We start from the raw sequence: 223,849 nt of genomic DNA, 5'->3' as shown, positions 1-223,849 counted from the left end.
TTCAGCAGCTTGGCGACGGCCAGCGGCTGCAGCTCGGCGTCGGTCTGCACCAGGACGCCGCGATCGGCGCCCATGGCGAGCGCGGTGCGGATGGTTTCCTGGCACTGGGCCGGACCGGCGGAGAAGACGATAATCTCGGTCGCCTGCCCCTTCTCTTTCATCCGGATCGCCTCTTCCACGGCGATTTCATCGAAGGGGTTCATGGACATCTTGACGTTCGCCGTCTCGACGCCCGTGTTGTCGGCCTTGACGCGGATCTTGACGTTGTAGTCGATGACCCGCTTGACCGCGACCAGCACTTTCATCGCGTTGCGCCTATTGGTGAGTTGCGGCCGGACCTTCCGCCCGGCGAAGGGGTTTTCGTGTAGGGGGGTTCAGCCGATCATGTCAAGGCTATGGCGCGCTGCACAAAATCGCAGCGCGAAAGGTTTTTTCGCGATCTATCAACAACTTACCATTGTTATCGCCCTTTGCCAGGTACCCACAGCACATCCGCCGTGCCGTTGTCGTTGAGCCGGCGGGCCAGGACGAACAGGTGATCTGACAAGCGGTTGACATACTTGATGGCCTCCGAATTCACCGCCTGATCGGCAGCCAGGGCCGTCATGCGCCGCTCCGCGCGGCGGACCACGGTCCGGGCGAGGTGAAGCCACGCCGACGCCTCGCTGCCGCCCGGCAGGACGAACGAGGTGAGCGGCGCCAGGGCCGCGTTCATCTCGTCGATCTCCCGCTCCAGACGCTCGACCTGCGAGGGCAGGATCCGCAACGCCTCCTCCCCCCGCTTGCCTTCGATCGTGCAGAGGTCGGCGCCGAGGTCGAACAGGTCGTTCTGGATGCGCATCAGCATCGCATCGACATGCGCGCGATGGACATCGTTCTTGACGCTGCGGTCGACGGCGGCGCGCGCGAGCCCGATGACCGAATTGGCCTCGTCGACGGTGCCATAGGCCTCGACGCGGGCATCGTGCTTGGGCACGCGCTCGCCCCGTCCGAGCGACGTGTCACCCGTGTCGCCGCCCCGTGTGTAGATGCGTGTCAGCGTGACCATCGCGCTCAGGCCCTGCTCGCCAGATACCAGAGCAGGATCAGCCCGATCGTCAGGAGCTGAAGGCGCACGCGCCACCACATCAGCTTGTTGCTGCTGCGGGCGCGCTCGATGCTGTCTGTCGGCCCCCGCGCCATGCTGACCAGCCCCGCGAACAGGATGCCGAGCGTCGCCAGGCCCGAGATCATCACGAGGACGAAGAGGATGGAAGCAAGCTTCATTTGGACACCCGAAACGTCTTGTCGTCCCGAACGCAGCGCCGACCTGCTCGCCACGCCGGGCTGAACGAGATCTCGCACTGTATCGGGAATGGCAAAGCATCACCCATTATGCCGGCCAGCGCCAGTCCGCGCCCCCGCCCACGGCCGCCTGTCGCGCGAAGCGTCGTGCCCTGTCGCGGTCCGGAACAACGCCTCGGCCGTCTGTTCGGCCGACCATAGCGCGGCGTGAACGGTTCCGTACTCGACCGGTTCCGTCGCCTCGCCGGCAAAGAACACGCGATCTGCGAGCGGCCGCGCAAATAGAGCCCGATCCTCCGGGGCGCTGCCGACGGCGGGGTAGGAATAGCCGCCGCGCGACCAGGGATCGCTCAGCCAGCGCGGATAGGCGACCGCCTCCGGCTCGGGAATATCGTTGCCGAACATCGCGTGCAGGGACTGCATCGCCACCGCCACGACTTCCTTGTCGCTGGCCGTGCGGTCGAGGTTGGCGGCCACCGCGCCATTGCTGAAGCTCAGCAGGATCGGCTGCCCCGTCTCGTGATGATGGCTCACCCAGGTATTGAAGGTGCCCCGCCGGTCCGGCGCATCGGGCAGGCGGCCAAACCAGGTAGGCTGGTCGGGCCAGAAGCGGCGGGGAAACCGCAGGTAGATCTTGCCGAGCACGCCAGCGCCATAGCCGAGGCGGATGATGGCCCGTTGCTGGTCGGCCGGCGGCTGCGGATCGAGCGCCGGCCAGCCGGCCCGCAGCAGCCCGAGCGGCACGGTGACGATGGCGCGGTCGGCCTCGAGCCTCTCGCCGCTGTCGAGAAAGGCCGCGACCCCGGCACCGTTCCACGCCATGCGGCGAACGGGGGCATTGAACCGGATGTCGAGGCCGCGCGCGCCGTCCTCGATCAGCGACACGAAACCGCCCTTCGGCTGGGCGTTGCGGTCCAGCCCTTCGGTCGGCCACCATTCCTCCGCGGCCACGGCCTCATAGGGCGCGCCCTGCACACCCTCACTGCCCTCGACGAAGGTGGCAATGACGAGCTTGTCGATTTCCGGCAGCCATGCCGCATGCAGCAAGGGATCGACCGCGTCCTTCACGGACACCGAACGCGGGCCCTTCACGCGCGCCATGGCCTTGCTCTTCCAGCTCGCCCATTCGATCGCCGCCCTGAAGGCCGCCCGTCCCAGTCGAACCTGCTTGCGCTGGCCGTCGCGCGTCGACGCCGTGGCCCGCTTGTCGATCAGCAGACGATCGCCTTCCGATTCGATCAGGGGGATTCCGAGCTTGTCGCACCACAATGTCAGCGGATTGCCGTCGACACCGTGGATCCAGGAGCCGCCGAGATCGAGGGGCGCTCCGAGTGATGTGTCCGTCCAGACTCGGCCGCCGAGCCGCGGTCGCGCCTCGAGAACGGTCACGGCGAAGCCGCTATCCTTCAGCAAACGCGCAGCGACCACGCCCGCCATACCAGCGCCGATGACGAGAATGCGCTCGCTGCCGGACTCGCCCATCGACCAGGAACCGGTCATTGCAGAACCAGCTTCGGCAGCTGCGCCATATCGTCGAACAGGAACCCGCCCGCTGCGCCCAAAGCGTCCCGATCGGCATGCGGCGCACCGGTGTAGGCCAGCACGCGCATGCCCGCGGCTCGCGCTGCCTGAACTCCGGGCACCGAGTCCTCCACGACCACGCACTCGAACGGCTGTTCGTTCATCTCGATCGCGGCATGAAGGAACAGGTCCGGAAACGGCTTTCCGCGCGGCACCTGGCTGGAGCTGAAGACATGGCCGTCGAACAGATCCCACAATCCCGTCAGGCCGAGGGTGAAACGCATCTTTTCCACGGCGCCGGAACTTGCAACGCAGGTGGCCAGGCCCGCCGCCTGGAGCTGCAGGATGGCATCCTTCACGCCCGGCACAGGCTGCAACGGCGCCTGGCGAAAGCTCTCGTAGGTGACGGTCTGCATCTTCTCGAGGAAATCGTCGGGCAGCTTGCCGCCGATCTCCGCTTCCACGATCTCGACGCAAGATTTCAGCGAGCGCCCCATCAGGCGGCGCATCGTTTCCTCGACCGACCAATCGAGGCCGACGGCTTTCAGGGCCTTGGAAAAACTCGCATTGGCGAGTGGCTCGCTATCCACCAGCACGCCGTCGCAGTCGAAGATTACCAGCAACGTCTACACTTCTTCCTGGGGCTCTTCCCCTCAGGCCTGTCGGCCCGCCGTTCCACGACGCGGACGGCGTGCATACATACACCGCCTGCGCCGCAGGCGGGAGGTCCGGAGGGAAAATGCCTCAGTACGGCTTGTCGCCGGCGATGGTGACCCGGTTGCCACTGCGCGTGTGCGGCCAGTAATCCCACATGGCGCGATGCTGGACGCAGCGATTGTCCCAGAAGGCGATCGAGTTCTCACGCCAGCGAAACCGGCACTGGAACAGGGGATTCTCCATGTGCTGATAGAGATAGTTCAGGATGCCCTCGCTCTCGTCCCGCGGCACGCCGACCAGGAAGCGGGTAAAGCCGCGGTTGACGAACAGGGCCTTCTTCTTTGTTACGGGATGGGTCCGGATCACCGGATGTTCGGCGCGCGGGTAGTTCGGCTTGTCGGCCACGCCATAATTGGCATAGAGGCCGCGATAGACCTGCTCGCCGTCATGGACCGCCGTCATCCCGTCCAGATATGTCTTCATGCGGTCGGACAGCGCCTCGTAGGCCGCGTACATCGAGGCGAATAAGGTATCGCCTCCCTTGGGCGGACACTTCTTGATGTAGAGGATGCTGCCCATCGGCGGCTCGAGATCGCAACTCACATCGCTGTGCCAGCCTTCGCCATTGGCACGCGGTGAATTTTTGTCGGCATGGATGACCATCAGCTCCGGATGGCCAGGCTCGTGCGGCGCCGCCGGATGGGTATGAAGATTGCCGAACAGCCGCCCGAACGCCAGATGCTGCTCGGGTGTGATGTGCTGGTCGCGAAAGAAGATCACACAATTCTCGGCCAGCGCGCGATGGACCTCGTCCTGCTGGCGGTTGCTGAGCGGTTGGGACAGATCGATTCCGCCGATCTCCGCGCCGATGATCGGCGTCACCTGATCGACGGTGATGGTCTCGTAGGGAGCGCTTTCCTCGACGACATGGCGAATTCTGGGACCGGCATTGCCGCGCAGCGAGCCTTGCATGGTTTCCTCCTATTCGAGCTTGATATTGGCACGATGAATGATGCTGCCCCAGCGTTCCTTCTCCGAGCGCGTGAAGGCGGCGAAGGCGTCGGGATCCATGAGCTTCGGCGCGCCTCCCATCGACTCGAGACGCTCCAGCACCTCGGGAATGGCGGCAACCGTGCGAATGTCGGTGTTGATCTTGTCGACAATCTGGCGCGGCGTTCCCTTGGGGACGTAGTAACCGGTCCAGGTCGTCAGCAGCACACCGGGGTAGCCCGCCTCCGCCGCGGTCGGCAGATCGGGCAGCAGCGGATAGCGTTCGGTGTCGGTGACGAACAATCCCTTCAGCGCCCCGCGATCGATGGCGATCTTGGCATTCACGGTATCGATCATCATGAAGCTCAGCAGGCCGCTCTGCAGATCGGGAATGGCCTGCGGGTTGCTCTTGTAGCCGACATAGACCGCCTCGACGCCCGCTTCGAGCTTGTACAGTTCCGACGCCACACGCGCCGGCAGAGCCCCGGCACCGAAATTGTTCTTGCCCGGCTGCGCCTTGAGCTTCGCGGTCAGCTCGGCCGCCGTATTGATCGGACTGTTGGCATCGACAAGAAGCACGAAGGGCGACGTCCCCATCCGCGTGACAGCTTCGAAGTCGGCGATCGGATCGTAACTGAGCTTTTCATACAGCGCCGGATTGACGGCCTGGGTCATGGCCGAGGTTGCGAAGATCGTCAGCCCGTCGGGCCTGGCCCGCGCCACCGACTCCGCGGCCGGAATGCCATTGCCACCGCCCCTGTTGTCGACGACGACCGGCTGGCCCCAGAGCGCGGCGAGTCGCTCCGCATAAACGCGCGCACTGATATCGGTTGCCGCACCGGCCGGAAACGGCACGACCATGGTCACACGGCCCGATGGATAGGTATCGGCGCGTCCCGCAGACGATGTCGCCAGGATCGCGGCTCCGCCGGCAGTGACGACGCGACGTCTCGTGAGCATGTTTCCTCTTTTCCTTGCGAACTAGACTACGTCTCGATTTGCCTCCGTCTCCGTCGAAGTGCTCCAAGTCCGTAATACGGACCTCGAAGGCCCCGTCGGATCGCAGACTGCGCCGCGATTATTGCTTCGGACAGGAAGGAAATTTTCGCCGGCCTGGACGGAACTGCAGAAAGTTCGAGCTTTCCCGGCCTGTCTCACATTTGAGATGAACAGCCATCAATAGACAATTGCAGATCGATACGCTTACGTAAGCGGGCTGAGTAGCGGGGAGACTTTCGATGTCGAAGAAACTTGCGGCCGAATTTTTCGGAACGTTTTGGCTTGTCTTCGGGGGATGCGGCAGCGCTGTGTTGGCCGCTGGCTTTCCCCAACTGGGCATTGCGTTTGCGGGCGTCGCCTTGGCCTTCGGACTTACCGTTCTGACGATGGCCTATGCCGTCGGAGGCATCTCCGGCGGTCATTTCAACCCGGCGGTTTCGCTTGGACTGGCAATCGGCGGCCGTTTTCCCTTCAGCCAGTTGATACCGTACTGGATCGTGCAGGTCCTTGGCGGCATCGCCGCGGCGGCCATCCTCTACACGATCGCCACGGCCAAGCCCGACTTCGTGGTCGGCGGTTTCGCCTCGAACGGCTATGGCGAGCTGTCGCCGGGGCATTACGGCCTGCCGGCGGCATTCCTCATCGAAGTGACGCTGACGGCGGGGTTCATCGTCGTGATCCTGGGTGCGACCGCCAGAACCGCCCCTTCCGGCTTCGGCCCGCTGGCGATCGGCCTGGCCCTCACCCTGATCCATCTCATCTCGATCCCGGTCACCAACACGTCGGTCAATCCGGCGCGATCCACGGCGGCTGCACTGTTCGCGCAGACGGCCGCCCTCGGCCAGCTGTGGCTGTTCTGGGTGGCGCCGCTCATCGGTGCCGTGGTCGGAGCGGCCATCTGGAAGCTGCTGCTGGAAAAGGACGGCGCCTGAAATCGTGAACGAAGCCGCCCGATTCCGGGTGGCATAAGGCAGCCACACGCTGCATTGAATGAGCCGTGGCGAGGCCGATCTGGCCTTGCCGGGCTCCCACCCCTCTGGAAAGAAAAAGCGATGGACTCACTTCACGTCGAGAACCACGACGACGCGTCGTTGCGGCATGACTGGTCACGCGCCGAAGCCGAACACTTGCACGGACTGCCCTTTGCCGACCTGATCTTTCGGGCGCAGACGGTCCATCGCCGGCACTTCGATCCCAACCGGATCGAGACCGCCAGTCTTCTGAGCATCAAGACCGGCGGTTGCCCCGAAGATTGCGGTTACTGTTCGCAGAGTGCGCATTTCGAGACCGACGTGAAGGCCACGCGGCTGATGGAACGCGAGACCGTCGTCGCGACGGCACAGCGCGCCAAGGACGCGGGTGCCACCCGCTTCTGCATGGCAGCTGCGTGGCGCAGCCCAAAGGAACGCGATCTCGAACGCGTCTGCGACATGGTGAGCGCAGTGAAGGGTCTCGGCATGGAGACCTGCGCCACGCTGGGCATGCTCACGGCCGAGCAGGCAGCGCGGCTGCGCGATGCCGGCCTCGATTTCTACAACCACAACGTCGACACCTCGCCGGAGTTCTACGGCAAGATCATCACCACGCGCACGCTGCAGGATCGCATCGACACGCTGGCCTGCGCGCGCGAGGCCGGGCTCAAGGTCTGCTGCGGCGGCATCGTCGGCATGGGTGAACAGGTCGAGGACCGGCTTGGCATGCTGGTGCTGCTGGCCAATCTTCCGAGCCATCCCGAGAGCGTGCCGATCAACCTCTGGAACGAGGTCAAGGGCGTGCCGGTCAACGCCACCGCCGAACGGCCCGACCCGATCGCGCTGGTCCGCCTGATCGCTACCGCGCGCCTGCTGATGCCGAGGAGCGTGGTGCGGCTGTCCGCCGGTCGCCAGTATATGAGCGACGAGATGCAGGCGCTCTGCTTCCTGGCGGGCGCAAACTCGATCTTCATCGGCGATGTGCTGCTGACGACCCGGAACCCCGGCCGCAACCGTGACGCCGACCTGCTCGAACGGCTCGGCATCACTTCCGGCCTCGCCGCGTCCTAAAGGCCGAAGGTCACATACCCTTCGGGACTGATCGGCCACGCCGGGTTCCAGGCGATCTCCCAAGCGTGGCCATCAGGATCGGCAACATAGCCGCGAAAGCCGCCGCGCGCTGGGGCATCGGCGCGCCGCAGCAACCGACCGCCGAAGGCGACAAGCCGGTCGAGTGTCGGTTGCACGAGATCCTGCGCACCGACATTGTGCGCCAGCGTGAAGGCTCCGGGCCCTGCTCCATGCGCACGGCCCGAGTCCGCCTCCAAAGCGGAGGCCAGCCAGGTTCCGAGCATCAGACCGTTCATCTGATAGAAGACGATCTCCGGAGTTTCGAACACTGGTTTCCAGCCAAAGCCCTCGGCATAGAAACGGCGCGAGCGCTCGAGATGGGCAACGCCCAGGGTGATGACCGAAATCTGCTGCTGCATTTCCGCACTCCTTAAGCTTCACCGGCGCGGAATGCGCCAGCGCTGGAGTCGCGGGACTTGGCCTGAGGCCAGACAGAGCCGCATCTGACGATGCGACGACCGGGCTAACCATACCGGTCCGTCTTTTCCGACAAAGCCATTCTAGAATATCGCCTCGGACGAGAGCGAGGACTCTTTGCGATGGCATCGCTACGGCGCGCTCTTACTGGAAGAGGCAGGAATCGGCATGCAGCCGTCGGATGCCGCGCATCGCCGCCATCCATCGCGCGTGCAGCCTTGAGGTGGCCGACGAGCGGAAGGATAACGGAATCCACAACGCTGAGGGCCGGGGTTTGAATCCTGGTGGCTCCTACCGCATAGTGGAGAACATCGCTCACGGAAGACTTTGCGGCCATGTCGCTCTCCCAAGTCCAAATCATCTGTTCCCTGGCCGAAGCCTTGACGTGGTTTGAAAAGGAGCTTGTCTGGAAAGTCGATGCTGCGGAGTTGCGGCACCTCACCGGCCGCATCGGCGAGCTTTACGCGGCAATGATCACGCGCGGGCAAATGGCGCTTGATGTCAATCAGCGCGGGTATGACGTTGTCAGTGCCGAGGGACGGCGCATCACAGTCAAAACAATCACTTCGTCTTCTCATGTGACGTTTCGCAAAAGCACCCTGGACTTTGCACACGATGCGATGATCCTCCGGATCAACACATCTGAGGGCGAGGCCTCGATTGAGGAGTTGTTCCGCGGCACGGTCGATGACTTAAGGTTACTCTGCAGAGATGCTGGGAGTGATCTCCACTACATCATACGCAAGCCGCCTTCGGAGCCGCTTGTATTCGATGGTTTAGCCATCGTTGGTAGTGTCCAGGTTGGTTCTCGACGCGTCATTCAATACGAAAATGGTTCGATCGCAGTTGAAGTCGACGGCGTTCGCGCGCCTGTCGCTAAGCCTGTATTGCGTGAGATCGCAGCCGAACTTCATCTTAGCCTTCTGAATGGCAACGGAAACAAGCTGACTACGCGCCAGCTCGGAGCGATGATCATCGCGACAGCAGGTAGCGAGCACCAATCTTCTCGAGGCGATATCGATGTCGAGAGGAAGTGCGAGCCGATCCCGAATTGACCGCTGCGCGACTTCTAGGCTCATACTGGTCGAGCGCGCTGCCTTATCTGTGTAATGGCGACGCCGGAGATCGAGAGCAGCCCCCCGGCAATCAGCTTTGGCGTCAGACGGTCGCCCAGGAACAGCACGCTCGAAATCACGGCGAACACCGGAAGCAACAGGCCGAACGGCGCGATACGGGCCATGGAGCAACGGCCGATCAACCAGAACCAAAGACCAAAGCCCAGGATACCACCGATGAAGATCGTGTAGGCGAGCGCCAGCCAAGCCCATTGATCGGCTGCGGCAAGACTCGCGAGTTGCCCGTGTTCGAGAAGCAGCGACATCACCGCGACTTGCGGCACCGTAAGCAGCGACGACCACCCCATCAACATCAAGGGATCGAAAGGCCCGTAACGCTTCGTCAATACATTGGACATCGCAAACGCGAAGGCCGCCCCGACCACAAGCAGCAGCGGAAGCACGTTTGCGGTCAGGCCCGGCCCTGCCGCCAGCACGACCACACCGACGAAGGCGATCATCACACCGGTGGACGTCATCAGAGAGGGCCTCTCCGCGAGCAGCGGCCAAGCCAGCAGGACGGTAAAGGGCGTCACGAGCTGATAGGCGATCGCCGACATGCTTCCCGAGCCGAGTCCAAGGCCGACGTAGAAGAGGCCGAAGTTCAATCCGCCGAAGAATACCGAAATGGCGACGATAGGACCGAACTGCTGGCGTGCAGGCCTTCTGACGAACGGAATAAGCAGAAGCGCGATGGCCAGGAAACGCACGGCGAGGAAAAAGAGCGGCGGGAATTCCAGAACCCCCACCTTGATGGCCACGAACTGATACCCCCAGAGCAAGGGGACGGCGACGGCACAGACGATCTGGAAGGCAGACATGGTATCTTTCCTTTCACGACCATTTGGTCCAGATATCGGCCCGCTAAGGGCGAAGACGCGCGCAGGATTGTCTACTTGATGAAGCGTTCGATAAGCGCGTCAGCGACGGCTTGCGATGCGCTCGGTGTCGTCCCCGTCTTGCCCACCACTCGCAACCCTTCGACGAAACAGACGAGAATTCGAGCGGCACTCGAAGGCTCGACACCATCGGCCAGTTTGCCGGCATCCCTGGCACGGGAAAGAGCGCCAGCCATCCGGACCTCCATGGCCTCGAAAAAACGCCTGATCCGCAGGTCGACGTCGGTATCACGGCCAGCCAGTTCCATGGCTGTCGCCACCAGGAGACAGCCTCGCCGACCGCTGGCACCGCTGGTGCGATCGACGTAACCGGCAAGGAGGGTCCGCAGGCCGTCGACCGGATCTTTGCGGGCGGCGAGTTCGCCATCCATCCGCGTCAGGGCATCGGCAATGTAGCGATCCAGTGCCCGCAGGAAGAGCGAGTGCTTGTCACCGAAGGCAGCGTACAGGCTACCCCGCGAGAGCTTCGTCGCCTGAAGAAGGTCCGGCAGTGCCGTGGCGTGATAACCGCGCGACCAGAACACATCCATCGCGCGTTCGACAGCGGCTTCCGTGTCGAAGCTTCTGGGGCGCCCACGCGGCACCTGTGCGGGCATTTGCCGGCTCATGGCGACATACTAGACCAATCGGTCTTGAAATCACAAGTGCACGGTTTGAGGCGTTTGTTCCAAACCAGTCGGCAGCATCGGCAGACCGATGTCGCTTTGCATCGAAGCTGCCGAAGCAGGCCGATCTCGAATTGCCCCAGCGCCACAAATCCGGCCTCCTACTTTACATATATTGCGATATACGCAATAATAGTCTTGTGCGTAAAGGCGAAGCGCGCTCGGCGGCCCCGCCAGTCCATGGTCCCATTCTCTAGAAAAAGGAGAGCAGAGGTGCGAAAAGTTACGGAGGCAGTTAAGGCGGAATCCGCAAGCCCGCCGAGGCGTGGCAGCGGTCGGGTCCCGAGCCGTTTCCGCAGTTAGCGCAGTTAGCGCTAATGCGCTACCCCCGCCAGCCGAGCGCGGGCCACTATATGGGAGGGGGCGAAGATGGGGCCCTTCCGGGTTCGGCGTTGCTCCAGGCCGCGCACGCGGCCAGCAACTTGGCCATGCCAGCCGCGATGTGGCTGCACCGGTCGGCTGTCCTTCGATCCAGCCTTGTCTCGACGACGCCTGGTGTCTTGTCAGGGACGACCGATCTCGGCCAGCGCGATGCGCATGGGCTCGCTGGATATCCGCACCAGGCTCTGGTGCATCGGATCACCGAGTTCCAGGATCATCAGAATGGCGCCCATGACCGCGAGCGAAGTGAGGAAGAAGCTCGTGACCACCGTGGCATTCACGGGTGCGAACAGCCCGAAACTGAGAAAAATGAGAAAAAGCCAGCCGATCAGCACGAAGAGGAATTGTATGGGAACCGTGGTGCCCGGATTTTCCCACAACAGCCATCGTCCAGCGTAGATGTTGGCGGTAATGGTCTGGGCCTGTGCAACGAGCGCTGTCTGTCGTCGGTCGGCAGGTGCCAGCGACAGGATGGAGTCGAGAAGCTTGTCCAGAAGGTCGGCAGTCGCCCGATTGGTCGTCGTCGGCACGGGCGAGGCGGAAAACAATTCCTCGTTCTTCCAAGTTGCATAGGCACGAAGGTCCGCCCGCGCACCGTTCGCCTCCGGCCCGTAGACGCGCAGCACATGATCGAGATGGATGAGGTCGGAGCCAAGTTTCTTGACGATCCCCGCGTTGACCGAGAAAGAGCTGTTCGCCGCCGACAACATCAACGCCAGAACCAGGGACGTGAGCAACACGACAAGGGACGCCGCCAGCTTGACCGCAGTCGCCGATTTGCGGCTCAGGTGGTGGTCCGGCAGCACCCATGCGGCGACCATGCCGGACAGAGCGCCACCGGACATCGCAACCACGGAAAATGCACAGATGTAGAAGTATGAACTATCGATCTTTGGACCATAGACCAGGAGTCCAATGGACCGATAGTTCCAATTTCTTCTCAGAATATCCGTTCCGAGGTAATCTGGCCGAGTTCGTTGCTCCCCGGCGAGCCTCGTGGGAACGCCATTGGAGACCGAATCACCACACTGCCGTCCCCCGGCCCGTCCTCGCTGGCGTAGCCGTCGTCCCATCCGACCAGAAGGGACGCGGCCGATTATTGGTCTACAGCCTAGTTGCGTCCTTCGATCAGGCCGCGGCAGACCACCTGGGCCTGGATCTCCGCGGCGCCCTCGAAGATGTTGAGGATGCGGGCATCGCACAGCACGCGGCTGACGGGATATTCCATCGCGTAGCCGTTGCCGCCATGGACCTGCAGCGCGTTGTCAGCGTTGCTCCAGGCGACGCGGGCGGCCAGGAGCTTGGCCATGCCGGCCTCGATATCGCAGCGGCGGTCGCTGTCCTTCTCGCGCGCGGCGAAATAGGTCAGCTGGCGGGCGATCATGGTCTCGACCGCCATCCAGGCGATCTTGCCGGCGACGCGCGGGAAGGCATAGAGCGGCTTGGCGAACTGAATGCGCTCCTTGGCATAGCGCAGCCCCAGTTCGAGCGCGTTCTGCGCCACGCCGACGGCGCGGGCCGCGGTCTGGATGCGGGCGCTTTCGAAGGTGGCCATGAGCTGCTTGAAGCCCTGCCCCTCCTTGCCGCCCAGCAGGTTCTCCGCCGGCACCTCGAAACCGTCGAAGCCGATCTCGTATTCCTTCATGCCGCGATAGCCGAGCACGCGGATCTCGCCGCCGCTCATGCCTTTGGCCGGGAACGGCTCGGTCTCGTCGCCGCGCGGTTTCTCGGCCAGGAACATCGACAGGCCCTGATAGCCGGGCTTGCTCGCATCGCTGCGCGCCAGCAGGGTCATGATGTCGGCGCGGGCAGCATGGGTGATCCAGGTCTTGTTGCCGTTGATCTTGTAGACCTCGCCCTCGCGCACCGCGCGTGTCCGCAGGCTGGCGAGATCCGAGCCGGTGTTGGGCTCGGTGAAGACCGCGGTCGGCAGGATCTCGCCCGAGGCGATGCGGCCGAGATACTTCTTCTTCTGCTCCTCGGTGCCGCCGGCGCGGATCAGCTCGGCCGCGATCTCGGACCGCGTGCCGAGCGAGCCGACGCCGATATAGCCGCGCGACAGTTCCTCGGTCACGACGCACATGGCGAGCTTGCCCATGCCGAGTCCGCCCCACTCTTCCGGCACAGTCAGGCCGAAGACGCCGAGCTCGGCCATCTTCTGCACCACCGGCAGCGGGATCAGCTCGTCTCGCAGGTGCCAGCCGTGCGCATGCGGCATCACCTCCGCCTCGACGAAGCGGCGGAACTGGCGGCGCACTTCCTCGAGCGCCTCGTCATCGAGGCCGAGCTTGCCGAAGTCGCCCGTATCCAGACCATCGGTGATCAACTGCGCGATCCGCCCTCGTGCCGCGGCCGTGTTGGCGGCGATCAGGGCCCGCACCGCCGGCGTGTCGAGGACGGCGGTATCGATGCCGAGGTCGGCGGCTCGCACGATCTCCACCTGGCTGATGGCGATGCCACCTCTGAGCTGGGCGAGATATTCGCCGAACGCCACCTGCAGGATGAGCTGTTCGAGTTCGCCGCTCGCATGCGCTTCGCCCCATCGGCGCATCTGGCGCAGCGCGGCGACATAGGTCGCCATCCAGGCGTAACCGTGAGCGGCGAACTGTTCGCGCTCGAGCAGCGCGGGATCGACCTTGCCGCTCGGCGCGACCAGCTTGCGTACCGCCTCGCGCGCCGCGACCTCGAACGCCTCGGCATCGCTTACAGCCTCGGCGCAGCGCGCCAGGAGGTCCTTCAGGATCAACTGCATCTCAACTCTCTCGGATCGTTAAACGCGACCTTCGCCGTTGGCCAACACCGGCCGACCGGAAACGAAGGCCGATGCGCATCGCAAAGGCGCCTCTCCCGCGCCGCGGGAGAGGCATCGGCGCTAGTCTTCCAGCGCGTCTTCCAGGGTGCGCAGACCGGGGCGCTTGGCGGAGACCAGAACCGCCATGTTCCCGGGCTTGTGCTGGTTCTTCCACATCTTGGTATGGGCCTTGGGAATGTCGGCCCACTCGAACACCTCGCTCATGCAGGGATCGATGCGTCGCTCGATGACCAGCTGGTTGGCCTGGCTCGCCTGCAGGAGGTTGGCGAAATGACTGCCCTGGATGCGCTTCTGGCGCATCCAGACGAAGCGCGCGTCCATGGTGAGGTTGTAGCCGGTGGTGCCGGCGCAGAAGACCACCATGCCGCCGCGCTTGACGATGAAGCAGGAGACCGGAAAGGTCTGCTCGCCGGGATGCTCGAACACGAAGTCGACGTCGTTGCCCTTGCCGGTGGTCTCCCAGATGGCGGCACCGAACTTGCGCACGCGCTTCATGTATTCGGCATAGCCCTTCTGGTCGTCGACGTCGGGAAGCTGGCCCCAGCAGTCGAAGTCGTTGCGATTGATGACGCCGCGCGCGCCGAGCGACATCACGAAGTCCTTCTTCGACGGATCGGAGATCACGCCGATCGCATTGGCGCCCGCGGTCGCGATGAGCTGCACCGCCATCGATCCGATCCCGCCTGCGGCGCCCCACACCAGGACGTTGTGGCCCGGGCGCAGGATGTGCGGGCGATGGCCGAACAGCATGCGGTAGGCGGTCGCCAGGGTGAGCGTGTAGCAGGCGCTCTCCTCCCAGGTCAGATGCTGGGCACGCTTCATCAGCTGCCGCGCCTGTACCCGACAGAACTGCGCGAACGATCCGTCCGGCGTCTCGTAGCCCCAGATGCGCTGGCTGGTGGAGAACATCGGGTCGCCGCCGTTGCACTCCTCGTCGTCGCCGTCGTCCTGGTTGCAGTGAATGACGACCTCGTCGCCGACCTTCCAGCGCTTCACCTTGGCGCCGACGGCCCAGACGATGCCCGAGGCATCGGAGCCGGCGATGTGGAACGGCTGCTTGTGAACGTCGAACGGCGAGATCGGCAGGCCGAGCCCGGCCCAGACGCCGTTGTAATTGACGCCGGCGGCCATCACGAGAACGAGCACCTCGTCCTCACCGATGGTGTGCGTGGGGACGACCTCCAACTGCATGGACTGCTCGGGCGGGCCGTGGCGATCGCGACGGATCACCCAGGCATACATGTTCTTCGGGACATGGCCGAGCGGGGGAATCTCCCCAATCTCGTAAAGATCTTTCTTGGGCTGGTTGGCCGTCGGGTGCGGTCGCGCCGCGAAAGCAACAACGGTCATGGCAATGGTCCTCCGTTTATTGGTGCCAGCCTATTGTTGCGGCTGCGAGATTGCAACGCACAAAAACACGAAACGGAACGATTTACCGCCGTTGAACACAACAAAATTACAGGGCGGGCTGTGAGCATTCCCGCCGAGGGAAGGATTGCACTGTCAAAACTGATCGCTATTGTCCGCGGCGTTGGAGTTCTTCTGGGGGTACCAGTCGATGATGATGCGTTCGATCAAGTGGGCCGCCGGCATGTCGCTGGTTGCCGCAACGCTGACGCTGGCGACCGTCGCGCCAGCCGCGGCGCAAGGCAACCTGCAGGCGGTGCCGCGGGCCGGCGTCTCGTTTGCCAATACCGTGACGATCCGGGCCACGATCGAAACCGTGGATACCGAGACGCGCACGGTCGCCTTCACGACCGAGAGCGGTCGCCTGCTCGAGTCGGCGGTGTCCGACAGCGTCCGCAACCTCGACGCCATCGAGGACGGCACGACCGCGGACATCACCTTCAACGAGGTGGTCACGCTGCTGAACCTGCGTCAGAAGGGCCCGGGCTCCCACGAAGCGCGCCGGCAGGCGACGGATCCGTCGGCCTCCGACATCGAATCGGGTCGGTTCACCATGACCGTGGTTGGCGTCAATCTCGCCGCCAATCAGGTGTCGCTGGTCGATCCCCGCGGCGGCCAGGTCCGCACGCTGGCCGCAACCTCGATCGCCAAGCAGGACATGCTGAAGAAGATCAAGGTCGGCGACGTCGTGATCGGCATCGCCACGCCTCTGATGGTGACCGCCATCACCCCCGTGAAGTAACCGCTACTTCACCTGGACATCTTCCCAGAAGCCGATCCAGTGATCGACCGGCTTCATCCTGGGCTGGGGAGCTTCATAGGACCAGGCGGCGCGCCGGCTGACGGCGCCCTCCTCGGCCACGTCGTAGAACTGCACGCCATGCGGACATTTGAGATCGTCCGCCGTCTTCGGCGCTGTCGCCAGCAGGTCCATCCGCACCGAGTCGCGCGGAAAATAAACGTAACCATCCACTTCCTGCGTGCGATCGCTCTCGGCGATCACCTTGCCGTGCCAGGTCGCTGTACGGGTCATGGCGGTCCTTTCCGATGGCTCGCCTCATTAGGTGATGCCGGTTGCCGCTGTTTCAAGCGGCCAGTTGCGGCTTGAAGGCGGGTTCCGTCATCTTGAAGCTCGATCGTTGGGCGATCTCGCCCGCCCAGCGCTGGCAGTTGGGCATGGTATCGGCCAGTGCCTTCAGTTCCGGCACATCGGGAAAATAGGCGAAGATCGGCGCGAAGCTGAGATCCGCAGCGCTCACCCCCTCGCCGGCGAGGAAGCGGGTGGCGCCGAGCTGGCGCTCGAACGCGGGCAGGATCTCCCGGGTGCGATCGAAGAACTTCTGCGCCATCCCGGGTGGGAAGGTCAGCAGCTTGAAGCGCGTCGCCATATAGAATTGCGCCGAATGCAGGAGCGAGTCGCTGATCGCGGCGACCCACTGGTCGACCAGCGCCGCCGCCCGCGCCTCGTCGGGCCACAGCTTCGGACCGGCAAAGCTGCGATCCAGATAGCGCAGGATCGCCGCCGACTCGTAGAGCACGAAGTCGCCGTGGGTGATCGCCGGGATCTTGCCGAACGGGTTGAGCGCGCGCACGCCGTCGCCGGGCGGAGTCTGGATCAGCTCGTAGTCGATGCCCTTCTCGTGACAGGCCATGCGGACCGTGCGCGTGAAGGTGCTGGGTTGCATCCCATGGATCTTGATCGCCGTCATCGTTCCCTCCTCAGTACTTGTCGTGTCGCCGCACCCACGCCATCGGCCACGGCAGGTCCGCCTCGTCGCGACCCTTCGAGGTGATGTCGAGCAGGTGATAAGTGCCGTTCAACAGATCGAGCCCGCGGGCGTAGGTTGAATAGGTGCGGTAGATGACGCCATCCTCGCGCCGGAACGCCGTGATGCCCGGCATCTCCTCGCCCTTCACCGTCATGGTACCGAAGTTGTAGGCGGGCTGCGGCGTATCGGGCGTGAAGGAGACGCCGTAATCGAAGTTGAAATCGCTCCCGAGCGAGGAGACCCAGCGGAAGGTCCAGCCCAGCCTTTTCTTGTAGGCCAGCAGCCTGTCGAGTGGCCCGCGCGACACGAGCACGAACGAGGTGTCGCGCGCCGCGAGATGCACATCGATGCCGTTGAAATTGTCCGCCCAATAGGAACAGCTCGGGCAGCCCTCGTTCCAGGTCGGACCGAACATGAAATGCTGCACGATGAGCTGCCCGCGGCCCTGGAACAGGTCGGCGAGCGTGACGCGCCCCTCGGGCGTCTCGAAGACATACTCCTTCTCGACTTTTTCCCACGGCAGGGCGCGCCGCTCCCGCGCCATCTCCTCGCGCAGCCGCGTGAACTCCTTCTCCTTGGCGAGCAGCGCCTGGCTCGCCTTCATCCACTCGTCATGAGCAACGATGCGATGGTCGATCATGCTGTCCTCCTGAGAAAGGCCTCGAGCTTGTCGAACGAACCGCCCCAGCCTTCGCGATGACCTTCAGTGCTGGGATCGTCGGCGAACGGACCGTGCAGCAGCGTCAGTTCGGTCTTCGCTCCGACGGCGCGGAATTCGATCCTCACTGTCGTCTCGTGTCCCCGCGGCAAGGCATAGTCGCCATCGCTATGGTGGGCCCAGGTGAACTCCAACCGCACTGGCCGCTCGACCACGACATAGATGCCGGACGAGGCGAAGACCTTGCCGCTCCTGTTGAGACCCTTGATGCGCCAGCCGCCGCCCGGCCGAACGTCGATCACGCATTCCTGCACCGTGACGCCCGGAGGACACATCCATTGGACGAAGCGGTCCTGGACGATCCAGGCATCGAAGACGCGCTCGGGTGTCGCGTCGAAGATGCGCGTGAGTCGAAGGGTGCGGGTATCAGCGACGGCGGCCATCACGTCTGCCCTTCTTCGGTTCGGGTGCGGTACGTTCGAGGAAGGCATCGAGCTGATCGAACCGCGCCTCCCAGAAGCGGCGATAGAAATCGATCCAGTCGGCGGCGGCGCGGAAGCCTTCGGCGCGCAGCGTACAGCGCCGCCACTGCGCCTCGGTCTGGCGCTCGATCAGCCCGGCATCGGTGAGGACTCTCAGATGGCGCGAGACCGCCGGCAGGGACATGTCGAATGGCTCGGCGAGCTCACCCACGGTAGCCGCACCCTGCGCCAGTCGCGCCAGGATCGCCCGCCGGGTCGGGTCGGCCAGGGCCGAGAAGGTTTTGGAGAGTGTGTCCGTATCCATATTTAACTGGTACGTTAAATACGAGACGATCGTTGGTCAAGCGCGCCTGGCGAGGCCATCGCCAGCACTGCAAGAAAATCCTCAAGTCAGAAGATAATATCCGGGAAAATCAGAATGTTACGGCGATATTCGAAAGCTTCTTTTGCGCCGAAGCATCATCCCCGTTTCCAGGTCGTCCCCTTGGGACCGTCCTCGAGGATGACGCCCTTGGATTTGAGATCGTCGCGAATCCGGTCGGATTCCTTGAAGTCCTTCGACTTGCGGGCGGCTTGGCGCGCGGCGATCGCCGCCTCGATTTCGGCATCGCTGGGACCGGACGTCCCGGCCGGCGCCCAGCGAAACCAGGCTTCCGGATCCTGCTGCAGCAGGCCCAGCGCCTGAGCCCCAGCCTTCAACTCGGCAGCATCCCGGAGCTGATGCAGGGCCGAGATGGCCATCGGCGTGTTGAGATCGTCGGACAGCGCATCCTCTACCGACCGCGGCACGGCAGCCGCCGGTTCGGGGTTCATCGTCCGCAGCCCATTGTACCAATGATCGAGCGTCGCCTTCGACTGTTGCAGTCCCTCCGGGGTGAAGTCGAGCGGCTGGCGGTAATGGGCCGACAGCAGCAGCAGCCGGATCACCTCGCCCTGGTACTGGTCCAGAAGCTCGTGCAGCGTCACGAAGTTGCCGAGCGACTTGCTCATCTTCTCGCCGGAGATGTTGAGGAAGCCATTGTGCATCCAGTACTTGGCCATGATCGCATAACCGAAGGCGGAACGACTCTGGGCGATCTCGTTCTCATGATGCGGGAAGATCAGATCGAGGCCGCCGGCATGGATGTCGAATGTCTCGCCCAGCAGGGCGGCGCTCATGGCCGAGCACTCGATGTGCCAGCCCGGCCGGCCGCGGCCCCAGGGACTTGGCCAGCCGGCCTGGTTGTCGGCCGACGGCTTCCACAGCACGAAGTCGGCCGGGTCCTTCTTGTAGGGTGCCACATCCACGCGGGCGCCCGCGATCAGTTCATCGCGCGGCTTGCGCGACAGGCGGCCATAGTCCGGCATGCTCGGCACGCTGAACAGCACATGTCCGTCGGCGGCATAGGCATGGCCGTTGGCGACGAGGCGCTCGATCATGGCGATCATCTGACCGACATAGTTCGTGGCGCGCGGCTCGACATCCGGCGGCAACGCCCCCAGCCGGCGCATATCGCCTTGGTAGGCATCGGCCGTGCGCTTGGTGAGCGCCTCGATCGTCTCGGCGTGCTCGGCCGCGCGGGCCATGATCTTGTCGTCGATGTCGGTGATGTTGCGCACGTAGGTCACGCGCGGGTAGTGCCGCTTCAACAGCCGATAGAGCACGTCGAACGCAACGACGGGGCGCGCATTGCCGATATGGACGTAATCGTAGACGGTCGGGCCGCAGACATAGAGGCGCACATGCGCCTGATCGAGCGGCACGAACGGCTCTTTTTCGCGCGACAGCGTGTTGTAGACGACGAGGGCCATCGCCCCTTACTCCCTGGTCAAATGCCGACGAATTCCGACGAGCCCGAACCGGGCCTCAGACTTCGATACATCGCGCGCCGAGCGCGGCCGGGAGAAGAAACGACGACATGGTGCCTGTTTATACGAAGGGTTCGTTGCACGCAAACGACGGCTCGGGAAAGTCGTCGCTCGGAAGGGAACGCTAAGCCGGCTGGCCTCTGAGCCGCGCCTCGGCCTTAGACCGGCCGATCAGCGGCAGAAGCCTGGCCATTTTCGGCCCGGTCTCGCGCGCCGTGAGGGCAAGCCGCAACGGATGGAAGAGAGCCCGCCCCTTGCGGGCGCTCGCCGCCGCCACTGCGGTGGTCCATCCCTTCCAGGTCTGCTCGGTCCACGGCTCTGCCGGCAACAACGCGGCGGCATCCACCAGGAAGGCCGCCTCCTCGATCACCGGGGTAATCGGCCCTTGTACGATCTCGGCCCAAACGGCCGCGTCTGACAGAACGGAGAGATTACCGCGCACGGCTAGCCAGAGCGCTTCATTCACCTCTGCGCCCAGACGTTCCCGCACGGCCTCATAGGGCAGCATATGCAATGTGCGGCTGCTGAGCTGTGCTAGTTCCTGCTCCGAGAATCGGGCGGCGGCGCGGCCCACGCGTGAAAAATCGACCGTGGCGATCAGCGGCTCGAGCGATGCCACCGGCTCGACCGGATCGGCGGTACCGATTCGGGCCAGCAGGGCATCGATCGCCAGCGCCTCGATGCCCTGCGCGCGCAGGTCGCCGATCGACAGGGAGCCAGTGCGCTTGCTGAGTCCCGCGCCGCTGGCATCGACCAGCAGGGGCAAATGCGCGAACACAGGCACGGCACCGTCGAGCGCGCGGAACATCTGGATCTGCGCCCCGGTATTGGTGACGTGATCCTCGCCCCGGATCACATGGGTAATCCCGAAAGCGATGTCGTCCACCACCGAGGTGAAGCTGTAGAGGTAGGAGCCGTCGGCGCGCACCAGGACCGGATCGCTCTGGCTCGCCTCGTCGACATGCTGTGGGCCGCGTACCAGATCGTCCCACCGCACCTCTTCCGATGAGAGCTTGAAGCGCCAGTGCGGGCGACGGCCCTCGCTCTCGAACGCCTGACGCGCCGCCGCATCGAGGCGAAGCGCGGCGCGGTCGTAGACCGGAGGGCGGCCCTGGGCCAGCAGGCGCTTGCGCTTGAACTCGAGTTCTTCCGGCGTCTCGTAGCAAGGGTAGAGCCGACCCGACGCGATCAGCCTGTCGCGTGCCGCGTCGTAGAATCCCAGGCGGTCGGACTGGCGTTCCTTGGCATCCCACGGCAAGCCGAGCCACATCAGATCCTGCTCGATCGCCGCCTCGTATTCGGGCCGGCTGCGCTGCCGATCGGTATCGTCGAGGCGCAAGATGAAGCGGCCGCCATGACGACGGGCATAGAGCCAGTTGAACAGGGCCGCCCGGATATTGCCGACATGCAGCAGCCCGGTCGGGCTGGGCGCGAAACGGACGACGGGTGCAGTCATGGCCGGGACTTGTGGCCGCGCACCGTTGCCGGGTCAAGCGTACTTCAGATCATGCGCAATTTGATGTAGAAGCGCCGGATATTCTCACGGGAAGGGAACTTGGGATGAAGCGTCGTCATCTGTTGGCAGTGGGATTGGGATCGCTGGCCGCTCCGTCGATCCTGCCGGCGTCAAACGCCTTCGCACAGGCCAAGTATCCCGACCACCCGATCCGATTCGTCATCCCCTTCGCCCCGGCCGGTCCGACCGACATCATCGGCCGCAAGGTCGCCGAGAAGATGACGACGATCATGGGACAGACCTGGGTCGTGGACAACAAGGCCGGCGCGGCCGGCTCGATCGGCGCGGTCGAGGTGAAGAATGCCAAGCCCGACGGCTACACGCTGCTGATCGCTACCTCCTCCACTCACGCGATCAATCCCACCGCCTACGTGAAGCCGCTCTACGACCCGGTGAAGGACTTCACGCCGATCTCGTCGATCTGCGTCAATCCAGCGGTGCTGGCGGCCCGCGTCGACCTGCCCGATACCGTCATGGGCCTGGTCGAGGTGATGAAGAAGAACCCCGGCAAGTATTCCTACGGCTCGTCGGGCACGGGCGGCATCTTCCATCTCACCGGCGAGTACTTCAAACGCGAGGTCGGCGGCATGGATGTGGAGCATATCCCCTACAAGGGCTCCGCCCCGGCCCTCAACGACATGATGTCGGGCCAGATCGCTTGGATGTTCGATACCTTCGCCACCATGCTGCCGCTGCACCGGGCCGGCAAGATTCGCATCCTGGGCTACGCCTATTCCTCGCGCGCGCCGATCGCGCCGGAGATCCCGACCATGATCGAAGCGGGCGTGAAGGGCTACGAAGCCTACACCTTCAATCTGATCCTCGGCCCCGCCAACATGCCGAAGAATACCGTCGATGTCCTCGATCAGGCGTCGCGCAAGCTGATGGCGGACGCGGACATGGTGAAGTTCCTGAACGACGTCGCGGCGGCGCCGACACCCAATACCACGCCGGAACTCACGGCGAAGTTCATCAGCGACGAGATCGCCAAGTGGGCGCCCGTCATCAAGGCCGCCGGCATCAGGGTCGAGTAGCCCGCGCGTCCTGTCCTTCTGCCGCCGCGAAGGCCTGGCGGCAGAAGGACAGAAAGATCTCGTTGAACGTCTGCGGCGTGTTGAAGAACGGCGCGTGCTTGCCGTTCGGGATGTTGACCAGCGGATGCGACCAGCCCTCGCTGCGGCACAGGGCCAGCAGGTAGCCGCGATTGAGGAAAGGATCGTCGGCGCCGTTGATGATGGCGAATGGCAGCTTGCCGTCGCGCAGCATCCGCATCTGACGCGGCCAGTTCACCACCGGCAGCTTGGTCATCATATAGACGCGCGCCCGACCGTCGGTGCGCGGCAGATTACGGTGCAGATAGGCACTTTCGGCTGATTTCGGCGCCGTCGCCGAACCGGCATAGGCCGCAGCCTCCGCGCGCGTGAAATATTGCTTGCTGGCGAGGATCAGATGAGAGGACGCGTCGTAGCCGGCCGCGAAATCATCGGGCACGACCGTCAGCGGTGACGTCCCGCAGATCGCCAGCCCGGCAACGGGAACCTTGGCGCGGGCCGCCAGCTCGAGGCCGACATAGCCGCCCAGCGACCAGCCAAAGACGACCGGCCGATGGAGCCCCCGCGCCTCGATCACGGCTTCCGCGATCTCGGCATAGGCGATGACGTTGTAGCTCGTTTCGGGGTCGCCATTGTCCGACACGCCATGGCCCGGCAGATCGAAGGCGACGAGCCGGAACTCCGCCTTCAGTGCGGCGAACTGCTTGGCGAAGGCTTCCTTGCAGGCGGAATTGCCGTGGAGAAGCAGGATCGCGGGCTTGTCCCCGCCGGTATCGGACACGGCGATGCAGCCATGCCTGGTGGCAAGCAGGAACTCTTCCGCGCCCGCCATGCGATCGACCCGGGTCCGGCGCTGCATCCGCCGGCGCCACGAGACGAGCATGGCCGTGCGGCCTGTATCGATCCGCTCCCGCAACTCCTGGACTGCCGCCCAAAGGCCACCCGGATAGAACGACACCACGAGCACGATCACGATACCCATGATGATCTCGCGCCACGGGCCGAGACCGACGATCGCTTCGGACAGGAAGGTCATGACGAAGGCCGAGACGATCGGCCCCCACAACGTCGCCACGCCGCCGACGAGGAGGATCGACAGGATCAGGGTCAGGAAGCTCAGGCCGAACACGTCCGGCGAAGCGACGCGAACGTAGGAGCCGTAGAAGGCTCCGGCGATCCCCGTGAAAAGTGCGCTCGCCACCAGGGTCAGAAGCCGGGTGCGGGCCTCCGACACGCCGCGCGCAATGGCGAAATACTTGTGATCGCGCAGACCGACGATGGCGCGGCCGAGGGGCGAGCGGATCACGCCGTAGAGGAAGGTCGTGGCCAGCACGAGAAGCAGCAGCGCGGCGTAGTAGTAGCCGATCTTGCCGTCGCGGATGAAGCTGTAGTCGCCGACCCTCAGCGCCGGCAGGGAGACGATACCCGAGGTTCCGCCAGTCCATTTCGACTGGCTGACCGTCACCTGATAGAGAAGCTGCGAGACCGCGATCGTCACCAGGATCACGTAGATCCCGTCGAGCCGCAGCACAGGCAGGGCGATCAGGGCCGCCACGATCATCGCCACGAGACCGCCCAGGGGGATCGCCAGCCAGGGCGACAGACCGAGGAATTTTACCGCCAGGGCGAAGCTGTACAGCCCGACTGCGAACAATGCGCCATGCGCGAAATTGAACAGGCCGCCAAAGCCGAGGCTGAGATCCCAGCTCGCGGCAACGGCGGCAAAGATGAACGACAGGACGAGAAGATGTCGCGTATAGGGATCGACCACAAAGAGAGGCAGTCCGATCAGGACCGCCAGGATCGATAGGGCCGGCCACAGGCCGTTGGTGCGATGGAACGGCGGATCGTAGCGCATCACACCGACCTCTGCCGGCGACCGAACAGGCCTTCCGGTTTGATGATCAGCACGGCGATCATGAGCCCGAACAGCACCGCGGGCGTCCAGTAGAGGCCGACGAAGTAGGTCGAGAAGGCTTCGATGATCCCCACCGCGAAGGCGGCGTAGATGGACGAGGTGAAGCGCGCGACCCCGCCCAGGATCACGACCACCAGCGCCTTCTGCAAGGGATCGTCGCCCATGGTCGGGCTCATGAAGCGGATCGAACCGATGAAGACGCCCGCCAGCCCGGCCACGGCCGCGGCCAGGCCGAAGGTCAGCGCATAGAGCAGCCGCACATCGAGCCCCATCAATTGCGCCGCCTCGCGGTTCTGAGCGACGGCCCGCATCGAGCGACCCAGCGGCGTGCGCAACAGGAACCAGCCGATGGCAAAGAGCGTCGCCGCGACCACCACGACCATGACCAGTTCCTGGCTGCGCACGTGAACCAGCCCGACGGTGACCTCGCCGCCGAGAGCCGGCTCGATCTGCTTCATGCGCGGTCCCCAGATGACATTGAGCAGATTGGTTATGATCGATGCGCCGGCCAGGGTCGTGATGACGGTCAGAAGCACGATGTCGCGATGGCGCTCGAACGGCCGAACCAACAGGGTCTGCACCACCACGCCGAGAGCGAACATCGCAAGCACCGCGAGGATCGCGCCGGCCCAATAGCCCAATCCGAAGCCGGCAGCGTTCCCGAATTGCCACGCCAGATACGCGCCCGTGGCGATGAACGCCCCGTGCGCGAAATTGAAGATGCCGAGCGTCGTCCAGACGATGGCCAGACCGAAAGCCATCAAGGCATAGAGGATGCCCAGCGCGGCACCGCTCTCCAGGATGGAGACGAGCGTCTGCAGGTCCATGCTCAATGTACCCCACCGAAGAGATCGGCCATCAGAGTCTCGTGGTCGGGGATCTCGGCCTTCGACAGGACGCGCGAGATCGAGCCGTGATCGAAGACGTGCAGCGTATCCACGAGGTCGCGCAGGAAACCGACATCCTGGTCGACCAGGATGATGGGAATGCCAGCCTGCCGGATGGCGTGGATCGCAGAGGCGAGTTCCAGCCTGAGCTTGGGCGAAAGGCCGAGCGTGGGTTCGTCGAGAATGAGAAGGCGTGGGGCGGCGAGCATGCCGCAGGCGATCGCCAGCATCTGACGCTCGCCTCCCGACAGGAACCGCGTCTTCGAGTGGCGCCGTTCCTTCAGTTGCGGAAAGAGCGAGAACGGCAGATCGGGATCGACCGCCCTGCCCCCGGCGCGCGCCGGCGCCGGCGCAATCGACAACGTCTCCGCGACCGTCAATTCGGGGAACAACGGCGACCCCTGGGCAACATGGATCAGGCCGGCCCGGGCCACCTTCTTCGGGTCCATGCGCCGGCGGACGAGCAGGTCGTAGTTGAGGTTGCGCGACTTGCGCGTGCGCCGTTCGCCCGGTGTGTTGAGCTGGATGCCATCGAAGACGATGCTCCCCGACCAGGGGTCGATGAGGCCGCTGATGGTGCGCAGGAGCGTCGTCTTGCCGTGACCGTTGGGGCCGAACAGGCCGGCGCATGCCCCGTCCTCCACCGCGAAGTCGACATCCTTGAAGATCTGGACCGGCTCGTACCCCCCGCTCAATCCCACCACCTCGAGCAGTACGGTCACCTCTCTCTCCCCAGATAGGCCTCGATCACCGCGGGATTGGCGATCACGTCGGCCGGCAGTCCGCTTGCGATCAGGGTGCCGTGGTCGAGCACCATCAGCCGATCGGATACGGCCGTCAGCAGGGGCAGGACGTGCTCGATCAGCAAGATCGTCATCCCTTCCCCGACCAGCTTCGCGATCAGATCGCGAATCCGCTCGATCTCCTGCGGCGTCAGGCTCGAGGCCGGCTCGTCCAGCAACAGCACGCGCGGCTGCAGCGCCAGCGCCGAGGCGATCATCACCAGCTTGCGCAGGAAAACCGGCAACTGTCCCGCGACCATGTTGTGAAGCGTCGCGGGGAACCCGGCGAGGTCCAGCGCCTGCTCGGCCGCCGCCAGGTTGGCCGCGAAGTTACCGCGCCGCGCACCTTCGGCCGCGAGCAGCACATTGTCGACGGCCGACAGGCTGGGAAATACGCTCTCGCGCTGGAAGGTGCGCGCGACGCCGAGCCGCGCGATCTCGTGCGCGCGCAAGCGCTGGATTGGCCGACCGTCGAGGAGGACCGCGCCGCGATCCGCCGCGAAGGGGACCTTGGTCAGGATGTTGAAGAGCGTGCTCTTCCCGCTGCCGTTCGGCCCGGCGATGCCGAGGACCTCGCCCTGGGCGACGGAGAAGTCGATATCGACGACCGCCTGCAGGCCGCCGAAAGACTTCGACAGTCCCCGCGCTTCAAGAACAGCAGCCAAACCCGGAACCCGAAACTGGCGTCACTTGATCCAGGGCGGCGTCTGGAACGAGCCGTTGGCGTACTTGGCCGGTCCGACCAGGACGCGCTTCCCGTCCACGATCTGCCAGAACGAGGTCGGCACATAGTCGAGGCCCGGCAGCGCCACGTGAGTCTTGGGATCGAACTTGATGACTCCCGCGACCGATTCGACGGTCGAGTCGCCCAGCGCCTTGCCGATCGCCTTGTGGTCCTTCGGATTGCCGACCTTCTTCAAGGCATTGAAGTACATGTTGGTCATCTCGTAGAGGCCGACGCCGTAAGCGCCGCTCTCGATTCCGTAGCGCTCCTTGTAGGCGGCGAGAAGCTTGGGGCCGCGCGGCCATTTCGGCGTGTCCAGCGGGCCGCCGATCAGATCGTACAGGACGCCGGTCGACTGGGCACCCGTGAGCTTGATGAATTCCGGCACGGACGGCGCATATTGCAGGAACACGACGCTGTTGGTCGGGGCTTCGAGGAACTGCTTGAGGAACAGCGCCGAATTGCCGGGCAGGTAGTCGGTGTTGATGACCAGATTGGGCTTGGTGCTGCGGACCTTGGCCAGCATGGCGCGCCAGTCGCCGACTTCGCCGAAGGGCACGATCTCGTCGACCACGATCTTCCAGCCGTCGGCAGCGAACACCTTCTTCATCCCTTCGGAGATGTTCTTGGAGTACGGATTGTCCGAGGAGATGATCGCCACTGTCTTGTCGGCGATGTTCATCTTGCCCTGGGCCGCGAACTCCTTCACGACCGGCAGAAGATCGGTCGCATAACCGACGAAATCAGCGGTGTAGGACCAGCAGCACCAGTAGTCGTCGGGCGCCTTGCTCACGATCGCGGCCACCGACGGGGACGGTCCGGCCGACAGATAGGGAAGGCCATATTCCTTGAACAGATCGATCTCGAACATCGACAGCGCGGCGTAGCCGGTCAAGACGACCTCGACACCGCTGGTCTGGGCCAGGCGCTCCACCGCGCTTGTGACATTGGCGGCTGAGCCGTCCTTCACATCGGCTGTCACCACCTCGAAGGTGTAGCCGGCGACGCCGCCGGCCGCGTTGGCCTCGTCGACCGCCCATTTGACGCCGTTGACGAATTCCTGCCCGTCCGAGGCGCTGGGGCCGGTGAGCGGTGCCAGCACGCCGATCTTGATCGTTGCCGCAGCGGCAATGCCGGGCGCAACCAGACCGAGGAACGAGGCCATGACAAGAAGGATGGCGGAATGCGCCCAGCGAACCGAAATCACGACAGCTCCCCCGGTGAAATGACGTTCGGCCGATCAGGCTAAATGAGTTCCCTGCCGGAAATAAGCTGGTAAAGTTTACAAAAGCCCAGCCTTGGCGTTTCGCCCCATGTCGTTTCCCGACCGGCTCTCCGATCCCAGTCGCGCCTCCACGTTCGAGGAATTGCGGGCGATGGCGAGTGTGTTCGTGCAGCGCTTGTCCTGCGATTATTTCGCGTTCCTGCTGCTGCGCCCGCCGACCGGCAGCGTGTTGCCGGGCGACGTCTTGCTCTCGGACTATCCGGAGGAATGGCAGGAGCGTTATCGCTCTCGCCATTACAAATACTACGATCCGGTGGTGACGATTTCACACAATCCCGACACGCCGTTCTTCTACTGGGGCCACCGCGGATTCCTCGACCCGCACGGGAAAGCCGCACGGCTGGTGTTCCATGAAGCGGCGGAGTTCCAGATCCTCGAAGGCTGCGGCGTCCCGACCGCCGGGCCGGCTGGCGATGGAGGCCTATTTTCCATGTCCGTCTCGCAGCGCGGCCATATCGACGAGCTTCTCGAAGACAAGAAGGAACTGATCCAGCTCTTCGCCGCCGAGTTCCATCGAGCGGCGGTCAAATTCACCTGCGGCGGACACCCGAGTGACATGCCGCAATTGACGCCGCGGCAACGCGAGGTGCTGTCATGGACAGCCGAGGGCCTCAGCAGTGAGGCGGCGGCCGATCGCATCGGCATCAGCACCTCTGCTGTAAATTATCATCTCGGCCTCGCCGCCCGCAGGCTGGGCGCGGCAAACAAAATCCAGGCGGTCGCGCTCGCGATCCGCCGCGGGCTGATCTGACGGCTGACGTCGTGCCTGCCCCTCGCTGACCGAGCGCCGCCTATTGCGGCGGCATCGGCCCTTCGCCGGGGGTCGGCAGAAGCTCACGCGGAACCGGCGGCAACGCCTGACCGCCCGGAACGATCGTCGCCGATCCGGGCCCTGCCCCGACGCCGGACCCGGCGCCCACGCTCGGAGCCATGACATTGCCCGAGGCGGCCGCGCCGATGCTGCTGATGTAGTAGCCGGCGACCGGATTGGAGTTCTCGTTGGCCATCTTCTGCTGGACGTCGACCTGCTGGATGCGCTTGCCGTTCTTGTCGACGCGGTAGCCCTGGGCATCGAGATGCACGTCGGCATCGTCGACGATCACACCCTCCGGCGTCTTCCGGTAGGCCGGCGGCACCTTCTGCAGCGCATAGAGCGGCGTGGGCAGCGAATTGTTGTGCGTGTTGTTGTTCGCGCATCCGGCGATTGCCACGCCCGCCGCTGCCAGGACCATCAAACGCACCGACACCATTTTGCACTCCCCCAAACGACCGCGACGGCGATCCCAGCCCCGGTCGCCGCCATCATAGCGGAAATTGGGCTGCCAACTGAAGGCCCTGAAACGGCCGCCTCGTCCCCTGCAATGTCCGGGCCTGGCCCCTGTAAATGCCGGTTTATCCCGCTTTTTTGCCGGTCACTTCGTCCCGCAGTTCGCGGCGCAGGATTTTGCCGATGTTGCTCTTGGGCAATTCCTTGCGGAATTCGATGAATTTCGGCCGCTTGTACGCCGTGAACTCATGCGCACAGAAGGCCTCGAGTTCCTGCTTGGTGAGATCGGGATTGCCCTTCACCACGAACAGCATGACGGCCTCGCCAGAGCGGGCGTCCGGCACCCCCACGACGGCGCATTCATGGACGCCGGGATAGCCCGACACGACCCCCTCGATCTCGTTCGGGTAGACCTTGAAGCCCGAGACCACGATCATGTCCTTCTTGCGATCGACGATCCTGATGAAGCCGCGCTCGTCCATCTCGCCAATATCGCCGGACTTGAAGAAGCCCTCGGCGGTCATGACCTTGGCGGTCTCGTCGGCACGCTGCCAGTAGCCCTGCATCACCTGCGGCCCGCGGATGGCGATCTCGCCCGGCTGACCGAGGGGCACTTCACGCTCCTGCTCGTCCAGGATCTTGATCTCGACATTCGGCATGGGCAGGCCGATCGAACCGGTATAGGCCTCGGAATCGGTCGGGTTGCAGGTGACGCCCGCCGATGTCTCGCTGAGTCCATACCCTTCGACGATCGGGCAGCCGGTGACGGCGAGCCATTTCTTCGCCACCGCCTCCTGCACCGCCATGCCACCGCCGTTGGAGATGGCGAGGCCGGAGAAATCGAGTCGGGCAAAGTCGGCGCGATTGGCGAGGGCGTTGAACAGCGTATTCACGCCCGGGAAGATATTGATGCGATGCTTCGACAGCGTCTTCACCACGCCCTTCATGTCGCGCGGATCGGGGATGAGGATATTGAGCGCGCCGGTTCGCATGCCCAGCAGGCCGCAGGTGATGAAGGCGAACACGTGATAGAGCGGCAGAGCGCAGACGATGGTGAACTGACCGGGGAGATTCTTCCGTTTCAATCCCGGCTGCATCCACGCTTCGGACGCCAGCAGGTTTGCTACGATGGTCCGATGCAGCAGCGTCGCGCCCTTGGCGACACCGGTCGTGCCGCCGGTGTATTGCAGCACCGCGACATCCTCGGGACCAAGTTGCGGCCGCGCAAAGGGCATCGCCTTGCCAGCGGCGATCACTCGGCTGAACGTGGCGTGTCCCGGCAGCGTGTAAGGGGGAACCAGCTTCCTGATCGAGCGCACGGCGAAGTTGACGATCGCGCCCTTCATCAGCCCCAGCAGATCGCCCATCGAGGCGACGATCACATGCTTCACCGCCGTCTGCCCGTCGGCCAACGCCGCCTGGAGCGTGACGGCGAAGTTCTCGAGCACGATGACGGCTTCGGCGCCGGAGTCCTTGAGCTGATGCTCGAGTTCGCGCGCGCTGTAGAGCGGATTGACGTTCACGGCGATGAAGCCGGCCCGCAGCACGGCCGTCACCGAGACCGGATACTGCAGCACGTTCGGCATCATGATGGCGACGCGAGCACCGCGCTTCAGGCCGCAGTTCTGCAGCCACGCGGCCAAGGCCTGGGACAGGACATCCACTTCACCGAAGGTGAGAGCCGTACCCATGCAGACATAGGCCTTGGCATCGCGATACTTCGCGAAGCTCTCTTCGATCAATGTCACGAGGCTGGGATAGAGAGACGGATCGATATCCGCCGGCACGCCGGGCGGATAGTATTTTAGCCAGAACCGATCCATTCCTTCTCCCTGACGACCGCCACGTCGTGGCGGCCTCCGTCCTTATCTTCCCCTTCACGGCATCCGTGAAGGAAGTATCGCCGTCATAGGGCGACGATGGGGTCATAGGCTAGCGAATCGTGGTCGCTCGGCCCCTCCGCCCTCGTAAGACGAGGGCACCTCCTCTGTCGATACTACTTCTTCTCCAGGCTGCGGCGAATCTCGTCGTAGGATTCATGCATCCGATCCTGAATGATCTTGAAGGCCTCGGCGCTCGACTTCTGGACGAGCTCGGCGATATCGCGCGTGTTCCTGATCGCCGCTTCCGCCGCCTTCTTGGCGAATTCCGACTGCTTGGCGAAGATCTCCTGCGGCGAACCGGTCGGCTGATAGTGCTGCACCATCTCGCCGGCATCCTTCATGGCCGCCTCGAAGATCTCGCGCTGCTTGTTGGCCATCGCGGTGGCGCCACTCGCGACCGCTTCCCACGAGCGGCTGATGGCGTCGATGTTCTTCTGCTGATGCTCCATGATCTTGTTCATGTCGAACGACGGGATCTGAAGCTGTTCACCGAGTTTGCGGAACATGTCCATGAAGCTCTGAGATGGATCGGCCATGGCGGTCTCCTGACGGTTACAGCCGAATGTTCACTCCCTGCTCCAGCGCGTGCAAGGCCAAACCGGCCAGGCCGCCGATCATGGCGCCGTTGAAGCGGATATATTGCAGATCTCGACCGACGGTCAGTTCGACCCGACCGATCAGCACGTCGATATCCCAGGCCTTGACCTGATCGGCGATGAAGCGCCCGACGCCGCTCTTCTGGGCCTGCACGAAATCGCCCAGCACCCGAACGATGCCGCGATTGATCTCCGCCCGGATCGCCGGATTCTGGCCGAGCTGGCGCGCGATATCGACCAGCATACGCTCGAAGGCGCGACGCATTTGCGAATCCGGCGCCGCCGCGTCCCGTTCCAGGAACGCTCTCAGACTGTCCCAGGCGCCATCCGCCAGCGCGGCGACCTCGGGCCGGGCCAGCAGGTCGCGCTTGAAGGTTTCGGCACGCTCCGCGAAGTCGGCCGAGGTGCGGAGCTGCTCCACGAATCCGCGCATGAAGGTGTCGAACTCCCGCCGCAGCGGATGCTCGGCATCGGTGCGCGCTTCCTCGACGAAGGCCGTGGTCGAGGCGACGATCTTGCGCAGGAGGTACGCATCCGCGCGGTAGAAGTTGAACAGGGCCGGAAGCTCCTTGCGGATCTTCTCCCGCAATGCCTCCAGCGTCTCCTCGTTGGTCAGAAGCGTATCCAGAGACCCCAGAAGCTCTTCCAGCAGGCGCTGATGCCGCCCTTTCTCGATCACGGTACCGAGAAGGCCGGCCGCCAATGGCGCCACTTCGAGCCGCTCCATTTCGGTCCGCACCCGCTCGCCGAAGAACCTCCGCAGGCCCGATTGATCGATCGCCGCCAACACCTGGGGCAGACGGCGCACGGCGAACGAAGCCAGGGACGCACCGTGCTCCGGGACGTTGAGCCAGTCGGCGATCTGGGCGGCGAAATCCACCTCGCCCAGCTTCTTCTCGACCGCTTCGCGCGCCAGGAAGTTCTGCTCGATGAAGGTTCCCAGATTCTCGCCGATGCGATGATGATTGCGCGGAATGATGGCGGTGTGCGGAATTGGCAGGCCGAGCGGGCGACGGAACAGCGCGACGACCGCATACCAGTCGGCGAAGCCGCCGACCGTTGCGGCAGACGCGAAGGCCGCGACATAGCCCCAGATCCAGTGCTGGGTCTCGAAATGCCGCGCGACCAGGAACAGGGCCGCGGTCGCCACCAGCAGGAGGGTCGCCGCCCACTTGACGCGGGAGAGATCGCGCGCGCGATCAAGATCGCTGGGCGGCTGGGAGGGGGAGCGGTTCATGGCCACTTCTATATAGTGTCCCGAACGCAACCCGTCGGGAGGAAAAGGTGAAAGTCGGATTCATTGGCGTCGGCAACATGGGCGGGCCCATGTGCCGCAATATCGTCAAGCGCAGCAACCATCAGGTGACGGTGTTCGATCTCAATGCCGCGGCGGTGAAGAGCTGCACCGATATCGGTGCGGCCGCGGCCAAGTCGGTGGCCGAGCTGACCAAGGGCGCCGACGTGGTGATGACATCGCTGCCGATGCCCAAGGACGTCGAGGCGGTGGCCTTGGGCGATAACGGCGTCCTCGCCAACATCAAGCCCGGACAGACCTATATCGATCTCAGCACCAACGCGCCGTCGATGGTGAAGAAGATCGGCGCCGCCATGGCCGCCAAAGGCATCGCCATGCTGGATGCGCCGGTCAGCGGCGGCACCGTCGGTGCCGAGGCGGCGACGATCGCCATCATGGTCGGCGGCGACAAGAAGGTGTTCGACGATGCGCTGCCGGTGCTGAAGTCGTTCAGCGCCAACGTGATCCATATGGGCGCGCTCGGCAGCGGAACGGTCGCCAAGCTCATCAACAACATGATGGCCTTCTGCAATGCCGCTGCCGCCGCCGAAGGCCTGATGCTGGGGGTGAGCGCCGGACTCGATCCCGAGAAGCTGGTACAGGTGATCGCCAACTCGAGCGGCAATTCGGCGATCTTCAAGCCCTTCTCCGAGCGGGCCCTCAAGGGCGAATTCACGCCGCCCTCCTTCGCCCTCAATCTCGCCCACAAGGATCTGCACCTGGCGCTCGAACTCGCCGACGAGCTCGACGTGCCGCTGGCCCTCGGGTCGGCAACGCACAATCTGCAGCGCATGGCCCGTCGCATGAAGCTGGGCGGGGCCGATAGCTCGGCCATCCTCCGCGTCTACGAGACGGTGCTGGGCCAGACGGTGAAGCCGTAGCGGTTACTCCGTCTGCGGCGCGAAGTTCTGGTTCGGGAATGTCGAGGCCTTCGGGATCTGGATCACGACCATCTTGTGGTCCGTCGCGACATGGCAGGCATTGCAGCCCTCCGTGAGCCGGGCGTAGGCGGCATCATAGCCTGCGCCGTCCTTGGCCTTGATGGCGGCATCGAGCGATGCCATCGGCTCCTTGAGAACCTGGAGGAGATCGGACATCGCGGTGCCGCGGTAGCGCGGCACCATCCTCTCGATCAGTTCCAGCGTTTCCTCGAACTCACGTCGTTCATAGGCGAGATAAGGCCAGTTGCGGGCCTGGCCGGCGAGACCGAGCTTGGCGTGGCGCGGCTGCATGAACGCCGTCATCAGGTCGCCCAGCCCGAGACGCAGCCGCGGCGCGGCGTCGACTGCGGCTGGCGTTTGTGCCTTGACCGCTACGGCCAATCCCACCACGGCCACCGAGACAAGCACGGCCTGCACGACGACGGCTTTGATCATGGCGATGCTCCTGTTCAAAGGTGAGCGAGTGCCGCGCCTCCCAGCGCGCAGAAGATGACGACGAGCCACGGCGGCAACTTCCAGACCGCGAGCAGCACCAGCGCCGCCGCCGCGAGGATGAAGTCGCCGGCATTGGCGATGGCGCTCTTCCACACAGGATCGTAGAGCGCCGCCAGCAACAGGCCGACTACAGCCGCATTGACGCCACGCAAGGCCGATTGCGCGCCCGGCCGACCGCGCAGCCGATCCCAGAACGGCAGCGCCCCGAACACGAGCAGGAACGAGGGCAGGAAGATCGCCACCAGACAGAGCGCCGCGCCGATCCAGCCGTTGGGCGGCCTGTCGAGGACAAAGCCGAGATAGGCCGAGAAGGTGAAGAGCGGGCCAGGCACGGCCTGCGCGGCGCCGTAGCCTGCGAGAAACAGGTTGTCGCTCACCCAGCCCGGCGGCACGACCATGGCGCGCAGCAACGGCAGCACGACATGGCCACCACCGAACACCAGCGAGCCCGCCCGATAGAAGGCCGAGGCCACGGCAAGATCGTGTCGTGGCCAGCGCTCGACCACGATCGGCAAGCCGACCAACAGCAGGAAGAAGACCGCGAGACACAGGACGCCGACGGTGCGGCCATGGCCCAATGGCGCGGGCGCGGGGCTGGCGGTGACAGGCTGACCACGCGACAGGAAAATGCCGACCCCGGCACCGAGAACGATGGCGCCGATCTGGCCAGCCGCGCCGGGTACGGCGAAGACCAAGGCAGCACTCGCGATCGCCAGACTGGCCCGCGGCCTGTCGTTGGCCATGGTGCCGGCCATGCCCCAGACGGCAAGCGCGACCACGGCGACGGCCGCAACCTTGAGTCCGTGCAGCCATCCCGACCCCAAGGCCCCGCCCAGGTTCTCCACGCCGCTCGCGAACAGCGCCAAGGCGAGCGCCGACGGCAGGGTGAATCCGACCCAGGCGGCGAAAGCGCCGGGCACGCCGGCGCGATAGAGACCGATGCCGATGCCGACCTGGCTGCTCGCCGGCCCGGGCAGGAACTGGCACAGCGCCACCAGATCGGCATAGGCCCGCTCATCGAGCCAGCGGCGCTTCTCGACGATATCCTGACGGAAATAGCCGAGATGGGCGACCGGCCCGCCAAAGGAGGTGAGGCCAAGCCGCAGAAACGCCATCAGCACCTCGAACCAGGTGCCCTCTCCCCTCTTGGCAGTCGCCTCCGTCACCGCCGTCACCTCTTCCCCCCGACCAGTTCACCAAACAGTTCCCGCGCCTTGTCGCGCGCCACGGCCAGGGCCCGCCGGCCTCGCGGCGTCGCCCGATAGATGCGACGGAAATTGCGGCCGCCCGGCTTGCGCACCGAACGCAGATAGCCCTGGCGCTCCAGGGCATGCAGCATCGGGTAGATGGTCCCGGGACTGAGGCGATAGCCGTGCCGCCCGAGTTCCTCGATCATCCACTGGCCGTAAAGATCCCCTTCCGCTGCGTGATGGAGGATGTGCAGGCGCACGAACCCCAGGAGCAGATCGCGATGGTCCATCAATAATCGTTACTCGATATCGAATTTCGATATCTTACGACATGCAACGCCCGGATCAAGGTCGCCGGGACGGCGCGACGGTGACGGTTACTGGGTTCGGGGCGCGAAGTTCTGGTCCGGGAACATGGCCGCACTCGGCGACTGGATGACGATCACTGCATGATCGGTGCTCTGGTGGCAGGCATTGCAGCCGTCGGTGAGATGCGAATAGGCAGCATCGAACTGCGCCGCATCCTTCGCCTTGATCGCCGCCGCCAGTTCTTCCATCGGCGGCCTGACCATCTGCAGCCAATCGGTCATGGCGACGTCGTGATAGCGCGGGACGCGCGTCTCCACCGTCTTGAACGCCGCGTTGAGTTCCGACCATTCGTAGGCGGCATACTGCCAATTGTGGGCCTGCCCGCCGAGCCCGAGCTTGGTGTGGCGCGGCTGGATGAGGTTGGTCATCAGATCGCCGAGTCGCGCCCGTGGAAGGGCTTCCGCTTGCGGGTGGGCCGCCGCCACGGCGATCAATCCGATGCTGAGAGCGGCCGCGAGTGTGAGGGCCGGTACGATGACTCTGGACATGTCACGCCTCCTGGATCCGGACACGGCCCTCTTCGGCCTTCCCTGCCCTTCGATTTTTACTTTAGAACCGATCTAGGGAGCGCGGGTGTGACAATCAAAGCCCGCTCGATCACTCTCCAGTGATCACTGCGCGAGCGTCGCCAGGAAGGGCGGCAAGGGACGTCCCTGGCCGAGGAGATAGCGGCCCATCGCGCCCGCGACCCTGGCAACGGCGGGCCGCGCGCTCATGCGATCGCGCCAGGCCATCAGGCGCGGATGCGCTTCCGTCATCGGCGCCGTCAGCCGCGCGCCGAAGAGCTGCGCCATGTAGAAGGCGATATCGGCATAGGAGAAGTCTCCCGCCAGGTAAGGCTGATCGCCGAGTATGCGTTCCATCTCGTCGTAGTAGGCGGTGGCGGCACGACGGGCCTCGACAGCGGCCGGCTCCTCCGGCGTCGCCTGGAGCCCCATCAGCCTGATGATATGCGGAAAGTAGACCTCGTCGGACTTGAGCTCGAGAAGCCGAGCCCGCGCTTTCTGCTTCGGCTCCGCGGGCCATAGGGCGGGCGCCGGCCGGATCGTCTCGAGATACTCGAAGATCTGGGTCGAATCGAAGATCGCGAGATCGCCATCGACCAGCACCGGGACCTGGCGCTTCGGGTTGACGCGCAGCACTTCCGGATGCTTGGGCTGATACAGTGTCGTCATCTCGAACGGCACCATGACGACCTCGACGGGAATCCCCTTCTCGTGCGCGGCGATTTCGGCCTTGGCGCCGAACATGCTGAGCGGACCGGAATAGAGTTTCATGTCAGCGACGCTAACACGGCTTTGCCGCCGCCGATCCGGCTCCAGGCGGATTATTGGTGGCAGGATTCGTCATCTACTCTCGCTCTGGCTTGCCGGGATGCTGCGGAGGCGTTGAGTCCCCGCATCGATTCGGCCATCCTTGACCGCGTGACGCAGCCGGTGGCTATCGGCCAGACCAGGATCACGATCCGATGACACGCCTCCTTCCGCTCAGTCTTGTCCTTGTGGCGATCGCCCTCCCCGTTTCGGCCCAAGAGCAGACCTGCGGCGCCCCCACCGCGACCAACGACGGCTGGACCATCTCCGCTCCGGCCAACGTCGGCCTCGACGCTGAGAAGTTGTGCGGCCTCGACAAGTTCCTGGGACAGTGGCAGCAGCCCGACATCCACGCCGTCGTCGTGGCGCGCCACGGCAAGCTCGTCCTGGACCGCTATTTCACCGGTTTCGATCAGACCTGGGGCATTCCCGCCGGTCAGGTGACCTACACCGCCGACATGAAGCACGACCTGCGCTCGATCTCCAAGAGCACCGTGTCGTTGCTGGTCGGAATCGCAAAGGCGGAAGGCAAGTTCCCCGATCTCGATTCACCCGTGATCGACCAGTTCCCGGACTATGCGGAACTGAGGACGCCGACTCTCGCCAAGGTCACGTTTCGACATCTGCTCACCATGTCGTCCGGCTTCACCTGGGACGAGACGCCGCCTTACAGCGATCCGGCCAACAGCGAGCGCCGCATGATCGAAGCGTCCGATCCGGTGCGCTACGTGCTGCAGCAGCCGTTCAGCACCGCGCCAGGCCAGACCTACAATTACGATGGCGGCAATACCGCGCTGCTGGGCGCCACCGTCGCCCGGAAGACCGGCAAGCGGCTCGACGACTATGCCGCGGAAAAGCTGTTCGCTCCTCTCGGCATCGCTGATTTCGAGTGGAAGGCAATGCCGGGCAGCGGCCAATTGGCCTTCGCTTCCGGGCTGCGGCTGCGGGCACGCGATACCGCCAAGCTCGGCCAGCTCCTCCTCGCCGACGGGACGTGGCAAGGCAAGCGAGTGCTGCCTGCGGGCTGGGTCAAGGAGTCGACTACGCCGCGCATCAATGGCGAGGGCCTTTATTTCTACGGCTATCAATGGTGGCTCGGCCGGACCTTCTTCAAGGGCCGCGACCTGCAATGGATCGCCGGCGTCGGTTACGGAGGCCAGCGCCTGTTTGTCGCTCCCGACCTTGATCTCGTCGTCATGGTGAATGCCGGCCTCTATGCGAGCCGCCTCCAGGGCGCCATTCCGCTGGCGATCTTCAAGGACCTCGTCCTAATGGCGGTGAAGGACTGACCGCTACATCGTCACGAACATCGCGACGGCGGCCACCGCCATCATCGCCGTGGCCAGCCAGCCGAACAGACGCTGCATGTGCGTGGCGACGAAGCGGCCCATCTGCCGTTTGTCGGAGGCGACGATCATCATCGCCACCAGGATCGGCACGGTGATGACCCCGTTCACGACCGCGCTCCAGACCAATGCCTTGATGGGATCGAGCGGCGAGATGTCGACGCCAACACCCAGCACGATCGAAACGGCGATCGTGGCGTAGAACCCTTTGGCCTCGCCCAGCTTGTGCTCCAGTCCGATACGCCAGTTCCTCGCCTCACCCAGCGCATAGGCGGTGGAGCCCGCGAGCACGGGCACGGCCAGCAAGCCGGTGCCGATGATGCCCAGGCTGAACAGCAGGAACGCCGCGTCGCCGGCGATCGGCCGCAACGCGATGGCCGCCTGTTCCGACGTCTGGATATCGGTCTGGCCGTGCGCATGCAGGGTCACGGCCGTGGTCAGGATGATGAAGAAGGCGACGATGTTGGAGGCCGCCATGCCGAGCCAGGTTTCCCAGCCGATGCGATTGAGCTCACGGCTCGCCTGCTCCGGACGGTCGATCAAGGGAGCAGCCTCGGGATCGGCCTCCTCTTCCTCCACTTCCTGCGAGCTCTGCCAGAAGAAGAGATAGGGGCTGATGGTGGTGCCGAACACGGCGACGATCAGCATGAAGGAATCGCCCGTGAGATCGAAGGTCGGCAGGACGGCGCCGAGGGCGACCGCGCCCCAGTCGATATGCACGGTGAAGACCACGCCGACATAGGCGAACAGCGAGAAGGTCAGCCACTTCAGCACATCGACATAGCGATGATACGGCACGTAGACGACCGACAGCAGCGTGATCAGCGCGATCGCCAGCGTATAGAGATGCTGGTTGCCGCCCAGCACCAGCTTGGCCGCGGCCCCCATGGCCGACAGGTCAGCGCCGATATTGATCGTATTGGCGATGAACAACAGCCCGACCAGCGCCGTGACGACCGGCCGCGGAAAGACCGCCAGCATGTTGGCGGCGAGACCATGGCCCGTCACGCGGCCGATGCGGGCACTGACCGACTGGACCGCGACCATCATCGGCCAGGTGAGCACGACGGTCCAAAGCAGCCCGACGCCCTGCTGCGCGCCGGCCTGGGAATAGGTGGCGATGCCGCTGGGATCGTCGTCGGCGGCGCCCGTGATCACGCCCGGACCGAGGCGCTTGGTGAGCTTGTTCAGGGATACGGACACGGCCATCGAGAACGCTCTCCTCGCCTCGCAGGTTGCGCGACCGCCGAGCGGTCAGCCGCGGAAGCCGTTGACGATCGGATAGCGTCGTTCGCGGCTGATGAGGCGGGAGGTGATTTTCACGCCGGGCGGCGCCTGGCGCCGCTTGTATTCGGCGGTTTCGAGCAGCCGCCAGACCCGGTTGACCGTGTCGCGGTCGTAGCCCTCGGCCACCAGTTCGTCGGCCCCAAGATCGCGCTCGATCAGGCCGCGGAGGATCGCGTCGAGCACCGGGTAGGGAGGCAGCGAATCGGAATCCTTCTGGTCGGGCCTGAGCTCGGCCGACGGTGGCTTGGTCAGGATGCGCTCGGGAATGACCCTGCCGTCGCGCCCCAGCGCTCCTTCGGGGCGATGCCGGTTGCGCCAGGAGCACAGCTCGAACACGGTCGTCTTGTAGACGTCCTTCAGCACGTTGTAGCCGCCGCACATGTCGCCATAGAGCGTGGCATATCCCACCGCCATCTCGGACTTGTTGCCCGTCGTCACCACCATGCCGCCCAGCTTGTTCGACACGGCCATGAGCGTGACGCCACGGGCGCGACTCTGGATGTTCTCCTCGGTCACGTCTTCCCGGGCATTGCCGAACAGCGGCAGCAGCATCTTGCGGAACGCCTCCATCGCCGGCTCGATGCCGACGATGTCGTAACGCACGCCGATCGCCTCGGCGCAGGCCTTGGCATCCTCCAGCGACTCGGCGCTGGTATAAGGCGACGGCATCATCAGCGTGTGCACGCGTTCCGGTCCCAACGCGTCGGACGCAACGGCTGCGGTGAGCGCGGAATCGACGCCGCCCGACAGGCCGATGACCACCGACGGAAAGCCGGTCTTGTTCACATAGTCGCGCAGACCCAGCATCATCGCCTGGTAGATCGACTCATGTTCGTCGAGTTCCGGGGCGATCGGCCCGGGCTGGCACTCCCAGCCCTCGGCGCCGCGGCGGAATTCGATCGTCGTCACCTGTTCGCGGAAGGTTGGCAGCTTGCATTTGAGCTGCCGGTCGGCGCCGATCGCGAAGGACGCACCGTCATAGATCACCTCGTCCTGGCCACCGACCTGGTTCAGATAGACCAGCGGCAGGCCGCTCTCGATCACACGTTTGATGCCGAGCTGCACCCGCAGGTCGGTCTTGCCCACTTCGTAGGGCGAGCCGTTCGGCACCAGGAGTATCTCGCCGCCGGTCTCGGTGATGCACTCGACGACGTCCGGGGTCCACATGTCCTCGCAGATCGGCACGCCGATGCGCACGCCGCGGAACACCAGCGGTCCCGGCATCGGTCCGGGCGAGAAGACACGCTTGTCGTCGAACACGCCGTAGTTGGGCAGGTCGACCTTGAATCGCTTGCCGATGATCTCGCCTTTGTCGAGGGCGATGATGGCATTGTAGAGCTTGCCGTCCTCGTGCCATGGCGTCGTGACGAACACGGCCGGTCCGCCGTCGAGCGTGTCGACGCGCAAGGCCTCGACCGCCTCCATGCATTGCTTCTGGAACGCCGGCTTCAGCACCAGGTCCTCGGGAAAGTAGCCAGCCAGGACTAGCTCCGAGTAGAGGACCAGATCGGCGCCCTGCTTGGCCGCCTCCGCGCGCGCAGCGCGGACCTTGGCGAGATTGCCGGCGATGTCGCCGACCTTCGGGTTGAGCTGGGCCAGCGCAACCCTGAGCCGATCCACCATGATCAGGCCTTGGCAGCCACGACTTCGACCTCGATCAGCATGGCGGGATCGGCAAGGCCGGCCACGACGAGGAGGGTCGAAGCCGGATAGGGCGCCTCGGTGATGAACTGGTCGCGCACGTCGCGATAGGGGACGACGAAGCGGCTGTCGGTGAGGAAGATCGTCGCCTTGACGATATCCTTGTAGGTCATTCCGGCGCTGGCCAGCACCTGACCGATATTCTTCCAGACCTGCGCCGCCTGCGTCTCGAAGGTCGGCTGCAGCTTGCCCTCGGCATCGACGCCGACCTGGCCGGAAACATACAGCAGGCGCGCACCGTCGGGAACTTCCGCGCCAAGGCTGTACTTGCCCGCGAAGGATACGCTCTTCGGATTGTGGAACTTGATGGCCATGGCCCGGTCTCCCATGTAAGGAGGCGCAAGTTTCAGGTTGGAAGGCATGACGTCAAGCGCCCAAATCGGGAGCACCACCAGCGTGCACATCATCGGCGGCGGATTGGCCGGCAGCGAAGCGGCGTGGCAGCTCGCCTGTGCCGGCGTGCCCGTCGTGATGCACGAAATGCGACCGGTACGCGGAACCGAGGCGCACCAGACCGAGCAGCTGGCCGAGCTCGTCTGCTCCAACTCCTTCCGGTCCGACGATGCGCTGAACAATGCCGTCGGCCTCCTGCACGAGGAGATGCGCCGGGCGGACTCCCTCATCATGCGTGCGGCCGATGCCCACAAGCTGCCGGCTGGCGGCGCGCTGGCCGTCGATCGCCACGGCTTCTCGGCCGCGGTGCAGGAGACGTTGCTTTCCCATCCGCTGGTCGAGCTGCGGCGTGAGGAAGTCGCCGGCCTGCCACCCGAGGACTGGGACAGTGTCATCGTCGCCACCGGCCCCCTCACCTCGCCGGCGCTGGCGGAGGCGGTGGCGAAGATCACCGGAGAGAGCGCACTGGCCTTCTTCGATGCCATCGCGCCGATCGTCCATCACGACAGCATCGACCAGTCGATCGCCTGGAAGCAGTCGCGCTACGACAAGGTCGGCCCTGGCAGCGACCAGGCCGGCGACGGCGCGGACTATTTCAACTGCCCGCTCGACAAGGAACAGTACGAAGCCTTCGTCGCCGCGCTGCTGGCGGGCGAGAAGACCGAGTTCAAGGAGTGGGAGCACAACACCCCCTACTTCCAGGGTTGCCAGCCGATCGAGGTGATCGCCGCCAGCGGCCCGCAGAGCCTGCGCTTCGGCCCCATGAAGCCGGTCGGCCTGCGCGATCCGCGCACGGGCAGGCGGCCCTGGGCGGTGGTGCAACTGCGCCAGGACAATGCGCTCGGCACGCTGTGGAACATCGTCGGCTTCCAGACCAAGCTGAAGCATGGCGAGCAGGTACGCATCTTCCGCACTATCCCCGGACTCGCTCACGCCGAGTTCGCACGGCTGGGCGGCCTGCATCGCAATACCTTCCTCAACAGCCCGCGCCTGCTCGATCCGACGTTGCGCCTGAAGGCGATGCCGCGGCTGCGCTTCGCCGGCCAGATCACCGGGTGCGAAGGCTATGTCGAGAGCGCCGCTGTCGGCCTGCTGGCCGGCCGCTTCGCCGCCGCCGAGCGCCAGGGCCGTGTCCAGGCACCACCGCCGCCCACCACCGCGATGGGCGCCCTGCTGGGCCATATCACCGGCGGCGCCGACGCCAGCACCTTCCAACCCATGAACGTGAACTTCGGCCTTTTCCCGCCGCTCTCTCCTTCTGAAGAGGGCGGCAATGCGCGCGGCAAGGAGCGCAAGCAGGCGCTGGCACGGCGTGCACTCAACGACTTCGACCAATGGATCGGCCCGACGCGCCAAGCCGCGGCGTGAGCCGCCGCGACACGCTGTAGCAATTCCGTCATCCGGCGCCGTTACCGTCGGGCGATGATCACCATCCCCGAACTGGCGGCGGATGCGCTGGGCGAGTTTCTCGGCGCCTACATGAGGCGACGCTTCGGCTCCTCGCCGCTCGTCGAGACGGTGCCGTCGATCGCCCGCATCGCGCTGGAATGCATTGGCAACAGCGACGCGCTCTATCACGACGTCGCGCATACGATGATGGTGACCCTCGCCGGCCACGACATCATGCGCGGTCGCGCCCTCCACACCCACATGTCGGCCGAAGATTATGCCCATGTCATCATCGCCTGCCTGACGCACGACATCGGCTATGTACGCGGCCTGTTCATGGCGGACGATCGGGACGGCTACGTGATCAATTCGTCGGGCGACCGGACGAGCCTGCCGCGCGGCGCATCCGATGCGTCGATGCTGCCCTGGCATGTGGATCGCTCCAAGATGTACGTCATGGACCGCATCGCTGGCATCGAACGGCTCGATCCCGAGCGCATCGCCCACGCGGTCGAGGGCACGCGGTTTCCCGCCAGCATCCCGGCCCCGGACGAGCAGATGGACGAGGAGCCGGCCCTGTTGCGGGCCGCCGATCTGATCGGCCAGCTCGGCGATCCGCACTACATCCGCAAGGCCAATGCGCTCTATGTCGAGTTCGAGGAGTCCGGCCTGAACCGGCAGTTCGGCTACAATTCCCCGGCCGATCTGGTGAACCTCTATCCGCAATTCTATTGGAACTGCGTGGCGCCGCACATACAGACGGCCATTCGCTATCTGAACGTGACGTCGAGCGGCCGCCAGTGGATCGCCAACCTCGACAGCAACGTGTTCCGGGCGGAACGGGAGATTTCGCTTTCGGGCCCGCAAAAGTAGCGTCCGCATGAGATAAGCTTGCGCGGTCCGTGCGGGCCGCATGGTACCTAATCTGGCATGACTCCCGCCGAACGCCGACGGCACATGATGCTGCACGGGCCCATCGTGCCCACCATCCTCTCCCTGTCCGCGCCCAACGTGTTGAATGTGGCCATGCAAAGCCTGGTCTCCATCGGCGACGGCTTCTTCGTCGGCCAGCTTGGCACCGTCGAGCTCGCCGCCCTTGCCCTCGTCTTTCCGTCGCAGATGGCCCTCGGCCAGATGTCGGCCGGCGCCATGGGCGGCGGCATCTCCTCGTCGGTCGCGCGCGCCATGGGGTCGGGCAATCGCGCGGCAGCCGAGGCGGCAGCGGCACATGGCCTCGCCATCGCCCTCGGCATGGCGTGCCTGTTCGCCATCGTGTTCGTCGGCTTTGGCCGATCGATCTATGGCGCGCTGGGCGGCAGCGGTCACGCGCTCGAGGGGGCGACCGCCTTTGCCAATGTGCTCTTCCTCGGCTGTTTCGCGCACTGGATCGCCAATTCGCTGGCCTCTGTGCTGCGCGGCACCGGCGACATGAAGACACCGGGCTACGCGCTGGTCGCCACGGCGGCCCTGCAGATCCCCCTCACCGGTGCCTTGACGCTGGGATGGTTCGGCCTGCCGGCGCTGGGCATCCGCGGTCCGGCTGCCAGCGCGGTGATCTCCTTCACGCTGGCCGCCCTCTGGATGGCGTGGCGACTGACGAGCGGGCACGCCGCCATCCGGCTTCACTGGCCGACCGATGGTTTCCGGCGCGCCCGCTTCGATGACATTCTCAAGGTTGGGTTGATCGCCTGCCTGGTGGTGATCCTCACCAACGGCACCGTGCTGCTCGTGACCGGCCTGATCGGCCGCGAGGGCGATGCCGCGATCGCAGGCTACGGCATCGGCAGCCGGCTCGAATACATGCTGGTGCCGATCAGCTTCGGTATCGGCGCGGCGCTCACCGCGCTGGTCGGGACCAATATCGGCGCTCGGCAATATGCCAGGGCGCATCGACTGGCCTGGAGCGGCGCCTTGATGGCCGGGGCTGTCGCCGCGACGATCGGCGTCGTGGTCGCGATCTGGCCGGATCTGTGGCTCGGCCTCTTCACGCGCGATGCCGGCGCGCTGGCCTCTGGTCGCACCTATCTCAGCATCGTCGGCCCGGCCTACGGTTTCTTCGGCTTGGCGATGGCGCTCTACTTCGCCTCGCAGGGCACTGGCGAGATGATCTGGCCGGTCGTTGCCAATCTCAGCCGGATCGTCATCGCGGTGTGTGGCAGCCTTTTCGCACTCGACGTAATGGGCTGGGGCACGCGCGGGCTTTTCACATTCGTGGCGCTGGGGATTGTCTCCTTTTCGGCTATTCTGGCTTTTTCGACCACACGCCCCGCCTGGCGGGGCTGAACGCATTGCAGGAGATCTTCGATGAGCGACATCCACCCGACCACCGGCCTCGAGCTGCGGTCCCTGATCAAGAAGAGCGGTGAGCTCGAACTGTCGCTGGCGAAGGTGACGATCCCCGAACCCGCCGACGATGAGGTCGTGGTCAAGGTCGAGGCGACCCCCATCAACCCGTCGGACCTTGGACTGCTGCTCGGGCCCGCCGATGTCACGACCGCCAGTGCGTCCGGCAGCGGCGATGGCATCGTCGTGACGGCGAAAGTTCCGGCGCAGTCGCTGCCCTTCCTGGCGGCGCGGCTCGACCAGTCGCTGCCGGTCGGCAACGAGGGCGCCGGCACCGTGGTCAAGGCTGGCACCTCGGAAGCGGCGCAGGCCCTCAAGGGCAAGACCGTGTCGATGATTGGCGGCGCCATGTACGCGCAGTACCGCCTGATCAAGGCGCGCGACTGCCAGGCCCTGCCGGCCGGAACGACCGCAGCCGAGGGCGCCTCGTGGTTCGTCAATCCGCTGACCGCGCTCGGCATGACCGAAACGATGAAGCGCGAAGACCACAAGGCGCTCGTCCACACCGCCGCCGCCTCCAATCTCGGCCAGATGCTGAACAAGATCTGCCTCGAGGACGGGATCGGCCTGGTCAACATCGTGCGCAGCCCGGCACAGGCGAAGATCCTCAAGGAGATCGGCGCCAGACACGTCGTCGATTCGACCGCGCCGACCTTCATGGACGATCTTGTCCAGGCGCTGGTCGAGACTGGCGCGACCATCGCCTTCGACGCGATCGGCGGCGGCAGGCTCGCGGGCCAGATCCTGACGGCCATGGAGATCGCCATCAACAAGACGGCGAAGGAATACAGCCGCTACGGCTCGAGCGTGCACAAGCAGGTCTATCTCTACGGCAGCCTCAACACCGCGCCGACCGAGATCGTGCGCAACTTCGGCATGGCGTGGAGCATGGGCGGCTGGCTGCTGACGCCCTTCCTGCAGAAGATCGGCCGCGCCGACCAGATCCGCCTGCGCGAGCGCGTCGTCAATTCGCTCAAGACGACCTTCGCCAGCCATTACACCAAGACCATCTCGCTGCAGGAGGCGCTGCAGCTCCCGACCATCGCCTCCTACGCCAAGCGCGCGACCGGCGAGAAGTTCCTGATCAACCCGCACAAGGGCTGACCCACAACGTGGAGCGAGAGGCGACATCATCGTCGCCTCTCCTTCTAGAGCCACCGTTGCACGGCGGCCGATTCCGGCCTCCAACGTCTTGTCCCCGCGCCGCGCCCTTCCAGCCCGCCCTTCGCCCCAAGGAGGCGCGCAGCGCCGCCCCGAAGGATGAGCGACAAGCACGATGCCCATTCCACCCTTCGGGACGCATCGCTTCGCGGTGCTCCTCAGGGCGGGGGGTGATGGTGGAAGCGCAGAGGCAATGGGATCGTTGTCTCTCCTTCTACACCTGCCTATCCATCACCACGGATTCCGGCCTCCAACGGCCTCCTCCTGGACCGCGGGCTTCCAGCCCGCTCTCGGTCTTTGCCGGCATCGGCATGAAGAGCGGGCCGGAGGCCCGCGGTCCGGCATGGCCAGCCGCGAGCGACCGTGGACAGTGAGCCGTCGTGGGCAGAGACTCCACGCATGATCTTCACTGACCGGCACTGGGGCGAGCTCTTCCAGGATGGCTACACGGTCGTACGTAGCGCCGTCGATGCGCCGCATCTCGTTGCCGCGCAGGATGCGGCTAGCCACTTGAACGCCGTCCATCCCGACGGCGGCTGGGAGCGCAGCAAGAACGAACTGTGGCGCGAGATCCGCGACAGCGATCATCCCGCCTTCGTCGCGCTCGCAAACGATGTGCTCGATCCGCTGGCGCTCGAGATCCTCGACTCGGTCACCTCGCCGGACCGCCTGCAGCTTGCCTCGACCCTGCCTGGTTTCAGCACCGCAGGCATCGTCGGCCGACACTTCCATATCGATGGCGGCCGCGCGCCCTCGCTCGCCGTCTTCAACGTGCTGCTCGGCGTCGCGCTGACGGCGATCGAGTCCGATAGCGCGGGCGGCTTCCATGTCCTGCCGGGCTCGCACCATCGCTTCGCCGAATTGTTCGGCGACCAGCCCACCGATACGGCAATCGACTGGGGCGAGGTCAAACGCAGCGGCCAGAAGCTGTTCCTCAGCGGCGCGATGGTGGTGCCGCGGCTGATGCCGGGCGATGTCATCGTCGCGCACTGCTTCCTCGCGCACGGCACCTCGGCCAACACGACATCGGCCCGCCGCGACATGATCTTCCAGCGCCGTGCCGCCCGTCCCCTTGCCGATCCTGCGACCCAGCTCCAGGCCCGCGAGACCTTCATGCGCGATCCGTGGGCCTTCTTCCGGCGGCGGCGGTAGCACCTCTGTTCGAGGCCGTCCCGGCGTCTGCCGTCTGTGTCTGTGTCATGCCGAGTCGCGCGGAGTAACCTCCGCGCTTCGACGAGGGATCCCTCGCTTGCTCGGGATGACACCTTGTATGGATCAAGCGCTCCCTGTCGGCGTATGGATGAAGCGCTCTCTCGAAAGATCGCCTACCGGTTGGCCCGCGCGACGGCGGCGTTCAGCAGCAGGTTGGCGCCGGGCACCGAGCGGGTGAGTTCGATCGCCTCGTTGACGTTGTGGCTGATGCCGTCGTGGCAGGGCGTGAAGATCATCGCCGTCGGCGTCAGCGTCGCCATCGCATAGGCGTCATGACCGGCCTGGCTGCGCATCTCGCGATACGGCATGCCGAGCTCCGCCGCCGTGTCCTTCAGGAGCGCGATGCACTCGGGTGCGAACAGGTCGGTGCCCCAGCTCCAGCCCTCGGCCACCTCGATCTCGACATTGGCCTTCTTCGCCGAGGCGGCGATGGCGGCATCGACTTCCTGGCGCATGACGTCGAAGCGCTTGGGATCGATATGGCGGAAGTCGATGGTGAGCTTGACCGTCTCGGCATAGGTGCCGGGCAGGTTGGGAAAGCTCTCGATGCGCGTCGTCGTGGTGCGCGCCTCCTCGGCCGCGAAGGCGAGGCCGATGTCGTTGACGGCGGCAATGACATAGCCCGCGCCGACCAGCGCGTTGCGCCGCATCGCCATCGGCGTGCCGCCGGCATGGCCGGTATCACCGTGGAGGGTGAGACGCAGCGCCTGGGTCTTGTAGCCGCCGATCACGATACCGACGTCGCAGCCTTCCTTGTCGAGCACCGGCGCCTGCTCGATATGCAGTTCGAGATAGCAGTCGAACGCCCGCTCGCCGACCGGCAGCGCCCCGGCATAACCGATTTCGTCCAGCGCCCGCTCGACGGTGATGCCGTCGTCGTCCTTGGTGGCGAGCACGCTGCCGACCGTGAGCGCCTTGGCGAAGGCCATCGAGCCCATCATCGGCGGGCTGAAGCGCGCCCCTTCCTCATTGGTCCAGCAGATCACTTCGATGCCGCGCCTGGTCGCGATGCCGCGGTCGTTCAGCGTGCGCACGACTTCCAGCCCGCACATCACGCCGAGGATGCCGTCATAGCGGCCGCCGCAGATCTGGGTGTCGAGATGGCTGCCGATGGCGACCGGCGGCAGCGACGGATCGGTACCGGGACGACGGGCGAAAATGTTGCCCAGCCGGTCGATGTCGACGGTACAGCCCGCCGCCTGGGCCCAGTCGACGAACTGGTCGCGCATGATCTTGTCCTCGGTCGAGAGCGCCAGCCGGCGCAGCCCGACATCGCGGAAGCGCCCGATCTCGGCCGAGCGTTCGAGGCTGTCCCACAGGCGTTGCGGATTGACTTCCAGGGCATTGGTGACCACGCGCGGTACTCCTGTCGCTTGCTGCATCGTCCGAAACGATGCTTCTCTAACCAAGAAGCGTGCCACCAAGGACGGGTCATGGACAACGAGTACGATTACATCATCATCGGCGGCGGTTCCGCGGGAGCGGTACTGGCCGCGCGATTGAGCGAGGATCCGGCCCTCCGCGTGCTGCTGCTGGAGGCCGGGCGCGACTTCCGCACCGCCGACACGCCCGAGCATATCCGCATCCCCAATCCGCTGCGCGCCATCGGCGACGATAACTACCGCTATCCCAGGCTGCTGGCCCGCCGCACCGAGCGGCAGGAGCCCAAGCTGCTGTGGCGTGGCCGCGCCATCGGCGGCAGCTCGACCATCAACGGCCAGATCGCCATCCGCGGCATCCCGGAGGATTTCGCCGACTGGGTCGCCGACGGCGCCGCCGGCTGGGACTGGGACGCCGTGCTGCCCTACTTCCGCAAGCTCGAGGCCGACGTGAACTTTGGCGACGCCCCCTGGCACGGCAGCGACGGCCCGATCCCGGTCTATCGCGCCCCGATCGAGGCCTGGGGCCATGCCGACCGCGCCGTGCGCGAGGCCGCGCTCGGCCTCGGCTACGGCTGGTGCCCCGACCACAACGCGCCGACCGGCAGCGGCGCATCGCCCTATGCCATCAACAGCCGCGCCGGGCTGCGCATCTCGACCAACGACGGCTACCTGGAGCCAGCCCGCGGCCGCGCCAACCTCACCGTGGTCGGCCATGCCATCGTCGACACGCTGACCTTCGAAGGCAACCGCGCCCATGCCAACGGCGTCGCGGTGCGCGTCGCCGGCGGCGCCCCGCAGAACGTGCGGGCGCGGCGCGAGGTGCTGCTGTGCGCCGGCGCCATCCATTCGCCGGCGGTGCTGCAGCGGTCCGGCATCGGCCCGCGCGCCGTGCTGGAGACGCTCGGCATCCCGGTGATGGCGGACCGGCCGGTCGGCGAGCACCTGCTCGACCATCCCATCCTCAGCCTGCTGCTCGACCTGCGCGAGGGCGCACAGGTCAGCACGCTGATGCACCGCCACACCAACTGCTGCGTGCGCTATTCCTCTCATCTCGCCGGCGCCGGGGTGAACGACATGATCATGATCGCCGGCAACCTGCGCCCCGCCGAGGATGGCGGCACGGCGCGGGCGCGGCTGGCGGTCTCGGTGTTTCAGGCCTTCAGCGAGGGCACGGTGCGCATCACCACCCGCGATCCCGCCATCGACCCGCAGGTCGAGGAGCGCATGCTGTCGAGCGAGAGCGACCTCGTGCGCATGCGCGACGGCGTCCAGCGCCTGCGCGACATCGCGCTCCATCCGGCGGTGCAGGCGATCGCTAGCCGTGTCGAATACGGCAGCAGCGGCCGCTCGATCGAAGAGCCGTTCAGCCGCGCCGAGCTGGACGACTGGATGTTCGCCGAATGCTCCGATGCCCAGCATGCCAGCGGCACCTGCCGCATGGGCGCCGCCACCGATCCGCGCGCGGTGGTCGATCCGGATTGCCGCGTGATCGGCTGCACCGGCCTGCGCGTGATCGACGCCTCAATCATGCCGACGGTGGTGCGGGCCAACACGCATCTCACCACGGTGATGATCGCCGAGAAGATGGCCGACGAACTGAAGCGCGGCCCCGCCGGCCGCTGAGGACGGGACTGTTCGGCGGGACTGTCCGATGCCGGCCGTTCCGCTATCATCGGCCGGCACAACGAGAACGAACAGGAGGACACGGACGTGACGACGACGCCAGCCCGCACCGACGCCCTGCCGCTTCGGCTCCATCACAACGCCTATGTCTGCACCAACCAGGAACGCACGCGGCACTTCTACGAGGACATCATCGGCCTGCCGCTGCTCGCGACCTGGATCGAGGAAGGCGAGTTCCCGGATTTTCCCGGCCGCAAGCTCTGCTACAGCCACACCTTCTATGGCATCGCCGATGGCGGCGCGCTGGCCTTCTTCGAGTTCGCCGATCCCGAGGTCGCAGCCGCCTACAAGGCCAAGCGCCAGCCGCTGTTCGTCCATATCGCGCTCGCCGTCACCGAGGCCGGTCAGTACGAGATCCAGCGCCGCCTCGACGCCGCCGGCCTCGCTGTCACCGTGCGCGACCACGGCTATTGTCGCTCGATCTATGTCGAGGACCCGGACGGGCTGCTGGTCGAGTTCACCGCCGACGCCCCCGATGTCGACGCGATCAACGCCCACCAGCTCGCGACCGCGCACGACTCGCTGAAGCGCTGGTCGGCCGGCGACCGCAGGGTCAACAACGACATCCGCCCACATCGCTGACGCAGGTTACCTCACCTGCTCGACGACGCGGCCCAGCCGCTCCAGCGTGCGCACGGCCGTCTTCTGATCGAGGCCGGGCCATTGCACGCGCAGCAGCAGGTGGTTGGCGCCGGTGCGCTCGCCGAAGCGGCCGATCCGGTCGACCACCTCGCTCTCGGAGCCGATGATGAATCGCTGGCGGGCGAAGGCGTCGAAGTCGCCGCGGATGCCGGCCGCCGGCACGAAGCCCGAGTCGCCGCCCCAGCTCGCATAGGCCTCGTACTTGAAGGCGAGCGGCTCGCGCACCTCGTCGAGCGCATTTCCCGTGCCGCTTCCGACATGGCATTCGCGGATGACCGGGAACTCGGTCGCCGCCGGCAGGTCGAGGGCCGCTCGCCGATCGCGGAACAGGTGGCCGAGCCGGCCGACCTCCTCCTCTGTCACCATCGGCGAGGGCATCCAGGCATCGGCGAGACGGGCGGCGCGCTTCACCGCCACCTCGACATCGCCCGCCATCCAGATCGGCGGACCGCCCGGCCGTTTCGGCTTGAGGCTCGCCTGCACACCGCTGATCCGATGGAACTGGCCCTGATACTCGACGACGTCGTCGCGCCACAACTTGCGGATCACCTCGACGCCCTCGATGAAGCGCGGCACGCGCTCCTTGAAGGGAACGCCGATCGAATCGAACTCCTCCTGGCGATAGCCCAGGCCCAACCCGATCACGGCATTGCCGCCGGTCAGCCAGTCGAGCGTCGCCGTCTCCTCGGCGACGATCACCGGATTGAGCAGCGGCAGCAGCAACAGGCCCGGCCCCAGCATCATGCCGTCGGCCTCGGCCGCCAGCCGTGCCAGCAACGGCATGGCCTGGAACATCTGCAGCGGGCTCGACACGAAGTGCTGGCCCACCATCAGCGAGGCGAGCCCGCTTGCCCGGGCGACCCGCGTCTGCTCGATCAGGTTGGCGAGCTCGGGCCCGAGATCCGCACCTTGCCGCCATTGCGTCGCCATGTAGAGACCGAGCTTCATCGCCGGTTCTCCGTCACGTCCCGCCGCGATACGGCTCGCCCCAGCGATCCTGATAGACGACCGCCTCCAGCGCCGCGCGCTTGACCGGCCCGAACTTGCCCATCGGATAGCCGATCGGAAGGATGGCATAGGACTGCACGCCGGGTGGCAGACCGAGCGCCGCCTCCGCTTCCTTCTCGTAGAAGAGATGGCGCGTCGTCAGCGTGGCGCCGAGCCCGAGGGCGCGCGCCGCCAGCAGCATGTTCTGCACCGCCGGATAGATCGAGGCGCCGGAGGCGCGACCGGGATGGGGATCGTCCACCAGGCAGGCGACGATCCAGACCGGCGCCTCGTGGAAATGATCGGTGAGATAGGACACGGCCTCGAGCTGGCGCAGATAGCGCTCCTTGCTCACGCCCGGCGGCGGCTCACTGGTGCGATAGCGCGGCCCGATCCATTCGTCGAAGGCGCGCTTGTACCAGACCTGCACCCCTTCCTTGATCTTGCGGTCCTTGATGACGAGGAAGCGCCATTTCTGCGTGTTGCCGCCGCTCGGCGCGCACGTGCCGGCCTGCAGGATGCGCTGGATCAGCGCGTCCGGCACCGGGTCGGGCTTCAGCCGCCGCATGGCGCGGCACGATTCCATGATCTCGAACAGGTCCGGCATCCACTTCTCCTACGGCGATCGCCTTCCAGGACCGCGTCATGATCGCGAGCGGGCCAGAGGCCCGCAGTCCGCCAAGACTCCTACCCGCGCAAGACTACTCCCGCCCGCGCCTCGTTGAGCTTGCCCTGCTCCCAGGTCACGGCGCCGTTGACGATCGTGTATTCGACGCCGCGCGAGGGCATCACCATGCGCTTGGCGCCGCCCGGCAGGTCGTAGCGCCGCTCGCCGTGATTGCTGGAGCCGATGGCGGCGGGATCGAAGATCGCCACGTCGGCCGGCGCACCCTCGACGAGGCGGCCGCGATCGGCGAGACCGAACAGATCGGCCGGATCGGAGGTGAGCTTGCGCACGCCCTCCTCCAGCGTGATCGCCTCCTTCTCGCGCACCCAGGTGCCGAGCAGGTAGGTCGGGTAGCCGGCATCGCACAGCATGTCGACATGGGCGCCGCCGTCGCCCAGGGCCATCAGGATCGCCTTGTTGTTGAGGAGCTCGCGCATGCGGTCCTCGCGCGTGTTCCACGACGCCATGGTGAGCTCGCAGTCGAGATTGTCGGCCAGCACCGTGTCGAGGAAGGCATCGACGCCGTCCTTGCCCTGCTCCTGCGCGATCTGCGCCACCGACTTGCCCTCGAGCCCCTTAAGCGCCGGATTGTGGACGGTGTGCACCGCGATGCGGCCCCAGTTGCTGAAGCCGGTTGGGTTCTTGAGGTCGTGGCGGAAGGCGTTGCGGAAGGCCGGATCGGCATAGACCGTCTTCTGCGCCGCCTTCGACGTGTCGGCGAACACGCGCTTCCACGACGGGAAGGCGGCGAAGGAAAAGGGATTGTCCATGTTGACCTCGCGCGTCAGCGGCAGCGGCGAGGTCTGCGGCCGCGCGCCCTTGGCGATCATCGGCGCCGCGCGACGCAGCGTGTCGCGCACCGCCTCGGGGATGTCGTCGCGATCGAACAGGGCGATGAAGGTGACCGGCCGCCCGCTCTCGTCGAGCAGGAAATCCAGCAGTTCGCACTGGTCCTGCTCCAGCACGCCGACCTGGCGCGTGAGCGCGATCTCGATCGCGCCCTTCCCACGCGCCTTCAGGACGTTGGCATAGGCCTTCATCTCCTCGCGGCTGGCATTGCGGCAGGCGAGCGGCTTGCCCTCGAATCCCATGTGCTGGTTGAGCGTGGTCGAGGAAAAGCCGAGCGCGCCGGCATCCATCGCCTCGCCGATCAGGCCGGCGATGCGGGCCGTCTCCTCGGCCGTGGCGGCGCGTTCCATCGAGGCCTCGCCCATCACGTAATGCCGAAACGGGGTCAGCGGCGCGATGAAGGCGAGGTTGAGCGACGGCCGGCGGGCGGCGGCCGCATCCATGAACTCGGGGAAGGTCTCCCAATCCCAGGTGATGCCCTTGTCCAGCACATCGAAGGGAATGCCCTCGACATTCACCAGGTCGCGCATGGCGATCTCGCGCGTCTCGGGCTTGCAGGGCGCGATGCCGACGCCGCAATTGCCCATCACCACCGAGGTGACGCCATGCCATGACGACGGCGTCACCGCGCCGTCCCAGCAGATCTGCGCGTCGTAGTGCGTGTGCGGATCGACGAAGCCCGGCGTCACCACCAGCCCATGGGCCTGGATGGTGCGCGTCGCCCCTTCCGTCACCTTGCCGATGGCAGCGATCCTGCCGTTGGCGATGGCGATATCCGCCTGGTAGCGCTTCTTCCCTGTCCCGTCGACGACGGTGCCGTTCTTGATCAGGAGATCGTAGGCCATTCCACTCCTCCCTTACGGTGTTGGGGAAAGCCTACCCTTCCCTGCCGGCACGACGCATGCCCAAAAGCGCAGACGAGCCATGTCCGGCGTTCGATGCGGACCAGCGCACTAGCGCTAACTGCGCTAACCGCAATACCGCGACGTGCCGGCTGTGATTTCTGGCGCTATAAACTCGCCACATTATCCACCCATCAATAACTTGCTATTTTCGCAATACCCATATATAGATGAACGCGAAAAGAACATCAACCTCGAGCGCATCACTCGGGTTGGCGGCGAGTGCCGGGCTCCTCGAGCCTGAGACCAATGATACGGAGGTCAAACGGATGCTGAATGGTGCAGCTGTTTCTCTTGTCCCCCTTAGAAGATACTCGCCCTGTTGGACTCTACTGCTAAAAGCGGCTTTTAAGGCCAATTGGATGTCGAAATCGGCATTCCTCGTCGCAACCCTTTGTCTTGTCGCTTATAGGTCCTCTTGGGCAAACGATCTGGTGGACGTGCCTCCGCCCGCACCCTCCAGCTGCCCAAACCTGATGGTCTTCTTTCCCGAAGGAGCGGCCACGCTAGCTGCCACGCAGCTGAACTATCTTTCTTATCACGTGGCCGCGGCACGAGGATGCGACTACTACTTTAGCCAGCAATATCTACTTGATAGTCCATCGAACCGAATCTGTGTCGAAGGACACACGGACGATGTCGAAGCACATAGCGCCAATCCAAATCTGAGCCAGAAAAGAGCCGAAGTCGTTTCTATCGTTCTTGTAGAAGCCGGCGTGCCGAGGAAAAGCATCGTCATATCTGCGCTACACAACCACCAACCATTGACCATTGCCCGCGGCCACTCGGAACAGCTGAATCGGCGTGTCGTGATTAGGGCTTGCACTCAAGCGGACCGTCTTCCTTAGAAAAGCTCTACATTCGAGAAGTGGGCTTATTGCATAGACGGCTGACAGGTAGTGCGTCCAATGCCTCAGTTAGTTGTCCGATTCCGTACCTGCATCCGGTGAATGTGCCATCGACTGACTAAGCAGCGAGCACAGCCATGATAGGGGCAGAGCACAATCCAGACTGACGAGGCAAAACGAATGGAGTCGAGAGGAATTGGGCCCGCTACGACTCCCGCCAGATGATGCTGATCTGGACTCTAGGCCAGATCCCAGACCGTTCCAACATTGCTGAACCGAAGAACTTCCCGACCGAGTAGCGTCGCCGGCTCCGCGGCTTTTGTCGACGTGGCTGCGGGAGCGAGTGTGAGAACCGTGGCCACGACAACACGGAAGCGCTACCCGGACAGCCGAAGCCACTCGGATATCGATGGGGGGATGCCGCTGCATCGAAGCAGCCTCTACGATCTGTACGTTGTGACCAGCCGGTTTTCCCATCACCTGCCAATCGCTCATTGTGTCTCAGGACGATAATCGACCGGCAGTTGCTGCGCCAATCTCCCAGTAGCCCGAGTGCTCATGGGATCGTGGCTCTCAGGTCGTCGGGACCTCCGCCACCTTCAGATACGTCCCCGCCCCGTAATGCAGCGTGTTGCGGGCAAAGTACGGCGGTCCGGGCATGTCGAAATGCACGTAGCCGTGGCTGACATCGCTGCGGAGAAGGTCGAGACGGCTTGCCACGTCGAGGCGCAGGCGGTCGCCGGGTTGAAGCTGGGTCGGGCCGGGCGTGAGGCTGAAGGTAAGCGGCACGGGCACACCGGGCTGCAGCGGCTCGCGCACGGAGGTGTCGTGCACGATCTCGCACGCCGTGTCGCGCGCGGGATCGCGCCGGCGGCGGGCCGGGCTCATGGCACCGAGCGACAGCAGGTGATAGCTGCCATCCCTGGCGACGCGGCCGAGTCGCGCGACGAGGTGGGAGTCGATCTCGTTTGAGCTGAAGGACAGCGTCAGCGACACAGGCCCGGCCAGCCGCATCGGCCGCTCCGCGGTCATCTCGTAGGTGAGGCGCTGGTTGGCGACCTCGTCGAAGCCGCCCAGCACCGGCAGGCCGAGCGGCACCGCTGCCCAGCGGTTCTCGCCCTCCCCCGGTTCCTCCGCCAGCCTGTGCGTCGCCGCATCCTGGCCGCCGGAGGCAAGATAGAAACGCCGCTCCATCGCCTCCGGCACCGGGAAATCGGCCGCGCCGGCAAACAGATCCTCGCCTTCCAGCCAGTAGCGCACCGGCGGCTGGGCGGCATAGCCGTTGTCCGTGCCGTGCAGCACATGGTCGAAGAAGGCCAGCGCCTCCAGTTGCCAGGCATAGACCGGCAGCTCGTAGCGCGGCGGCGCCAGGATCATCCATTTGCGGTCGGTCGGCGTGGCCGCGTTCTGGAACAGGTCGTAGGTGCCGAACTGGTGCAGGTTGAAGTAGCCCAGGTTCTGCACCACGACGAAGGGGATCTCGATGGCGCCGAGCTGCCCGGTCGGACCGGATTGCAGCGAGCAGGTCTCGCGCGATTTCGAATCGAGCATCCAGTTGGCGTACATCTCGCGCACGGCCTTGACCGGCGTCTTGGCCATGAAGGCGCGGTAGATCGCATCCACCCGCTTCATCATGAAGGGCTGCCACAGCCGCTTCAGCGGCGAGTTGGTGACGTGGCTGAGCAGCGCGCGCACCACCGGCGGCACGCGCAGGTCGTACATGGCGCGCGTGAAGTTGGCGCCCATCCACAGATTGCAGAAATAGAGGTTGGGCACGCCGCCGAACTGCACCAGGTGGCGGAAATAGTCGGTGCAGATCTCGTTGCAGAAGAACGCCTTCAAGGCCGGCGGTCGACGCACCGCGACCAGCGGCTGGCTCATGCCGTAATAGGACGTGCCGAACAGCACGACGCGGCCGTCGCACCAGGGCTGGGACGCGGCCCAGGCGATGCAGCGCTCGTGATCGTCGACGTCCTCCGGCGACAGGAACACGGCCTGCTCGCCGCCTGAGCGACCCATGCCGCGGCGCATCACCACGACCTGCCCGTAGCCGCGGCCGGTGAAGACGGGCGGCGAGCCGATCTCGTTGCTGCCGGTCGGCATGCCGGCCGTATGAAGCTCGCGCGTATAGGCGGCGAACTGGACGATCGCCGGATAGCGTCCGGGTGCGCGCGGCACGTAGACATCGGCCGAAAGCGTCACGCCGCCCGCCACCTCGATGCGCTGGTCGGCGAGCAGCCGGCAGCCGAGCCCCTGCGCGGCGGATCGCGTGGGCTGCCAGCCGGCAAGCTGCTCGTGCCGCAACTCCGGCGCCTTGATCGGGATGAGATTGTCGAGCCACGCCCCCATGATCACTCCTCTCCGGCGCCGCCGGCATCGTTGCCGTCGCCCGACGCCGCGGCGGCGAACAGGCGAAACATCTCGTCCAAAACCTGCTTGTTGAGCTTGCGGCCCGGGGTCGGCCCCAGCGCCACGCCGATGATGGCAAGGCCCGTTCCGAGGGCATGCAGCAGCGCCACCTGCGCCGGCGTCGCCTCGAGGCCGGCGCTCGCCAGCAGGGCGGCGCTGTGCCGGCGCATGGCGACCACCAGGCGGTGATAGAGATCGCGCAAACCCGGCTCGGCATCCGCCGCCAGCACCAGCGAGACGAGGACGCGCGTGTTCTCGGTATTGGCGAGCGCACGCACCAGGCGGGCGACCCGCTCCTCGTACGGCAGCGACTCCGTCATGGCGCCGCCGAGATTGGCCTCCTGCCCGGCTACCGCCGCCTCCAGCACGCCGCGCACTAGATCGGCCCGGGTCGGGAAGTAATAGGTCAGATGGCTTTGCGACAGGCCGGCCGCCTTGGCGACGCGCGGTTGCGTCAGACCGGCCAGCCCCTGCGCGCGCAGGATACCGATCGCCGCCGTCACTATCCGCTCCCGCATGTCCGCCGGGTTCATGCTCGGCCTCTTGGTTGGTATACCTACCAAATCACAAGATGCCGCGATGGGCAAGCATCGTCGACGGCGGGGCAGATCGCAGCGTGCTTCGCTCGCCTGGGATCACAGCGTCGCGGTCACAGTCTCGCCGGTGCGTTGCCCTGCATCGTCACCGGCACGCCAATCCACTTGCGTCTTAAGGCTCGGCCCGGTCGCGCAGTGTATGGGCGTCGGACGCATTCAGCGTGAGGCCGTAGAAGTCCTTCAGTATCTTGATGCGCTCGCGCGTGGCGGGGCTGAAGGCATCCTTACCCTCGAAGGCATTCAGCAGAACGCCTTCCACCAGGTCGCCCAGGCTCATGTCCAGGTACTCAGCCAGGCCCTTCGCGACCTTGAGTATCCGCTTCTCGATGCGAACGCCCGTTTGCACGCGCTCGACAATCTTCTCGTCCGACTCTGACTTCATGGCAGATTCCCCTGAACCGAGGGCGGCGGTCGCCGGCCTCGTGCCCTTCCCGATCTTTGCCCCGCTTTGCTTGAACACCGGAGGCGAAGGCAATCACTCTTTCTGATCATTGACGTTATTTTGGTACATTGGTACCAATGTACAAGACCCGAGCGGATGGCTAACCGAGCGATCGCTCCTGCCGGTCGGGCCGACCCTTTGCGAACGAGTGACCATCATGAGTGCCGTCATCAGCCCCCGTGTCCGCCCTGATCACGCCGAGATCGTCGAAGTCGGCGAAGGGTTCCTGGCGCGGACGTTTCCACCGTCGCGCTATCACCATCGCGAACACCTCATCATGGCGACCTATCTGCTCGTGCGGTATCCGGAGCGCGACTGGCGGGCCGAGCTTCCCGATCTGATCCGCCGCTACAACGTCGCCTCCGGTGGCGTGAACGACGACACGCGGGGCTATCACCACACGATGACGATGGCGTTCCTGACCCTCGTCGAAGGCGTTCTTGCCGGAGTGGGCCACGAGGATGTGGTTTCCGCCTGCAACGCGGTGCTGACCTCGGTGGCGGCCGAACGGAATGTCCTGCTGCGCTTCTGGAGCCGCGAGCTATTGTTCTCCCGCGACGCACGGCTAGGCTGGGTCGAGCCCGATATCGGCGCCATCGACCCACACACCATCGACACACCCGCCATCGGCGCTTCATGAGACCATGCCGGACGGCCGATCGCCCGATTGTCCGCTCGCGGCGCTTCGCCGTCGCAGACCGGCGATCGTCTGCGCCGGGGGCGAGACAGCTCCGTCAACGGCGCCCAGTCCGGCTTCCGTCGAACAGTGCTCGCAATTCGATTGCCGCCTCCTTCAGCGGCGTGTCGTCGCCGTTGACACGGCACTGGATCAGCGCGCCCTCCAGCGCGGCGATGGCGAAGCGGGCCAGTGACGCGGCGCGCTTTGGCGCGATGCCGCTCCGACGCGCCGAGTCAGCGATGATCTCGGCCCAGGCGGCGAAAGCCGCTTGGCCAGCATCGCGGATGGCGCCGTGCTCGGGCACGGTCTCCAGCAGCGTCGTGGTGATGGGGCAGCCGTCGCGATAGCCCGACTTGCGCATCCAGCCGGCCAGCAGCGTGAGGTAGCGCTCGAGCAGTTCGCCTGGACTCGATGCTTCGGCCGCCAGCGTGCGCAGTGTCGCGGCCACCGTCTCGCCCGCGCGCTGCACCGCCTCGGCGCCGATCTCGGCCTTGCCGCCGGGGAAGTAGTGATAGAGCGAGCCTTTCGGCGCGCCGCTGGCCTCGAGGATTTCGGCCAGGCCGGTCGCTGCGTAGCCCTGCTTGCGGAAGAGCGTGACGGCACTGCCGAGAAGGGCATCGCGATGCTTGCGGGGTGGGGCCACGGTCGAGGTTCCGGTATAAGGGGAGGTCGGAATCTATATAGACTGGTCTATATGAGTCCGTCCATACTTCGCGCCAATCTACTGGCGAAGGAGAGGACGGATGAGCGACCGGGTGCCGGCGGGCTTTGCGCCCCATTTCAAGAAGAGCGGCCTGACCGATCCGTGGGAACCGCTCTATTCGCGGCGCACCGCGGACGCCGTGTTCATCGGCCTGCGCGCGGGGCCGGCGCACGCCAACTCGCGCGGCTTCGTCCATGGCGGGCTGGTCACGGCGCTGGCCGACAACGCCATGGGATTGAGCTGCAAGCTCGGGCTGGGCGAGGAGACGGGACTGGTGACGGTCGGTCTCTCCGTCGATTTCATCGCGACGGCGCGGCTCGGCCAGTGGCTGGAGATCCGGCCGGTGGTGATGAAGGCCGGCCGCACCCTCTCCTTCTGCACCGCCACCATCCATGCCGACGACACGCTGTGCGCGCGCGCCAACGCGACCTTCCAGGCGGTGCGCTCCCCGTCGTCAGTGACTGCGGCGGCGGCGTCATGACGGAGGACACGCTCCTGGCCGCGTTGCGCGCGGTCAACGACCGGGCGGCCTTCAACCGCTGGGCCGGATTCACCGTCGCGCAGGCCGCTCCCGGCGAGGCGGAACTGACGATCGAATGGCGCGAGGCGTTCGGCCAATATGCCGGCTTCCTGCATGCCGGCCTGATCGGCGCCCTGCTCGATACCGCCTGCGGCTTCGCGGCCTTCACCGAGGTCGGGCCGGTGCTGGCGTCGCACTTCGCGGTGAACTGCCTGGCGCCGGCGGTCGGCCGGCGCTTCGTCGCGCGCGGCCGCGTGGTGAAGGCCGGCCGCAAGCAGGTCTTCACCACCGCCGAGCTTCTGGCGGCACGGGACGACCGCCTCGACCTGGTGGCGACCGGCGAGGCCCTGCTCGTCCCCGTGCCGGCCGCAAGCAAAGAAGCGCCCTGAGTCCTCTCCGCCGTGCAGCGGGAACGAGCGTCTTCGATTCAAAGGTCCTCTCCGCCGCATAGCGGGGGAGAGGAAGGGACCCGTTGCACCGCAACGGGGAGGTGAGGTGGTCGGTGTTGCAGAGGCGATATCGAGGGGGCGGACGGAAAGACCCACCTCACCCTCCCCACGCTCACGCGTGGGTCCCCTCCCTCTCCCCCCGCTACGCGGGGCGGAGAGGGCTCTTTGCACACGTCCTCTCAGCCGTACAGACGCGCAGAGAAGGCTTTCGATCTCAGACCGCCGTCACATGCACGCCGGGTCGCTTGCCGTCGTTCCACTTACCGCCAAGGGCGCGTTCGATCTGAGCGGCGAGCTGGAGCAGCAGGCCATCGTTGGCCTGCTTCGCCTGGGCCTGGATGCCGAGCGGCAGGCCGTGCTCGTTGGTGGCGAGCGGCATCGACAGCGCGGGGATGCCGCACAGGTTGGACAGCGGCGTGAAGGCGAAGTTGCGCCACAGGTTGCCGAACCAGTCGAGCACGGAGGGATTGTCGCTGATGGTGAGATATTCCGTCGTGCCTACCTTGGGCGTCGGCAATGCGGTGATCGGCGTCAGGATGATATCCCACTCCTCGAAGAAGGTACCGAAGCCGCGCGACGTGGTGTTGAACACCGCCTGCATCTGCGCCCGCTCGGTGAAGCTCGTGTTCCGGCCGGCCTCCCAGATGCGGATGTTCACCGGCTCGATCAGGTCGGCCGGCGGCCGCTCCAGCCCGCGCGCCGCCAGCATGTTGTTGATGACCTGCGCGAAGTTGCTGATGTAGCAGGTGGTCTGGGCGGCGAAGGCGGCACGATAGTCGATGGCGGGTTGGGCATGGCCGACATGATGGCCGAGACCTTCGAGGAAGCGGCCGACGCGCTCCAGCTCGGCGGCGATGTGCGGCGTCGCGGTATAGTCGCCCCACTGGTGCGACAGCGCGATCCGCAGCTTGCCGGGATCGCGCTTGATCAGTTCCATGTAGGGCTCCGGCGCGGTCCAGTAGGGCATGAATTCGCCCGGCGCGCCGCCGCGGCAGGCATCGACGAAGGCGGCGGTGTCGCGCACCGTGCGCGACTGGCAGCCCTGGATCGAGACCAGGCCGGTGAGATCGGACAGGTGCGGCGCGATCGAGAAGACGCCGCGCGAGACCTTGAGGCCGATATTGCCGTTCACGCCCGCCGGGATGCGGATCGAGCCGCCGCCATCGGTGGCATGCGCGATCGGCACCACGCCCGCCGCCACCATGGCGGCGCTGCCGGCCGAGGAGCCGCAGGTCGTGTAGTCGGTGTTCCAGGGATTGCGCGTGACGTAGACGGCGGGATTCTCGGCCGAGCTGCAGACGCCGAATTCCGGCGTCGTGGTGCGGCCGATCAGGTTGAGGCCGGCCTGGCGCATCTTTCCGGTGAGGAAGGTGTCGGCGGCGGCGCGGTTGCCGCGCATGAACAGCGAGCCCTGCTCCTGCAGGCGGCCCTTCATCGTGGGCCCGAGATCCTTCATCAGGAACGGCAGGCCGGCGAAGGGACCGGCGAGATTGGCGCCATCCTTGGCCGGATCGGCGATCACATCCTCGAACAGCTCGACGACGCCGGAGAGCCGGGAATCGACCTTGGCGACGCCTGCGGCCGCCTGCCGCGCCAGCTCGGCCGGCGTGACCTCGCCCTTCCTCACCCGCTCCGCCAGCGCCACGCCATCCTGCTGCGCCCACTCGTCCCAACTCATCGGCAAAGTCATGCGATCCGTTCCCTCAGTGCGGGCCGCACCTTAGTTTCGCACCGCACCGAGTCAACGGATTGAGCGTGCAGGGCCGTGCAGTTTGGAGATATCCGGTCTCGGCGTGGCCGCCGTTGCCAACAGCGGCGTCATCCGGGGTCAAACCCAGTGTCTTCCTGAGTGCAGCGAAAAGTCCTTGGCCAGCACAGCGAAAGATCCTTCGCTGCGCTCAGGATGACACCGTTTTCTGTATCGACACAGAGCACCAGCCGCTTAGTGGTGTCATCCCGAACGCAGTGAGGGATCCTTGGTCGGCGCCAGCCAAGAACTTTCAGCTGCGCCTATGATGACACGGGGCGCGGAGCGAAGGGAGTGAATTGCCGGATCGCGCGCGACTCCAGTCGCGCTCATCAGGTCTCGCAACATGAATGAAGAGCGCCACTGGAGTGGCGCGCTCCAAGGGGGCCGAGGGTGCGCCCCCAGCCTACCCTGCCAGACGGCCCTTCATGACCTGGCCGTTGAACACGCCGGTGGCCTCGCCGTTCTCGAAGGCCACGGCGCCGTTGACGACGGTGGCGCGGATGCCGTCGGCCTTCTGCACCAGGCGGCGCGCGCCGCCCGGCAGGTCGGTCTCGACGGTCGGCAGGCAGGGGCGGATGCGGTCTTCCTCGAACAGCACGAGATCGGCCTTGTAGCCCTCCCGGATCAGGCCGCGATCGCCCAGCTCCCAGGCCGCGGCATTGTCGTGGGTCAGCTTGCGGATCGCCTGTTCGAGCGTGAAGGCGCCGCGCTTGCGCACCCAGTAGCTGAGGAAATGCGTCTGCAGCGACGAGCCCATCTCCTGGCAGACATGGGCGCCGGAGTCGGAGAAGGTGGCGAGCGTATGCGGATGCTTGAGGATGCCCAGCACGTCGTCCGGCTGCTCGTTGACCAGCGGCTGGACATAGATCTGGTTCTCGTCGGCCAGCGACAGGTCGATCATCACCTCGACGGGATGCTGGCCGCGCGCGCGGGCGAGCTGATCGACGGTGGGGTCGTCCCAATCGACGCCCTTGAGCGCGAAGAGATTGGCATAGTCCGGCTTGCGCGGATCGGTGGTGGCCGCGCCGCCGCCCTGGAAGGTTTTATCACGCGGCTTCATCCTCGCCTCGGCCTCGACCAGCGTGCGGCGGACGGCGGGATCGCGCAGGCGCCGCTTCTGCTCGTCGAGCGGCAGGGCGCGGATCGGCTTCCAGTCCGGCAGAACGTCGAACGGCAGGTAGGATTTCAGCGAGAAGATGGCGTTGATCGAGCGCGTCGTGCCCTGTCCGAACATGCGCCCACCGGCGGCGATCGTATCGTCGATGTACCGCGTCTGGTAGTGCCAGGGGTTGGGATCGTCGCCCTGCTTCGTCGCCAGCACGCCGAACATGACTGGTCGCTTCGTTGCCAGCGCCACCCGCCGCAGACGATCGAGGAAGGCGCGGTGCGCGGCGCCGCTGCCGATGTCGGGGCCGACCTGGAAGATACCGGCATCGAGCTCGGCCATCGCCGCGACGATGCGGTCAATCTCCTCCCAGTCGGCGATGCGGCTGGCGACCGGCGTATCGTCGGGCGTCACGTGCGTCGGCGCGCGCGAGCTCGAGAAGCCGAGCGCGCCGGCCTTCAACGCCTCCTGCACCAGCAGCGCCATGCGGCGCATGTCGTCCTCGCTCGCCACTTGCTCGAGCGCGCGCTTGCCCATGACGTACATGCGCAGCGCCGAATGGCCGATATACATGCCGTAGTTGATCGCCTTGGGCAGGCCCTCGACGGTGGCCATGTAGTCGGGGAAGGTTTCCCAGTTCCAGTCGATGCCGGCCGCCATCGCCTCGGTCGGGATGTCCTCGACCGCCGACAGGCAGCGCGCGTACCAGTCGCGATCGGCCGGCTTGCAGGGCGCCAGCGCGAAGCCGCAATTGCCCATCACCACCGACGTGACACCGTGCCAGCAGGAGCAGCTTCCCAGCGGATCCCACGCCACCTGCGCATCCATATGCGTGTGGCCGTCGATGAAGCCGGGCGAGACGATCAGCCCGTCGGCATCGATGGTGCGGCGGGCCGGTTCGGCGAGACGGCCGACGGCGGCGATGCGGCCATCGCTAATGCCGACATCGGCGGTGACGCGCGGCGCGCCCGAGCCATCGACCACGGTGCCGTTGCGGATCAGAAGATCGTAGGCCATCCGTTTCCTCCGTATTCGCCTTCTTTTGGCCGCAGCCTACGCGCGCGCCGCCTGCAGCGCCACAAGCGGACGCACAGCGGATGAGAGTCTCGCCTGTCGATCTGGATCGAAAGGCTGGATCGGAGGAGCAGCCGCGGCGGAACCGGTCAGCACAGCGTCTTGAGGAAATCCGGGAGATCGCCGGCCGGCATCTTGGCCGGCACTTGGAAGAACATCTCGGCCACCCAGCCGCGATGGAAGGTGGCGTGGTTGACGACGTGCCGCAGCATGTCGGCACGCGTCATGGCGCTCTTCTCGCCGCTGATGAAGGTGAAGGGCACAATCTCCGCCAGCGTCTCCTCGCTCTGCGCCTCGGCCCAGTCGATGTACCAGCGGTCCATCGCCTGCTGCGCGCTCCACAGATCCTCGAGCCTGGGATGCAGGACGCCATTGCGCGCCGTGAAGCCATGCGGCCGTCCTTCGAGATGAGCCTGCCAGATCAGGTCGACCACCAGATTATGATTGAGCGTGCCGATCATGCTCTTGAACAGCGTCGGCCGCTCCTTCTCCGCCTCGCCCGGCGGCAGCGCCGCGACGGCCTCGAAGGTCAGGCGATCGGCCCACAGCCGATACTTCGCCAGGGTCCGCACGCTGTCCAGGTTCGCCGTCGTCTGCATGGCACCGCCTTCGATGTTGCAGTCCCGAGGTAGCACGGCAGGACCTCTCGCGGCTGTCACGACTGTGTCAGCGATGATGCCGCCGGTCGCGGCCGGGCGTCATGACTTCATCGTCAAATCGAGGCATGGTGCGCCGGCATACGGAGGGGAGAATACGATGATGTGTCCGGAGTGCGCCCGCCTGGGACGGCGGCACCTGCTGTCGCTTGCCGGCCTGGCCGCGGCGGCGGGAGTCGCGGCGGTTGCGGCCCGTCCGCGCCCGGCCCTCGCCCGCACGACGCTGGCGGCCGACGAGGCGTTGGCGAAGCTCAAGGCCGGCAACGACCGGTTCGTGGCAGCGCCGCAGCTTTGCGCCGCCAACCTTGCCAACAACCGGACGGCCGTGGCGCCGGCCCAGTCGCCGTGGGCGACGGTGCTGACCTGCTCCGACAGCCGTCTGCCGCCAGAGCTGATCTTCGGCGGCCTCGGGCTGGGCGAGCTGTTCGTGACCCGTACGGCCGGCAACGTCGCCGACCCGGCCGTGGTGGGAACGATCGAATACGGCGCCGAACATCTCGGCTCACCGCTGGTCGTGGTCATGGGCCACAATCGCTGCGGCGCCGTGCAGGCAGCCTGCGCCCAGGTGCAGAAGCCGAGCCCGCTGCCGGGGTCGATCGGCGTGCTGGTGGACCAGATCGTGCCGGCGGCGCGCGCCGAACTGGGCAAGCCCGGCGACTTCATCGAGAACGTGGTGCGCGCCAATGCGCGGCTGACCGCCGAGCGCATCGGCCATGACAGTCCCGTCGTCCACGAACTGGCCCACGAGGGCAAGGTCAAGGTGGTCGCCGCGCGCTACGATCTCGACAGCGGCCGCGTCGAGTTCCTGGGCTAGGCGGTCGCGGCCGCAGCGATCGCGGCAGGTCGGAGGTCGACAGAATGAAGATCGTGGTCGTGGGCGCGACATCGGCCATCGCCGAGCATTGCTGTCGTCTGTGGGTCGCCCACGGTCCGGTGGAACTGATCTTGCTCGTGCGCGATCTCGCCAAGGCGGAGCCGATCGCAGCGAATTTGCGGGCGCGAGGTCCGAGTTCGACGGTCGCCGTGGTGAAGGCCGACTTCCACGATCCGGCCGCGACCGCCGCGCAAGTCGACGCAGTAGCGGCCTCGGGGCCGGTCGACCTGGCGCTGATCGCGCAGGGTTGGCTGGCCGACCAGTCGCTTTGCCAGCAGGATCTCGCGATGCTGCGCGAGTCGCTCGAGATCAATGCCGTCTCGCCGACCCTGTTCGCCGAGGCGTTCGCGGCGCAGTTCGCGCGCCAGGGCCGCGGCACGCTGGGGATCATCGGATCGGTCGCGGGCGATCGCGGCCGCAAAGCCAATTACAGCTACGGTGCTGCCAAGGGCTTGCTGGCCCGCTATGCCGAAGGCCTGCAGCATCGCTTCGCCGGCAGCGCGGTGCGCGTGGTGCTGATCAAGCCCGGCCCCACCGTCTCGCCGATGACGGCCGCGCGCAGCGTTCGCGGCATCCGGGTGGCGCCGACGGAGGATGTCGCACGCACCATCGTCGCCGGTCTCGCGCGCGGCAAGGCGGTGGTCTACGCGCCGCCGGTCTGGCGTCTGATCATGCTGGTGGTGCGGCACCTGCCGCGCGTCATCTTCAACCGGACGTCGATCTGACGCCGATCGGTCCGGCCGAGACTATCCCCGCTTCGCCGCCGCTTCCTTCTCGGCCATCTTGGCCTTGAGCTGGTCGGGCGTGAGGCGGACGATGTGCTCGTTCTGGTGGCTGTAGATGTCGTAGGGTTTGACGTCGAGGTCCTCCAGCACGATCTCGCGCGCCAGCACCTTCTGCTTCCAGGCTACGTGCTCGGCCTCGGCAGCATGGAACTCCGGCATCACCTCACGAGCGAACAGCTCCAGCGAGTCGCAGATGTCCTGGTGGCTGGTCTTGCCAGCTTGATTCAGCAAGATCACCTGATCGACTCGGCTCTGCTGGAACTGGCGCAGCTTGCGGCGGATCGTTTCGGGCGAACCGATGAGGCCCGACTCCAGCGCCTTCTTCTCCTCCGGTCCGCCCTTCCAGCTCTGATACTCCTTCCACAGATCCGACGTGCCCGGCGCGTCGACGCCTTTGCGGCCGTAATAGGAGAGCGCGAAGATGAAGAAGGTCCAGCCCGCCGCCTTGGCTTCGGCCTCGGCATCGGTCGGCGCGCACATGAAGCCCGACACCATCGCGACGTTGGGATTGCTCGGATAGTCGGTGAGCTTGTTCTGATTGTTCAGGAGGTTGTTGTAGTACTTGTGCACCCAGGCGCGCGCGGCCTCCGGGGTGACGAAGGTGAAGCCGAGCGCGCCCATGCCCCACTCGCCGGCCTTGCCGATGGTCTGGATGTTGGAGCAGGCCACCCATAGCGGCGGATGCGGCTTCTGGAACGGCTTCGGGATCACGTTGCGGGCCTCGAAGTCGTAATACCGGCCGTGAAACTCCCAGCTCTCGCGGGTGAACATCGGGACGATAGCCTTCACGGCCTCCTCCCAGCGGTCTCGCTTGTCGCGCACCTTGATGTTGAAGGGATGCAATTCCGCCGGCCCGGCCGCCTCGCCCATGCCGAGCTCGACGCGCCCGCCTGACAGCAGATCGAGCGTGCTCACCTTCTCGGCGACGCGGTGCGGCTGATTGGTGGTGAGCTGGATCACGCCATGGCCGAGCCGGATGTTCTTCGTCCGCTGGCTGGCGGCGCCGAGAAAGACTTCTGGCGCCGAGGAATGGGAATATTCCTCGAGGAAATGATGCTCGACCTCCCAAGCATAGTCATAGCCCAGGCGGTCGGCGAGCTCGATCTGCGTCAGGGAGTCCTGCAGCAGCTGATACTCGCTGCTCGATCCCCACGGCCGCGGCAACTGGTGTTCGTAGAAGATTCCGAACTTCATGGACCTTTCCTCCGTCAGGAAAGGTCCCTCGCGGCACAGGCCGTGACAAGAGTCGCGGCGGAAGGATCCGCCTAGGAAGCCGCCTTGCAGAACCCGCCGATGCGATCGACCAGCGTCGGAATCAGTTCCTTCGGGAAATCGTGACCCCAGCCGGGATAGGTATCGATCGCCGCCCCCGGCACCAGCCGCGCGACATCGCGGCCGCATTCGACCGGCAGCAGCGGATCCTCTTCGCCATGCAGCACGAGAGTCGGCACCTTGACCGTCTTCAGCATCTCAACGCGATCGCCCGAGGCGATGACGGAGAGATAGTGCCGCGCCGCTCCCTCGGGATACCAGCGGCGATCGACATTGCGCTCGACGAAGGCGCGCAGTTCCGGCTCAGGCATGGGATAGGCAGGGCTGCCGATGACGCGGCGCAGCTTCATGCCGTGCAGCACGCGATCCTCGCGGGTGTTGCCCTCGGGCTGCGAGCCCAGCATGGCCAGCGCCTCGGGCTTGCCGGGCGGCAGGCCGGGCCGCCCGCTGGTCGAATAGATCGACACCATGGAACGCGTGCGCTCGGGATATTGCGCCGCCAGGATCTGAACGATCATGCCGCCCATCGAGGCGCCCACCATATGCGCACGGTCGACGCCGAGGGCATCCAGCAGGCCGACGGCATCGGCCGCCATGTCCTTCAGGTGATAGGGAGAGTCGACCTTCTGGCCGCTCATCACCTTCTGGATCGCGTCCGGAATGTTGGGCAGACCCCAGGCGCCGAAGTCGCTCGACAGGCCGACATCCCGATTGTCGAAGCGGACGACGTGAAAGCCCTTCGCGGCCAACCCCTCGACCAGGGAATCCGGCCAGATGGTGAGCTGGGCGCCGAGGCCCATGACCAGCAAGAGGGTGGGATCGTTCCTGTTGCCGACCGCCTCGTACTCGATCTCGATACCGTTCGCCTTGACCTTCGCCACGTCGATCCCTCCTGTTTGCCGTCGTCAGACGGCATCCTTGCGCTGCTGCGCCAGCCAGGCAACGCGCGCGATCGCGACGCTCCAGGCAGCCTCCTGCGTGGCATAGGCAACGCCGGAATGATAGGCAACCGGTGTCCAGCCGCCGCGATCCTCGACATCGCGGCGGAACTCCTCGAAGCCGAAGCTGCCGTCGGGCCGACGGAACAGGTCGACGCAGCGATCGTGCTCGTCGTTCTCGATGCTGTCGAACACGATCCACGATTTGTCGATGCGTCGCGACATGCCCTCTTCCCGTCGTCAGTACCGGCCACGTCGCGCCGCCCACCAGTAGGCTAGCGGCTTTCGCCAGGCACTGAGATTGCCCGTGAGCGACAGGGCGGGCAACAGGATCGGCAAGGCGGCTCGGTCGATTTCGGCGCGGCGCGCTCGCGCCTGCCGCACCATGTCGTCGCGCTCCGGCCCCTCGCCCATCAGTCCAGCCGCCGCCACCGTCCGCACCGCCTCGCGCGTTGGACCGTCCTCTATGCCCAGCACCCCCAGCTGCAGATCTGCCAGGGCGCGGCCCGTACGCAAGACATCGAGAGGCCCCTCGACCTCCTCGGCACGGGCATCGATCAAGGCAATAAGCGCTTCGGCGGCGAGGCCGTGCCGGCGCGCCGTCTCGCTAAGCGCCTCGACCACCGGCTGGGCCCGCGGCTTGCCGGCTCCGGCCGCCTCATTTGCCGCCTCCCGCCACCATTCGAGCCGGATCTCGGCCAGCATCGGTTCGCGCGTCACGAGCCGCGTGCGCGCGAGTTCGTGATCGAAGGCCAGCAGCGCGAGCAGGTCACTGCGTGCCGGCTCAGGGGCGAACAACGCCGCCAGAAAACGGTCGCGATCCACCGATCGCACCGTATCGAGCACGTAGCGATGGGAAGCCTCCGGGGCGCGATAGCCGGCATTCATGGCTTAACGACGAGGGCCTGGTTCAGTGTACGCAGGAAAGATCGCCTTCCTTGCAGTTGAGCTGCTCTTCGAGATCCTTGGTGCGCTGGCGGATCAAACGCGCCTGGCAATAGGCCACGAGCATGCCGTGAATCGATCCGCCGGTCGTTCCATCCGTCTCGAACGCGCATTCCTCCTCCAGAAACCGGAGCCATGTCAGCTCGGCCTTGCGAAGCCGCTCCCGGCTTTCATTCGGAAGCTTGGCCATCAGGCGTGAATAGACGGCGTTCAGTTCCTTGTCCGCCATCTCGCGCTCGCGTCCAGCCTGCGCGTTCAATTCCATCTGGCTTTGGGCGAAAGCCGGGACGGCGTGCCACGAAATCGCAACGGACAACGCAAGGACGATGGAAAGGATACGCACGTCATCAATACTCTCAGCAATCCGCGTCGACACTCTCATGGCTTGCGAGCAAGCGCCAATCCCACGCCGGCCCCGACCAGCAATCCGCCGGTCACGCGATTACGCAAGGCGGCGCGCGCCAACAGGAGCTGACGCGCCCGACCGGCCATGATCGCCCAGACACTGTCCAGCATAGCCGCCTCGACGATGAAAGTGCCCGCAAGCAGCAGGAGCTGGCGCGCCACATCTCCTTCCGGCACCACGAACTGAGGGAGGAAGGCACCATAGAACAGCAGGGTCTTGGGATTGGTGATGCCGACGAGCAGCCCGCGCATGAAGATCGTCCGACCGGAACGGGCTTGCGGCGCCGTACGCGACAGATCCGCTGCCGGCGCTCGCCAGGCCCTGATGCCGAGCCATACGAGATAGACCACGCCCGCCCATCGCAGCCAATCGAAGGCCGCCGCCAAGAGACTCAGCGTGGCGGTCGCGCCGGCCACGAACAGCGACAGTTGCAGCACGATGGCGCTGCTCGTGCCTGCGACGGTCAGCAGTCCGAAGCGCGTGCCGTGGGCAACACTGTTGGCCACGATGAGCGCGACGTTTGGGCCGGGAATGAGGATCAGCACGGCCGTCGCCACGATGAAGGCGAGATAGAGTTCGAGCGGCATGGTTGTCCGATGATAGCGCAGCCGATCGCAGGCGTCTTTTGCCCATGACAGGCAGGGACGACACGTGCAAAAAGTCCAGGGGCCGTCCGATCGGACGGCAGGGGGAGCATGAACAAGGATCCGAACCGGTACTGGTGGATGTCGCTTGTGCTCGTCGTGGTCTGTACGGGCGGCTTCTATTATTTCGAGCGGACGATGTTTCCAGCCAGCAACGGCCTCGTCGGCTGCATCGTCGGACTGGCGCTGGGGGGCGCCCTGGCCGCCCTGCTCGAGGATTACTTCGACCAGAATCCGCGCTAGCGGCAGCTCAGAGCGGGATCAGCGCAGCCGCCACGCGGCGACCCTCGGACACCAGGACGTTGTATATCCGGCAGGCCGAGCCGGTATCGACCACCTCCAGCGCCAGGCCAAAGGCCTTGAGCTCGGCGCGAAGCGGCGGCGGGATGAAGACGGCACGCGCCCCGCAGCCCAGGACCAGCAGCTCGGCCGGCGCCTCGCCCTCCCGGAGAAAGCCGAGATTGGCGACCGCGACCTGTTCTGCCCGTGTGACGCCCCAGCCTACCGAACCGACCGGAGTGACCAGGACGGGTTCACGCCATTCCCGCTCGCTGATGACGAAACGGCCCGGCCCATAGGTCCGGATGACCTGTACCTGCGCCGGATCGGGCGCCGGCAGGACATTCTCGTCGTCAACGCGACGCGGCGGCTTCATGCCTTCGCCTTGGCGCCCTCTTCCTCGTGCCGGAGCTGCTCGGGCCGGAGCTTCATGAAGACCAGGCCCGCGCAAGCGATCCAGATCGAAGAATAGGTGCCGACGATGACGCCCCACAGCATCGCGATCGAGAAGCTGTAGAGCACCGGTCCGCCGAAGATAACCAGCGCCGCCACCGCGACGAACACCGTGACCGAGGTCATCAGCGTACGCGACAGCGTCTCGTTGATGCTGAAGTTCAGCAGCTCGATCAGGTTCATTTTCTTGTAGCGGCGCAGGTTCTCGCGCACGCGATCGAACACCACGACCGTGTCGTTGATTGAGTAACCCGCGATGGTCAGGACGGCGGCCAGTGCGGTCAGGCTGAAATCGAGTCGGAACAGCACGAAGATGCCGATGGTCGAGATGACGTCGTGCGCCATCGCAATCAGCGCCCCGAGACCGAACTGCCACTCGAAGCGGAACCACATGTAGGCGACGATCGCCACCATGGTGGCGAGCACGGCCATCACGCCGCTATGCATCAACTCGGCGCCGACCTTGGGACCGACCGATTCGGTGCTGCGGATGTCGTACTGACCGCCGATGGCGTCGTCGATGACCTTGATCGCCACCTGCTGGCACCATTCGGCGCGCTGTTCCGGCGTCATGTCGATCTTGACGGTATTGACGTTGTTGCGCGGCAGTTCCCGCTCCAGCACGGTCAGTCCGACGCGGCTCACCGCATCGCGCCAGCCCGATGCATCGAGCGGCCCCGGGGACGTGAAGAGGACGTCGCCGGTGCCCTCGGCGCCCGGCTTGACGCTCCAGCCGGCACCGGCGCGATGGGTCATCACGGCGTCTGCATGGGCCACGCAGGCATTGTTGCCTTCCTGCCGCTGCACGCGGATCAGGGCGGTGCGGTCATCGCCGAAAGACTGCAGCGATACCTCGCCGAGGCCGAGTGCGCCGGCCGTGGCGCGCAGGTTGTCGAGATGAATCGTGCCTTCCTTGGCGCGAACCTGGATCGCGATGCCGCCTTGGAAGTCGATGCCGAAGTTGAGGCCGAAGACCGCCAGCCCCACCAACGACAGGACATTGATCAATGTCGACAGCCCGAGCGCCAGATACCGCTGGCTCATGAAGTCGAACTTGGTGTTGCGGGGAACGAGATGCAGGGGTTTCCAAAGCATGGTGCGGCCCTCAGAGCACGAGTTCGGTGGGCCGCCGCCAGCGCATCCAGGTCGCCAGCAGCATGCGGGTGAAGATCGTCGCCGTGAACAGATGGGTCAGCAGGCCGAGCGAGAGGGAGGTCGCGAAGCCGCGGATGGGACCGGAGCCGAAACCGAACAGCAGCACGCCGGCAATCAGTGCCGTCAGATTGGAATCGATCACGGCGGCAAGCGCGCGCTCGTAACCCGCCGTCAGCGCCCCGAGGGCGGAACGGCCCACGTCGCGCTCCTCGCGCACGCGCTCGTAGATCAGCACGTTGGAATCCACCGACATGCCGACGGTCAAGACGAGACCGGCGATACCCGGCAAGGTGAGCGAGGCACCCAGGATCGACATGCCGGCCAGCACCAGCAGCAGGTTCACCGCCATCGCGAGATTGGCGAAGCCGCCGAACAGCGGACCGTAGGTGATGAACATGAAGGTCATGACCAGGAGCGTGCCGACCACGGCAGCAACGGTGCCGGCGTGGATGGCGTCGGCGCCCAGATCGGCGCCCACCGTACGCTCCTCGATGATGGTGAGCGTCGCAGGCAGTGCGCCGGAGCGCAGCAGCAGCGCCTGTTCCTGGGTCTGCTGGGTGGTGAAGGAGCCTGTAATGATGCCGCTGCCGCCGCAGATAGCGCTCTGCACGACCGGCGCGCTGATGATCTCGTTGTCGAGCTGGATGGCCAACCGCTTGCCGATGTTCTGGCGCGTCGCCGCACAGAAGGCGCGGCCACCGGCGGCGTTGAAGGTGAAGCTGATGATCGGCCGACCACCATTCTGCTGGCTCTCGAACGTCGACTTGGCGTCGTCAAGATCCTCTCCACCGACGATCACACGCTTCAAGATCGGCAGGCAAGGCACTTGAAATCGCTTGCAAATCTGGTCGGGTGTCAGCCGCGGATTGGCTTTCTGAATTTCCTCGAAAGCCTTCGGATTGGTTGCCCGTAGCGCCTGCATCCCCTCTCGTGTCGGGACTAGCGAGGTCGTCGGCGGCAGCGGTGCCGAAGGATTCTGGAGTGTCGCGGCCACATCCTCGTTGACGAGGTGGAAGGTGAGTTTGGCCGTCTGGTTGATCTTGCTCTTGAGGTCGGTCGTGTCCTTGATGCCCGGTACCTGCAGGAGGATGCGGTCGTCGCCCTCGCGCACGATCGTGGGTTCGATGGTGCCGGTCTCGTCCACGCGCCGACGCAGAATCTCGATCGACTGATCGATCACTTCCTTCTTTTTCGCGGCCAGATCCTGGTTGGCATAGGCGAGATCGAGGCTGGTCCCGGCGCCGCCGATGGTGAGCGTCGGATCGGCCGCACGTACCGCCTCGACCGCGGTGGCTCGCTGGGCCTCGTCCCGCAGCTGTATGGTGATGTGGCCGTTCGGCTCGACGGCAACATCCTTGAACGCGACCTGCTTCTTGCGCAGTTCCGACCGGATCGAATCGGAGACGTTGGTCAGCCGCTCGTTCATCACCCCGCGGAGATCGGCCTCGAGCAGAAAGTGAGCGCCGCCGCGCAGGTCGAGGCCAAGATTGATGCGGTTCTGCGCATACCACTTGGGCAAGGCGTCATCGATCGACTCCGGCAACACGTTCGGGAGCGCAAACAGCGCGGCACATGCCGTGAAGAGAATGATGGCGATGGTTTGCCAACGCGGAAGGTTGAGCATCCGGGACTACGCTCCTGCGGCCTTGCCTCGATATATAGGTCTGTCGCCTACTTCTTGCCGAACAGCCCGCCCAGCAGGCTCTTGCCTTGCGGCGCCGGAGCGGCAGGCGGCAGCATCGGCTTCTCGTCTTCCTCGCTCTCCTTGCTGCCGCGGACCGATTCGCCGCGGGTCAGGATGTCGGTGATGGTCTGCTTGATGACGCGGACGCGCACGCCCTCGGCGATCTCGACCTGCAGTTCGTTTTCGCCGATCACCTTGGTGACCAGGCCGATGATGCCGCCGCCCGTGACCACGCGATCGCCGCGTTTGACGCCGCCCAGCATTTCCTTCTGGGCCTTGAGCTTCGCCTGTTGCGGGCGGATCAGCAGGAAGTAAAAGACGATGAAGATGAGAACGAGCGGAAAGAGCTGCACCAGGAAATCCGAGCCACCGCCCGCGCCAGCGCCCTGTGCCCATGCCTGGGATATAAACATCGTCTGCTCCGATTCTTTCTTCCGGCCGTCGAAAAGCGCGCGGACTATAGCGGCCTACGCCCGCTTTGCAACGCAAGGCCTGGGCGATATGGTCGCTCCCTTTTTCAGCCTCCGACCTGCTTTGGGCAATGATGGATCAAGATCTTAAGGCAATGATTTCGCGTATCGCGGAAGCCCTCGACCGGCTCGCGCCCCCCGCCCCGCCCTCCGCCGACCTGCGCGAGGCTGAGGCTTATGTCTGGCACGCTGCCGGCCATCGGCTGGAGGCGGTCCACCGCGTGAACCGCGTGGATATCGACCTCCTGCAGGGTATCGACCGCCAGAAAGCCACTTTGCTGGAGAATACACGCCGCTTCGCCAAGGGGTTGCCGGCCAACAATGCCCTCCTCTGGGGCTCGCGCGGCGCAGGCAAGAGCTCGATCGTCAAGGCGGCCCACGCCAAGGTGAACCTGGAGCTGGGCGGTCCTCCGGGTCCCCTGGCCCTGATCGAAATCCACCGCGAGGACATCCCCTCCCTGCCGGTGCTGCTGAACCGGGTCCGGGAAAGCGACCGACGGTTCGTGGTTTTCTGCGACGATCTCTCCTTCGACGGCCAGGACGCGGCCTACAAGTCGCTCAAGGCGGTCCTCGACGGCGGCATCGAGGGCCGGCCGGAGAACGTGCTGTTCTACGCCACCTCCAACCGGCGCCACCTGATGCCGCGCGACATGATCGAAAACGAACGTTCGACGGCGATCAACCCGTCCGAGGCGGTCGAGGAAAAGGTCTCGTTGTCGGATCGGTTCGGCCTGTGGCTGGGCTTCCACAATGCCGACCAGGATACCTTCTTCGCCATGATCGAAGGCTATGCACAGCACTACAAGCTCGGCCTGTCGAGCGAGGAACTGCGCAAGCGGGCGGTCGAATGGTCGGTGACACGCGGTTCACGGTCGGGCCGGGTGGCCTGGCAATTCATCCAGGAAGTGGCCGGCGAGCTCGGCAAGAAATTGGGGTGAAGCATGAGCGATCCCGAAGACGTCCTGTTTTCGTCGGCGGTCAAGGCCGAGCAGGCACGTCTCGGATCGCGCGCCTCCTTCGAGGGCCGGGAATGGCAGACGGAGATCACTGACAATCTCCGTCAATTCCTGGCTGTCATCGACACCTTCTTCCTGGCCACTGCCAGCGCAGACGGCCGTCCCTATGTCCAGCATCGCGGCGGACCACCCGGCTTCCTGAAGCCTTTCGGCAGCCATACTCTGGCTTTCGCCGATTTCGCCGGCAACCGGCAGTACATCACGCTTGGCCATCTCAACGAAAATGACCGGGCCCATATCTTCATCCCGCACTTTGCAACGCAGCAGCGCCTGAAGCTGTGGGGGCGCGCCCGAGTGGTCGAAGGCGACCTCGAGCTGATGGACCAGCTGGTCGATCCCGCCTATGCCGGCAAGCCGCAGCGGGCCGTGGTCTTCACGCTCGAGGCCTGGGACATCAACTGCCGCCAGCACATCGTACCGCGCTACACGGAAGCGGAAATAGCGCCCGGCCTCGACAAGCTCGTCACGCGCATCAAGGAACTGGAAGAAGAAGTGGAGCGGCTGAAGAGCAGGTCCTAGCTCGCGGTTCGTGCAAATCGCTCGGCGCGATAAGCCCCGACGCTGATTGGCGGATATTTCGGCCTTCGATCGGCCGGACGACATGACGGCAGGCACTCCACCGTCGTGTCGTAGTTGGCCTGGAAGAAGAACGGAACAGAGAGACGTCGCTGCTGCCAGCCGGTCGGCGGATTGGCCACGCGATGCGGCGTCGACACCCAGAGATCGTTGGTCCATCGCATCAGAATGTCGCCGACATTCACGATATAGGCGCCAGCCGTTGCCGGCCTCGCCCAGGTGCCATCGCGAGTTCGAACCTCGAGCCCGCCCATGTCGCTGTCGGCATGGACAAAGGTCAGCATATTGAGATCGGTGTGGATGCCGGCGCGGAGCTGGCCATCGACCGGCGCCGACTCATAGGGCGGATAGCAGATCAGCCGCAGCATGCTGATATGCCGGTCTGTAAAAGGCGCGAAGTAATCGGCCGGCAGGCCAAGCGCCAGCGCCGATATGCCGAGCACCCGTCGGGCGAGCGCCGTCACGGCGTGCCAGTAAGCGCGCATGGCAGGCTGCAATGTCGGCGGCACCGTCGGCCAGAGGTTCGGCGCAAAGGACGGATAGGCGGCGGGCGCCTGATAATATGGCTCCTTCGGGACGTCGAACGGCCCGATGGAGAAGATCTCCTTGTGGTCAGGCGGCGTCTCGCGACCGGACAGCCGCGCGAGCGTCTCCTCGCCGTAGGCGATATAGCCTCGATTCTGATCCGGACGAGGCCGCGCCACCTGTCGCTTAACCTCGGGCGGCAGATCGAAAAAGGCATGGGCCGAGCGATAGAGCGTGTCGATCGTCGCCTGCGGAACGCCATGGTTCACGAGCGCGACGAAGCCGATATCGCGAAAGGCGGCGCCGAGCTTCAGCGCGAGCCCTTTGTCTTCTTCCGCAAGATCCAGCACCGGGATGAGGGTCATCCCATCCGTCGTGCAAGCCCGATGCCAGCCACACCGTTCCGGAAATTATTGGCACGCTCATTGCACGTCCCAGCGGTGGGAATTGTTCAATGAAGGGGGAACCGGTTATGGCGAAGCACTACAAGACCTTGTCGCGTCGACGCGTGCTGGCCAGTACCGGCGCGGGAACGGCCGCAGCTCTGCTGGGTTTTCCGTCGATCGTGCGCGCGCAGGCCAAGGAGCTCGTGGTTGGCGGCGCCGCCGGCTTTGCACTCTGGATGAACGGCACCGTGAGCGCGGCCTTCGAGGCCAAGTACAAGACCAAGATCGTCTACGAGGGCACCAAGTCGCTGGTGAACCTCGAGAAGATGCAGAAGAACAAGGACAAGCAATACCTGTCCGTCGTGATGATGGACGACCCGGTGATGATTCTCGCGGTCAAGGAAGGACTGCTGGAGAAGCTCACGCCGGCGATGGTCCCCAACCTGGCCAAGCTGCGGCCCGGCACGGTGCATATGGACGGCATGTGGGCCAACTATCTGCAGCCCTGGCAGGGCATCGCCTACAACACCAAGTCGCTGCCGGGCGGCTTTCCGTCCTGGGCCGATTGCTATGATCCCAAGTTCAAGGGCCGGCTGGTGATCCCGTCGCTGCAGAACACGGAGGGACTGGCAAATCTGGTGATGGCGGCGGCGCTCGAGACTGGCAAGCCGATCGAACAGGCCCAATTCGACATCGATGCCGGTTTCAAGAAGATCAAGACGCTGAAGCCCAACCTGCTCACCGTCTATACGCAGATACCGCAAGCCTTGAACCTTCTGGAGCAAGGCGAGGCCTGGGCAATTCCCAGCATGTTCTCTTCCAACGTGATTCCCAAGGAGAAGGAATCGCCCATGAAGATGAGTGCGCCCAAGGAAGGCATCTTCGTCGGGCCGGCCGGCATCTGCCTGGTCAAGGGCGGCCCGAACCAGGAAATGGCGCTGGCGCTGATCGACATGCTGTTGAGCGCCGACATGCAGGACACGCTGCAGCCCGAGACCTTCGCCTTCCCCTCCAACACCGCGGCAAAGCCGCCGCTAGGCCTCGCCGCCGACGTGAAGGTCTACAACCTCGACTGGGGATTCGTGGCCAAGGAGCGCGGCGAATGGGTCAAGCGCTGGGATCGAGAGATGGCGATCTGAGCGCTTCGCCAGGAAGAGCGTCGCCGCCCGATCGGCGCATCCGCGCAAGCGCATGACGATTTCGCGCCGCGACCAGCTTCCGCTTCCGGCATGATCATGGCTCATTCCTCCTTCCTCGACGTGTCGGGCGCCGAAAAGTCCTTCGGTGCTGTCACGGTTCTGGGCGGTGTGGACCTCCGCGTGGCACAGGGCGAATTCGTGTCGCTGCTGGGTCCGTCAGGTTGCGGCAAGACCACTTTGCTGCGCGCCGTCGCGGGGCTGCTGGGCCTCGACCGCGGCACCGTGAAACTGGACGGCGAGGACATCACGGCCAAACCGCCTCACCGGCGCGACGTCGGCGTGGTGTTCCAGAACTATGCCCTCTTCCCGCACCTCACCGTGGCGGAGAATGTCGCCTTCGGCCTGAAGGCGCGACGAAGGGCTGCCGCCGAGACGCGCGAGGCGGTGACGCAGTTCCTCGAACTGGTGCATCTGTCGGCTCTCGCCGACCGCTCGGTGCGGGCGCTCTCCGGCGGGCAGCAGCAGCGCGTCGCGGTCGCGCGCGCGCTGGCGGTACGTCCCAAGCTGCTGCTGCTCGACGAGCCATTCTCGGCCCTCGACCGCAAGCTGCGCGAGACCATGCAGATCGACCTGCGTCGGCTGCTGCGGGAGCTGGGCACGACCTCGGTGTTCGTGACCCACGACCAGGACGAGGCGCTCACCATGTCGGACCGAATCGCCGTGATGAATCGCGGCGCGATCGAACAGTTCGATGCGCCGGAAGCGATCTATCGCCGCCCTGCGACCGCCTTCGCCCTGGAGTTCGTCGGCCTTTCGACCATGCTTGCCGGGACTGTTACGGCTCAGGACGGCACGACTGTCGCCGTCGACACGGCCTTCGGTCCGCTGCGCGCCCACGGCAATTTCGTGCCGGGCGCCAAGGTGCTGCTGGCGGTCCGGCCCGAGCGCATCAAGGTCGAGCCCGCCGGCGACTTCGCCTTCGCCGCCCGCCTGCGCGACGCGGTGTTCCAGGGTTCCAAGGTCCAGCTCCACTTCGAAGCGGCGGAGGGCGATCGGCTGATGGTCGAGACCGCCGACCTGCCGCACGGCGTCCCAGCACCAGGCACCGAACTGAAGCTCGGCTGGGCGGTGGCCGACACGCTGATCTATCCGGCGCCCGCGTCATGAAGGCCCTGCGCGATCCTGTCGTGCTGCTGGCGGCGCCGGCCGTCCTCTACCTGACGCTGCTCTATGCCCTGCCGCTGGGCTGGCTGCTGGCCAAGAGCTTCAGCGGCCCGGCCGGCCTCACCCTGCAGCCTTACACCGAATTCTTCGGCGACCCGTTCAACTGGCGCGTGATTGGCAACACGCTGGGCAGCGCGCTCTGGGTGACGGTGGTGTGCCTGGCGATCGGTTATCCGGCCGGCTTCGCCCTCGCCCGAGCAGGCACGGCGATGCAGATCGCGATGCTGGTGGCGATCATCCTGCCTCTGTCGGTCGGCGTCGTGGTCAAGGCCTTCGCCTGGCAGATCGTGCTGCGCCGCGATGGCGTGGTTTCGCAATTCCTCGTGGCCCTCGGAATCTGGGACGAACCGCAGCGCCTGCTCTTCACCGAGGCGGGGCTGGTGCTGGGCGCCGCCAACATCTTCCTGCCCTTCATGATCCTGCCGATCTATTCGGTGGTGAAGCTGATCGATCCCCGACTGTCGGAGGCCGGCGCCACCCTGGGAGCCACGCCTTCCTATCGCTTCGTCCGCATCACCTTCCCGCTCACCCTGCCCGGCGTCGTGTCCGGCGTCGCCTTCGTCTTCTCGATGAGCGTGTCGATGTACGTGATCCCATCGCTCCTGATCGGCGATCGCTTCCAGACGCTGTCGACGCTCACCGGTCGCTCGTTCCTGTTCATGCGCAACGAGCAACTCGGCTCGACGACGGCCGTGATCCTGCTGGCGCTGGCGATCGCCGTCGTGGTCGCCTCGAGCTGGCTGGCGCGGCGGCTGGGATCGACCGAATGACGCCGCTGGAGACCGCCGCCCGCGCCCTGATGTGGGTCGCCGCCCTCGTCACGGTCGTCTTCCTGATGACTCCGCTGGTCGTCACCGTGGCAGTGTCGTTCGGCTCGTCGAGCGTGTTCACACTGCCGCCGCCCGACTGGTCTCTGCGCTGGTACCAGCGCCTCGCCAACACGCGCGGCCTGCTGCCGTCGCTCGTCACCTCCCTCGAGGTCGCCGCCTTCTCGACCGCCGTCGCCCTGGCGCTGGGCACGCTTTGCGCCATCGCCCTGGTGCGCGGTCGCTTTCCTGGCCGGGACTCGATCTCGACTTTCCTGGTCTCGCCGCTGATGCTGCCCGGGCTGGTGGTCGGCATCGCCATGCTGCAGGGCTTCAAGGCGGCCGGCCTGCGCGATGCCTATGCAAGCCTGCTGGTCGCCCATGTCGTGATCACACTCCCCTACGTCGTGCGCACGGTGCTGGGAGCGTTGTCGCTGTTCGACTTCTCTCTGATCGATGCCGCGCGGACGCTGGGATGTTCCTATCCCATGGCGCTGCTGCGCGTCCTGGTGCCGGCACTGGCGCCGGCCTTCATCACCTCGGGCATGTTCGCCTTCCTCGCCTCGATGGACAATTACCCCATCTCGATCTTCTTCACCGACGCCTGGACCAAGACGCTGCCGATCCAGATGCTCCAGTATGTCGAAGAGAATCCCGACCCAACCATCGCCGCCATCTCGACCGGCCTGGTGCTGCTGGCGATCCTGGCGCTGATCGTCAGCGATCGGCTGGTCGGCCTGCGCAAGCTTGCGGAGTTCTAGGACATGACCCAGGAACCGGCTCCCTGCGACCTGCTGGTCGGCGCGGACCTCATTCTCACCCTCGACGCCAAGGGCACGATCCTGCACGACGGAGCGATTGCCGTGCGGGATCGCGCCATCGTCGATCTCGGTCCCGCGACCGAGATCGCCCAGCGCTGGCGCGCTGCCGAGAGCCTCCCCGGCAAGGGTCGCATCGCCATGGCCGGGCTGGTCAACGTGCATAACCATACGCCGCTGATGATCACGCGCGGCATGATCGAGGATATCGGCTTCGCGCCGATGTACACCCCCGGCATTCCGCAGGGCCATTGGCTGACCGAGGAGGACGCCTACGCGCTGTCCCGCCTCGGCATGTACGAGCTGCTGCGGGCCGGCTGCACCACCGTCGTCGACTTCTATCGCTATCCCTCGGCGCTGGCGCGCGCCGCCGCCGAACTCGGCCTGCGTGCCGTCATTGCCGGCCGCGTCCACGATGCCGAGCCGGGCGCGCTGGCGACCGGCAAGCACACTTACAGCCGCTCCATCGGCGAGGCGAGCCTGCGCGAGAATGCTGAATTGATCGCGAGATGGAACGGCCACGACGAGGGCCGCATCCGCTGTGACTGGGCACCGCATGCACCCGATACCTGCTCGGACGATCTCCTGCGCGAGGTCAAGAAATTGGCCGATGCACATGGCGGCAATATCCATACGCACCTGTCGCAGCTTCCCGCCGAGATTACGGCCGTGAAGGAGCGGACCGGCCTTACGCCGCCGCAGCTCATGGACAAGCTGGGTTTGCTGAACGACCGGCTGATCGCTGCGCACTGCATCCATATGGATCGGGCCGACATCGAGCTTTGCGGCAAATCGAGGATGACGGTGGCCCACGCCCCGATCGGCAACGCCAAGGGCGGCCGTATCGCTCCCATCATGGAACTCAAGGAAGCCGGCGCCCGCATCGCGCTGTGCACCGACACCTTCTCGGGCGACATGATCGAGGCGATGCGCTGGGCCATCTCCATGCAGCGCATCAACCGCCAGGGCAACGTGCTCGATGCCCGCACCGTGCTCGACTGGGGCACGCGCGAAGGCGCCGAGGCGATCGGGCTCGGCGACAAGGTCGGCTCGCTGGAAGTCGGCAAGCGCGCCGACATCGTCCTGCTGGACAGCCGCTCACCCACCCTCGCCCCCATGGTCGACGGCTACGGCGTGCTGGTCCACAGCGCTTCCGGACGCGACGTCGATACCGTGATCGTCGATGGCCGCGTCGTGCTGGCGGACGGGCGACTGACGCTCGCCGATGGCGATGCCATCGTGGCCGAGGCGCAGAGCCGGGCGAATGCCCTGTGGCAACGCGCCGGCCGCCAGCCCATCGCCTGACATCCACCGCTCTCGCTTGTTCCTCGCTTCGGACGGTAGACTTCCATCATGAAAATCCTCGTCGCCAATCCCAACACCTCGACCGGCGTCACCGACCGCCTGCTCGCCTCTGGAAATCTCGTCGCCGGTCCCGGGACCGAGCTGATGCCGATGACCGCGCCGCGCGGCGTGCCCTATATCGCCACCCGCGCCGAGGCGGCGATCGGCAGCGCGGTGCTGCTGGAAATGCTGGCGGAGAAGCGCGGCACCTTCGACGCGGCCATCGTCGCGGCGTTCGGCGACCCGGGCCTGGGCGGCGCGCGCGAGCTGTTCGATTTCCCGGTCGTCGGCATGGCGGAAGCGGCGATGCTGGTCGCCTGCACGCTTGGCCGGTCGTTCTCGATCGTCAGCTTCGCCAAGGCGCTGGAGCCGTGGTTCGCCGAAATCGTCGCCTGGCACGGCATGTCCGGACGCTGCGCCTCCATCCGCATGCTCGACGAGCCATTCGTCTCCATCAACGACGTGCAGGACGAGAAGGAACAGAAGCTGGTCGATCTCGCCAACCGCACGGTGAGCCAGGACGGTGCCGACGTGGTGATCCTGGCGGGCGCCCCGCTCGCCGGCCTCGGCAACAGGATCGGCGACCGTGTGCCGGTGCCGCTGGTCGACGGCATCCAGGCAGCGGTCGCCATGGCCGAGGGGCTGGTGCGGCTCAATCCGCGCAAGGCGATCGCCGGCACCTACCGCCGGCCGGGACCGAAGGACTCGACCGGCCTCAGCCCCGCACTCGCGGCGGTGATCGCTCACAAGGACGCCTGACCAGGCCATGCGCGACCTCAAGGGCTATGGCCGAACGCCGCCCGACCCGCAGTGGCCAGGCGCCGCCCGCGTCGCCGTCTCCTTCGTCATCAACTTCGAGGAAGGCGCGGAGATGTCGCTGTCCGACGGCGACGCGTTCAACGAGAAGGTCTACGAGGTCACCGACGAGGTGGCCGGCGTGCCCGACCGCTGCATGGAATCGCACTTCGAGTACGGCACCAAGGCGGCGTGGTGGCGGATCGCCGACACGCTCGAGCGGCTGGGCGTCGCTGCCACCGTCAGCGCCTGCGGCAAGGCGGCTGAACGCTCGCCTTGGCTGATCCGCGACGCCGTCTCACGCGGCCACGAGATCTCCTGCCATGGCTGGCGCTGGGAGAAGCATGCCCACATGGCAGAGGCCGAGGAGCGCGAAGCCATCGCCAGGACCGTCGCGGTCCTGACGGAGATCGCCGGTCACCGCCCGGTCGGTTGGCATACGCGCTCGACGCCCTCGCCCAACACGCGACGGCTGCTGGTCGAGGAAGGCGGCTTTCTCTACGACAGCGACGACTATTCCGACGACCTGCCCTTCTTCGTCACGGTGTCCGAAAAGAAGCACCTGGTGATCCCCTACAGCTTCGATACCAACGACATGCACTATCACCAGGGCTTCCACCGCTTCGTCACGGCGCGCGACTTCGCCGAGTACACAACCGACGCCTTCGACGCGCTGTGGTCAGAGGGTGAGCGGCATCCGAAGATGATGTCGATCGGCCTGCACCTGCGCATGATCGGCCGCCCCGGCCGCATCGCCGCCCTCGATCGCATCGTCGGCCATATGCGCCAAAAGGGCGCCGTCTGGTTCGCGACTCGCCGCCAGATTGCCGAGCATTGGCTCAGCGTCGTTTCCGACGGCACATGATCACAGGTGGGCGCAGGCCCGTCCGCAATCCTACTTCGCCTTCGGTCGCACGATCTTGATGGTCGAGGTCGCGTGGACGAGGAGCCGGCCCTTCTCGTCCCGCAAATCGCCGTCGAGGAAGCCGATCGAGCCGCCCCAGCGCATGACGCGGCCCTCGGCGAAGACGATGCCCGGGCCCATCGCCTCGAAGAAGCTGATCTTCAATTCCAGCGTCGGCACGGCGGCGGTGAACTTGCTCTTGGCGATGGCGGCGTTGGCCATGGCGGAATCGACCATGCCGGTCAGGAAGCCGCCCTGGCAGATGCGCCCACCGGAGTGACAGAAGGCCGGCACGATCTCGAAGCGGAAGCGCGCCACGCCGCGGTCGGTATCGAGCGACAGCAGGTGGCCGTTCAAGGTCTTGATGGCGTCCGGAGCGTCGGCGCGCAGGCGTTCCACAAGATGGTCGTCGCTCAGCGTCTCGGCGGCAGCGGCAAGATGGGCGAAATCGGGATGGACTGATGTCATGGCGGGCGGACTATAGCGAACGCGCCGCCGTGCGCACCTTCTCCAGAAGCTCGATCAGCAGTCGGGTTTCGGCCGCCGAAAGGCCCGACGCGATGCGCTTCTCGTGCGCCTTCACCAGCCGGGTGAAGCGCGCCACGGCCTGCTCTCCCTCCGCCGTCAGGCCGAGCGCATGGGTGCGCGCGTCGGTCGGCGACCGGCGCCGCACCAGCAAGTCGCGCGCCTGCAGACGATCGAGGATCGGCACCAGCGTCGAGCGGTCGATGCCCAGGGCGCGCGCCAACGCCATCTGGCTCATCCCGTCATTGCGCTCGACCAGCACCAGGAGCCCGAACTCCCCCGGCGTCAGCGTTTCGCCGGCCGCGGCGAAGGTGGCGGCAAAATCCGCGAACACCGCCGACTGCGTGCGGCGCAGCTCATATCCCAGTAGCGTCGGCAGCAGGCCACGATCGATGCGGCGCGCAGGCGGCGCCCCAACAGCGGTCTCGTCAACGGAGTGAGCGGGTGGACGGGCCATCGACGGAGTGGTATACGGGGATTGTTTGGGGCGCAAACAAATTCGGCTCCTTCCCATCCCCATAAGCGTTATCCTGGCATGAGCTTCAAAGTCCGCATCGTCTCGGCCGAGCGTACGATCGACGTGCCCGTCGGCGCCACCATCCTGGAGGCGGCGCTCGATGCCGGCGTTGCTTATCCGCATGGCTGCCAGTCCGGCAATTGCGGTGCCTGCAAGTCGCACCTTGTGAAGGGCGAGGTCACGATGGAAGGCTATTCCGAGTTCGCGCTCTCCGACGAGGAGAAGGATCGTGGCCTGATCCTCGCTTGCCGCGCCGTGCCTTGGGAGGACTCGGAGGTCGCCTGGCTCGACGAGGACGACCTGATCGTCCACCCGCGCCGCCTCCTTTCCTGCAAGGTCGTCGGCCTCGACGATGCCACGCACGACATCAAGCGCGTACGCCTGGCGATCGACTCGGGCGGGCCGTTCGATTTCTCGGCTGGCCAGTTCGCCTCGGTGACTTTCGACGGCTGCGCGCCACGCGACTATTCGATGGCCAATATCCCGGGCGATCCCGTCCTGGAGTTCCATATCCGCTGCCCGCCCGGTGGCACCACCAGCGCCTACGTCGCCAAGAAACTCAGGATCGGCGAGAGCGTGCGCGTGGAAGGGCCGTTCGGCACGTCCTATCTGCGCGAAGCCCATCGCGGACCGATCATCGCGATCGCCGGCGGCTCGGGCCTGGCCCCGATCAAATCGATCGTCGAGCAGGCACTGGCCAGAAAGCTACCGCAGCACATCTATCTCTATTTCGGCGCCCGAACCGAGCGTGACCTTTACCTCGTCGAGCATTTGGAGGCGCTGGCGCGCAAGCACGATACGCTTCACTTCACACCGGTGTTGAGCGAGCAGAGCGGCGGCAGCCGGCGGGCCGGATTCGTTCACGAGGCCGTGGCCGCCGATTTCGACGAATTCGACGGCTGCAAGGCCTATCTGGCCGGGCCCCCGGTGATGGTGGAGGCCGCGACACGGCTTCTCGAGGAACGCGGCATGCGCCGCGTCGATATCCATGCCGATGCCTTCTACACGGCGGCCGAGATGGCCAACGCCGGCAAGAAAACGGGAGCGGAACTATGACGGGATCATTGGAGGGGCGCGTCGCCATCGTCACCGGTGCGGGCCGCGGTATCGGCCGCGCCATCGCCGAGGCGCTGGCCGCTCAGGGCGCAAGCGTGGTCGTGGCTGACGTGGGTGCCTCGATCGCCGGCGACGGCGCCGATCCGACGCCGGCCCGCGAGATCGCGTCCGCGATCGGCAAGAAGGCGGTCGCCTTCACCGAAAGCGTGGCCTCGCCCGGTGCGGCGCGACTGCTGGTCGATACGGCCGTGAAGACCTTCGGTGGCCTCGACATCGTCGTGAACAACGCCGCGATCCTACGCGATGCGTTCGTCTTCCGCGCCGATCCGCGCGACTGGGACGCGGTGATCCGCAACAATCTCTCAGCCCCCTTCTATCTCATCAATGCGGCCTCGGCGGTGATGCGTGAGCAAGGCAAGGCGGGACGGGGCGGTAAGGACGGCTATGAGTGGGGCCGCATCGTCAACATCGTCTCCTCGGCCGGCCTCTACGGCAATCTGGGTCAGGCGGCCTATGCCAGCGCCAAGGCCGGATTGTTCGGCCTGACGCGCGTGGCGGCGATGGACCTGCAGCGCGCTGCCATTACCGTCAACGCGGTTGCGCCGTTCGCCCGCACCCGCGTTACCGACGTCATCCAGCCCGCCAACGAGGCTCAGAAGACCTACAAAGAGCGTGCGCTCAAGATCGGCGCGCACCATGTCGCCAACCTGGTCACGGCGCTGTGCGCGCCGGCGGCCAAGGGCATCACAGGGCAGTTGCTGGGCGTGCGCGGCCGCGAAGTCTTTCTGTTCGGCCAGCCGCGCCCGGTCGACAGGATCGAGGTTGGCGAGCCGGCCGCACTCGCGGACGCGCTGGTCGCGACCTTCGGCGGCAAGTTCACCGATCTCACCACCGATCTCGAAGCCTTCAACACCGAACCGCTCGTCTGAGGAGGATATCGCCATGACCGAGAACACGGACATCGTCGTCAAGACAGTCGAAGACCTGAAGAGCGCGCCCGAGGAATATCGCGAGGCCGTCTCCAAGCTCGTCATAAGCCACGCCATCAACGAACTGTACGGTGCGCAGGTGTTCGACGAGCCGGCGATCGCTTTCGCACCGACGCCCTACGCCAAGTGGCTGACCTGCCGAGTCGCCATGGAAGAGTATGGACACCATGTCCGCTTCAAGCAGCTCGGCGTGCAGATGGGCATCCCCGAAGAGCGCATGGTGCCGGGCGGAACGAAGAAGCCGCTGTCGATCTTCGAGTTCCCGCTCAAGACCTGGGAAGAGTTCGTCGCCATCAAGTTGCTGGCCGACCTTGCGGAGATCCTGCAGGTCGAGGATCTGCTCCACTGCACCTTCCATCCGCTGCGCAACCTGGCGCGCGCGACCATGCCGGAGGAGCGTTTCCATGCCCAGTTCGGCGAGGACTTCTCGGCCGAGTTGGTGAAGACACCGGAGGGCAAGGCAGGGCTGCAGGCGGCGGTGAACGAATATTGGCCCTTCCTTCCCGCCTTCTTCGGTGCCTCGAAGTCGCGTAACAACGAGATCTTCCGCAAATGGAAGATAAAGCAGCGCACCAATGACGACATGCGCGAGGATTACGTGAAGCGCGCCACGGAAGTGGCGGCGAAGTATGGCCTGACTTTGCCCGCGATCCGTCAGGCGGCATAACCGGCATTGACCATCATCGCCCTCCCCCGCACCGCGCTGGAGTCGCTCGGCCGCGAGGTGCAAGCCGCTTCCTGGTTCGCCGCCCTCGGTGAGCCATTGACTGACAGCGAGCGGGGCGACGCTGAGGCCTATGCCGATGCGCATGGACAAGGCAGGTTGGAGATCGCCCAGGCCAGCGACTGGCCCGAGGCCGAGAACTTGCTCAAAGTGCCGGATGCGCAATCCGGATGGTGGGAACGCGAGGAGGCCCAACGCAAGGCCCTCCTCGCCAAGGCCGAGGCACGCTATCCCGACCGCGCGCTATGGACGGCTCTGACCGAGCTTACGACCCAAGCAGGCGACCTTGTGCACGGCAAGGCAGCCAGCGCCGCGGCGAGAATGGGAAAGGCCGCGCCCGCTTCGATCCACGTCGCGGCGGGAGCGGCATCGCACGCCGTCTACCAGCTTGCCGTGGCACGCCTGGCGGACGAGGACGCTCCGCTGTTCGAGAGCAAGTTTCGGCTGTTCGCAGCCGGCAGATGGCCCCTGGGTATCGTCGGCTCCAGGCTCTTCGTCTTTTGACGAGGGGAGACATGCATCAGCACCGCGCTCCGCCGGACAGCCTAATCGGCCGTTCGACAAGTCCGCCTCATGATTTGGCTCTGAAGACGAAGACCCCCTTACCGCGGCACAAGTGGGCACAGGGCCATACAGCTACTTCGTCCCTCTCTATGGCTCTACCGCGGGAGGCTGTCGCGACGGCTGGCTTGCGCCGTGCGGTTACACCGGCGGTGGATTGAGCCGGCGAAACCCGTCCTGAACCCGATAGGCATAGTATGGGTAGGCCGGCACCACGTCGCTCGCCGCGTCGAGGCGCTGTATCTGCTCGCCGGTGAGGGCCCATCCGATGGCGCCGAGATTGTCGCGCAGCTGGGCTTCGTTGCGGGCGCCGATGATCACGGACGAGACTGTCGGCCGTGACAGCAGCCAGGCAATCGCAACCTGAGGCACTGTCTTCCCCGTCTCCGCCGCAACGACATCGAGGGCGTCGACGACACGGTAGAGACGTTCGTCCGTCACCGGCGGCCCCCATTGCGCCGTCTGATGCAGTCGGCTGCTGGCCGGCAGCGGTTGGTCACGTCGGATCTTGCCCGTGAGGCGTCCCCAGCCGAGGGGACTCCAGACCAGCGCCCCGACACCCTGATCGAGACCGAGCGGCATCAGTTCCCCTTCGTAGTCCCGCCCGACGAGCGAGTAGTAGACCTGATGCGCAACATGGCGTGGCCAGCCGTGACGATCGGCCAGCGCCAGCGCCTTCATCAGATGCCAGCCCGAGAAATTGGAGGCGCCCACGTAGCGAACCTTGCCGCTGCGCACCAGCAGGTCGAGCGTATAGAGCACTTCCTCGATCGGTGTGCCGGCATCGAACGCATGCAACTGCAGCAGGTCGATGTGATCCGTTCCCAGCCGCTCCAGCGAAGCGTCGACGGCGCGGATGAGGCGATGTCGCGACGAGCCCGCCTCGCCCGGCCCATCGCCCATCGGCAGGCTGGTCTTGGTCGAGATCAGTACCTTGTCGCGCCGCCCCTTGATGGCCGTACCCACGATCTCCTCGGAAGCGCCGTTGGAATAGACGTCAGCGGTGTCGAAGAGCGTGACGCCTGCCTCGAGACAGATATCGACCAGGCGCCGCGCCTCCTGGGCGTCGGTGTTGCCCCAGGCGGAGAAGAGAGGCCCCTGGCCGCCGAATGTGCCGGCCCCGAAACTGAGCACCGGGACCTTCAAACCGGATTTGCCGAGATTGCGATAGTCCATGACGACCTCCGTACTCACATAACCGACTCAGGATCGCAGACCATTGCCGCAGCCGGTCGCGTCTCGAGGCGCAGGCTGACAAGCGCCACCACAAGACCGGCTCCCGTAATGGCAGCAGCCAGTAAAGGTAGTGCCGCGAGACCCGGGCCGTGATCGATAGCGATACCGCCGGCCCAGGCTCCAAGAGCATTGCCGAGATTGAAGGCAGCGATGTTAAGGCTTGAGGCGAAAGTCCGGCCCGCAGGCCCTGCCTTTTTCAGCACGCGCAACTGCAGCGGAGCCACAGTGGCGAACGCGGCGACACCGAACAAACCGATCATTGCCACTATCGGCATCTTCAGCCCGAGAACGGGCTGGAGCGCGACGAGCACCACGGCAAGTCCGGCCAACGTGCCAATCAAGGCACGCGCAAGGCCGCGATCCGCGAAGCGGCCGCCAGCAACATTGCCAACCGTCAGCCCGGCGCCGAAGACCAGGAGGATTGGCGAGACGGATGCCCGGGAAAATCCCGTGATTTCGGTCAGGATCGGCTGGATGTAGGTAAAGACGGTGAAGACGCCGGCGAAGCCGAGCACCGTCATGGCAAGCCCAAGCAGAAGGCCGTGCCAGGGTCGCGAGTTCCTCTCTCAAGGAAAACGACTGGCCCTCCTGTCCGACATCGTTCGGCACGAAGACGGCAAGCACGGCAAATGCCACGACTCCGATCGCAGCAACTGCCCAGAAGGCGGCACGCCAACTGAAGATGAGCCCCAGCCACGCCCCGAAGGGAACACCCAGGAGCGTGGCGACAGTCAGTCCCGCGAACATGGTGGCGATGGCCGAGGCCCGCTTGTTCTCGCTGACCAGGGCCGTCGCAACGACCGAACCGACACCGAAGAAGGTTCCGTGTGCGAGTGCGGTCAGGATGCGCGCCGCCATCAGCAGAGAATAATTATCGGCGATCGCGCACGCGGCGTTACCGGCCGTGAAGATGGCCATCAGCCCGAGCAGTACGGCCTTTCTGGGCGCGCGCCGGCTGGCCAGCGTGAGGAGCGGCGCACCGGCAAAAACACCAAGCGCATAACCTGAGATCAGCAGACCAGCCGTCGCAACGGAAACGTGCATGTCGGCCGCAACCTGCAAGAGCAGGCCCATGATGATGAATTCCGTGGTGCCGATACCGAAGGCACCTGCAGTCAAGGCGAGAACGGCCACAGGCATGAAGACATCTCCCGATTCTGATGCGGACCGGGAGATGGCATGCGCGGGCAAAAAGGATTAGAAGAGCATAGAGACATTCATTTGTGAGATGAATTCATCATGCCACGCGCCGAGGTCAACCGAGCTGCCGAAATGGAGGTCTTCGTCAGGGTCGTCGACCGCGGTGGCTTCAGTGCCGCGGCGCGCGATTTCCGCCTCACCCCTTCCGCGGTCAGCAAGCTGATGTCCCGCCTCGAGTCGAGGCTGAATGCACGGCTGATCAATCGCTCGACGCGGCAGTTGCGGCTGACGCCGGAGGGCCATGCCTTCTACAACCGGGCCGTCCGCGTTCTCGCCGATCTCGAGGAAGCGGAACGCGAAGCGGCGGCGGGCGCCGCCCCACGCGGTCATCTCCGCGTCAACTGCAACGTGCCGTTCGGGCGACATCACCTGCTGCCGCTCATCCCGGCATTTCTTGCTCGATATCCTGAGGTGACGCTCGACCTGATCCTGTCGGACACGGTCATCGATCTCTTGCAGGAACGTGCCGATGTTGCCATTCGCGTTGGGCCGCTGCGCGAATCGCGACTGGTGGCACGCAAGCTCGGCACGAGTCGGATGGTCGTGGTGGGGTCGCCCCATTATCTCAAAAGGACCGGCATGCCGGAGATGCCCGCCGATCTGCTTCGGCATCGGCGGATCGGTTGGACCTTTGCGAGGCTGCAACCGGGCTGGCCGTTTCTGAAAGGCCGAGGGACGGAAACCATACAGCCGCCCTCAGTCGTGAACGCAAGCGATGGAGAGGCGGCTCGCCAGCTGGCGCTGGAAGGTGTCGGCCTGGCACGACTTGCCCTGTTCCATATTGGCCCCGATATCGAGCAAGGCCGCCTGATGCCGGTGCTGCAGGAATTCAACCCAGGCGACCGCGAAGACATCCATGCCGTTTATCTCGGGCAAGGCGGCCCGCTGCCCGCCCGCGCACGAGCGCTGATCGACTTCCTGGGCTCGCATATCCGGATTGCCGATCGCGCGCTCCGGCGGCAGCGTTCGGGACGTTGGCGCCTCGTCAGCGATCGGGCAACGGGATGAATTCCGCATCGCCCGGGACCTTGCCGAAGCGGCCTTCCTTCCAGTCGGCTTTCGCGCGCTCTATGCGTTCCGGCGTCGAGGAGACGAAATTCCACCAGATGTGACGTGGCCCATCGATCGGCGCGCCACCCAGCAGCATAAGCTTGCAGCCCTCCGTGCCAGCGACAAGATCGACCGGCACGTCCGGGGCGAGAACGGCCAGATCTCCGACGACGAGCTGTCGATCGCCGATCGTCACACTGCCATCGGAGATATAGACGCCTCGTTCGGCGTGTTCCGCCGAGACGGTGATCTTGGCCGCGACCGGCATCTCGACCGCGACGTAGAAGATCGGTGAGAAATGGGTGGTCGGTGCGACATGGCCGACATAGCTGCCGACGATCAATCGCAACGATGCGCCCCCTTCCTGCCAGGCCGGCAGCCGCGCGGCCTCGATGTGCTGGAACCCCGGAGCCGTTTCCTCGTGCGCCTTCGGCAGGGCAACCCAGGTCTGGACGCCATGCATCCGGAAGCCGCTGTGCCGCAGCGCCGGCTCGGTGCGCTCGCTATGGGCGATACCACTGCCGGCCGTCATCCAGTTGACATCGCCGGGACGGATCGCTTGCGCGTAGCCAAGGCTGTCGCGATGGAAGATGCCGCCTTCGAACAGGTACGTGACGGTTGCAAGACCGATATGAGGATGCGGCCGCACCTCCATGCCGTCGCCACCTGGCGGCACGACCAACGGTCCGAAATGATCGAGGAAGATGAACGGCCCCACGGTCCGCCGCTTCGCGCTCGGCAACACGCGGCGCACCGGGAAACCAGGCGCCAGTTCATGCGACCGCCCCTGGATCAGGAGCTCGATCGGATCGGCCATTCTCTATCTCCCCCGTATTCTCGAATGCACAAACGGCAATCGGGATATGGAGGCGGGATCGCGCCATTCAATGCCACCGATCGAAGCGGACCTTGCGGCGGGTCGAGGCGAAGGTTGGCAGCGGCTTGTTCTTCCCGTCCGCTTATGCTGCAACGATCGGGATGACAGCCTCCATCCGCGATCTTACGCCCTTCTTCGCTCCCCGCAGCATCGCCGTCGTCGGCGCCGGCGAACGGCCGACCTCCTCGGGCGGCGCGGTCATGCAGATGCTGCGGCAGGCCCACTTTGCCGGCGAGGTCGTTCCCGTCAATCCGAAGGGAGGAACCATCTTCGGTTACGAGGCGGTGACCTCCATCGCGGCAATTCCGTCCGTCGTCGACTTGGCGGTGATCGTCATCCGACCCGATGCAATCCTCGATGCGGTACGCGAAGCCGCCGATCGCGGCATCCGCGATCTGCTCATCCTGCCCGGTGGATTCGCGGAGGCAGGACCTACGGGTGTGGCGCGCAACGAAGCGCTGCTGGCGCTGGCGGCCGACCGCGGCCTCACTATCGCCGGCCCCAACTGCGCCGGCATCGTCCATCTCGATCCGGCCTGGCGTTTCGCCGCTACCTTCCTGCGCGATTTGCCGGCCGGCGTTGTCGGCGGCGCAACCAACGGCCTGGCCTTCATCTCCCAGTCCGGCGCCTTGGCGGAAGAGTTCATCGACAAGGCCAATCGGCGAGGGCTGCCGCTCGCATCGGTTGTCTCCGTCGGCAACGCCGTGCATCTCGGCGTCGAGGATTACCTTGCCTGGCTCGGCGACCGCCCCGAGATCGGCGCCGCGCTGCTCTATGTCGAATCGATCGAGGATCACGACCGCTTCCGAGAGGTGGCGCGTGAGGTTTCTGCGAAGAAGCCCGTGATCGCGCTGTTCGGAGGTCGCACGATGATCGGTGGCCGAGCCGCCTCGGCTCACACGGGCGCGGTGGCCAACGACGAGGCGGCCATCGATGCCTATTGTGCCTCCTGCGGCATCGTGCGGGTCGAAAGCCTGAGACGACTGCTGATCGCGGCGAAGGCGTTCGGCCGTTTCCCCCAAGGCCTCGGCCGCCGTGCCCTCATTCTCTCGAACTCCGGCGGCCCCGGGGTGATCTGTACCGACCGTGCGGTGCTGGAGGGCCTCGACCTGGCCCCTCTTCCAAAGGCCATGATCGATGTCCTGCGCCAGCAACTGCCGCCGGAGGCATCGGTCGCAAACCCGATCGACCTCCTCGCCGATGCCCGGGAAGACCGCTTCGCCCTGGCTTTCGAAACCACCATGGCTCACGCCGGCACCGACTACGACATGGTCCTGATGATCCATGTCGTGCCCTTCATGGTCGATGCCGCGCCCGTGATCGGGCGTCTCGCAGACCTGGCCGCGAGGTCCCGACTGCCTCTGATGCACAGCATGATGGGCACCTTGCCGGATCAGGACGCGTGGTTCGCTACCATGGAGCGAGCCGGGGTCCCTATGTTCAACGATGTCGAAGAAATGGCCGAGGCAGCGGGCCTCCTGGCCAGGTACCCGCTTCTCCGCGAAAAGGCTCGCAGCGGCAATCTGCCCACCAGTTTTTTTCGCGACCGCAGCCACTCCTGAGACACAATTGTATTATTTTTCAATGCGCTAAGCTCAAGCCGCAGGGGTGTTGCATTTTTGCCACTTTTTGTTGGACTTGCGATTTTTTCATGGCCAGTATTTGGCCGCGCGCAGATCAGGGATATCGGCAGAGGGGAGCCGGTCAATTCGCTGTCAGCCGCAAAGGGTATGTGTCCGGGTCAATAAGACGGGAGAGGCTGAATGGCGATCACGACGACGCGCGCTGAGCGCGCCGACCGTTGGCATATGGTGCGCGGACTCCTCACCGCCGCACTCGCTATCTCGATCCTTCAACTTTCCGCGCCCGGCGCCGCAATGGCCCAGGTCGCCGTTCCGAGCAAGAAGCAGGTCCACCCCCAGCGGAAGCCTGTCGCCAAGATCAATCCTGACAATCTACCGTCTCCGACGGACAACGAGGCCGACGAGCTCAACCAGAAGTGGCTGTCGGATTTCAACAAGAACGGCGCCAAAGACGGCACCGGTTCCAATGTTCCCACCGCGCCCAGCATCGCCGGGACCGAGACCGAGCGGACGCTGAGCGGTCCCACCCAAGCGAGCCTACCGGGCGCCGGCGCGCGCACGGTGGTCCCGGGGACCATCACCTTCGTCAGGGCCGACAGCGCCAGCGCCGCTTTCAACTCGATGCCCGGCGGCGCCAATCAGCCGCTGTTCAAGGATCTCAGCGCCGCCTTTGCCGGCTTCTCGCCGAACGCCGGCGCGAAAGTCGAGATGATGCAGGCCCGCACGGCAGACGGATCGCCGCGGCTCGTCTATGCCAGCATCGGCGAGGGCAAGAGCAAGCATTCGTATTGGTGGTTCTCTCCCCCGGATCAGCCCGAAGGCTGGTTCGATGAGAACGGCAAGCGACTGGGCGGAAGCGCCTTCGCCGAGCCGAAGCCCGGGTCGCGCATCTCCTCGCCGTTCGGTACCCGCCGCTACTACGGCCGGGTCACCAGTCACGCCTTCCACAACGGCATCGACTTCGAGGCCCATTACGGGGAGCCGATCCTCGCTGCCGCCGACGGCGTCGTGAACCACGCCAACTGGTATTACAACTACGGCCGGACCGTGAAGATCAGCCACTCGGATCATCTGGAGACGCTCTACGCCCACATGTCCCAGATCGCGGTCGGCATTGCCCCGGGCACGTTCGTGCACAAGGGTGAAGTGATCGGCTATGTCGGCGCGACCGGTCGTGCAAGCGGGCCGCACCTGCACTTCTCCGCCATCAAGGACGGGCAGTTTGTCGACCCGCAACCGTACCTGAACGGGAACGGCACGGACTCGCTCGGCGGCGGCGATCTCGTTGCCTATCGCCAGTGGCAGCAGAACATCCGCGCCGCAGCCATTTCCCAGCAGCCGACGCAACGCGCTTCCTTCTGGAGCCGCAATCCGTTCACACCGCCGCCGGCGCCGGGACAACTCTAACAGGCGGCGCGACAGCCGAGCCGGGCGAGGCCGGCGGGCGAGACAGGGCCGCCGCGACAGCGTCGGTTATCGATCCCCTGAGATTGAACCGATCGGGGTGATCGCCTACCAATTGCCCCTCGCCCATCAGCATCCACCCCGAGTGGAGCGCCGGGCTGCAGGGACAACCAAAGGGGAAAACGCATGTTCAAGAAATTCATCGGCGCGGGTACCGTCGCGGCCGCGCTGCTGGGCGCCGCGGGCACGGCGCATGCCGGCAAGGACCTCGATGCCGTCAAGGCGCGCGGTCAGCTCATCTGCGGCGTCAGCACCGGCGTTGCAGGCTTCTCCCAGGCCGACAGCCAGGGCAAGTGGACGGGCCTCGACGTCGATGTCTGCCGTGCCGTCGCCGCGGCCATATTCGGCGATGCGGAGAAGGTGAAGTATGTCCCCCTCACCGCTCAGCAGCGCTTCACGGCGATCCAGTCGGGCGAAGTCGATTTGCTGTCGCGTAACACGACCTGGACCCTGCAACGCGATACCGCGCTCGGTCTCGATTTCACCAGCATCAGCTACTACGACGGCCAGGGCTTCATGGTGCCGAAAAAGCTCGGCGTGAAGAGTGCCAAGGAGCTGAACGGCGCCACCGTCTGCGTACAGCCCGGAACCACCACCGAGCTCAACCTTGCCGACTACTTCCGCGCCAACAAGATGACCTTCAAGCCGGTCGTGATCGAGAAGGTCGAGGAAGTCCGCTCCGCCTTCTTCGCCGGCCGCTGCGACGTCTACACGACCGACGCCTCGGGCCTCTACTCCACCCGCGCCGCCAACGTGCCGGCACCGGCCACGGCCGACGACTTCGTCGTCCTGCCGGAGATCATCTCCAAGGAGCCGCTGGGTCCGGCCGTGCGCCATGGCGACCAGCAGTTCGCCGACATCGTGCGCTGGTCCTTCTTCGCGATGCTCGAGACCGAGGAAAATGACATCACGTCCAAGAACGTCGACGAGATGCTGAAGAGCGAGAACCCCTCGATCAAGCGCATCCTGGGCGTGACCCCGGGTATCGGCAAGGCGCTCGGCGTCGACGAGAAGTGGGTCTACAACATCGTCAAGCAGGTCGGGAACTACGGCGAGAGCTTCGAGCGCAACGTCGGCATGGGCTCGACACTGAAGATCGCGCGCGGCCTCAACGCGCTGTGGAGCAAGGGCGGCCTTCAGTACGCGCCTCCGATCCGCTGATCTCCTGCAACCTGCAGACGCAATGGCCGCCGCCCCCAAAGGGCGGCGGTTTCCATTTGGCCTGTTGCTTGCTTGTCCGTGACAGGTGAGACTTGGGCGAGGCCAAATAAAGGGAGGCATAATATGCACAAGGCTTCGGTAGCGGCGGCCGTCGGCGCGGTCGCTCTGTTCGCGTCAGGGAGTGCCTGGGCAGGCAAGGATCTCGACAGCATCAAGGCGCGAGGCAATCTGATCTGTGGCGTGCCTACGGGCATCGCAGGCTTCGCGTCGGCGGATAGCCAAGGCAAGTGGACCGGCCTCGATGTCGATGTTTGCCGCGCCGTCTCGGCGGCCATTTTTGGCGACTCGGAGAAGGTCAAGTATGTGCCCCTGACCTCACAGCAGCGCTTCACGGCGTTGCAGTCGGGCGAGGTGGACATATTGTCGAATAATACAACCGCAACGTTGCAGCGTGACACGGCGCTCGGGCTCGATTTCACCGCCATCACCTACTACGACGGTCAAGGATTCCTCGTGCCGAAGAAGCTGGGCGTAAAGAGCGCCAAGGAGTTGAACGGCGCCACTGTCTGCGTGGCACCCGGCACCACCACCGAGCTCAACCTGGCCGACTACTTCCGCGCCAACAAGATGACGTTCAAGCCGGTCGTGATCGAGAAGGTCGAAGAAATCCGCGCTGCCTTCTTCTCTGGGCGCTGCGACGTCTACACGACCGATTCCTCAGGTCTCTATGCGACGCGCGCGGCAAACGTTCCTGCGCCGGCTACGGCCGACGACTACGTCGTTCTGCCCGAGATCATTTCCAAGGAGCCGCTGGCGCCCGCCGTCCGTCATGGCGACCAGCAATTCGCCGATATCGTGCGTTGGACGCAGTACGCGATGCTCGAGGCCGAAGAGTACGGCATCAGCTCCAAGACCGTTGACGACATGCTGAAAAGCGACAATCCGACGATCAAGCGCATCCTCGGCGTCACCCCCGGTATGGGCAAGGCCCTCGGGGTAGAGGACAAGTGGGTCTACAACATCGTCAAGCAGGTCGGGAACTACGGCGAAAGCTTCGAGCGCAATGTCGGGATGGGCTCGGTTCTGAAGATCGATCGCGGCCTGAACAAGCTGTGGACGCAGGGCGGCCTGCAATACGCCGAACCCATTCGCTGATCCGATACATGCCAGTGGTTTCGCAGGTTACAATTGTGATTTTCCCTCCTACACTCTCCGCAACAAGAGAAATGCCGGATAATTCCGGCAATCAGGGGGGCTAGGCGAATGGCTGTCGAGTCGATCGGCTCTCCACAACATGCGAAGATCGCGCCCTGGAACGACCCCGTCATTCGCGGCTGGGTGTTCCAGGCCGTGGTCGTGGGATTGGTTGGGTTTCTGGCTTGGTTCCTTGTGACCAATACGGTCGAGAATCTTGCCCGGCAGAAAATCGCGAGCGGCTACGCCTATCTCAGCCACGAGGCCGGGTTCGAGATCGGCGATTCCATGATCTCCTACTCGCCCGCGAATACCTATGCGCGGGCGATCCTGGTCGGGATGCTCAACACGTTGAAGGTGGCCGGGCTCGGCATCATCTTCGCGACCATTCTGGGCACGCTGATCGGCGTCGGTCGGCTATCACCGAACTGGCTGCTGGCGAAGATCTGTGAGGGCTATGTCGAGGCGTTCCGCAACGTCCCGCTGCTACTGTGGCTGTTCCTGTTCTACAAGATGATCAGCGAGGCCTTTCCGGGCCCACGCCAGGCCCTCAACGTTCTCAATGCCCTGTTCCTCAGCAACCGCGGCCTCTACTTCCCAGTGCCCGCTGCCGATCCCATCCATCCATGGATGGGGCTCGGGCTGCTGGCCGGGATTGCCGGTGCCGTCGTCCTGCATCGCTGGGGCAAACAGCGTCAGGCGGCGACCGGAAAGCCGTTTCCGTCGATCTGGGCTGGAGCAGCGCTGATCGTCGGCCTGCCGATCCTCATCTGGCTCGCGGGCGGCGCTCCGCACCACATGAGCTGGCCTGAGCTCAAGGGTTTCAACTTCGTCGGCGGCACCGTGATCCAGCCAGAGTTCACGGCGCTCCTGCTCGGGCTTGTGCTCTATACCTCGGCCTTCATCGCCGAGATCGTACGTTCCGGCATCCTGGCCCTCAACAAGGGCCAGAGCGAGGCGGCGGCGGCGCTCGGTCTGTCGCGAGCCCAGGCAATGCGCCTCGTCCTGCTGCCCCAGGCGCTGCGCCTGATCGTGCCTCCGATGACGAGCCAGTATCTCAACATCACGAAGAACAGCTCGCTGGCCATCGCCATCGGCTATCCGGATCTCGTCGCCTCGGTGAATGTCACCATCAACCAGACCGGACAGGCGATCGAGAACGTGCTGATCATCATGGTCGCCTATCTGAGCGTGAGCCTCAGCATCTCGGCATTCATGAACTGGTACAACAAGCGCATCGCGCTTCGGGAGCGCTAGGCCATGACCGATGTTCCCGTCGGCGAACGCCGACAACTTCCGCCGCCCACATCCGAAGGCGGCGCTATGGGCTGGTTGCGCCAGAATCTATTCTCGAGCTGGGGCAATGGCATCACGACGGTCGTGTTGCTCCTCGCGATCGCCTGGCTGCTCAGCTGGTTCGTCGACTGGGCGGTGCTCACTGCGGTCTGGACTGCGCCAAGCGGACAGGACTGCCGCGGTCACGGTGCCTGCTGGGCCCTGATCCACGAAAAATACCGCTACATCTTCTTCGGCTCGTTCCCATACGAGCAGCACTGGCGGCCGCTGTTCGCCGTGCTGGCGATGCTGGCCATGCTGATCCTCAGCGCCGACCGGCGCATGTGGAACAAGCGCCTGCTGTGGATCTGGTCGATCGGCAGCGCCACGACCTTCCTGTTGATGTTCGGCCAGATCAATATCTCGAGCAGCCTGATCTTCTTCCTTGCGCTCGTCATCGGCGCGGGCGGCGCCGTCCTGCGCGCCACGGTCGGATCGCCGATCGAGATCAATGCCTGGCGAGCGTTGGCGGGCATCGGCGTTGCCGGGCTCGCGCTGCGGCTGGTCGGCCTGTTCCCGGCGTTCACCCTGTCAATCGCCCCGTTCAGCTATGTCGAGACCAGCCTGTGGGGCGGGCTGCCGGTAACGATGATCCTGGCCACCTACGGCCTGCTGTTTGCTTTTCCGCTCGGGATCTTGCTGGCGCTGGGTCGACGCTCGAACCTGCCGCTGATCAAGAGCCTGTGCGTGGGTTTCATCGAGCTCATCCGCGGCGTCCCCCTGATCAGCCTGCTGATCATGGCCTCCGTCATGCTGCCGCTGTTCCTGCCGTCCGGGATGACGATCGACAAATTCCTGCGCGCGCTGGTGGCCGTCATCCTGTTCGCCTCCGCCTACATCGCCGAAGTGATCCGCGGCGGCCTGCAATCGCTGCCGAAGGGCCAGTTCGAGGCCGCTGATGCCATGGGCCTCACCTACTTCCAGAAGACGACGCTGGTGATCCTGCCCCAGGCGCTGCGGGTCGTGATCCCGCCGCTCATCAACACCTTCATCGGCTTCTTCAAGGACACGTCGCTGGTACTGATCATCGGCATCTTCGACTTCCTCAATACCGCCAACCAGGCGCTGGTCGATCCCAAATGGGCGGGCTTCCCGGGCGAGATCTACCTGTTCGCTGCCTTCGTCTATTTCTGCTTCTGCTTCTCGATGTCGCGATATTCGAAGTATCTCGAAACCGAGCTCAACAAGGGGACTCGCCGCTAGATGGCCACTTCCGTCGCTCACGATCTCTCGCATGCGCCGTCCGTTATCCAACTGCGCGGCGTCAACAAGTGGTACGGGCAGTTTCATGTGCTGTCCGATATCAATCTCGACGTGAAGCAAGGCGAGCGGATCGTCATTTGCGGCCCTTCCGGCTCGGGCAAGTCGACCCTGATCCGCTGCATCAATCGGCTCGAGGAGCATCAACGCGGCGACATCGTGGTCGACGGCGTGACGCTATCGAACGACGTCAAGAACATAGAGACCATCCGCCGTGAGGTCGGCATGGTGTTCCAGTCCTTCAATCTCTTCCCGCATCTGACCATCCTCGACAACCTGACTCTCGCTCCGATCTGGGTGAAGAAGATGCCGAAGAAGGAGGCGGAAGAAGTCGCAATGAGCCTGCTGAAGCGGGTGCGCATCCCCGAGCAGGCGAACAAATATCCCGGCCAGCTTTCCGGTGGCCAGCAGCAGCGCGTGGCCATCGCCCGCGCGCTTTGCATGCGGCCGAAGATCATGCTGTTCGACGAGCCCACCTCGGCGCTCGACCCGGAAATGGTCAAGGAAGTGCTCGACGTCATGATCGAGCTGGCCAAGGAAGGCATGACCATGCTGTGCGTCACCCACGAGATGGGTTTCGCGCGCGCGGTTGCGGACCGTGTGATCTTCATGGATCGCGGCGAGATCGTCGAACAGGGCCCGCCGTCCGAATTCTTCGCCAATCCGCGCAACGAGCGGACCCGGACTTTCCTGGGACAGATCCTCCATCATTAAGCCCGCAGGCCAAGAGGACTTTCCTCGAGACGAGCTGGCTTGGAGGTCTGCCCTGCCATGGCCTAAAAGGGGGGCATGAAACTTCTCGTTACCGGCGGCGCGGGATTCATCGGCTCGGCAGTCGTGCGGCACGTCATCCGCGATACCGACTGGTCGGTGGCCAATGTCGACAAGCTCACCTATGCGGGCAACCTGGAGTCTCTGGCCGGAGCTGGCGCCAGCAATCGTCATCGCCACTACAGGACCGACATCCTAGACCGATCCGCGATCGCGGAAATCTTCCGGGTGGAAAGGCCCGACGCGGTCCTGCATCTGGCAGCCGAAAGCCATGTCGACCGCTCGATCGATGGCCCCTCCGCGTTCATCGAGACCAACGTCCAGGGGACCTATGTGATGCTGGACGTGGCGCTCGACTACTGGCGCAATCTTGACGCCGATGCCCGGGCGCGCTTCCGCTTCCAGCACATCTCGACCGACGAGGTGTTCGGCTCACTTGGTCCTACCGGTAACTTCACGGAGACCACGCCTTATCGACCTAGTTCACCATACTCTGCCAGCAAGGCCGCCTCTGATCACCTGGTGCGCGCCTGGCATCACACTTACGGGCTGCCGACACTGACCACCAATTGCTCGAACAATTACGGCCCGTACCAATTTCCCGAGAAGCTGATTCCTCTCATCATTATCCGCGCCATGCGCGGCGAGCGGTTGCCCGTCTACGGCAGAGGCGAGAATGTGCGCGACTGGTTGCATGTCGAGGACCACGCCGAGGCGCTGACGCTGGTGCTGCGCCAGGGACAGCCTGGGGAAACCTACAATGTCGGAGGTAATAGCGAGCAGAGAAATATCGATGTCGTGCGAACCATCTGTCGTTTGCTCGACGAGATGCTGCCCAACGCCGTGACACGGCCACACGCCAGGCTGATCGAGTTCGTGACCGACCGGCCTGGCCACGATGCCCGTTACGCTATTGACGCCAGCAAGATCAAACGCGAGCTGGGCTGGGAGCCTCGCCATACTTTCGAGCAGGGTCTGCGCGACACGGTACGATGGTACCTCGACAATCGCGGTTGGTGGGAGCGGGTTCTGAGCGGGGCCTATCGCGGCCAACGGCTGGGGCTGCGAGGATAGACGGCAGATCGTGCCATCGCCCTTCATGCGCCATCTTCCTGGAGCAGGGCTTGGCCGTGGCCGAGCGGACGAAAATCGAATGGGTGGACCATACCTTCAACCCGTGGATCGGCTGCACGCGGGTAAGCGACGCCTGTGACAATTGCTATGCCGCGGCCATGTCCCGCCGACGCGGGTGGGCGGAGTTCGAGCCTGGAGCCCCGCGGCATCGGACGTCTGCGACCTATTGGCGGCAGCCTCTCGTCTGGAATCGCAAGGCAGAAGCACGGCGGACCCGGGCAAAGGTGTTCGGGCCGAGCCTGGCCGATCCGTTCGATGCCGAAATATCCGACGCATGGCGCCACGACTACATCGACCTGATCAAGCGCACGCCGTGGCTCGATTACATTCTGCTCACCAAACGGCCTCAAGTCGCAGTCAAGTTCTTCTGCGGCCGCCGCGTGCCGGACAACCTCTGGCTCGGCGTTACGGCAGAGACTCAGAAGATGCTTGCCCTGAGAGCACCGACGATTCTGGACATCAAGGCCAAGGTGCATGTCCTTTCGGCTGAACCGCTGCTCGAGCAACTTGATCTGGCGCCATGGTTGCCCGGTCCGGAACGAAACAACCGCCAAAGCTTCACCTGGGTCATTGCCGGCGGGGAGAGCGGTCCGAAAGCAAGAGCCTCAAAGCCCCAATGGTTTCGTATCCTTCGGGACCAATGCGCTGCCGCCGGTATCGCCTTCTTCTTCAAGCAATGGGGTGAACATGCGCCCGACGATGAGCGGCGCTCGGATGACAATGCCGTGCGCAAGCTTGGTCGGAAAACAGCTGGAGCCTGTCTGGACGGCCGCCACCATCGGGACACTCCGTTATGAGGCCCCAGCGCATTCAGCTTTCGCGTCGGCCGGGTTGGCGAAAGCCGGCCAATACGGTGGTGGTGGCCCGGCCCTCCCGCTGGGGCAATCCTTTTCGGGCGGATGAAGCTCACGGCTACACCATAAAGGAGGCCGTGGAGGACTATCGTCTCTGGCTGCTGGGCAAGGGCCATTCACCGACAGCATGCCCTGGTCCGCCTCCCCCGCTCGACGAGATCAGGCGCGCGCTGTGGGGCAAGAACCTCGCCTGCTGGTGTCGCCCTGGAACGGCCTGCCACGCCGACATCCTGCTCGAGATCGCCAACGGCTGATCCGCCACACTCGCAGATCACGGCCCTTGTCCGGTCATGCAACGGATGGCCTCGAGCGACGTTCTGTCGCCGCATCGGCACGTTACCCGTGTTCGATCCGCCGTTCGAATAAGGAGCCCGTCATGCGAACCATGATCGTTCTGGCATTGATTGTTGTCGCCATTGCGGCCTGTTCTGTCCGCACACAGACAGTGGAGCAAAGTCCCACGCCGGCATCGCCGCCCGTCGTGAGCAGCAGCAGCATGAGCGTCGGCACCGGGCTGGTGAGCCACGACTAAGGCCCTGTTCGCCCACGGCTACGGCCCGACCGCCCGATCGACGGTGACCATATTGCGTCAGCCCCTACACGCTGATGCAGGGGCTGAGGGCCCCGGTTATCGTCGCATCACTGTCATCGTCTTTGCATGCGAGGATGGACATGGCCAGCTTCACGGATAGCTATCACGGTGCACGGCACGCACTGCGCACCTTTTGCCCGCAGGCCCTTCTGAATTGGCGCGAAGCCCGGTTCTATGGCCGCTACGGGGAAGTCGAGCTGCACCTGTTGGAATTCCTTTGCCGCCCCGAGGCCGATGCACTCGATGTCGGCGCCAATGACGGCAGCTACGTCCACTACCTGCGCCGCCACGCCCAGCATGTTGTTGCTTTCGAACCAATGCCAAAGCTCGCGGCGGCGCTCAACGAGAAATTCCCGCGCGGCGTTACCATCGAAGCGATCGCGCTTTCGGATCGTACCGGAACGATTGAACTCAGAATGCCAGTTGTCGACGGCGTCGCCGTCGAGGGGTGCTCCACTGTTTCCGACAGCGCAGCTGCCACCTATCCGGGCTATCGCGGTATCGAGGTCCGGATGGACAAGCTCGACAACGTCTATCGGGGCGAGGCTGGGTTCATCAAGATTGATGTCGAAGGCCATGAGCAGGCGGTCCTGGACGGCGCGGTCGCTACCGTTCAGCGCTGTCGACCCCGCATGCTGGTGGAGGTCGACGAGCGTCTATCGCGAGGCGGACTGGCGCGGGCGTGCGCATATTTCACTGACTTCGGCTATGTCGGCTATTTCGTTCATGACGGGTTTCTAAAACCCGTCGAGCAATTTTCGATCGAGAGGATGCAGGATCCAGCGAACCTGCCCGATCTGACTGCGCCTCTCCAAGCCCGTCAGCGCTTCGGTCGTTACGTCTACAATTTCATCTTCCTGCCGCAGGAAGATGGAAAGGCAGTGCTGCCCGCTCTGACCCAGAAACTGGCAAGCCTGCGGGACGCAAATCCTCCCCATTGAGGACAGGGCGTACGCCTGGCCAGCCACTTCTTTGTTACAGGATCGGAAGGAAAAGAGGGTCGTCTGTCATAGGCCGTTTGGGCATCCTGTGACATCCCTCACGGCCGGCATGAGGAAGATCAAGATGGTCAAGATCTGGTCCTTTGCACTTGCCGTTGTCTGCGCCGGTGCGACACCCGCACTTGCGCAGCAAGGCGGCACAACGAATCCGACTACGAGTTCCTTTGGCGGCACGCCCGGGGTCTCCAACGGAACGACGGGAACGACTTACAGCGTGCCGGGCAGCATGCCTCAGTCCGCCACACCCGGCGGCACGATACCGATGGCGGCCGGGACACAGGACACATCCAAGGCGCCGTCTGCCCTGCCGAATTTCAACAACACGGTATCGACGAACAGCCTCTCATCGGGCGGACGCTAGCCCTTACGGGCCGCTATTGGGCCTTGCTCCGGTTGCGAAGGATTCAGCAATGGAAAGGTTCTTCGCCTCTCCCTATTGCAAGATCCTCGTTCTCTGTATCGCCCTGCTGGCTGCTCTTGGTTTCGCCTACCATATAGGCCACAACCTCAGGCTGGCAGGGGTGGAGCATCACGCCGTGAACGACGACGGGCGCTCCCAAGAGAGCCTATCCCCGGATGAGTCGAGCCTCCCTTTGCAGAGACGATCTCCCTAAGCCTCTGTTCGGAATCGCGCAACCAGCATGCACAAGCCTGCGTTGGCAGAGGGTCGCCCTTCATCTTTTTGGGAGGTTCGCATGAAAAGGCTTGGCATTCTCACCATCGTCTCGCTTGTGCTCGCCGCCTGTGGTTTCCACAGCGAGACGGTCGTCCAGAAGCCGGCGCCACAGCCGTCGACAGCCGTGGTGGTGCCAAGCTCACCGCCGCCAACGACTGTTTACGTGCCCGCGACGGACTAGGAGCATTCGCAGGCGGTCAAAGCCAACCTGTATCCTTTAGGTTGGCGAGTCCGCCCAGTTCCCGTGCCGAGCAACCCCGCTCGGACGAGCCACAAAACCTGTCGAGATCACTGGCCGACACTCGGACCCGGACGACGCGGCCGTCCGGGCTTGCGGCCGTCCAATCGGCCTCGCGCCGATCCAGCTGGGCACAATACGCGGCGTAGGATCGCTTCAACCCTCGAACACGCCGAGCGAACTCCTGGAACTCGGTTTCCGCGATAACGGCAAGCCACGTCGTCGACATCTCTTCCTCCCCCACCTGTTGAGGCTATGCGCCTATCCGGTTGGTCGCCCTAAACGTCATCGGAAGAATCGGTAGCCGACGCTATTCCAACCGCAGGAGACGGACCCGGCGGCGCGGCAGCCCGCCGTGCGGTCCCAGAGGGAGCGCCGATGCGACCCACACGATCGCGCAGATGACGAGGAGACTCCCGAGGATGGGTTCACCCCACCGAATGAAGGCTGCGGCAGCAAGGCCGAAAGCGATGGTGCCGATAACCGGGATCATTGCACCCTCCACAATGGAAGGCTGCCGTTCTAGAAGTACCGTGTATCGCGGCGATGTTGCGACGGGAGAGTCGGGTTTCGTGAGTTTCGCGACCTCGAACGGCCGCAAGCTCTAGAGCGCGCCCTGCAGTAGGGCCTTCAGCTCCGGATCGGTCGGAGTGGTCCCATAGAAGAGGCGATGGAACTTCCGTATCTCGGAAACGAGGTCGATCTGTACCCGGTAGAAAGCAGCTGCAAGCCAGCGCAACCCAATCAGCCGATTGACCGAAGGCGGCTCGCCGAGCCAATTCCATGGCAGTGTCGGCGCCACGATCAGCCTTCTGGAGGAAACAATCGGATGCCATTCGGCATTGTCGCGAAGGACATCGGCAGCGGCCTGATCGAAGGCAATGATGACGTCCGGTGCCCACGCCGATACTTGCTGGATCGTAACCATGAGGCCGCTACCCATGCCGGCCCCGAGATCGGCAACATTGGTAGCGCCGGCCCGTTCGATGGTCTCGGCCAGACCTGATCCGCGTGGTGCCGTCTGCAGACCATCCGCGCCGCGCGCGATATAGACACGAGGTCGCCGATGGGTGGGGACGGCCTCGATCGCCCGGTCGATAGCCACGAGGGTGTCGGCAGCATAGCTGGCTAGGGCTTCACCTCGTTCGGTGCGCCCCAGGATATCTCCGGCCAATCGGAGCGCCGCAGGAAGCCTGTCGAGACGGCCATCGATCAAGGCATAGGGAATGCCCGTCGCCTTCTGGACACGCTCGGCGAGGTTCACATAGTCGGAGTTCGTTGAACCGAAGTCGACAATCAGGTCTGGCTGCAGCGCCATGACCGACGTGAAATCGGACGGCCCACCCTTCCCGGTCAGGCGAACCGAGGCCGGAAGATCGCGCACGCTCGGAACGAGGAATTTCTTCGCATCCTGCTGAGGCAACGGCACCCAGCCGACCATTGCCTCCGGGGCGACCACATATAGCAGAATGGACGCTGGTGGACCGGCCGGCACAACGCGGCTTGCACGGAGTGGTACGCGAATTCGCCGCCGAACGGAATCGACCACCGACCTGTCTTGGGCCTGCACAGGCGCGGCCAACATCGTCGTCGCGCTTATCGACCCGAGGAAGGTCCGGCGGCGAATATTCAACTCGCAACCCCAACGCGCCCGCAACAAATTCGCCCGAGGGCGACGGTGCCGCGTATCGCGCTTCCGTCGCAGGTCAGCACCGCGATCATCAGCTCTCCAGTCCGACCATCACGTCCGATGCCTTGATAATCGCATAGCAGACTTGGCCCACAGCCAGACCAAGCTCATCGACGGCCTCATTCGTGATCGAGGCGGTGACTACGGAGCCGCCGCCAACGTCGATCCGAACATGGGCCGTCGTCTGCCCCTTCCTGACTTCGACGATCGAGCCTTTGAGCCGGTTTCTGGCACTGATCTTCACGCAATCCCCCATTGTGGTCGGCAAACTATAGCGGGCCAATTTCGTGATATACAAGTGAACATATCGCTCGTCCGCCGTCGAGGACCGACCGACCCTTTCACCCTTCCCGAAGCGAAATCGCCCTCATTTCATCCTCGCGTAAAGCGGCGGGATGCGCCGGCCCACAGTTGACACAAATCAATGTTGCGGGGGCTATCAGGCCGCATGTTCCGCACGCTTGAGGAGCGCCAAACGATCGTTTGGCAGGAAGGTTGCATTGAGGGTGGCTGCGGCATAACAGCCGTAGTCGCACGGCCCTGAGGCAATCCCCAGCGACGATTGCTAAGCGCTTCCGCGACTACCGCTTCGTATTCTCAATTTTGCGTCGTTACGGGGGTAATTTTCGGTTCGAAGAACCTGAGACTGCCATTCCTGCGGATCCCTCGGCGTGCCGGATTCAGCCCATTGCTGGCGTATGAGGGATCGTTGAACTGCGACAGCGGCCGCTGCATGGCGACCGGCTGAATCCGAGATGTCTTCCTTCTCTCGCTGCTCAGGAGAGCGATCGCTCGTCTGGCCGAGAGGTCGGCGGCTTCAACCGCTGACTGCATGACTACGACGGACCGTTGGTCCGGCGCCGCTCATCTCTACTTCGTCAGGTACTGGAAGGATTGTCGGCGCGTTACCGCGCTGCATCCAGCTACGCCAGCCGGGGGGCAAGGGCGAGTGTTCATCTGGTGACAGTGTTTGGCAGAGGAAGGACCTCGGCCAGGCAGCGAACCGGTGTGCCCGCAGCCAGCGCACGTCCCGCGGCAGCAGCAATCCTTCTGAACCAAAGCGAAGGAATTGGGGAAACGTCCACCGTCAGACGCGACGCTGCGGTTTGATGTCAGACCCTTCTGCAGCGTGTCACAGAGGATTAGATGACGACTTCAAGCACCGACGCCACCGGAACGACAACGCTTCTTCTGGCCGACGATCCTACTTCCGCCCTGCTCTCGACGACAGCAGCGCCGACCGGTTCAACGAGCACGACCACTCTAGCGTCCGCGATGTCCGCAGCATTTGGTGGCGGATACATGGCGCACCTTTCCGGCACCTTCACGGTCACGTCGACCATCGTCATCCAGGTAAACAGCACCACGCAGGGCCCGATCGGTATCGATCTTGGCGGATCGACGATCGTTTCACAGATCACCAACGGTGCACCGGTGATCGAGATCGACGTCGGCCCTGGCGTGGATCTTCGGTATCTCACTCTTTCGAACTTCACCATCCAGGGCAACGGCAAGGAGGGTGACGGCATCAAGATCGTCGCCGACGGCAATGACCGGTGGGTCTACAACTGGAACATCAACAATGTGACCGTGAATCACGTCGGCGGCTACGGCCTCGACGTGCAAGGCAGCGTTTTCGAGGGGCTGGTCTCCAATTCGTGGATGAACGGCAATGCCCAAGGCGGCGCCTACTTTGCGCATAGCGAAGGCGGCGGTCAGGTCAGCGCGCTGCGCTGGTTCGGCGGCGGTTTCGAGAACAATACCGGTGCCGGTCTGACGTTGGATAACGGCGCCCGCGACATGAGCGTCGACGGCGCAACCATCAGCGGGAACGGCGGCCCTGGCATTAGCGCCATGTCCGGGATCACATCCGTGACCGGCACCGACTTCGAGAACAACCACGGCGCCGGAGTCGCGTTCCAGAACTACGGCAACTTCAACGACGACACATTCACCTCGACCGGCGCGCAGACCGTCGGCATCGACGGCTACCTTGCCGGCAACGCCACCCTGGTCGGCAATACCAGCAGCGGCGCCGACCTTGCCAACCTCCAGGGCAGTGGGAGCGCCTTCGAGGTCTCGAACAGCGGACATGTCGTGAACGGATCGAGCGTCTCGGTCGCCGGCTTCGGCGGCGGCGATGTAGCGAGCATATCGCACAGCAATCTGGGAGTGGCCTTACCGACCCTGGCGCCGGTCACGACTGCGATCACTGCCGCCGTGGCCAGCAGCACCGGTACAGGGGCCGTGGAAACGGCCCTCAAGTCGGCCCTGGTCGCTGGCGACGTCGCCCATCTCTCCGGCACCACCTACACCGTCACATCGCCGATCATCATCAACGTCACCAGCGCCACGCAGGCGGCGTTCGGCATCGATCTCGGCGGCGCCAAGATCGTCTCCCAGGTCAGCAACGGCGGGCCGGTCATCGAGATCGTCGTAGCTGCCGGCGTGCATCTCTCCTCACTGACCCTGTCGAACTTCTCTATCCAGGGCAATGGCGCGGAGGGCGACGGCATCAAGATCGTGGCCGACGGCAGCGATCGTGCGATCGCCAGCCTCAGTGTCAGCAACGTCAGCGTCGAACATGTCGGCGGCATCGGTCTCGACGTGATCGGCAATGTCTCACAAGGTCTCGTGCTCAATTCCTGGATGAATGGCAATGCCGACGGCGGCGCCCGCTTTGCCAACAGCCCTGGTGGAGGAATTGCGTCCGGCCTCGAATGGGAAGGAGGCGGTTTCCGGCACAATGGCACGGCCGGCATGATCCTCGAGAACGGCACACACGACATGAGCGTCAAGGGTGCCTACTTCGTCGAGAATGATGGTCCGGGGATCGCCGCACCCTCAGGCATCACGCTCGTGCAGGAGAGCGGCTTCGAGAACAACGTTGGCGCTGGCGCCGTCGTTCAGGGATCGGCCAATTTTACCGACGACACTTTTTCGACCTACGGTCCCCAGACGGCAGGCGTCGGTGGCTACCTCTCTTCTGGAGCGAAAGTCACCCTTACTGGCGTCGACAGCGAATACTATGGTTCTGGTTCCGACCCGACGGTAATGGCCAATATTCAGGGTACCGGTACGGTGGCCATCGCCGGCGGCGGCAATGTCGTGGTCGGCTCCAACATAGCGGTGACGGGCGGTAATCCCGTGATCGGCGTGTCCGCCATAGACGCGATGTCTGTCACACCGACCGTGACGGAACAATTGGCCAGCGATACAGGTTCATCATCGAACGACCACATCACCTCGTCGGCGGCGCTGACCGGAACCGCTGACCCCAATGCGGTAATCCATTTTGCGGTCGATGGGACTGCACTGACGTCCACGGCGACGGCGAATTCGACGGGAGCGTGGTCCTTTACGCCCGTCGGCCTCGCTGACGGCACCCACACGATTGTAGCAAGCGAAACCAACGCTGCCGGCAATACGGGCACCGGCTCCATCACCTTTACACTCGATACCAAAGCCCCGGCGGTAACGGAGAAGCTCGCCAGTGGCACCACGACGACTTCCAGCGCCGCCGTCACCGGAACCGGCGACCCCAATGCCACGGTCCATTTCACGGTGGATGGGAAGGCTGTGACCGGGACCGCTACAGCCAACGCCAGCGGCGCCTGGTCGTTCACGCCAACCGGCCTGGCAGACGGCAATCATACGATCGTCGCGAGCGAGACCGATCTCGCCGGCAATACCGGGTCGGCCTCGATCTCCTTTACGCTCAACACCACCGTCCCCTCGGTCACGGAGAAGCTTGCCTCGGATACAGGTACCTCATCGACCGACAAGATCACGGCCAATCCGACGCTGACTGGCACCGCCGATCCGAATTCGACCGTGCATTTCACCATCGACAGTAATGCCGTCACGACAACGGCCACAGCCAATTCCTCTGGAGTCTGGTCCTACACACCGACCGGACTTGCCAACGGCAGCCATACGATCGTTGCGAGCGAAACCAATGCGGCAGGGACCACGGGCAGCACGTCCCTCACCTTCACGCTCGATACGACTGCCCCGGTCGTGACCGAGAAGGCCGGTAGCCAGACTTCCTCCAGTGCCACCTTGACCGGTACCGGAGATGCCGGGGCAACGGTGCATTTCTCCGTCGACGGCAGCCCGATCACCGGCGCCGCGACGGCCAATTCCAGCGGAGCCTGGTCTTACACGGCAACAGGGCTCTCGGCCGGAAGCCATACCGTTATCGCCAGCGAGACGGACGCAGCCGGCAATACCGGCTCCGCTTCGGTATCCTTCACGCTCAGCGCCCCGCCCGCCCTTACGGCAGCGCTCAGCAATGACACCGGCAGCTCCGCGACCGACAAGATCACCTCCAACGCGGCTCTCACCGGAACCGCGGACGCGGGCGCAACGGTGCATTTCAGCCTCGATGGCAGTGCCATCGCCACCACCGCCATCGCCAACGCCAACGGCGTGTGGTCCTATACGCCGACGGGGCTTGCCGACGGCACCCATACGATCGTGGCCAGCGAGACCAACGCCGCCGGTGTCACGGGTTCCGCCTCCCTCACCTTTGCCCTGGACACGCATGCGCCCGTCCCTGTGATCACGGGAGGCGTCCTTGCCAATGGGCAGGTCACATTGACCGGCACGACTGGTGAAGCCAATGACACGATCTCAGTCTATGACGGCTACACTTGGCTGGGCTTCGCCACCACCGGCGGCAACGGCGCCTGGACCCTGACCGCCTCTGCAGATCCCACCGTGTCACACAGCTATGGCGTAAACGCGGTCGACCTGGCGGGTAACGAAGGACACGGCAGCTCATCTCTGGTGCTGAACAGCACTATCGTGTCGCCCCCGACAGTGACGGCACATCTACTTCACGACACCGGTGCCTCCGCGACCGATCACGTCACGTCGAGCGCTGCCCTCACCGGCACCGCCGACGCGAATGCCGTCGTCCACTTCACCGTCGATGGCAGTACGATCACCCAGACAGCCAGCGCCGATTCGACGGGCGCCTGGTCCTTTGCGCCCACCGGGCTCGCCGATGGCTCTCACACGATCGTCGCCAGTGAGACCAATGGCAGCGGCACCGGCACGAGCGCTGTGACGTTTACGCTCGATACGACAGCGCCGGCCGTGACAGAACATCTTCTGAGCGGCGGCCCGACCACGTCCAGCCCGGCTCTCGTCGGAACGAGCGACGCTGGTGCGATTGTGCACTTCACCGTCGACGGAAGCATCATCAGTAGCACCGCCACTGCCGATGCTGCCGGTGCGTGGTCGTTCACGCCGAGTAGCTTGGCCGACGGCACTCACACGGTCGTCGCGACCGAGACTGATCTTGCCGGCAACACCGGCTCGGCCTCTGTCTCCTTCACGCTCGATACGCATGTCCAGACAGACCCCGCCATCACCGGCATGACCTCCAGCAATGGTATCTTGACGCTGAGCGGCAGCACCGGCGAGGCGGGTGACAACATCTCCCTCTATGACGGTGACAACTGGATCGGCTGGACGACCACCGATGCCAGCGGCCATTGGAGTTACCAAGCGAACGGCGACCCTACCGTCGCCCATAGCTTTGGCTTCAACACTACTGATCTGGCCGGAAACATCAGCGGCGGATCAAACACAGCGATCATGGGGAGTACAGTTGCCGCGACACTGACAGGCTCGAGCGGCAACGACATCATCAATGCAGGTGGCGGCAGCGATATCGTCATCGGAGGGGCCGGCGCTGATAAATTGACCGGTGGCACCGGCAAAGTCGCCTTCACCTACAATGCTGCGGCCGAGTCGACCGCGACAGCCTCGGACACCATCACCGACTTCCATCACGGATACGACAGGATCGATTTCACGAACATCGGCGGAATCAATGCTTCCAGCGGCGTGCCGCAGTTTCAGGGCAATATCACAGGAAGCGGCAATCTGACCCTCGCCGCCCACAGCGTGGCGTTCCTCGAGGTTGGCGGCAACACTCAGGTTCTCGTCAACACGACCAGTGTCGCCGAGACCGTATCGACGTCCGATACCCATGCCGCCAACATGCAGATCACTCTGCTCGGCGTGAATCTCGGCCTCACCGGCAGCGACTTCCATCACGCGTGATCGACAATGACCCGCAGACCCTCCGAACTTGTCGATCTGTTGCGTTCCAGCGGCAGCTATTTCGCTACCGCCGGAGCGTTCAGCCTGGCCATCAACCTGCTCTACCTGGCCGGCCCTCTTTATATGCTGCAGCTTTACGACAGAGTGGTTCCCAGCGGGAGTGAGGTTACGCTGGTGATGCTCACCCTCGTTCTGCTTCTGGCGTATCTGACACTCTCGGGACTCGATATCGCGCGCGCCCACGTGCTGACCCGTGCCAGCGTGCGCATCGACAGGCGTGTCGCGCCCCGTATCATGACTGCCATCGTCGAGCGGCCGGCTGTCGCCGGCGGCGCGCGTAGCCAGTTCCTGCGTGACTTTGACAGTTTTCGTCAGTTCATCAGCGGCTCCGGCATCCATGCCCTGTTCGATCTGCCTTGGGCACCGATCTACATTGCCGTGATCTTCATGCTCCATTGGAGCCTGGGCGCCTTCGCCCTCGGATGCAGCGTGCTGCTGGTCCTGATGGCGCTCGCCAACGAATGGCTGGTCGACGCTCCGCTGTCGGACGCCAATGCAGCCTCCGCCCGCAATTACAGCTTCACCGAGATGAGCCTGCGCAACGTGGAAGCGATCCGCGCCATGGGGATGATCGAGGGGGTGCTTGCTCGCTGGGCTCGCGACCGTAGCCAGATGATCAGCCGCCAGGTCACCGCCAGTGACCGGGCGGCGACCATTCAGAGCCTCATCCGCTTCCTGCGCCTGTCGATGCAGTCGGTAATTCTCGGTCTGGGCGCTTACCTCGTGATCGAGAAGACGGTCACGGCCGGCTCGATGTTCGCCGCCAGCCTTCTGCTCGGTCGTGCACTTCTTCCCATAGAACAGGTCGTGGGATCCTGGCGCAACCTGGTCTCGGTTCGGGGTGCCTGGACGCGACTCGTTGCGCTGTTTGGCGAGCGCCATGCGCGGCCGACGCCGATTGCGCTCCCACGACCAAAGGGACAACTGTCGGTCGAGGCCGCTTCCTATGTCGCGCCGGGACAGGCAAAGCCCATCCTGCGCAGCGTCTCGTTTTCGATCGATGCAGGCGAGGTTCTCGCCGTGATCGGCCCGTCCGGGGCCGGCAAGTCAACCCTTGCACGGCATCTTGTCGGCGTGTTGCAGCCGAGTGCGGGCACGGTCCGACTGGACGGGGCCGATGTCGCCACCTGGTCACGCGGCACTCTCGGGCGGTATGTCGGATACTTGCCGCAGGACATCGAGCTCTTCTCGGACACGGTTGCCGCCAACATCAATCGCTTCCAGCCCGGCGACGATCAGGAGACGGTTCATGCCACGCAAATGGCCGGCGTGCACGAGTTGATTCTTCGTCTGCCGGATGGATACGAGACAGCGGTCGGAGAAGGTGGCGCCGTTCTGTCAGGCGGTTACCGCCAGCGGCTGGCCTTGGCCCGAGCCGTGTACGGCCATCCCAGCCTTGTAGTGCTCGACGAGCCGAGTTCCAATCTGGACGCCGACGGCGATCTGGCCCTCGCCAGATGTGTCCAGGCGCTCAAGGAGCGTGGAACCACGGTCGTTCTTGTCTCCCACCGCCCGAGCACGATCAGCATGGCGGACAAGATTCTTGTTCTGCGTGACGGCGCCGTCGAGATGTTCGGGCCGCGCGCCGATGTCCTTGCACACCTCAATCGTGTCTCCGCCGTCGCACCACCAGCCACGGTGCAGGCCATGCGCCGGCCGGCCAATACAGCGAGAGCCCAATGAATCCGCACCTCTCTGCGCCCTGCTCGAATGACATCGATAGCGACTCGATCCGGCGCGCCGCAGTGGCGGGCTGGCTGATAATCGGCCTGTTCTTCGGCGGCCTCGGCTTATGGTCGACGATCGCTCCCCTCAACGGAGCGGTCGTCACCAACGGCATGGTGAAGGTCGAAGGCAATCGAAAAAGCGTGCAGCACCTGGATGGTGGCATCGTCAAGGACCTGCGCGTTAAGGAAGGCGACCACGTCAATGTGGGCGATGTTCTGATCGTGCTCGACGACACCCAGGCCAAAGCCGAATTCCAAGTCCTGTCCGAGCAGTATGTCGTCCTGCGTGCCACCGAGGTTCGCCTGCTCACCGAACTCGCCAACGCCGGTGAAATGACCATACCGGCCGATCTGGCGAACCGGGGAGACGATTCCTACGCCCGGAGCATCTGGACCGGCCAGATCAAGCAGTTCGAAAGCCGGCGCGCAGCGATCGACGGGCAACGGAAGGTCATCGGCGAAAAGATCCACCAGCTTCAATCGCAGATCGAAGGCGCCGAGGCCCAGGTGCGGGCTTACAATGAACAGATCCAATCGGTCCGCAGCGAAGCCGACAGCGTCGCGCCGCTGGTCGACAAGATGCTGCTACCTCGACCGCGCCTTCTCCAGCTCCAGCGTACGGCCTACAGCCTCGACGGACAGGCGGCGGATGCCCAGGCCAACATCGCCAAGTTTCGTCAAGCCATCGCCGAGCAGGAGCTGCAGATCGCCCAGCTCGGCAACGACCATATGGCCGATATCACGAAGGACCTACGCGAGATCCAGGCAAAGCTGGTCGAGGTGCTGCCGAAACTTGCGAACGCCGAAGCCGTGCTGAGCCGCATGGAGATACGCGCTCCCTACGCGGGGCGGGTCGTTGGGCTCAGCGTATTTTCCATCGGGGGCGTGATCCAGCGCGGAGAGAAGATTCTCGACATCGTGCCCGACGAGGATTCGCTTACCGTCGAGGTTCAGGTCGCCGTCGATGAAATCAGTGACGTGCATCCGGGCATGAAGGCGGAGGTACATCTCACCGCCTACAAGCAGCGCATCGTGCCCACGATCCGTGGAGAAGTGCTCCAGGTCTCGGCCGATCGCCTTACGGATCCCAAGACCAACAGCCCTTACTACGTTGCTTCGGTGCGGCCGGATGTGACGGAACTCGCAAGCTTGCCGGGGATCCGCCTGTATCCGGGGATGCCGGCCACAGTCATGATCCCGACAGAAAGCCGGACGGCATTCGATTACATCGTGGGGCCGCTTACCCAGTCCTTCAGCCGGGCCTTTCGACAGAAGTAGGCAGGCCGGGGCGCCAGCCACAGTCGTCTTCGCGTGGCCGACCTGCTCAACCGCCCATCTGTTGCTTCAATTCGGCCCAGCGATCGAGAATGGGCAGGATTTTTTCTTCTTTCTCGGCCGGCAGGGAGAAGACGACACGGTCGATCCCTATATCCTCACACAGGCGCAGGCGGTCGATCTTGTCGGGGACCCGGAAAATGCTGACCGGAAGGCTGGCCGGATCGCGCCCCGCATCGATTGCCATCTTTCGAAACTCGGCGATGATGCCCATGCCGTCGCGCTCGAGCCAGTCGTCGCGCGGAATCCAACCATCGCCGTAGCGGATCGCGCGACGGGCTGCGTGGGGAAATCCGCCACCAACGATGATCGGCGGGTGCGGCTTCTGTATCGGCTTTGGCCATTGCTTCATCTTGTCGAAATTGACGAATTCGCCGTGATACTCGGGCTCTTCCTCCATCCAGATCTTTTTCATCGCCTCGATCCGCTCACGCGCCAACTTATGCCGCGTCTTGAACTCCGTGCCGTGGTTCTCGATTTCATCCTGGTTCCAACCGTTGCCAACGCCAAACAGGAAGCGGCCATCCGACAGCTGGTCGATGCTGGACACCATCTTGGCGGTAACAATCGGGTCGCGCTGAATGACCAGGCAAATGCCCGTACCGATCTTGAGCGTCGTCGTCGCGGTCGCCGCCGCGTTCAGCGCAAGAAACGGATCCATAATCTCGTAATAGGCCCGGACCAGGCCGCCGCCCGCCGGATAGGCCGACTTGCGTGACGAGGGGATGTGGGTGTGTTCCGGCACCCACAGCGATTCGAAGCCGCGCTCCTCCATCGCCCGCCCGAGCGCAGCAGGTCGCATGGAGTCCGCCGTGAAGAACATCACAGCCCCGATCTTCATGCCTTTGTCTCCTCTGCTGATTATGCAAGCGCGGCCGTCGTTGCGGTTGCAGACTGCGACACGGAACCACGCTCCCGCAAGCGGGTTGACTTCCTGGACAGCCAAGGAGCCAACCATGAGAACCGCACTCTGTGTGGCCGCTCTCGCCGCCGTTGTCGCCACTAGCGCCGGATGCGCAGAGCGGCCCTATTACTACGGTCCAAACTACGCTTACGCGCCCGCCTACGGGTATTATTCGCCAGGCTATTCCTACGGATATTCCAACGCCTACCCGACGCGCTACTACAGCTCAAAATGGGACTATTACCGGAACTATAACGGCATCCATCCGCCATCGGAAAACATGTAGGCGGGCACCTCCTTGTCAGCCCAGCGTATGTCGGACGACGACCGCAACTTCATCGACCGCGCTTTCAGGCAGGTGCGGCCCCATGGGCAAGCTGAGAACAGTATCGGCGAGCGCTTCCGCCAAGGGAAAGCTTCCCTTCGACGCGCCGAGATCCGCGTAGGCCTGTTGCAGGTGCGGTGGGATCGGATAGTGGATCAACGCCCCGATGCCTGCCTTATCCAGGGCTTTCATCAGCTCTGCGCGGCGGGCTGTGCGCACGACATAAAGATGCCAGACAGGTTCAGCCCATTGCGGCGCCCGCGGAAGGCCAAGCCCCGGAATTCCGCTCAGCTTGTCGTCATAGAGCGCCGCGATCCGACGCCGACGTTCGTTCCATGAATCGAGCACGCGCAGCTTCACTTGGAGAAAGGCCGCCTGCAATTCGTCAAGCCGCGAATTGAATCCGCGTTCGATGTTTACGTATTTTACCTTACTGCCGTAGTTGCGGAGCGCCCGCAACCGCTCGGCGAGCACGGCATCGTCGGTTGTCACCGCTCCACCGTCACCGAAGGCACCGATATTCTTGGTCGGGAAGAAACTGTGCGCGCCAGCATGGCCGAGACTGCCGGTGCGACGACCACGGACGCGAGCGCCTTGAGCCTGGGCCACATCCTCGATGACCTTGAGCCCGTGCTTCTCGGCCAACGCCATGATCGCGTCCATGTCGGCAGGTTCGCCATAGAGATGGACCGGCATGATCGCCTTCGTGCGTGCCGTGATCGACGCCCCTATTCGCTCGGGATCGATATTCGGGCCCGCCGGCGTGGGTTCCACGGGCACGGCCTTGGCACCAACAGCCGTCACTGCAAGCCACGTAGCGATGTAAGTGTTGGACGGGACAATCACCTCGTCGCCCGGACCGATATTCCAGGCCCTGAGAACGAGTTCGAGGGCTTCGAGCCCATTGCCGAGACCGATGCAATAGCGCGCCCCGCAAAAGGACGCATACTGGGCCTCGAACGTCTCGACTTCCTTGCCGAGAACGAACCAGCCCGACTCCATCACGCGTCGGTATGCATCATCGAGTTCAGCCTTCAACTCGGCATAGGCCGACTTCATGTCCAGAAACGGGATCATCGTCCCTGTCCTCCGACTTCGCGCCTGAACGTCTCGTAGTCGCGCAAGTACTCGACCTCTTCATAGAAAGACGACGCAATGACCATCACCGCCGTCTGTGGCGCGAAGTCTGTCAGCTCATGCCACACCCAGGGGCCCATATAGAGCGCCTTGGCGGGGTCATCGAGCCGCACCTGTTGCCTTACCGTACCGTCGTCGAGATGCAGCAGGCAGTGACCATTCAGGGCCACGAGCACCAGCTTCGACATACGATGTCCGTGCCGGCCTCGCCACTGCCCCGGTGCCACGTGATGCAGCCAGAAAATCCGGCGTGGCTGGAAATCCAGCGCCTGACCGAACTCGAGGAAATTGACGCTGCCACGCGCATCGGAGGCGCCTGGCACATCGATCCACTGGCAACCGCGGACGCCAAGAGGAGAAGGAGAAGTCATCGGGGAATCGCGTTCATGATCTGCAGCTTGCGCCATTGCATGTACACCACTCCGGTCAGAGCCACCAAGCCGCCGACGATCTGGTAGCCATTGGGCCAATAGCCATAGGCCATCGACCAAAGGACGGCGAAAAACGGCACGAGATTGACCCAGAGCGAGGCTATCGCCACGCCGAGGCGACTGGCGCCGATATTCCAGAAATACCCGCCAAGGCCACTCGCCAGCACGGCCACGACGAGAAGCTGCGTCCATACCCAGCCATCGGAAATGCCGGAGGGCGAACGGGCGGCACCGAGTGCTACCAGGACAAGGCTGATTACGGTCAGCCAGCCCATGGCCGAAAGCGATGCGACATAGGCACGATGAAGCTGGCTTGCGCGCTCGAACCAAGCCTGGGCCTTGATGCTGTAGAGCGCCCACAATGCATTGCTCAAGAGAACGATGAGTTCTCCCCCGCCCAGGGAGACGGGACCAGTGCCGACCAGGCTGCTTGTCGAGAGAATGACGCCGCCCAGCAACGTCAATCCCAACGCTACGCCGAAGCCTGGATCGAAGCGTGTGCCGGTCACCAGACGGACCGTTAGGGCGGACACCAGGGGTCCCGCCACCTGCACCGCCGCCGCCGAGATCGGGTTGCTGTAATAGATGCCGAGCGCATAGATCGCGAAGAAGCTCGACATCATGAAGCCGAGTGACAGAAACCTCACCGGTCCAAGGTCGATCCTGAGGGTGCGCGAACCCTCGACGATCCACAGAAGCAACGCCAATGCCGCCGTTGCCGCTATTGTCCGCATGGCTGCTAAGGGCAGCAAATCGAAATAGCGCAGCATTACCTTGGTCACGGGCAGGTTGGCACCCCAACTTGCTCCGACGAACAGCATGGCCGCGAATGCGCCCAGCAGATGGCGGTGTTCGTGCCTCATCGGCGCCCAGTCCTGATCTGACGAGCCTGCAGAAGGGCAATGGCGCCGAGCACGACAGCGCCACCAGCGACCTGAAGCCAAGTCGGTTCTTTACCCATGAAGGCTGCGAGACCAATGGCAAAGATCGGAGCGGAATTCGAATAGAGCGACGCGATCGGCACGCCGACCATCGATACGCCGACATTCCACAGCAGAATTGCCACAGCCACGCCGAGCACCCCGACCCATGCGATCATGCCGAGATCCAGAGCGGTCGGCGCATGGGTTGGCCATTCGATTCCGATCGACATCCATACGCCGATGCACACCAGTCCCAACAGGCCGCTGGCCACCGTCGAGGTCAGGGCGGACAAGGCGATCTGTCCCCGATCGGCAAGCCATTGTTGAGCCCGGATCGAATACCAACTCCAGCAGAATTGCGCGATCACCAGCAGGAGCTCGCCACCGCGGAAGCCAAGGCCTGCCGCTGCCTGCGGGGTCCCCAGTACCACCAGCACGCCGCCTGTGAGGACCAGAACCAGCGTAACGAAGAATCCGGGCGGCATCGGTGTCCTCAGCATCAGCCGCGCCAACAAGGTCGCCCAGATCGGGCCGCAGGTCAGGACGATGGCGGCCGTTGCAGGGTGAGAGCGTGAGACACCGAATGTGTAGAGCACGGAGAAGGCCGTCATGGCCGCGCCTAGGCTTAGAAGCTGCAATGGCCGGACCGGTCTTGTCTTGGTCTTTGGCGGCGCCGTCATCCATACGGCAAGCCATAGGACAGGCATGCCAAGGACATAGCGCAGCCAGGACAGAAGCCACTTGTCGTAGTGCTCCGCCAGCGCTGCCAGGACCGGGATCATCGATCCCCAGATCAGAGCGGCGAACAGCAGGACGAGAGAGGCGCGCCGCCCCGTAGTCGGCGGCAGACTGGTCATCTACCCATCAGCCTGGCTGGCGACGACGCACGGCCTCGTAGCCGACGCGGCAATCCGGATAGACGTCCGGCTTCTCCGTCGAAACCCGCGCCTCGATGACACCCGGCTGCGTCAGGCAGAGATCGAGAATGGCCTCGACGAGCGTCTCCTGAAGATTGAAGTGGCGGGACTTGGCGAGGGTCACGACGCCATCATGCACGACGTCGTAGTTCAGCACATTGCCAATGCGGTCGTGATGAGGCCGCTCCATGGGCTCCAGCAACAGGTCGATATTCACGACCACGATCTGCGGCCCTTCCTTCTCGAAGTCATGGATGCCGATCGACACCTGGAGTCGGAAGTCGCGTATGAAGATGCGGCGATTGGTGGGCAGTGTCATTTCAGCTTCTTTTTCTTTCCGTCAAAGGCAATGTCGCGTGGTCGACCAGTCAAATGCTCTCCGCTATCGACGATCAGCGTATCGCCGGTGAAGCTTGGAGTCGCCAAGATGAAGCGTAGCGCGCGCACGAGATCATCGGGTGTCACACCGACACCCAGGGGATTGGCGGTATGCTGCTCGGTAAACCGGGCGTCGGTCTGGCTGCCGCTGCGCAAGGTCAGGCCTGGCGCGATACCGGCCACGCGCAAGCGCGGGGCAAAAGACTGTGCCAGCAGAGTCGTCAATCCCTGCAAGCCGATCTTGGACAGGGTGTAGGTGAGGAAGTCGGGATTGAGATTGAACAGCTTCTGGTCGAGCAGGTTCACGATCATCCCCGTCTCGCCCTCCGGCAATTGCCGCGCGAGCGCCTGCGACAGCAGAAGGGGCGCCCGCAAATTGACTGCCATGTGCAGATCGAACGCGGCCGCCGTCGCCGTTGGCGCCCGATCGAGCTTGAAGAGCGAGGCGTTGTTCACGAGACAGACAAGGCCGACCCCGGGCGCCTTGCATCGCCTGATCAAGGATTCGGCCTGGCCGGCCGATGACAGATCGGCGCGAACAGCTTTCGCATGGCCTCCTGCGGCCCGAATCGCGGCCACTGTTTCTCGGGCTCCGTCTTTTGCCTGGTTATGATGCACGAACACGAAATAGCCATCCGCCGCCAGGGCGAGCGCCAGCGTGCGGCCGATCCTGAGGCCTGCTCCCGTGACCAACGCGCCTTTCATGTCGCACAACACCTCTGATTCGTGACTAAGCGAACGGCGGGTTCTAGCATGCAACCATGAATTCGTCCCCGTTCGAGTCCGTCGATACCGTCGTCGTCGGAGCTGGCGTCGTGGGCCTTGCCGTGGCCCGTGCCCTTGCCCTTGCCGGTCGTGAGGTCATCGTCATCGAAGCTGCCGATGCCATCGGCACGGAGACCTCGTCTCGCAACTCGGAGGTCATCCACGCTGGAATCTACTATCCAAAGGATAGCCTCATGGCCCGCACATGCGTTGCGGGGCGACGCCTTCTCTACGCCTACTGCCGGGAGCACGGCGTGCCTCATCGCAATTGCGGGAAGCTCATTGTCGCCACCAATGAGGATGAAAGCGCCCGTCTGATCGAGATCAAGGGGCGCGCCGAAGCGAACGGTGTCGAGGGCATGCGACTCCTGACGGCATCTGAGGCCCTTGCCCTTGAACCTAGCCTGAAATGCACGGCCGCGCTCCTGTCACCGGCCACTGGCATCATCGACAGCCACAGCTACATGCTGGCGTTGCAAGGCGACGCGGAGAGCCGGAATGCGATGTTCGCGTTCCGCAGCCCTTTCGAGCAAGGTCGCGCGACCGACGAGGGACTCGACATCGAGATCGGCGGCGCGGAGCCAATGAAGTTGCGTTGCCGGCTGGTCGTCAATTCGGCCGGCCTCTACGCCCCCGCTCTTGCGCACAAGATTGCCGGCATGCCAGCCGAGCGCATCCCGACGGCCTATTATGCCAAGGGCAATTACTTTACCTTGGCGGGACGTTCACCCTTCTCCCGGCTGATTTACCCTGTCCCGGTTCCTGGGGGATTAGGCGTGCATATCACCGTCGATCTCGGTGGCCAGGCGAAATTCGGGCCGGATGTCGAGTGGATCGATCATGTCGACTACACCGTCGATCCGCATCGCGCGGACAAGTTCTATGCTGCCGTTCGCCGCTATTGGCCCGATTTGAAGGACGGCGCCCTGCAGCCAGGCTATGCGGGCATTCGACCAAAGACCGTAGCGCCGGGCGCGCCGGCCCAGGATTTCATGATCCAGGGACCTCGCGAGCACGGCATCCCCGGTTTGATCAACCTGTTCGGCATCGAATCCCCCGGCCTTACAGCCTCCCTCGCCCTCGCCGAGATTGTGCGCGAGCTGGCTGGTAGTTTCTGACGCTCAGAACGTGTCGACCTGATCCGCGTCGCAGAACGATCTTTCAGAATGCGGTCGGCAAGGTAGCGGGGCTGCGGCCGGTCCGCTAATGCTTGCACCAAGAAACCCAGCGGGGAAACGATAGCGATGATCAAGACGCGCTTTACCGAAATGTTCGGAGTCCAGCATCCGATCGTGCAGGGCGGCATGCAATGGGTGGGACGAGCAGAACTGGCATCGGCCGTATCGAACGCCGGTGCCCTTGGCATCCTGACCGGCCTCACCCAGCCGACGCCCGAGGATCTGCGCAAGGAGATCAAGCGCTGCCGCGACATGACGGACAAGCCCTTCGGCGTGAACCTCACCATCCTGCCGACTCTCGTGCCGCGCCCCTACGGTGAATACATCGATGCCATCGTCGATTCCGGCGTGAAGATCGTCGAGACCGCCGGCAACAATCCGAAGCCTTTCCTGCCGAAGCTCAAGGAAGCGGGCGTCAAGGTCATCCACAAATGCACGTCGGTGCGGCACGGCATCTCCGCGGAGAAAGCGGGCGTCGATGCCATCTCCATGGACGGCTTCGAGTGCGCCGGTCATCCCGGCGAGGATGACGTGCCCAACCTCGTATTGCTGCCGGCCGCAGCCAATGTGATCAAGATCCCGATGCTCGCCTCGGGAGGTTTCGCCGATGCACGTGGCTTGGTCGCTGCCCTCGCCCTGGGTTGCGAAGGCATCAACATGGGCACGCGCTTCATGGCGACCAAGGAAGCGCCGATCCATCAGAACGTGAAGGAGAAGATCGTCGCGTCCGACGAACGCAGCACGGCGCTGATCCTCCGCACCATGCGCAACACCAGCCGTGTCTACGGGAATTCGATCGCCCTGAAGGCGATCGAAATGGAAGGGGAAGGCAAGACCATCCAGGAGATCGGCCCGATTGTCGCCGGCGCCAAGGGCAAGATCGTCTATGAGACCGGCGATCTCGAGCACGGCATCTGGTCGGCCGGCACCTGCATGGGCCTCATCAACGACATTCCGACCTGCAAGGAACTCGTCGAACGCATCGTCACCGAGGCCGAAGCGATGATCCGAGGCCGGCTGTCCAAGGCGATCGCCGCCTAGAGATCGGGCACCGTCCCGGCACCGGGCTGCCGCTTATCGATCGACCAGATTGATGCGACAGCCACAGACCTCGATCTGGCCGACGCCGTGCTGCTTGTGCCGGCTGTGCGCGGCCTTCAGGACCCGCTCGCGGTCAACGACGCGCACGTCGTAGGCGGAGACGCCAGGTCCACGATCATCGGCAATGGGCACGAAGCGGATTTCACCGTCGTCGTCGAGCCGTATGATATCGCTCTCGACTGGCCGGCCCAGGATCTTCGACCAGAGATCCGCCGCCTTGTCGGGATCGACACACTGGATTTCGACCCCACCCAGGCCGTTGGTGACATCCGAACGAGCGTGTTTCAGCCAATCGTTGGAAGCGGGTGGCCACCACAGCTTGGGGTCAGAGCCGGCGGGCGCGACCGTCTGGTCGATGGAGAGCAGGACGCCTGCCGTATCCGCCGGATGGAAGTGCGTGTACTTGTACTCTGGCTGATCCTTCTGCTCGACGGCTCGTATTCCAAGCCCGGTGATGCGCTGCCGCTCGGCGATGGCATCGGCTACCTGCAGGATCACCATATAGCCTCCGTCTCCCTTCCGACGCTCGAGATAACGTCCGGCGGACGTGCCATCTCGGGTCGGCGAAACGATCTCCAGGAAATCATGCCCGGTTGGACAGACGACATTGGCCAGTCCCCATTTGGCGACACCCGGATCCCTGTAGGCGACCTCGATGCCCAGAACATCGCACAGCTCCTCGCGCGAGCTTTCGAGATCTTCGGCGACGAACACACATTGTCTGAGCTTCATGGCGTCTCTCCCAAGTTCTTGTATTCGCGCTATGCTACTCCGATGCGGACGATAACCACCATGGGTTTTGCGGCAGCGGCGCTGCTGTCGTTCTGCTTCCCGGATTTCATCGTTTTCCGCTTCACGCAGGCAACCGTCTGGTCGATCGCGCTGCTCGGTCTCGTGATCCTGTGTGGCATCAGCGGCCAATTCTCCTTCGCCCAGGCGGCGCTTTACGGGATGGGCGGCTACACGACTGCCTTGCTTGCGGCCCATACCATATTGCCGCTCTATACGGCTCTCGGCCTCGCACCGCTGATGGGCTTTGCCGTCGGCTACGGCCTCGGCCGGGTGACGGGCGCTCACAGTCTGTGGACGCAGGCGCTGATCGGCTACGCGCTCACCATCGCCTTCCCGCAGCTTCTCCGTTGGCGGGTAATCGAGCGATGGACGGGCGGGGTGCAAGGCCTATCGCTGGATTCACTCAGCTCCCCCATCGCCGCTTTGAGCAACGATCGATGGCTATTTCTGCTGACCCTCGGCCTGCTCGCAGCGGCGACCTGGATCAGCGCCAACATCATCGCCGGCCGTACTGGACGGGCGCTGCTCGCGGCGCGAGACCATGACCTTTCCGCCGCAGCCCAAGGCATCGATGTTCTCCACGTCCGCGCCATGGCCTCAGGCATCGCTGGAACCTTTTTCGGTATGGCGGGCTGCCTCTCGGCCTTCCAGTTCGGCTTCGTGGGGCCGACGACCTATGGCATCACCCTGTCGATCCAGATGCTGTTCGGCGCGGTGATCGGCGGTCTCTATTCGCCCGCTGGAGCGATCCTTGGCGGCGTCCTGCTGGAGTTCCTGCCAGGCCTCGTTTCGAGCTGGGGGATGGGCCTCTCGGCGCTGCTTTATGCGGGCCTGATGGTGGCCGCGATCGTGGCGATGCCCACGGGCATCGCCGGCACAGTGGCCTTGGGATTGGGAGCGCGCCACCGAAGCCTGGCGGCGCGCCGCCGCCATCAGATAGCCTAGTTGCCCTTGAACACGGGCGCACGCTTCTCGACAAACGCTCGCGCCGCTTCCTTGTGGTCGTTGGTCTCGCCGGTGCGGATCATGCGGGCGGCCTCGCTGTCGAGCGCTTCCGAGAGGGTACCTTCTTCGGCCACCTTCATGTTCTTCTTCACATGCCACCATGCAACGCGGGGACCTGCGGCCAACTTCTTCGCGAAGGCCATGGTCTCGCTGTCGAGGTTGGCATCGTCGATGATACGATTGGCTAGTCCAAGCTTCTCGATCTGCTCCGCATTCAGGATCTCGGCCGTGAAATAGAGCTCTCGCGCCTTGGCCGTGCCGACCAGCTTGTGCAGGAAATAGTGGGAGCCAAAGTCGCCGGAGAAGCCGACCTTGGCGAACGCCGTCGTCATGCGCGCACTCCTGCCTGCGAAGCGCATGTCTGCCGCCAGGGCGATCGACAGGCCCGCACCAGCGGCTACGCCATTGACCATGGCGATGGTGGGCTTGCCCATCTCGTGCAGCAGTTCGGACACCCGCATGCGGATGCGGATGTCGTGAACCTTGTCCTCGTAGGTCTTTTCCTGGTCGCGTCCGGCAGCCATCGACTTCACGTCACCGCCGGCACAGAACGCCTTGTCGCCCGCCCCGCGCACCACGACGCAGCCAATGTCGCGCGATCCCGCCGCCTCTTCGAGTGAGTCGCTCAAGGCCGTCATCATGTCGCGGCTGAGGGCGTTCATGGCGTCGGGGCGATTGAACACGAGCTTCATCACGCCGTCTTCTACGGTCTTGATGAGATCGGGCATAGGTTCCTCCGGAAGTTCGATCAGACAATGGGCGGCGATGGTTTCGTAAACGGCGCCCTCACGCAACGACATTCGGTCTTGCGTGGCGGAACCTTGGTTCTGGATCAGGCGGTGAGCGGCTGCAGATACACGCCGGGATCGGCTGCCAGGCCTTGTTTGACCAACCGCGACGCCTCGTCAGCGAGTACCTCGGACTTGCCGGCCTCGAGAGCCGCCAGCACCTGCGCCACCACGTCCTGAGGTTTGGACTTAGGGGCATCGAGGTGGCGCGCCATGTCGGTCTCCATGAGGCCGACATGAAGCGAGAGAACCTGCGTGCCGTGCTCTTGCAGAGAGTTGCGCAGCCCATTGCTTAGAGACCAGGCCGCAGCCTTGCTGGCACAATAGGTCTCGAAGGCCGGCGCGCTTATCCAGCTCAGCACCGACAGCACGTTGACGATCGCACCGCCGCCGTTCTTCGACAGGACGGGGGCGAACGCCCGGCTGAGAAGGAGCGGACCGAAGAAGTTCGTCTCCAGTTCGGCCCGCAGCCCCTCGACGCCGTCGGCGGCAAGGAATGATGTCCCGCGCGAGATGCCGGCATTGTTGATCAGCAACGTTACATCGCCGAGGTCGCGCGCAACAGCCTCTACCTGATCCCCCTGTGTCACATCGAGCCGCACCGGAACGACGCCACTCTGCACAATCGAACCGGGATCGCGAGCGGCAGCGTAGACCTTGGCGGCACCTGCCGCCAGCAATGCCTGCGTGAAGGCAAGTCCCAGGCCTCGGTTGGCGCCTGTGACAAGGGCGATGGAATTCTTGATTTCCATGGTGCTTCTCCTTTTCAAGATGACTGGTCGTCTTATTCCATCAGGCAGCTTCCCCCTGCCGGATGGGCGTTCGTCTAGGTCAGGATCTTCTTGAAAGTCACCGACATGAATTCATTGAGAGGTGCCGCACCCTTCTCGGCCTTGGCCCGCATGACCGCGCCTTCCCAGGCATTGATCAGGAACGACGCGAGCACCTTTGCCGGCACGTCGCGCGCAACCGATCCGTCGCGCTGCGCCTCGGCGATGACGCCTGCAACAAGCGTCGTCCACTCGTCGAAGGCGCCTTGCACGCCTTCCCGCACAGCAGCACTTTGCGCCGAAAGCTCCGCGGCAAAGTTTCCGAGCAAGCATCCTCGGCTATATTCGGAAGCCTCACCGATCCGGTTCAAACTGTCGAAATAGCGGCGAAGCCGGTTGAGCGCGGAGCCCGATCCTTCGCGCAACTGCTTGCGCTTTTCCGCATTTCGCGCCGCGTAGGCCTTCACGACCTCGAGGGCGAGGAGATCCTTGCTGTCGAAGTGATTGTAGAAAGAGCCCTTCGGCACTCCGGCTGCGTCAGTGATTTCCTGCACGCCCGTGGCGTTGAAACCTTGCCTATGCAGAACCTCCAGGCCGGCCTGTAGGAGCTTGTCGCGGGTATCCGTCTTCGCCATGAATTGACAATATGACCGGTCGTCTTCGTCCTTCAACATCCGCTAGCAAGAGTTTTTCTGCCATAGCAGACGACCGCGCTTATCCGTCGACAGAAATCGCTGCTATGGCGAATAGCTGGCGTTGTTCGCCATCTGCTTCAGCGAAAGGTCGAGCAGAAGCACGAGCAGAAACATCTGAAAGGCAGGCTCGAACTCGGCTGGCAAGTTCATGTGCAAGGTACGACTGAAGAACTTCTCCTGACCGACCGTGCCCAGCGGTTGCTCGCTACCGTCTCGATAGAGACGGTATGGGCGCGATCCGAACGTCTTGCGCAACGCAAGGCTTTCAGAACCGCGACTGATGACAAAGTTGCGCCCCATACTCTCCGCCAGCGCCAAGGTCCGGTTGCCAGCGTCCTTGAGCATCCATGGATTGGCGGGAGGTCTTCCAGCACCAGTCATGACGCGCACCAGAGCCTGGTAAAGCACTTCGTCGGGCTTGTCGTTCGCCCTTTGCGCGATGAAGACCTGGTCGCCGAAGGTAATCTCGGCCTTTGAGCCCTTGTCGTAGACGAGGCTGCCGACCGGGTTGCCTTCGTCGAGGATGTCGAACATGAGGGCTGTACTAAAAAAGCTTCCCTTGTCCCGCTTGGTCGGTCGCGTGGTGAGCATGCGTCACCCTCCCCTACCCCGGCACACTAATACCACGGCGGCAGGGCGGTAGAAATGGCTAGCCCGGAGATCTTCGACGCCAGCCAGGTTCACGCTGGCTGTACTGACATTGAGGGTCGCCCTAGGACAGGGCGAACCCCTCATAGCCGTGCGCCACCACTTCCTCGCACTTCTGGCGATACTTCGGTGCGCCGCCGGCATAGGCGACGAAGGTGCGCTTCTGGCGACCGGCAACATTCTTGTTCACGCCTGTCATCCAGGAGTCGACCGTCATGAGCAACAGTCGCGCCGCCGTATCGTGAACGTGCTGCGTCCAGGTCGCCTCGGCGTCCGGCTTGGCCTCGACGCGGTGGTACCCCTTATCGCGCATGTATTTCAGGAGATCCGACACCCAGTCGACGTTCTGCTCGATGCAGCGCGGAATGTTGCAGAAGGTCGCCGCATTATGAGGGCCGACCAGGGTCAGCATGTTCGGGAATCCCTCGATCTGCAGCCCCAGATAGGTATGCGGTCCGTCCGACCATTTTTCCTTCAGCTTCTGCCCGCCGCGACCGGTGATGTCGATCCGATCGAAGGCACCGGTGATGGCGTCGAATCCCGTGGCAAAAATGATCATGTCGAATTCGTACTCGGCATCGCTGGTCTTGATGCCCTTCTCCGTGATCCGCTCGATCGGCGTCTCGCGGAGATCCACCAGCTTCACGTTGGCCTGGTTGTAGACTTCGTAGTAACCGCTCTCGAGCGGCACGCGCCGCGTGCCGAAGCCATGATTGGTCGGTATCAGCTTGTCGGCAAGCTTCTGGTCTTTCACGCGAGCGCGGATCTTCCTGATGACGAAATCGGTCATCATGTCGTTGGCGCGTTTGTCGATCAGCACGTCGCGGAAGTTGCCTTGCCAGAAGGCGAAGCCGGGGGTGTTGTAGGTCTTCTCGAAGAAGGCCTCCCGCTCCTCGTCCGACACGTCGACCGCATTGCGCGGATCGGCATCGTGGATGAAACAGCCATAGTGGTCGCGGCAGCGGGAAAAGATATCCTGGTAGCTCGCTCGGATCTCCTCCATCGTCTTGGCGTCGATTTTGCTGTTGCGCAACGGCGCGCACCAGTTGGGCGTGCGCTGAAATACCGTGAGATGGCCCACGGTCTTGGCGATCTCTGTAATGGTCTGGACGCCGGACGCACCCGTGCCGATGACGGCCACGCGCTTGCCGGCGAAGGTCACGGGATGATGTGGCCAGAGACCAGTGTGGTAAGTCTCACCCTTGAAGTCCCCGACTCCTGGAATGGTTGGCATGGTCGGTGCGGAAAGCGGACCGATCGCGGTGATGAGGAAATGCGCCCGGGCGCGGCGTCCGTTCTCGAAAATCAGCTCCCATTCATCCGCCGCATCGTCCCAGGCCGCCGCCTTGACGCGCGCGTTGAAGGTAATGTCGCGCCGGAGATCGAATTTGTCGGCGATGAAGTTGCAGTAGCGGAGGGTTTCCGGCTGGGGCGCGAAATGCTCCGTCCAGGTCCACTCCTTGAGCAGCTCGTCAGAGAACGAAAAGCCATAAGTCCAGCTCTCCGAATCGAAGCGGGCCCCTGGATAGCGGTTCCAGTACCACGTCCCGCCGACATTACTGCCGGCCTCATAGACATGCACTTTGAAACCGAGCTCGCGCAGTTTGAGGAGCTGGTACATGCCCGACAGGCCGGCCCCGACCACCGCGACCTCCCAGCGGTCGATGGCGGTAGCCGTCGGTGCTGCATGTTCTGCCGCTGTCGGCTTGGAACTGATGGCCATGGCTTTTCGCTCCCTTGAACTCGTCTTTTGTTCATTGTCCGCCAATTAGGCGAGCTCGCCACCGCTATCGCAAGGCCCTTTCCGTGCCACGGAACGGCCCGTGCCACTCGCGGCTTGGTCGCGTTATAGACTGGCGCCATGAAAGCCATGATCTGCCGCCGGTGGGGCGGCCCCGACGACTTGCGTCTCGAAGAGATCGAGCGTCCCGTTCTCAAGTCCGGCCAGGTCCGAATCAAAATCCGCGCCGCCGGGGTGAGCTTCGCTACCACCCTCGTCATCGCGGGAAAGTACCAACGCAAGCCACCTCTTCCCTTTGCCCCAGGAACCGAAGTCTCCGGCGTCGTCATCGAGGTCGATCCCGCCTGCAAGCGCCTGAAGGTCGGTGACGAAGTTGTGGCCGTGCTCGACTGGGGCGGTCTGGCCGAGGAAGCCGTGGCCCACGAGGTCAACGTCTTTCCCAAGCCGCGCACCGTCGGCTTTGTCGAGGCTGTCCAACTGGCCATTTCCTATCCCACCTCGGCCGGCGCGTTGACCTGGCCGATGGCACTCGATGTCCAGAAGGGGCAGACCCTTCTGGTCCATGCCGCCGCGGGTGGCGTGGGCATGGCGGCGGTCGAGATCGGCAAGATCCTGGGCGCGACCGTGATCGCTACCGCCGGCGGAGCCCGGAAGGCAGACTTCGCGAAAGCCCACGGTGCCGACCACGTGATCGACTATCGTGCCACGGACTTTCGCGACGAGGTGCTCCGGCTCACCAACGGTCGCGGCGTCGATCGCATCTACGATCCGGTTGGCGGTGATGTGTTCACGCAGTCTCTGCGATGCCTGGCGGTCGAGGGACGCATCTGTCCGATCGGCTTCGCCAGCGGCACCATTCCGCAGATTCCGGCAAATATCCTCCTGGTGAAGTCGATCGCCGTCATGGGCTTCAACTACGGCTACTATGTCGGGTGGAGCCCGCACGATGCGCGCTTCGAGCAAGCAGGCCGGACGCTGGCGCTGATGGAGCGCATCCGGGGCTGGTGTGATGCGGGCCTTTGCCACCCCCATGTCGACCGCACCTTTCGGCTCGACCAGGCTGCGGAGGCGATGCGCGCCCTCCTGGAACGCAGCGTTGCAGGCCGGGTCGCCGTTATCATGGAATGACCGCTGAACGTCTGAAAAGGGCCATCCTTGACCGGCGATGCCTTACCGCCTGGTATCGCGGAACCGAGCGCCGCTTCGCCTTGCATGCGCTCGGACTGAAAGCCGACGGCACGCCGGCCGCCTTCGCCTTTCAATATGGCGGCGGAACGACCACCAACCTGCCGGCGCGAGGCGAATGGCGCTGCTTTGACCTCGACCAGCTTGCCGACATTCAGCAGAACGGCGATCGCTGGCGCACACCGCCAAACTACAACCTTGCGCGCCAGACCTGTCTTGCCGAAATCCTGCTGTCGATACCGGAGCGGTAGAGGCTACTTCTTGGTCAGCGGCCCGCCGAACTTGCAGTAGCCATCCAGCATGACCTGGCTGGCGCCGTCCTTGATGGCACCCGTCACATCCATGGAGCCGCCACCGCCGACCTCCGCCTTGGTCTTGAACAGACCGGCGCCATCCTTGGTGGCCTCGAAGTGGCGCTGCGGGCGGCCTTCCTGCTGGAACAGCCCCTTCACGGCATTGCCATCGACCGTGACATCAATCTCCATCTTGTAGGTAGGACACTTACCACTGCCGACGCCCGCGCCCGTCCAGACATAGGTCGCCTGCTGTGCCTGCGCCGCGCCGGCCATCAAAAGGATCGAGATCGCGCCCGTCACCACGACATTCCGCATTGCCCCACTCCCAGCGTTAGAAGAACTCCCGAATGGCTTTCAACACCGCCGCTGGCTTCTCCTGCCCGACCGCATGTCCAGCCTTGTCGATCTTAACCAATTTCGCGTCGGGAATCGCCTTGCGAAAAGCGTCGCCGTAGCTGACCGGGATCAGAGCGTCTTCCTTGCCCCAGATGAGGACCGTTCTCGCCGTGATGCGATACAGCCGTTGTGCCAGGCCACGATCGGGAATCGGAAACAGGATCTTTCCCGCCATGCCAAGTCGCCGGGCATTCGCCACCAGAAACTGCTTCAGGAATTCCGGATCATCCATATTGCCGGCACCGGCCGTCATGAGCTTGCGGCCCAGTTCGGCATCGTGGAACAGCAGCGCCGGCAGTTCATAGGGGAGCTTGGAAAAGATATCGACGACAGGATCATCATCGTTCCAGAGACCTGCTGGCGCGATCAGGCAGAGCTTCGTGATCTCGGTATGGGCAATGGCCGCCATCTCCGCCGCAATCATGCCGCCCATGGAATGGCCGACCATGATCGGCTTTCGGAGATCGAGCTTCTGCATCACATCGAGGGCATGCAGCGTGATGTCCAGCATGTCCCGAAGACCGTCCTCGCCCGTGGAGCGGCCGTATCCCGGCAGCAAGGGAGCCACCAGATGGTACCTGCGGGACAGAGCGGCGAGCAGCGGATCGTCGAGCAGGTGCCCTCCGGCGCCATGAAGGAACAGGAGGTCGCGGCCTTCACCTGCTTCCACGACCTCGATGCGGGCGCCGGACGGCTTCAGGGTAATCAGGCGCGATTTCATTCTGCTGCCACCCTCATCGGCAGACGCTCGCTCATTGGGTGAACCCAGAAACGGTCGTCATGATTGTTCCAGTCGGGCCACAGATTGCGCAGATGCGGCATCACCTTCTCGGCGAACAGCTTGGTCGAATGGCGGACCTTGTCGTCGGGCATGTCGCCGATATGCAGCAGGCAGAAGACGTTGCCGACACGCAGACTCTTGATCAGTTCCTCCATCTGCTGCCGCACGGTCTCGGGTGAGCCGGCGACGACATACCGGTTCTCGGTCAGGTCCTTCCAGGTCATGTTCGGATAGTCGCGCCCGGACTGGGTGAACTGCGAAAGCGCTCCCGTCTGGATGGTCTTGATGGTGCGATAGCCGGGCGCGTCGGCAAAGCCTGGATAGACGTGCAGGCATCGATTGTAGAAGTAGCTGATATGAGGGCCATAAAGCCTTTCTGCCTCGGCATCGGTGTCGGCGACGCAGATCACCTGGGCGAAGCCGGCGCGATAGGGTGACTCGTCGACCTTCCGTTCGGCCACTCGCTTCCAATAGCCGTCCATCAGCAGCTTGGCCCGCAGATAGCCGGAGTAGCTGAGGTATGAATACGAATAGGTGTTGTCGAGACAGAAGTCGTAGGTCTCGACCGACCCCCCGCCCGGAATGAAGATGGGCGGCGCTGGGCGCTGGATCGGCTTGGGCCAGCAATTCACATAGCGCAGCTTGGTGTAGCGCCCGTTGAAGGCGAAAGGCTCGTCGGCCGTCCATGCCTTGCGAATCAGCTCGTGCGCCTCGGCATATTTTTCGCGGGTCAGCGCCGGGATCGTGCCGTACGCATAATTGGTGTCCATCGAGGTTCCAACCGGAAAACCGGCGACCAGTCGCCCGCCCGACAGCACGTCCAGCATGGCGAACTCCTCGGCCACGCGCAGAGGCGGATTGTAGAGCGCGATCGAATTTCCCAGCACGACCAGCGCCGCCTTTGACGTCCGGCGCGTCAACGTCGCGGCCATGATGTTCGGGGACGGCATCAGCCCGTAGGCATTGGCGTGATGCTCGTTCACCCCGATCCCGTCGAAGCCGACGCTTTCAGCGTACTCGAGCTGATCCAGATACTGATGATAGATGCCGTGCCCGAGTTCCGGCTGGTACATGCGATTGGGCAAATCGACCCAGACCGAGCGGTATTTCTGCCGGAAATCGTCTGGCATGTGCGGCCAGGGCATCAGATGGAACCAGGTGAACTTCATCGCCCGTCTCCTTGTCGTCTCGTGATGGTGTCTTTCCCGTCTATTAACGTCCGGTGAAATTCGGCTCCCTCTTTTCGAGGAAGGCTCTGATCCCTTCCTTCATGTCTTCCGTCTGCATCAGCGGCAGGAGCTGCAGAAAGACATGATGGACATGCTCATTGAAGGGCTCGTTCCAGGCCATGCGCATCATGCGCTTGGCTGCCTGGATGGCGAGTGGCGCGTTGGCGGCGATCTCGAGGGCAAGTTCACGGGCAACACCCAGAACATCCGCGTCCGGCACCACCCTGTTGACAAGACCCAGTGCTAACGACTGCTCGGCATCGAGTGTACGGCCGGTGAAGATGATCTCGGCCGCCTTGGCCCAGCCGAGCAGGCGGGGCAAATACCAGGTGCCGCCCGATTCGGGCAGGACGCCTCGCTTGGCATAGGAGGCTGCGAGCTTGGCCGATTGCGCCATGATGCGGATATCGGCGCCGAGCGCCAGGTCGAGACCGTAGCCCGCCGCGGATCCATTGAGCGCCGCGATCACCGGCTTGTCCATGGCATGCAGCACCGGCGGCGGAGTGTTGCGCAGATCGATGTTGGTCGGCGTGGCCCCCGACCCAACGCTCAGATTATCCTTCCCCTTGCTCTGCGCCTCCAGGTTCAACCCGGCGCAGAAGGCGCGCCCAGTGCCGGTCAGGATGACGACCCGCACGGCCTTGTCCTCATTGGCCCGCACCAGCGCATCCGTCAGCTGCTTCAGCATCGGCCCGGAAATCGTGTTCATCCGCTGGGGCGCATTCAGCGTCACCGTGGCGATAGCCCCGTCGACCCCATACAACAGCTCGTCCGGCATGACGGCAGGTAGGGGACCGGCCGCAATTTGGCTCATGTTTCCTCCACTGTTCTTTTGCCGCTATGGTGACGCAGGAGTACCCGTAACGCCATGCAAAACCGCTTCATCGACCTCTATAGCGATACCAAGACCAAGCCTTCCTCCGGCATGCGGAAAGCCATGGCCGAGGCCGAGGTCGGCGACGAGCAGAAGTTCGAGGACCCCACCGTCGAGCGGCTACGTCAGCGCGTGTGCGAGCTCCTGGGCAAGGAAGACGCGGTCTTCCTGCCGAGCGGCACCATGGCCAATCAGATCGCCATCCGCGTCCATTGCCGCCTGGGCGACGAGGTGATCGCCGATCGCACGGCGCACATCATCAATGCGGAGTCCGGAGGCACCGCGGCGAATGCCGGTGTCATGATCCGTACCGTCGACGGCCCGAACGGCGTGTTCACGGCCGAACAAGTTCAGGCCGCCTTGCGTGATCCCAACAGCCGAAACGCACCCCGGTCCCGGCTTGTCTCGGTGGAAAACACCTCGAACGGCGGGTTCGGCACGGTCTGGCCGCTCGCCACCCTGCAGGGCGTCTCCAAGGTCGCCCGCGCGGCCGGCCTGGCGGTGCACATGGACGGCGCCCGGCTGGCCAATGCCTGTGTGAAATCCAGCACACCAGCTCGCGACTATGCCGCCTGCGTCGACTCGCTCTGGCTCGACTATACCAAGGGTCTCGGCGCACCGGTCGGCGCAAGCCTGGCGGGCTCAAAGGACTTCATCAAGGAAGCCTGGCGGCAGAAGCAGATGTTGGGTGGGTCGATGCGGCAGTCGGGCATCATCGCTGCGGCCGCGCTCTATGCTCTCGACCATAATTGGGATCGGCTGGCCGAAGACCATGACAAGGCCCATCACCTCGCCCAGGGCATCGCCAACATCGCGGGCCTGGAATGCGATGTCCCGCGGATGCAGACCAATCTCGTCTTCTTCGAGGTGAAGAAGCCGGGCTGGACAGCCGCCAGGCTGGTCGACGCCTGCCGGGAACGCGGCGTTGGTCTGGGGGCCAGCACCGCCACACGTATCCGTGCTGTCACCCATCTCGACGTCAGTCGTGCCGATATCGATACGGCGCTCGAGGTGATCAACGACGTGATGGCAGCGTAGGCCAGAATGAACAAATCGGCCGAGATCGGTCAGCCCGTCGTCCGACGGGAGGATCAGCGTTTTCTCACCGGCCGCGGGCGTTACACTGACAACACCGCACCGAGCGATGCCCTGGCCGTGCTGTTCGTCCGCTCGCCGCACGCGCACGCAAGGATCGTACAGATCGATACGGCAGCGGCCTTGGCTGCTCCAGGAGTCGTCGCCGTCTACACGGCCGAGGACACTGCCGCCGACCGGCTGGGACACCTGCCGGCGATCGTGGAAATCAAGGACGACGCCGGCCAGCGCCACCGTGAGCCGCCGCATCTTCCCCTATCGATCGGCAAAGTGCGTTACGTCGGCGACATCGTCGCGATGATCGTGGCCGAAACGCTCGATCAAGCCCGCGATGCTGCCGATCTCATGTTGGTCGACTATGAAGAGCTGCCGGCAGTGGTCACCGTGGCTCAGGCTCTCGCCCCCGACGCGCCCCTGCTGCACCAGGAGGCTCCGGACAATTTGATGTGTCGGTGGGGCAAGGGCGATGCCGCCGCCGTAGACGCAGCCTTTGCCGCAGCGGCCCATATTTCCACGCTCGCGATCCGCTCGCCCCGCCAGATCGTCCATTACCTGGAGCCGCGCGCCGCCTGGTCGGAATACGACATGGCCGGCGACGTGGTCACGCTCACCCTCTCCTCTCAGGGCGTTCAGATCCTGCATCGGCTCATGTGCGAGCAGATACTGCATGTTCCGAAGGAAAAGCTGCGGCTCGTCACACAGGATGTCGGCGGCGGATTCGGTCCCAAGTTTCCCCTCTATGTCGAGCCAGTGCTGATTGCCTGGGCGACTCGCAAGTTGGGCCGTGGCCTGCGCTGGAGTTGCGACCGGTCGGAACTCGGGCTGGCGGACACGCATGCCCGTGATCTCGTGGCCTCGGCCGAGCTGGCGCTCGACCATGGCGGCAAATTTCTCGGCCTGCGCGTCAAGGCCGAGGCCAATTTCGGCGCCTATGTCTCGATGTTCGCACCGACCATCCCGACGACCGGCCTCGCCAAGGTCATCTCCGGCCTCTATCGCATACCGGCGATCCGGATCGACTTCGATTGCGCCTTCACCAACACCGTTCCCGTCGATGCCATCCGCGGCGCCGGCAAGCCCGAGACCCTGTTCCTGCTCGAGCGGCTGGTCGATATTGCCGCCCATGAGACCGGACGCACGCCGGTCGAATTGCGTCAGCTGAACTTGCTCAGGCGTGAGGACATGCCATACGCCTCGGCCACCGGCTACACCTACGACGCCTCCGACTGCAGGGGCCTGTTCGAACGCGCGCTAGCCGCTGCCGAACACACGGGCTTCACCACTCGACGCGCCGCCAGCGAGTCCCGAGGCCTCCAGCGCGGCATCGGCCTGTCCTGTCACCTGCACGGCACGGGCGGTATTGCTGACGAGCACGTGGTGGTGCAAGTCGAACCCGACCGCCTCATCGCGCGGTTGGGAACCCAGAGCCAAGGCCAAGGCCATGAGACGGTGTTCACGCAGGTGCTGTCGGCGGCGCTTGGCGTGCCCATGGACAAGATCGAGATACGCCAAGGTGACACGCGCACCATCCCCCATGGTGGCGGCACCGGCGGCTCTTCCTCCACGATCATCAGCGGCACGACGCTGCGCCGTGCGGCCGATGTCGTTGTTCAGCGGGGCCGCGACCTGGCAGCCGAGCGGCTGGAAGCGTCTTCCAGTGACATTACCTACCGCGGCGGGCACTTCGAGGTCGTCGGTACGGATCGGCGCATCGGCCTATTCGAGCTCGCTGCCAATCAGCCCTTTAGCGGAGACGCTGTTTTCGCCGATCGCATCGACTCTTTTCCCACCGGAGTCATGGTTTGCGAGGTCGAGATCGATCCGGAGACTGGCGTCGTGCGCGTCGATCGCCTCACCGCCCTGGCTGACTGCGGCATCATTGCAAATCCGCGCCTTCTGGCAGGACAGATGCATGGCGGCATGACCCATGGGCTCGGCAACGCGCTTATGGAACAGGCGATCTATGACGAGGAAACGGGCCAGCTTCTCAGCGGGACATTGATGGATTATGCGCTGCCGCGGGCCGACGACGTACCGTCGTTCCGCGTCGACACGATGTCGAGCCCGACCCCGAACAACATCCTGGGTTTCAAGGGTGTCGGCGAGCTGCCGACGAACGGCGCCCCAGCGGCCGTGGCGAACGCGATACTGGACGCACTCCATCCCCTTGGCGTGCGCCATCTCGACATGCCCATAACCGCCCAGAAGATTTGGCAGGCGTTGAACCGATAAGCGGTCGCAGGACCGGCTGCTGATCCAGATCAAGGCAAAGCCGCGTCGCGACGGACAGTCTGACAGCATGTCCCGCCCGGTCCGCACGATTCTGATCCTGAACGGTCATCCGGATGCCAAGAGCAAGGGCCTGTGCCATGCCCTTGCCACGACCTATGGCGAGGGCGCACGCGAAGCCGGTCGCACCGTTCAGCAGCTCGACGTAGCCGGTCTCGATTTCGGCTTCGTGTCGTCACAGGCTGAGTATGAGAAGGGCACCCCACCGCTCGACATCGCCGCGGCCCAGGATCAGATTCGCACCGCCGATCATCTTGTCGTGATCTATCCGATGTGGCTTGGCGATATGCCGGCCATCCTCAAGGCCTTTCTCGAGCAGACCCTGCGCCCAGGATTTGCCTTTACCTATCGGCCCAACGGCTTTCCGCAAAAGCATCTGACCGGCCGCTCCGCCCGCATCATCGTTACGATGGGCATGCCTGCCGCCGTCTACCGATGGTTCTACCGGGCGCATGGTCTCAAGAACCTCAAGCGCAATATCCTGCGCTTTGTCGGCTTCGGGCCGGTTCATGCGACGCTGTTGGGCAGTGTCGGCACCTGCGGCAAGGAAAAGATCCAGCGGCGGCTGGCCGAGGTCAAGGAACTCGGACGCCGCGGCATTTGAATCCCTTCCTTCGTCACGCCGGGCGAAGGAAAAAGCCGGTTCTCTTCAGCCTATCGGCCGTGCAGCCTCTTCAGCGTAACGGCAATGGACTCGCGAGTTTCAGTCGGCTGCTCGGCGATGGCCTGGCCGAGCAGGCCAAGCTGTGCACGCAACGTATGGACCTGGTCGATAAGTCCGACAACGGCCTCCAGGGTATCGTCGTCGAGGCCGATGTCGTCGGCGAGTTCGGTCAGAAGGTGCGCTCGGGCGACGTCGATCTGCTCGAAGGTCCAATGCTCTGCCGGACCGCTCGGACGCAGCAGTCCGCGCGCGACCCATCGTTCGATGTGGACCATCGTCAGCCGGCCATCCAGGCGCAACAGTTCGTCCAGCGTGGTCATGTGAACTGCCCCATCGAGCTGCGGGGATCGTAGGTGCGGCCGGCCTCCCATCCTTCGAGAAACTGCTTCAGCTTGTCATCGGGCTTCTCGGGCAGAACGACCTTGAGTTTCACATACTGGTCACCGCGTTGCCCCGACTTGCGATCGAGCAGGCCACGCCCCTTTAGCCGCAGCGAGGTCCCGCTATTGGAGCCAGCGGGTATGTTCAACATCACCTCGCCGTTGACCGTTGGCACCTTCACCTTGCCGCCGAGCACCGCCTCTGTCAGCGTCACCGGCAGTTCCATATGGATGTCATTGTCGCGTGCCTCAAAGAACGCATGCGGCTGGATGCGGATCTCGACATAGGCATCGCCGGCAGGTCGTCCTTTGCGACCGGGCATACCCTGGCCCTTCAGGCGCAGTGTCTGGCCGTCGGTGGCCCCTTCCGGAATATCGATATCGAGGGTCTTGCCGTTCGGCAGATTAACGCGCTGCTTGCCGCCCCGGGCTGCGACCAGGAACGGCACCGTCAGCGTATAGGTCACCGGCAAGCCGCTCATATCGAAGCCCTCGAAGCCTTCCTCCTCGCCGGCTCCGCCGCCGAAGCCATGGGCGCCGCGACGTCCACCGAACATCTCCGAAAAGACGCCTCCCATGTCGACGAACTCCTCGTGGCCACCGGCCCGCCGGTACTTGGCACCGCCAGCGCCGCCGGCCTGATCGCGATAGAAACCGCGCGGCGGCGTCTCCTGTCCGCTGGCATCGATTTCGCCGGCGTCGTAGCGCCGGCGCTTTTCCGGATCGGACAGAATATCGTTGGCCTGACTGATCTCCTTGAACTTGGCCTCAGCGGCCTTGTCACCTGGATTGAGATCAGGATGGTGCTTCTTGGCGAGCTTGCGGAAGGCCTTGCGTATCTCGTCTTCCGACGCAGTCCGCGGCACGCCCAGTACTGAATAGGGGTCGTTCATACCCAAGAATGTCGTGTTTTTTCAGGCAGTTGCAAGAGCCCGATGCCGCAGGGCGTCGGCGAACAACCGGTACTTGACGGCATCCACGGAGAGTTCTCGCCCCCAATTGACCAGATCACCCCACGGATCGTTGAGTTTTCCAAGGCCGGAGACGACAGCCACCACCGTCCCGACCTGGATCCGGTGCTCGACCGCGAACAGCCCGCCGACTCCGAGCGCGACGGCAATGGCCAGGTGATACATGAAGTTCATGCCCAGGTTCATACTGAACTTGACCTTGTAGATCCGCATGTTGAGCGAAAAGACGCGCTCGATCCGCTTCTCTTCGGGCACACCGGTTTCGACGATATCCCCGCCGACGCGCCGGATCGTGCGGATCCGTTCGCTCGCGCTCCGGTTGATGGCGCGCTGCATCGGCGGGACGAACAGGAGCTGCGGCCCCAGGAAGCCGGCACTCAGCAACAACGTCCACGGTTCGAGATAGGCCATATAGCCGATCACGCTCGCCAGGATGCCGATCTGCAGCAATGGCTCGGAGATGGCCATTCCCACGAAGCCGCCGATCGGCTCGGCCTCGGCTACCGCCATCGCGGCGTGGGTACCGGTCTCGTCATCGCCTTCGGCATGGGGATCGTGGCCCATGTCCCGCAGTGTCCGCCGCAGTGCACGGACGGCATCCTCGCTCACCCACCCTCGGTAGACGTTCAACGCGAGCTTGAGCACCTGTTCCAGCAGGGCAACCGCGGCGTAGGCGATCGCGAGCCAGATAATGGTCCGAGTCGCCCCCGAAGTGATGGCGTCGTTGACGATGCGGCGCTGGATTTCCAGCGGGACCGAACTCAGGCCGAAGACGCCGGCCGAGAGCAGGGCCAACCCGATCTGATGCCGGCCGGAGCAGCGCAGGACATAACCCATGATCGTCTGCGGCAGCTCGGGGCATTGCATGGCATTGAAACGCGCACTGCCGGTACGCGTTCCCGGCTTGGTCCCTACGCCGCCAGCAGGCGATCGACCCTTTCGGCGAGAACGTCCACATGCGTCGTGATGCAGGTATTGTGCTGGCCGGGAAGAGTCTCGCACCGGACGGTACGGCTGATGTTGCGCCACGGCCCCGGCGCGAATTCCTCCTTCGTGGCATATTCGTCGCACAGCAGACAGACGATATCCGCCCGCACCCGAGGCGGCACGAATCTCGACATGGCACGGTAGTAGATCGTGCGCTGCGACGTGTCCCAAACCGGCGACTCGCCAGTCTTGACAGTGCGGACGACACGCTTGGCGATCATGCGGTCGCCATGGAGGATATGCGTCGCCATCCGCCACAGCGTCGGCAACCCGCTGCGGCGCACCCTCTGGCCGAGTGCGCCCGGCACGAACCGGCTGCCGAACGATGCGAGCGGGACCAGAGCCCGCATCACCGGTCTGGCGTTGATCGAGAAGCTGTCCACCAGGACCACGCTTTCGACGGTGCGGCCGACAGCCTCGAGCTCGTGCGCGACCTGCAGGGCCACCAATCCGCCATGGCAGTAACCACCGAGGCGGATAGCACCGGCCGGAGCCGCCTCCTTGATCAAGGGCAGGAAACGGCTGGCCATCTGTTCCAGCGTCTCGATGCCCTTGGCCGGATCGAGAATCGAATGGAGCAGATAGACGGGCCCATCGCTCTTCAGCAGTTCGGCCAGTCGGAAAGCGTAGAAACCCCAGCCCATGAAATCGCCATGGAAGAAGAACAGAGGCGTGCCGGAACCTGCCTTCGCCAGGGTCATGATTTCGCGCTTCGACTCGGCGGAGCGAGCCAGGACTTCGGACAGATGCCGGATGCTGAGTTCCGCTCGCACGTCGGAGGGAGCGATCGTCTGATGCGTAATCCGCTCCAGCTCCAGCAGCATTTCAGTCGCTTGCAAGGAATCGCCGCCAGCCTCGAAGAAGTCCTCGTCGACTCCGATATCCGTGCGTTTCAGGAGCCGATGCCAGATCTCGGCGATCTGCAGCTCCAGCGGCGACACCGGCCACTCCACGGGCTCGGGCCGATCCTTGAAGGTCTCGGAAAGCTTGGGGCGTGAGATCTTGCCGGTCGGCCCCAGCGGCATGCGGTCCAGCACGTGCACCTGGCGCGGCATCTGGAACGGCGCCAGTCGATCGTAGATGAAGTCGAGCAACTCGCTCGACGGCGTCGCCACCCCGGCATGCAGCACGACAGCGGCTCCGACCGTCTCACCCAATCGCGGATGCGGGAGCGCGAAGGCCGCTGCTTCGCGCACCGACGGATGCTGCAACAGCGCCTTCTCGACCTCATACGGCGAGATCTTCTCGCCGCCGCGATTGATGATCTCCTTGGTCCTGCCGGCGATGGTCAGGAAGCCCTGCTGGTCGACCGTCCCCAAGTCGCCGGTCGGCAGCCAGCCTTCCTCCAGGCCGCTCGGCGTGCCGTCGATGTCGTCGAAGAGATAGCCCGGCATGACGCTCGGGCCGCGCAACACGATCTGACCGGTCCGCCCGGCGCCCAGAAGCGAGCCGTCATCGCCACGAATGGCAAGCTCTCCTTCGGGAATGCGACCGACTGAACCCGGCCTCCCCGGTTCGGGCGGCAGCGGCGGCGCGGTCATCATGCCGGCCTCGCACAGACCGTAGAATTCAAGGACGGGCACGGCGAGGAGGCGCTCAAGCTCGGCGCGCGTCGCTTCAGGCAGATACGACGCCGTCGACAGAACGAAGCGCAACGAATGCGTCACCCCATCCGGCAATGCCTTCAGGCGTTCGATGACTGCCTGCAGGAAAGCCGGAGCCGCGGTCAGCCATGTCGGCCGCAGCTCCGTCAGCCAGCGATCGATATCGTTGGCGCTTGCGGTCTCGGGCATGGCCACGCTGCACCCGATCAGGAGCGGCACCAGTAGCGTCGCCTTGAAGCCGGCATTGTAATAGATCGGCATGATGCAGGTGGCGCGATCGGTCGGGCCGAGCTTCAGCCACCGCTCCATCTTGCGTGCCATCTCGACCAGATTCTCATGCGTCACCGGCACGCGCTTCGACTTGCCGGTCGTGCCCGAGGTCTTGAAGATCGCCGCCCACGATTGCGGCGTCGGCGCCATCGGCTCGTGCCGCCGTGGCACCGGCCGAACAGCCTGAAGCCCGATTTCTTCGAAGGAACTTTGCGCCGAGGTCGCCCTGAACAGTCCGAAATCTCCGCCCGATGCCGTGACCCAGCCCGGCAGGTCGCCATCGCCGGGCACGATCAGGGCATCGAGCCGGATACGCCCCAGTTCTTCCTGTAGTTCGGCGGGCGCGAGGTTGGGATTGAGCGGCAGCAGGATGGCCGTGGAGCAGATCGCCAGGCTCAGGACTGCCGCCTCGGGTCCGCGTTGCAACGCGATCCCTACTCTCGACGTCGGTCCCAACCCGGCCGAACGAAGCACGCCACGGATGGTCTCGATCTGTCGGTTGAGGGCGGCGAACGAAACCGTGCCCAACCGCGTGTGCACAATCGCAGGGGCGTCGGCATTTTGGGCCGCCCTTGCTGCCAGGACCTCGCCAATCGTCGATGCGCCGGATCCGCTATCGTGCATTCTGTCCTCGGTGTCGCGTCGCCGGATGATTGCGCGGGCGCGCCAAGGCTCAGAACGAGCGGGTCATCGGCTACTTGCCACAAATTGCATTGATAATGCCATATCCTACAGTCCCAGGATCGCCTTGGCAATGATGTTGCGTTGGATCTCGTTGGAGCCGGCATAAATGGTTGCCGCCCGGTTGTTGAGAAACAGCGGCATCGCTGTAATCCCATAGTCCGGCGTGACTGTCGGTTCGTTGTGGCCGAGCGTCCGGGCTTCCGGTTCGAACGGCGCCGCGTACCAGGCAAGCGCTTCCACACCGAGGTGATCGAGAGCCTGCGAGGTCTCGCTGCCCCTGATCTTCATCAGCGACGACACGGCTCCGGGATTGCGGCCCTTGCTGAGATCGGACAGCACCTGCAACTCGATCATCTCGAGCGATTGGATGGCCAGTTCCGCCTCCGCAAGCCGTTGGGCGAAGCCGGGATCATCGAGCAGCCGACCGGACCCGTCCGCCGCCTCCTCTCGCGCGATCTTCCGCACATCCTCGAGGCGGGCATGGAGATTGGGCGTGTAGGCATCGCCGCCGCGCTCGAACTCGAGCAGATATTTGGCGACCGTCCAGCCGGCATTCTCGGGACCGATCCGATTGGCCACAGGCGTACGCACATTATCGAAGAATACCTGATTGACCTCGTGGTCTCCCGCCAGTGTCAGGATGGGTTTCACCGTCAAGCCGGGTATGTCCACGGAATCGAGCAAGACGAACGAGATTCCATCCTGGGGCTTTCCTTCGGTCGCGGTGCGCACCAGGCAGAACATGCGATTGGCGACATGGGCGCCGGTAGTCCAGATCTTGGTGCCGTTGATGACGTAGTCGTCTCCATCACGGACGGCGCGCGTCTTGAGGCTGGCCAGGTCGGATCCGGAACCGGGCTCGGAGTAGCCTTGGCAAAACACGATGTCGCCGGACAGGATTGGCGGCAGATACTTCGCCTTCTGCTCGGCCGTACCGAACTTCATGATCACTGGGCCAACCATGCGGATGCCCATGTTGAAGATGCGGGGCGCATCGGCCGCCGTGCATTCGCGGGCAAAGATGTAGCGCTGCGTCGCGCTCCAGCCGGTACCGCCATATTCCCTGGGCCAGGTCGGCGCCGACCAACCATGCCCGGCGAGGATCCTGTGCCATCGCAGTCCGGCTGCAAAGTCGGCGAACACGCCGCCGGTCTTGCGCCCGGCCTCGCGCAGATCCTCGCTGAGATTGTCATCGAGGAACCGGCGCACGTCGTCGCGAAAAGCATCGTCCTCGGGGCTGAGGGCCAGATCCATCGTTTCCTCCGATCACTCTTTGTTGAAGGCTAATCGTCGACAGCCGATGACGTCCAGAGTCCGGTTGGCCGGGCCTTTCGTCCGGCGGTATGCTTATTGCGTTGCTCTCGGCAGCCGACGCGGAGACCGCCCATGCGTCATCTCGCCTGTCTGTTAGCCTTTTTGCTCTCGGCCTCGACCGCGCTCGCCCAGGACAAGGCCGAGGTCGATCTCGCCCTCGCTCTTGCTATCGACATATCTGGCAGCATCGATCCGGACGAGGCCCAGTTGCAGCGCCAAGGCTACGTCATGGCGTTTCGCGACCCCGCGATCGTCAGGGCCATTCTCAGCGGGCCCAACGGTCGCATCGCCGTCGCCTACTATGAATGGTCCGACTCCTGGATGCAGAAGCTCCTGATCGACTGGACGCTGCTGGACAGTGAGAAATCGATTGCAGCCTTCGCCAGCAAGCTCGAAGCGGAGCCGATCTCGATCGCGCGGCGGACCTCGATCAGCGGCGCCATCCATTATGCGGTCTCGCTGTTCGGCCGCCTGCCCTACGATCCGGTGCGAAAGGTGCTCGATATCTCGGGCGACGGCTCCAACAACGACGGCGGACTTGTCACCGACCTGCGCACCGAGGCCCTCAAGCAGCGCATTGGCATCAATGGCTTGCCGATCATGAACGACCGCCCCAATCCGTTCGGCTTCCCGGCCGAAGCGGATCTTGATCAGTACTACCTGCACTGCGTGACCGGGGGCCCGCGTTCCTTCGTCGAAGTGGCGAAGAACTTCGCCGACTTTCCCCGCGCCGTGCGCAAGAAGCTGCTGCAGGAAGTGGCCGACCTCGGCCCCCGGCCAGACATTGCACGAACCGAACTTGCTCTGCGTGACGGCATGAATCTGGCGCAGGCTCGGCGACCGGTGTCGGCACAGGAGGACGACTACACGCGCTTCGTCCGTCCGGGTTACGAGCCGGGCTGCGATGTCGGCGAACGACGCTCGCGCGAATTCTGGCAGCGCCGCTTCGGTACGTCACCGGACTGATCGCCAATCGCCGTAGTCATGCGGCTGCAACGGGACATTCCTACAGTCAGACGGCAGGAACGACGACTGAACGGAGGGATGATGTCTAGGGACAAGCTCGTCGAGCACCACCAGACCGCAGCCGATCACCACGAACAGGCGGCGCGCCATCATCGCGAAGCGGCCAAATATCACGATGCCGAAGCGCACGAGAAAGCCGCGCATCACGCCCACACGGCGCACGGTCATGCCGTCCACGCGGCGCACCACGCCAGCGAGGCGAGCAAGCGTCACGCCGAAGATCACGGCCGCCACTGATCGATCAGGTCTGACGTAATCAATTGGCAGGAATTGCGGGATTGTCACCGGCCATCGCAGGGCGAGGCCGGATGCCTGCGCGGCGTGTCCGCCCGTCAAAACACTCATCGGGGATTTGGGGGACATGGAATCATTTTTTGGAAGCCCGGTCGGCATCGGGACCATCGTATTGCTCGGTGGGGCCCTGTTATTGGCGCTCAGTTTCGAGTTCGTTAATGGCTTTCACGACACGGCCAATGCTGTCGCGACCGTGATCTACACGCACACGCTGTCGCCGATGCAGGCTGTCATATGGTCGGGCGCCTGGAATTTCCTGGGCGTGCTCACATCGACCGGCGCCGTCGCCTTCGGCATCGTCGCCCTGCTGCCCGTCGAACTGATCCTCAACGTCGGATCCGGCGCGGGCTTCGCGATGGTCTTCTCGCTGCTCCTGTCGGCCATCATCTGGAATGTCGGCACGTGGTATCTCGGCCTGCCGGCCTCTTCCTCGCACACGCTGATCGGATCGATCGTCGGTGTGGGCCTCATGAACTCCCTGCTGGCGGATGGCCAGCAGTTCGGCGAGGGCGTCAACTGGGCCAAGGTGCAGGACACGGCGATGGCGCTGCTCGTCTCACCGGTGGTCGGCTTCGTCTGCGCCGCCCTTCTGCTGCTGCTGGCGAAGGCGCTGATTCGCAATCCGGCGCTCTATCGCTCGCCCGAAGGCAAGAACCCGCCGCCATGGTGGATCCGCGGCATCCTGGTCCTGACCTGCACCGGCGTCAGCTTCGCTCATGGTTCGAACGACGGTCAGAAGGGCATGGGTCTCATCATGCTCATCCTGATCGGCATCGTGCCGGCAACCTATGCGCTGGACCTGACGACGTCGCCGGAGCGGCTGCAAACGATCGTCGCCGCATCGCATGCCGCGGCTCCCGTCTTCGCCAAAGGCGGGCCCGCGGCAACCGACAACCAGGCTGCCAATGCCGAGTTGTCGCGCTTTCTGACTTCATCCCAGCCAACGCCCCAGACGCTGCCGGCTTTGGCCCTGAAGAACGACAACATCGCCCGCGAAGCCGCCCGAGTGAGCTCGCTGGCGGACCTCGCCGTCAACGATCGCTCCCAGCTCCGCCGCGACATCTATCTCGTCGAGCAGTGTATCGGCAGGATGAGCAAGCTCGGCCTGACGCTGGACAGCAAGGACAAGGCGACCCTCACGGCATTGCGCTCTGGCCTCGAGAAGCTCACCGATTTCATTCCGCTATGGGTGAAGATCGCCGTTGCCGTTGCGCTTGGCCTCGGCACGACCATCGGCTGGAAGCGCATCGTCGTGACCGTCGGCGAGAAGATCGGCAAGTCGCACCTGACCTATGCGCAAGGTGCGTCAGCCGAGGTGGTGGCGATGCTGACGATCGGCGCTGCCGACACCTATGGCCTGCCGGTGAGCACGACACACATCCTGTCCTCCGGCATTGCCGGTACCATGGCGGCGAACGCCTCCGGCCTGCAGAAGGAGACCTTGCGCAACATCCTGCTGGCCTGGGTGCTGACACTGCCAGCCTGCATGATCCTCGGTTCGGTCTTGTTCGCGGCCGGACTGTTCGTCGTCCTACAGCGCTTCTAGGGTGATCGAACGGTCATCCGGTCGGACTCCGGCCGGATGACGGGCAAAGCCAGAAGGCGTTTGGCGGCAAAGTCGAGGAAGGCCTCGACCTTGGGCGGCCGATTGCTGCGTCCCTTGGTCAGCAGCTGGACCGGCAGGGGTGGCGGCTCATAAGCCTGGAGCAGGCGAACGAGCCGACCCGCCGCCAGATCATCGGCGGCCTGATAGGACAGGAGCTGGACGATGCCCCGCCCCGCGCGGGCGGCCTGCAAACGCGTTTCGACGTCGTCGACGCGAAACCGTCCTCGCAGCTGGACCGACCCGGCACGCCGGTGCCGGCGAGCGCCGGCAAACGTCCATTCCGGTGCTGCCGGCCCTGTCCCGAGAACGACATCGTGCGCCATCAGGTCCGTCGGCGCTTCGGGAGCGCCGCGCTTCTTGAGATAGCCAGGGCTGGCCAGCCAGAGCCGACGCACTTCGCCGACATGGCGCACCGTCAGTGACGTATCCGCCAGATGGCCAATGCGCACCGCCACATCGATCGCCTCGTCGATCAGGTCGACATTGCGGTCGCCAAGCACCAGTTCGATCTCGACTCCGGCAAAGCGATCCAGGAATGCCAGCGCGACAGGAGCGACATGGCGACGACCGAACTGAACCGGGGCCGCGATCCGCAGTACCCCCTGCACCGGTGCCTCGCTGGCGCCGCTGACAGCCGCTTCATATTCGCCGACGATCGACTGGGCGCGAGCGAGCAACGCCCGCCCTGCTTCGGTCGGCGCCAGGCGCCGCGTCGTGCGATCGACCAGCCGCAGACCCAGCCGTTGCTCGAGGGCCGCCAATGCGCGGGTTACTGAAGGTGGCGAGCGCCGCAGCTTCCTCGCCGCACGAATAAGGCTGCCCTCTTCCACGATCCGCACGAAGATCGCGAGTTCGTCGAGGCGATCCATGGATAATTCCAGAATATGCAATGATCTCTTTCATTATGCTTTCTTAAATTCACACACTGCAACTCTTACGTTTGCGGTCCAGGCGAAGGAGGAAGCCGTGCTGACAGGAAAGTGCCTCTGCGGTGCCGTCGCCTACGAGGCGGAAGCTCCTATCGAGCGCATCATCCATTGCCACTGCGAGACGTGCCGCAAGACGCACGGAGCGGCCTTCTCGTCAGTGGCTGCCGTTCCGCGTGATCACTTCCGCTGGACCCGCGGCAGCGATCTGCTCAATGCGTTCGAATCCTCTCCCGGCAAATTCCGCTGCTTCTGCTCGAAGTGCGGATCTCATCTCATGGCCGAACGGGTTGGTCAGCCAGTCGTGCTGTTGCGCCTGGGTTGCCTCGACAGCCCGGTTCGCGATCTTGCCCAGGTCCATATCTGGCGATCGGACTCGGCCTCCTGGTACGATCCCAAGCAGATTTGGCCGGAACTGCCGACAGGACTCGGGTGAGGTGCGCTGTGGACATGTCGCCGTTCCATGCCGACGAGTTGGCCGCCCAGTCGCTGTCCGGGCAAAGCGTACCCGGAGCCCCGATCCGGCCGTTTCTCCCCGAGCAGCATCGCGATTTCTTCCGGCTGCTCCCCTATCTCTTCGTCACGTCGACTGATCGCACCGGCTGGCCCGTTGCGTCGATGATCCAGGGTTCACCGGGATTCGTGCACTCTCCGGATCCAACCACACTGCGCATCGATGCGCTTCCGACGCTGAATGACCCGGTCGTCGCCGGATTGGAAGAAGGCCGCGACATCGGACTGCTAGGGCTGGATCTGTCGACCCGCCGACGCAATCGGGCGAATGGCCAAATCGCGCGGCGTGACATGGGCGGGCTGACCGTCGCCGTGAGACAGAGCTTCGGCAACTGCGCTCAATACATCCAGCTCCGTACGCCGAGCGTCCATCCGCGCCATCCGACACCGATACAGCCTCTCAATGGATTGGATGCGGCAAGTCGGGAGCTGATTGCGAAGGCCGATACGTTCTTCGTCGCCAGCCGCTCGCGCCCGGAGATCCATCAGAGCGGTGGCCTGGATGTTTCTCACCGCGGCGGGCAGCCGGGGTTCGTCGACATCCAGGGGGACACGCTGATCATCCCCGACTTCCGCGGCAATCGATACTTTAACACGCTCGGCAACCTGCTGGGGGACCCGCGTGCCGGGCTGCTGTTCATCGACTTTGCAACGGGCGAGTTGCTGCAGTTGCAGGGCATCGCCAGCATAGACTGGACAGGGCCGGTGCCATCCATGCTCTCCGGTGCCGAGCGTGTCTGGCGAGTCCGGATCGAGCGCGGCTGGCGGCAGGCCCAGGCGCTGTCCTTCGACTGGAGCTTCGGCGGCTATGCGCCGACCACTCTCAGGACGGGGACCTGGCGGACGACGAATTGAGAACCGACACCATCGCCTCGAGCGCCAGGACGTAGGAGTCGACACCGAAGCCGGCAATGAAACCGACCACGGCTTCGGCCGTGATCGAACTGTAGCCTCGCTTCTCGATGTTCGTCATATGGATCTCGATGGCCGGCGCCCGGATGGACCGCAGGCAATCGCGCAGGGCATGGCCCGCATAGAGGAAGCCGGCGGGATTGAAGAGGACGCCGTCGACCCCTTGGCGGTCGCCCTTGTAGATCGCCGAAACCGCTTCGCCCTCGGTATTCGTATAAAGAATCTCCAACTCGATCCCGAGGTCACGGGCCCGCCGCCGCACGATCGAATTCAGTTCCTTGGCGGTGGTCGTGCCATAGAGCTCCGGTTGCCGCGTGCCCAGATACTCCATGTTAGCGCCCTGTATGAGCAGGAACTTCATCACATCCCCAAGTCACAGCACGGCGTCCCACACGCCACTTGGAAGGGATACTAGAACAAGTCTCGGTTGAACGGCACTATTCCTCGCACGCAATCAGGCGCTGCTTTCGGCATAGTGTGACTATCGCACTATCACTATCGTGTTAGGCGTCACGACCGCACAAACAACGTCAGCGCGGCAAATTCGTTTCGCCCATGAGGAATTCGTCGATGGAGCGCGCGCATTGCCGGCCCTCACGGATCGCCCAGACGACCAGCGACTGTCCGCGCCGCATATCGCCGGCCGCAAACAACTTCGGGACCGAGGTCTTATAATCCTGCACGGTGGCAGCGACATTGCCTCGCGCATCCAACGCCATCCCGGCCTGCTCCAACAGGCCATTCCGCCGGGGACCCAGGAAACCCATGGCGAGCAGGACAAGGTCCGCCTTCAGGGTGAAAGCGCTGCCCGGCACTTCCTGCATCGTCGTGCGGCCATCGGCGCCCTTCACCCCCTCGAGTCGAACGCATTCCAGGCCCTCGACCTTGCCGTTGGAGCCGACGGCGCGCTTGGTGAGCACGGCAAAATCCCGCGTCGCCCCCTCTTCGTGGGACGACGAGGTGCGAAGCTTGAGCGGCCAATCGGGCCAGGTCAGTGCCTTGTTCTCTCTCTCGGGCGGCTGCGGCATGACTTCGAGCTGCGTTACCGAGGCAGCCCCGTGCCGGTTGGACGTGCCGACGCAATCCGAACCCGTGTCACCGCCGCCGATCACCACGACATGCTTGCCCTTGGCGCTGATCGTGCCTTTGGGCGCGGCGCGTGCCTCGTCGTCTCCGGCGACCCGCTTGTTCTGCGGAACGAGGAAATCCATGGCGAAGTGGATGCCTTTGAGTTCGCGCCCCGGCACCTCGAGATCGCGTGGCCATTCCGCACCGCCGGTAAGGGCGACAGCATCATAGCCTTCGAGCAGCGATTTCACGGACAGCGTCGAGCCGACCTCGACACCGGTCCTGAATTCCACGCCCTCGCCCTCCATCTGCCGCATGCGGCGATCGATCAGGGTCTTTTCCATCTTGAAGTCGGGAATGCCGTAGCGCAGCAGGCCGCCGATGCGATCGGCCTTCTCGAACAGGGTGACCGAATGGCCGGCGCGTGCAAGCTGCTGACTGCAGGCAAGGCCCGCCGGACCGGATCCGACCACGGCAACGCGCTTGCCGGTTTTCCTTGTCGCGGCCTGGGGCTGGATCCAGCCCTCCTGCCAGCCCCGATCGACGATCGCGCATTCGATCGATTTGATCGTGACCGGATTGTCGTCGATGTTCAGCGTGCAGGCCGCTTCGCACGGCGCCGGGCAGATACGGCCGGTGAACTCCGGAAAGTTGTTGGTCGAATGCAGCACTTCGAGCGCCGCCTGCCAGTGATCGCGGCGTACCAGCTCGTTCCATTCGGGAATGATGTTGTTGACCGGGCAGCCGTTGTGACAGAAGGGCACGCCGCAATCCATGCAGCGCGCCGCCTGCTGCCGCATCTCGTCAGCCGGCAGCGGCTGCACGAATTCCTTCCACGTCTTGAGCCGCGCTTCGACCTTCTCGTAAGGCCGGTCCTTGCGCTCGATCTCCAGGAAGCCGGTCGGAAGACCCATGGCTGTCTCTACTCCCCTAAACTGTCATCCTGAGCGCGGCGAACGCCTCTTGGGGTCGCTCGCCACGATGAGACGTCCTTATTCCGCTGCTACCGCCTGCGCGGCCGCCCGCTCCCGCGCCTGCATCAGGGCGCGTTTGTAATCCTTGGGCATGACCTTGACGAAGGACGGCAAGGCCCGCTCCCAATCCTCCAGCAGTTCGCGGGCCCGCGCGCTGCCGGTGTGGAGGTGATGGCGCTCGATCAGGATGCGCAAACGCTCCGCATCGAAGCGCAACACGTCGCCCATGCCGTTATCCTCGACGTCCTGGGCGCGCTGTCGTGGCCGTCCCGGATCGTCGAGCGGGGCGTCGGAAAGCCCACTCACCGATTCCAGTTCGACCATGGCGGGATTGCACAGATCCTTGAAGCGCGCCTTGGGGTCATAGACATATGCGACGCCACCGGACATCCCGGCCGCGAAGTTGCGACCGGTATCCCCCAGTACCACGACGATGCCGCCGGTCATGTACTCGCAGCCGTGGTCGCCGGTACCCTCGACGACACACACCGCGCCGGAGTTGCGCACTGCGAAGCGTTCGCCGGCAACACCTTCGAAATAGGCCTCACCGCCGATGGCACCATACAGCACCGTGTTGCCGACGATGATGTTCTGCAGCGGGTCACGCTTGCTGCCGAGGGGCTGACGCACCACGACCCGGCCGCCAGACAGGCCCTTGCCGACATAGTCGTTCCCGTCACCAGACAGTTCGAGCGAAACGCCGTGCGCCAGGAAGGCGCCGAAGCTCTGGCCGGCCGTACCGCTCAGGCGAATGGAGATCGTGTCCTCCGGCAGGCCGGCATGGCCATATCGCCGCGCGACCTCGCCCGACAGCATCGCGCCGACGGTCCTGTTGACGTTGCCAACAGGCAACTCGATCTGCACCGGCTGGCGATTCTCCAGCGCCGGCTGCGCCGCCTCGATCAGCTTGTGATCGAGCGCCTTATCGAGGCCATGGTCCTGGCGCTCGCTGTTCCAGATTGCAATGCCCGGCTTGGCCGGTGTGGCATAGAGCAGCCTGGAGAGATCGACTCCAGCCGCCTTCCAGTGATGGACGGCGCGACGCATGTCGAGGCGATCGACGCGGCCGATCATCTCGTTCAGCGTCCTGAAGCCCAGCCGCGCCATGATCTCGCGCAGTTCTTCAGCGACGAAGAAGAAGTAGTTGATGACGTGCTCGGGCTGGCCGGTGAAGCGCTTGCGCAGCACCGGATCCTGCGTCGCCACCCCGACCGGACAGGTATTGAGGTGGCACTTGCGCATCATGATGCAGCCCGCGGCGATCAGCGGCGCCGTGGCGAAACCGAACTCGTCAGCACCGAGCAACGCGCCGATGGCGACGTCGCGCCCGGTGCGAAGGCCGCCATCGACCTGCACCGCGATGCGACCGCGCAGGCCGTTCAGCACCAGCGTTTGCTGAGTCTCGGCCAGTCCGATCTCCCAGGGCGAGCCGGCATGGGTGAGCGACGTGAGCGGCGAAGCGCCGGTCCCGCCTTCGTAGCCGGAGATCGTCACATGGTCGGCGCGTGCCTTGCTGACACCGGCGGCAACCGTGCCGACGCCGACCTCGGAAACCAGCTTCACCGAGACACGCGCCTTCGTATTCACGTTCTTGAGGTCGTGGATCAGCTGCGCCAGATCCTCGATCGAGTAGATGTCGTGATGCGGCGGCGGCGAGATCAGGCCGACGCCCGGCGTCGAGCGTCGCACGCGCGCGATGTTCTGGTCGACCTTGTGGCCTGGGAGCTGTCCTCCCTCGCCCGGTTTGGCGCCCTGCGCCATCTTGATCTGGATGTCATCGGCATTGACGAGATATTCCGCCGTGACGCCGAAGCGGCCCGATGCAACCTGCTTGATGGCCGAGCGCATCGAGTCGCCATTGGGCAGCGGCTTGAAGCGATCCGCCTCCTCACCGCCCTCGCCGGTATTCGACTTGCCGCCGATGCGATTCATCGCGATCGCCAGCGTCGTATGGGCCTCACGGCTGATCGAGCCGAAGCTCATGGCGCCGGTGGCGAAGCGCTTGACGATCTCGGACGCGGGCTCGACCTCCTCCACGGGAATGGACTTGTCGGCCCACTTGAATTCCATCAGCCCGCGGATCGTCAGCAGCCGCTCGTTCTGCAGGTTGATGTTCTCTGCGAAGGCCTTGTAGTCAGCCGAGGATTTGCCGCGCACCGCGTGCTGCAGCTTGGATACGCTCTCCGGCGTCCAGGCGTGATCCTCGCCGCGCAGCCGGTACGCATAGTCCCCACCGACATCGAGCATGGTGCGATAGATCGGATTGTCGCCGTAGGCGCTGCGATGGCGGCGCACTGTTTCCTCGGCGACCTCCTTCCAGCCCGCGCCTTCGATCGTGGTGGCGGTGCCGGTGAAGTACTTCTCGACGAAGCCGGAATGCAGTCCGACCGCGTCGAAGATCTGGGCGCCGCAGTAGGACTGGTAGGTCGAGATGCCCATCTTGGACATGACCTTCAACAGTCCCTTGCCGACCGCCTTGATGAAATTCTTCTGCACCTCGTAAGGCTTGAGCGGCAATCCGTTCTGGACGCGGATCTGCTCCAGCGTTTCGAAGGCGAGGTAGGGATTGATGGCCTCGGCGCCGTAGCCGGCGAGGCAGCAGAAGTGATGGACCTCGCGCGCCTCGCCCGTCTCGATCACGAGGCCGGTCTGGGTGCGCAATCCGCGCCGGATCAAGTGATGATGGATCGCCGCTGTTGCCAGCAACGCCGGGATCGGAATACGCTCGGCGGAAACGGCGCGGTCCGACAGGATCAGGATGTTGCGATCGGCGAGGACAGCATCCGTGGCCTCGGCGCAAACTCGGTCGAGTGCCTCCTCGAGGCCGGCCGCGCCTTCCGAAGCCGGCCAGGTCGTGTCGATGGTGGCTGTGCGGAAGGCACCATCCAGCAGCTCCTCGATCGAACGGATCTTCTCCAGTTCGGCATTGGTCAGTACTGGCTGCGCGACTTCGAGCCGCTTGTGGGTGCCGGCATGGCGCCCCAGCAGGTTGGGGCGCGGCCCGATCATCGACACCAGCGACATCACCAGCTCCTCACGGATCGGATCGATCGGCGGATTGGTGACCTGGGCGAAGTTCTGCTTGAAGTAGTTGTAGAGCAGCTTCGGCTTCTGCGAGAGCACGGCGATCGGCGTGTCGGTACCCATCGAGCCGATCGGATCGTCCGGCTCCTTGGCCATCGGCTCGAGGAAGAACTGGATATCCTCCTGCGTGTAGCCGAATGCCTGCTGGCGATCGAGCAACGTACCAGTGTCGTTGGACGGTGCCGGTGGCGGCGCCTCGGGCAGCTCCGACAATTCCTCGAGCTTGTACTGGGTCTGCTTTAGCCACTCCTCGTAGGGCGCGGCCTCGGCCAGACTGCGCTTGAGCTCCTCGTCCTCGACGATGCGCCCCTGCTCGAGGTCGATCAGCAGCATCTTGCCCGGCTGCAGCCGCCACTTGCGCACGATCTTCGATTCCGGAATCGGCAACACGCCGGATTCCGACGCCATGACGACCTTGTCGTCGTCGGTGACCAGGAACCGGGCTGGCCTCAGCCCATTACGATCGAGCGTGGCACCGATCTGGCGACCGTCGGTGAAGGCGATCGAGGCCGGGCCGTCCCACGGCTCCATCAGTGCCGCGTGATACTCGTAGAAAGCCTTGCGCTTGCCATCCATCAGCGGATTGCCGGCCCAGGCTTCCGGAATCAGCATCATCATCGCATGACTGAGCGAATAGCCGCCCGCCACCAGCAGTTCGAGCGCGTTGTCGACGCAGGCGGTGTCCGACTGGCCGTGCGGAATGATCGGCCACATCTTGTCGAGATCGGCGCCGATCAGGTCGGATTCCATCGTCCGCCGGCGCGCATACATCCAGTTGACGTTGCCGCGGACGGTGTTGATCTCGCCGTTGTGGGCGATGAAGCGGTAAGGATGCGCAAGCTTCCAGGACGGGAAAGTGTTGGTCGAGAAGCGCTGATGCACCAGGCAAAGCGCCGACTCGGTCAGCGGATTGCGCAGGTCGGTGTAAAAGCTCTCGACCTGATGGGCCAGCAGCAGGCCCTTGTACACCACCGTGCGCGAGGAGAAGGACGGCATGTAGAGCTGCGCGAGGCCGGGCAGCTTGTGCTTCTTCTCCAGCTCCACCAACGGATTCTGGGTCTGCTTGCGGATCGCGAGGATCTTGCGCTCGAAGGCATCCTGATCGGCGACCTTGGAGCCGCGGCCGACGATCGCCATCTTGATGACCGGCATCTTCTCGATGACGGCGGCACCCAGCCCGGTCGTGTCGATCGGCACGTCACGCCAGCCGATCAGCTTCTGGTGCTCGACCTTGATGAAATGCTCCAACCGCTTGACGGCGAATTTCCGGGCCGCCTCGTTCTGCGGCAGGAAGCACATGGCGACGGCGTAATGGCCGGGCGCCGGCAGGGTGACGCCGCTCCGGCTGGCCCAGTCGCGCAGCAGCGCGTCGGGGATCTGGATCATGCAGCCGGCGCCATCGCCCACCAACGGGTCGGCACCGACCGCACCCCGATGGTCGAGATTGACCAGGATCTGTAGCCCCTGACGCACGATATCGTGCGATTTCCGCCCCCGGATGTCGGCCACGAAGCCGACACCGCACGAATCATGTTCGTTGCGCGGGTCGTACAGTCCCTGTCTGTCAGGAAAATCGCTCAAATTCCTATGCCGCCCGGATGGACGGCTCCCCCCGAAAATACAACTCAGTCTTGGTTCTTCTTAGCCTGCCGAGACCGGGCGGGCAAAACCGATTGTTGCAACGCGAATGCCTCCTTAATGTAGTAAGAAGGTATCGCGAGTTCGGAGTAGAGATGTCGAAGCGATCGTTTGGCCGATTGGCGGAAGTCCTTGGCGGATTGGGGCTTTTTGCCCTGCTGGCGGCCTGTTCGAGCAATGCGAAGGAGGTCGCCTTCACGACGCCGGGCTGGTATCTGGAAAAACCTCGACTGATCTCGATCTGGGGCCCCCAGCTCTTCGGCGGCCCGTTCACCTACGATCAATGCGAAGCAGAGCGTATGAAGCTGCCGCAGACGACCTCCGACGAAATGCTGTGCGTCAACGAGCTGGTCAAGCCGGGCAAGTACGGACCTTATTAGCGGTTCAGACCAAAGCTGCGGCGTCAGCCGATCGCCATCAGACTGGCATTGCCGCCGGCAGCCGCTGTGTTGACGCTGAGCGACACCTCGTCGAACAGGAATTCCAGCGGATAGGGCGGGCAATGGACGGGGATCACGGCCCCATGCCGCTCGGCGAGCCGCCGATTGAGCGCCCGCAGCTCTTCCTCGCTGCCGTCGAACAGCGCCGCCGCGATCTGCGGATCGTCGACCTCCATCGTCGCCCGGTTGCCGGTACTCCGCACGGCATTGAGCTGGACCTGCAGCGCCGCCGGATCGTGCGCCACGCACAGGATGGTGCCCTTGGGCCGCAGCCGGTAAGTGTTGCGCTCGCCCACCGGCCCCGTGAGTTCCTGCTCCGTGGTCTCGACGGCGTGCAGGGGACGTTTCGACAGCAGTCGGAGAAGATAGAGCGGCCCGCCCGCCTTGGGGCCGGTTCCGGATAGCCCATGGCCGCCGAACGGCTGCACGCCGACCACGGCGCCGATCAGGTTGCGATTCACATACTGGTTGCCGGCGGCGCTGGCTTCGGTCGCCCGCGCCACCGTCTCATCGATGCGGCTGTGGACGCCGAAGGTCAGGCCATAGCCGGTCCGGTTGACCTCGCCGATCACCGCTTCCAGGCGCTGGCGCGGATAGCGCAGCACGTGGAGCACGGGGCCGAACACCTCCCCGGGCAGATCATCGACGGACGCGATCTCGATCAGGGTCGGCAGAACGAACAGCCCTTGCCCGGCCTCGGCCGGCAAGGTCGGCTGGTAGATCGCATGGCCCCGTTGCCGCATGCGCTCGATATGGTCGAGCAATCGCTTCTGCGCTTCGGCCGAGATCACGGGCCCGACGTCGGTCGACAGGCGGTCGGGATTGCCGACGGCCAGCTCCGCCATCGCGCCCTTCAGCATCGGCAGGACACGGTCCGCGATATCGTCCTGCAGGCAGAGGATGCGTAGCGCCGAGCAGCGCTGCCCCGCCGAATCGAAGGCGGAGATGACGGCGTCGCCGACGAGTTGCTCCGACAGCGCCGAGGAATCGGCGATCAGCGCGTTCTGCCCGCCGGTCTCGGCGATCAGGGGAATCGGCCGTCCGTCCCGTCCGAGGCGCTCGGCCAAGGTCTTCTGGATCGAGCGCGCCGCCTCCGTCGAGCCGGTGAAGACCACGCCCGCCACGGCCGGATTGCCGACCAGATGGGCGCCCACAGCGCCGTCGCCGGGCAGAAGCTGGAGCGCGCCGGGTGGCAAGCCGCCGCCGAAGAAGAGCTTCACCATCTGGGCGGCGATCAGCGGCGTCTCCTCCGCGGGCTTGGCGATTACCGCGTTGCCCGCCGCCAGTGCCGCGGCGATCTGGCCGGCGAAGATCGCGAGCGGGAAGTTCCAGGGGCTGATGCAGGCGACGATGCCCAGCGGGTGATGCAGCTCGTTATCGAAGCCGCGCGCCTGGGCTGCGTAGTAGCGCAGGAAATCGACGGCCTCGCGCACTTCGCCGATCGCGTTGGCGAAAGTCTTGCCCGCTTCGCGCACGATCAGGCCGATGAGCTGCGGCATGCGCGCCTCCAGCCGCTCGGCGACGCGTTCCAGGCACTCGGCGCGCGCCTCGGGAGAGGCGTGCCAGGGCAGCGCGCGGGCGCAGGCGGCATCGACCAGCTCGGGCGTCGCCTCGACCACCGTACCGACCAGATCGCGACGGTCCGCCGGATTGAACACTTCGCGCGCCGCACTTTCACGCAGCCCGTCGCTCAGGACCGGCGCCGCGTACCAGATCTCGCGCGTGCTCGCCCTCACGGCCACCGCGAGCGCTGCCAGTCGGTGCTCGTCGGCGAGATCGAGGCCGGCAGAATTGCGGCGCTCGCTACCGAACAGATCGCGCGGCAGGACGATGCGTTCGTGCGGCGCGCCGACCGGGTCGAGTGCCGCCGCCCGCGCCACCGGATCGGCCAGCAAGGCATCGATCGAGAAGTCGGGATCGGCGATCTGGTTGACGAAGGAGGTGTTGGCGCCGTTCTCCAGCAGCCGCCGCACGAGGTAGGCGAGCAGCGTCTCGTGCGTTCCCACCGGAGCATAGATGCGGCAGGGCCGGCCGAGTTTTTCCGCGCCGACCACTTCCTCGTAGAGGCTCTCGCCCATGCCATGCAGGCACTGGAATTCGTATTGGCCTACCCGGTAGTCGGGCCCCGCCATGGTGTAGATCGTCGCCAGCGTCAGGGCGTTGTGGGTCGCGAATTGCGGATAGACGGCGTCGGGCGCCGCCAGCAGCTTGCGGGCGCAGGCGATGTACGACACGTCCGTGTGCATCTTGCGCGTGAAGACGGGATAGCCTTCCAGCCCGTCGAGCTGGGCGCGTTTGATCTCGCCGTCCCAGTAGGCGCCCTTGACCAGCCGGACCATCAGACGATGCCCGCTGCGGCGGCCCAGATCGATCAGCCAGTCGACCACGAAGGGACACCGCTTCTGATAGGCCTGCACCACGAAGCCGATGCCGTTCCAGCCGGCCAGCTCGGGTTCGAAGCAGAGACGCTCCAGAAGATCGAGCGAGATCTCCAGCCGATCCGCCTCCTCCGCATCGATGTTCAGGCCGATATCGACGGATCTCGCCTGCACCGCCAGCGCCTTGAGGCGCGGATAAAGCTCGGCCTGGACGCGCTCGATCTGGGCCCGGCTGTAGCGTGGATAGAGGGCTGACAGCTTGACCGAGATGCCGGGGCCTTCGTAAGGGCCGCGGCCTTCTCCGGCGACGCCGATGGCGTCGATCGCGCGTCGGTAATCCTCCAGATAGCGCTCGGCCTGCGCCGCCGTGACCGCCGCCTCGCCCAGCATATCGTAGGAATAGCGAAAGCCGCGCGCCTCCCAGGCGCGGCCGTTCTCCAGCGCCTCGTCGATTGTTTGGCCCGAGACGAACTGCTCGCCCATCAGGCGCATGGCCAGGTTGACGCCGCGCCGGATCAGCGGCTCGCCGCCGCGCGCGACCAGCCGCGTCAACGCCGCCGACAATCCACGTTCGCTGTGGGTCGAGGCCAGCCGGCCGGTCAGCAGCAGGCCCCAGGTCGCCGCGTTCACGAACAGCGACGGGCTGTGGCCGAGATGCGCCTGCCAGTCGCCGCCGCCGATCTTGTCGCGGATCAGGGCGTCGCGCGTGGCGTCGTCGGGGATGCGCAGCAGCGCCTCGGCGAGGCACATCAGTGCCACGCCCTCCTGGCTCGACAGCGCGTATTCGTGGATCAGCCCCTCGACGCCGCCTCGCCCGGCCTTGCCGCGCAAGGCCTGCACCAGCGTCCGCGCCAGGCCCGTCGCCGCGCCCATGGTCTCGGCTGGCAGACGCGCCACGTCGATCAGCGGTGGCAGGCACTCGGTTTCGGGGCGTCGATAGGCGGACGTGATCGCGTCGCGCAATGGGGTCTGGGACCGGATCGACTCGGCGAAGGCGTGAAAAGGGGACGCGGTCATGTCGAGACGGTAGAGATGAGCCAACGACACCCGAATGACAAGGGCCGCCGAGGCCGCACACCCCTCTCGCTCGGCACGGATTTGCGGCTATGGTGCGCCACGACGGCCGGTTCGGCATCGGACGACCGGCAGGCCGCAATCGAAAGGCTCGAGTTTGTCTCTGGAACGGAAACCGCGACGCAAGGGCTCCCTCAAGGCCGAACAACGCGCCGAGATGATGGACCAGATCCTCGATGCGGCCGAGAAGCTGTTCTCGAAGCACGGCTTCTATGGCGTGACGCTCAAGGACGTTGCCAAGCTCATTGGTGTCCACCATACGCTGATCAATTACTACTTCGAGGACAAGAAGACTCTGTTCGAGGCGGTCTTCTCGCGCCGCGCCGTGATCACCAGCGAGCGCCGCCTGAAGATGCTCGACGAATACGACCGGAAGGCCGGGGACAAGCCCACGGTCGAGGGTGCCCTTCGCGCCTTCCTCGATACCGACCTCGACCTCTACACTGAAGGCGGCGAGGGCTGGCGCAACTATGGAGCCCTCGGCGCCCAGGTAGCCAGCACGCCGGAGTGGGGCGCCGAGATGATGGACCGGCACTTCGATCCGGTCGTGCTGCGCCTGATCGGCCTGCTCAAGAAGGCCCTTCCGGACTGCGCCGAGGAAGACATCTTCTGGGGCTATCATTTCGTGACCGGCTCGCTGATGCTGACGCTCGCGCGCACCGGACGGATCGACAAGCTGTCGGGCGGGCTGTGCCGCTCGGAGGATTATGCCGCGGTCAAGGAACGCATGGCGGCGTTCATGGCCGCCGGCTTCCTGGCCATCTGCAAGAACAGGAAAAGACAGCGCAAGACCTGACCGCGCGCGGCAGCGAGACGGGCACGAACGGCTTGCGGACTGAACGTTAATTCACTAGTGAGTGAATATAAGGAAGTCGATCGTGGGAGGGTCGGCTCGGTGCGCACCGGCAACGGCCAAAGACGACAAGGCCGTCGGTTCCGCCCTGCCCTCAATCATGACAGGCCTCCACGAATCCGTTTGGGAGGAAGCAATGGCGAAAGCATTCGTTCTGGGCGCCGTCATGCTGTGCGGCCTGGGGGCAGGCATCGTTGCCCCGGCGCTGGCTGAGGACACGATCAAGATCGGCTATGTCGACCCGCTGTCGGGCGGCGGCGCGAGCATCGGCCAGATCGGTCTCAACCAGCTCAAGTTCATCGCCGACGACGTCAACGGCAAGGGCGGCGTGCTGGGCAAGAAGATCGAGATCATCGGCTACGACAACAAACTCAGCCCGCAGGTCACGCTGGTGCAGGTGCAGAAGGCGATCGATGAAGGCGTACAGATCATCGTCCAGGGCAACGGCTCGTCGGTCGGCGCCGCGGTCGAGAGCTTCGTCACCAAGTACAACGAGCGCAATCCAGGCAAGGCCGTGGTCTACCTGAACTACGCCGCCATCGACCCGTCGATGACCAACCAGAACTGCAGCTACTGGCACTTCAGCTGGGACGCCAACGTCGACATCAAGCTGGAAGCGCTGACCAACTTCATGAAGACGAAGAAGGACATCAAGAAGGTCTACCTGATCGACCAGGATTACTCGTTCGGCCACTCGGTCGCCGACACCACCGTGGCGATGCTCAAGGAGAAGCGGCCCGACATCCAGATCGTCGGCAACGAGTTCCATCCGCTGGTCAAGGTCACCGACTTCTCGCCCTACATCGCCAAGATCAAGGCATCGGGCGCCGACACCGTCGTCACCGGCAACTGGGGCCAGGATCTCGCGCTGCTCGTCAAGGCGGCGGGCGACGCCGGCCTCAAGGTCAACTGGTACACCTTCTATGCCGGCGGCTCGGGCGGCCCGACGGCCATCAAGCAGGCCAACCTGCCCGATCAGGTCTACCAGCTCACCGAAGGCTTCAACAACCTGCCCTACAAGCCGGCGCAGGAAGTGGTCCGCGCCTACATCGCCCGCTACAAGTCGGAGCCGATCTACTATCCGCGCCTGTTCAACCTGACCGGCATGGTGTTCGAGGCGATGAAGGAAGCGAACTCGGCCGATCCGGCGAAGTTCGCGCCCAAGCTCGAGGGCATGAAGTACGCCACCTTCGCCAGCGGCCAGGAAGGCTTCATGCGCAAGGACGACCATCAGTTCTTCCAGCCGCTCTACATGTCGGTGTTCGGCGCCCTCGATGCGGCGTCGCAGCCCTTCGATGAGGAGAGCACCGGCTGGGGCTGGAAGATGGCGGCGGAGATCCCGACCAAGGACACGCTCTATCCCACCACCTGCAAGATGAAGCGCCCGAACTGACGGCGACCGCGGCGCCGCTCCACCCGGACGGCGCCGCCTCTCCAGGAACCGCAGGACCGTGATCGAGATCGTCCTCATATCGACCCTGAACGGGGTCCTCTACGGCATGCTGCTCTTCCTGATGGCGAGCGGCCTGACGATCATCTTCAGCATGATGGGCGTGCTGAACTTCGCCCATGCCAGCTTCTACATGCTGGGCGCCTTCTTCGGTTTCGAGATCAGCCGACGCATCGGCTTCTGGCCCGGCCTCGTGCTGGCGCCGCTGCTGGTCGGGCTGATCGGCGTCGCCGTCGAGCGCTACGGGCTGCGCCGCGTGCACCGCCATGGCCATGTCGCCGAGCTGCTGTTCACCTTCGGCCTCACCTTCGTGATCCAGGAGGTGGTGGAGATGGTGTGGGGCAAGCTTCCGGTCGACTATCGCGTGCCGCCCTCGCTCGACTTCCCCGCCTTCACGATCTTCGCCACCAACTATCCGGCCTTCAAGCTGTTCGAGCTGCTGACCGCGCTGGCCATCTTCGCCGCGCTGCTCGTCGTGGTGACGCGCACGCGCATCGGCCTCGTGGTCCAGGCGGCGCTGACCCATCCCGCCATGGTCGCCATGCTCGGCCACAACGTCGACCGCATCTTCATGCTGGTGTTCGGCGTCGGCGCCGCGCTCGCCGCCGTCGCCGGCGTGATCGCCGGGCCGGCGCTGGTGACGCAGTCGAACATGGCAGCGCTGCTCGGCCCGATCCTGTTCGTCGTGGTCGTGATCGGCGGCCTCGGCTCGCTGCCCGGCGCCTTCCTCGCCTCGCTGCTGATCGGCCTGGTCCAGACCTTCGCCGTCGCCTCCAACGCCTCGCTGGCCGATCTCCTCGGTCCGCTGGCGGCGGGCTCCGGCTCGTCCTTCCTGCGCGACATCTGGAACGTCACCGTGGCGCAGGTGGCGCCGATCATCCCCTACCTGCTGCTGGTGCTGATCCTGATCTTCCGCCCGCGCGGCCTGATGGGACAGCGCGAATCATGAGCGAGCGTACCGGCGCGGCCCCCGCCTTCGCGGCGCCGCCTCTTCCGACCGGCCGCGGTGCCGGCTTCCTGGCGATCTTCGGTCCCTGGATCGCGGCGGCCGTCTTGCTGGCGGTCCTGCCGCAGGTCCTGAGCTCCGGGCTGGCGCTCAGCACGCTCAGCCTGATGGGCATGATGATCATCTTCGCCCTCTCCTACAACATGCTGCTCGGCCAGACCGGCCTGCTGTCGTTCGGCCAGGCGGTGTTCTTCGGCCTCGGCGGCTTCCTCACCGTGCACGCGATGAACGCGTTCACCGCCGACGGCCCGCCGCTGCCGCTGGTCGCCCTGCCGCTGGTGGGCGCCGCCGCCGGCCTGTTCTTCGGCATCGTCTTCGGCGCCGTGTCGACGCGCCGCGCCGGCACCACCTTCGCCATGATCACGCTCGGCATCGGCGAGCTGGTGTCGTCGAGCGCCCTGATCCTCCGTCACTTCTTCGGCGGCGAGGAAGGCGTCAGCACCGACCGCACCGGCCTCGCGCCGTTCCTCGGCCTCACCTTCGGATCGCAACTCCAGGTCTACTACCTGATCTCCGGCTGGTGCTTCGTCTCGGTGGCGGCGATGTATGCCCTCACCCGCACGCCGTTCGGCCGCATCTGCAACGCCGTGCGCGACAATCCGCACCGCGTCGCCTTCATCGGCTACGACCCGCAGCGGGTCCGCTTCCTCTCCTTCAGCCTGTCCGGCCTGTTCGCCGGCATCGCCGGTGCTCTGGCGGCCATCAACTTCGAGATCATGAACGCGGGCCAGCTCGGCGCGACGCAGTCGGGCACCGTCATCCTGATGGCCTTCATCGGCGGCGTCGGCTCCTTCGGCGGCCCCATCATCGGCGCCATCCTGGTCACCTACCTGCAGGTGGCGCTGAGCGACATCACCGATGCCTGGCAGCTCTATTTCGGCCTGCTGTTCATCGCCATGGTGATGTTCGCGCCGGACGGCATCGCCGGCCTGCTGGCCCGCCAGCAGCCGCTGCTGCGCGGCCGCCAGCTCCACCGCGTGCTGCCCGCCTATGCGCTCGCCCTCGTGCCCGGCCTCGCGGCCGTGGCCGGCCTCAGCCTGGCGGTGGAGATGACCAACCGGCTGACCGTGCATGCCGGCGACGGGCCGGCAATGAGCTTCCTCCATGTGCCGCTGCGGGCCGACGCGATCGTGCCGTGGCTGGTCGCCGCGATCCTGTTCGCCGGCGGCGGCTGGCTGTTCCTGCGCGCCGCCGGGGTGGCGCGGCAAGCCTATGACGAGGCGCTGGCCGTCGTGCAGGGGCGAGGCCGCACATCATGACGCCGGCACTCGAACTCACCGACCTGCGCAAGAGCTTCGGCGCCATGGAGATCATCCGCGGCGTCACCCTCTCCGTGCCCGCCGGCGAGCGGCATGCCGTGATCGGCCCCAACGGCGCCGGCAAGTCCACCCTGTTCCACCTGATCAGCGGCCACTACCGGCCGAGCGCCGGCACCATCCGCCTCGGCGGCGAGACGATCTCCGGCATGGCGCCGCACCTCATCAACCGGCGCGGCCTGTCGCGCAGCTTCCAGATCACCAACATCTTCCCGCGGCTCAGCGTGTGGGAGAACGTGCGCTGCGCCACGCTGTGGGCGATGGGTTATCGCTACTCGTTCTGGCGCAACATCGAGCGCCTGGCCGATGCCCGCCAGCGCACCGAGGAGATTCTGACCGAGATCAACCTGCTCGACCGCTGGCATGTGCCGGCCGGCGTGCTGAGCTATGCCGAGCAGCGCGCGCTGGAGATCGGCCTCAGCATCGCCGGCAATGCCGAGGTGCTGCTGCTCGACGAGCCGACCGCCGGCATGAGCCGCGCCGAGACCGAGCGCGTCGTGGCGCTGATCCGCCGCGTCAGCGAGAAGCGGACGCTGCTGATGATCGAGCACGACATGGGCGTCGTGTTCGACCTCGCCGACCGCATCTCGGTGCTGGTCTATGGCGAGATCCTGGCCTCCGACACGCCGGAGCGGGTCAAGGCCAACCCGGCCGTCCAGCAGGCCTATCTCGGCCTGGAGGCAAGCTGATGCTGAGCGTACGCGACCTTCACGCCTACTACGGCAAGAGCCACATCCTGCAGGGCGTGAACTTCCATGTCGGCGCCAACGAGATCGTCAGCATCCTCGGTCGCAACGGCGTCGGCCGCTCGACGACCCTCAAGGCGATCATGGGCGACCCCGCGCCGCGGGGCGAGATCGTCTTCAAGGGCCGGCCGGTCGCCGGCCTGAAGCCGCACGAGATCGCCCGCCTCGGCATCGGCTACGTGCCCGAGGAGCGCGCGATCTTCCCGGCCCTCACGGTGGAGCAGAACCTGCTGCTCGGCCTCAAGCCCGGCCAGAAGGCGTCGCGCTGGAGCGTCGAGGAGACCTGGCGCCTGTTCCCGCAGTTGCGCGAGCGCGCCAACGCGCCCGGCGGCGCCCTCTCGGGCGGCGAACAGCAGATGCTCACCATCTGCCGCACCCTGATGGGCGCCCCCGACCTCATCATGATCGACGAGCCGACCGAAGGCCTGTCGCCGCAGATGGTCGAGCGCATCGGCGACCTGCTGCAGGAGATCGCCCGGCGCGGCATCTCGATCGTGCTGGTCGAGCAGCGTCTCGTCATCGCGCTACGCATCTCCCATCGCGTCTATGTCATGGGCCACGGCCATATCGTCTTCGAGGGAACACCCGCCGACCTGATGGCCAATGCCGAGGTGCGGCGGGAGTGGCTGGAGGTCTGACCGGCCGGCCGGCGTCTCGCCGTCAGAGGGGCGGCGCCTTCACCGGACCGACGCCTTCATCGGAGCGGCCCCTTCACCGGATCGGCTCGTCGGTGGCGATGTCGAAGCCCTCCGTCCAGTCGTCCTTGTCGAGCGTGCGTTCGACGATGCGCCAGCGTTCGGGATAGTCGCGGAACCCCGGCATGTCGCGCAGCCGGCGGATCGCCTCGCGCGCAAGCTCGGCCGTCGAATAGAGGCCGATGGTCTTTCGGCCCTGAAAGCCATCGTCCTGCATCTCCTCGAGATGATCGAGGAAATAGATGGTCGTCATTGCGTATCCTCAAAAAAGCCGGAGCGCATCGTTACAAAGCCGTCGGTCCAGGCACTGTCCTTGTCGAGGACCATTCGCGAAATGAACCATCGTTCGGGAAATTCGCGAAAACCTGGCTTGTCGCGCAATCGTTCGATCGCTTGCTCGGCGTGCTCCTCCGTCGAATAGACGCCAATGATCTTCTCATGATCGTTGTTGTCATAGGTTTCTTGATCATAGTGGTGGAGTATATAAAGGGCTTTCATCGAACTCACCGTTTCGGATGATTGTACAGATTGTATATTATTCCGTTAAGCAACCATTAGTTGTTCTCTCTCGACCGGCGACCCTGGGAGAGAGACTACCTTGTCGCTTCCCGGAAAGCTGAACGGACCGTCATAAGGAGTCGGCGCTTCATTCGGAGTGCGGAAGTGTCGCCCATAGTATTTCTGCAGCTTCTGAAAATTGCCTTGCTCGTCCTTCTTGTTCCAGTTGCCCTTGCCGTAGTGCTCGTCCATTGCCCATGTCGCCGTCTCGGCCGGCGTTTCATCGACATAGGGACGTGTTCCCTGCTGCCGAGCCCAGCTTGGGATCTTTCGCCCCTTCTTTGCCGCTCTGATTGGGAACCGGCTCCTTGAAGCGCTGGATCGCCCCGGGTCCTTCATTGGAAAGCCCGTTCTGCCTTGCCGCGTAGATCACTTTTCTTGCTCAGCCAGTACGGCGGGCGACGAGCTTGGCCTCGTTCGCCAGCGGTAGCGGGTCATCGAGCCATTCGGATACCACGCCGACCAGCGGCGGCGCGCGCTCAGCATCGGACTGCCTACATGCGGATGCGATCGCATCGCGCTGCGGATTTTCGCGGCCAAATCGATCGGGCAACGACGCGAAACGGACGCGCGCCCTGTCGCTTGGGCCGAGATCGGCTAACATGGCCCCATAAGAAGAACTTTGGGAAGTAACGTCGATGATCGGGATTTGTCGCGCCGCTGCGCTGGCGGTGGGCGCCTTCATGGCCTTGGCCGCGCCAGTTTCCGCGCCAGTCTCCGCCCAGCAAGGCTGGCCGCAGAAGCCGGTGCGCATGATCGTGCCTTTTCCCGGCGGCGGCTCGAACGACACGCTCTGCCGCATCGTCGGCGACAAGCTCGCGGCGGCGTGGAACCAGCCGGTGATCGTCGACAACCGGCCTGGCGCCGGCGGCAATGTCGGGGCGGAGATTGCCTTCCATGCCGAGCCCGACGGCCATACGCTGCTGTGCAGTCCGCCCGGGCCGCTGGCGATCAATCACAACCTCTACAAGTCGATCCCCTACGACTGGTCGAAGTTCGAGCCGGTCACGGTTCTGGCGATCGTGCCCAACGTCATCACGGCGCGACTCGACCTGCCGGCCAATTCGGCCCAGGAGCTGATCGCCTACGCCAAGACCAATCCGGGCAAGCTCACCTTCGCCAGCCAGGGCAACGGCTCGACCTCGCATCTGTCGGCCGAGATGTTCATCCACATGACCGGCATCGACATGGTCCACGTGCCCTACAAGGGCGAGGGACCGGCGCTGATCGATATCGTCGCCGGCCGTGTCGATATCTTCATCGGCAACATCGCCGCCGCCCTGCGCTTCGAGAAGATGCACCAGGTGAAGTTCCTGGGGCTGGCCGCACGCAGCCGCAGCCCGGTAGCGCCCGACGTTCCCGATGCCGCCGAGATCGGCCTGCCCGACCTGATCGCCAGCGCCTGGTTCGCCATCGTGGCGCCACCCGGCACGCCGGCCGCCATCGTCCAGAAAGTGAACGCCGACACAGCCGCAGCGCTGAAGCTGCCCGACGTGCGGGCGAAGTTCCTCGAACAGGGCGCCGAGCCGCAGGGGGACTCGAGCGCCGCCACCGCCGCCTTCATCAAGGACGAGGAAGCCCGCTGGCGCGCCGTGATCAAGGCCGCCGAAGTGAAGCTCGAATAGGAGGAGCGCATGGACATCCCACACGATCCGCGCAGCACCCCGGGCCTGTGGCCCGAGGATTCCGTCGCCCGCGTGCCCTACTGGGTCTATCAGGACGAGGAGAACTACGCCCGCGAGCTGCATCGCGTCTTCGAAGGGACGACCTGGAACTTCGTCTGCCTCGAAGCCGACATTCCCAACAAGGGCGACTATCGCACCAACCAGGTCGGCGCCCTGCCGGTGATCGTGGTGCGCGATGCCAACGGCGGCATCAACTGCTTCGAGAACCGCTGTGCCCATCGCGGCGCGCTGATCGCCTTCGACGATGGCGGCACGATCGAGAACAACTTCAAGTGCGTCTACCACGCCTGGAGCTACGACCTGTGCGGCAACCTGCGCGGTATCGCCTTCGAACGCGGCATCAACGGCGTCGGCGGCATGCCCAAGGACTTCAAGCGCGATGCCTTCTGTCCTCGCAAGCTGCGGACGACGACGTTGTGCGGCCTGGTCTTCGCCACGCTGTCACCGGACACACCGCCGATCGAAGAGTATCTCGGCGCCGAGATCCTGGGCCGCATCCGCCGTGTGCTCAACCGGCCGATCAAGGTGATGGGCCGTTTCACCCAGGCCTTGCCCAACAACTGGAAGCTCTATGTCGAGAACGTGAAGGACACCTACCACGCCAGCCTGCTGCATCTCTTCTTCGGCACCTTCCGCATCACGCGGCTGACGCAGGGCGGCGGGGTGCTGGTGAGCCCCGACGGCGGGCATCATGCCAGTTACACGATCGACAAGGCCGAGGATACCAAGACCACGGCCTATCGCGACCAGGGCATCCGCACCGAGAACAAGGACTACAAGCTCGCCGATCCCAGCCTGCTCGACACGGTCAGGGAGTTCGGCGACGACATACAGCTCCAGATCCTGTCGGTCTTTCCCGGCTTCATCCTGCAGCAGATCCACAACTGCCTGGCCGTGCGCCAGGTGGTGCCGAGAGGCACCGGCGAGATGGATCTCAAATGGACCTACTTCGGCTTCGCCGACGATTCGCCCGAGATGACGCGGCGGCGGCTGAAGCAGCAGAACCTGGTCGGGCCGGCCGGCTTTGTGTCGATGGAGGATGGCTGCGTCGGCGGCTTCGTGCAGCGCGGCATCGCCTCGGCCGGCGACCAGGTCTCGGTGATCGAGATGGGCGGCCAGACCACCGAAAGCCAGGCGACGCGCGCCACGGAGGCCTCGGTGCGCGGTTTCTGGAAAGCCTATCGCCACCATATGGGTTACTGAGCCATGGATGTTTCGCGCCTCGTCGATCTCAATGCCGCCTATGCGCGCGCCATCGACACCGAAAAGTTCGAGGATTGGCCGGGCTTCTTCCGCGACTCCTGTCTCTACAAGGTGACGACCGTCGACAATGTCGCCCGGGGACTCGAGGCCGGCCTGATCTATGCCGACTCGCGCGCCATGCTGCAGGATCGCATCTCGGCGCTGCGCCAGGCCAACATCTACGAGCGCCAGCGCTATCGCCATATCGTCGGGCTACCGACGATCCTCGAATCGCGCAACGGCACGGCCGATGTCGAAACGCCGTTCCTGATCGTCCGCATCATGCGCGACGGCAAGATGGAGGTGTTCGCCACCGGCTGTTACCGCGACAAGGTCGTCACCGAAGACGACGGCGACCTGCGCTTCGCCGAGCGCGTCGTCGTTTGCGACGGCAGCCGCTTCGATACCCTGGTGGCGATTCCGTTCTGATGACGAGCCTGTTTCGTATCGGGCGCACGCCACTCCAGTGGCGCATCCTCATGAGCGCCACTGGAGTGGCGCGCTCCCAGCCATGATGCGCATAGCCATCGCCCTGGGCGATCCCAACGGCATCGGCCCAGAGATCGCCCTCAAGGCCGCCCATCACTTCGCCCGGCACGGGACGATCCGCCCGATCCTGGTCGGCGACCGCTTCGTCATCGAGGACACCGCCCGTCGCCTCGCCCTCCCTGTCCCCGAACTGTCCGACGCCCCGGCGCTCGACCCCGCCGGCTACGCGCCGGGCACCCTCGATCCCCGGGCCGGCAAGGCGACGGTCGCCTATGCCACGGCGGCCGCAAAACTCGCCCAGGAGGGCAAGGTCGATGCCGTCATCGGCTGTCCGCACTCCGAGACCGCGGTCAATCGGGCCGGCATCCTCTTCAGCGGTTATCCCGGGCTGATCGCCGACGTTACCGCGACGCCGCGCGACCGCGCCTTCATGATGCTGGCGGCCAGGGACCTGCGCATCGCGCACGCGACGCTGCACGAATCGGTCGCGACGGCCCTGGCGCGCCTGACTCCCGAGCGCGTGATCGCCCTCGCCGAGGCCACTCTTGCTACCGCCGGCAAGCTCGGCCTGTCGGCTCCCAGGCTCGGCCTGTTCGGCATCAACCCGCATGCCGGGGAGAATGGCCTGTTCGGCGACGAGGACGAACGAATCACCAAGCCCGCCGCCGCCGCGTTGCGGGCCAGGGGCGTCGCCGTCGATGGTCCGGTCGGCGCCGACCTGCTGCTGAGCGAGCGACGACACGACTTCTATCTCGCCATGTTCCACGACCAGGGCCATATCCCGATCAAGCTGATCTCGCCGCTGCGCGCCTCGGCCCTCACCATCGGCGTGCCGATCCTGTTCGCCTCCATCGCCCATGGCTGCGCCTTCGACATCGCCGGCAAGGGCATCGCCGACGCGACGGGTGTGATCGAGACAGTGGAGTTGCTGGCGGGAACTCGTTGACGGGCTGCCCCGTAAGAAGGCAGTGGTTCGGCACGCCTGTCCGCCTACGGCAGGACTACAGCGGCCCGCTCCGCGTAGATCACCTCTTCCCGGTTGAGCCACAGCGGCGAGCGTGGCAGGTCGATGAACTTCGCCTCGTCCTCCACCAGCAGCTTCCCGGCCTTGCGTGCCTCCGGATCGCGACCGGCCGCGCGGAAAGCCTCCTCGTCGGTCCACCACAGCTCCGCGATACCGTCGAAAGGCTCAGGCGCACCCCGTACGCGTTGCATGCCCAAAGCCAGATCGTTCTCGAGGCGGTGGAGCTGCACGTAGCGCACCATGCGCAGTGCCGGCTGCAGGCGTCGCACCAGCGGGCCGTGCTGGTTGAGCCAGTAGTCCTGGAACTGCGCCAGCGTCAGGCTGGGCAGCCGCCGCAGGCAGAAGGTGAGCTTGAGCACGTCGCGTTTCTCCCTTTGCCAGCATCATAGGCCATATCGTGTCGCCCGACGTCGACCTCGCAGTCGGGACCGCCCGCTGTCCATACAAGAGCGTCGACATCTATGTCCCACCGTTGCGGCATACGCCCGATCGCATGTGCGGTGAGACTCCGATCCCCCTCGCTTCGAGCACAGCCGAAACATCGGTCGGCTCTCGGGTCTAGCCTGACCAAACAGCGAGGAGGTGCAATATGGAGTCATCCTGGAAATCGTTCCGTGTCGATCCCGTCAGCGCGCCATGGGAGCCCGCGCGCTACAACGTCGTGGTGGAAGATGGCCGCGAGTACGGTCGCTGGCGACGCGTATTACGACGGCATTCGCATGGTCTCACGGTGATTTCCCGATACAAGGCGCCGCCGGGCAAGGCGTGGAAAATCGTCGGCAAGGCACCGGAGCTTGGTGAAGAGGTCTTCATCATGGAAGGCGCCTACTACAACGGCTCCGGTCGCGTCATAGCGGGCCCAGGAACATTCATGTTCAACGCTCCCGGAGCGGTTCATGGTGGAATTTGCCGGGACCTCACGCTCTTCATCCATTGCTGTAGCGGCGAGCCCGATGAGCTCCTCTCCGTCGACCTCGTCGATTTCGAGACGAAAGAGGACCCGCCCGCGAGTGGCGTTCAGATCGCGATAGCTGGCAAGTAAGGGCCACCGACCGGCGGTTGCGTCTTCCGCCCGGCCATCTGCATTCGCGACCGGAATCGGCGGCGGCGCGTCCGTGGGCCTATGATCGCGCCATGACTGCGCTGTTTCCTGTTGCCGCATCGCTCGCCGCTTCCGCGCCTCGTGTCTTTGCCTCTCGCGAGGCTCGCGGGCCTCGCGAGGAATCGTCTCGAACGCTGGCCCGCCTGCATTTTCGGGCAAAGCTCGCGAGCGATTTTTTTTGTGAGCGTGTGGGGGTGAGCGCGAAAGTGGGAAGATCTCGCGCAAAACGGCTTGCCGTCGGCATCGGAGGCTTCCCGCCGGGTGGGAAATTGTGGAACGGCGGCAAGGCTGGGCTCGAGCCAGGCCCGGAGCTATAAGCCCGGCGGCATGATCCCCGAGTCCCTTCCCGTCGACGAGGCGCTGCCGCGGCTCCAGCAGGTGCTGACCGCGCACAATGCCGCCGTGCTGGTGGCGCCGCCGGGCGCCGGCAAGACGACGCGCGTGCCGCTGGCGCTGCTCGACGCGCCCTGGCTGGGCGGCCGCAAGATCGTCATGCAGGAGCCGCGGCGACTGGCGGCGCGGGCGGCAGCACGGCGCATGGCGGCGACGCTGGGCGAGGCCGTCGGCGAGACCGTGGGCTATCGCGTGCGGCTGGATACGAAAGTGGGGCCGCGCACCCGCATCGAGGTTGTCACCGACGGCCTGTTCCTGCGGATGCTGCAGGACGATCCCTCGCTCGAAGGCATCGGCTGCGTGATCTTCGACGAGCTGCACGAACGCGGGCTGGAGACCGACCTGTCCTTCGCCCTCGTGCGCGAGTCGCAGATGGCGCTGCGCGAGGAGCTGCGCGTCATCGCCATGTCGGCGACACTCGATCCCGGCCCTGTGTCGGAGCGGCTGGGCGGCGCGCCGCTGGTCGAGTCGGCGGGGCGCATGTTCCCGGTGGAGACGCGCTATCTCGATCGCGAGGCGTCCGGCGGAATGGGCGGCCGCATCGAGGATACGGTGGCGAACGCGGTGCGCCGCGCGCTCGGCGAGGAGAGCGGCAGCGCCCTCGTCTTCCTGCCCGGCGTCGGCGAGATCCGCCGCGTCGCCGAACGGCTGGGCAATCTCGATTCCAATGTGGATGTCGCACCGCTCTATGGCGATCTCTCGCCGGCCGAGCAGGATCGCGCCATCTCGCCCTCGCCCGCCGGGCGCCGCAAGGTCGTGCTCGCAACCTCGATCGCGGAGACGAGCCTCACCATCGAGGGCGTGCGCATCGTGATCGATGCCGGCCAGATGCGCCTGCCGCGCTTCTCGCCGCGCTCGGGCATGACGCGGCTGGAGACGGTGCGCGTCAGCCAGGCCTCGGCCGACCAGCGCCGCGGCCGCGCCGGCCGCCTCGAGCCCGGGGTCTGCTATCGCCTGTGGCCCGAGGAAGCGCAGCGCGGCCTGCAGCCCTTCACGCCGCCCGAAATCCTCGATGCCGATCTGGCGCCGCTGGCGCTGGAACTCGCGGCGTGGGGCGTCGGCGATGCCGGCACCCTGCCCTGGCTGACACCGCCGCCGGCCGCCGCGCTGGCGACGGCGCGCGCGCTGCTGCTCGATCTCGGCGCCATTGAGCCCGGCGGCGCGATCACGCCGCATGGTCGTGCCATGGTGCGGCTGGGCCAGCATCCGCGCCTCGCCCATCTGGTGCTGAAGGGCCGGGATCTCGGCCAGGGCCGCGTTGCCGCGCTGCTGGCCGCCATCCTGAGTGAGCGCGACTTCCTGCGCCTGCCGCCGGGCCAGCGCGATGTCGACCTGCGCCACCGCGTCGACATCGCCTTGAGCGGCAAGCGCGACGGCGCCCTGCGCCTCATCCAGGAAGCGGCGCGGCGGCTGATGCCGCGCGATGCCCGGGACGAAACGCCCGATGTCGCCATGACCGGCACGCTGCTGGCGCTGGCCTATCCTGATCGCATCGGCCGACGCCGCGCCGGCACGGCCGGCCGCTATCTCCTCTCCGGCGGACGCGGCGCGGCGCTGCCCGAGGGCGATCCGATGGCCAGCGAGGAATTCCTGGTCGTGGCCGATCTCGATGGGTCGACCCAGGACTCGCGCATCTTCCTGGCCGCGCCGATCACGTCGGCGGAGATCGAGGAGCTTTACGCCGAGCGGATCGTCGCCGAGCAGATCGTGCAGTGGAGCGCGCGCGACGGCGCCGTGCTGGCGCGCCAGCGCCGCCGGCTGGGCGCACTGCTGCTGGAGGACAAGCCGCTCGCCCGGCCCGATCCCGAGCAGGTCAGGGCGGCGATGCTCGACGGCGTGCGCCAGCTCGGCCTCGCCGCCTTGCCGTGGAGCGACGAGTTGACGCGATGGCGCGAACGCATCGCCTTCCTGCGCGCCCTCGACGAGACATGGCCCGACCTCTCCGATGCCGCCCTGCTCGGCACGCTCGACCAGTGGCTGGGGCCGTTCCTCGATGGCGTGTCGCGGCGCGACCATCTCGGCCGCGTTGATCTCTCCTCGGCGCTGCGCGCGCTGGTGCCGTGGGAACGCCAGCGACAGGTCGACTCGCTGGCACCCACCCATGTCGAGGTGCCGAGCGGCTCGCGGGTGCCGATCGACTACGGCAATCCCGCCGAGCCGACGCTGTCGGTGCGGCTGCAGGAGATGTTCGGCCTCACCGACACGCCGCGCGTCGGCGGCAGCAGGGTGCCGGTGACGCTGCACCTCCTCTCGCCCGCGCGCCGGCCAGTACAGGTGACGCGCGATCTCGCCAGCTTCTGGAGCAGCGGCTATCGCGCCGTGAAGGCGGAGCTGAAGGGCCGCTATCCGCGCCACTACTGGCCCGACGACCCGCTGGTCGCCGAACCCACCGCCCGCGTCCGGCCCCGCCCCCGATAGCCGCGATGCCCGCCCGCCTCTTCAGGACCACGATCGAGATCCCTCACTACGTTCGGGATGACACCGGGAGCTGCTCGAAATGATCCCGAGACCAAGGAGATGGCGTCCTCCCGATTCGGGACGCACCGAGACCACGGAGACAGTGTCATCCCGAGCGCAGCGAGGGATCCCTGTCGGGCAGCGCGAAGGACCCCTCACTCCGTTCAGGATGACACCGGGACCCGCTCGAGATGATCGCGGGATCAAGGCGAGAGCGTCATCCCGAGTGGCGCGCAGCAGCCTGCGCGCTGCAGCGACGGATCTTTGGGTATTACGCTTCAAAAGGAATATGGTACGGCGATTGCCTGCTCGTTGGTCTTTGCAAGAACGGAACTTTTAAGCCCATGTCCCTCGACCTGCCCTTCCAGTCCGCCAAGAAGCTCGCGGCGGCTGTCCGGAAGAAGAAGATCGGTTGCCTCGAGTTGCTCGACCTCTATCTGGAGCGGGTCGAGGCGCATAACCCGGCGCTCAATGCCATCATCGCCACCGACATCGAGGGCGCGCGCAAGCGGGCCAAGGCGGCCGACCGCGCGCTGAAGGCCGGCAAGAAGGTCGGTCCGCTGCACGGTGTGCCGATGACGATCAAGGAATCCTTCGACGTCGCCGGACTGCCCACCACCTGGGGCGATCCGGCCTTCAAGGACAGCGTCGCGGCCGAGAACGCGCTGGTGGCGCAGCGCATGGTCGATGCCGGCGTGACGCTGTTCGGCAAGACCAACGTGCCGCTGAACCTGGCCGACTGGCAGAGCTACAACGAGATCTACGGCAGCACCAACAATCCGTGGGACCTGACGCGCACGCCCGGCGGCTCCTCGGGCGGATCGGGCGCAGCGCTGGCCGCCGGCCTGACCGGTATCGAGGCCGGCAGCGACATCGGCGCCTCGATCCGCAATCCCGCCCATTACTGCGGCGTCTGGGGCCACAAGCCGACCTGGAACGTAGTCTGCCCCAAGGGCCATGCGCTGGCCGGCAACGTTGCCTATGGCGATATCGGCGTGGTCGGGCCGCTTGCCCGCAGCGCCGAGGATCTCGAGCTCGCGATGGACATCATGGCCGGGCCGGACGAGATCGACGGGCGCGGCTGGAGCCTCACCCTGCCGCGGCCGAAGCAGAAGAAGCTGCGCGATTTCAAGGTCGCCGTCCTGCTGTCGGATCCCAATGCCGAAGTCGACCAGGCGGTGCAGGATCAGATCCAGAAGCTCGCCGACTTCCTGGGGAAGAACAAGGTGAAGGTGAGCGACACGGCGCGACCGGCCTTCGACACGGCCGAGCTGAACGACGTCTATGTGCGGCTGCTGCGCGGCGCCACCTCGGCGCGTATGTCCGACGCGGTCTATCAGCAGGCGTTGGCCGACGCGGCGACGCTGCCGGCCGACGACATGAGCTACTTCGCCCAGATGCAGCGCGGCAACTCGCTGCCGCATCGCACCTGGCTGCAGCTCAACGAGAAGCGGCACCGCATGCGGCTCGCCTGGGATGCCTTCTTCCAGGACTACGACATCATGCTGTGCCCGGTCGCCGTCTCGGCCGCCTTCCCGCACGACCAAGAAGGGCTGCGCCACAAGCGCACCATCGTGGTCAACAACAAGAAAGTGCCGGTGGTCGACCAGATCTTCTGGGCCGGCTATTCCGGCGTCACCTGGCTGCCCTCGACGGCGGCACCCATCGGCGAGAGCCCGGAAGGACTGCCGATCGGCGTGCAGATCATCGGCCCGCAGTACGGCGACTATTCGACCATCGCCTTCGCCAAGCTGCTGGAGAAGGAATATCGCGGCTTCGTCCCGCCGCCGGCGTTCGCCTGAAACGAGAAGAAACGACCATGACCGAGACGATCAACCTCAAGGACCACATCCGCTCGATCCCCGACTTCCCCAAGCCGGGCATCCTGTTCTACGACATCTCGACCCTGCTGGCGCATGCCAAGGCCTGGCACGAGACGATCGAGCAGATGGCGGCGGCGCTCAAGCCGCACAAGCCGGACCTGCTGGCCGGGATCGAATCGCGCGGCTTCCTGCTGGCGGCGCCGCTCGCGCTGGCGCTCGGCACCGGCTTCGTCATGCTGCGCAAGAAGGGCAAGCTGCCCGGCATCACGGTGCGCCACACCTACGCGCTCGAATACGGCACCGACACGATCGAGATCCAGAGCGACGCCGTCGAGGCGGGCAAGCGCGTGGTGCTGGTCGACGACCTGCTGGCCACTGGCGGCACCATGGCCGCCGCCGTCACCCTGCTGCAGCAGGTCGGCGCGGTCGTGCCGGCGGCGGCCTGCATCATCGAGCTCACCTTCCTCGAAGGCCGCAAGCGCCTCCCAGTCCCGGTCGAGGCGCTGCTGCAGTACGACAGCTAGGCCGGACAGGAGGCGGACGGTCAGCCGTCCTTCGACACTTCCCAGAAGGTCGGCACGATGGTCTGGCCGACTCCGGACAAGGAGGAGCGGATCGCCGTGAACTGCTTCCACTGCCCGCCGTTGATGTAGGGCACCACCTCGTAGGCGCGCTCCTGGATCCGGTCGGCGAGACGCGCGCGTTCCTGGGGATCGCTGCTCTCCCACCAGGCCTGGCGCCGTTTCTGCAGTTCCTCGTCGCAGGGAAAGCCGGCGATGTCGTTCGGGCACGGCGTGGCGAGATAGGGATTGGTGAGCGGCGTCGAGGCATCGAGTGCCGTCGCCACCGTGGTGAAGAGGTTCCAGCCTCCCTCGCCCACCGGCTTCTTGTTGTTGCGGCGCTGGGACACCGCACCCCAGTCCAGCGTGTCGATCTGCACCTTGAAGCCGGCCTTGCGCATCGAATCGGCGATCACGACCGTGGCATTGAAGTTGGCGCTGAGATCGCTCGGCTGCATGAACAGCACCGGCCTTCCGTCGTATCCCGACTCCTTGAGCAGGGCCCTGGCCTTGTCGAAGTCGGGCCGCTCCAGCCCGGCGCTGCCGGCCGACGTTTCCAGCGGCGTGCCGCACATGAAGTAGGAGCCGCAGAACGGCCGGTAGTTCTCCGCCGGGGCGCCGATCGCCTGCATGATCGCCGTCTGGTCGATGCAATGCAGCAGCGCCTGGCGCGCCTTGGCATTGTCGAACGGCGGTTGCAGGTGATTGGGCCGGATCCACAGCATGCTGCCGCTGGGATCGACGGTGACGAGACGGACGTTCTTCTCGGCCCGCAGCACCGGATAGGTATCCATGGCCGGGTTCTGCAGGTAGTCGATCTCGCCCGCCGTCAGGGCCGAGACCGCCGTGGTGGCATCGGGCATCGACAGCCATTCGACGCGGTCGACCTTCACCACCTTGCCGCCGGCGAGGCCGTCGGATTTGCCGGCGCGGGGCACGTAGTTGGGGTTGCGGACATAGACGGCCTTGTCGCCGGGCCGCCATTCCTCCTTCACGAACATGAACGGGCCCGACCCGACGGCACTCGAGATCTGCGCCGTCGCCGGCGTCCGGGCAACCGCCTCCGGCATGACGAACAGCGCATTCGCGGTCGGCTTCGCCAGGGCATCGAGCACGAGCCCGAACGGCCGCTCGAGCGCCAGGCCGAACGTCAGCTCGTCGCCGACCTCGAGGCGGGCGCCGGCCGAGAACATCGCCTTGCCGACGACATCGCGGTCCTTCCAGCGCAGGATCGAGGCAACGGCGTCGGCGGCGCGCACCGGGCTGCCGTCATGGAAGGCAAGGCCATCGCGCAGGCGGAAGGTGTAGCTCCTGCGATCGGCCGAGACATCGTAGCGCTCGACCATCTGCGGCTGCGGATTACCACGGGAATCGAGCGCGAACAGCTGATCGTAGACGAGATAGCCGTGATAAGCCGCATAGGTCGCAGTATTGAACACGGGGTCGATGCTGCGCAGGTCGCTGGTCAGCACCACCTTGAGCACCTTTGACGCCGCTCGGGCAGCCCCGGTGGAAAGAAGCGCCGGGGCGGCGCTCGCCAGCACCATCATCTTGCGGCGGGACAGCGGCATCGATCGAATCCTCGAAATTCAGTCACAACGTTTTGCCAGCCGACTGGCGGCGGTGGAATAGCGGCCTCGCGGGCGCTAGACCATCGCCTAATTGCGCAAACTCCGCCTGACGAAGTGACCCCATGACCGCCCCTCGCCCGCTGCCGGCCCCCTCGGCCGCCGACCTTGCCGCCATGCCGCGAGCTGCCGAACAGTTCCAGTGGAACGACCGGCAGAAGCTGGTGGCGCATCGCAACATGCAGCATCTCTTCCCGGCCCATGTGGTGACAGCCGGCGCCTCCGTGCGCGAGCTGCCGCGCCAGCCCGACGGTGCCCTGCTGGAAGCGCTGGCGGCGGCCGGCATCGATGTCGCGGGCTACATGGAGGCGGCGGAGTCCACCGCGCTGCTGGTGATACGCCGGGGGCGGATCGTTCTCGAACGCTACGCGCGCGGCAACGACGACAGCACCCGCTGGGCCTCGCGCTCGATGGCCAAGTCGATCACCTCGCTGATGGTTGGTGCCGCGATCCTCGACGGTGCGATCAGGTCCGTGGACGATCCGGTGGTCGGCTACCTGCCTGAGCTTGCCGGCACGCACTACGACGCCGTCAGCATCCGTCACTGCCTGCAGATGACCTCGGGTCTCGCCTACTCCGAGGACTACACCGATACCTCGAGCGATGTGGCGAAGCTGCAGCTCTGCACGGTCAATGGAAAGCCGGGCGGCTTCCTCGCGCTCCTCAAGGCGCTCGGCAGCCGCACCGACCGCAAGGCCAACGTGCCCGGCTCGACCTTCAACTACTGCAGCGCCGACACCGTCCTGCTCGGCCTGGTGCTGGAACGCGCGACCGGGCGCACCGCCCCGGTCCTGCTCGAGCAGAAGCTGTGGAGCCGGCTCGGAGTCGAGGGCGATGCCTATTGGAATCTCGAAGCGCCGGGCGGCAGCGCCTTCACCGCCTCCGGCTTCGGCGCGACCCTGCGCGACTACGGCCGCCTTGGCCAGTTCGTCCTCGAGGGCGCGACCCTGCCTGGTCATCCACCGCTCCTGCCCGACGGCTGGCTGAAGGAGTCGACGACACCGTCGGCGGCATCGATCGCGGCCGGCACGCCCTATGGCTACCAGTGGTGGCTGCATCAGCATGACGGCATCGTGTCGACCAAGCTCGGCACCAACGATGTCCGGCTCCCCGGCGGCGCCACTGTCTTCTACGCCATCGGCAATGCCGGCCAGGCCATCCTCGTGAACCCGGCCGAGGATACCGTCATCGTCAAATGGGCTGTGTGGGCGTCGGCATCGCAATTCGAGGAGCGTCGGCGCCAGGACCAGAAATTCTTCGCCGCTCTGTTCGAGGCGTTGCAGACGCTGTAGACGGCCCGCGCTCAGGCCGGCGTCAGGTCCTTCTTCATGGTCTGCGCCTTCATGTGCTTGGACAGGTAGAAGTCGCCGAAGCGCACGGGCGGATACTTCTCTCCCCCAGCGGCGCCGTAGAAGCCGCTGATGCAGCGGATCTCGGCATCGACGTTGGGATTGTGGAAGAACGGGATGCTGAGCCGGCCGATGCCGGCGAATTCCCGCGGCGGATTGCCGACTCGGTGCAGGTTCGAGATCCAGCGGTCGTTGGTCCAGCGCATCATCAGGTCGCCGACATTGCAGACGAAGGCATCGGGCCGCGGATGCACGTCGACCCAGCCGCCATGGCGTAGCTTGACCTGCAGCCCGCCCGGCACGTCGTCGCCCTTGAGGATCGTCAGCGTGCCGTAGTCGGTGTGCTCGCCGGCGCGGAGCTGGCCGACAGCGGGCGCCTCCGGCTGCGGCGGATAGTGGACGGCGCGCAACGTGCTGGTCGCATGATCGACCTTGTCGTCGAAGAAGTGGTCATCGAGACCGAGCGCGCGGGCAAACAGGCGCAATATGCGGACCGCGAGCGCATCCATCTCGCGATAGTAGGCCTCGAAGGCGGCGCGTAGCCGCGGCCGGCCCTCGGGCCAGGAGTTGGGATAGAAGAACGACATCTCGGCCGCCGTGCCGGCCACCGAGGGCGGCGCCGGCTCGACCGGGCCCATGGCGAAGCTCTCCTGCAGGTCGGGCGGCGTCTCGCGGCCGAGCGAGTAGGCGAGACCGCGGCTGCCGACATGGCTGTAGCCGCGGCTGATCCGGTGCGGCGGCTGCGGCGTGCGCAGCTTCTCCTCGAGCGGCAGGGCGAAGAAGAGCATCGCCTCCTCGCGCAGCGCCTCGACCACGGCATCGGTTACGCCATGGCCGACGACCGAGAAGAAGCCGACTTCCTCGCAGGCGCGGCGGATCTCGGCCGCGACGGCATCGCGCCCGGCCTCGCCGCCCTCGACGGAAGGACGCAGGTCGATCGCCGGAACCTCGGTCAATTCACCCTGGCTGGACATGGTGCTCGCCCTCCCTTCTCACGCGCGCTCCGGGCGCGGCAGCCCGAGCAGGTCGCGCAGCGTTTCGCCCTCGTACTCGGCGCGGAACAGGCCGCGCTCCTGCAGGATCGGCACGACCAGATCCACGAAGTCCTCGAAGCCCTCGTGGAAGTAGGGAGGCATCACGTTGAAACCGTCGGCGGCGCGCTCGTTGAACCAGTGTTCGAGCGTGTCGGCGATGGTGACCGGCGAGCCACACAGCACCCAGTGGCCGCGCGCGGCGGAGTTGAGGTTGTAGAGGTCGCGCAGGGTCATGCCCTCGCGCCGCGCCTTGGCGAGGATGGTGCGGGCGAAGGTCTGGCTGCCCTCGGTCAGCGGCAGGTCCGGCACCGGCCCGTCGAGATCGTAGGCCGTCATGTCCTGGCCGAGACGGTCCGACAGGAGCTGAAGCCCGTTGGTCTCGTCGAGATAGCTCTGCAGCGTGTTGAGCTTGTCGCGCGCCTCGCGGTCGGTGCGGCCGACCACGGGCATCACGCCGGGCAGGACGGTGAGCGAGTCGGGCGAACGGCCGAACGCCGGCAGCCGCTTCTTCACCGAGGCATAGGCGGCCTTGGCATCGTCGATATCCTGGGTGACGGAGAAGACGACATCGGCTGTCCGCGCCGCCAGCGCCTGCCCCGGCTCCGAACCGCCGGCTTGCAGCACGATCGGTCGGCCCTGCGGACAGCGTCCAATATTGAGTGGTCCCTTGACCTTGAAGTACTTGCCGCAATGGTTGATCGACCGCAGCTTGGCCGGGTCGAGATAGACGCCGGTCTTGCGGTCGGCGACCAGCGCATCGTCGGCCCAGCCGTCCCACAGGCCGGTCACCACTTGGACGAACTCGTCGGCGATCTCGTAGCGCAAGGCGTGGTCCGGCAGATCGCGTCCGAAGTTGGCGCCCGACGCCGGATTGGAGGTCGTCACCGCGTTCCACGCCGCGCGGCCCTTGCTGATATGGTCGAGCGAGGCAAAGGCACGGGCTACGCTGTAGGGATCGTTGTAGGTCGTGGACGCGGTGGCGCCGAGCCCGATCCTGCTGGTCGACATGGCGAGCGCCGCCATCATGGTGAGCGGCTCCAGGCGCAGCGTGTAGGACGGGTGCGAGCCGGGATCGGCGTAGAGATTGTCACCCATGAAGATCAGGTCGAACTTGCCGCGCTCGGCCGTCCGCGCGATCTCCTGGATCGCGCCCAGGTCCTGAAAGGTGTCGATGGCGCCGGGATAGCGCCAACCGGCGATGTGGCTGCCAGTGCCGAGGATGAACAGCCCCAGATGCATCTGCCGTGCGGACGTCACTTTCACCTCCAGAAAACGAGCTTCCATTCGGCCAGGCCGATCAGGTTGAAGAACAGCAGGCTGATCGCCGAGGCGACGAAGATGGCCGCCCAGACCTGGACGAAGTCGATCTGCATCACCGCCTGGTAGATCACCCAGCCCAGCCCGCCATAGGCGCCGAGCATCTCGACCACGATGGCGATGATGATGCTGCGCACGGTCGACACGCGCATGCCGGCGGCGATCAGCGGCAGCGCCGTCGGCAGCTGAAGCCGCCACAGGATCGAGACCTTGCCGGCGCCGAAGCTGCGCATCAGATCGACCGCGCGCTTGTCGACGCGGTCGAGGCCCGAGAGGGTGCTGATGAAGACGACGAAGCTCACCGCGAAGGCGACGGCAGCGATCTTCGAGGCGATGCCGGTCCCGAACCACAGCAGCAGCAGCGGGGCGTAGCCCACGACGGGGATCGAATTGACGGCGGTTGCCATGCTGACGAAAGCACGGCGCGGCCGTGGAAAGAGCGCCAGCAGCATGGCAAGGCCGATGCCGACCGCGCAGCCGATGGCATAGCCGATCAGGGCCTCGCTCGCCGTGTAGCCGGCGGCCGCGAGCAGGGCCGCGCGACGCTCGACGATCGCCTCGACGATGCCGCTCACCGGCGGCAGGACATAGGCCGGCAGCTTGAAAAGCCGTGTCGCCGCCTCCCAGCCGCCCAACAGCATCAGCCCACCGATCAGGCCGCGCTGAACCTCGCGTGATGGCGCCCGCAGCAATCGGCTCACCGCTCGACTCTCCAGAACACCAGCTTGCGCTCGAGGCCGGCGACGGCGGCATAGAAAAGGGTGCCCAGGGCCGCCGCGACAAGAAGAGCGGCCCAGATGCCGACCACGTTCTCGTTGTAGGTCGCCTGGAGCAACAGGACGCCGAGCCCGACCGTATCGCCGAACCACTCGCCGACCATGGCACCCACAAGGCTGAGCGATGTCGCCAGCCGCAGCGCCACGAAGATCTGCGGCAAGGCGTTGGGAAACTGGAGCTTCCAGAACACCTGGCGGCGCGGCGCTCCGAAGCTCTTCATCAGCGACACCTGGGCCGGATCGACCGACTGAAGCCCGAGCAGCGTGTTCACGGTGACAGGGAAGAAGGTCAGGTAGAACGCCATGACCGCCTTGGCGAACAGGGTATTGCCGAACCACAGCACGATCACGGCGCCGAAGGCGATGACGGGAATCGTCTGCGAGACGACGAACATCGGGAAGAGCGTGTCCTTCAGGACCTTGCGATGGAAGAACATGCTGCCCAGGGCGATGCCGAACAGGGCGCCCGCTGCATAGCCCAGCAAGGTCTCCGATGCGGTCCGCAGCAGACTGGCGATATAGGCATCCGGCGTGGCCGCCAACGCCTCGAGAACGACGCTCAACCGCGGCAGATAATAGGGCCTGATGCCGAACAGCAGCACCGACGCCTGCCACACCACTGCGATTGCCGCCACGCCGACAACGAGCCGCAGGATCGCGCGGCCCGACAGCAGCAGGCCGTCGGATGTCTTGCTCGCCGCCGCCACCTCAGACCTTGCGATCGGCCAGCGCGATCGATTCGAGCGGCGCCGAAATGAAGGCTGCCTTGAGGTCGACCGGCGCGCTGATGACCTTGTAGTTCAGGAACATGTCATGGGCGGTCTTGACGGCCACCGGATCGATCCAGAACAGGCCCTCGTCCCCGGCCTTGCCGGCGAGCATGAGGCGCTTGATCTCGGCCAGCATGAATTCCTGATGGCCCCGATCGAGCGTGGGCGCGATCTTCATCATGAGATCGATTGCCGCTTTCTGGTCGGCAAAGGCGTCGCGCCAGCCGCGGATCGACGCGCGCAGGAAGGCCGGCAGCAGTTCCGGCTTCTCCTTGGCCGTCGTCTCCGACACGATCAGCGTGTCGCGCGGCACCGTGATGCCGTAATCCTCCGCCGCGAAGCGGGTCAGGTTGGCAAGGCCGATGCGCTTCTCGAGCGTGTAGAACTCGTTGTAGAGCGTCGCCGTGAAGACATCGACATTGCCTTCGACGAACGGAGTCGCGCTCACCTGCTGCGGCTGGATGTTGACATCCTTCGGATTGACGCCGGCCTTGGCGAGCACGCCTTCGAGCACATAGTTGGCACCGGTGAACCAGGTGGTCACGACCCTTCCCTTGAAATCCTGGATCGTCTTCACCGGTCCATCCTTCTTCGACACGAAGATGAACGGCGTGATCTGGTGGTCGATGCCGAAACAGACGATCGGCAACTTCTTGTCGCGGGCCGCGAATACGCTGTCGGTGCCGCCCGAGACGCCGAACGTGTCGGCACCGGTGGCGACCAGGTTCTCGGCCAGGAGATTGGGACCGCCGGGGTTGATCGTGAGATCGATGCCCTCGGCGCGGTAATAGCCCTTCTCCGCGGCGATGTAGAAACCCATGAACTGCGCCTGGGGCAACCACTTGAGCCGCAGGCTGGCCTTCACCGGCGTGCCACCGAAGGCGCGGACGTAAGGTGCCGCGACCAGGCTAGCGGCACCAAGGGCGGAAAGGACCTTTCGTCTCTTGATCATGAGCGCACTCCTCGGCTGGGATGATTGAGCGAGGCCAGCCTGTCGCCGGCGTGGAACGGATTCGCGGTCACTCGCGGTAGCCCGGATCGATGCGGTCGAGCTGGCGCATCAGGCCCGGCCACTCGCGTTCGCCGGGAACGAGGATGTCGGCCTGCATCTCCCAGAACTGGAGGGCGGCCTTCTCGCAGACCTCGTGAGGTGGGACGACGATCTTCGCTCCTGCCGCGGCCGCGGCCTGCAGCGACAACTGGATCTTGGCCGCCCGTTCGAAATAGTAGAGCAGCATGAAGGCCTCACCGGGCGTCCGGCCGACGGTCAGGATGCCGTGGTTGCGCATCAGCAGCACGCGATTGTCGCCCAGATGCGCGATCAGCCGCTGCTGCTCGTCGAGGTCGATCGCCACGCCCTCGTAGTCGTGGAAGCTCTGGCGATTGTAGAAGCGCATCGCGAACTGGCTGAGCGGCAACAGCCCCTCTTCCTGGCTCGACACGGCGACGCTGGCGTCGGAGTGGGTGTGCAGCACGCAGACCGCGTCCTCGCGGCCCTTGTGTATGGCGCCATGGATGACGAAGGCGGCCGAATTCACCTCGTGCGGGTTGTTGTCGAGCTTGCGTCCCTCGATATCGATCCGCACCAGGCTGGAGGCCGTGATCTCGTCGAACAGGAAACCGTAGGGATTGATGAGGAACTGGTCCCGCTGCCCGGGCACCCGCATCGAAATATGATTGTAGATCAGGTCGTCGAGGCCGAGCTTGGCGACCAGCCGGTAGCAGGCCGCCAGCTCGACGCGGGCCGCCCATTCGGCCGGGTCGACCGGAGGTGCTTGCCTCAGGCTGATGCTCATTGGGCATACTCCGTGGAAGTCGCGGCGGTGAAGGATTTCATGCTTTCCTCCTCGATAGCGGCGAGGAGCGTGCGCTTGATCTCGATGAAGGCCGGCGAGGTGACGATATCGGGTGAGCGCGGTCGCGGAAGATCGACCCGCTGCTCCAGCTTCACGGCGCCCGGTCGCGCCGTCATGACCACCACCCGATCGCCAAGGAAGATCGCCTCGTCGACGTCGTGCGTGATGAAGAGGATGGTTCGCCTGTTCTTCTGCCAGACATCGAGCAGCCAGCGCTGCATCATCGCCCGGGTCAGCGCGTCCAGGGCGCCGAACGGTTCGTCGAGCAGCATGAGCTCACGCTTGAACAGGAAAGTGCGCATCAGCGCCACGCGCTGGCGCATGCCGCCGGAAAGCTGGTGTGGGTAATGGTCGGCGAACCCGGCGAGGCCGAATTCCGGCAGCAGGCGCAGCGCCTCGGCCCGCGCCGCCTTGCGCGGCACGCCTTCGACCTCGAGCGCCAGGATGGCGTTGTCGATGACGGTGCGCCACGAGAACAGCAGGTCGCGCTGCGGCATGAAGGAGACGCGGCCCAACAAGTCGCTGGCATGGACGCTGCGCTGCTCGAACCGAAGGATGCCGCCGACGTCCGGCTCTTCGAGCCCGGCGACCATGTTGAACAGAGTGCTCTTGCCGCAGCCGCTCGGTCCGACCACGGTCACGAATTCGCCGAGCGCCACGGAGGCGTGGAAGTCACGCAACGCGGTCACTGAGCCGAACGTCTTGTTGACGTTGCGAAGCTCCAGGATCGGTGTGGTGGGATTGCTGTCGGTCCCCGACAGCCCTTCCCGCTGCAGCATTGTCCCCCTTCCCGCATACATGCGACGTCCGCCGCATACATGCACATGCCTTGCGGAGGAGAGACGCAAGCGGCGTGCCACTGGCCCTCAATGGCGCTGCGGCGCCTGCGCCGCCTAATCCGTTGACGGCGACGGGACGCTCCGCCATGTTCGGCGAAGCTTCGGTATACATGTGAACGGTTTTTGTGCACACAGATGACAGCAGTTGCATCTAGAAGTGCCAAAGTTGGTCGGTCCGCTCGCGGACGGACTCGTGGCGGCTCCGGTCAGACATTGGCAGAAGGCATCCGGTTCAAGATCGAATCCCTGATCTCGAACGGCCGCTATCCGCCGGGAACGCGGCTCGACGAGCAGGAGGTGGCCGAGCGATTCGGCGTCTCGCGGACCCCGGTGCGCGAAGCGATCCGGTTGCTCGCCGCCGATAATCTGGTCGAGCTGCGCGGGCGGCAGGGCACGATCGTACGCGCGATCAGCGCCCACGATCTGCTCGAGATGTTCCAGGTCATGGCCGAACTCGAAGGGTTGAGCGCCCGCCTCGCCTCGCGTCGCATGGACGAGGCGGACCGCGCCGCTCTGCGCAAGATCCACGACAAGCTTGTCGACGTGGCCGCGACCGGCGACATCGATACCTTCTACGAGGTCAACGTGACGTTCCACGAGGTCATCCTCGTGGCCAGCCGCAACAGCTTCCTGATCGAGCAGACTCGGCAGCTCAGAAACCGGGCGGACATCTATCGGCGGCGCGTGACCTACGTGCCCAATCGCCTGCCCGACACGATCGTCGAACACGAGGCGGTGATGAACGCGATCCTGGCCGGCGACGGCGAGACGGCGCATCGATTGATGCGCGATCACGTCAATCTGCTGGGCGATACGCTCACGGATTTTCTCGCCGTGTTCGATTGAAGGTACGCAAATTGCTCCTGACGACTCATTGATCACTGCGCGAGCCGAACCTTGAAACTCGACCTCACCGACAAATCCGCTCTCATCACTGGCGCTTCCAAGGGCATCGGCCTGGCCGTGGCGCAGGTCCTCGCCCACGAGGGCTGCGATGTTCATCTCGCCGCCCGCAACGGAGAAGCCATGCAAGCCGCCAAGACCGCGATCGAGGCGGAGACCGGGCGCAAGGTCACGGTCCACGTCGCCGATCTCGGCAGCACGCCGGCGATGGAGGCGTTGGCCATAGCCGCTGGCCCCGTCGATATCCTGGTGAACAATGCCGGCGACATCCCGGCCGGGCCGCTGGACGTCGTCGACGACGCGGCGTGGCGGAAGGGTTTCGATCTGAAGGTGTTCGGCTACATCACCTTGTCGCGGCTTCTCTATCCGCAGATGCGCGGGCGCGACGGCGTGATCGTCAACGTCATCGGCAATTCCGGCGAGAACTGGGATGCGAGCTACATTGCCGGCAGCACCGGCAATGCCGCCCTGATGGCCTTCACCAAGGCGCTGGGCGGCGCCAGCCTGAACGAAGGCGTGCGCGTGGTCGGCGTCAACCCCGGCCCTGTCGCCACCGACCGCATGCTCAAGATCATGAAGCGCAAGGCGATCGACATGCTGGGCTCCGAGGATCGCTGGCAGGAGCTGTTCGACAAGTATCCGGGCAAGCGGCCGGCCACCTCCGAGGAAGTCGCGGATCTCGTGGCCTTCCTGGCCTCACCGCGCGCGGGCTACATCACCGGCACCATCGTCACCATCGACGGCGGCATCGCGGCCCGCGGCTCGGTCATCTGAAGGAGCGGGCCATGTATCTTACCACCAAGGACGGCGTCCGCCTCTATGCCGAGGAGGCCGGTGCCGGCACACCGATCCTGTTCGTGCACGAGTTCGGCGGTAATCACGCGAGTTGGGAGCCGCAGATGCGGTTCTTCGCTCGCCGCCACCGCGTCATCACCTATGCCGCGCGTGGCTATCCCCCCTCCGATGTTCCCGAGGATGTCGAGTCCTACTCGCAGGCGATCGCGGTGCAGGATGCGCTGGCAGTGCTCGATGGCCTCGGCATCGCCAAAGCGCACATCGTCGGCCTGTCGATGGGCGGATTCGCGACGGTGCATTTCGGCCTGACCGCGCCCGAACGTGCCCTGTCGCTGACCGTCGCGGGCGCCGGCTATGGCTGCGAGAAGGAGCACGAGGACTATTTCCGCCAGGTCTCCCTCGACGTCGCCGACAATTTCGAGCGCCAGGGGGCGGCTGCCTTCTCGAAGGTCTATGGCCTCGGCGCCAGCCGGGTGCAGTTCCAGAACAAGGACCCGCGCGGCTGGCAGGAATTCTCCGACCGCCTCGCCACCCATCACGACAAGGGAGCGGCGCTGACGATGCGCGGCGTGCAGGCGCGCCGTCCTTCCTTCTGGGATCTGGAGGACGGGCTGAAGCGGATGGCCGTGCCGACGCTGGTCATGGTCGGCGACGAGGACGATCACTGCCTGCAGCCGGGCATCTTCCTGAAGAAGACCATTCCCGCCTGTGGTCTCGCCGTGTTTCCCAAGAGCGGCCACACGCTCAATCTCGAGGAACCGGACCTGTTCAACTCCCTGCTGGCCGAATTCATCGCCCAGGTCGAAGCCGGTCGCTGGCTGCCGCGCGATCCGCGCGCGCTGCCGGGACAGATCATGCGTACGTCGTAGGATCGGGCGGTAAGCCGGTCGTGCCGCTGCGGTGCAACATGCGGGCGCCATTGACGACCAAAATCGCCTCTCGATGCGCTTCTCTCTAAAGTAGGAGGCGCTGCACGAAGGCCGAACTTGCTTCCGATTCGAGACCATCTCCGTTTTTCCGCCGTTTATTTAACGGAGAAACGGTCACGGCCTGATCCGGTGCGAGACACGAAAGCGACCACGACCTCCGGCATGATAAGGTGATGACCGGAGGTTCCATGGTTTCGATTCCCGAGTGCTTTTCCGAGACTTATGCCGAGGCTCGCGCCAAGTTTTGCAGCGCCGCGGCGGCCGCCGGCGGCGCGATCCGCTCCTGGCTCAATCCGCATGCGCGCGGCCCCAACGGCGAAAAGCTATTCCTGGACACGGCACGGTTCGGCGCCGCCGACGCGGCCAACATGCTGGTCCTGATCTCCAGCACGCACGGCGTGGAAGGCCATTGCGGCTCGGGGGCGCAGATCGCCTGGCTGAGAACGGGTGCGGCGGAAAAGCTGCCGGCTGATACCGGTGCCCTGCTGGTGCACGCCATCAATCCCTATGGCTTTGCGTGGACGCGGCGCGTGAACGAGGACAATGTCGATCTCAACCGTAACTTCGTCGATCACGACAAGCCCTATCCGCAGAACGACGGCTATATCGCCCTTGCCGATGCCCTGCTGCCACGCGACTGGAGCAAGGAGGCACTCGAGGAAAGCCAGCGCGCTCTGGCGGCCTATACCCAGAAGTATGGCGCCTTCGCGCTGCAGGGCGCCATCAGCGGCGGCCAGCACACCCACCCGGACGGCATCTTCTATGGCGGACAAAAGCCGACCTGGAGCAACCGCACCATCCGCACGATCGCCCGCGAGGAACTCGGCCAGGCGCGCCGTGTCGGCGTGATCGATTTCCATACCGGTCTCGGGCCGTTCGGCCATGGCGAGTTGATCTGTGCCGTCGCACCTGGCTCCAAGTCGTTCGCCCGGTCGAAGGACTGGTATGGCGACGAGATGACCTCCCCGGAGGGCGGGACCTCCACCTCGGCGGTCGTCACCGGGGCGATGACGGATGCCTTCCCGCAGGAACTGCCCGATGCGGAGGTGACCTCCATCGCGCTCGAATACGGCACCTATTCCGTGCCCGAGGTGATGGACGCGTTACGGGCCGACAACTGGCTCCATCAACGCGGCGATCTCGCCTCCCCGCTCGGCAAGACCATCAAGGCAGACGTGAAGGAGCGGTTCTTTCCGGCCGGCGACAAGTGGCGGGAGATGGTATGGCAACGCGCGGATCAGACGATCGGCTGGGCCCTCAAGGGCCTCACGGCCTGACGAGATCGGCGTGAGCGACGTCGTCGATCGCGAGGATTCGGCCAGGCTGCGGCTGCGGCAGGCGCTGCATCGTGCGCCTCTTTTCGCCGATCTCGACACCGAGAGCATGATGGCCATCGAGCGCGAGCTGACGCCGCTCGTGCTGCCAGGTGGAGCGGCCTTGTTCCACCAGGGAGAGCCGGCCGACGCTGTCTATGTCGTGGCCAGCGGTTGCCTGGGCGTCTTCCGGCACGACGACAAGGCCAGCCCGGAAGGCCCGGAGCTGATCGCGGAGATCACACCGGGCAACATCGTGGGCGAGATGTCCCTGCTCTCGCGCGGCGTGCGGACGCGCGACGTGGCGGCGCTGCGCGACAGCGAAGTCTGGCGGCTCGGCCGTGACAGCTTCGAGGGGTTGACCACGCATCACCCGGAAGTGTTGCCGGCGCTGATGCGCAACGTCGCCGCCCGCACCGCAACGCCGACCACCGTCAGGCGGCGGCAACCGCGAACCTTCGCCGTGTTGCCGACCGGGCCGGATGTCGCGTCGGCCCGTTTCGCGGTGCTGCTGGCCGCCGCGCTGGGCCGGATCGGCAACCAGGTACAGATGCTCGGCTCCGATTCGGCGAACGAGGAGCCGGAATGGTTCGCCCATTGCGAGCTGGCGAACTCCTTCGTGCTCTATCGCGCCGATGCCACGCTGACGCCCTGGACGCAGCTTTGCCTGCGCCAGGCCGATTGCGTGATCGTGGTGCGCAATGGCGACAACGACCTGCCGACCAGGCTGCCGTTCGAGGTCGAGGAGGCCCGGCCCGGTGCGATCTTCCAGCGCCGGCGCGAGCTGGTGCTGCTGCACGACGGTCACGATCCGCGGCCCGGCTCGACCGCCGGCCTACTGGCCGAAGGGCTGTACGGCCAGCACCATCATGTCCGCCTCGACATGCAGGCCGATTTCGACCGGCTGGCCCGGCTCGTCACCGGACATGCGGTGGGAATCGTGATGGCGGGCGGCGGCGCCCGCGCCTTCACGCATGTCGGAGTCATCAAGGCCTTGCGGGCCTCCGGCGTGCCCATCGACCAGGCCGCCGGCACCAGCATGGGCGCCATCGTCGCCGCCGGCGTCGCCTCGCGCTGGACCGACGAGGAACTCAGCACGCGCTTCCATCGCGCCTTCGTCGAGGCCAACCCTCTCAGCGACTACACGCTGCCGGTCGTCTCGCTGTTCCGCGGCCGACGGGTGACGCGCCTGTTGCGACTGGCCTTCGGGGAGAAGGACATCGAGGACCTGATCATGCCGTACTTCTGCATGACAGCGAACCTCACCACTTCCAACGCCGACGTGCATAGGACCGGCCGGCTCTGGCACTGGCTGCGCGCGTCAGTGGCGATCCCCGGCGTGCTGCCGCCATTCAACGAGGGCGGTCAGGTCCACGTCGATGGCGGCGTCATCAACAACTTCCCGGTGCGCATCATGCAGCGCCTGGGCCGCGGCATCACGATCGGCGTCGACATCGACACCGGGGGCGCCATGTCGGCCGGCGAAAGCGTCGAGGACACCTGGTCGGCGCGCGAGTTCGTCAGCCGCCTGGTGTGGCGACGCCAGGAGACGCTGCCGATCCCTTCGATCGTGCGCATCCTGTTGCGATCCGCCCTGGTGGCAAGCAACGCCCGCGCGCTCAAGGACCGGTCCTACTGCGACCTGCTGATCGTGCCGCCGATGCAGAGCTACGATCTGCTCGACTGGACCAGCTTCCACGCCGCGATCGAGATCGGCTATCGCGCCACCATGGAGGCGCTGGAGAAGGCCCGCTCGCTGCCGGTCGGCGCTCGTCTGTTCGTCGCCTGACCGATGCGCGTTTCACTTCACGAAGGCTGTCGCTGTGGCCGCCCCAGAGGTTGGAGAAGGCCGCGCCGGATGCCGCGCAGGAAAGCCCAGTGCAGCGCGGGGCGGCCGATGTTGCGCCGGTTCAGCACCAGCTCGCGATAGCTGCGCCAGATGCCATGGAGGCGGGTCCCGAGGCCGCTGCCAACCGCTCTGAGGCAGTAGTTCTGGTTATAGGCCGACATCTCGACATAGGTGGCGCCGACAGCCGTGCGGGAGCCGCCGGTATCGCTGACCAGATGGACGAGCGCTGCCTGGCGCGCGTAGTAGATGACGCCGCCGGCCGCCTTGATGCGGTGCGAGAACTCGGCATCCTCGCCGACCGCGTTGCCCTGGAAGTTCTCGTCGAATCCTCCGACCTGCAGGGCCGCCGCCTTGCGGACCGAGAAGTTGCAGCCCGCGGCCCAGTCGCAGGGCGCGTAATCGAAATCGACATGAATCGACATGTTGTGGCCGGCCAGGAGCTTGGCATGTTCGCGCTCGGAGAGCTGGTCGCGGCGCAGCAGCGGTTGGCCGGGCCGCGGAGAGGGGCCGGTGACCATCCAGACAACTGGATCGTCATAGGGCGCGATGTGCGCCGCGACGAAGCCAGCCTGAGGCTGCACGTCATCGTCCACGAACAGGACGATTTCGCCCAGCGCCAGCGAAAGCCCTTCATTACGGGCCCGCGGCAGCGACTGGTAGCCGACCCGGCGATAGCGGATGCGCGACGCGACCGAGTCGAGATAGCGCGTCGTGGCCTCGTCGTGCGCTGCGCTCTGGTCGACGACGATCACTTCGAGAGGCCGGAACGACTCCCGCGTCAGGAAATAGTCGATCGTGCCACGCAGCACGTCGTTTCGATTGAGTGTCGGTATGACCACCGACACCATTCCGTCCGCCATCTCACAGGTTCCCTGTCGGGCATGTTGCCCGCGATGACCGGCGATGTCAGGTCTCGAAATGACGGCTCAGAGCGAACCACTGCATTGCATGGTCTATGTCATGAACTTCAGACCATTGACGATCTTGTCGACGATCTTGCGCGGACCGTGGATGCCGAGGCCGACGAGATCGAGCGCATCGACCGGAGCCGCGGCGACGGCAGCGCGGTTGTCGACATCGTTGGTGGTCTTGAACATGGCCTCGATATAGAGCGCCGGCCGAAGACCGCGCGACAGGGCCCGCTGGTGGGTCCGCCGCAACTCGTCGAGCGAGCCGCCATAGACGAACACGGGCTCGCGGATGAGGGCGCTGTAGACGCGGTCGGCTGCGTCACGGTAGGGCTCGCCCATCATCTCGGGCGTGGTTCCGGCCAGGCCGCCGGCCAGGAAGGCGGCGACATTGGCGATCTGCCAGCTCGCCAGGTCGTGGCGCAGCACCAGGGTCGTTTTCGTGTCGTAGATCATGGGTGCGATATCGGGCAGGATAGGTGCCGGGTCTTGAACGTTTGTGCATGACCGAGTCCGACCAGATCCACCTCGACGAACCGCGCGCCGGCTTGCAGCGGCTGATCGCCCGCTTTGGCGGTCATGCCTATGACAGTCACCGGCACGAGACCTATGGCGTCGGCCTCACCCTGTGGGGGGCGCAGTCCTTCCACTATCGCGGCACGCTGCGCACCAGCCGGGCCGGCCAGGTCATGGTGCTGCATCCCGACGAACTGCATGACGGCCACGCCGGTGTGCCGGACGGCTTCGCCTACCGCATGCTCTATGTCGATCCGGCCGCTGTCAGTCAGGCGCTGGATGGTCGACCGGCGCCGTTCGTGCCCGAAGTGGTGGCGGACGATGCGGTGATGGCGGCCCTGCTACGCGAAGCCTTTGCCGACTTCCCACGTAGCCTGGAACCCCTGGCCGTCGATGCCCTGGTGGCCGGTCTGGCCGACCGGCTGACGCGGCGAAGCGACGGGATGGTGAAGCGCGGCAAGGGATCGATGGCAAGCCGCGCCGTCCGACAGGCTCGGGAGTTCCTCCTGGCCGAGGCGCCGCGCACCGTGGCCTCCGAGGAGCTGGAGGTCGTAACCGGCCTCGACCGGTTTTCGCTGGCCCGCCATTTCCGGGCCGCTTTCGGCACCTCGCCGCACCGCTTCCAGGTCGGACGACGACTGGCCCGCGCGCAAACCATGATCGCGCGCGGAATCCCTTTGTCGGAAGTGGCGGTGGCCACCGGCTTTGCCGATCAAAGCCACCTCACCCGACACTTCTCCGCCCGCTTCGGCCTGACCCCAGGCCGCTGGGCGGCGCTGACACGGTCGGAGTCCGGCCCCTGACCGTGAGCGGACGATCATCATCCTATCGTACGGTCACGCGGCTTCCCGATGTCTCGCGACTGCTCGCCGCCGCCTTCTGCGCCCGACTTGCCGGCCGGATGTTTGCCCTCGCAATCGTCCTCTATTCGTTGTCGCGCTTCGGATCTGCCGCGCTTGCCGGTTGGATATCCTTCGCCTCGATGCTGCCCGGCATAGCGATCAGTCCGCTCGCTGGGGCGCTCCTCGACCGTATGGGCGCTCCCCGTACGATCCTGCTCGATCTCCTCGCGAGCTTCCTGCTGCTGACGCTGTTGGTCGCGTTCGACGTCGCCAGTGCGATGAGCCTGCCGCTGCTGTTGGTGATCGTAGTCCTCTATTCGCTGTCGAGCCCCCTAAGCGCAGCCGGCATCCGCACCCTGCTGCCGCGCCTCGTGCCGGAAATCGCGCGTGATCGCGTCAATGCGCTCGATGCCGGCAGTTACGCGCTGGTCGATGTGCTGGGGCCGGCGATCGCCGGCCTCCTCGTTGGCTTCGCTGGCGCCCCGATCACACTGTCCGTGATTGCGGCGCTCTACGGGCTTGCCGCTGCAGTGCTCATCCCACTGGTGCGCAGTCAACGAATCGTCGTAGCGACCGGCATAGCCACTTCCTTGTTTGCCGAGGCGCTCGCCGGCCTCTGTTACGTGCTTCGCCACGCAACGCTGCGGCAGCTCGCCATTGCGTATTCGCTATACCAGATGAGCTTCGGCATCCTGCTGATCGCCGTACCGGTCGCAGTGCTGCGGTTCGCAAGTCCTGGGGCCGCCGACAGCGCGGTCGGCTTGCTGTGGGCTTTGTCGGGTGTGGCAGGCGGTATTGGCGCGCTCTATGCCGGCCGTATCGGCGCCTCGGGTCGCGAGCACGCCGTCATCATCGGCGGCACTCTGGCGACGGCAGTGGCGATCTGGCCGACGGCCGTCCTGTTCGAGCCCTACGGGCTCGTGGTTGGTCTCTTGCTCATCGGCTTCCTTGCGGGACCGGTGGATGTCGGCGTTCTGTCGCTGCGACAGCGCGAGACGGACCCGGCTTGGCTGGGCCGTTCGCTCGCAGTGTCGATGGGCCTCAATATGGCGGGACTGCCGATCGGCGCCGCAGCCGGTGGGCTACTGGCGACTTGCGCCCCCGCCCTGATGCTGCCGGTCGCCGCCTGTGCCTCTTTGCTGGCGGCGACCACGATGGCCAGAAGGCGGCGGTTCTGACTACAGACCGCCGTTCACCACCAAGCACTGGCCGCTGACATAGTCGCTGTCGGGGCTGCAGAAGAGATAGACCGAGCCGGCTGCTTCTTCCGGCAGGCCGCCGCGGCCGAGCGGGATCATCTGGTTGAGCGCGGCGAGACGGCCGCCCTGCACGCCGATCTTGACCTTGTGGCCCTGCACCTCGATCTCACCCGACTCGCCCTGCGTCAGCGGCTTGGTGAGGCGGGTCTGGATGTAGCCGAAGGCGACCGCGTTCACCGTCACGTCGTAGCGGCCGAACTCCTTGGCCAGCGTCTTGGTGAGGCCGACGACGCCGGCCTTGCCGGCCGAGTAGTTGGACTGGCCGGCATTGCCGTTCACGCCCGAGGTCGAGGAGATGTTGACCACCTTGCGCACGATGCGCTTGCCCTCGGCGCGCTCCTTCTCGACCGCATCCTTGAAGTGATGCTGGAAGGCTCGCAGGATCCGGAACGGCGCCGTGAGATGAACGTCGAGGATGGCGTACCACTGCTCGTCGGTCATCTTCTGGATCACCGAGTCCCAGGTATAGCCGGCATTGTTCACGATGATGTGGCAGCCGCCGAAGGCATCGACCGCGGTCTTGACGATGCGATCGCCGAAGTCGGGCTTGGCGACGTCGCCGTTGCAGGCCACCGCCTTGCCACCCATCTTCTCGATCTCGGCGATCGTCTCCTTGGCCGGTGCCTCGTCGATGTCGTTGATGACGACCTTGGCGCCGTCGCGCACCAGACGCAGCGCGATCTCCTTGCCGATGCCGCGGCCCGACCCCGTGACGATCGCGACCTTGCCTTCCAATTGAGCCATCTACTTCTCCTTTACAAAGCACCTCACCCTTCGAGACGCTGCGCTGCGCGCAGCTCCTCAGGGTGAGGTGTGAGGCTTTGCCTCAGTTCAGCGCCACCGTCGCTTCGCCCTGAAGCGTGTCCTGGCCGTTCTGGTTGGTGCACTTGACCTCGAGGTCGACGAGCTTCTGCCCGCCCTCCTCGCGCTTGCCGGTGACCTTGCCGGTGACGGTGATCACGTCGCCGACCCAGGTGATCGAGGTGAAGCGCGTGCCAAGCCGGCGCAGATGCGTCTGCGGCACCCACGAGGTGACGAGGCGGCCGAGGAAGGCCATCGACAGCATGCCGTGCGCGAACACGTCCTTGAAACCGAACTTCTTGGCGAAGTCGATGTCGACATGGATCGGGTTGTGGTCACCCGATCCGCCGCAGTAGAGCGCGAGCTGGTGACGGCTGATCGGAGGCAGCTTCAGCGGCGGCAGAGCGTCGCCAACCTTGATGTCATCGAACTTGGGAGCGGTGCTCATCTCTTCCTCCCTCACTTCTTGGCCGCGTCGGGATTGCGCACGACAGTGATGCCCTTGGCCTTGGCCACGGGCTTGCCGCTCTGGTCCTTGAGCTCGGTCTCCGACACCACGAACCACAGGGCGCCGCCCTTCTTGTCGTAGATGTCGACCACCTTCTGCTGGCAGGTGATGCGATCGCCGACATGGACCGGGGCCAGGTACTCGTAGTGCTGCTCGCCGTGCAGGATCAGGCCGATATCGACGTTGAGCAGGCGCAGCAGGCCGCCCTTGTCGGGATCGTCGTTGGTGATGGCGGTCAGGAAGGTGGGCGGCGCCGGAATGGCGCGATAGCCGGCCTTCTTCGCCGCCTCCTCGCTGACATAGATCGGATTGTCCTCGCCGATGGCCTTGCAGAACAGCCGGATCTTGCCGGCCTCGACCGTCGTGGTGAAGGGCTTGAACGTATGCCCGATAAGCTTCTTGTCGAGCTGCATCGGTCGCTTCCTCCTCGTCTCAGGCAAAAGAAAAGCCCCCTCCCCGACCGCACGCGAGTCAGAGAGAGGGCTTCATCGTTCGGGGTTACTCGAAGCGGCCGACGATGGCGACGCTGGCGACGTTCTCGCGCGGGGCGCCGCCGAGATTGTGCGTCATGCCGATCTTCGGATCCTTGAGCTGGCGCGCGCCGGCCCGGCCCTGGAACTGCAGGTACATCTCGTAGAGCATGCGCAGGCCCGAGGCGCCGATCGGATGGCCGAAGCACTTGAGGCCGCCGTCGATCTGGCACGGGATCTTGCCGTCGGCGTCGTAGAAGCCGTCGAGCACGTCCTTCCAGCCCTGGCCGGGCTTGGAGATATGCAGGTCTTCCATGGTCACGAGCTCGGTGACCGAGAAGCAATCGTGCACCTCGAACATCGAGACTTCCTGCCGCGGATCCTTGATGCCGGCCTCTTCATAGGCCTTCTTCGAGGCAATGCGGGTGGTGTGGAAGTAGCTGCCGTCCCACGAGTTGTGGCCCGACTCCGAACCGTTGGAAACGGAGAGCTGCAGCGCCTTGACGCTGACGATGTTGTGCTTGCCGAGCGACTTGGCGATCTCCGGCGTGGTGACGATCGCGGCCGCCGCGCCGTCCGACACGCCGCAGCAATCGAACAGGCCGAGCGGCGAGGCGATCATCGGCGCGTTCAGGATGGTGTCCATCTCGACGGCCTTCTGCAGATGCGCCTTGGGATTCTTGGCGCCGTTCTGGTGGCTCTTCCACGAGACGTGGCCGATCGCCCGCTTGAGGTCGTCGGCGCTGACATTGTGGGCGGTCTGGTAGGCCGTGGCGAGCTGGGCGAAGTTGCCCGGCGCCGTGCCGTTGGCGTTCCACAGCGCCTGCAGCGGGCCGCCGCGTCCACCCGGCAGACCGCCATAGCCGGTGTCCTTCAGCTTCTCGACGCCGAGCGCCAGGGCGAAGTCAGCGGCGCCGGAGGCGACGGCGTAGCAGGCGCCGCGGAAGGCCTCGGTGCCCGAGGCGCACATGTTCTCGACGTGGGTCACCGGGATGTTGGGCAGGCGCAGGGTCATCGACAGCGGGATGCCCGACTTGCCGACATGGACCTCGTCGATCGCGGTCGAGAACCAGGCAGCGTTGAGCTGCTTGGCGTCGACGCCGGCGTCGGCAAGGCACTCCTTGTAGGCTTCGACCATCAGCTCCTCGGCGCCGCAATCCCAGCGCTCGCCGAACTTGGAGCAACCCATGCCGAGAATGGCGACCTTGTCTTTGATACCGCGAGCCATTGCAGGACTCCTTGGTGTTGGGGTTGAACTCTGGACTTTACCGACGGAAGGCGATCAGACCGGCGCCGCCTTCCAGAAATAACGCTTGAAGCCGCCGCGCATCGTATCGTTGTCGCGGATCCGGAAGGTCATGCGCATCTTGGTGCCGACCTTGACCTGTTCCTTGTCACTGTCCGTGAAGTCGGCCATGAAGCGGCCGCCCTCGGGGAAGGTGATCATGCCGTAATAGGCCGGCGGATCGGGCGTGTAGGTGAGCGAGTCGGCGGTGAAGGACATCACCGACGCCTCGAGGCCCGCCATGGCATAGGGTTCCTGGCTGTCGACGGCATGGCAGTTCGGATTGACGCAGATCTGGGTGCGCGGGAACTGCACGGTGCCGCACACCTTGCACTTGCCGCCGACCAGCCCGTAGATCATGTCGCGCTTGCGCCACAGGACGGACAGCGCGGTCTTCTTGTCGAACTCGGCGCGCATGCCCTTCTCGATCGGCAGCATCTCGTTGAAGGCGAGGAACTTCATGTAGTTCTTCTCTTCCTTCCGCCGCGCCAGCCAGCCCGACACGCCCTTGCGCTTGGGCAGCTTGGCATTCTCTTCCGTGACCTCGAACACGAGGATGTCGACGCCCTGGCCGAAGGCGACGACCATGATCTTGTCGCCGGTCTTCGCGGTTTCCAGCGCATCGACCAGCATCACCAGCGCATGCGCCGCACCGGTATCGCCGAGATTGGCGCCCAGCAGGTCGCGCACCGCGCCGTCGCCGATGCTGCAGATCTTCGCCATCTGCTTCGGCACCGCCGGCATCAGGCTCGGCATGATGAAGTGGGTGATGTCGGCGCCCTTGAGCTTGCACGCCGCGAGCGCCGCCTTGATGGCCGGCGGCACGATCTTCGAGTAACCCTCGTCGCGGATCCAGCGCTCCTCCCAGCCATAGTCGAAGTCGGTCTCGTCACCACGGAAGTGATCGACGAAATCCATCGACACCGAGTGATGGCCGACCAGCTTGGCGATCACGTTCTCGGTGCCGCACAGGAGCGCCGCGGCGCCATCGCCGTAGTTCATCTCCTGCGACGACGCGACCTTGGCCAGGCGCTTGTCGGCGGCAGCGACCAGCGCCGGGCCGCCGTTCTTGGAGGCGTTCAACCCCGCGATCAGGGCCGAGGTGCCAGCCTTCTGCGAGCCGCCGACATCGGAGGCGAGAAGGTTCTGCTCGATCGACAGCGCCGTGCCGATCACGCCGGCATTCTGGCGGTCCTTGAAGGGATGCGTGGTCGAGGCGAAGTAGAGGCTGCGCACATCCTCGGCCTTGTGGCTCGTGAGACAGTCGCGTGCCGCCTCGACGGCCATCGTGATCGAATCCTCGTCCCAGTTGGCCATCGAGCGCTCGCCCTTGGCGAGGCCGCGCAGGCCGCCGGCGAACCACTTGTTGGCCTCGTACACCGCCTGACGGCTGAGGCGCAGCCGCGGGACATAGGCTCCATAGGCCACGATTCCGACCATGTTCGTCTTTCCTCCAACTGGGCCGGCACGAGCGGGCCGGCACATAAACGCTTGTTCATTGGCTCTTAGCGCTTCGGCCCGCGACGGGCGAGCCGGATTTCAACGCCAGGAAGCAGTTCGCGAAATTATCTTCCGGTCTGCGGAACACCGCCTTGGGGCGGCATTTCCCGCACCAGGTTCCGATAACCGGCGCCTTCCGGGATATGAAGATACCGCTTACCGTCGCGTACCTCGACCCAGGGCTGCACGGTGACGATCTTGCGCTCGGTCGCCTGCGACAGGGCGCCGACCACCGTCCCGCCTTCCGCCAGGAGTTCGAGATTCTTCTGGGTCGCATGCACGAGCGTGCGCTTGCCGGCCTTGGCCTCGTCGATCGCCTCCCGCGCGCCAATCCAGACAGAGTCGACCGACTCGGACCCGTCATGCAGCGCGACCTGGTCCTCCGGCGCCTCGGCCAGGAAGAACCAGGTGTCGAAGCGCTTCGGAACGAACGTCGGCGTGATCCAGTGCGCGAAGGGCGTCATCAGATCGGTGGCGAGTTCGAGATCCTCGGCCTCGACCAGATCGACGATACTGGCTTCGTCCTTGGCCAGCTTGTTGCGCCAGCGCTCCTCGATCCCCTTGAGATCGGCCGCGCCGACCAGCGCCCGCTGACCGGGCTTGCGGGCCAGCAGGATGCCGCATTCCTCGAAGGCCTCGCGCACGCCGGCAACCCGGAACTTCAATTCCTCGTCGCCGAGCCTGTCCGCGCCACCGCAACGCACTCGCAACCGCGGGTCGCCGTCCGCCTCTTCGAGTTTGCCACCGGGGAACACCAGGGCGCCCGAGAAGGAATCGATCTGGTGGTGCCGAACGACCATGAATACCTCGAGCGGCGACTCGGCGTCGCCAGGCTTCGATGGACGCAGCAACAGCACCGTGGTCGCGGGACGGGGTGGCGAGGGTTCTTTCCGAGGCGTATCGTTCATGGCGCCATTGTCACATACTGGAAGGAACTGTGTCATCGCTGGGGGCGTAGAGTTGGCGCGCCAGTTCCGCACTGAGGAGGAGAACATGGCAACGACAAATGGATTGGGGTCGCAGGGATTGGGGCAAGGCTTACGGGCTCTGCGCGCCAACTGGGGATGGATCGTCGCGTTCGGCGTCATCGCCCTCATTGCCGGATTGATCGCACTGGGCAGCGTGGTGATGGCCACGGAGTCCGCCGTCGTGATCGTCGGTGTCATGATGCTGCTGACCGGTATCGTGGAGATCATCGCCGCCTTCAGCGTGCGCAGCTGGGGTCAGTTCTTCCTGTGGCTGCTGCTCGGGGCCCTGTACGTCGCCGCCGGCATCATCTGCCTGCAGAACCCGTTCATCGCGGCGACCCTGCTCACCCTGATGCTCGGTATCGCGCTTATCGTTGGCGGCATCCTGCGTGTCTTTCTCGCGACGCAGATGCGCCAGGGTACGCCGTGGGGCTGGGTGGTGTTCTCCGGCATCATCAGCTTCCTGCTCGGCCTGATGATCGTCTCTCATTGGCCGGCCTCGAGCTTCTACGTGCTGGGCATCTTCCTCGGCGTCGATCTCGTCTTCATCGGCACGGGCTGGATCAGCATGGGCCTGTCGCTGCGCAAGGCGAGCTGAGCGCTTCAGACTGGTCCGCGCCCCGCGTCCTCGTGCGCGCACGACCTGCGCGTCGAGGCGCACTGGCCATGGCCCCGACTGGGGGCCGGGCCGAACACGGCGGACATCGGCAAGCCATGACCAGCACTGTCGCCATCGAGACGCTCGACCTGGTCGGAACACTCGTCTTCGCGCTCAGCGGCGCCGTGGTGGGCGAAAGACGCCGCATGGATCTGTTCGGCGTCCTGGTTCTCGCCTTCGTCACGGCGGTGGCGGGCGGGATGATCCGCGACGTGCTCATCGGCGCCGTTCCACCGGCGTCGATTGCGAACTGGCACGCGCTGGCACTGTCGGTGATTGCCGGGCTGTTCGCCTTCTTCTTCCCGTCAGCGATCGATCGCCTGCGCTTTCCCGTTCAGGTCTTCGATGCGGCCGGCCTTGGCATCTTCGCTGCAACGGGAACCGAAAAGGCCTTGAGCTACGGCATCTCGCCGATCATGGCTGCAATGCTCGGCATGCTGACGGGCATCGGCGGCGGCATCGTCCGAGATGTGCTTTCGGCGCAGATCCCGGTTGTGCTGCGGTCGGAAATCTATGCTCTCGCCGCGCTCGCGGGTGCGGCGCTGGTGGCGGCAGGGCACAGTCTCGGCCTGCCCGAGACCGTCACCCTGCTGACAGGCACTGCGGTGTGCCTGTTCCTGCGGATGATGGCGATCTATCGCGGCTGGCATTTGCCGCTGGGCCGCTCATCGGACCGCCCGCCGTCGGACTGAAGGTCAGCGCCGCGTCGGATCATCGGACACCTGGACCAGAAGCTTGCCGAAGTTGCGGCCCTTCAGCAGGCCGATAAACGCCTCCGGCGCATTCTCGATCCCATTCACGATATCCTCGCGGTACTTGATCCTGCCGGCCTTGACCGCGGGAGGCACTTCCTTCCAGAAGCCCGCCATATCAGCGAAATGGTCGGACACGATGAAGCCCGTCACGGTCGCCCGCTTGATCAGCAGCAGGCGCCAATCGGGGCCGGGTGACATCTGCATCTCATTGTACTGCGAGATCAGGCCGCAAAGCGGCACGCGGGCAAAGTCGTTGAGCTGCGGAACCACCGCCGCCTGCACCGCACCGCCGACATTTTCGAAATAGACATCGATGCCTTTGGGCGCCGCCGCCCGGATCTCCTTGAACAGATTGCCGCCTGCAGCGCGGTAATCGACACAGGCGTCAAAGCCCAATTCCTTGACCACGTAGTCGCATTTCTCCTTGCCACCGGCGATGCCGACGGCGCGGCAACCGTGCAGCTTGGCAAGCTGACCGACCACGGAGCCAACCGCGCCCGACGCCGCCGAGACCACGACGGTCTCACCCGCCTTGGGCTTGCCGATCTGCATCAGGCCCCACCATGCGGTCATGCCGGGCATGCCGAGCACCGACAGCGCCGCCGAGAGAGGCGCGGCCTGCGGATCGAGCTTGATCGCACCGGCGCCGTTGGAAACGCTGTAGCTCTGCCAGCCGGCATAATCAGCAACGAAATCGCCGTCCTTGAAGCCGGGGTGCCTGGACTTGATGACCTGGCTCACCGTCCCGCCCACCATCGGATCGCCCAGGTTGACGTTGGCGGCATAACCCTTGGCCTCCGCCATCCGACCGCGCATGTAGGGATCGAGCGACAGCCACACCGTCCGCGCCAGATACTCGCCCTCGCCCGGTTCTGGAATCGGGGCTTCGACAATATCGAAGTTGGCCGGCGTCGGTTCGCCTTGCGGCCGGGATTTGAGCAGGACACGACGATTGCTTGCAGACATGAGAGCCTCCTGTTGCGCGAACGCTAGCACGCGGCCTGTCCTGTGCTAAGACGCGCGGCGATGCGCACCTATGTCTGTCTTCCCGGCGCCTGGATGGGCGCGTGGTCGTGGCAATTCGTGATCGAACGGCTGCGTGCCGCGGGACACGAGGCGCGCGCCCTTCCCTTTCCCGGCGTCGGCGAACGCGCAGCGGAATTGTCGCCCGCGCTCGACAACGATGTCTTCCTCGCCGACACGCTTGCCGTTCTGGAGAAAGAAGACCTGCGCGATATCGTCCTGGTCGGGCACAGCTTCGGCAGCCTGATCGCCGGTCTGGTGACCGACCGCATGCCCGAACGAATCGCCCATCTGGTCATCGTTGATGGCGGCATTCCCCAGGACGGGCAGTCGATTTTCGGCCGGATCCCGCCAGAGATCGTGGCCAAGCGGAAGAAACTGGTGAAGGTGGTGAACGGCACCGAGGTGCTGCCCTTTGCACCGGTGGGCAGCTTGATCATCGACGATCCTGAGCTGGCAACCTGGACGCACCGCCAGCTCACGCCGCATCCGCTGGCCTGCTACACCAAGCCGATCCGCTTATACAATCCGCCGGGCAATGGCCGGCCGATGACCTACATCGCCTGCACCAAGCCGCGTTATCCCGTATCGGTCGGTAATCACGAAAAGGCGGAAGCCATGCCGGGCCTGCGCTTCCGTCCGATCGAAGCCGGTCACAACTGCATCATTTCGGCGCCGGACCTCGTAGCCGCGGAACTGCTGGCGATTCCCTGACCATCGGCAGGCCCTCGCCGATCAGGTCCTAGAACGGCTCCTTGTACGGCCGCAGATCGATCTCGTGACTCCAGGCGCTTCGGTGCTGGCGGTGAAGATGCCAGTAATTGTCGACGATCGCCTCGACGTTCAGCAGCCCATCCGGACCCGCCTTCTCCGCCCGATCGGGCATGCGTGACAAAAGGCGGTCGCCCTCGATACCGCCGTCGATGATGACATGCGCAATGTGCAGGCCCTGGGGTCCGAATTCCCGGGCCAGCGACTGCACGAACAGGCGCAGGCCTCCCTTGGTGGCATTGAAGGCCGCGAAGCGCGGACGGCCGCGCAGCGATCCGGACGCTCCGGTAAAGATGACCGTCCCCCGGCCCAGCGGCGCCAGCCTGCGCACGGCCTCGCGCCCGAAGAGAAAGCCGGCGAAGCAGCCGACGCGCCAGGAGTCCTCGAAATGCTGCGCCGTCATCTCCCGGATATCGACGGCGGCATTGTTGCCCATGTTGAATACGAACAGGTCGGCAGGAGAGCCGTCGGCATCGTCGGCCATCGCCCGGTCGAACAGTTTGATGATCTCGTCTTCCCGGGTGCCATCCACTGTCACGGCCGTGGCCGATCCGCCTTCACGCCGGATGGTCTCGACAACCTTGTCGATCTTCGCGGTCGTGCGGCCGGCCACCAGCACATGATGGCCTTCCCGGGCGAATCGTCGGCTCGCCGCTCCTCCGATGCCGCGTTCCGCGCCAACACCCAGGATCACTGCTTTCGGCTTCTTGGCCATATCGTTCCTCGAGAATAGCTGTTTCACGGAACTTGCGGCGGGCCGGGCGGCTTCGCTACGGTCCGCCCGCATGAAATTACCTCCCTACCCCATGATCGAACCCGACCTCGGGGCGCCGCTCGACATCCACCGCGCGAAAGTGCTGCCAGAATGGATCGACTGGAACGGCCACATGAATGTCGGCTTCTACGTCGTGGCCTTCGACAAGGCGACCGACACGCTCTGCAACCAGTTCGGCGTCGGCTGGGAATACACGCGCGACAAGATCGGCATGACCTTCGTGCTGGAAGCGCATGTCACCTACGATCGCGAAGTGAAGGAAGGCGATCCGCTGCGCATCACGACGCAGATCCTGGATCACGACGCCAAGCGGCTGCATTACATCCACGCCATGTATCATGCGACCGAAGGCTATCTCGCGGCCACCAACGAACTGATGCTGATGAATATCGACTATGAGAGCCGCCGATCGGCGCCTTGGCCGATCTGGGCGAGGGAGCGTATCGAGAAGATGGCAACAGCCCACGCATCCCTTCCGCGTCCGCCGCAAGCAGGCCGCATCATCGGCATCAAGAGGAAATCGTAGAGTCCATGCTGGTCACTTTGCCGTACGAAATGCCGGAACTCGTCACCCGCGCCCCGTTCGATATCCATCGCTCGACCGTGCTGCCCGAATGGGTCGACTGGAACGGCCATATGAACGTCGCCTTCTATGTGCGGGCGTTCGATCAGGCCTCGGGCGCCTTCATGCGCAACATGGGGCTGGGTCGGAACTACGTCGACAACAAGCTCGGCATGACCTTCGTTCTGGAGACGCACGTCACCTACGATCGCGAGATGAAGGGCGGTGCGCCGATGCGCTTCACCACCCAACTCCTCGATCGCGACGCCAAGAAGATCCATCTCTTCCACGAGATGCATCATGCCGAGCAGGATTATCTCGCGGCCACAAACGAGGTCATCGTCATGAATATCGACTATGCCTCGCGCCGCTCGGCGCCATGGCCGATGCAGGCGGCGGAACGCCTCGAGGCGATCTGGCTGGAGCACAAGACCCTGCCCCGGCCGGCAAAGGCTGGCCGCATCATGGGGCTCGGAAAAAGATAGCCGCGCTCACGGCGCGGGAAGCAGGCCGTTCCTTCTACGACCCCGTCGCCAGCTTCTGCAAGGCCTCGCCACTGAGCCGGTAGGGCAGCCAGTTCCGGATCCATTTGAAGCCGATCTTCTCGTAGAAGCCGCGGGCTGGATTCCAGTCGAGCACATTGAGATCGATGCGACGATAGTCCTTGGCCATGCACTCCTTGGCCAGGGCAACCATCAGGGCGCGCGCCACGCCGTTGCGGCGTTCCTCGGGAACGACCCAGATATCCTCGATGAAGATGCCGCGCGCGGCAGTCCAGACAGAATAGTTGAAGGTGTAGAGCGCGAAGCCGACCGGCTTGTCCGCGCGCTCGGCGATCAAGGCGGCGAACTTCGGGTCGGCGCCGAACCCGTCGCGCGCCAGCGTCTGCGGTGTCGAGGTGACGGCATCCGGCTCGTCCTCGTAGGTCGCGAGATCGATCGAGAAGCGGTGCAGCAAATCGACATCGTCGACCGTGGCGCCGCGAACGGCGATGTCAGACGCCAAGATATCCTCCGTCGACGGGAAGGATCGCTCCCGTGATGTAGCTCGCGGCGTCGGAGCACAGGAACACGACCGGCCCGACGAGTTCCTCCGGTTCGCCGACGCGCTTCATCGGCACATGGGCGAGGAAAGCCTCCAGCCGCTTGGGATCGGCGCGGGTCGGCTCGCTCATCGCCGTAGCGATGATGCCGGGAGCCAGGGCATTCACCCGCACGCCATCCGGTGCCAGCTCGGAGGCAAGAGCGCGTGTGAACTGCGCAACCGCGCCCTTCGAGACCGGATAGGCGCCACTGCCGGCCGGAGCGGTGAAGGAATTGATCGAGGCGATGTTCACGATCGCGCCACGCGTATGCTTGAGCTGATCGACGAAGGCCATCGTGACATTGAAGGTGCCTTGCACGTTCACGGCCATCGTCTTGTCCCAGCGCTCCCGCCCATCCGCCCCGACGAGATTGCCGCGCAGGAAGATGCCGGCATTGTTGACCAGGATGCGAATCGGTCCGACCAGGAGGGAGACGTCCTGCGCCAGCTTGCGACACCCTTCCTCGTCGGTGACGTCCAGCATGAAGCCACGTGCCTTGCCGCCCTCCTTGACGATGGAATCGGCAATGGCCCGGGCGGCATCGCGATCGATATCGGTGACGATCACCTCCGCGCCGGCCGCGCCCAATCCGCGCGCGATGGCGGCACCGTTGCCGCGCCCCGCTCCGGTCACCAGCGCCAGCCGCCCGGCCAGCAGGTCCTTGCCGCCGATCATTGTTGAGGCTCCAGTACCGACCACGTCTCGAGATCGCGCTCCGTCGTCCAGATTCGCGGATGATCGAGACCCTTGGCCTCGTCGTAGGCACGCGACACGTTGAACGGCAGGCAATGGTCGAAGACCGCCCACTTGCCATAGCGGGGTTGCAAGGCGGCGACGGCCTTGTCGTAGGCCTGCTTCAGCGGCTCGTCGGCCACAGCGGATTCGGAAACGATCCGATAGAGCTCTTCCACGAACGTTTGCGTACCGGAGATCGCCTCTTCGATCTCCTCGGCGCCGAGCAGAGGATCGCCACGTCCCGGCAGCAAGGCTTCGGGGTGCAAGGCGCGGAGCGCCTGCAACGCCGAGGGCCAATCCCGGAAATGCGCGTCACCGGCATAGGGCGCAGCCTCGGCCTCGACCAGATCGCCACTGAACAACGTCCGCTCCTCGGCCAGCCATACGACCGTGTCGCCCTTGGTATGACCACGGCCCGGCTGGGCAATCTCGACCTGCAGCTTGCCGAGCCAGATCGTCATGCGGTCCCTGAAGGTAATGGTCGGCCAGGTCAGGCCCGGAATGGTGTCGGCCGCCTGGAACAGGCGTGGGAAGCGCTGCAGCTCGGACTTGTAGTCCTGGGCGCCGCGCTCGACGATCATCTCCCGCGTCGCCTCGCTGCAAATGATGTGCTCCGCCTCGTAGGCGGAGGCGCCCATCGCGCGAATGGCGTGATAGTTCGACAGCACCAGGTACTTGATCGGCTTGTCGGTGACGCTGCGAACCTTTTCGATGACGGCCTGCGCCGCCTTGGGGGTGGCCTGGGCATCGATCACCATGACCGCATTGTCGCCGACCACAACGCCGGTGTTTGGATCGCCATTGGCGGTGAAAGCATAGGCATGTTCGGACAGGCGGCTGAACGTGACACGCTTTTCCGTCAGATCCGCCTGCGAGGCGAAGGCCTTGGCCATCGGCTTGTCTCCCTACGCTCTTGCGCTGCCCGCGGAAACTAGGCGGGCAGCCGCCGCCAAGTCAAAGCAAGGCGTGCATCCATGCACAGGGAGCTGTCGCCGACGCGCGCGTCAGTCGTTGCCGTACTTGTGGTAACTGGCGCGGTCGCCGGTCCGCACCGTCACCTCGAAGGCATCGCTATCGCGTTCCATCCGCAGCGTCACGGCAGTACCGGCCGGACCGCTCGACCAGAGCCTGCGGTAGAAGTCGGCCACGTCGTTCAACGGTTCGCCATCCAGCGCCTGCAGGACGTCGCCGCGCTTAAGGCCGGCGCGATCGGCGGGACCGCCGTCGGAGATGCCGCCGACGACGAGCTGCCCCATATGTTCGACCGTGTAGATGCCGAGCCAAGGCCGCGGCGGCGTCGAAATCCTGCCCTTGGCAACCAGCTCACCGAAGATCGGCTTCAGGCGGTTGATCGGTACATACATATTACCGGGGAAGGCCGGCGATCCGGGGCCGAGCGCTTCCTGCACCAGCAGCGACCCGATGCCGAGCAGCGTGCCATCCAGCCCGACCAGGGCCGAGCCACCCCACAGCGGATAGGCGGGTACGGTGAAGATGGCATTATCCAGCAGATACTCCCAGTAGCCGGCGAATTCGCGCCGACCTGCCACCTTCACCTTGAGGGTCGCCTTCTCGCCTCCGACGCCCACGACGTAGGCCTCGCTGCGCAGGAGCAGGCTGTCGGAGTCTCCGAACACCAACGGGCGGACCGGCAGCGGCGTCTCGGTCCGCACCAGGCCGAAGCCGCTTTCGTAGTCGTAGCCGACCACCCGCGCCGGTGTCTCGTGGCCGTCATTGTCCTTAATGGTGACGGTATCGGCTTCCATGATCAGATAGCCGATGGTCAGGACGAGGCCGTCATTGTCGATGACGACGCCATGCCCTTCCCGCTCCGAGCCGAGGGACTGAGCCGTGCGTCGATCTTCGGGAATGGTGGAATGCAGGCCGACCACGGCCGGGAGCGCATCCAGAAGCTCGTCGGGCAGGTTGCTGTCGCTCCCCGGCCGCCGCGCCTCGACACCACCCTGGCCGCCAAACCAGTGACTCGAGCCATTCGCGGATCCGTTCAACCCTCGGGCCATTTCCACCTCCGCGTCCATTGGAAAGATAGGCGTCTAGGCCGGCGATTGCTATATGACGCTGATGGCGCCCCCCGCCGACCCGTTCGAAATCACCGATGACCCCGTTCCGGCCCCGAATACGCCGGAACGACGCCCTGTCGCGTCGATGGCGCATCTGGAAGGATTGAACGACGAGCAGCGGAAGGCCGTCATTCACGAAGACGGCCCGCTGCTGGTGCTGGCGGGAGCAGGCACCGGCAAGACACGCGTCCTGACGACGCGCATCGCCCATCTTTTGATCACCGGCCGGACCCGGCCATCGCAGGTGCTGGCCGTCACCTTCACCAACAAGGCCGCGCGGGAAATGCTCGACCGGGTCGCCCAGCTGATCGGCGGCGCCGCCGACGGCATGTGGCTCGGGACCTTCCATTCCGTGGGCGTGCGGATTCTGCGCCGCCACGCCGAGCTTGTGGGACTGAAGAGCAATTTCACCATCCTCGACACCGACGACCAGACGCGTCTCCTCAAGCAGTTGCTGCAGGCCGAGGGTATCGACGACAAGAAATGGCCGGCGCGGGTGCTGAGCGGCATCATCCAGCGCTGGAAGGATCGCGCGCTCACGCCGAACAAGGTCACCGGCGAGGATGCGGGCGAATTCGCCAACGGCAAGGCGGCAGAGATCTACCGCCAGTACCAGACCCGGCTGGCGGAAGTGAATGCCGTCGATTTCGGCGATCTGGTGATGCTCTGCGTCACCCTGTGGCAACAGCATCCCGATGTCCTGGAACAATATCACCGCCGTTTCCGCCACATCCTGGTCGATGAATATCAGGACACCAACGTCGCACAGTATCTATGGCTGCGCCTGCTGGCCCAGGGAACGCGCGACGTCTGCTGTGTCGGCGACGACGACCAGTCGATCTACGGCTGGCGCGGCGCCGAGGTCGGCAACATCCTGCGCTTCGAGAAGGATTTTCCCGGCGCCGAGATCGTACGCCTGGAGCGCAACTACCGTTCGACGCCGCACATCCTGGCGGCCGCGTCGCATCTCATTGCCCACAACGAAGGTCGGCTGGGCAAGACGTTGTGGACCGATGTCAAGGAAGGCGAGCGCATTTCCGTGCGCGGCGTCTGGGACGGCGACGAGGAAGCCCGGACCATCGGCGAGGAGATCGAGGCGCTGCAGCGCGACAAGCATCCGCTGAGCCAAATCGCGATCCTGGTCCGCGCCGGCTTCCAGACTCGTGAATTCGAGGAACGGTTCATCACGCTGGGGCTGCCCTATCGGGTGATCGGCGGGCCGCGCTTCTATGAGCGCCAGGAAATCCGCGATGCGCTGGCCTATTGCCGCGTTACGGTGCAGCCCGACGACGATCTCGCCTTCGAACGCATCTACAACACGCCCCGCCGCGGCCTCGGTGAATCGGCGCTGAGGACGCTGCGCCTGATCCAGCGTGCGCAGCGAGTCTCGCTGTTCGAAGCCGCGCGCCGCGCCCTCGAGACCGACGAACTCAAGCCGCGTCCCCGCAAGCTGCTGGGCGATCTGATCAAGAGTTTCGAGCGCTGGCGCGACATGCTGGACGGCATCAACCATGTCGAGGTGGTGGAGACCATGCTCGACGAATCCGGCTATACGGACATGCTGCGTGCCGATCGCTCGCCAGAAGCGGAGGGACGGCTCGAGAACCTGAAGGAACTGACCAACGCGCTCCAGGAATTCGACACCCTGCCGGCTTTCCTCGAACACGTGGCGCTCCTGACCGACAATGCCGAAAAGGCCGGCGGCGACATGGTAAGCGTGATGACGCTGCATGCGGCGAAGGGGCTGGAATTCGACACGGTCTTCCTGCCGGGCTGGGAAGAAGGACTGTTTCCCAACCAGCGCGCCCTCGACGACAAAGGTCTTGCTGGGCTCGAGGAAGAGCGGCGCCTAGCCTATGTCGGCCTGACGCGAGCCCGGAAACGCGCCTACGTCTCCTTCGCCGCCAATCGGCGTGTCTTCAACCAGTGGCAGGCCGCCATCCCGTCACGCTTCCTGCGCGAGTTGCCGACGGGCCATCTTGCCGAGAGCAGTGACGCCGGACTCTACGCCACCTATTCCGCCGGCCACCATGCCGGATTGCGCGAACAGGCCAGCGGCTTCGACTACGAGAACCTCGGCGTCACCGGCCGCTCTGCTTTTGGCGGCAATCGCTCCCGCACACGCTGGCGCGACGAGACCTTCGATGACCGTCGGGCCGTCGAGGGCGACAAGCCAGACCTCACCGTAGGCCAACGGGTTTTCCATCAGAAGTTCGGCTACGGCCGCATCCTTGCCGTCGATGGCAACAAGCTCGACATCGATTTCGAGAAGGCCGGCCCGAAGAAGGTTCTCGACAGCTTCGTCGATGCAGCATGACAGTCTGTAAGGCTTCCTTCGTGGTGCCGTCGGCATCACGACCTGCTTGGGAAACGGCACTCGAAGAGAGGCTGACCGAGAGGGGGTTCGTGGTCACCAGCGCCGAAATCTCCCGCGACGGACCCTGGCGCATCGAGATCTTCGGCGAAACGGCGGATCCTGCCGTTGCCGAGGCGATCGCCCACGGTGCTGCCGCGCTGGCCGTCGAGGTTCCGATCTGGGGATGGGAAACGTTGCCCGAGCGAGACTGGGTCGCCGAGAACCAGCGCTCGTTTCAGCCCTTCGTCGTCGGTCCCTTCTGGGTACATCCATCGCATATCGCCGACGGAATGCCGGCCGGGCTGTTGCCGCTGCAGATCGATGCCGGCCTCGCCTTCGGGACCGGGACGCACGCCACGACGCGCGGCTGCCTGGAAATGCTGGCAATGCTCGATCCGACGGAGACGGTGAAGGCCGTCGATGTCGGCTGTGGCAGTGGCATTCTGGCCATCGCCATGGCCAAGCTGTGGCGACGTCCGGTGCTGGGCGGCGACAACGATCCGGAAGCTGTCGAGGTGGCGCGCGAGAATGCGGCCCTGAACGGCGTTGCCTCGCTCTGCCGCTTCTTCACGTCGAGCGGCCTCGACGCGCCCGAGCTGGCGGCCGGCCGGCCCTACGATCTCGTGGTCGCCAACATCCTCGCCGGCCCGCTGGCGGAGCTGTCGGAGTCGTTTGGCCCGGCGCTACGTCCCGGCGGTCGTGTCCTGCTGAGTGGTCTTCTGGTCGAGCAGGCGCCGGAAATCCTCTCGGTCTATGCCAGCCGCGGCTTCACCTTCGAGCGCCGCATCGATCTCGAAACCGGCGGCGCATGGTGGCGCACCCTGCTGCTGAAGAAGAGCTGATCGCGTCGAAGCAGGACGACCTGGCCGCCAACGAAAAAGGGCCGGCAAAGCCGGCCCTTCTACTCTACGCTACTCTACGCTTACGCTACGCAACTTCCGTTAGGCCGCCACGTGGCGGCGCAAATTCTGGTTGGCTGCCGTCACCGGCGTGCCCGCGGTGGCGATCAGCGGGGTCTCGCCAGCCGTCGCTTCCTCGGCTGCCGCTTCCCGAACCGCGAACGGGATATCGGCGCGGCACAGGCCGAGGTCGGCCAGGTCGCGATCGCTCATCCGGAACAGCTGGGCTTCGGCAGAGCGGATCCGCAGATCCGCCTTCAGCGCCCCGACGAGCCGCTTGTATTGGCCGCCCAGCCACACGATGGCCGCGCTCAGCCCATCCGCCAGGACAGCCGCCCGAGCATAGCGGGCGTTCATCTCGACGAGGCGACGGTCATGGGACGAAAAGCCGATCTTGGCGAGCGCGTTTCCCCCGGCCGGCGTAGTTTCGCTTGTCAGATTCTCGAACATCTGGAGCGGCTGGGTCATCATGGAAAACTCCTTCGATTGTGCAACGCGGCGTCAATGCTGCACTTGCACAGTCGCAATATAGTCCCTTGAGTTATAAAGACAAAATGAGGTAGCTGCCTTGCTGGTATGCAACGGCCGCATGTGGCGAATTATTTGGCACTTCGCGGCCGCGAAAGAATAATAATCACTCAATTTGCTTCGTTTTTTGGTCACGCGTAGGGTCCATCGACCATGAGTTCCGCCCCCGACGACGTTCTCCGTCTCCTCCGCCAGCGCGGCCGCGACGCCGAGCCGACCGCCCTCGAAGCCCTGATGCGCGGCGTGGCAGCCGCGCCGGAAGGCCTGGCTGGCCCCGAATGGGTCGAGCTGGTCGCCCCTGGCGCCGAGGGCGACTTGGTGAATGCCCTGACATCGTGGCGCGACGCCTTGGCGCGCGCCGATGGTGGTCTCGATGCCTCTCCGGCCCCGCCCGAACGCCTTGCGGCACTGCGGTCGGAACTGAAGCGACGGGGACTCGATGGCTTCGTCGCCCCCCGCGCCGACGAGCATCAGGGCGAGTATGTCCCGCGGCGCTCGCAGCGGCTCGCGTGGCTGACGGGCTTCAGCGGATCAGCAGGACTCGCCATCGTCCTGGCCGACCGTGCTGCCCTCTTCGTCGACGGCCGCTACACCCTCGCCATCCGGACCCAAGTGGATCTGAAAGCCTTCTCGCCGCATCAGGTGCCGGAGCAATCGCCCGAAGCCTGGATCGCGGCCAACCTGCCCAACGGCGGTAAGCTGGGTTTCGATCCCTGGCTCCAGACGATGGATGGTTACGAGCGCTTTGCACGTGCGGCCCAGCGTGCCGGCGGCACGTTCGTTCCGGTCGAGCATAATCCCATCGATGCCGTCTGGCGCGACCGGCCGGCTGCGCCGCTCGCCCCCGTTCTGCCCCAGCCCGAGGAGTTCACCGGCGAGAGCAGTGCGAGCCGCCGCAAGCGCATCGCGGAGACCCTGACCTCGCGCGGAGCCGAGGTGGCGCTGCTGACGGCGCCCGATTCGATCGCCTGGCTGTTGAACATCCGTGGCGGCGATGTTCCCCGCACGCCGTTCGCGCTGGGCTTCGCCCTCCTCCATGCCGACGAGCATGTCGACCTGTACATGGATCTCCGCAAGATCCCGCCCCGTACTGTCTCCTGGCTCGGCAATTCCGTGACCTTGGCACCCCCGGAGGAACTCGGTCCCGCGCTCGACACGCTGGGCAAGATGGCCAAGCGGGTATTGATCGAACCCTCGACGGCTCCCTACTGGGCGGCCACGCGTCTGCAGGCCGCCGGCGCAACGCTGATCCGAGATGCCGATCCGGTCGCCTTGCCCAAAGCCTGCAAGAACGCGACCGAGCTCGAGGGAATCCGCAGCGCCCATCGCCGTGATGGCGTCGCCATGAGCCGTTTCCTGGCCTGGCTCGATCGCGAATCGAAGACAGGCCGGCTGCGCGAGATCGAGGTTTCCGACCGACTCCAAGCCATGCGGGAAGAAACCGGCAAGCTGCGCGACCTCTCGTTCGATACCATCTCGGGCGCCGGCCCGAACGGCGCCGTCGTCCATTACCACGCCACCACGGCGACCGAGCGGACTCTGGACCTCGGCTCACTCTACCTGGTCGATTCCGGCGGCCAGTATCGCGACGGCACGACCGACATCACGCGGACCGTCGCCATCGGCACACCCTCCGCGGAGATGCGCGACCGCTTCACGCGTGTCCTCAAGGGCCATATCGCACTGGCGATGGCGCGCTTCCCGGCCGGTACGACGGGATCACAACTCGATTCGTTGGCCCGTTACGCACTCTGGCAGGTCGGGCTCGACTACGACCACGGCACCGGCCACGGCGTCGGCGCCTATCTCTCGGTGCACGAAGGCCCGCAGCGCATCTCGAAGGTCGCCAACAACATCGCCCTCCAGCCCGGCATGATCGTCAGCAACGAGCCGGGCTACTACAAGACCGGCGCCTACGGCATCCGGATCGAGAACCTGTTGGCGGTGCGCGAAGCAAACATCGCAGGAGCCGACCGTCGCTACTACGAATTCGAGACGCTCACGCTGGCCCCCATCGACCTCAACTGCATCGAGCCCGCGTTACTGACCGAGGCCGAGAAGGCCTGGCTGAACGGCTATCATGCCCGGGTGCAGGAGGTCGTGGCGCCCCAAGTCGATGACTCGACGCGCGCATGGCTCGGAATGGCGACGCGCGCGATCTGAGGGACGTGCGCGGCACCTTAAGCGCCGGACATGTGTATCACCAGGTCATCCTGAGGCCTGCAGTAAAGGCGTTATTGTTGGTGCCACCGCCAACTTCGCCGTCGTAGCGCAGGTAGACTTCCGTTCCATCGGCAATGCGTGTACTGGCGCCGAGGCCGAGCACGGCCGAGTCCCGCTGTGGTGTGGTGCCGTAAACCGTGAAGGGTGTGCCCGGCGCCCCGGAGAACGAGGCCGTCATCGGGCGGCCGGTGTCGGCGTACTCGTGCTGCCAGCCGAACCGCACGCCGATCGTCAGCCCACCCAGTGCGGCGGCGAAATCGGCGCCGATCGTGCTGCGCAGCGAGTTCACCGTCTGCTGCTGCACGACGAGGTTCAGCGACTGCGCCCCGCTCTCCGTAAAGCCATTCTGAGTCGTGGTCGAGCCCTGCAGCCTGGCGAACGGCGTGATCGAGGCCGGCTGCGACAGCGGCACATCGAAGCGCCAGCCGCTCTCGAGCTGGCCCAGTATCTGGTTTGCTCCCGTGGTTCCAAGCGCAGTGCGCGAAGCCAGCCCCGGGATCGCGATGACCCGCGTCATGTTGTTGAGCGCGTAGCCGTAGCCCGCCAACCCGTCGACATAGAGATTGCCCGGCGTATACGAGGCATAGAGGCTGCCCGTGAAAGCATTCGTGTTGGCCTGTCCCGCGAAGCCGCTCACCCACTGGGTTCCGCCGACATAGCCTGCCCCGACGCCCACCAGCAGGTCGGGCCGCACGCGATAGTCGGCGCCGACGGCGGTGCCGCCGAAGTTGTACGTCATCGTTCCGGCATTGGCGTTGCCCAGGACCGAGCCCAGTCCGCCGACGCCGGAGATCCACGCCCCGAAACGCGGCGGTTCGGGCGTCACATCGCAGGTAAGGTCGCAAGCCTGATCGGCGGGAGCGGCCATCGCCACGTGGGTGCCTCCACTGCCCAGCCCGCCATGCAGCGCACTCAGTTGCGAGCCAACGGCCGACATGAAGGCGCTGGCCGTTTGGGTATTGAAGGTGCCGAGATTGGCGTAGGACTGCCCGCTGATCGCGTCCAATGCCGCCGCACCCTGTTGCGTGCTGAGCTGCACGAGCGCGTTCAGCACCGTCGCGAAGTCGCCGCTGACATTGTTGTTGGCCTGATCGAGCGCCGCGCCGACAGAGAAGTGATTGGGAGTCCGCGCTCCTTGAGTGAAGGCACTGCTGCTCTGCAGGAGCGTGAGATAGACGTTGTTGGCGTCGTAGCTGAGGGACGGCGTCAGGAAGGCCAGGTTGGAGGTGACGCTGGCGAAGGTTCCCGTCACGCCTGCCGACGCCTTGAGGATCGTATCCTTCCGGCCGCGCGTGTAGTTGCCGGTGCCGGCCACTACCGCCACCGTGCCGCCGTTCAGCACCGCATTGCCCGTCACGTTGAGGATGCCGCTACTCGAGGGCGTCGCCTGCACCTGATAGGTGCCGCCGGCATTGTTGGTGTAGGTGCCGACGACGTTCATCGGGCCGCTGGTACCGAGCACAAGGGAGCCGTTGTTCGTCACGTTGCCGGTCACCGTGCCGGTGCCGCCGAAGCTTGCTCCTGCATCGACCATCACCCTGCTGGCGAGGCTGCCATTGGCCAGCATCAGCGCGCCCGCTGCCACCTCGGTCCCGCCGCGATAGGAGTTGGCGCCCGCAAGGGCCAGCGTGCCCGTGCCTGTCATCGTCAGGCCGCCGTCCCCGCCGATGGTTCCATTAAGTGTCAAGGTGGTGCCAGAGTCGGGGCTGAACTGTCCGCCATTACGGGCCAGCACTACCGAACGACCGCTCGACAGGTTTGCTGTCGTTTCCAGCGTACCGCCATCGAGTGTCAGTCCGCCGCTCGCGTTGCCGAGATTACCATCGGAAGAGATCGCCAGCGCGCCGGCATTGATGGTCGTTCCCCCTGTATAGGTGTTCTGACCTCCCAGCGTCAGTGTACTGGTGCCTTGCTTGATAAGGCCGCCGCTTCCTTCGATCGTGCCGAGAAAGGCCAACGAACTAGCCGCGCCGACCGTCAATGTATTGGCGCCCAGCTTGATAGTCGTGTGACCAAGTCCTCCCAGATCCTGGATCGTCTGATTACCGTTGCTGCCCGAGATATCGAAAGTGCCGCCGGCAGCGCTGAGAATCACGCCATTCGACTGGGCAATACTGCCGCCGCCGGACAGGGCCAGCGTGCCTGCCCCAATACTGGTCCAGCCGCCATAAGTATTGACGCCCGTAAGTTCCAGAGTGCCAAGTCCGGTCATGCCCAGCCCGAAGCCGGTTGCCCCATTGATTACGCCGCTCAAGGTCAGCGTTGTCCTGGCATCGGGCTTGAAGACTCCGCCGCCGGGAGCCAGCGTGATCGAACGGTTACTCGTCAGACTGGCCGTCGTCTGCAATACGCCGCTGTTGTTCAGTGTCAGGCCACCGCCTGCATCGCCAAGGTTGCTATCGGACGAGATGGATAGCGTGCCGGCATTGATCGTCGTGCCACCGCGGTAGCTGTTCACGCCAGTCATCACCAACGTGCCTGCTCCCGCCATCGTCAGACCACCGGCGCCATCGACGAGCCCGTTCAGTGTCAACGTCGTATGCGCGTCAGGACTAAACGTCCCGCCGCCACTACCGAGCGTGACGGAGCGGCTGGTTGCCAGGCTGGCCGTGGACTGCAGTGTGCCTCCGTTGAAGGCCAAGCCGCCCGTGGCGTTGCCGAGGTTGCCATCGGCGGAAATCGCCAGCGTGCCGGCATTGACGGCAGTGCCACCACCATACGTATTCGTGCCGTCGAGCGTCAGCGTGCCGGCACCCTGCTTGACCAGGCGACCATCGCCGCCGATCGTTCCGGTGAAGCTCGTCGAGTTGCCCGTGCCCACCGTCAGCGTCTTGGTGCCCAGGTTGATTGACGAACCGGCGACACCTACCAGGTCCTGGATCGTCTGGCTGCCGCTGCTGCCGGAGATGTCGAACGTCGCGCCCGCACTCGTGAGGTTTACGCCGCTTGACGATGCGATGCTGCCGCTGCCCGTCAGGGCCAGCACGCCGCTATCTATGCTAGTCCAGCCGGCATAAGTGTTTGCCCCTCCGAGGGCCAACGCGCCAAGGCCAGCCATCGTCAGGCCACCCGCTCCGCCGATCGGGCCGTTCAGGGTCAGGGTCGTCCCTGTATTG

The 223,849-nt window shown here is 65.0% G+C and carries 220 protein-coding genes and 2 pseudogenes (2 of these 222 cut by a window edge); 97 read left to right on the top strand and 125 right to left on the bottom strand.

Annotation, left to right across the window (positions count from 1 at the left end):
* The 7 genes from B5D62_RS02650 to B5D62_RS02620 all read right to left on the bottom strand — a co-directional run.
* Positions 1 to 305 carry the 5' end (the start) of an electron transfer flavoprotein subunit beta/FixA family protein gene (locus tag B5D62_RS02650; protein ID WP_085932264.1) on the bottom strand. 445 nt of this gene lie to the left of the window's left edge, so only the first 305 of its 750 coding nucleotides appear in the window; its start codon is at positions 303 to 305; the stop codon falls past the left edge of the window.
* A gap of 155 nt (positions 306 to 460) precedes the next feature.
* The gene (locus B5D62_RS02645; protein WP_085932263.1) at positions 461 to 1,048 is read right to left on the bottom strand and encodes a cob(I)yrinic acid a,c-diamide adenosyltransferase; all 588 of its coding nucleotides are present in this window, start codon (positions 1,046 to 1,048) and stop codon (positions 461 to 463) included.
* Between the two features lie 5 nt (positions 1,049 to 1,053).
* On the bottom strand, positions 1,054 to 1,266 hold the full coding sequence (locus B5D62_RS02640; protein WP_085932262.1) for an HIG1 domain-containing protein: 213 nt from the start codon (positions 1,264 to 1,266) through the stop codon (positions 1,054 to 1,056).
* A 99-nt stretch (positions 1,267 to 1,365) separates the two neighbouring features.
* Complete coding sequence (locus tag B5D62_RS02635; protein WP_085932261.1) at positions 1,366 to 2,784, bottom strand: flavin monoamine oxidase family protein; 1,419 nt, start codon at positions 2,782 to 2,784, stop codon at positions 1,366 to 1,368.
* Positions 2,781 to 3,428: an HAD family hydrolase gene (locus B5D62_RS02630; RefSeq protein WP_085932260.1), complete on the bottom strand. Its 648-nt coding sequence runs from the start codon at positions 3,426 to 3,428 to the stop codon at positions 2,781 to 2,783. The genes B5D62_RS02635 and B5D62_RS02630 overlap by 4 nt, the downstream gene beginning before the upstream one ends.
* A 121-nt stretch (positions 3,429 to 3,549) precedes the next feature.
* Positions 3,550 to 4,434: a TauD/TfdA dioxygenase family protein gene (locus B5D62_RS02625; protein ID WP_085932259.1), complete on the bottom strand. Its 885-nt coding sequence runs from the start codon at positions 4,432 to 4,434 to the stop codon at positions 3,550 to 3,552.
* 9 nt (positions 4,435 to 4,443) lie between these two features.
* Entirely contained in the window at positions 4,444 to 5,412 is a 969-nt protein-coding gene (locus tag B5D62_RS02620) for a Bug family tripartite tricarboxylate transporter substrate binding protein (RefSeq protein ID WP_085932258.1), read from the bottom strand.
* 278 nt (positions 5,413 to 5,690) lie between these two features.
* On the opposite strand from B5D62_RS02620, the gene aqpZ reads away from it, so the two are divergent.
* Both aqpZ and bioB read left to right on the top strand, forming a co-directional pair.
* A complete protein-coding gene (gene aqpZ / locus B5D62_RS02615) occupies positions 5,691 to 6,383 on the top strand; it encodes an aquaporin Z (protein WP_085932257.1) in 693 nt (230 codons plus the stop codon).
* A gap of 120 nt (positions 6,384 to 6,503) precedes the next feature.
* A complete protein-coding gene (gene bioB, locus B5D62_RS02610; RefSeq protein ID WP_085932256.1) occupies positions 6,504 to 7,493 on the top strand; it encodes a biotin synthase BioB in 990 nt (329 codons plus the stop codon).
* Here the strand turns inward: bioB and B5D62_RS02605 are convergent.
* On the bottom strand, positions 7,490 to 7,912 hold the full coding sequence (locus B5D62_RS02605; protein WP_085932255.1) for a VOC family protein: 423 nt from the start codon (positions 7,910 to 7,912) through the stop codon (positions 7,490 to 7,492). The genes bioB and B5D62_RS02605 overlap by 4 nt on opposite strands.
* A 393-nt stretch (positions 7,913 to 8,305) precedes the next feature.
* Here B5D62_RS02605 and B5D62_RS02600 point away from each other — a divergent pair, with 393 nt between their 5' ends.
* Positions 8,306 to 9,025, top strand: a complete 720-nt coding sequence (locus B5D62_RS02600; RefSeq protein WP_178097475.1) for a DUF6998 domain-containing protein — start codon at positions 8,306 to 8,308, stop codon at positions 9,023 to 9,025.
* Positions 9,026 to 9,045: 20 nt separating this feature from the next.
* On the opposite strand, the gene B5D62_RS02595 is transcribed toward B5D62_RS02600, so the two are convergent.
* The 5 genes from B5D62_RS02595 to ccrA all read right to left on the bottom strand — a co-directional run bounded on the left by B5D62_RS02595 (position 9,046) and on the right by ccrA (position 15,192).
* Complete coding sequence (locus tag B5D62_RS02595; RefSeq protein ID WP_085932254.1) at positions 9,046 to 9,906, bottom strand: DMT family transporter; 861 nt, start codon at positions 9,904 to 9,906, stop codon at positions 9,046 to 9,048.
* A 71-nt stretch (positions 9,907 to 9,977) separates the two neighbouring features.
* A complete protein-coding gene (locus B5D62_RS02590; RefSeq protein ID WP_218190915.1) occupies positions 9,978 to 10,580 on the bottom strand; it encodes a TetR/AcrR family transcriptional regulator in 603 nt (200 codons plus the stop codon).
* Between the two features lie 572 nt (positions 10,581 to 11,152).
* Positions 11,153 to 12,103 (bottom strand): bestrophin-like domain, encoded by a 951-nt coding sequence (locus tag B5D62_RS02585; protein ID WP_139373699.1) that lies wholly within the window; start codon positions 12,101 to 12,103, stop codon positions 11,153 to 11,155.
* A 38-nt stretch (positions 12,104 to 12,141) separates the two neighbouring features.
* Positions 12,142 to 13,782, bottom strand: coding sequence for an acyl-CoA dehydrogenase family protein (locus B5D62_RS02580; RefSeq protein ID WP_085932251.1), 1,641 nt, complete (start codon positions 13,780 to 13,782; stop codon positions 12,142 to 12,144).
* A 120-nt stretch (positions 13,783 to 13,902) separates the two neighbouring features.
* Positions 13,903 to 15,192: a crotonyl-CoA carboxylase/reductase gene (gene ccrA, locus B5D62_RS02575; RefSeq protein WP_085932250.1), complete on the bottom strand. Its 1,290-nt coding sequence runs from the start codon at positions 15,190 to 15,192 to the stop codon at positions 13,903 to 13,905.
* Positions 15,193 to 15,400: 208 nt separating this feature from the next.
* Between ccrA and B5D62_RS02570 the strand changes: the two genes are divergently transcribed.
* Positions 15,401 to 15,991 carry a hypothetical protein gene (locus tag B5D62_RS02570; protein WP_085932249.1) on the top strand — a complete coding sequence of 197 codons (591 nt, stop codon included), beginning with the start codon at positions 15,401 to 15,403 and terminating at the stop codon, positions 15,989 to 15,991.
* A 3-nt stretch (positions 15,992 to 15,994) separates the two neighbouring features.
* Here the strand turns inward: B5D62_RS02570 and B5D62_RS02565 are convergent, their stop codons facing one another.
* From B5D62_RS02565 to gltX, 7 genes are all read right to left on the bottom strand, one after another.
* Entirely contained in the window at positions 15,995 to 16,282 is a 288-nt protein-coding gene (locus tag B5D62_RS02565; protein WP_085932248.1) for a DUF427 domain-containing protein, read from the bottom strand.
* Between the two features lie 52 nt (positions 16,283 to 16,334).
* Positions 16,335 to 16,958, bottom strand: a complete 624-nt coding sequence (locus tag B5D62_RS02560) for a glutathione S-transferase family protein (RefSeq protein ID WP_085932247.1) — start codon at positions 16,956 to 16,958, stop codon at positions 16,335 to 16,337.
* 10 nt (positions 16,959 to 16,968) lie between these two features.
* The gene (locus B5D62_RS02555; RefSeq protein ID WP_170920756.1) at positions 16,969 to 17,658 is read right to left on the bottom strand and encodes a DUF899 domain-containing protein; all 690 of its coding nucleotides are present in this window, start codon (positions 17,656 to 17,658) and stop codon (positions 16,969 to 16,971) included.
* Positions 17,655 to 18,119, bottom strand: coding sequence for an SRPBCC family protein (locus B5D62_RS02550; protein WP_170920755.1), 465 nt, complete (start codon positions 18,117 to 18,119; stop codon positions 17,655 to 17,657). The genes B5D62_RS02555 and B5D62_RS02550 overlap by 4 nt, the downstream gene beginning before the upstream one ends.
* The gene (locus B5D62_RS02545; RefSeq protein WP_085933486.1) at positions 18,103 to 18,462 is read right to left on the bottom strand and encodes an ArsR/SmtB family transcription factor; all 360 of its coding nucleotides are present in this window, start codon (positions 18,460 to 18,462) and stop codon (positions 18,103 to 18,105) included. Before B5D62_RS02545 ends, B5D62_RS02550 begins: the two co-directional genes overlap by 17 nt.
* Before the next feature lie 155 nt (positions 18,463 to 18,617).
* Entirely contained in the window at positions 18,618 to 19,949 is a 1,332-nt protein-coding gene (gene cysS, locus B5D62_RS02540; protein ID WP_085932245.1) for a cysteine--tRNA ligase, read from the bottom strand.
* A 181-nt stretch (positions 19,950 to 20,130) separates the two neighbouring features.
* Positions 20,131 to 21,462: a glutamate--tRNA ligase gene (gltX, locus tag B5D62_RS02535; protein WP_085932244.1), complete on the bottom strand. Its 1,332-nt coding sequence runs from the start codon at positions 21,460 to 21,462 to the stop codon at positions 20,131 to 20,133.
* 104 nt (positions 21,463 to 21,566) lie between these two features.
* Between gltX and B5D62_RS02530 the strand changes: the two genes are divergently transcribed.
* Entirely contained in the window at positions 21,567 to 22,556 is a 990-nt protein-coding gene (locus B5D62_RS02530) for a Bug family tripartite tricarboxylate transporter substrate binding protein (protein ID WP_085932243.1), read from the top strand.
* Here the strand turns inward: B5D62_RS02530 and B5D62_RS02525 are convergent.
* Genes B5D62_RS02525 through B5D62_RS02505 form a run of 5 tightly spaced genes read right to left on the bottom strand, consistent with a single transcriptional unit; the run spans position 22,543 to position 28,092 of the window.
* Positions 22,543 to 24,432 carry an alpha/beta fold hydrolase gene (locus tag B5D62_RS02525; RefSeq protein WP_085932242.1) on the bottom strand — a complete coding sequence of 630 codons (1,890 nt, stop codon included), beginning with the start codon at positions 24,430 to 24,432 and terminating at the stop codon, positions 22,543 to 22,545. The two genes, B5D62_RS02530 and B5D62_RS02525, sit on opposite strands and share 14 nt — an antisense overlap.
* Positions 24,432 to 25,319 (bottom strand): branched-chain amino acid ABC transporter permease, encoded by an 888-nt coding sequence (locus tag B5D62_RS02520; protein ID WP_085932241.1) that lies wholly within the window; start codon positions 25,317 to 25,319, stop codon positions 24,432 to 24,434. Before B5D62_RS02520 ends, B5D62_RS02525 begins: the two co-directional genes overlap by 1 nt.
* Positions 25,320 to 25,321: 2 nt before the next feature.
* Complete coding sequence (locus B5D62_RS02515) at positions 25,322 to 26,101, bottom strand: ABC transporter ATP-binding protein (protein WP_170920754.1); 780 nt, start codon at positions 26,099 to 26,101, stop codon at positions 25,322 to 25,324.
* Entirely contained in the window at positions 26,098 to 26,826 is a 729-nt protein-coding gene (locus B5D62_RS02510; protein ID WP_085932239.1) for an ABC transporter ATP-binding protein, read from the bottom strand. The genes B5D62_RS02515 and B5D62_RS02510 overlap by 4 nt, the downstream gene beginning before the upstream one ends.
* A gap of 21 nt (positions 26,827 to 26,847) precedes the next feature.
* Positions 26,848 to 28,092 (bottom strand): ABC transporter substrate-binding protein, encoded by a 1,245-nt coding sequence (locus B5D62_RS02505; protein WP_218190914.1) that lies wholly within the window; start codon positions 28,090 to 28,092, stop codon positions 26,848 to 26,850.
* Between the two features lie 106 nt (positions 28,093 to 28,198).
* Between B5D62_RS02505 and B5D62_RS02500 the strand changes: the two genes are divergently transcribed.
* Positions 28,199 to 28,921, top strand: coding sequence for a helix-turn-helix transcriptional regulator (locus tag B5D62_RS02500; RefSeq protein ID WP_085932238.1), 723 nt, complete (start codon positions 28,199 to 28,201; stop codon positions 28,919 to 28,921).
* Between the two features lie 40 nt (positions 28,922 to 28,961).
* Here B5D62_RS02500 and B5D62_RS02495 read toward each other — a convergent pair whose 3' ends face one another.
* The 4 genes from B5D62_RS02495 to B5D62_RS02480 all read right to left on the bottom strand — a co-directional run bounded on the left by B5D62_RS02495 (position 28,962) and on the right by B5D62_RS02480 (position 33,153).
* Complete coding sequence (locus B5D62_RS02495; RefSeq protein WP_085932237.1) at positions 28,962 to 29,420, bottom strand: hypothetical protein; 459 nt, start codon at positions 29,418 to 29,420, stop codon at positions 28,962 to 28,964.
* Positions 29,421 to 29,562: 142 nt separating this feature from the next.
* Positions 29,563 to 31,260, bottom strand: a complete 1,698-nt coding sequence (locus B5D62_RS02490; RefSeq protein ID WP_085932236.1) for a long-chain-fatty-acid--CoA ligase — start codon at positions 31,258 to 31,260, stop codon at positions 29,563 to 29,565.
* 173 nt (positions 31,261 to 31,433) lie between these two features.
* Complete coding sequence (locus tag B5D62_RS02485) at positions 31,434 to 31,856, bottom strand: phasin family protein (protein WP_085932235.1); 423 nt, start codon at positions 31,854 to 31,856, stop codon at positions 31,434 to 31,436.
* A 16-nt stretch (positions 31,857 to 31,872) separates the two neighbouring features.
* Positions 31,873 to 33,153: a DUF445 domain-containing protein gene (locus B5D62_RS02480; RefSeq protein ID WP_085932234.1), complete on the bottom strand. Its 1,281-nt coding sequence runs from the start codon at positions 33,151 to 33,153 to the stop codon at positions 31,873 to 31,875.
* A 47-nt stretch (positions 33,154 to 33,200) separates the two neighbouring features.
* Here B5D62_RS02480 and B5D62_RS02475 point away from each other — a divergent pair, with 47 nt between their 5' ends.
* A complete protein-coding gene (locus B5D62_RS02475) occupies positions 33,201 to 34,091 on the top strand; it encodes an NAD(P)-dependent oxidoreductase (protein WP_085932233.1) in 891 nt (296 codons plus the stop codon).
* 3 nt (positions 34,092 to 34,094) lie between these two features.
* Here B5D62_RS02475 and B5D62_RS02470 read toward each other — a convergent pair whose 3' ends face one another.
* From B5D62_RS02470 to B5D62_RS02450, 5 genes are all read right to left on the bottom strand, one after another.
* Complete coding sequence (locus tag B5D62_RS02470; protein WP_085932232.1) at positions 34,095 to 34,586, bottom strand: hypothetical protein; 492 nt, start codon at positions 34,584 to 34,586, stop codon at positions 34,095 to 34,097.
* A 14-nt stretch (positions 34,587 to 34,600) separates the two neighbouring features.
* Positions 34,601 to 35,761 carry a chromate efflux transporter gene (gene chrA / locus B5D62_RS02465; protein WP_139373791.1) on the bottom strand — a complete coding sequence of 387 codons (1,161 nt, stop codon included), beginning with the start codon at positions 35,759 to 35,761 and terminating at the stop codon, positions 34,601 to 34,603.
* Positions 35,762 to 35,817: 56 nt separating this feature from the next.
* Positions 35,818 to 36,126 (bottom strand): PadR family transcriptional regulator, encoded by a 309-nt coding sequence (locus tag B5D62_RS02460; RefSeq protein WP_085932230.1) that lies wholly within the window; start codon positions 36,124 to 36,126, stop codon positions 35,818 to 35,820.
* A gap of 87 nt (positions 36,127 to 36,213) precedes the next feature.
* Positions 36,214 to 36,693, bottom strand: coding sequence for a hypothetical protein (locus tag B5D62_RS02455; protein ID WP_085932229.1), 480 nt, complete (start codon positions 36,691 to 36,693; stop codon positions 36,214 to 36,216).
* A 123-nt stretch (positions 36,694 to 36,816) separates the two neighbouring features.
* The gene (locus B5D62_RS02450) at positions 36,817 to 37,482 is read right to left on the bottom strand and encodes a glutathione S-transferase family protein (protein WP_085932228.1); all 666 of its coding nucleotides are present in this window, start codon (positions 37,480 to 37,482) and stop codon (positions 36,817 to 36,819) included.
* Positions 37,483 to 37,673: 191 nt separating this feature from the next.
* Between B5D62_RS02450 and B5D62_RS02445 the strand changes: the two genes are divergently transcribed.
* Entirely contained in the window at positions 37,674 to 38,807 is a 1,134-nt protein-coding gene (locus tag B5D62_RS02445; protein WP_085932227.1) for a serine hydrolase domain-containing protein, read from the top strand.
* A 3-nt stretch (positions 38,808 to 38,810) separates the two neighbouring features.
* Here the strand turns inward: B5D62_RS02445 and B5D62_RS02440 are convergent, their stop codons facing one another.
* Genes B5D62_RS02440 through B5D62_RS02430 form a run of 3 tightly spaced genes read right to left on the bottom strand, consistent with a single transcriptional unit; the run spans position 38,811 to position 42,166 of the window.
* Entirely contained in the window at positions 38,811 to 40,073 is a 1,263-nt protein-coding gene (locus B5D62_RS02440) for an NRAMP family divalent metal transporter (protein ID WP_085932226.1), read from the bottom strand.
* A gap of 45 nt (positions 40,074 to 40,118) precedes the next feature.
* Positions 40,119 to 41,774: an NAD+ synthase gene (locus tag B5D62_RS02435; RefSeq protein ID WP_085932225.1), complete on the bottom strand. Its 1,656-nt coding sequence runs from the start codon at positions 41,772 to 41,774 to the stop codon at positions 40,119 to 40,121.
* 2 nt (positions 41,775 to 41,776) lie between these two features.
* Complete coding sequence (locus B5D62_RS02430; RefSeq protein ID WP_170920753.1) at positions 41,777 to 42,166, bottom strand: RidA family protein; 390 nt, start codon at positions 42,164 to 42,166, stop codon at positions 41,777 to 41,779.
* Positions 42,167 to 42,212: 46 nt separating this feature from the next.
* Here B5D62_RS02430 and trmFO point away from each other — a divergent pair, with 46 nt between their 5' ends.
* The 5 genes from trmFO to B5D62_RS02405 all read left to right on the top strand — a co-directional run bounded on the left by trmFO (position 42,213) and on the right by B5D62_RS02405 (position 48,290).
* Entirely contained in the window at positions 42,213 to 43,613 is a 1,401-nt protein-coding gene (gene trmFO / locus B5D62_RS02425; RefSeq protein ID WP_085932224.1) for a methylenetetrahydrofolate--tRNA-(uracil(54)-C(5))-methyltransferase (FADH(2)-oxidizing) TrmFO, read from the top strand.
* Between the two features lie 54 nt (positions 43,614 to 43,667).
* On the top strand, positions 43,668 to 44,507 hold the full coding sequence (locus tag B5D62_RS02420; RefSeq protein WP_085932223.1) for a metal-dependent phosphohydrolase: 840 nt from the start codon (positions 43,668 to 43,670) through the stop codon (positions 44,505 to 44,507).
* Positions 44,508 to 44,564: 57 nt separating this feature from the next.
* Positions 44,565 to 45,917: an MATE family efflux transporter gene (locus B5D62_RS02415; RefSeq protein ID WP_085932222.1), complete on the top strand. Its 1,353-nt coding sequence runs from the start codon at positions 44,565 to 44,567 to the stop codon at positions 45,915 to 45,917.
* Positions 45,918 to 45,938: 21 nt separating this feature from the next.
* Entirely contained in the window at positions 45,939 to 47,081 is a 1,143-nt protein-coding gene (locus tag B5D62_RS02410; RefSeq protein WP_085932221.1) for a zinc-binding dehydrogenase, read from the top strand.
* 456 nt (positions 47,082 to 47,537) lie between these two features.
* Positions 47,538 to 48,290: a phytanoyl-CoA dioxygenase family protein gene (locus B5D62_RS02405; RefSeq protein ID WP_085932220.1), complete on the top strand. Its 753-nt coding sequence runs from the start codon at positions 47,538 to 47,540 to the stop codon at positions 48,288 to 48,290.
* A 173-nt stretch (positions 48,291 to 48,463) separates the two neighbouring features.
* Here B5D62_RS02405 and B5D62_RS02400 read toward each other — a convergent pair whose 3' ends face one another.
* Positions 48,464 to 49,705 (bottom strand): Zn-dependent hydrolase, encoded by a 1,242-nt coding sequence (locus B5D62_RS02400; RefSeq protein ID WP_085932219.1) that lies wholly within the window; start codon positions 49,703 to 49,705, stop codon positions 48,464 to 48,466.
* A gap of 78 nt (positions 49,706 to 49,783) precedes the next feature.
* Between B5D62_RS02400 and B5D62_RS02395 the strand changes: the two genes are divergently transcribed.
* Together B5D62_RS02395 and B5D62_RS02390 are read left to right on the top strand one after the other, a co-directional pair.
* Positions 49,784 to 51,355: a GMC family oxidoreductase gene (locus tag B5D62_RS02395; protein WP_085932218.1), complete on the top strand. Its 1,572-nt coding sequence runs from the start codon at positions 49,784 to 49,786 to the stop codon at positions 51,353 to 51,355.
* A gap of 87 nt (positions 51,356 to 51,442) precedes the next feature.
* Complete coding sequence (locus B5D62_RS02390; RefSeq protein ID WP_085932217.1) at positions 51,443 to 51,997, top strand: VOC family protein; 555 nt, start codon at positions 51,443 to 51,445, stop codon at positions 51,995 to 51,997.
* 6 nt (positions 51,998 to 52,003) lie between these two features.
* Here the strand turns inward: B5D62_RS02390 and B5D62_RS02385 are convergent, their stop codons facing one another.
* The 3 genes from B5D62_RS02385 to B5D62_RS02375 form a co-directional block, all read right to left on the bottom strand.
* Positions 52,004 to 53,005, bottom strand: a complete 1,002-nt coding sequence (locus tag B5D62_RS02385; RefSeq protein WP_170920752.1) for an LLM class flavin-dependent oxidoreductase — start codon at positions 53,003 to 53,005, stop codon at positions 52,004 to 52,006.
* 13 nt (positions 53,006 to 53,018) lie between these two features.
* Positions 53,019 to 53,651, bottom strand: a complete 633-nt coding sequence (locus B5D62_RS02380) for a nitroreductase family protein (RefSeq protein WP_085932215.1) — start codon at positions 53,649 to 53,651, stop codon at positions 53,019 to 53,021.
* A gap of 80 nt (positions 53,652 to 53,731) precedes the next feature.
* Positions 53,732 to 55,405 (bottom strand): N-acyl-D-amino-acid deacylase family protein, encoded by a 1,674-nt coding sequence (locus B5D62_RS02375; protein ID WP_085932214.1) that lies wholly within the window; start codon positions 55,403 to 55,405, stop codon positions 53,732 to 53,734.
* Positions 55,406 to 55,632: 227 nt separating this feature from the next.
* Here B5D62_RS02375 and B5D62_RS34325 point away from each other — a divergent pair, with 227 nt between their 5' ends.
* Positions 55,633 to 56,310, top strand: a complete 678-nt coding sequence (locus B5D62_RS34325) for an OmpA family protein (RefSeq protein WP_085932213.1) — start codon at positions 55,633 to 55,635, stop codon at positions 56,308 to 56,310.
* 573 nt (positions 56,311 to 56,883) lie between these two features.
* On the opposite strand, the gene B5D62_RS02365 is transcribed toward B5D62_RS34325, so the two are convergent.
* From B5D62_RS02365 to B5D62_RS02355, 3 genes are all read right to left on the bottom strand, one after another.
* A complete protein-coding gene (locus tag B5D62_RS02365; protein WP_085932212.1) occupies positions 56,884 to 58,659 on the bottom strand; it encodes a CocE/NonD family hydrolase in 1,776 nt (591 codons plus the stop codon).
* Positions 58,660 to 58,661: 2 nt separating this feature from the next.
* Positions 58,662 to 59,252, bottom strand: coding sequence for a TetR/AcrR family transcriptional regulator (locus B5D62_RS02360; protein ID WP_085932211.1), 591 nt, complete (start codon positions 59,250 to 59,252; stop codon positions 58,662 to 58,664).
* Between the two features lie 175 nt (positions 59,253 to 59,427).
* Positions 59,428 to 59,697, bottom strand: a complete 270-nt coding sequence (locus B5D62_RS02355; RefSeq protein ID WP_085932210.1) for a hypothetical protein — start codon at positions 59,695 to 59,697, stop codon at positions 59,428 to 59,430.
* Positions 59,698 to 59,914: 217 nt separating this feature from the next.
* Here B5D62_RS02355 and B5D62_RS02350 point away from each other — a divergent pair, with 217 nt between their 5' ends.
* Positions 59,915 to 60,397, top strand: coding sequence for a hypothetical protein (locus B5D62_RS02350; protein ID WP_085932209.1), 483 nt, complete (start codon positions 59,915 to 59,917; stop codon positions 60,395 to 60,397).
* A 94-nt stretch (positions 60,398 to 60,491) separates the two neighbouring features.
* Here B5D62_RS02350 and B5D62_RS02345 read toward each other — a convergent pair whose 3' ends face one another.
* Positions 60,492 to 61,079 (bottom strand): TetR/AcrR family transcriptional regulator, encoded by a 588-nt coding sequence (locus B5D62_RS02345; RefSeq protein WP_085932208.1) that lies wholly within the window; start codon positions 61,077 to 61,079, stop codon positions 60,492 to 60,494.
* Positions 61,080 to 61,179: 100 nt separating this feature from the next.
* Between B5D62_RS02345 and B5D62_RS02340 the strand changes: the two genes are divergently transcribed.
* Together B5D62_RS02340 and B5D62_RS02335 are read left to right on the top strand one after the other, a co-directional pair.
* Positions 61,180 to 61,620 (top strand): PaaI family thioesterase, encoded by a 441-nt coding sequence (locus tag B5D62_RS02340; RefSeq protein WP_085932207.1) that lies wholly within the window; start codon positions 61,180 to 61,182, stop codon positions 61,618 to 61,620.
* Positions 61,617 to 62,048, top strand: a complete 432-nt coding sequence (locus B5D62_RS02335; RefSeq protein ID WP_085932206.1) for a PaaI family thioesterase — start codon at positions 61,617 to 61,619, stop codon at positions 62,046 to 62,048. Before B5D62_RS02340 ends, B5D62_RS02335 begins: the two co-directional genes overlap by 4 nt.
* A gap of 274 nt (positions 62,049 to 62,322) precedes the next feature.
* Here B5D62_RS02335 and B5D62_RS02330 read toward each other — a convergent pair whose 3' ends face one another.
* The 3 genes from B5D62_RS02330 to B5D62_RS02320 all read right to left on the bottom strand — a co-directional run bounded on the left by B5D62_RS02330 (position 62,323) and on the right by B5D62_RS02320 (position 66,636).
* Positions 62,323 to 63,798, bottom strand: coding sequence for an amidase (locus B5D62_RS02330; RefSeq protein WP_085932205.1), 1,476 nt, complete (start codon positions 63,796 to 63,798; stop codon positions 62,323 to 62,325).
* A 463-nt stretch (positions 63,799 to 64,261) separates the two neighbouring features.
* Complete coding sequence (locus tag B5D62_RS02325) at positions 64,262 to 65,980, bottom strand: N-acyl-D-amino-acid deacylase family protein (protein ID WP_085932204.1); 1,719 nt, start codon at positions 65,978 to 65,980, stop codon at positions 64,262 to 64,264.
* 146 nt (positions 65,981 to 66,126) lie between these two features.
* Positions 66,127 to 66,636 carry a DinB family protein gene (locus B5D62_RS02320; protein ID WP_085932203.1) on the bottom strand — a complete coding sequence of 170 codons (510 nt, stop codon included), beginning with the start codon at positions 66,634 to 66,636 and terminating at the stop codon, positions 66,127 to 66,129.
* Between the two features lie 157 nt (positions 66,637 to 66,793).
* On the opposite strand from B5D62_RS02320, the gene B5D62_RS02315 reads away from it, so the two are divergent.
* Entirely contained in the window at positions 66,794 to 67,507 is a 714-nt protein-coding gene (locus B5D62_RS02315; RefSeq protein ID WP_218190913.1) for a carbonic anhydrase, read from the top strand.
* A gap of 44 nt (positions 67,508 to 67,551) precedes the next feature.
* Entirely contained in the window at positions 67,552 to 68,292 is a 741-nt protein-coding gene (locus B5D62_RS02310) for an SDR family NAD(P)-dependent oxidoreductase (protein ID WP_085932202.1), read from the top strand.
* A 21-nt stretch (positions 68,293 to 68,313) separates the two neighbouring features.
* Here B5D62_RS02310 and B5D62_RS02305 read toward each other — a convergent pair whose 3' ends face one another.
* The 6 genes from B5D62_RS02305 to B5D62_RS02280 all read right to left on the bottom strand — a co-directional run bounded on the left by B5D62_RS02305 (position 68,314) and on the right by B5D62_RS02280 (position 72,500).
* The gene (locus B5D62_RS02305; RefSeq protein WP_085932201.1) at positions 68,314 to 69,546 is read right to left on the bottom strand and encodes an LLM class flavin-dependent oxidoreductase; all 1,233 of its coding nucleotides are present in this window, start codon (positions 69,544 to 69,546) and stop codon (positions 68,314 to 68,316) included.
* Between the two features lie 71 nt (positions 69,547 to 69,617).
* Positions 69,618 to 70,505 (bottom strand): alpha/beta fold hydrolase, encoded by an 888-nt coding sequence (locus B5D62_RS02300; RefSeq protein ID WP_085932200.1) that lies wholly within the window; start codon positions 70,503 to 70,505, stop codon positions 69,618 to 69,620.
* Between the two features lie 24 nt (positions 70,506 to 70,529).
* A complete protein-coding gene (locus B5D62_RS02295) occupies positions 70,530 to 70,787 on the bottom strand; it encodes a hypothetical protein (RefSeq protein ID WP_085932199.1) in 258 nt (85 codons plus the stop codon).
* A gap of 15 nt (positions 70,788 to 70,802) precedes the next feature.
* Entirely contained in the window at positions 70,803 to 71,450 is a 648-nt protein-coding gene (locus B5D62_RS33690) for a squalene/phytoene synthase family protein (RefSeq protein WP_085932198.1), read from the bottom strand.
* A 22-nt stretch (positions 71,451 to 71,472) separates the two neighbouring features.
* Positions 71,473 to 71,850, bottom strand: coding sequence for a lysozyme inhibitor LprI family protein (locus tag B5D62_RS02285; RefSeq protein ID WP_170920750.1), 378 nt, complete (start codon positions 71,848 to 71,850; stop codon positions 71,473 to 71,475).
* A 35-nt stretch (positions 71,851 to 71,885) separates the two neighbouring features.
* Positions 71,886 to 72,500 (bottom strand): LysE family translocator, encoded by a 615-nt coding sequence (locus B5D62_RS02280; RefSeq protein ID WP_085932196.1) that lies wholly within the window; start codon positions 72,498 to 72,500, stop codon positions 71,886 to 71,888.
* Positions 72,501 to 72,608: 108 nt separating this feature from the next.
* On the opposite strand from B5D62_RS02280, the gene B5D62_RS02275 reads away from it, so the two are divergent.
* On the top strand, positions 72,609 to 72,800 hold the full coding sequence (locus B5D62_RS02275; RefSeq protein ID WP_085932195.1) for a hypothetical protein: 192 nt from the start codon (positions 72,609 to 72,611) through the stop codon (positions 72,798 to 72,800).
* 7 nt (positions 72,801 to 72,807) lie between these two features.
* On the opposite strand, the gene B5D62_RS02270 is transcribed toward B5D62_RS02275, so the two are convergent.
* From B5D62_RS02270 to yajC, 4 genes are read right to left on the bottom strand one after another with little or no spacing between them, the layout of a single operon-like run.
* On the bottom strand, positions 72,808 to 73,212 hold the full coding sequence (locus B5D62_RS02270; RefSeq protein WP_085932194.1) for an Mth938-like domain-containing protein: 405 nt from the start codon (positions 73,210 to 73,212) through the stop codon (positions 72,808 to 72,810).
* The gene (gene secF / locus B5D62_RS02265) at positions 73,209 to 74,384 is read right to left on the bottom strand and encodes a protein translocase subunit SecF (protein ID WP_085932193.1); all 1,176 of its coding nucleotides are present in this window, start codon (positions 74,382 to 74,384) and stop codon (positions 73,209 to 73,211) included. Before secF ends, B5D62_RS02270 begins: the two co-directional genes overlap by 4 nt.
* A gap of 10 nt (positions 74,385 to 74,394) precedes the next feature.
* Positions 74,395 to 76,068, bottom strand: coding sequence for a protein translocase subunit SecD (secD, locus tag B5D62_RS02260; protein WP_085932192.1), 1,674 nt, complete (start codon positions 76,066 to 76,068; stop codon positions 74,395 to 74,397).
* A gap of 47 nt (positions 76,069 to 76,115) precedes the next feature.
* Entirely contained in the window at positions 76,116 to 76,541 is a 426-nt protein-coding gene (yajC, locus tag B5D62_RS02255) for a preprotein translocase subunit YajC (RefSeq protein WP_085932191.1), read from the bottom strand.
* Positions 76,542 to 76,669: 128 nt separating this feature from the next.
* Between yajC and B5D62_RS02250 the strand changes: the two genes are divergently transcribed.
* Positions 76,670 to 77,536, top strand: a complete 867-nt coding sequence (locus B5D62_RS02250; RefSeq protein ID WP_085933482.1) for an ATP-binding protein — start codon at positions 76,670 to 76,672, stop codon at positions 77,534 to 77,536.
* A gap of 3 nt (positions 77,537 to 77,539) precedes the next feature.
* Complete coding sequence (locus B5D62_RS02245) at positions 77,540 to 78,133, top strand: pyridoxamine 5'-phosphate oxidase family protein (protein ID WP_085932190.1); 594 nt, start codon at positions 77,540 to 77,542, stop codon at positions 78,131 to 78,133.
* Here B5D62_RS02245 and B5D62_RS02240 read toward each other — a convergent pair.
* Complete coding sequence (locus B5D62_RS02240; RefSeq protein WP_085932189.1) at positions 78,130 to 79,080, bottom strand: isopenicillin N synthase family dioxygenase; 951 nt, start codon at positions 79,078 to 79,080, stop codon at positions 78,130 to 78,132. The two genes, B5D62_RS02245 and B5D62_RS02240, sit on opposite strands and share 4 nt — an antisense overlap.
* A gap of 89 nt (positions 79,081 to 79,169) precedes the next feature.
* On the opposite strand from B5D62_RS02240, the gene B5D62_RS02235 reads away from it, so the two are divergent.
* From B5D62_RS02235 to B5D62_RS02205, 7 genes are all read left to right on the top strand, one after another.
* Entirely contained in the window at positions 79,170 to 80,240 is a 1,071-nt protein-coding gene (locus B5D62_RS02235) for an extracellular solute-binding protein (RefSeq protein ID WP_218190912.1), read from the top strand.
* A gap of 96 nt (positions 80,241 to 80,336) precedes the next feature.
* Positions 80,337 to 81,407, top strand: coding sequence for an ABC transporter ATP-binding protein (locus B5D62_RS02230; RefSeq protein WP_085933481.1), 1,071 nt, complete (start codon positions 80,337 to 80,339; stop codon positions 81,405 to 81,407).
* The gene (locus tag B5D62_RS02225; protein ID WP_085932187.1) at positions 81,404 to 82,234 is read left to right on the top strand and encodes an ABC transporter permease; all 831 of its coding nucleotides are present in this window, start codon (positions 81,404 to 81,406) and stop codon (positions 82,232 to 82,234) included. Before B5D62_RS02230 ends, B5D62_RS02225 begins: the two co-directional genes overlap by 4 nt.
* Positions 82,231 to 83,031 carry an ABC transporter permease gene (locus tag B5D62_RS02220; protein ID WP_085932186.1) on the top strand — a complete coding sequence of 267 codons (801 nt, stop codon included), beginning with the start codon at positions 82,231 to 82,233 and terminating at the stop codon, positions 83,029 to 83,031. The genes B5D62_RS02225 and B5D62_RS02220 overlap by 4 nt, the downstream gene beginning before the upstream one ends.
* Before the next feature lie 3 nt (positions 83,032 to 83,034).
* On the top strand, positions 83,035 to 84,393 hold the full coding sequence (locus B5D62_RS02215; protein WP_085932185.1) for an amidohydrolase family protein: 1,359 nt from the start codon (positions 83,035 to 83,037) through the stop codon (positions 84,391 to 84,393).
* 48 nt (positions 84,394 to 84,441) lie between these two features.
* Complete coding sequence (locus B5D62_RS02210; protein ID WP_085932184.1) at positions 84,442 to 85,191, top strand: aspartate/glutamate racemase family protein; 750 nt, start codon at positions 84,442 to 84,444, stop codon at positions 85,189 to 85,191.
* A gap of 7 nt (positions 85,192 to 85,198) precedes the next feature.
* On the top strand, positions 85,199 to 86,092 hold the full coding sequence (locus B5D62_RS02205) for a polysaccharide deacetylase family protein (protein WP_085932183.1): 894 nt from the start codon (positions 85,199 to 85,201) through the stop codon (positions 86,090 to 86,092).
* A 30-nt stretch (positions 86,093 to 86,122) separates the two neighbouring features.
* Here the strand turns inward: B5D62_RS02205 and B5D62_RS02200 are convergent, their stop codons facing one another.
* Both B5D62_RS02200 and B5D62_RS02195 read right to left on the bottom strand, forming a co-directional pair.
* Positions 86,123 to 86,599 carry a PaaI family thioesterase gene (locus B5D62_RS02200; RefSeq protein ID WP_085932182.1) on the bottom strand — a complete coding sequence of 159 codons (477 nt, stop codon included), beginning with the start codon at positions 86,597 to 86,599 and terminating at the stop codon, positions 86,123 to 86,125.
* A 10-nt stretch (positions 86,600 to 86,609) separates the two neighbouring features.
* Positions 86,610 to 87,113 carry a MarR family winged helix-turn-helix transcriptional regulator gene (locus tag B5D62_RS02195; RefSeq protein WP_170920749.1) on the bottom strand — a complete coding sequence of 168 codons (504 nt, stop codon included), beginning with the start codon at positions 87,111 to 87,113 and terminating at the stop codon, positions 86,610 to 86,612.
* Positions 87,114 to 87,191: 78 nt separating this feature from the next.
* Here B5D62_RS02195 and B5D62_RS02190 point away from each other — a divergent pair, with 78 nt between their 5' ends.
* Genes B5D62_RS02190 through B5D62_RS02175 form a run of 4 tightly spaced genes read left to right on the top strand, consistent with a single transcriptional unit; the run spans position 87,192 to position 90,446 of the window.
* Positions 87,192 to 88,229, top strand: a complete 1,038-nt coding sequence (locus tag B5D62_RS02190) for a 2Fe-2S iron-sulfur cluster-binding protein (RefSeq protein ID WP_085932180.1) — start codon at positions 87,192 to 87,194, stop codon at positions 88,227 to 88,229.
* Positions 88,226 to 89,158: an SDR family NAD(P)-dependent oxidoreductase gene (locus tag B5D62_RS02185; RefSeq protein WP_085932179.1), complete on the top strand. Its 933-nt coding sequence runs from the start codon at positions 88,226 to 88,228 to the stop codon at positions 89,156 to 89,158. The genes B5D62_RS02190 and B5D62_RS02185 overlap by 4 nt, the downstream gene beginning before the upstream one ends.
* Positions 89,159 to 89,171: 13 nt before the next feature.
* The gene (locus B5D62_RS02180; protein ID WP_170920748.1) at positions 89,172 to 89,885 is read left to right on the top strand and encodes a Phenylacetic acid catabolic protein; all 714 of its coding nucleotides are present in this window, start codon (positions 89,172 to 89,174) and stop codon (positions 89,883 to 89,885) included.
* Between the two features lie 6 nt (positions 89,886 to 89,891).
* Positions 89,892 to 90,446, top strand: coding sequence for a hypothetical protein (locus tag B5D62_RS02175; protein WP_085932177.1), 555 nt, complete (start codon positions 89,892 to 89,894; stop codon positions 90,444 to 90,446).
* Between the two features lie 198 nt (positions 90,447 to 90,644).
* On the opposite strand, the gene B5D62_RS02170 is transcribed toward B5D62_RS02175, so the two are convergent.
* A complete protein-coding gene (locus B5D62_RS02170; RefSeq protein WP_085932176.1) occupies positions 90,645 to 91,679 on the bottom strand; it encodes an aldo/keto reductase in 1,035 nt (344 codons plus the stop codon).
* Positions 91,680 to 91,693: 14 nt separating this feature from the next.
* Positions 91,694 to 92,879, bottom strand: a pseudogene (locus tag B5D62_RS02165) (MFS transporter).
* Between the two features lie 99 nt (positions 92,880 to 92,978).
* Between B5D62_RS02165 and B5D62_RS02160 the strand changes: the two are divergent.
* Positions 92,979 to 93,947 carry a LysR family transcriptional regulator gene (locus B5D62_RS02160; protein WP_085932175.1) on the top strand — a complete coding sequence of 323 codons (969 nt, stop codon included), beginning with the start codon at positions 92,979 to 92,981 and terminating at the stop codon, positions 93,945 to 93,947.
* Here the strand turns inward: B5D62_RS02160 and B5D62_RS02155 are convergent.
* The gene (locus B5D62_RS02155; RefSeq protein ID WP_085932174.1) at positions 93,925 to 94,806 is read right to left on the bottom strand and encodes a pirin family protein; all 882 of its coding nucleotides are present in this window, start codon (positions 94,804 to 94,806) and stop codon (positions 93,925 to 93,927) included. The genes B5D62_RS02160 and B5D62_RS02155 overlap by 23 nt on opposite strands.
* 161 nt (positions 94,807 to 94,967) lie before the next feature.
* Between B5D62_RS02155 and B5D62_RS02150 the strand changes: the two genes are divergently transcribed.
* The 14 genes from B5D62_RS02150 (at position 94,968) to B5D62_RS33245 (ending at position 108,072) form a co-directional block, all read left to right on the top strand.
* Positions 94,968 to 96,428, top strand: a complete 1,461-nt coding sequence (locus B5D62_RS02150; protein WP_139373698.1) for an acetate--CoA ligase family protein — start codon at positions 94,968 to 94,970, stop codon at positions 96,426 to 96,428.
* Positions 96,429 to 96,629: 201 nt separating this feature from the next.
* Complete coding sequence (locus tag B5D62_RS02145; RefSeq protein WP_085932172.1) at positions 96,630 to 97,856, top strand: M23 family metallopeptidase; 1,227 nt, start codon at positions 96,630 to 96,632, stop codon at positions 97,854 to 97,856.
* Positions 97,857 to 98,039: 183 nt separating this feature from the next.
* Entirely contained in the window at positions 98,040 to 99,074 is a 1,035-nt protein-coding gene (locus B5D62_RS02140) for an amino acid ABC transporter substrate-binding protein (RefSeq protein WP_085932171.1), read from the top strand.
* A gap of 123 nt (positions 99,075 to 99,197) precedes the next feature.
* Positions 99,198 to 100,229, top strand: a complete 1,032-nt coding sequence (locus B5D62_RS02135) for an amino acid ABC transporter substrate-binding protein (RefSeq protein WP_085932170.1) — start codon at positions 99,198 to 99,200, stop codon at positions 100,227 to 100,229.
* 108 nt (positions 100,230 to 100,337) lie between these two features.
* Positions 100,338 to 101,525 carry an amino acid ABC transporter permease gene (locus B5D62_RS02130; protein WP_085932169.1) on the top strand — a complete coding sequence of 396 codons (1,188 nt, stop codon included), beginning with the start codon at positions 100,338 to 100,340 and terminating at the stop codon, positions 101,523 to 101,525.
* 3 nt (positions 101,526 to 101,528) lie between these two features.
* On the top strand, positions 101,529 to 102,806 hold the full coding sequence (locus B5D62_RS02125; RefSeq protein ID WP_231714700.1) for an amino acid ABC transporter permease: 1,278 nt from the start codon (positions 101,529 to 101,531) through the stop codon (positions 102,804 to 102,806).
* Entirely contained in the window at positions 102,807 to 103,577 is a 771-nt protein-coding gene (locus B5D62_RS02120) for an amino acid ABC transporter ATP-binding protein (protein WP_085932168.1), read from the top strand. It begins immediately after the preceding gene.
* Between the two features lie 75 nt (positions 103,578 to 103,652).
* Positions 103,653 to 104,708 carry a dTDP-glucose 4,6-dehydratase gene (gene rfbB / locus B5D62_RS02115; RefSeq protein ID WP_085932167.1) on the top strand — a complete coding sequence of 352 codons (1,056 nt, stop codon included), beginning with the start codon at positions 103,653 to 103,655 and terminating at the stop codon, positions 104,706 to 104,708.
* Between the two features lie 56 nt (positions 104,709 to 104,764).
* Positions 104,765 to 105,565, top strand: a complete 801-nt coding sequence (locus B5D62_RS02110; RefSeq protein WP_231714761.1) for a DUF5131 family protein — start codon at positions 104,765 to 104,767, stop codon at positions 105,563 to 105,565.
* Positions 105,562 to 105,876 carry a DUF4326 domain-containing protein gene (locus tag B5D62_RS02105; RefSeq protein WP_085932165.1) on the top strand — a complete coding sequence of 105 codons (315 nt, stop codon included), beginning with the start codon at positions 105,562 to 105,564 and terminating at the stop codon, positions 105,874 to 105,876. Before B5D62_RS02110 ends, B5D62_RS02105 begins: the two co-directional genes overlap by 4 nt.
* A 122-nt stretch (positions 105,877 to 105,998) precedes the next feature.
* Entirely contained in the window at positions 105,999 to 106,154 is a 156-nt protein-coding gene (locus B5D62_RS33250; RefSeq protein ID WP_170920746.1) for a hypothetical protein, read from the top strand.
* Positions 106,155 to 106,294: 140 nt separating this feature from the next.
* Positions 106,295 to 107,155, top strand: a complete 861-nt coding sequence (locus B5D62_RS02100; protein WP_170920745.1) for an FkbM family methyltransferase — start codon at positions 106,295 to 106,297, stop codon at positions 107,153 to 107,155.
* A gap of 124 nt (positions 107,156 to 107,279) precedes the next feature.
* The gene (locus B5D62_RS02095; RefSeq protein ID WP_139373697.1) at positions 107,280 to 107,576 is read left to right on the top strand and encodes a hypothetical protein; all 297 of its coding nucleotides are present in this window, start codon (positions 107,280 to 107,282) and stop codon (positions 107,574 to 107,576) included.
* Positions 107,577 to 107,910: 334 nt separating this feature from the next.
* Positions 107,911 to 108,072 (top strand): hypothetical protein, encoded by a 162-nt coding sequence (locus B5D62_RS33245; protein WP_170920744.1) that lies wholly within the window; start codon positions 107,911 to 107,913, stop codon positions 108,070 to 108,072.
* Positions 108,073 to 108,439: 367 nt separating this feature from the next.
* On the opposite strand, the gene B5D62_RS02080 is transcribed toward B5D62_RS33245, so the two are convergent.
* The 3 genes from B5D62_RS02080 to B5D62_RS02070 form a co-directional block, all read right to left on the bottom strand.
* Positions 108,440 to 108,622, bottom strand: coding sequence for a hypothetical protein (locus B5D62_RS02080; protein WP_085932160.1), 183 nt, complete (start codon positions 108,620 to 108,622; stop codon positions 108,440 to 108,442).
* A gap of 111 nt (positions 108,623 to 108,733) precedes the next feature.
* Complete coding sequence (locus B5D62_RS02075) at positions 108,734 to 109,789, bottom strand: ABC transporter substrate-binding protein (protein ID WP_218190911.1); 1,056 nt, start codon at positions 109,787 to 109,789, stop codon at positions 108,734 to 108,736.
* Positions 109,790 to 109,850: 61 nt separating this feature from the next.
* Positions 109,851 to 110,063 (bottom strand): TOBE domain-containing protein, encoded by a 213-nt coding sequence (locus B5D62_RS02070; protein WP_085933479.1) that lies wholly within the window; start codon positions 110,061 to 110,063, stop codon positions 109,851 to 109,853.
* A gap of 902 nt (positions 110,064 to 110,965) precedes the next feature.
* Here B5D62_RS02070 and B5D62_RS02065 point away from each other — a divergent pair.
* Genes B5D62_RS02065 through B5D62_RS02055 form a run of 3 tightly spaced genes read left to right on the top strand, consistent with a single transcriptional unit; the run spans position 110,966 to position 118,962 of the window.
* A complete protein-coding gene (locus B5D62_RS02065; RefSeq protein ID WP_085932158.1) occupies positions 110,966 to 115,897 on the top strand; it encodes a beta strand repeat-containing protein in 4,932 nt (1,643 codons plus the stop codon).
* A gap of 6 nt (positions 115,898 to 115,903) precedes the next feature.
* Positions 115,904 to 117,640 carry a type I secretion system permease/ATPase gene (locus B5D62_RS02060; RefSeq protein ID WP_085932157.1) on the top strand — a complete coding sequence of 579 codons (1,737 nt, stop codon included), beginning with the start codon at positions 115,904 to 115,906 and terminating at the stop codon, positions 117,638 to 117,640.
* Positions 117,637 to 118,962 carry an HlyD family type I secretion periplasmic adaptor subunit gene (locus tag B5D62_RS02055; RefSeq protein ID WP_085932156.1) on the top strand — a complete coding sequence of 442 codons (1,326 nt, stop codon included), beginning with the start codon at positions 117,637 to 117,639 and terminating at the stop codon, positions 118,960 to 118,962. The genes B5D62_RS02060 and B5D62_RS02055 overlap by 4 nt, the downstream gene beginning before the upstream one ends.
* 46 nt (positions 118,963 to 119,008) lie before the next feature.
* Here the strand turns inward: B5D62_RS02055 and B5D62_RS02050 are convergent, their stop codons facing one another.
* On the bottom strand, positions 119,009 to 119,965 hold the full coding sequence (locus B5D62_RS02050; protein ID WP_218190910.1) for an LLM class F420-dependent oxidoreductase: 957 nt from the start codon (positions 119,963 to 119,965) through the stop codon (positions 119,009 to 119,011).
* 10 nt (positions 119,966 to 119,975) lie between these two features.
* On the opposite strand from B5D62_RS02050, the gene B5D62_RS32790 reads away from it, so the two are divergent.
* Entirely contained in the window at positions 119,976 to 120,209 is a 234-nt protein-coding gene (locus B5D62_RS32790; protein WP_139373696.1) for a hypothetical protein, read from the top strand.
* A 15-nt stretch (positions 120,210 to 120,224) separates the two neighbouring features.
* On the opposite strand, the gene B5D62_RS02045 is transcribed toward B5D62_RS32790, so the two are convergent.
* The 6 genes from B5D62_RS02045 to B5D62_RS02020 are packed head-to-tail and all read right to left on the bottom strand — an operon-like array spanning position 120,225 to position 124,739.
* On the bottom strand, positions 120,225 to 121,325 hold the full coding sequence (locus tag B5D62_RS02045; protein ID WP_085932154.1) for a DegT/DnrJ/EryC1/StrS family aminotransferase: 1,101 nt from the start codon (positions 121,323 to 121,325) through the stop codon (positions 120,225 to 120,227).
* A complete protein-coding gene (locus tag B5D62_RS02040) occupies positions 121,322 to 121,756 on the bottom strand; it encodes a sugar 3,4-ketoisomerase (protein WP_170920743.1) in 435 nt (144 codons plus the stop codon). The genes B5D62_RS02045 and B5D62_RS02040 overlap by 4 nt, the downstream gene beginning before the upstream one ends.
* Positions 121,753 to 122,679 carry a DMT family transporter gene (locus B5D62_RS02035; protein ID WP_085932152.1) on the bottom strand — a complete coding sequence of 309 codons (927 nt, stop codon included), beginning with the start codon at positions 122,677 to 122,679 and terminating at the stop codon, positions 121,753 to 121,755. The genes B5D62_RS02040 and B5D62_RS02035 overlap by 4 nt, the downstream gene beginning before the upstream one ends.
* Positions 122,676 to 123,596: a DMT family transporter gene (locus tag B5D62_RS02030; RefSeq protein WP_085932151.1), complete on the bottom strand. Its 921-nt coding sequence runs from the start codon at positions 123,594 to 123,596 to the stop codon at positions 122,676 to 122,678. The genes B5D62_RS02035 and B5D62_RS02030 overlap by 4 nt, the downstream gene beginning before the upstream one ends.
* 7 nt (positions 123,597 to 123,603) lie before the next feature.
* Entirely contained in the window at positions 123,604 to 123,975 is a 372-nt protein-coding gene (locus tag B5D62_RS02025; protein WP_085932150.1) for a dihydroneopterin aldolase, read from the bottom strand.
* On the bottom strand, positions 123,972 to 124,739 hold the full coding sequence (locus B5D62_RS02020; RefSeq protein WP_085932149.1) for an SDR family oxidoreductase: 768 nt from the start codon (positions 124,737 to 124,739) through the stop codon (positions 123,972 to 123,974). Before B5D62_RS02020 ends, B5D62_RS02025 begins: the two co-directional genes overlap by 4 nt.
* A 56-nt stretch (positions 124,740 to 124,795) precedes the next feature.
* Between B5D62_RS02020 and B5D62_RS02015 the strand changes: the two genes are divergently transcribed.
* Positions 124,796 to 125,917, top strand: a complete 1,122-nt coding sequence (locus B5D62_RS02015) for an NAD(P)/FAD-dependent oxidoreductase (protein WP_085932148.1) — start codon at positions 124,796 to 124,798, stop codon at positions 125,915 to 125,917.
* Positions 125,918 to 126,043: 126 nt separating this feature from the next.
* Entirely contained in the window at positions 126,044 to 127,018 is a 975-nt protein-coding gene (locus B5D62_RS02010) for an NAD(P)H-dependent flavin oxidoreductase (protein ID WP_085932147.1), read from the top strand.
* A 33-nt stretch (positions 127,019 to 127,051) separates the two neighbouring features.
* Here the strand turns inward: B5D62_RS02010 and B5D62_RS02005 are convergent, their stop codons facing one another.
* Positions 127,052 to 127,810 carry a VOC family protein gene (locus tag B5D62_RS02005; protein ID WP_085932146.1) on the bottom strand — a complete coding sequence of 253 codons (759 nt, stop codon included), beginning with the start codon at positions 127,808 to 127,810 and terminating at the stop codon, positions 127,052 to 127,054.
* A gap of 60 nt (positions 127,811 to 127,870) precedes the next feature.
* On the opposite strand from B5D62_RS02005, the gene B5D62_RS02000 reads away from it, so the two are divergent.
* Positions 127,871 to 128,815: a branched-chain amino acid ABC transporter permease gene (locus B5D62_RS02000; RefSeq protein WP_170920742.1), complete on the top strand. Its 945-nt coding sequence runs from the start codon at positions 127,871 to 127,873 to the stop codon at positions 128,813 to 128,815.
* Here the strand turns inward: B5D62_RS02000 and B5D62_RS01995 are convergent.
* From B5D62_RS01995 to B5D62_RS01975, 6 genes and pseudogenes are all read right to left on the bottom strand, one after another.
* Positions 128,812 to 129,603 (bottom strand): enoyl-CoA hydratase, encoded by a 792-nt coding sequence (locus tag B5D62_RS01995; RefSeq protein ID WP_085933478.1) that lies wholly within the window; start codon positions 129,601 to 129,603, stop codon positions 128,812 to 128,814. The genes B5D62_RS02000 and B5D62_RS01995 overlap by 4 nt on opposite strands.
* 104 nt (positions 129,604 to 129,707) lie before the next feature.
* Positions 129,708 to 130,415, bottom strand: coding sequence for an SDR family oxidoreductase (locus tag B5D62_RS01990; protein WP_085932144.1), 708 nt, complete (start codon positions 130,413 to 130,415; stop codon positions 129,708 to 129,710).
* 74 nt (positions 130,416 to 130,489) lie between these two features.
* The gene (locus B5D62_RS01985; RefSeq protein ID WP_231714699.1) at positions 130,490 to 130,900 is read right to left on the bottom strand and encodes a TetR family transcriptional regulator C-terminal domain-containing protein; all 411 of its coding nucleotides are present in this window, start codon (positions 130,898 to 130,900) and stop codon (positions 130,490 to 130,492) included.
* Positions 130,901 to 130,912: 12 nt separating this feature from the next.
* A pseudogene (locus tag B5D62_RS34320) lies at positions 130,913 to 131,068 on the bottom strand (TetR/AcrR family transcriptional regulator); the annotation flags it as partial.
* 102 nt (positions 131,069 to 131,170) lie between these two features.
* Positions 131,171 to 131,719, bottom strand: coding sequence for a hypothetical protein (locus B5D62_RS01980; RefSeq protein ID WP_139373694.1), 549 nt, complete (start codon positions 131,717 to 131,719; stop codon positions 131,171 to 131,173).
* A 121-nt stretch (positions 131,720 to 131,840) separates the two neighbouring features.
* A complete protein-coding gene (locus B5D62_RS01975) occupies positions 131,841 to 133,499 on the bottom strand; it encodes a flavin-containing monooxygenase (protein WP_085932141.1) in 1,659 nt (552 codons plus the stop codon).
* Between the two features lie 138 nt (positions 133,500 to 133,637).
* On the opposite strand from B5D62_RS01975, the gene B5D62_RS01970 reads away from it, so the two are divergent.
* Complete coding sequence (locus tag B5D62_RS01970) at positions 133,638 to 134,645, top strand: NADPH:quinone oxidoreductase family protein (RefSeq protein ID WP_085932140.1); 1,008 nt, start codon at positions 133,638 to 133,640, stop codon at positions 134,643 to 134,645.
* Positions 134,642 to 134,953, top strand: coding sequence for a hypothetical protein (locus B5D62_RS01965; protein ID WP_085932139.1), 312 nt, complete (start codon positions 134,642 to 134,644; stop codon positions 134,951 to 134,953). The genes B5D62_RS01970 and B5D62_RS01965 overlap by 4 nt, the downstream gene beginning before the upstream one ends.
* 3 nt (positions 134,954 to 134,956) lie before the next feature.
* On the opposite strand, the gene B5D62_RS01960 is transcribed toward B5D62_RS01965, so the two are convergent.
* From B5D62_RS01960 to B5D62_RS01945, 4 genes are read right to left on the bottom strand one after another with little or no spacing between them, the layout of a single operon-like run.
* Positions 134,957 to 135,313, bottom strand: coding sequence for a hypothetical protein (locus tag B5D62_RS01960; protein WP_085932138.1), 357 nt, complete (start codon positions 135,311 to 135,313; stop codon positions 134,957 to 134,959).
* A 16-nt stretch (positions 135,314 to 135,329) separates the two neighbouring features.
* On the bottom strand, positions 135,330 to 136,115 hold the full coding sequence (locus B5D62_RS01955) for an alpha/beta fold hydrolase (protein ID WP_085932137.1): 786 nt from the start codon (positions 136,113 to 136,115) through the stop codon (positions 135,330 to 135,332).
* Positions 136,112 to 137,344 carry an LLM class flavin-dependent oxidoreductase gene (locus B5D62_RS01950; protein WP_085932136.1) on the bottom strand — a complete coding sequence of 411 codons (1,233 nt, stop codon included), beginning with the start codon at positions 137,342 to 137,344 and terminating at the stop codon, positions 136,112 to 136,114. The genes B5D62_RS01955 and B5D62_RS01950 overlap by 4 nt, the downstream gene beginning before the upstream one ends.
* Before the next feature lie 43 nt (positions 137,345 to 137,387).
* A complete protein-coding gene (locus B5D62_RS01945) occupies positions 137,388 to 138,218 on the bottom strand; it encodes an enoyl-CoA hydratase/isomerase family protein (RefSeq protein WP_419188768.1) in 831 nt (276 codons plus the stop codon).
* A 54-nt stretch (positions 138,219 to 138,272) separates the two neighbouring features.
* Between B5D62_RS01945 and B5D62_RS01940 the strand changes: the two genes are divergently transcribed.
* From B5D62_RS01940 to B5D62_RS01930, 3 genes are all read left to right on the top strand, one after another.
* On the top strand, positions 138,273 to 139,316 hold the full coding sequence (locus B5D62_RS01940) for a threonine aldolase family protein (RefSeq protein WP_085932135.1): 1,044 nt from the start codon (positions 138,273 to 138,275) through the stop codon (positions 139,314 to 139,316).
* A 6-nt stretch (positions 139,317 to 139,322) separates the two neighbouring features.
* Positions 139,323 to 141,605: a xanthine dehydrogenase family protein molybdopterin-binding subunit gene (locus B5D62_RS01935; RefSeq protein ID WP_085932134.1), complete on the top strand. Its 2,283-nt coding sequence runs from the start codon at positions 139,323 to 139,325 to the stop codon at positions 141,603 to 141,605.
* Between the two features lie 67 nt (positions 141,606 to 141,672).
* Positions 141,673 to 142,266 carry an NAD(P)H-dependent oxidoreductase gene (locus B5D62_RS01930; RefSeq protein ID WP_085932133.1) on the top strand — a complete coding sequence of 198 codons (594 nt, stop codon included), beginning with the start codon at positions 141,673 to 141,675 and terminating at the stop codon, positions 142,264 to 142,266.
* Positions 142,267 to 142,316: 50 nt separating this feature from the next.
* On the opposite strand, the gene B5D62_RS01925 is transcribed toward B5D62_RS01930, so the two are convergent.
* From B5D62_RS01925 to B5D62_RS01905, 5 genes are all read right to left on the bottom strand, one after another.
* On the bottom strand, positions 142,317 to 142,646 hold the full coding sequence (locus B5D62_RS01925; protein WP_170920741.1) for a chaperone modulator CbpM: 330 nt from the start codon (positions 142,644 to 142,646) through the stop codon (positions 142,317 to 142,319).
* Entirely contained in the window at positions 142,643 to 143,599 is a 957-nt protein-coding gene (locus B5D62_RS01920) for a DnaJ C-terminal domain-containing protein (protein ID WP_085932131.1), read from the bottom strand. Before B5D62_RS01920 ends, B5D62_RS01925 begins: the two co-directional genes overlap by 4 nt.
* A 21-nt stretch (positions 143,600 to 143,620) precedes the next feature.
* Complete coding sequence (locus B5D62_RS01915) at positions 143,621 to 144,514, bottom strand: ABC transporter ATP-binding protein (RefSeq protein WP_139373693.1); 894 nt, start codon at positions 144,512 to 144,514, stop codon at positions 143,621 to 143,623.
* Between the two features lie 74 nt (positions 144,515 to 144,588).
* Positions 144,589 to 147,162, bottom strand: a complete 2,574-nt coding sequence (locus B5D62_RS01910; RefSeq protein ID WP_085932129.1) for an AMP-binding protein — start codon at positions 147,160 to 147,162, stop codon at positions 144,589 to 144,591.
* A gap of 105 nt (positions 147,163 to 147,267) precedes the next feature.
* Positions 147,268 to 148,476: an acyl-CoA dehydrogenase family protein gene (locus B5D62_RS01905; RefSeq protein WP_085932128.1), complete on the bottom strand. Its 1,209-nt coding sequence runs from the start codon at positions 148,474 to 148,476 to the stop codon at positions 147,268 to 147,270.
* 132 nt (positions 148,477 to 148,608) lie between these two features.
* Here B5D62_RS01905 and B5D62_RS01900 point away from each other — a divergent pair, with 132 nt between their 5' ends.
* On the top strand, positions 148,609 to 149,502 hold the full coding sequence (locus B5D62_RS01900) for a DUF1194 domain-containing protein (RefSeq protein WP_085932127.1): 894 nt from the start codon (positions 148,609 to 148,611) through the stop codon (positions 149,500 to 149,502).
* On the opposite strand, the gene B5D62_RS33240 is transcribed toward B5D62_RS01900, so the two are convergent.
* Positions 149,491 to 149,955 carry a hypothetical protein gene (locus tag B5D62_RS33240; RefSeq protein WP_170920740.1) on the bottom strand — a complete coding sequence of 155 codons (465 nt, stop codon included), beginning with the start codon at positions 149,953 to 149,955 and terminating at the stop codon, positions 149,491 to 149,493. The genes B5D62_RS01900 and B5D62_RS33240 overlap by 12 nt on opposite strands.
* On the opposite strand from B5D62_RS33240, the gene B5D62_RS01890 reads away from it, so the two are divergent.
* A complete protein-coding gene (locus B5D62_RS01890) occupies positions 149,924 to 151,402 on the top strand; it encodes an inorganic phosphate transporter (RefSeq protein ID WP_085932125.1) in 1,479 nt (492 codons plus the stop codon). The genes B5D62_RS33240 and B5D62_RS01890 overlap by 32 nt on opposite strands.
* Here the strand turns inward: B5D62_RS01890 and B5D62_RS01885 are convergent.
* Positions 151,399 to 152,331 (bottom strand): LysR family transcriptional regulator, encoded by a 933-nt coding sequence (locus B5D62_RS01885; RefSeq protein ID WP_085932124.1) that lies wholly within the window; start codon positions 152,329 to 152,331, stop codon positions 151,399 to 151,401. The genes B5D62_RS01890 and B5D62_RS01885 overlap by 4 nt on opposite strands.
* A gap of 97 nt (positions 152,332 to 152,428) precedes the next feature.
* On the opposite strand from B5D62_RS01885, the gene B5D62_RS01880 reads away from it, so the two are divergent.
* Together B5D62_RS01880 and B5D62_RS01875 are read left to right on the top strand one after the other, a co-directional pair.
* The gene (locus tag B5D62_RS01880) at positions 152,429 to 152,824 is read left to right on the top strand and encodes a GFA family protein (protein WP_218190909.1); all 396 of its coding nucleotides are present in this window, start codon (positions 152,429 to 152,431) and stop codon (positions 152,822 to 152,824) included.
* Between the two features lie 14 nt (positions 152,825 to 152,838).
* Positions 152,839 to 153,756, top strand: a complete 918-nt coding sequence (locus B5D62_RS01875) for a pyridoxamine 5'-phosphate oxidase family protein (RefSeq protein ID WP_085932122.1) — start codon at positions 152,839 to 152,841, stop codon at positions 153,754 to 153,756.
* Here the strand turns inward: B5D62_RS01875 and B5D62_RS01870 are convergent.
* From B5D62_RS01870 to gltB, 3 genes are all read right to left on the bottom strand, one after another.
* On the bottom strand, positions 153,725 to 154,174 hold the full coding sequence (locus tag B5D62_RS01870; protein WP_085932121.1) for a type II 3-dehydroquinate dehydratase: 450 nt from the start codon (positions 154,172 to 154,174) through the stop codon (positions 153,725 to 153,727). The genes B5D62_RS01875 and B5D62_RS01870 overlap by 32 nt on opposite strands.
* A gap of 169 nt (positions 154,175 to 154,343) precedes the next feature.
* Positions 154,344 to 155,795, bottom strand: coding sequence for a glutamate synthase subunit beta (locus tag B5D62_RS01865; protein ID WP_085932120.1), 1,452 nt, complete (start codon positions 155,793 to 155,795; stop codon positions 154,344 to 154,346).
* Between the two features lie 78 nt (positions 155,796 to 155,873).
* Positions 155,874 to 160,520 carry a glutamate synthase large subunit gene (gltB, locus tag B5D62_RS01860; RefSeq protein ID WP_085932119.1) on the bottom strand — a complete coding sequence of 1,549 codons (4,647 nt, stop codon included), beginning with the start codon at positions 160,518 to 160,520 and terminating at the stop codon, positions 155,874 to 155,876.
* Positions 160,521 to 160,672: 152 nt separating this feature from the next.
* Here gltB and B5D62_RS01855 point away from each other — a divergent pair, with 152 nt between their 5' ends.
* Complete coding sequence (locus tag B5D62_RS01855; RefSeq protein WP_085932118.1) at positions 160,673 to 160,957, top strand: hypothetical protein; 285 nt, start codon at positions 160,673 to 160,675, stop codon at positions 160,955 to 160,957.
* A gap of 23 nt (positions 160,958 to 160,980) precedes the next feature.
* Here B5D62_RS01855 and putA read toward each other — a convergent pair whose 3' ends face one another.
* Positions 160,981 to 164,412, bottom strand: a complete 3,432-nt coding sequence (gene putA / locus B5D62_RS01850) for a trifunctional transcriptional regulator/proline dehydrogenase/L-glutamate gamma-semialdehyde dehydrogenase (RefSeq protein WP_085933476.1) — start codon at positions 164,410 to 164,412, stop codon at positions 160,981 to 160,983.
* 154 nt (positions 164,413 to 164,566) lie between these two features.
* On the opposite strand from putA, the gene B5D62_RS01845 reads away from it, so the two are divergent.
* The 6 genes from B5D62_RS01845 to B5D62_RS01820 all read left to right on the top strand — a co-directional run bounded on the left by B5D62_RS01845 (position 164,567) and on the right by B5D62_RS01820 (position 170,478).
* A complete protein-coding gene (locus B5D62_RS01845) occupies positions 164,567 to 165,265 on the top strand; it encodes a TetR/AcrR family transcriptional regulator (RefSeq protein WP_218190908.1) in 699 nt (232 codons plus the stop codon).
* A 193-nt stretch (positions 165,266 to 165,458) separates the two neighbouring features.
* On the top strand, positions 165,459 to 166,715 hold the full coding sequence (locus B5D62_RS01840) for a branched-chain amino acid ABC transporter substrate-binding protein (RefSeq protein ID WP_085932117.1): 1,257 nt from the start codon (positions 165,459 to 165,461) through the stop codon (positions 166,713 to 166,715).
* Positions 166,716 to 166,821: 106 nt separating this feature from the next.
* Positions 166,822 to 167,721: a branched-chain amino acid ABC transporter permease gene (locus B5D62_RS01835; RefSeq protein WP_419188775.1), complete on the top strand. Its 900-nt coding sequence runs from the start codon at positions 166,822 to 166,824 to the stop codon at positions 167,719 to 167,721.
* Positions 167,718 to 169,037, top strand: coding sequence for a branched-chain amino acid ABC transporter permease (locus B5D62_RS01830; protein WP_085932115.1), 1,320 nt, complete (start codon positions 167,718 to 167,720; stop codon positions 169,035 to 169,037). The genes B5D62_RS01835 and B5D62_RS01830 overlap by 4 nt, the downstream gene beginning before the upstream one ends.
* Complete coding sequence (locus B5D62_RS01825) at positions 169,034 to 169,783, top strand: ABC transporter ATP-binding protein (RefSeq protein WP_085932114.1); 750 nt, start codon at positions 169,034 to 169,036, stop codon at positions 169,781 to 169,783. The genes B5D62_RS01830 and B5D62_RS01825 overlap by 4 nt, the downstream gene beginning before the upstream one ends.
* Positions 169,783 to 170,478, top strand: a complete 696-nt coding sequence (locus B5D62_RS01820; protein ID WP_085932113.1) for an ABC transporter ATP-binding protein — start codon at positions 169,783 to 169,785, stop codon at positions 170,476 to 170,478. The genes B5D62_RS01825 and B5D62_RS01820 overlap by 1 nt, the downstream gene beginning before the upstream one ends.
* A 73-nt stretch (positions 170,479 to 170,551) precedes the next feature.
* Here B5D62_RS01820 and B5D62_RS01815 read toward each other — a convergent pair whose 3' ends face one another.
* The 4 genes from B5D62_RS01815 to B5D62_RS33235 form a co-directional block, all read right to left on the bottom strand.
* Positions 170,552 to 170,788 (bottom strand): hypothetical protein, encoded by a 237-nt coding sequence (locus B5D62_RS01815; RefSeq protein WP_085932112.1) that lies wholly within the window; start codon positions 170,786 to 170,788, stop codon positions 170,552 to 170,554.
* Positions 170,785 to 171,033 (bottom strand): DUF7336 domain-containing protein, encoded by a 249-nt coding sequence (locus B5D62_RS01810; protein ID WP_085932111.1) that lies wholly within the window; start codon positions 171,031 to 171,033, stop codon positions 170,785 to 170,787. The genes B5D62_RS01815 and B5D62_RS01810 overlap by 4 nt, the downstream gene beginning before the upstream one ends.
* Before the next feature lie 45 nt (positions 171,034 to 171,078).
* Positions 171,079 to 171,285: a hypothetical protein gene (locus tag B5D62_RS01805; RefSeq protein WP_085932110.1), complete on the bottom strand. Its 207-nt coding sequence runs from the start codon at positions 171,283 to 171,285 to the stop codon at positions 171,079 to 171,081.
* A gap of 190 nt (positions 171,286 to 171,475) precedes the next feature.
* Positions 171,476 to 171,847: a hypothetical protein gene (locus tag B5D62_RS33235; RefSeq protein WP_170920739.1), complete on the bottom strand. Its 372-nt coding sequence runs from the start codon at positions 171,845 to 171,847 to the stop codon at positions 171,476 to 171,478.
* Here B5D62_RS33235 and B5D62_RS01795 point away from each other — a divergent pair.
* The 4 genes from B5D62_RS01795 (at position 171,846) to B5D62_RS01780 (ending at position 175,455) form a co-directional block, all read left to right on the top strand.
* Positions 171,846 to 172,718 (top strand): Bug family tripartite tricarboxylate transporter substrate binding protein, encoded by an 873-nt coding sequence (locus B5D62_RS01795; protein WP_170920738.1) that lies wholly within the window; start codon positions 171,846 to 171,848, stop codon positions 172,716 to 172,718. The genes B5D62_RS33235 and B5D62_RS01795 overlap by 2 nt on opposite strands.
* 9 nt (positions 172,719 to 172,727) lie before the next feature.
* A complete protein-coding gene (locus B5D62_RS01790; protein ID WP_085932107.1) occupies positions 172,728 to 173,981 on the top strand; it encodes an aromatic ring-hydroxylating dioxygenase subunit alpha in 1,254 nt (417 codons plus the stop codon).
* Between the two features lie 3 nt (positions 173,982 to 173,984).
* A complete protein-coding gene (locus B5D62_RS01785) occupies positions 173,985 to 174,449 on the top strand; it encodes an aromatic-ring-hydroxylating dioxygenase subunit beta (protein WP_085932106.1) in 465 nt (154 codons plus the stop codon).
* An 82-nt stretch (positions 174,450 to 174,531) separates the two neighbouring features.
* On the top strand, positions 174,532 to 175,455 hold the full coding sequence (locus B5D62_RS01780; protein ID WP_085932105.1) for a PdxA family dehydrogenase: 924 nt from the start codon (positions 174,532 to 174,534) through the stop codon (positions 175,453 to 175,455).
* A gap of 44 nt (positions 175,456 to 175,499) precedes the next feature.
* Here the strand turns inward: B5D62_RS01780 and B5D62_RS01775 are convergent, their stop codons facing one another.
* Positions 175,500 to 175,892, bottom strand: a complete 393-nt coding sequence (locus B5D62_RS01775) for an EthD domain-containing protein (protein ID WP_085932104.1) — start codon at positions 175,890 to 175,892, stop codon at positions 175,500 to 175,502.
* A 230-nt stretch (positions 175,893 to 176,122) separates the two neighbouring features.
* Between B5D62_RS01775 and B5D62_RS01770 the strand changes: the two genes are divergently transcribed.
* From B5D62_RS01770 to B5D62_RS01755, 4 genes are all read left to right on the top strand, one after another.
* A complete protein-coding gene (locus B5D62_RS01770) occupies positions 176,123 to 176,575 on the top strand; it encodes a cupin domain-containing protein (RefSeq protein ID WP_085932103.1) in 453 nt (150 codons plus the stop codon).
* Positions 176,576 to 176,962: 387 nt separating this feature from the next.
* Positions 176,963 to 179,446 carry an ATP-dependent helicase HrpB gene (gene hrpB, locus B5D62_RS01765; protein ID WP_085932102.1) on the top strand — a complete coding sequence of 828 codons (2,484 nt, stop codon included), beginning with the start codon at positions 176,963 to 176,965 and terminating at the stop codon, positions 179,444 to 179,446.
* Positions 179,447 to 179,829: 383 nt separating this feature from the next.
* Positions 179,830 to 181,287, top strand: coding sequence for an amidase (locus B5D62_RS01760; RefSeq protein WP_085932101.1), 1,458 nt, complete (start codon positions 179,830 to 179,832; stop codon positions 181,285 to 181,287).
* Positions 181,288 to 181,304: 17 nt separating this feature from the next.
* Entirely contained in the window at positions 181,305 to 181,832 is a 528-nt protein-coding gene (locus B5D62_RS01755) for an adenine phosphoribosyltransferase (RefSeq protein WP_231714698.1), read from the top strand.
* A 20-nt stretch (positions 181,833 to 181,852) separates the two neighbouring features.
* On the opposite strand, the gene B5D62_RS01750 is transcribed toward B5D62_RS01755, so the two are convergent.
* On the bottom strand, positions 181,853 to 183,439 hold the full coding sequence (locus B5D62_RS01750; RefSeq protein ID WP_231714697.1) for an ABC transporter substrate-binding protein: 1,587 nt from the start codon (positions 183,437 to 183,439) through the stop codon (positions 181,853 to 181,855).
* Between the two features lie 122 nt (positions 183,440 to 183,561).
* Here B5D62_RS01750 and B5D62_RS01745 point away from each other — a divergent pair, with 122 nt between their 5' ends.
* Positions 183,562 to 184,788: a serine hydrolase domain-containing protein gene (locus B5D62_RS01745; RefSeq protein WP_085932100.1), complete on the top strand. Its 1,227-nt coding sequence runs from the start codon at positions 183,562 to 183,564 to the stop codon at positions 184,786 to 184,788.
* Positions 184,789 to 184,799: 11 nt separating this feature from the next.
* Here the strand turns inward: B5D62_RS01745 and B5D62_RS01740 are convergent, their stop codons facing one another.
* From B5D62_RS01740 to B5D62_RS01710, 7 genes are all read right to left on the bottom strand, one after another.
* Complete coding sequence (locus B5D62_RS01740; RefSeq protein ID WP_085932099.1) at positions 184,800 to 185,819, bottom strand: isopenicillin N synthase family dioxygenase; 1,020 nt, start codon at positions 185,817 to 185,819, stop codon at positions 184,800 to 184,802.
* Between the two features lie 18 nt (positions 185,820 to 185,837).
* Positions 185,838 to 187,136, bottom strand: coding sequence for an LLM class flavin-dependent oxidoreductase (locus B5D62_RS01735; protein ID WP_231714696.1), 1,299 nt, complete (start codon positions 187,134 to 187,136; stop codon positions 185,838 to 185,840).
* A gap of 2 nt (positions 187,137 to 187,138) precedes the next feature.
* Positions 187,139 to 187,897 (bottom strand): ABC transporter permease, encoded by a 759-nt coding sequence (locus B5D62_RS01730; protein WP_085932097.1) that lies wholly within the window; start codon positions 187,895 to 187,897, stop codon positions 187,139 to 187,141.
* Positions 187,894 to 188,679 (bottom strand): ABC transporter permease, encoded by a 786-nt coding sequence (locus tag B5D62_RS01725; protein WP_170920737.1) that lies wholly within the window; start codon positions 188,677 to 188,679, stop codon positions 187,894 to 187,896. Before B5D62_RS01725 ends, B5D62_RS01730 begins: the two co-directional genes overlap by 4 nt.
* Before the next feature lies 1 nt (position 188,680).
* Positions 188,681 to 189,694, bottom strand: coding sequence for an ABC transporter substrate-binding protein (locus B5D62_RS01720; protein ID WP_085932096.1), 1,014 nt, complete (start codon positions 189,692 to 189,694; stop codon positions 188,681 to 188,683).
* 67 nt (positions 189,695 to 189,761) lie between these two features.
* A complete protein-coding gene (locus B5D62_RS01715) occupies positions 189,762 to 190,538 on the bottom strand; it encodes a class II aldolase/adducin family protein (RefSeq protein WP_085932095.1) in 777 nt (258 codons plus the stop codon).
* Complete coding sequence (locus B5D62_RS01710) at positions 190,535 to 191,377, bottom strand: ABC transporter ATP-binding protein (RefSeq protein WP_085932094.1); 843 nt, start codon at positions 191,375 to 191,377, stop codon at positions 190,535 to 190,537. Before B5D62_RS01710 ends, B5D62_RS01715 begins: the two co-directional genes overlap by 4 nt.
* Positions 191,378 to 191,650: 273 nt before the next feature.
* Here B5D62_RS01710 and B5D62_RS01705 point away from each other — a divergent pair, with 273 nt between their 5' ends.
* The 5 genes from B5D62_RS01705 (at position 191,651) to B5D62_RS01685 (ending at position 197,166) form a co-directional block, all read left to right on the top strand.
* Positions 191,651 to 192,283, top strand: coding sequence for a GntR family transcriptional regulator (locus B5D62_RS01705; protein WP_218190906.1), 633 nt, complete (start codon positions 191,651 to 191,653; stop codon positions 192,281 to 192,283).
* Between the two features lie 51 nt (positions 192,284 to 192,334).
* Positions 192,335 to 193,114: an SDR family oxidoreductase gene (locus tag B5D62_RS01700; protein ID WP_085932092.1), complete on the top strand. Its 780-nt coding sequence runs from the start codon at positions 192,335 to 192,337 to the stop codon at positions 193,112 to 193,114.
* Between the two features lie 11 nt (positions 193,115 to 193,125).
* On the top strand, positions 193,126 to 194,004 hold the full coding sequence (locus tag B5D62_RS01695) for an alpha/beta fold hydrolase (RefSeq protein ID WP_085932091.1): 879 nt from the start codon (positions 193,126 to 193,128) through the stop codon (positions 194,002 to 194,004).
* A gap of 233 nt (positions 194,005 to 194,237) precedes the next feature.
* Entirely contained in the window at positions 194,238 to 195,341 is a 1,104-nt protein-coding gene (locus B5D62_RS01690; RefSeq protein ID WP_085932090.1) for a M14 family metallopeptidase, read from the top strand.
* Between the two features lie 10 nt (positions 195,342 to 195,351).
* A complete protein-coding gene (locus tag B5D62_RS01685; protein ID WP_085932089.1) occupies positions 195,352 to 197,166 on the top strand; it encodes a patatin-like phospholipase family protein in 1,815 nt (604 codons plus the stop codon).
* A gap of 17 nt (positions 197,167 to 197,183) precedes the next feature.
* Here the strand turns inward: B5D62_RS01685 and B5D62_RS01680 are convergent, their stop codons facing one another.
* Both B5D62_RS01680 and B5D62_RS01675 read right to left on the bottom strand, forming a co-directional pair.
* Positions 197,184 to 198,086, bottom strand: coding sequence for a glycosyltransferase family 2 protein (locus tag B5D62_RS01680; protein ID WP_085932088.1), 903 nt, complete (start codon positions 198,084 to 198,086; stop codon positions 197,184 to 197,186).
* A gap of 93 nt (positions 198,087 to 198,179) precedes the next feature.
* Positions 198,180 to 198,590 carry a DUF2000 domain-containing protein gene (locus B5D62_RS01675; protein ID WP_085932087.1) on the bottom strand — a complete coding sequence of 137 codons (411 nt, stop codon included), beginning with the start codon at positions 198,588 to 198,590 and terminating at the stop codon, positions 198,180 to 198,182.
* A gap of 47 nt (positions 198,591 to 198,637) precedes the next feature.
* Between B5D62_RS01675 and B5D62_RS01670 the strand changes: the two genes are divergently transcribed.
* Positions 198,638 to 199,453: an AraC family transcriptional regulator gene (locus B5D62_RS01670; protein WP_139373690.1), complete on the top strand. Its 816-nt coding sequence runs from the start codon at positions 198,638 to 198,640 to the stop codon at positions 199,451 to 199,453.
* 2 nt (positions 199,454 to 199,455) lie between these two features.
* On the top strand, positions 199,456 to 200,670 hold the full coding sequence (locus B5D62_RS01665) for an MFS transporter (protein WP_085932086.1): 1,215 nt from the start codon (positions 199,456 to 199,458) through the stop codon (positions 200,668 to 200,670).
* Here B5D62_RS01665 and B5D62_RS01660 read toward each other — a convergent pair whose 3' ends face one another.
* From B5D62_RS01660 to B5D62_RS01635, 6 genes are all read right to left on the bottom strand, one after another.
* Positions 200,671 to 201,495 (bottom strand): SDR family NAD(P)-dependent oxidoreductase, encoded by an 825-nt coding sequence (locus tag B5D62_RS01660; protein WP_085932085.1) that lies wholly within the window; start codon positions 201,493 to 201,495, stop codon positions 200,671 to 200,673.
* A gap of 82 nt (positions 201,496 to 201,577) precedes the next feature.
* Positions 201,578 to 202,000, bottom strand: coding sequence for a MaoC family dehydratase (locus tag B5D62_RS01655; protein WP_085932084.1), 423 nt, complete (start codon positions 201,998 to 202,000; stop codon positions 201,578 to 201,580).
* Positions 202,001 to 202,011: 11 nt separating this feature from the next.
* Positions 202,012 to 202,473, bottom strand: a complete 462-nt coding sequence (locus tag B5D62_RS01650; protein ID WP_085932083.1) for a MaoC family dehydratase N-terminal domain-containing protein — start codon at positions 202,471 to 202,473, stop codon at positions 202,012 to 202,014.
* A gap of 85 nt (positions 202,474 to 202,558) precedes the next feature.
* On the bottom strand, positions 202,559 to 203,758 hold the full coding sequence (locus B5D62_RS01645; protein WP_085932082.1) for an acetyl-CoA acetyltransferase: 1,200 nt from the start codon (positions 203,756 to 203,758) through the stop codon (positions 202,559 to 202,561).
* Between the two features lie 54 nt (positions 203,759 to 203,812).
* Positions 203,813 to 205,255, bottom strand: coding sequence for a hydroxymethylglutaryl-CoA synthase family protein (locus tag B5D62_RS01640; protein ID WP_085932081.1), 1,443 nt, complete (start codon positions 205,253 to 205,255; stop codon positions 203,813 to 203,815).
* 125 nt (positions 205,256 to 205,380) lie between these two features.
* The gene (locus tag B5D62_RS01635; RefSeq protein ID WP_085932080.1) at positions 205,381 to 206,223 is read right to left on the bottom strand and encodes an NUDIX hydrolase; all 843 of its coding nucleotides are present in this window, start codon (positions 206,221 to 206,223) and stop codon (positions 205,381 to 205,383) included.
* Between the two features lie 85 nt (positions 206,224 to 206,308).
* On the opposite strand from B5D62_RS01635, the gene B5D62_RS01630 reads away from it, so the two are divergent.
* Positions 206,309 to 206,881, top strand: coding sequence for an HdeD family acid-resistance protein (locus B5D62_RS01630; protein ID WP_085932079.1), 573 nt, complete (start codon positions 206,309 to 206,311; stop codon positions 206,879 to 206,881).
* A gap of 116 nt (positions 206,882 to 206,997) precedes the next feature.
* Complete coding sequence (locus B5D62_RS01625; RefSeq protein WP_085932078.1) at positions 206,998 to 207,633, top strand: trimeric intracellular cation channel family protein; 636 nt, start codon at positions 206,998 to 207,000, stop codon at positions 207,631 to 207,633.
* A gap of 3 nt (positions 207,634 to 207,636) precedes the next feature.
* On the opposite strand, the gene B5D62_RS01620 is transcribed toward B5D62_RS01625, so the two are convergent.
* A complete protein-coding gene (locus tag B5D62_RS01620; protein ID WP_085932077.1) occupies positions 207,637 to 208,662 on the bottom strand; it encodes an NADP-dependent oxidoreductase in 1,026 nt (341 codons plus the stop codon).
* A 60-nt stretch (positions 208,663 to 208,722) separates the two neighbouring features.
* Here B5D62_RS01620 and B5D62_RS01615 point away from each other — a divergent pair, with 60 nt between their 5' ends.
* Positions 208,723 to 209,433 carry an alpha/beta fold hydrolase gene (locus tag B5D62_RS01615; RefSeq protein WP_085932076.1) on the top strand — a complete coding sequence of 237 codons (711 nt, stop codon included), beginning with the start codon at positions 208,723 to 208,725 and terminating at the stop codon, positions 209,431 to 209,433.
* Between the two features lie 28 nt (positions 209,434 to 209,461).
* Here the strand turns inward: B5D62_RS01615 and B5D62_RS01610 are convergent, their stop codons facing one another.
* A complete protein-coding gene (locus B5D62_RS01610) occupies positions 209,462 to 210,205 on the bottom strand; it encodes an SDR family NAD(P)-dependent oxidoreductase (protein ID WP_085932075.1) in 744 nt (247 codons plus the stop codon).
* A gap of 70 nt (positions 210,206 to 210,275) precedes the next feature.
* Between B5D62_RS01610 and B5D62_RS01605 the strand changes: the two genes are divergently transcribed.
* The gene (locus B5D62_RS01605; protein ID WP_231714695.1) at positions 210,276 to 210,791 is read left to right on the top strand and encodes a thioesterase family protein; all 516 of its coding nucleotides are present in this window, start codon (positions 210,276 to 210,278) and stop codon (positions 210,789 to 210,791) included.
* Between the two features lie 5 nt (positions 210,792 to 210,796).
* On the top strand, positions 210,797 to 211,312 hold the full coding sequence (locus B5D62_RS01600; protein ID WP_085932073.1) for a thioesterase family protein: 516 nt from the start codon (positions 210,797 to 210,799) through the stop codon (positions 211,310 to 211,312).
* A gap of 34 nt (positions 211,313 to 211,346) precedes the next feature.
* On the opposite strand, the gene B5D62_RS01595 is transcribed toward B5D62_RS01600, so the two are convergent.
* The 4 genes from B5D62_RS01595 to B5D62_RS01580 all read right to left on the bottom strand — a co-directional run bounded on the left by B5D62_RS01595 (position 211,347) and on the right by B5D62_RS01580 (position 214,667).
* Complete coding sequence (locus tag B5D62_RS01595; protein ID WP_231714694.1) at positions 211,347 to 211,832, bottom strand: GNAT family N-acetyltransferase; 486 nt, start codon at positions 211,830 to 211,832, stop codon at positions 211,347 to 211,349.
* On the bottom strand, positions 211,822 to 212,586 hold the full coding sequence (locus B5D62_RS01590) for an SDR family NAD(P)-dependent oxidoreductase (protein ID WP_085932072.1): 765 nt from the start codon (positions 212,584 to 212,586) through the stop codon (positions 211,822 to 211,824). The genes B5D62_RS01595 and B5D62_RS01590 overlap by 11 nt, the downstream gene beginning before the upstream one ends.
* Positions 212,583 to 213,539 (bottom strand): MBL fold metallo-hydrolase, encoded by a 957-nt coding sequence (locus B5D62_RS01585; protein ID WP_085932071.1) that lies wholly within the window; start codon positions 213,537 to 213,539, stop codon positions 212,583 to 212,585. Before B5D62_RS01585 ends, B5D62_RS01590 begins: the two co-directional genes overlap by 4 nt.
* 111 nt (positions 213,540 to 213,650) lie before the next feature.
* A complete protein-coding gene (locus B5D62_RS01580) occupies positions 213,651 to 214,667 on the bottom strand; it encodes a S1C family serine protease (protein ID WP_085932070.1) in 1,017 nt (338 codons plus the stop codon).
* Between the two features lie 52 nt (positions 214,668 to 214,719).
* Here B5D62_RS01580 and B5D62_RS01575 point away from each other — a divergent pair, with 52 nt between their 5' ends.
* Together B5D62_RS01575 and B5D62_RS01570 are read left to right on the top strand one after the other, a co-directional pair.
* Entirely contained in the window at positions 214,720 to 217,044 is a 2,325-nt protein-coding gene (locus B5D62_RS01575; RefSeq protein WP_231714693.1) for an ATP-dependent helicase, read from the top strand.
* The gene (locus B5D62_RS01570; protein WP_085932069.1) at positions 217,041 to 217,925 is read left to right on the top strand and encodes a 50S ribosomal protein L11 methyltransferase; all 885 of its coding nucleotides are present in this window, start codon (positions 217,041 to 217,043) and stop codon (positions 217,923 to 217,925) included. The genes B5D62_RS01575 and B5D62_RS01570 overlap by 4 nt, the downstream gene beginning before the upstream one ends.
* Positions 217,926 to 218,024: 99 nt before the next feature.
* Here B5D62_RS01570 and B5D62_RS01565 read toward each other — a convergent pair whose 3' ends face one another.
* Complete coding sequence (locus B5D62_RS01565; RefSeq protein ID WP_085932068.1) at positions 218,025 to 218,453, bottom strand: DUF1127 domain-containing protein; 429 nt, start codon at positions 218,451 to 218,453, stop codon at positions 218,025 to 218,027.
* A 210-nt stretch (positions 218,454 to 218,663) separates the two neighbouring features.
* On the opposite strand from B5D62_RS01565, the gene B5D62_RS01560 reads away from it, so the two are divergent.
* A complete protein-coding gene (locus B5D62_RS01560) occupies positions 218,664 to 220,673 on the top strand; it encodes an aminopeptidase P family protein (RefSeq protein WP_085932067.1) in 2,010 nt (669 codons plus the stop codon).
* 37 nt (positions 220,674 to 220,710) lie between these two features.
* Here B5D62_RS01560 and B5D62_RS01555 read toward each other — a convergent pair whose 3' ends face one another.
* Positions 220,711 to 223,849 carry the 3' portion of an autotransporter-associated beta strand repeat-containing protein gene (locus B5D62_RS01555; RefSeq protein WP_139373689.1) on the bottom strand. The gene runs 2,573 nt beyond the window's last position, so the window shows 3,139 of its 5,712 coding nt (coding positions 2,574-5,712); its start codon lies beyond the right edge, outside the window — the gene reads right to left on this strand; its stop codon occupies positions 220,711 to 220,713.

It is taken from the genome of Enhydrobacter aerosaccus (assembly GCF_900167455.1).
GTDB classification, from domain to species: domain Bacteria; phylum Pseudomonadota; class Alphaproteobacteria; order Reyranellales; family Reyranellaceae; genus Reyranella; species Reyranella aerosaccus.
The sequence above is the reverse complement of the archived record's forward strand: the minus strand, read 5'-3'. Positions and strand labels throughout refer to the sequence as shown.

Excerpts from the sequence above, each read along its gene's own strand:
- B5D62_RS02645 (WP_085932263.1), bottom strand. The coding sequence starts at position 1,048 with ATGGTCACGCTGACACGCATCTACACACGGGGCGGCGACACGGGTGAC.
- B5D62_RS02640 (WP_085932262.1), bottom strand. The coding sequence starts at position 1,266 with ATGAAGCTTGCTTCCATCCTCTTCGTCCTCGTGATGATCTCGGGCCTG.
- B5D62_RS02635 (WP_085932261.1), bottom strand. The coding sequence starts at position 2,784 with ATGACCGGTTCCTGGTCGATGGGCGAGTCCGGCAGCGAGCGCATTCTC.
- B5D62_RS02625 (WP_085932259.1), bottom strand. The coding sequence starts at position 4,434 with ATGCAAGGCTCGCTGCGCGGCAATGCCGGTCCCAGAATTCGCCATGTC.
- B5D62_RS02620 (WP_085932258.1), bottom strand. The coding sequence starts at position 5,412 with ATGCTCACGAGACGTCGCGTCGTCACTGCCGGCGGAGCCGCGATCCTG.
- aqpZ (WP_085932257.1), top strand. The coding sequence starts at position 5,691 with ATGTCGAAGAAACTTGCGGCCGAATTTTTCGGAACGTTTTGGCTTGTC.
- bioB (WP_085932256.1), top strand. The coding sequence starts at position 6,504 with ATGGACTCACTTCACGTCGAGAACCACGACGACGCGTCGTTGCGGCAT.
- B5D62_RS02605 (WP_085932255.1), bottom strand. The coding sequence starts at position 7,912 with ATGCAGCAGCAGATTTCGGTCATCACCCTGGGCGTTGCCCATCTCGAG.
- B5D62_RS02600 (WP_178097475.1), top strand. The coding sequence starts at position 8,306 with ATGTCGCTCTCCCAAGTCCAAATCATCTGTTCCCTGGCCGAAGCCTTG.
- B5D62_RS02595 (WP_085932254.1), bottom strand. The coding sequence starts at position 9,906 with ATGTCTGCCTTCCAGATCGTCTGTGCCGTCGCCGTCCCCTTGCTCTGG.
- B5D62_RS02590 (WP_218190915.1), bottom strand. The coding sequence starts at position 10,580 with ATGCCCGCACAGGTGCCGCGTGGGCGCCCCAGAAGCTTCGACACGGAA.
- B5D62_RS02585 (WP_139373699.1), bottom strand. The coding sequence starts at position 12,103 with ATGGGACGACGGCTACGCCAGCGAGGACGGGCCGGGGGACGGCAGTGT.
- B5D62_RS02580 (WP_085932251.1), bottom strand. The coding sequence starts at position 13,782 with ATGCAGTTGATCCTGAAGGACCTCCTGGCGCGCTGCGCCGAGGCTGTA.
- ccrA (WP_085932250.1), bottom strand. The coding sequence starts at position 15,192 with ATGACCGTTGTTGCTTTCGCGGCGCGACCGCACCCGACGGCCAACCAG.
- B5D62_RS02570 (WP_085932249.1), top strand. The coding sequence starts at position 15,401 with ATGATGATGCGTTCGATCAAGTGGGCCGCCGGCATGTCGCTGGTTGCC.
- B5D62_RS02565 (WP_085932248.1), bottom strand. The coding sequence starts at position 16,282 with ATGACCCGTACAGCGACCTGGCACGGCAAGGTGATCGCCGAGAGCGAT.
- B5D62_RS02560 (WP_085932247.1), bottom strand. The coding sequence starts at position 16,958 with ATGACGGCGATCAAGATCCATGGGATGCAACCCAGCACCTTCACGCGC.
- B5D62_RS02555 (WP_170920756.1), bottom strand. The coding sequence starts at position 17,658 with ATGATCGACCATCGCATCGTTGCTCATGACGAGTGGATGAAGGCGAGC.
- B5D62_RS02550 (WP_170920755.1), bottom strand. The coding sequence starts at position 18,119 with ATGGCCGCCGTCGCTGATACCCGCACCCTTCGACTCACGCGCATCTTC.
- B5D62_RS02545 (WP_085933486.1), bottom strand. The coding sequence starts at position 18,462 with ATGGATACGGACACACTCTCCAAAACCTTCTCGGCCCTGGCCGACCCG.
- cysS (WP_085932245.1), bottom strand. The coding sequence starts at position 19,949 with ATGGCCCTCGTCGTCTACAACACGCTGTCGCGCGAAAAAGAGCCGTTC.
- gltX (WP_085932244.1), bottom strand. The coding sequence starts at position 21,462 with ATGACTGCACCCGTCGTCCGTTTCGCGCCCAGCCCGACCGGGCTGCTG.
- B5D62_RS02530 (WP_085932243.1), top strand. The coding sequence starts at position 21,567 with ATGAAGCGTCGTCATCTGTTGGCAGTGGGATTGGGATCGCTGGCCGCT.
- B5D62_RS02525 (WP_085932242.1), bottom strand. The coding sequence starts at position 24,432 with ATGCGCTACGATCCGCCGTTCCATCGCACCAACGGCCTGTGGCCGGCC.
- B5D62_RS02520 (WP_085932241.1), bottom strand. The coding sequence starts at position 25,319 with ATGGACCTGCAGACGCTCGTCTCCATCCTGGAGAGCGGTGCCGCGCTG.
- B5D62_RS02500 (WP_085932238.1), top strand. The coding sequence starts at position 28,199 with ATGTCGTTTCCCGACCGGCTCTCCGATCCCAGTCGCGCCTCCACGTTC.
- B5D62_RS02495 (WP_085932237.1), bottom strand. The coding sequence starts at position 29,420 with ATGGTGTCGGTGCGTTTGATGGTCCTGGCAGCGGCGGGCGTGGCAATC.
- B5D62_RS02490 (WP_085932236.1), bottom strand. The coding sequence starts at position 31,260 with ATGGATCGGTTCTGGCTAAAATACTATCCGCCCGGCGTGCCGGCGGAT.
- B5D62_RS02485 (WP_085932235.1), bottom strand. The coding sequence starts at position 31,856 with ATGGCCGATCCATCTCAGAGCTTCATGGACATGTTCCGCAAACTCGGT.
- B5D62_RS02480 (WP_085932234.1), bottom strand. The coding sequence starts at position 33,153 with ATGAACCGCTCCCCCTCCCAGCCGCCCAGCGATCTTGATCGCGCGCGC.
- B5D62_RS02470 (WP_085932232.1), bottom strand. The coding sequence starts at position 34,586 with ATGATCAAAGCCGTCGTCGTGCAGGCCGTGCTTGTCTCGGTGGCCGTG.
- chrA (WP_139373791.1), bottom strand. The coding sequence starts at position 35,761 with ATGGCGTTTCTGCGGCTTGGCCTCACCTCCTTTGGCGGGCCGGTCGCC.
- B5D62_RS02460 (WP_085932230.1), bottom strand. The coding sequence starts at position 36,126 with ATGGACCATCGCGATCTGCTCCTGGGGTTCGTGCGCCTGCACATCCTC.
- B5D62_RS02455 (WP_085932229.1), bottom strand. The coding sequence starts at position 36,693 with ATGTCCAGAGTCATCGTACCGGCCCTCACACTCGCGGCCGCTCTCAGC.
- B5D62_RS02450 (WP_085932228.1), bottom strand. The coding sequence starts at position 37,482 with ATGAAACTCTATTCCGGTCCGCTCAGCATGTTCGGCGCCAAGGCCGAA.
- B5D62_RS02445 (WP_085932227.1), top strand. The coding sequence starts at position 37,674 with ATGACACGCCTCCTTCCGCTCAGTCTTGTCCTTGTGGCGATCGCCCTC.
- B5D62_RS02440 (WP_085932226.1), bottom strand. The coding sequence starts at position 40,073 with ATGGCCGTGTCCGTATCCCTGAACAAGCTCACCAAGCGCCTCGGTCCG.
- B5D62_RS02435 (WP_085932225.1), bottom strand. The coding sequence starts at position 41,774 with ATGGTGGATCGGCTCAGGGTTGCGCTGGCCCAGCTCAACCCGAAGGTC.
- B5D62_RS02430 (WP_170920753.1), bottom strand. The coding sequence starts at position 42,166 with ATGGCCATCAAGTTCCACAATCCGAAGAGCGTATCCTTCGCGGGCAAG.
- trmFO (WP_085932224.1), top strand. The coding sequence starts at position 42,213 with ATGACGTCAAGCGCCCAAATCGGGAGCACCACCAGCGTGCACATCATC.
- B5D62_RS02420 (WP_085932223.1), top strand. The coding sequence starts at position 43,668 with ATGATCACCATCCCCGAACTGGCGGCGGATGCGCTGGGCGAGTTTCTC.
- B5D62_RS02415 (WP_085932222.1), top strand. The coding sequence starts at position 44,565 with ATGACTCCCGCCGAACGCCGACGGCACATGATGCTGCACGGGCCCATC.
- B5D62_RS02410 (WP_085932221.1), top strand. The coding sequence starts at position 45,939 with ATGAGCGACATCCACCCGACCACCGGCCTCGAGCTGCGGTCCCTGATC.
- B5D62_RS02405 (WP_085932220.1), top strand. The coding sequence starts at position 47,538 with ATGATCTTCACTGACCGGCACTGGGGCGAGCTCTTCCAGGATGGCTAC.
- B5D62_RS02395 (WP_085932218.1), top strand. The coding sequence starts at position 49,784 with ATGGACAACGAGTACGATTACATCATCATCGGCGGCGGTTCCGCGGGA.
- B5D62_RS02385 (WP_170920752.1), bottom strand. The coding sequence starts at position 53,005 with ATGAAGCTCGGTCTCTACATGGCGACGCAATGGCGGCAAGGTGCGGAT.
- B5D62_RS02380 (WP_085932215.1), bottom strand. The coding sequence starts at position 53,651 with ATGCCGGACCTGTTCGAGATCATGGAATCGTGCCGCGCCATGCGGCGG.
- B5D62_RS02375 (WP_085932214.1), bottom strand. The coding sequence starts at position 55,405 with ATGGCCTACGATCTCCTGATCAAGAACGGCACCGTCGTCGACGGGACA.
- B5D62_RS34325 (WP_085932213.1), top strand. The coding sequence starts at position 55,633 with ATGAACGCGAAAAGAACATCAACCTCGAGCGCATCACTCGGGTTGGCG.
- B5D62_RS02365 (WP_085932212.1), bottom strand. The coding sequence starts at position 58,659 with ATGGGGGCGTGGCTCGACAATCTCATCCCGATCAAGGCGCCGGAGTTG.
- B5D62_RS02360 (WP_085932211.1), bottom strand. The coding sequence starts at position 59,252 with ATGAACCCGGCGGACATGCGGGAGCGGATAGTGACGGCGGCGATCGGT.
- B5D62_RS02355 (WP_085932210.1), bottom strand. The coding sequence starts at position 59,697 with ATGAAGTCAGAGTCGGACGAGAAGATTGTCGAGCGCGTGCAAACGGGC.
- B5D62_RS02350 (WP_085932209.1), top strand. The coding sequence starts at position 59,915 with ATGAGTGCCGTCATCAGCCCCCGTGTCCGCCCTGATCACGCCGAGATC.
- B5D62_RS02340 (WP_085932207.1), top strand. The coding sequence starts at position 61,180 with ATGAGCGACCGGGTGCCGGCGGGCTTTGCGCCCCATTTCAAGAAGAGC.
- B5D62_RS02335 (WP_085932206.1), top strand. The coding sequence starts at position 61,617 with ATGACGGAGGACACGCTCCTGGCCGCGTTGCGCGCGGTCAACGACCGG.
- B5D62_RS02330 (WP_085932205.1), bottom strand. The coding sequence starts at position 63,798 with ATGACTTTGCCGATGAGTTGGGACGAGTGGGCGCAGCAGGATGGCGTG.
- B5D62_RS02325 (WP_085932204.1), bottom strand. The coding sequence starts at position 65,980 with ATGGCCTACGATCTTCTGATCCGCAACGGCACCGTGGTCGATGGCTCG.
- B5D62_RS02320 (WP_085932203.1), bottom strand. The coding sequence starts at position 66,636 with ATGCAGACGACGGCGAACCTGGACAGCGTGCGGACCCTGGCGAAGTAT.
- B5D62_RS02315 (WP_218190913.1), top strand. The coding sequence starts at position 66,794 with ATGATGTGTCCGGAGTGCGCCCGCCTGGGACGGCGGCACCTGCTGTCG.
- B5D62_RS02310 (WP_085932202.1), top strand. The coding sequence starts at position 67,552 with ATGAAGATCGTGGTCGTGGGCGCGACATCGGCCATCGCCGAGCATTGC.
- B5D62_RS02305 (WP_085932201.1), bottom strand. The coding sequence starts at position 69,546 with ATGAAGTTCGGAATCTTCTACGAACACCAGTTGCCGCGGCCGTGGGGA.
- B5D62_RS02295 (WP_085932199.1), bottom strand. The coding sequence starts at position 70,787 with ATGTCGCGACGCATCGACAAATCGTGGATCGTGTTCGACAGCATCGAG.
- B5D62_RS33690 (WP_085932198.1), bottom strand. The coding sequence starts at position 71,450 with ATGAATGCCGGCTATCGCGCCCCGGAGGCTTCCCATCGCTACGTGCTC.
- B5D62_RS02280 (WP_085932196.1), bottom strand. The coding sequence starts at position 72,500 with ATGCCGCTCGAACTCTATCTCGCCTTCATCGTGGCGACGGCCGTGCTG.
- B5D62_RS02275 (WP_085932195.1), top strand. The coding sequence starts at position 72,609 with ATGAACAAGGATCCGAACCGGTACTGGTGGATGTCGCTTGTGCTCGTC.
- B5D62_RS02270 (WP_085932194.1), bottom strand. The coding sequence starts at position 73,212 with ATGAAGCCGCCGCGTCGCGTTGACGACGAGAATGTCCTGCCGGCGCCC.
- secF (WP_085932193.1), bottom strand. The coding sequence starts at position 74,384 with ATGCTTTGGAAACCCCTGCATCTCGTTCCCCGCAACACCAAGTTCGAC.
- secD (WP_085932192.1), bottom strand. The coding sequence starts at position 76,068 with ATGCTCAACCTTCCGCGTTGGCAAACCATCGCCATCATTCTCTTCACG.
- yajC (WP_085932191.1), bottom strand. The coding sequence starts at position 76,541 with ATGTTTATATCCCAGGCATGGGCACAGGGCGCTGGCGCGGGCGGTGGC.
- B5D62_RS02250 (WP_085933482.1), top strand. The coding sequence starts at position 76,670 with ATGATGGATCAAGATCTTAAGGCAATGATTTCGCGTATCGCGGAAGCC.
- B5D62_RS02245 (WP_085932190.1), top strand. The coding sequence starts at position 77,540 with ATGAGCGATCCCGAAGACGTCCTGTTTTCGTCGGCGGTCAAGGCCGAG.
- B5D62_RS02240 (WP_085932189.1), bottom strand. The coding sequence starts at position 79,080 with ATGACCCTCATCCCGGTGCTGGATCTTGCGGAAGAAGACAAAGGGCTC.
- B5D62_RS02235 (WP_218190912.1), top strand. The coding sequence starts at position 79,170 with ATGAAGGGGGAACCGGTTATGGCGAAGCACTACAAGACCTTGTCGCGT.
- B5D62_RS02230 (WP_085933481.1), top strand. The coding sequence starts at position 80,337 with ATGGCTCATTCCTCCTTCCTCGACGTGTCGGGCGCCGAAAAGTCCTTC.
- B5D62_RS02225 (WP_085932187.1), top strand. The coding sequence starts at position 81,404 with ATGAAGGCCCTGCGCGATCCTGTCGTGCTGCTGGCGGCGCCGGCCGTC.
- B5D62_RS02220 (WP_085932186.1), top strand. The coding sequence starts at position 82,231 with ATGACGCCGCTGGAGACCGCCGCCCGCGCCCTGATGTGGGTCGCCGCC.
- B5D62_RS02215 (WP_085932185.1), top strand. The coding sequence starts at position 83,035 with ATGACCCAGGAACCGGCTCCCTGCGACCTGCTGGTCGGCGCGGACCTC.
- B5D62_RS02210 (WP_085932184.1), top strand. The coding sequence starts at position 84,442 with ATGAAAATCCTCGTCGCCAATCCCAACACCTCGACCGGCGTCACCGAC.
- B5D62_RS02205 (WP_085932183.1), top strand. The coding sequence starts at position 85,199 with ATGCGCGACCTCAAGGGCTATGGCCGAACGCCGCCCGACCCGCAGTGG.
- B5D62_RS02200 (WP_085932182.1), bottom strand. The coding sequence starts at position 86,599 with ATGACATCAGTCCATCCCGATTTCGCCCATCTTGCCGCTGCCGCCGAG.
- B5D62_RS02195 (WP_170920749.1), bottom strand. The coding sequence starts at position 87,113 with ATGGCCCGTCCACCCGCTCACTCCGTTGACGAGACCGCTGTTGGGGCG.
- B5D62_RS02190 (WP_085932180.1), top strand. The coding sequence starts at position 87,192 with ATGAGCTTCAAAGTCCGCATCGTCTCGGCCGAGCGTACGATCGACGTG.
- B5D62_RS02185 (WP_085932179.1), top strand. The coding sequence starts at position 88,226 with ATGACGGGATCATTGGAGGGGCGCGTCGCCATCGTCACCGGTGCGGGC.
- B5D62_RS02180 (WP_170920748.1), top strand. The coding sequence starts at position 89,172 with ATGACCGAGAACACGGACATCGTCGTCAAGACAGTCGAAGACCTGAAG.
- B5D62_RS02170 (WP_085932176.1), bottom strand. The coding sequence starts at position 91,679 with ATGGACTATCGCAATCTCGGCAAATCCGGTTTGAAGGTCCCGGTGCTC.
- B5D62_RS02160 (WP_085932175.1), top strand. The coding sequence starts at position 92,979 with ATGCCACGCGCCGAGGTCAACCGAGCTGCCGAAATGGAGGTCTTCGTC.
- B5D62_RS02155 (WP_085932174.1), bottom strand. The coding sequence starts at position 94,806 with ATGGCCGATCCGATCGAGCTCCTGATCCAGGGGCGGTCGCATGAACTG.
- B5D62_RS02150 (WP_139373698.1), top strand. The coding sequence starts at position 94,968 with ATGACAGCCTCCATCCGCGATCTTACGCCCTTCTTCGCTCCCCGCAGC.
- B5D62_RS02145 (WP_085932172.1), top strand. The coding sequence starts at position 96,630 with ATGGCGATCACGACGACGCGCGCTGAGCGCGCCGACCGTTGGCATATG.
- B5D62_RS02140 (WP_085932171.1), top strand. The coding sequence starts at position 98,040 with ATGTTCAAGAAATTCATCGGCGCGGGTACCGTCGCGGCCGCGCTGCTG.
- B5D62_RS02135 (WP_085932170.1), top strand. The coding sequence starts at position 99,198 with ATGCACAAGGCTTCGGTAGCGGCGGCCGTCGGCGCGGTCGCTCTGTTC.
- B5D62_RS02130 (WP_085932169.1), top strand. The coding sequence starts at position 100,338 with ATGGCTGTCGAGTCGATCGGCTCTCCACAACATGCGAAGATCGCGCCC.
- B5D62_RS02125 (WP_231714700.1), top strand. The coding sequence starts at position 101,529 with ATGACCGATGTTCCCGTCGGCGAACGCCGACAACTTCCGCCGCCCACA.
- B5D62_RS02120 (WP_085932168.1), top strand. The coding sequence starts at position 102,807 with ATGGCCACTTCCGTCGCTCACGATCTCTCGCATGCGCCGTCCGTTATC.
- rfbB (WP_085932167.1), top strand. The coding sequence starts at position 103,653 with ATGAAACTTCTCGTTACCGGCGGCGCGGGATTCATCGGCTCGGCAGTC.
- B5D62_RS02105 (WP_085932165.1), top strand. The coding sequence starts at position 105,562 with ATGAGGCCCCAGCGCATTCAGCTTTCGCGTCGGCCGGGTTGGCGAAAG.
- B5D62_RS33250 (WP_170920746.1), top strand. The coding sequence starts at position 105,999 with ATGCGAACCATGATCGTTCTGGCATTGATTGTTGTCGCCATTGCGGCC.
- B5D62_RS02100 (WP_170920745.1), top strand. The coding sequence starts at position 106,295 with ATGGCCAGCTTCACGGATAGCTATCACGGTGCACGGCACGCACTGCGC.
- B5D62_RS02095 (WP_139373697.1), top strand. The coding sequence starts at position 107,280 with ATGGTCAAGATCTGGTCCTTTGCACTTGCCGTTGTCTGCGCCGGTGCG.
- B5D62_RS33245 (WP_170920744.1), top strand. The coding sequence starts at position 107,911 with ATGAAAAGGCTTGGCATTCTCACCATCGTCTCGCTTGTGCTCGCCGCC.
- B5D62_RS02080 (WP_085932160.1), bottom strand. The coding sequence starts at position 108,622 with ATGATCCCGGTTATCGGCACCATCGCTTTCGGCCTTGCTGCCGCAGCC.
- B5D62_RS02065 (WP_085932158.1), top strand. The coding sequence starts at position 110,966 with ATGACGACTTCAAGCACCGACGCCACCGGAACGACAACGCTTCTTCTG.
- B5D62_RS02060 (WP_085932157.1), top strand. The coding sequence starts at position 115,904 with ATGACCCGCAGACCCTCCGAACTTGTCGATCTGTTGCGTTCCAGCGGC.
- B5D62_RS02055 (WP_085932156.1), top strand. The coding sequence starts at position 117,637 with ATGAATCCGCACCTCTCTGCGCCCTGCTCGAATGACATCGATAGCGAC.
- B5D62_RS32790 (WP_139373696.1), top strand. The coding sequence starts at position 119,976 with ATGAGAACCGCACTCTGTGTGGCCGCTCTCGCCGCCGTTGTCGCCACT.
- B5D62_RS02045 (WP_085932154.1), bottom strand. The coding sequence starts at position 121,325 with ATGATCCCGTTTCTGGACATGAAGTCGGCCTATGCCGAGTTGAAGGCT.
- B5D62_RS02040 (WP_170920743.1), bottom strand. The coding sequence starts at position 121,756 with ATGACTTCTCCTTCTCCTCTTGGCGTCCGCGGTTGCCAGTGGATCGAT.
- B5D62_RS02035 (WP_085932152.1), bottom strand. The coding sequence starts at position 122,679 with ATGAGGCACGAACACCGCCATCTGCTGGGCGCATTCGCGGCCATGCTG.
- B5D62_RS02030 (WP_085932151.1), bottom strand. The coding sequence starts at position 123,596 with ATGACCAGTCTGCCGCCGACTACGGGGCGGCGCGCCTCTCTCGTCCTG.
- B5D62_RS02025 (WP_085932150.1), bottom strand. The coding sequence starts at position 123,975 with ATGACACTGCCCACCAATCGCCGCATCTTCATACGCGACTTCCGACTC.
- B5D62_RS02020 (WP_085932149.1), bottom strand. The coding sequence starts at position 124,739 with ATGAAAGGCGCGTTGGTCACGGGAGCAGGCCTCAGGATCGGCCGCACG.
- B5D62_RS02015 (WP_085932148.1), top strand. The coding sequence starts at position 124,796 with ATGAATTCGTCCCCGTTCGAGTCCGTCGATACCGTCGTCGTCGGAGCT.
- B5D62_RS02010 (WP_085932147.1), top strand. The coding sequence starts at position 126,044 with ATGATCAAGACGCGCTTTACCGAAATGTTCGGAGTCCAGCATCCGATC.
- B5D62_RS02005 (WP_085932146.1), bottom strand. The coding sequence starts at position 127,810 with ATGAAGCTCAGACAATGTGTGTTCGTCGCCGAAGATCTCGAAAGCTCG.
- B5D62_RS02000 (WP_170920742.1), top strand. The coding sequence starts at position 127,871 with ATGGGTTTTGCGGCAGCGGCGCTGCTGTCGTTCTGCTTCCCGGATTTC.
- B5D62_RS01995 (WP_085933478.1), bottom strand. The coding sequence starts at position 129,603 with ATGCCCGATCTCATCAAGACCGTAGAAGACGGCGTGATGAAGCTCGTG.
- B5D62_RS01990 (WP_085932144.1), bottom strand. The coding sequence starts at position 130,415 with ATGGAAATCAAGAATTCCATCGCCCTTGTCACAGGCGCCAACCGAGGC.
- B5D62_RS01980 (WP_139373694.1), bottom strand. The coding sequence starts at position 131,719 with ATGCTCACCACGCGACCGACCAAGCGGGACAAGGGAAGCTTTTTTAGT.
- B5D62_RS01975 (WP_085932141.1), bottom strand. The coding sequence starts at position 133,499 with ATGGCCATCAGTTCCAAGCCGACAGCGGCAGAACATGCAGCACCGACG.
- B5D62_RS01970 (WP_085932140.1), top strand. The coding sequence starts at position 133,638 with ATGAAAGCCATGATCTGCCGCCGGTGGGGCGGCCCCGACGACTTGCGT.
- B5D62_RS01965 (WP_085932139.1), top strand. The coding sequence starts at position 134,642 with ATGACCGCTGAACGTCTGAAAAGGGCCATCCTTGACCGGCGATGCCTT.
- B5D62_RS01960 (WP_085932138.1), bottom strand. The coding sequence starts at position 135,313 with ATGCGGAATGTCGTGGTGACGGGCGCGATCTCGATCCTTTTGATGGCC.
- B5D62_RS01955 (WP_085932137.1), bottom strand. The coding sequence starts at position 136,115 with ATGAAATCGCGCCTGATTACCCTGAAGCCGTCCGGCGCCCGCATCGAG.
- B5D62_RS01950 (WP_085932136.1), bottom strand. The coding sequence starts at position 137,344 with ATGAAGTTCACCTGGTTCCATCTGATGCCCTGGCCGCACATGCCAGAC.
- B5D62_RS01945 (WP_419188768.1), bottom strand. The coding sequence starts at position 138,218 with ATGAGCCAAATTGCGGCCGGTCCCCTACCTGCCGTCATGCCGGACGAG.
- B5D62_RS01940 (WP_085932135.1), top strand. The coding sequence starts at position 138,273 with ATGCAAAACCGCTTCATCGACCTCTATAGCGATACCAAGACCAAGCCT.
- B5D62_RS01935 (WP_085932134.1), top strand. The coding sequence starts at position 139,323 with ATGAACAAATCGGCCGAGATCGGTCAGCCCGTCGTCCGACGGGAGGAT.
- B5D62_RS01930 (WP_085932133.1), top strand. The coding sequence starts at position 141,673 with ATGTCCCGCCCGGTCCGCACGATTCTGATCCTGAACGGTCATCCGGAT.
- B5D62_RS01925 (WP_170920741.1), bottom strand. The coding sequence starts at position 142,646 with ATGACCACGCTGGACGAACTGTTGCGCCTGGATGGCCGGCTGACGATG.
- B5D62_RS01920 (WP_085932131.1), bottom strand. The coding sequence starts at position 143,599 with ATGAACGACCCCTATTCAGTACTGGGCGTGCCGCGGACTGCGTCGGAA.
- B5D62_RS01915 (WP_139373693.1), bottom strand. The coding sequence starts at position 144,514 with ATGGGTTATGTCCTGCGCTGCTCCGGCCGGCATCAGATCGGGTTGGCC.
- B5D62_RS01910 (WP_085932129.1), bottom strand. The coding sequence starts at position 147,162 with ATGCACGATAGCGGATCCGGCGCATCGACGATTGGCGAGGTCCTGGCA.
- B5D62_RS01905 (WP_085932128.1), bottom strand. The coding sequence starts at position 148,476 with ATGGATCTGGCCCTCAGCCCCGAGGACGATGCTTTTCGCGACGACGTG.
- B5D62_RS01900 (WP_085932127.1), top strand. The coding sequence starts at position 148,609 with ATGCGTCATCTCGCCTGTCTGTTAGCCTTTTTGCTCTCGGCCTCGACC.
- B5D62_RS01890 (WP_085932125.1), top strand. The coding sequence starts at position 149,924 with ATGGAATCATTTTTTGGAAGCCCGGTCGGCATCGGGACCATCGTATTG.
- B5D62_RS33240 (WP_170920740.1), bottom strand. The coding sequence starts at position 149,955 with ATGCCGACCGGGCTTCCAAAAAATGATTCCATGTCCCCCAAATCCCCG.
- B5D62_RS01885 (WP_085932124.1), bottom strand. The coding sequence starts at position 152,331 with ATGGATCGCCTCGACGAACTCGCGATCTTCGTGCGGATCGTGGAAGAG.
- B5D62_RS01875 (WP_085932122.1), top strand. The coding sequence starts at position 152,839 with ATGTCGCCGTTCCATGCCGACGAGTTGGCCGCCCAGTCGCTGTCCGGG.
- B5D62_RS01870 (WP_085932121.1), bottom strand. The coding sequence starts at position 154,174 with ATGAAGTTCCTGCTCATACAGGGCGCTAACATGGAGTATCTGGGCACG.
- B5D62_RS01865 (WP_085932120.1), bottom strand. The coding sequence starts at position 155,795 with ATGGGTCTTCCGACCGGCTTCCTGGAGATCGAGCGCAAGGACCGGCCT.
- B5D62_RS01855 (WP_085932118.1), top strand. The coding sequence starts at position 160,673 with ATGTCGAAGCGATCGTTTGGCCGATTGGCGGAAGTCCTTGGCGGATTG.
- putA (WP_085933476.1), bottom strand. The coding sequence starts at position 164,412 with ATGACCGCGTCCCCTTTTCACGCCTTCGCCGAGTCGATCCGGTCCCAG.
- B5D62_RS01840 (WP_085932117.1), top strand. The coding sequence starts at position 165,459 with ATGGCGAAAGCATTCGTTCTGGGCGCCGTCATGCTGTGCGGCCTGGGG.
- B5D62_RS01835 (WP_419188775.1), top strand. The coding sequence starts at position 166,822 with ATGCTGCTCTTCCTGATGGCGAGCGGCCTGACGATCATCTTCAGCATG.
- B5D62_RS01830 (WP_085932115.1), top strand. The coding sequence starts at position 167,718 with ATGAGCGAGCGTACCGGCGCGGCCCCCGCCTTCGCGGCGCCGCCTCTT.
- B5D62_RS01825 (WP_085932114.1), top strand. The coding sequence starts at position 169,034 with ATGACGCCGGCACTCGAACTCACCGACCTGCGCAAGAGCTTCGGCGCC.
- B5D62_RS01820 (WP_085932113.1), top strand. The coding sequence starts at position 169,783 with ATGCTGAGCGTACGCGACCTTCACGCCTACTACGGCAAGAGCCACATC.
- B5D62_RS01815 (WP_085932112.1), bottom strand. The coding sequence starts at position 170,788 with ATGACGACCATCTATTTCCTCGATCATCTCGAGGAGATGCAGGACGAT.
- B5D62_RS01810 (WP_085932111.1), bottom strand. The coding sequence starts at position 171,033 with ATGAAAGCCCTTTATATACTCCACCACTATGATCAAGAAACCTATGAC.
- B5D62_RS01805 (WP_085932110.1), bottom strand. The coding sequence starts at position 171,285 with ATGGACGAGCACTACGGCAAGGGCAACTGGAACAAGAAGGACGAGCAA.
- B5D62_RS01795 (WP_170920738.1), top strand. The coding sequence starts at position 171,846 with ATGATCGTGCCTTTTCCCGGCGGCGGCTCGAACGACACGCTCTGCCGC.
- B5D62_RS33235 (WP_170920739.1), bottom strand. The coding sequence starts at position 171,847 with ATGCGCACCGGCTTCTGCGGCCAGCCTTGCTGGGCGGAGACTGGCGCG.
- B5D62_RS01790 (WP_085932107.1), top strand. The coding sequence starts at position 172,728 with ATGGACATCCCACACGATCCGCGCAGCACCCCGGGCCTGTGGCCCGAG.
- B5D62_RS01785 (WP_085932106.1), top strand. The coding sequence starts at position 173,985 with ATGGATGTTTCGCGCCTCGTCGATCTCAATGCCGCCTATGCGCGCGCC.
- B5D62_RS01780 (WP_085932105.1), top strand. The coding sequence starts at position 174,532 with ATGATGCGCATAGCCATCGCCCTGGGCGATCCCAACGGCATCGGCCCA.
- B5D62_RS01770 (WP_085932103.1), top strand. The coding sequence starts at position 176,123 with ATGGAGTCATCCTGGAAATCGTTCCGTGTCGATCCCGTCAGCGCGCCA.
- hrpB (WP_085932102.1), top strand. The coding sequence starts at position 176,963 with ATGATCCCCGAGTCCCTTCCCGTCGACGAGGCGCTGCCGCGGCTCCAG.
- B5D62_RS01760 (WP_085932101.1), top strand. The coding sequence starts at position 179,830 with ATGTCCCTCGACCTGCCCTTCCAGTCCGCCAAGAAGCTCGCGGCGGCT.
- B5D62_RS01755 (WP_231714698.1), top strand. The coding sequence starts at position 181,305 with ATGACCGAGACGATCAACCTCAAGGACCACATCCGCTCGATCCCCGAC.
- B5D62_RS01750 (WP_231714697.1), bottom strand. The coding sequence starts at position 183,439 with ATGCCGCTGTCCCGCCGCAAGATGATGGTGCTGGCGAGCGCCGCCCCG.
- B5D62_RS01745 (WP_085932100.1), top strand. The coding sequence starts at position 183,562 with ATGACCGCCCCTCGCCCGCTGCCGGCCCCCTCGGCCGCCGACCTTGCC.
- B5D62_RS01740 (WP_085932099.1), bottom strand. The coding sequence starts at position 185,819 with ATGTCCAGCCAGGGTGAATTGACCGAGGTTCCGGCGATCGACCTGCGT.
- B5D62_RS01720 (WP_085932096.1), bottom strand. The coding sequence starts at position 189,694 with ATGATCAAGAGACGAAAGGTCCTTTCCGCCCTTGGTGCCGCTAGCCTG.
- B5D62_RS01715 (WP_085932095.1), bottom strand. The coding sequence starts at position 190,538 with ATGAGCATCAGCCTGAGGCAAGCACCTCCGGTCGACCCGGCCGAATGG.
- B5D62_RS01710 (WP_085932094.1), bottom strand. The coding sequence starts at position 191,377 with ATGCTGCAGCGGGAAGGGCTGTCGGGGACCGACAGCAATCCCACCACA.
- B5D62_RS01695 (WP_085932091.1), top strand. The coding sequence starts at position 193,126 with ATGTATCTTACCACCAAGGACGGCGTCCGCCTCTATGCCGAGGAGGCC.
- B5D62_RS01690 (WP_085932090.1), top strand. The coding sequence starts at position 194,238 with ATGACCGGAGGTTCCATGGTTTCGATTCCCGAGTGCTTTTCCGAGACT.
- B5D62_RS01680 (WP_085932088.1), bottom strand. The coding sequence starts at position 198,086 with ATGGCGGACGGAATGGTGTCGGTGGTCATACCGACACTCAATCGAAAC.
- B5D62_RS01675 (WP_085932087.1), bottom strand. The coding sequence starts at position 198,590 with ATGATCTACGACACGAAAACGACCCTGGTGCTGCGCCACGACCTGGCG.
- B5D62_RS01670 (WP_139373690.1), top strand. The coding sequence starts at position 198,638 with ATGACCGAGTCCGACCAGATCCACCTCGACGAACCGCGCGCCGGCTTG.
- B5D62_RS01660 (WP_085932085.1), bottom strand. The coding sequence starts at position 201,495 with ATGGCTCAATTGGAAGGCAAGGTCGCGATCGTCACGGGGTCGGGCCGC.
- B5D62_RS01655 (WP_085932084.1), bottom strand. The coding sequence starts at position 202,000 with ATGAGCACCGCTCCCAAGTTCGATGACATCAAGGTTGGCGACGCTCTG.
- B5D62_RS01650 (WP_085932083.1), bottom strand. The coding sequence starts at position 202,473 with ATGCAGCTCGACAAGAAGCTTATCGGGCATACGTTCAAGCCCTTCACC.
- B5D62_RS01645 (WP_085932082.1), bottom strand. The coding sequence starts at position 203,758 with ATGGCTCGCGGTATCAAAGACAAGGTCGCCATTCTCGGCATGGGTTGC.
- B5D62_RS01640 (WP_085932081.1), bottom strand. The coding sequence starts at position 205,255 with ATGGTCGGAATCGTGGCCTATGGAGCCTATGTCCCGCGGCTGCGCCTC.
- B5D62_RS01635 (WP_085932080.1), bottom strand. The coding sequence starts at position 206,223 with ATGAACGATACGCCTCGGAAAGAACCCTCGCCACCCCGTCCCGCGACC.
- B5D62_RS01630 (WP_085932079.1), top strand. The coding sequence starts at position 206,309 with ATGGCAACGACAAATGGATTGGGGTCGCAGGGATTGGGGCAAGGCTTA.
- B5D62_RS01625 (WP_085932078.1), top strand. The coding sequence starts at position 206,998 with ATGACCAGCACTGTCGCCATCGAGACGCTCGACCTGGTCGGAACACTC.
- B5D62_RS01620 (WP_085932077.1), bottom strand. The coding sequence starts at position 208,662 with ATGTCTGCAAGCAATCGTCGTGTCCTGCTCAAATCCCGGCCGCAAGGC.
- B5D62_RS01615 (WP_085932076.1), top strand. The coding sequence starts at position 208,723 with ATGCGCACCTATGTCTGTCTTCCCGGCGCCTGGATGGGCGCGTGGTCG.
- B5D62_RS01610 (WP_085932075.1), bottom strand. The coding sequence starts at position 210,205 with ATGGCCAAGAAGCCGAAAGCAGTGATCCTGGGTGTTGGCGCGGAACGC.
- B5D62_RS01605 (WP_231714695.1), top strand. The coding sequence starts at position 210,276 with ATGAAATTACCTCCCTACCCCATGATCGAACCCGACCTCGGGGCGCCG.
- B5D62_RS01600 (WP_085932073.1), top strand. The coding sequence starts at position 210,797 with ATGCTGGTCACTTTGCCGTACGAAATGCCGGAACTCGTCACCCGCGCC.
- B5D62_RS01590 (WP_085932072.1), bottom strand. The coding sequence starts at position 212,586 with ATGATCGGCGGCAAGGACCTGCTGGCCGGGCGGCTGGCGCTGGTGACC.
- B5D62_RS01585 (WP_085932071.1), bottom strand. The coding sequence starts at position 213,539 with ATGGCCAAGGCCTTCGCCTCGCAGGCGGATCTGACGGAAAAGCGTGTC.
- B5D62_RS01580 (WP_085932070.1), bottom strand. The coding sequence starts at position 214,667 with ATGGCCCGAGGGTTGAACGGATCCGCGAATGGCTCGAGTCACTGGTTT.
- B5D62_RS01575 (WP_231714693.1), top strand. The coding sequence starts at position 214,720 with ATGACGCTGATGGCGCCCCCCGCCGACCCGTTCGAAATCACCGATGAC.
- B5D62_RS01570 (WP_085932069.1), top strand. The coding sequence starts at position 217,041 with ATGACAGTCTGTAAGGCTTCCTTCGTGGTGCCGTCGGCATCACGACCT.
- B5D62_RS01565 (WP_085932068.1), bottom strand. The coding sequence starts at position 218,453 with ATGATGACCCAGCCGCTCCAGATGTTCGAGAATCTGACAAGCGAAACT.
- B5D62_RS01560 (WP_085932067.1), top strand. The coding sequence starts at position 218,664 with ATGAGTTCCGCCCCCGACGACGTTCTCCGTCTCCTCCGCCAGCGCGGC.